The sequence below is a fragment of the Belnapia arida genome, from assembly GCF_016773205.1.
Taxonomy (GTDB): domain Bacteria; phylum Pseudomonadota; class Alphaproteobacteria; order Acetobacterales; family Acetobacteraceae; genus Belnapia; species Belnapia arida.
The window spans coordinates 708,579-932,530 of record NZ_JAETWB010000001.1 but is presented as its reverse complement, the minus strand read 5'-3'; the positions used below and the strand labels follow the sequence as shown (position 1 = coordinate 932,530).

The window sequence follows — 223,952 nt, the reverse complement described above, 5'->3', positions numbered from 1 at the left end:
CCTTATCCTGAAGAATGCCGGGCCGCTGACCCCGGCCGGGATGCCGGAGGCCGGCTACCTGCCGATCCCGAAAAAGCTGGCTCGCGCCGGCGTCAAGGACATGGTGCGGATGAGCGACTGCCGCATGTCGGGGACGGCCTTCGGCACCATCGTCCTGCACATCACGCCCGAGGCGGCCGCTGGTGGGCCGCTGGCGCTGGTCGAGACGGGGGACCGGGTGCGGCTCTCGGTCAGCGAGCGGCGGCTCGATTTGCTGGTCGAGGAAAGCGAGCTGGCGCAGCGCCGCGCGAAGTGGGCGCCACCAGCGGCGCCGAAGCGGGGCTGGGACAAGCTCGTGCATGAGCAGGTCTTGCAAGCAACGGAGGGGGTGGACCTGGCTTTCCTCAGGCCGGAGGGAGTGTAGTCGGGGGTGCCGCCCCCGAACCCCCGCCGGGGGGAAAGCTTCCCCCCGGGCCCCGCCGTAAGTATAGCTGCCGGATAATAATCGACCGGGGCGCAAAGCAATGCCGATCCTGAACCGCATCGCTGATTTTCATGCCGAGATGACGGCGTGGCGGCGGGACTTCCATGCCCATCCCGAAATTGCCTTCGAGGAGGTGCGCACCAGCGGCATCGTTGCCGACAAGCTCCGCGAATTCGGCTGCGACGACGTCGTTACCGGGATTGCGAAGACCGGTGTGGTGGGCGTGATCCATGGCCAGGATGGGCCAGGGCGGGCCATCGGGCTGCGCGCCGACATGGATGCGCTGCCGATCCAGGAGCAGACCGGCCTGCCGCATGCCTCCGCCACGCCCGGCAAGATGCATGCCTGCGGGCATGACGGCCACACCACCATGCTGCTCGGCGCCGCCAAGTATCTTGCCGAGACGCGCAACTTCGCCGGCACCGTCTACCTGATCTTCCAGCCGGCCGAGGAGGCCGGCGGCGGCGGCAATGTCATGGTGAAGGAAGGGCTGTTCGAGCGCTTCCCGATGGAGCGCGTCTTCGGCATGCACAACTGGCCGGGCGCGCCGGAGGGCAGCTTCTGGTGGCGCGAGGGGCCGATCATGGCGGCGACGGCGCAGATCGAGATCGAGATCACCGGCAAGGGCGCCCATGGTGCAATGCCGCACCAGGGCAACGACCCGATCGTGGTCGCGGCGCAGATCGTCACTGCGCTGCAATCCATCGTCGCGCGCAATGTCGAGCCGGCGGAATCGGGCGTCATCACCATCGGCCGCATCCAGGGCGGCGACACCTGGAACGTCATCCCCGAGCAGGTGACGCTCTGCGGCACCGCCCGCTGGTTCAAGCCGGAGGTGGGTGACCTGCTCGAGCGGCGTTTCCTCGACATCTCGACCGGCATCGCCGCCGCCTTCGGGGCGACGGCGAAGGCGGTGTTCGACCGCGGCTACCCGGCAACCGTCAATGAGCCCGTGAGCACGGCGCTGACGGTCGAGGCGGCGCGTGCCATCGCCGGCGAGACCAAGGTGCAGGAGATGCCGAAGCCGACCATGGGCGGCGAGGACTTCTCCTTCATGCTGAACGCCAAGGACGGCAGCTACATCATGCTCGGCGCCGGGCGGGGGCCTGCCGACCCGCAGGTCCACCACCCGCGCTACGACTTCAACGATGCCGTGCTGCCGATCGGCGCCAGCTACTGGGCGCGGCTCGCGGAGGGGGTGCTGGCCAAGGGCTGACCTGCCGTTCCGCCATGGCCGGGCTGAGCCCGGCCATGGCGGTCAAGGAGCGATGAGCGCTTCCCGCAGCCCGTCAGGCCTTCGCCGAGGGCCGAGCCGCCATCATCGCGTGATGCGCGGTGATGGCCCGGAGCGCCGGGTTGATCGGCTGGCCGGCCTGGGCTCCGAAATCGAGGAAGGCGAAGAGCGTGATGTCGGCGAGGCTCAGCCGCTTGCCGCAGACATAGGTCCGGCCGGCGATCAGCCCGTCGAGCCAGGCGAGCCGCTCCTGCGCCGTCGCCTTCAGGTCGTCGGCCGCTTGCGGGATGCAGCGGATACGGTTCTCGAAGAGCTTGAGACCCTCGGCGAAGCGGAAGCCGTTGAGCATCGGCTCGGCGATGTTGAAGTCGATGCGGCGGGTCCACATGCGGGTCTCGGCGCGCTCCAGCGGCGTAATGCCGATGAGCGAGGCGCCGGGGGTGATCTCGTCGAGATATTCGCAGATCGCGGTGATCTCGGCAATTACGCTGCCGTCGTCGAGTTCGAGGCACGGGAGTTGGCCAGCGGGGTTCTTCGCCATGTAGGACGGCTGGCGGTTTTCGCCGCCGCGGAGATCCACGGTAGTCTTCGGGATATCGACGCCACGCTCGGCCATGAACATACGGACGACTCGTGGATTGGGCCCGATCGAATCATAGAGATGCATGGGCTTCTCCTCCCCGGCGACATGTCCCGCGCATCCGGGTGATTGGTTGGCGCTTATATTTCGTTCACGCTGCCGCCCTATGTCGAACGGCACCATGACCATGAAAGCCGGTGATGCGTTCCCAGCTGTCGCAATGATAGCCCCGCCATGAACCGAAGAGGAATGTGCCCGGATGGGCGCACTAGATCGGTCCTGGCAGCAGGACGACGCAGCCACCCTGGTCGCACCGCTCTTCGACCGTCTAGCCTCGCTCTGCGTCGGGCATCTCGCGCCGCTCTCGCTCTGCCTTTTTGTCGCAATGCGGACCGAGAGCGCCTGACCGGTCGCCTTCCTGCTGATCGACCTGACGCTGCTCCTGATGCGCGTCGCCGTGGTGGCGGGCCATCGCCGGCTGCCGGAGCCGTGCCCGGCCGATACGCCGCGCGGCGCGGCGCTACTTCGCCGTGGGCATCGCCTGGGCAATCGCCACCAGAACCTTCTGCGCCCTCGCCTACCTGCTCGTCGCCAATGGCGCGACGCAGGTCCTCTCGGCCACCCTCTCGATGGGCACGGTCGGCGGCATCGCCTCGCGTAATGCGGCGACGCCGTGCTTCGCCATGGCCCAGATCAACCTCAGCATGGTGCCGCAGGTCGCGGTCGGACATCTCGACCGGCGACTGGCACTGGACCAAGGTGACGATGGAAGTGATCTGCTTCATTGCCCTCTGTGCCATCGTCCGCCGGCACCATGCGGATATCCGCCGAACCTTGCAGGCGCAGCGCGAGCGGGCGGACATGGTCCGGCGCAACGAGCATGTCGCCCTGCATGATGCGCTGACCGGCCTGCCCAGCCGGATCATGTTCCAGAACGCTATGGCGCAGGCGGTGGCCGGGCTGCCCGAAGGCGGCTTCACGGTCTTCTACCTAGACCTCGACCGCTTCAGAGGGGTGAACAACAGCCTCGGCCATGGGGTGGGCGACCGGCTGCTGCGTGACGTCGGAGTCGCATCGGTGGCTGCCTGCGCCAGGGCGACCTGATGGCGCGGCTGGGCGGCGACGAGTTCGCGGCCATCCTGCCGGGCCGCTCGACGGCGGAAACGATCGCGCCGCTCGCCGAACGGCTGATGCGGGTGGTCGGGCATGGCTATGCCCTCGACGACACCCGCCTCGACATCGGGGTCAGCCTCGGCATCGCCCTCGCGCCGGAGGATGGGCCGATGCCGATCGGCTGCTGCGCCATGCCGACATGGCACTCTACGAGGCGAAGGAGGCCAGGCGAGGCGCCTTCCGCTTCTTCGACCCGGCGATGGCGGAGTGGTTGCAGGTGCGGCGCAGCCTCATGACCGACCTGCGCCTGGCGCTGAAGCGCAAAGGGGAGCTGGTGCTTCACTTCCAGCCGATGATGCGCATCGATGGCGGGCTGCTCGGCTTCGAGGCGCTGCTGCGCTGGCGGCATCCGCGGCGCGGCCTGGTGCCGCCAGGGGAGCTATCCCGCTGGCGGAAGAGTCAGGGCTGATCGCCGAGATCGACGCCTGGGTGTTGCAGCGGGCCTGTGTCGAGGCGGCGCGCTGACCGGGGCCCTATCATGTAGCGGTCAATCTCTCGCCGTCGCGGCTCGAAGGGCGGTGCCTGATCGGTGCCGTCGCTGCGACATTGGCCGAGACAGGGCTGCCGGCGACGCGGCTGGAGCTCGAAATCACCGAGGCGGTGGTGCTGCGCGACAGCCAGCGCACGCTCGACCTCCTGCACCGCCTGCGGGAGATAGGCGTGCGGGTGGCGCTCGATGATTCCGGCACGGGCTATTCCTCGCTCGGCTACCTGCGCAGCTTCCCGCTCGACAAGCTGAAGATCGACCGCAGCTTCTTCCGTGACCTCGGCGAGTCGGGGACGGCGGCGCCGATCCTCCGCGCCATCGCCAGCATGGCCGAGGCGCTGGAGCTGGTGACCATTGCCGAGGGGGTGGAAACCGATGCGCACCTCGAACTGCTGCGGCAGCTCGGGGTGGCGCAGGTGCAGGGCTACCTTTTCAGCCGGCCCTGTCCCGCCGAGGCGGTATCGGCGCTGATCGCCAGGCTGACCCGGCCGGTGCCGCTTCGCGCCCTGCCGGAGGCGGGCTAGTCTGACCTTCCCCAAAGGGAGGGCCAAGACCATGATCCATGAACTCCGCATCTATCATTGCGTGCCGGGCCGCCTGCCGGCGCTGCTGAAACGGTTCGAGACGATCACGCTGAAGCTCTGGGAGAAGCACGGCATCAGGCAGGCCGGCTTCTGGACGGTGCTGGTCGGCTCCTCCAACCAGGACCTCTACTACCTGCTGGAATGGGAGAGCCTGGCCGAGCGGGAGCAGAAGTGGAACACCTTCGCCACCGATCCGGAATGGCTAACGGCGCGGGCGAAGACGGAGGAGGATGGCCAGATCGTCGCCTCGGTGGAGAACCTGCTGCTGGCACCGACCGCCTTCTCGGCGGTGAAGTAGCATGGCGGGCCCGCCGACCTTCGCCACGCCACCGGGCTTCCTCGGCATCGAGCGGCGGGAGGCGGGCGCCGCCTATGTGGTCGCGGGGGTGCCGATGGATATCGGCACCACCAACCGCGCCGGCACGCGGGACGGGCCGGCGGCGATCCGGCGGGCGAGCCGCATGCTGGTCGATGGGGTGCATCCGACGCATTGGACCGATCCGCGCGCACTCGACATCACAGATATCGGCGAGTTCGCCATCGCCCTCGGCGACATCCCCGGCAGCCTGGCGCTGATCGAGCGGCAGGCGGCGGCGTGTCGGCACCTTGTCGTGCTCGGCGGCGAGCATGGCATCACCCTGCCCCTGCTGCGGGCCTTGTCGAAGCGCATTGGCGGGCCGGTCGGGCTGCTGCATTGCGATGCGCATGTCGATACCTGGGCGGATAATTTCGGCCAGGCCTATGCCCATGGCTCGCCCTTCTACCATGCGATCCGGGAGGGGCTGGTCGATCCGCGTCGGATGATCCAGGTCGGCATCCGCTCGCCGGTCGACCGCGCGACCTGGGATTGGACCATCGGCCAGGGCGTCACCATCGTCACCGGGCACGAGGCGCAGGAGCTGGGGCCGGCGGCGCTGGCCGAGCGGGTGCGCGCGGTGCTCGGCACCGGCCCGGCCTATCTCTCCTTCGATATCGACTGCCTCGACCCGGCCTTCGCGCCGGGCACAGGCACGCCCGAGATCGGCGGCCTAGCCTCCTGGCAGGCGCAGGGGCTGATCAGGCGGCTGCGCGGGGTCGATTTCCGCGGAATGGATGTGGTGGAGGTCTCGCCCGCCTACGACCACGGGGAGATCACGGCGCTGGCGGCGGCGACGCTGGCCTGGGAATATCTCGCCCTGAGGGCTCTCAACCGGCAAGATTCCTGAAAGCTTTCGCCCCTTCGCGTGGCCATGCCGGTGGAACGGGCGAGCCCCTGAAAAAAGGCATAGCAATTCCGGCGCGGAGCCACTATTTCTCCGGTCGCGGTCGCTGCAGAGCGGCCGCTGGCGCTATCGCACGTGCCGCGAGCCCCATCCGCCTGATGGCCGGGGCACAGCAACGACGGGACGCGTCCTTTTCGTCCATGCCAGTCCCGTAAGGGGCTGGGGCCGTGAGGGATCTGCCTATGTTGCTCGAACGAGTCGCTGCGATGCGAAGTCCGCTGCGCATCGCCTGAAGCCGGGCCAAGCCCCCCGTCTCCTCTCGCTTTCCAGGATCGCGCCACATGTCTCTTCTCCGCACCCGTGCGGCGGTCGCCCCGCTGCGCCGCCGCCTCGACGACGCCCTGACCGCCCTCCCCTCCGTCGATGCCCTGGTCGCCGTCGAGCGGCCGGAGGAGCCGATGCACTGCCTGCGCCCGGCCGCCATCGCCGAGGCCTCGGCCGCATTCGTCGCAGGCTTCCCGGGCGAGGTGCTCTACGCAGTGAAGTGCAACCCGGAGCCCGCCGTGCTGCGCGCGGTCTGGGAGGGCGGCGTGCGCCATTTCGACTGCGCCTCGGCCAATGAGGTGGCGCTGGTGCGGACGATGTTCCCCGAGGCCGGCATCCATTTCATGCACCCGATCAAGGCGCGCGGAGCGATCCGCGCCGCCTGGGGCGAGCATGGGGTGCGCGACTTCGTGCTCGACAGCGCGGCGGAGCTGGAGAAGATCCTCGCCGAGACCGGCGCGGGCGCCGAGGACGGGCTCGGCCTCTTCATCCGCCTTGGCCTGCCGAAAGGCACGGCGATGCTCGACCTCTCCGGCAAGTTTGGCGCCGAGCCTGAGGAGGCGGTGGCCCTGCTCCGCGCCGCCCGTCCGCATGCCACGCGGCTCGGCCTCTGCTTCCATGTCGGCTCACAGATGATGGACCCGCTCGCCTGGCGGCAGGCCATGGCGCTGGCGGGCGAGGTCATCCGCGCGGCCGGCGTGCTGGTCGAGGTGGTCGATGTCGGCGGCGGCTTCCCGGTCGCCTATCCGGGGATCGAGCCGCCCCCCCTCGGTGCCTTCTTCGCCGAGATCGAGGCGAGCTTTGAGGCGCTGGACCTGCCGGGCGCGGTGCTTTGGGCCGAGCCGGGCCGCGCCCTGGTCGCCGGCGGCGGCTCGGTCGTGGTGCAGGTGCAGGGGCGGCGCGGCCGCGACCTCTACCTGAACGACGGCGTCTATGGCGCGCTCTCCGATGCCGGCGTGCCGGGCTTCACCTTCCCGGTGCGGCTGATCCGCCCGGAAGGCCCGGCGCCGGCCGCAGCGGCGGAGGATTTCGTCTTCTTCGGCCCGACCTGCGACAGCGCGGACCGGATGAAAGGCCCCTTCCCGCTCCCCGCCGACATCCGCGAGGGCGACTGGATCGAGATCGGCCAGCTCGGCGCCTATGGTGCCTGCCTGCGCACCGCCTTCAACGGCTTCGACCGGGCCCGCCTGGTCGAGGTGCGCGACCGGCCGATGCTCGAGGCTGACGCGGAAGTTTCACTGGCCGCCTGAGGCCCACTGCGCGTTCTCCCCTGACGACCGGGCCCCCTCCCTTGCGGAGGGGACCGGCCCTTTTGTTGCGTGCCTCGAAGGAGCTCCTCCCCCGATGATCCATGCCCGCTTCCCCGGCCGCCTCGTCATGCTCGGCTTCGGCAGCATCGGCCAGGGCGTTCTGCCGCTCATCCTCCGGCACATCGACATCCCGCGCGAGAGCATCACCATCGTCACCGCCGAGGAGCGCGGCCGCGAGGTGGCGGCGGAATATGGCATCCGCTTCGTGGTGGAGGCGGCGACGCGCGAGAACTACCGCGACCTGCTGACCCCGCTGCTACGCCGTGGCGACTTCCTGCTCAACCTCTCGGTCGACGTCTCCTCCGTCGCGCTGATGAAGCTCTGCCAGGAGCTCGACGTGCTCTACCTCGACACCGTCGTCGAGCCCTGGGCGGGCGGCTACACCGACCCGTCGCTGACGCCCTCGCAGCGCTCCAACTACGCGATGCGCGAAGCGGCGATCGCGCTGCGCGAGGCGGCGCAGGATGGGCCGACCTCGGTGACGGCACATGGCGCGAATCCCGGCCTAGTCAGCCATTTCGTCAAGCAGGCGCTGCTCGACATCGCCCGCGACACCGGCGCGCCGATCGCCGCGCCACCGCCGGCCGCCGACCGCGCCGCCTGGGCGCGCATCGCCCACGACCTCGGCGTGAAGGTGATCCACATTGCCGAGCGCGACACGCAGGTCGCCGACCGGCCGAAAAAGCCGGGCGAGTTCGTCAACACCTGGTCGGTCGATGGCTTCGTCGGCGAGGGCTGCCAGCCAGCAGAACTCGGCTGGGGCACGCATGAGAAGGCGCTGCCGGCGGACGGCCACCGCCACGGCTTCGGCTGCGACGCGGCGATCTACCTGATGCGCCCCGGCGCATCGACCCGCGTGCGCACATGGACGCCGCTGGAGGGGCCGTTCCACGGCTTCCTCATTACCCATAACGAGAGCATCTCGCTCGCCGACTACTACACCGTGCGCGACGAGGCGGGCCGCGTGGCCTACCGCCCGACCGCCCATTACGCCTACCACCCCTGCGACGACGCCGTTCTTTCCGTCCACGAGCTGGCCGGCAAGAACTGGGAGATGCAGCCCGAGAAGCGGCTGATGACGGACGAGATCGTCCGCGGCATGGACGAGCTCGGCGTGTTGTTGATGGGCCATGCGAAGGGTGCCTACTGGTACGGCTCGCGCCTCGCCATCGAGGAAGCGCGGAAGCTCGTGCCGCACAACAACGCCACCTCCCTGCAGGTGACGGTCGCCGTGCTGGCCGGCGTCATCTGGGCGATGGAAAATCCGCGCCGCGGCGTGGTCGAGGCGGACGAGATCGACCACCAGCGCGTGCTGGAGATCGCCCGGCCCTACCTCGGCGAGTTGGTCGGCGCCTATTCGGACTGGACGCCCTTGCAGGACCGCGCTCGCCTCTTCCCCGAGGCGTTGGATGCCGAGGATCCTTGGCTGTTCTCGAACATCCGCGTGGTCTGAGAGCCTTCAGCGCGCCGGCAACCTGAGCCGGGCGCGCAACCCGCCGGATGGCGCGGCCTCCAGCGCGAGGCCGCCGCCATGCAGTTCCACCAGGTCGCGCACGATGGCGAGGCCGAGGCCGCTGCCCGGCGCCGCCTCGTCGAGCCTGATGCCGCGCGCCAGCACCTGCTCGCGCTCATCCCCGTGCAACCCTGGCCCGTCATCCCCGACGGCCGCCGTCACCATTCCGGCCTCCCGCCCGATGCGGAGCGTCACCCGGCGGCGGGCCCATTGGCAGGCATTTTCCATAAGGTTGCCAAGCATCTCGGCGAGATCCTGCGGATCGACGGAGACGCGGGCCCGGGCATCCCCTTCGACTTCGATTGCCAGCGCCTCATTGCCGGGCAGGCGGCGGAGGGCACGGGCGATGTCCTCACCGATGGCGAGCGGCAGCGCGCCCGGTCCTGGCGCGCCGGAGAGCGCGGCGGCCCGGGCGCGGCGGAGGTGATGCTGCACCAGCCGCTCCATCGCCTGTGCCTCGCCGCGGAGGGCAGCGAGGTCGGGCGGCGCAGCGTCGAGTGCCGCGCGCTGCACGGCGAGCGGGGTCTTCAGCGCATGGGCGAGGTTGCCGAGATGGGCGCGGGCGCGCTCGACGGTTGCGCGGTTCTGCCGCAGGAGCGCGTCGATCTCCTCCAGCAGCGGCGCGATCTCGCTGGGCGCGGCGAGGCTGGCCAGATCCTCCCGTTCGCCGGCGCGGAGTTCGGCAACGGCCTGCTGCGCCTGGCGCAGCGGCCTGAGGCCGAGCACCACCTGCAGCACGGTCCCCGCCACCAAGCCGAGGCCGAGCAGGCCGAAGCCGAGGCCGATCAGCCAGCGCAGGCGGCGTACCTCGCCATCCACCCCGCCCCGCGCCATGGCGGCCTGGACCAGCAGCGGCGGTCCGCCATCCGGCGGCACCACCGCCCGCTCTCCGAGGCGCAGCGGCTCGTCGCGCGGGCCGGCGACGTTGCGCAGGCGCGGGCTGGGGCCGGAGGCTTCCTCGAAATCCGGCAGATGCGCGTCCCAGAGCGAGCGGGAGGCGGCACGGCCGCCGGTCGGGCCAGTGATCTGCCAGTAGGCGCCGGCAAAGGGCTGCTCGAGATCGGGCTCGGTGACCGGGCGCTCCAGGCGCGGGCGGCCATCCGGGCCGCGGGCGGCGGCGCCGGCCACGCGGTCGAGCAGGCCGAGGACACGGGCATCGAAGCCGCGCAGCACTTGGTCGCTGGCGATGCCGAGGAGAAGCCAGCCGGCCACCAGCAGGCCGAGCGCCACCCAGAGCGCCGAGAGCGCCGCCAGCCGCAGGGTGAGCGAGCGGAACACCGGCGCTCAGCCAGGCGCCAGGCGGTAGCCCTGGCCGCGCAGCGTCTCGATCAGCGCCGGGTCGAGCTTCCGCCGCAGCCGGCCGACCACGACCTCCAACGTGTTGGAGTCGCGGTCGAAATCCTGGGCGTAGAGATGCTCGGTCAGCTCCGCCTTGGAGACGATGCGGCCCGGGCGATGCGCCAGATACGCGAGCAACCGGAATTCCAGCGCGGTCAGCCGCACCGACGTACCGCGCCAGGCGACGCTGCCGGCGGCGGTGTCGAGCCGGAGGTCACCGAGCGCGATCACCGGCTGGGCGAGGCCGTTGGCGCGGCGGACCAGGGCGCGCAGCCGGGCCAGCAGCTCCGCCATGGCGAAGGGCTTGGCAAGATAGTCGTCCGCGCCGGCATCGAGGCCGGCGACCTTCTCCGTCCAGCCGTCGCGGGCGGTGAGGATCAGCACCGGCATGGCGCGGCCGGCAGCCCGCCAGCGGCGCAGCACGGAGAGGCCGTCGAGCCGCGGCAGGCCGAGATCGAGCACCACGGCGTCATAGGCTTCGGTTTCGCCGAGGAAATGCGCCTCCTCGCCGTCCGGCGCAAGGTCGACGGCGAAATGCGCGGCGACCAGCGCTTCGCGGAGCTGGGCGGCAAGGGCGGCGCTGTCCTCGGCAACCAGCACGCGCATCAGCGGCGCTCCTGCACGGGGCCGCGGGTCTGCAGCACCTCGCCGGTCGCGGCGTCGAGCGTCACCCGGTACATGCGGCCCGAAGGTGGCAGTAGCTTGAACTCGTAGACCCAGCGGCCATCGTCACGATCGAGGTCGGTATCGACCACCTGGCCGACGAAGCGCCGTTCCAGCTCGCCGAGGATGCGCGAGAGCGGGCGAATCTCGCCGCGCTCCACCGCGGTGCGGGCGCGGTCCTGGTCATCGTCATCCGCGCGGGCGGCAGGGGACGCCAGTGGCAGGAGCAGAAGTGCAAGCAGGCTTCGGCGCAGCATCGCGCAAGGCTGCGGCGGCGAAGCTGAACCGCGGCTGAACGGGCGGCTCAGGCCCGGTTCAGGCAGCGGGTGCGAAGGTCGCCTCATCGGATGCTGTTCCGGGAGGTTTGCATGATGACCATGATCGATCCGGCGATGCTCGGCCTTGGGCTCTTCCTCTTCGCCTGCGGGATGGTGCCGGGGGTGCTGGCGCTGCGGGCGGAGCTCACCCCGCCAGCGCCACCAGCCGTACCGCCAGCGCATCCTGCGCCTCGGCCAGCGATGCCGCATAGCGAAGGGCGAGCTGGCGCGAGGCTTGTCGCAATCCCAGGCGGAAGGACTCGTTCGCGCGGTATTCCCGCATCAGCATGACGAGCGTCGCCACATCGGAGCAGCGATGGCCGGGATGCACGGCGGGGAGGCCGGCGAAGGCATCCTCCGTGCCGAGCACCGGGTTGCCGAAGGCGAGCGCCTCGACCGTCTTCACCTTTAGGCCGGTGCCGCCGGCCATCGGATTCAGCACACAATCGACGGCGGCGTAGAAGGCGGCGACATCGGCGAGATTCGGCATCAGCCGCGGGCGGGAGGCGAGGCGGAGATCCCCGCGGCGCAGGACGCGGCCGGCCAGCAGCCAGGGCAGATCGGGCGCCCCGGCCAGGGCGGCGTCGAGGGCGCCGAGCGCGGCAAGGTTCCAGGGATTGGCGCTGCCGAGATAGCCGAAAGGCATCACCGGATGCGGCTGTGGCCCCGCGAGGAAGCGGAGGGGCGGCATGTGGCCGAGCACGGCAACCTCCGCCCGGGTGCGGCGGCGCAGTTCCGCGGCTTCCGCATCCTGGATGGCGAGCACGAGGTCGGCCCGGTCCAGGCCGCGGCGTTCCTCGGCGATGGTGGTGAAGAACCATGACGGGTCGAGCCCTTGCGCCCGCGCCACCGCGTCGCGGCCGCCGAAGAGATCATGCGTGTCGAGGATGCGGAAGGCATCGCCGGCACCCTCCAGCGCGGCGGAGAGCCAGACATAGTTCACCAGCACCGCATCGTAGCGCCGGGCACGTTGCAGCGCGGCGAACTGCTCCGGCAGGGCGGGCGGGCACCAGTCGTCGATGCTCCAGGCGCCGGGGAGACTCGGCTCGCCGATGGCGGCGGCGGGGACCTCGTGGAAGCCGTGCCAGAAGCTGGCCATCGCGCTGCGTTGGCCCGGCGTGCTGCCCTCGGTGGCGCAATGAAGGAATTCGCACCGGATGCCTCGCGCCATCAGCGCCGCGCCGAGTCTCTGGATGCGCGCCGCATTGCCTTGGTCGGCAGGGTGCGAGGCGATGGGGGAAAGAATGAGAAGGCGCGGCGCCCTCATGGCCGCGCCTCGAGCGCCATGAGGCGGAGGCCTGGCGGCGCGCCGTCGCGCCAGGCGAGGCCGAGCACGGGAGCGCGGTCGGCTGGCGGGTCGATGCTGGCGACGAGGCCGCCAGGGACCGGCCGGACGGGGATGCGAAGCCCATCGAGGAAAAGCGCGGTGGGACCCGGCTCCGCACCGGCGAAGTTCAGCCGGAGGCGCCAGCGCAGCGGCGGCAGCGCGCCGGGCAACAGCCGCAGTTGGCGCACGCCCTCGAGCGGCAGCCCCGCCGGCCCGCCCGGCGCAGGCAGGTCGTGCGGCAGGGCGGCGGAGGGAAGCAGCAGGTCGGGCACATGGCCGGGGCGAGGGACGAGCAGCAGCAAGCTGGCTTGGCGTGGAGTGAGGCTGCGGCCGCCCTGCTGCCAGCCCGGCCCCGCCAGGGAGGCGGCGGCGGCGCGCAGGCATTCGTAGATCTCGGCCAGGCGGGGCTCGGGCAGCAGCAGGTCGTGGCGTTCCGGCGCATCGTCGCAGCCGGCGAGCAGCAGGATGCGGGCGAGGCCGTCCGCCAGCGGCGCCTGGCCGGTGCCGCCGGCGACCAGGGTGAGGCTGGCACCCGGCATTGGGGAACCGGAAGGCGTCCAGGCGAGGCGGTCGCGAGCCTCCTCCCAGGCCGGGTCGGGCTCGGCTTCGGCCACAGGGTCGAGGCCGAGCAGGGGAAGGCCTTGCTGGCGGAAGCGGGCGAGCAGGGCGCGTTCCGCCGGGTCGAGCGCCATCGCATCGGCGACGCCGGCCCGGGTGCCGGGCAGCCAGGGCAGCAGCGCGCCGAGCGGCAGGCCCAGGTCGCGCGCGGCAAGGCCCGGCAGGGCACGGGCGAACAGGGCGGCAAGCAGCGGGGCGGCGCTCATGCCGGCAGCTGGAGGTCAAGCACCAGCCCCCTCCCCTCCAGCCGTGCGGCGCGGAGCTCGGCGCCAGGCGGCAACAGGGCTTCGGCGAGGCCGCCGGGGGCGAGGCTCAGCGCGGCGAGCTGGCCGGATTCCTCGAGGCCGAGGCACAGGCGGCAGGCGCCCGTCCGGCCGGCCAGGGCGGCGGCGATCAGCGTGCGGTCGGCAGCGAGGCGGAGCAGCGGCGTGGGCTCGGCCCGTGGCGGCGGGCGGTCCTCCGCGGCCTCGATCGCGGCGCGGTAGCGGGCGGCGACGGCCGGCAGCGCCATCTCAGCCTCGGCATGGGCGCGGCCGGCGCCGCCGATGGCGCGGGCCCGCTCCGGCGCGGCAGCGAGGGCGGCCAGCGCCTCGGCCAGGGCCGGGGCGCCGCCGGCGAGCGGCAGGGCGATGACGGCATCGCCGGGCAATTCGGCGAAGGCGCCGGTGCGGGAGACGATGCAGCAAGTGCCGGCCGCCAGCGCGCGGGCGAGCGAGCCGGAGCTCTCGCCGGCCGAGGGGAAGCGGAGGTTCACCAGCACGTCGGCCGCGGCGATATGCGCGTCGAACTCATCGGCCGGCAGGTGGCCGGTGATGCGCGCACGGCCGCCGATGCGCGGGGCGAGCGCGGCCGGGACCTCGCCGGCATGGATCCAGCGTAGGGCGGGCAGCCCTTCCAGCGCCGCCAGCACCCAGTCGAGGCGCTTGGCCAGCGACGCGAAGCCGGCGGTGACGAGAAGGAACTCCTCGGGCCCGATGCCGAGCCGGGCGCGGGCCTCGGCGCGCACTGGCGGGCGGCCGGGCGGAAGCAGGTGCGGGATGACCTCGACATGCGCGGTCGCCGCCTCGCCATGGGTGAGGCGGAGGCGGGCCCTGGCGAAGCGGGAATGGACGATGACGGCCCGGGACCGTGCCAGCACCTCCCCGGCCAGGTCGAAGAGCAGGTGGTTGGCGCGGGTGGAGACGCCCCGCTCGCGCAGGTGCCGGGCATAGGTGGCGGCGAGGCCGGGCGCGGCATGGCGCATGCCGGCGAGGATGGTGACGCGGTCCTCGCCGGTGGATTCATAGAGATGCAGCAGGCCGGGATCGTGCAGCGTGGTGACGCCGGGCCGCGCCCGCAGGGCCTGCAATACGAAGTCGTGGCCAGGATTGTTGCCGATTTGGTAAAGGCGCCGCCTCCCGTCGCCCGGCAGGCGGTGGGCCAGCGCCAGGTCCACCACGGGGATGCCGGCGGGGGCTTCGGCCAGCCAGTCCTCGACGGCGGCGGCGCAATCGTAATGCGCGGCGAGGCCCGGGAGCAGCGCGGCGGCATAATCGGCGATGCCGTTCCGCGCCGGCGGCAGTGGGCTGACCATCAGAAGAGGCGGGCGGTCCATCACCGGCCATTTGCGCGCGAAGCGCCGGTTTCGCCAAGGCTCGCGCGGAGGCCAGCGGCCAACGCCCGGGTCGCCGCGGCGAGGGCCGGCGAGCCGGTCCGCGCGAGGAGGACGATTTGCGAGGGCGGCAAGACCGGCAGGCCGAGCGCCGGGCCAAGCTCCGGCGCCCCGCCGGCGGCGATGCGGCCCATCGGCGCGATGCCGAGCCCGGCCTCGGCCCCGGCCAGCAGCGCGGCGCAGCTGCCGCCGACGAAGCTCTCCCGCCAGGGCAGGCCGGCGCGGTCGAGGGCGCGGATGGCGGCGCCGCGCACGCCGCAGGCCGGGCCGAGGGTCGCCAACGGCACCGGCTCCCCCGAGACAAGACGCAACCCTGCGGCGCCGCGCCAGCCGAGCGGGTCCTGCCCGAGCACCTCGCCATCCGGGCCGGCGGCCTCGCGGCGGATCAGCGCCGCATCGCAGTCGCCGGACTCGAAGCGGGCGCGGACCTCCTGCGACAGGCCGGTGCGGAGGGAGAGGATGGCGCCGGGCGGCAGGGCGGTGCGCAGCCGCCGGAACAGCCCCTCCAGCCCGAGGCCGAGCGCATGGTCGCTGGCGCAGAGGGCGAAGCGGAAGGGCGGCGCCTCCTCCAGCCGTAGGGCAGCCTCATGCGCGGCGAGCAGCGCGCGGGCGCGTTCGAGGAAGACGGTGCCGGCGGCGGTCGGGCGGACGAAGCGCGGGGTGCGCTCCAGCAGGCGATGTCCGAGCCGGGCCTCCAGCGCCTTCAGCCGCTGGCTCACCACGGGCTGCACGGTGCCACCCGCCTCGGCGGCACGGGTGAGGCTGCCGTACTCGGCGGCGAGAACGAAGAGGCGGACGGAATCGAGGTCGAGCATCATAAGATTTTACTATATCAAAAAGTCGCACTCATAGCGTTTTGGTGAGGATGGTCGCACGGCAAATTCGGCTTCGAGATCACCGACCGAAGGAGACCATCCCATGCCCATGATCGGCATTCGCTACGTCACCCCCTCCCCCCGCCCCGGACTGCAGGCCGAGGTGGCGGCGCTGGCCGCGCGCCTCGCCGCCGAACATCTCGGCAAGGACCCCGGCGTCACCGCCGTGCTGGCGGAGCCGGCGCGGTCGGAGGACTGGTTCATCGCCGGGCAGCGGCCGACCGAGGCGGGACTCGGCGCCTTCTGGATCGACATCAAGGTGACGGCGGGGACCAACACCAAGGCGGAAACGACGCGCTTCGTCGCCGCCGCCTTCACCGGCATGGCAGGGCTGCTTGGGCCGTTGCACGAGGAAAGCTATGTCCTCGTCCATGCGGCGGATGGCGATGCCTATGGCTATGGCGGGCGGACCCAGAACGGCCGCTGGGCGGCGGCGAACCCCGGGTGAGCCGCTGGCGCGCCACGCATTGGAATGGTAGCGACGGCGCGCCATGGATGATGCATCGCCCCCGCTGCTGGTGGTCGGCGCCGACCGGGACGGGCTGCGGCTGCGTGCGCTGCGGCCCTTGCGACCGGAGGCGCTGCTCCGTGTTTGGTGCCGCGGGATCGAGGTAGGGCGGCTCGCCCTCGCCGGGGCGGTCGAAGCCGGGGCGGTGCTGACCCTGCCCATCGCCCGCCTGCCTTGCGTGCCGCTGCCTGCGATGCTGCGGATTGCCGCCGCCGTGGAGGGGCCGGAGCTGGCCGAGCCCTGGCCGGTCGCCTCGGCCACGGAGGCAACGGCGCTGCTCGGGCCGCCGCGGCCGGGGATCGAGGATCTCCGGCTCGAATACGGGATGCTGCGGGGGACGGGGATCGAGCGGGCCAACGGGCTGCTCCAGCCGGCGCTGCACGCCGTCATCAATGGCAGCACGGCGCGGGCGGTGCAGGCGGAGCTGCCGGTGCCGCTGGCCGAGGGCGGCTGCGCCTTCCGCTTCGCCCTCGCGCTGGAGCCGGCCGACCTCACCGGCAGCGGCATCGAGGTGACGCTGCATGCGATGGGCAGCCGCGAGGTGCTGGCGCGCTTCGCGCTCGGGCCGAGCCTGCCCGGGGCGGGGCGGTTGGCCGAGATCGAGGCGCGGCTGCTGCGGCTGGAACAGGCCGGGGACGCGCTGCAGTCGACGGGACAGGCCGTGCTCCACCGGCAGCTGCAGATGCAGCAGGAGAGGATCGATGCCTTCATCGATGCGGCGGCGACGCTGCTGCTCGACCGGCTGGCAGGCGACGAGTCGCCGGCCGCCGCGTTGCGCCGGCTGATCGCCGCCGCGGCGCCGGAGCCGGAGGAGGCGGAACCCGTCGCAGCCGCCGAGGGCGCGGAGGCGGTGCTGGCACCGCGCGACCCGGCCTTCGACATCGGCTGGCACGGGGCGGAGGAGGATGAGGGAGGCGCCTTCCGCTGGATGACCCTGCAGGGCCTGCTGCGCAACCCGGCGCCGCTGCGGCCGGTCGCCTGGGTGGTGCTGGAGGTCGGGCATCTCTACGGCGCGCCGGCGCCGGTGGTGGAGGCGGGCTTCGACGGCACGCCCTGCCTCGTCGAGGCGGAGCGGCGGGGACCGCACCATTTCTCGCTGCGCATCGTGCCGCCGGGCGGGGCCATGCCCTGCCGGCTGCTGCGGCTGCAATCGCGCGCCGGCGGCTCGCCGCTGGAGGACGGCGTCAGCGGAGATGAGCGTGTGCTCTCCATCGCCGTCACGGGCGCGGCCTTCCACTATGCGGAGGCACCGGCTGCACCGCGTTGACCGGACGCGGCTTTGGGCCGACCCTGGCCCATCTTGCTGGGGGAGACGGAACGATGCCGCCGGAGGGCGAGACGCGGGAGAGGCTGGCCGAGGCGACGCCAACGGTCGCGGCGCGGCATAACGAGCCGGGTCTTCCGCGCTCCCTGCGGCATATCCTCTCGCTCGATGATTTCGAGCGGGCGGCGCGGCGGCACCTGCCGCGCATGCTGTACGGCTTCGTCTCGGGCGCGGCGGAGACCGACTCCTCGCTGCGCGACAACCGGGCGGCCTTCGGCGAGCTTGGCTTCGTCCCACGCGTGCTGGCGGATGTGACGGGGCGGCAGACCGGGCGGATGCTGTTCGGCCGGCACCACGCGGCCCCCTTCGGCATCGCGCCGATGGGGGCCTCTGCCCTCTCGGCTTACCGGGGCGACCTGCTCTTCGCCCGAGCGGCGGCGGCGGCCAATATCCCCATGATCCTGAGCGCCTCCTCGCTCATTCCGCTGGAGGAGGTCCGGGCCCAGGGGCCGACCGCCTGGTACCAGGCCTACCTGCCGGGCGAGGCCGGGCGGATCGAGGCGCTGGTCGACCGGGTGCTGGCGGCCGGCTACGACACCTTCGTCCTCACCGCCGACGTGCCGGTCTCCGCCAACCGCGAGAACAACGTCCGCAACGGCTATTCCCTGCCGCTGCGGCCCAACCTGCGGCTGGCCTGGGAGGGGATCAGCCATCCGCGCTGGCTGTTCGGCACGGCGCTCAGGACGCTGAAGAACCATGGCATGCCGCATTTCGAGAACATGGATGCGACGCGCGGGCCGCCGGTGCTTTCCTCCAACCTGATCCGGGCGATCGGGAGGCGGGATGGCCTCGCCTGGGAGCACCTGGCGCTGATCCGGGCACGCTGGCCGGGGCATCTCCTGGTGAAGGGCATCCTCTCGCCCGAGGATGCGCGCATCGCCCGCGACTGTGGGGCGGACGGGGTCATCGTCTCCAACCATGGCGGGCGGCAGCTCGACGGCGCCATCGCACCGCTGCGGGTGCTGCCGGAGATCGCACAGGCGGCCGAGGGGATGGCCATCATCTACGACGGCGGCATAAGGCGCGGGACGGATGTGCTGAAGGCGCTGGCGCTCGGCGCCAATTTCACCTTCCTTGGCCGGCCCTTCCTCTATGCGGCGGCGGTGGGGGGCGAGGCCGGGCTGCGGCACGCCATCACCCTGCTCTGGGAGGAGATCCACCGCGACATGGCGATGCTCGGCATCACCGATCTCGGCCAGCTCTCGCCCGACTTCCTGCGGCGGCTGGGATAGTCTCGCGGCTTTCCGGGCTGGGGGCGGCGCTCGCGGCGACGACGGGCGCGCAGTCGCTGGCGACGCTCGCCGTCTTCACCCTGCCGGTGCTGGCGACCCTGGCGGCGCGGGACCTGGGGGCGGAGCCGCACTGGCTCGGCTGGCAGGTGGCCTGCACCTATGCCGCCGCCAGCACGGTCTCGATGTTCTCCGGCGGGCTGCTGCGGCGGCTGGGGCCGGCGCGCTGCACGCAGCTCGCCCTGGCGGCGGGGGCGGCGGCCTGCCTGCTGATCGTCGGCGCGGGGCTGGCAGGGGCGGTGCTCGGCTCCTTCCTGACCGGCATCGGCTATGGGCTGACCAACCCCTCCGCCTCGCAGGTTCTGGCACGGTTGACGCCGCCGGCGCGGCGCAACCGCGTCTTCGCCGTCAAGCAGACCGGCGTGCCGATCGGCGGGGCGCTGGCAGGGGCGATCCTGCCCGGCCTTGCCGGGGCGATCGGCTGGCGCGGGGCGGTGCTGGCGGTCGGCGGGGTGATGGCCGTGGCGGCGATCGGCTGCGGCGCCTTCCGCCGGCATTGGGATGGCGAGCGGGAGCCGGGCGCCCCGCTCGGCGCGGGGGCACTCGGCGGGATCGTCGCCCTCCGGACGCGGCCGGGGCTCGGCCCGCTGGCGGTGATCTCGGCCTGCTTCTCGGGATTCCAGCTCGCCCTTGGCTCCTACATCGTCACCATGCTGGTCGAGGAAGGCGGATGGGCGCCGGTGGCGGCGGGCTTCGTCGCCTCGGCGAGCCAGGCGGTCGGCATCGGGGCGCGCATCGCCTGGGGTGTCGTGGCGGATTGGTGGCGTTCCGGCATGAAGGCGCTGGCGGCGATCGGTGTCTGCACCTGCCTCGGCGGGGCGCTGCTGCCGATGGCGCTGGCCGGGCCGGGAGTGGGGATCGTCATGCTGCTCTGCCTGCTCGGCACCTGCGCGGCCGGGTGGAACGGCTTGCTGCTTGCGGAGGCGGCGCGGCTGGCCGCCCCCGGCAAGGCGGGGGATGCGGCGGGTGGCGTGCTCTCGGTGGCCTTCGCAGGGGTGGTGGTTGGGCCGTCGCTTTTCGGGGCGGCGGTGGCGGTGACGCAATCCTACTCGGCGGCCTTCGGGATGCTCGCCCTCTTCCCCGGCATCGGCGCGCTGATCGCATGGCGGAGTGCGCTGAAGGGGCGCTGAGGCGCCACCGGGTTTTCCGTGCGGGGCGGGGCTGGCGGGCCCCGCCCTCTCCGGCGTCAGGCGATGCCCTGGTACAGGTCGAGAACCGGCGCCGCCAGATCGCGGCCGATCGTCGCGGCGTCGGCGCTGTTCATGTGGGAGCTGTTGGACCCCGCCTCCGGACCGCCTGCCATGGTGATGTTCGAGCCGTAGGCCGCCCAGGACAGCTTCCCGTGGAAAGCGGGATCGGCGGAGAGCTCATCCATGCCCTGGCGGATGGCGGCGAAGCTGCCGCCATAGGGATAGCGGATCGGCACGAAGAGATAGGGCGTGCTCGCCGCGTTCTGGCCGTCGAGGATGGCGTGGATGGCGTTGGCATCCGTCTGCACCTCCTGCTTCCACTGCGCTGTCGTCAGCCCGCTGATCTGCTGGTCGTACTCGTTGTGCATCCAGATGGTGATGGTCTCGTTGTCTTTGATATCCGCCGGCAGCGCAGTGAGATAGTCGTGCATCTTCTTCTGCTGGCCGCCGGTGTCCCAGGTGGTGAAGGCGGTGGCGGAGAACTCCGTCTTGTTGTCGCCGGCGAGGATGTTGATCTTGACGCCCGGCAGCGCCTTCTGCAGCTCGGCCTTCAGGGCGTCGTCGCCGCCGTACTGGTCGAACAGCAAGGCGTTGGACTGGCCGCGGATCAGCACGTTCAGGTCTGTCAGGCCGTCATGGTTCACCGCGGTGCCGGGCGTGGTCGTCACCGGCGGCGGCGCCGTCATCGCGGCTTCGGTGAAGCTGAAGCTTGCGGTCGAATTCGTCGCGCCGCCGGTGATCGCCTTGGCGACGCCCATGAGCTCCGTGCCGTTGTACTTGGCGCCGTCGAGATAGAGGTTGCGGTCGGCGCCTGACCAGCCACCGTACTCGTCGTTGAGGAAGCTGATCTTGACCTGATGCGTCCCCGCCCCCCAGTCGCCGGTGATGTCGAAGGTGTCGCTCGCCTTGTTGGCATGGTTGGCGGTGGTCGTGTAGGTGCCGCCGATCTGCTTGCCGTCCACCGAGACGGTGAACTGCGCGTGGACGTTCTTGTAGGCTTGTTCCGACAGGCGCAGCGTCAGGTGGTCCGGTCCCTCGGTGGTAGCCGGCGGCGGCTCGGTGCCGGTCGGTGGCGGCGTCGTGGCCGGCGGCGGCTCGGTGCTGGTCGGCGGCGGTGTCGTGGCCGGCGGCGGCTCGGTGCTGGTCGGCGGTGGCGTCGTGACCGGCGGCGGCTGGGTGCTGGTCGGCGGCGGCGTCGTGGCCGGCGGCGGCTCGGTGCCAGTCGAGGGCGGCGTGGTCGTCAGCGGCGTCGTGTCGGCGAACTTGAAGACATGGGGATCATAAGCGGACCACATGTCCAGCTTGGCATTGGGGACGGCCACGCCGTTGTAGGTCGCGCTATCGAGATACAGGTTCCGGTCGCCGCCGGCATCCTTCGCATCGTTGAGGAATTTGATGGAGACTGAATGGTCGCCACTATCCCAATTGCCCTTCAACGTCACCAGGTCGGACTTCCAGCCATGCGTGGCGGTCGTCTGGTAGGTCCCTCCGACCTGCACGCCGTCCACGGAAACCGTGAATTGCGCTGCGGCGCCGTACGCGTTCTGGCTGACTTTCAGCACCAGAGTGTCCGGCGTGCCGGTGGGGGGCGGAGTAGTAGTCGGAGGCGGGGTAGTGGTCGGGGGCGGGGTAGTGGTCGGGGGCGGCTGCGTCGTGGTGGGCGGCAGTGCGGTCGTGTCCGTCAGCTTGAACGTGTTCTTGTCATAGGCCGACCACATGTTGAGAACGGCGCCCGGAACGGCCACGCCGTCGTATGTCGCGCCATCCAGGTACAAGTTGCGGTCGCCGCCCGCATCCTTGAAATCGTTCAGATATTTGAGCTGTACCGTGTGCTCGCCTTTGTCCCAGTCCCCCGTCACGGTGACGGTATCGGACTTCCAGCCGTGAGTAGCGGTGGCCTGGTAGGTTGCACCGACCTGCTTGCCATCTACGAAGACTGTGAACTGCGCTGGCACACCGTAAACGGACTGGCTGACCTTCAGCAGTAACGTATCACTCGCCATAATTGTTACGCTCCATACAGAAATACTCCGGCACAGGAATGTTTTTATTTTTATATTCTTCAAGGACTTTTGCATCGCAAGCGGGGGCGGTCAACATGTTTGTGAGGACGAAACTATCGGATCAAGCGGCAATAATCCTTCTGCTGGAACAGTGTTCTCCGGTTTCGTCGTTTGCGTTACTTGAAAGATGAATGGTTTTGCGTGGGCCCCACCTTGCCCAGCCCAACGACCGGGGCTCGCTGGAGCGACGAAGCTTTGCGGGCAGCCGCCGATGTGGTGGCGGAGCACGATCTAGGATCGGGCCCCTGCCTACTTGCCGGGAAGGCGGCCATCGCCGTTTGCGATGGCCGTCGGGTGCCTTCCGTCCGCGCCTGTTCGTGGATGCCGCTCGACCCGATGGTGCCGGGCGGATATTTCCGGCCAGGTGGTGTCACCCGGTCGGAAATCGCTTCAGGCCGAAGCTTCGGCCAGCACGCCGGCGGCGGCGAGTGCGGTGATCTCGCCGGCGGCGAAGCCGGCTTCGGCCAGCACCTCGCCGTTATGCTCGCCGAGGCGCGGCGGCTGGCGGCTGAGGCCGGCACGCTGCCGGGCCTCGCCGAACTCCAGCGGCAGGGCGGGCAGGCCGAACATCGCTCCACCGCCCAGGGCGGAGATCGCCGTTTGCAGCAACCCGCCCCCGGCCAGCAGATGCGGGTCCTCGAACAGGTCGGCCGGCCTGCCAACCGGCGCCCAGGAGATGCCCGCCGCCTCGCAGCGCCGCGCTACCTCCGCTTGGTCAAAACGGCGGAAAACATCGCTCAGGACGGGAACCAGCCAGGACCGTTCCTGAGCCCGCTGCGCATTGGTGGCGAGGCGGGCGTCGGCGGCGAGGTCCGGCAGGCCGAAGGCCTCGGTGAAGCGGGCCCATTGCTGGTCGCTGGTGACGCCGACGAAGAGCTGGCCCCCCTCTCCTGTCTCAAAGGCATCGTAGATGCCCCAGGCGCCGCGGCGGGCAGGCATGGGCGGCGGCGGCTCACCGGTGGCGGCGAGGCCGGCCATGTGGCTGCCCATCAGGAAGACGGCGCTCTCGAACAGGGCGCTGCAGACGCGCTGGCCCTCGCCGCTACGGTCGCGCTCGCGCAGCGCGGCCAATGCCGCGGTGACGCCGAAGACGGCGCCAAGGATGTCGATGATGGAGGCGCCGGCGCGCAGCGGCCGTCCCGGTGGGCCCGTCATGTAGGCGAGGCCGGACTGGAATTGCACCACCTCGTCGAGCGCCGGGCGTTGCTCGTAGGGGCCGGCGAGAAAGCCCTTCAGCGCGAGATAGACGAGGCGTGGGTTAACGGCGCGCAGGTCCTCCCAGCCGCAGCCGAGGCGTTCCATCGTCCCCGGCCCGTAATTCTCCAGCACCAGGTCGGCTTCGGCCGCTAGCCGGTGCGCGGCGTGCCGTCCCTCGGGCCGCTTCAGGTCGAGGGCGATGCTGCGCTTGTTGCGGTTGAAGGTGGCGAAGAAGCCGGCGGCGAAGCCGGGCAGGCGGCGGGTGTGGTCGCCGGCGGGGGCGGGCTCCACCTTCACCACATCCGCGCCGAGATCGGCCAGCACGAGGCCCGCGCACGGCCCCATGATGGTGTGGCTGAACTCCAGGACGCGCAAGCCGGCCAGCGGCGCCACGCTCATGCCGCGACCCGCCGACGGAAGGCGGCGAGGCTGCCGGCACGGATCAGCTCGCTCGGCAGCTGGTGGCCGACGATGCGCTCGGCGAGCCGCCCCACCTCGATCAGCGCGTCGAGGTCGATCCCCGTCGCGATGCCCATCTCCTCGCAGAGCAAGGCCAGCTCCTCGGTGCAGATATTGCCCGCCGCGCCCTTCTGCCCGGCGAAGGGGCAGCCGCCGAGGCCACCCACCGTGCTGTCGAACTTGGTGACGCCGAGGCGGAGCCCGGCATGGGCATTGGCGACGGCCAGCCCCCGCGTGTCGTGCAGGTGCAGGCCGATGCGGAGATCGGGCCAGCGCTCACGCACCGCGCCGATGCCGCGCTCGATGCGGATTGGCGTCGCCCATCCCATGGTATCGGCGAGCGACAGATCGGTGATGGCGACGCCCGCCTCCCCGGCGATGGCGAGGCCGTCGGCCACGGTCTGCACCACCTGGGCCGGCGTGATGTCGCCTTGGTAATTGCAGCCGAAGGCGGCCATGATGCCAAGGCGCGTCACCGGCACGCCGGCCTCGAGATGCGCCGCGGTCTGCTTCCGCATCGCCTCCAGGTTCTCGGCATGGCCACGGTTGAGGTTCTTGCGTGAGAAGGCGTCCGATGCGGAGAGAGAGATGGAGCCGGTGACGGTCAGGCGCTCGCGGAAGGCGAGCGCGCGGCGCAGGCCGCTCTCGTTGAACCAAAGGCCGGTGTAGTGGACGCCGGGCTTCGGGCGGAAGCCGCCGGCGACTGCCTCGGCATCGGCCCAGCCGGGGACGAGGCGCGGGTTGACGAAGGAGCAGACCTGGATGTGGCGGAGGCCGGTCTCCGCCAGCGCCTCGACCAGGGCGATTTTCTCCGTGGACGGGATCGGGCCGGGCTCGATCTGAAAGCCCTCGCGGGGGCCCTCCTCGTGGATGTCCACATGCTGGGGCAGGTCGGCCATGGTCGCGTTCCCTATCGAATTGGGCGGAGACTACTCCTCCGGCGCCATGGTGCCAGCACCCTTGCCGGGGCGGCTGCGGCCCGGCACAACGCCCCGGTATCGGAGGACCAAGATGAGCGCCAGGGATGAGGGCCGCCCGCCGAGCCTCAGCATCGCGGGCAGCCGCGCCACGCTGCGACTCAACCGGCCGGAGGTGATGAACCGGGTGCAGCCGGAGGATATCGCCGAGATCCTGCGCCTGCTGGAGCAGGTGGAAGCCGATCCGGCGGTGCGGGTGCTGGTGATCGCCTCCGAAGGGCGGGCCTTCTCGGCGGGCGCCCATCTCGGCGCCATGGCGGAACAGGCGGAGGGCCGCACCGGCGGCGACCAGGCCCAGGGCTTCGAGAGCTTCGTCGACCGGGTGGAGATGCTGCGCATCCCGACCATCGCCCGGCTGCATGCAGGCGTCTATGGCGGCAGCACCGACCTGGCGCTGGCCTGCGACTTCCGGGTCGGCACGCCGGCCGTCAGGATGTTCATGCCGGCGGCGCGGATCGGGCTGCATTACTACGAGAGCGGGCTGCGCCGTTACGTCTCCCGTCTCGGCTTCAACCATGCCAAGCGGCTCTTCATGCTGGCCGAGGAGCAAAATGCGGAGGAGCTGCTGCGCATCGGCTACCTCACCGACCTCGTCGCGCCCGAGGCCCTGGACGCGCGGATCGACGCCATCGCCGGCCGGCTCGGGGAGTTGGCGCCGCTCGCCGTGCAGGGGGTGAAGCGCTCCATCAACGAGATCGGCCACCAGGCGCTGGACGTCGCGGCGCTCGGGGCGCGGATGTCGGCGGCCAAGGCGAGCGATGACCTCCGCGAGGGGCTGCGGGCCTTTAAGGAGAAGCGGAAGCCGGTCTTCCAGGGACGGTGAACCGCCCTCCGGCAAAGGCGATTGGCGCAGCGGCGGCAGGGGCCACATGCTGCGCGGGACTGAAGCGGGGCTGAAGCGGGATGGACGAATTCGACTGCGTCGTCGCCGGCGCCGGCGTGGTGGGGCTCGCGGTCGCGCGGGCCCTGGCGCTGGCTGGGCGCGAGGTGCTGGTACTAGATGCGGCGGAGGGAATCGGCACCGAAACCTCCTCGCGCAATTCCGAGGTAATCCACGCCGGCATCTACTACCCGGCCGGCAGCCTGATGGCGCGCTGCTGCGTCGAGGGCAAACAGATGCTCTACGCATACTGCGCGGAGCGTGGGCTTCCGCACGCCAATTGCGGGAAGCTGATCGTGGCGACCGATGAGGCGGAAGCGGAGAAGCTCGCCTCCATCCAGGCGCGCGCCGCGGCCAATGGCGTGCCGGATCTGCGCCGGCTGGAGCGCGCCGAGGCGTTGGCGCTGGAGCCGGCGCTCTCCTGCACGGCGGCGCTGCTCTCGCCCTCCACCGGCATCATCGACAGCCACGCCTATATGCTCTCGCTCCAGGGCGACGCGGAGAATGCCGGGGCGATCTTCGTCTTTCATGCCCCGGTCACCGGCGGGCGGCTCACGGAGGACGGCGCCGAGCTCGAGATCGGCGGGGCGGAGCCGATGGCGCTGCGCTGCCGCAGCTTCATCAACGCGGCCGGTCTGCACGCGCCAAAGCTCGCACGCTCGCTGACCGGGATGCCGAGCCAGCTCATCCCGACCGCCTATTATGCCAAGGGCAACTACTTCACCCTGACGGGGAAGAACCCCTTCTCCCGGCTGATCTACCCGGTGCCCGTCCCCGGCGGGCTGGGGACTCACCTCACCATCGACCTCGGCGGCCAGGCGCGGTTCGGGCCGGATGTCGAATGGGTCGAGGAGATCGACTACGAGGTCGATCCGCGACGGGGCGAGAGCTTCTACGCCGCCATCCGCCGCTACTGGCCCGAACTGAAGGACGGGGCGCTGGCGCCGGGCTACTCCGGGATCCGCCCGAAGATCGTCCCGCCGGGGGCGCCCGGGCAGGATTTCACCCTGCAAGGGCCACGCGCGCATGGGGTGCCGGGGCTCCTGAACCTCTTCGGCATCGAGAGCCCGGGACTCACCGCATCCCTCGCTCTTGGGCAACTGGCGGTGGAGATGCTCACGGAGACATGAGCGTGTCGGTTCACATTCGTGTAAACTTCCGCGCATAGGGGCCTGTTCTCTCCACTGTCATCCCGCTGCGATGGATCGTTCGCCATCCTTCCCGCATTGGGCCGCGGCCATGAGGAAGGACCCTATCGTGCACGCCGAGTCTGCCGCCGACCCAGGGATGCTCACCTACCTGACCGATGGGGCAGACCTCGTCCCCGGCCAGGCCGCCCCGCGCGTGGGCGACCCGATCGAGTTGCGGCCGCGCCGCGGCGGTGCGGAGATCGAGGCTTGGTCGGCCGGCGGGCAACGGCTCGGCCGCCTCCCGCCAGCGGAGCGGGCGGCGCTCGATGGGCTGCTGTCCGAGGGCGCCGGTTCGCTGCGCGGACGCATCACCGCCCTGGTGCCGCGTCCGCACCGGGTCGGTCGGGAGCGAATCCATATCCACGTTACCACGGCGGGCTGAGCAGGACCCTCTTCGTTGCGGCCGCGCTCGGTGCAACTCCTGGCGCGGCCGTTTCAATTCGACCGCCGGATGGGTAGGAGCGTGCTGGCATCGCCTGCCAGGATCGTTGCTCCCGTAATCTTGTGCGGTGCCACAATCCGGCCGCAAGCGCGTCGCAATCCCGCACGACCTGCCCCCCATAGTCCGAGCGTCCGGAACGGTCTGACCCGTCAACCGAACCGGGCAAGGATTACCGGCGCCATCCCCCTACCAGGCGCCGGGACCCAGGAGAGCCAGATGTCGTCCATGCTTGGCGTTGAGTCCTATCGCGGTCTGACGCATTCGCATTCCACCATCGGTCCCCTTGCGGTGCGCCTGCCCCAGCAGGTCGCCCCTGGGCCGCAGGCGGTGGCGAAGCGGGCGCTCGATATCGCCGGCGCCGGCGCGCTGCTGCTGCTGAGCGCCCCCGTCTTCCTGCTGCTCGCCCTGCTGGTGCGCGCCGATGGCGGGCCGGCCTTCTATGCCCATGAGCGCATCGGCCGCGGCGGGCGCCGCTTCGGCTGCCTGAAGTTCCGCTCCATGGTAGTGGACAGCGCCGCCCGGCTGGAGGCCTTGCTGGCCAGCGATCCGGCCGCCCGTGCCGAGTGGGAGGCGACGCGCAAGCTCCGCCACGATCCGCGCATCACCTGGATCGGCCGTTTCCTGCGTGCCACCAGCCTCGACGAGCTGCCGCAGCTCATCAACGTGCTGCGCGGCGAGATGAGCCTGGTCGGGCCGCGGCCGGTGGTCGCCGCCGAGCTCGCCGCCCATTATGGCGCGGCGGCGGAGCACTACCTCGCGGTGCGGCCGGGCATCACCGGCCTCTGGCAGGTGAGCGGGCGGTCGGACACCAGCTACACCCAGCGCGTCGCTCTCGACGTACGCTACGCCACCAACCCCTCCCTGCTCGAGGATGTGCGGATCCTACTCCGCACCCCGGCCGCGGTGCTGCTCCGCCGCGGCGCTTACTAAGCGCGACTTGACCTGAGGCCGCCGCGCTGGCACGGCGCGGCCCAAGGCAGCGGGACCCTCTTCATCATGGCCGATCCGGCAGAGTCCCGCACCCGCGGCCGCACCATGGTCGCGGGTGTGGTCTGGAACGGGCTGGGGCGCGGCGTGCCGCTCCTCCTCGCCCTGGTCCTGACCCCCGTCCTCATCCATCAGCTCGGCCTCGACCGCTGGGGGCTGTTCACCCTGGCGCTGGCGATGGTGGGCGTTTTCGGGGTCTTCGATTTCGGCGTCGGCCAGGCGCTGACGCGGGCCATCTCCGAGCGCATCGGCAGCGGGCGCGGCGATGAGGCGGCCGCGCTGATCGAGGCGGCGCTGGGGACGCTGCTCGGAATCAGCCTGGTCGTCGCCTGCGGCCTCTGGTTCTTCGTGCCGGTGCTGGTGGACCGGATGCTGCAAGTGCCGACCGGCCTGCGAGAGCAGGCGATCGGCGCGATGCGGGTGCTGGCCGCCGCCGCGCCGCTGGTGGTGTTGAATGCCGCGTTATGGGGGGTGCTTGCGGCCTATCAGCGGTTCCGCGCGGCCAATCTCGTCACCATCCCGGTCAACCTTTTCTACTATCTCGGGCCGGTGTTGGTGCTGCTGGTCTGGGACAGCTTGGTCGGGGTGATGCTGGCCCTTGTCGCCTGCCGGCTGGCGAATACCCTTTCCTATCTCTGGCTGATCCGGCCGCTGGTGCCGGGGCTCGGGCTGCGCCGGCCGCGCATCGGCCTTGTGGCGCCGCTGCTGAAGCTTGGCGGCTGGATGACCGTCTCCGGGCTGATGACCCAAGCGCTGCTCTATGCCGACCGCTTCCTCATCGGCGCCCTGCTCAGCCTCTCGGCCGTCGCCTTTTACGCGACGCCGCTCGACCTGGTGCTGCGCGCCTGGATCCTGCCCGTCGCCGTCGCGCAGACGCTGCTGCCGGCCTTCGCCTCCTCCTTCGCCACCGCGCCTGCGCCGACGGCCGCGCTGCTGCGGCGGGGCGGGCTGCTGGTGATGCTGCTGGTGTTTCCGGCCTGCCTCGTGATCGTCGGCGGAGCGCGAGAGATCCTCTGGCTCTGGCTCGGCCAGGGCTTCGCCGAGGGCAGCGGGCGGGTGCTGCAATGGCTCGGCTGCGGCATCTTCTTCTCCTGCGTCGCCTTTGCGCCGAATGCGCTGCTGGATGCGATCGGCCGGCCGGATGCCACGGCGAAATTCGCCGCCGTGCAGGCCGTGGTCTTCATCCCGCTGGCGGCACTGCTGATCCACCTGATCGGGATCGAAGGCGCGGCAATCGCCTGGGCGGCGCGGGCGGCGACGGATTGCGCCGGGAAATTCGTGCTTGTGGCGCGGCTCTACCCGCCGGCTGCGGAGGCGGCGCGGCGGCTCGCCCTGCCCATGGCCACGGGCGGGATCGGCCTGCTTCTGCTCCTGCCGATGCAGGGGCTGGCGCCGTTGCTGGCGGCGGCGGGGCTGGCGGTCGTCGTCTTCGCCGTAGCGGCGCTGCGGGTGCTGGACGATGCGGAACGGGGACGGATCGGCGCGCTGATCCGCCAGCCGCGCCTGCTGCTTAAGCCGGGGGCTCCGTGATGATCGCCGTCAACGGTCGCTTCCTGACCCAGCGCGTCACCGGCGTGCAGCGCTTCGCCGCCGAGATCACCCGCGCGCTGGATGCGATGGCAGCGGAGGGGCTGCTGCCCGGCGCGCGGCTGCTGCGGCCGGCGGCCGGGGCGCCCTCCCCCTTCCCTCACCTGCGCGACGAGCCCTTCGGGCGTCTCCGCGGGCAGGGCTGGGAGCAGGTCGAGCTGCCGGCGCGGGCACGGGGCTCGGTGCTGGTCAATCTCGGCAATGCGGCGCCGCTGCTCGCGCGTGGGCGGCAGGCAGTCGTCATCCACGACGCCGGCGCCTTCGACACGCCGGATAGCTATTCCCTCGCCTTCCGCACCTGGTATCGCGCGCTGCACCGGGCGCTGCCGCGGGCCGGCGCCCGGCTGCTGACCGTCTCCGAATTCTCGCGCGGCCGGATCGCCCATCACCTCCGCATCGACGCAGCGCGAATCGGCGTCATCCACGAAGGCGGCGAGCACATCCTGCGCGAGTCGGCCGATGCGGCGGTCCTCGCGCGCCACGACCTGCAACCCGGCCGCTTCGCCCTCGTCGTCGGCACCCGCGCTGCGCATAAGGGCCTCGCCGGGCTGGGCGAGGCGCAGGCGCTGCTTGCCTCCCGCGGCCTTACGCTGGCCGTCGCCGGCGCCGCCGATGCCAATGTATTCCGCAATGCCGGCGACCCGCAGGGCCAGGCCGTGGCCCCGCTGGGCCGCGTCACGGATGCCGAGCTGCGCGCCCTCTACGAATCCGCTCTCTGCCTCATCTTCCCTTCGCGCTACGAAGGCTTCGGCCTGCCACCGCTCGAGGCGATGACCTGCGGCTGCCCGGTGATCGCCGCCCATGCCGCCGCCGTGCCCGAGGTCTGCGGCGAGGCGGCGCTCTGGTTCGACAATGACGGCCCGCGCCGCCTGCCAGACGCCCTCGCCCGCCTGCTCGACGAGCCCGGCCTCCCCGCGCGCCTCCGCACCGAGGGTCTCGCCCGCGCCGCCGGCTTCTCCTGGCGCGCGGCCGCCGAGCGGCTGGTGGCGCTGCTGCCAAAGGAGGCTGCGTGAAGGTCGCCCTCGTCCATGAATGGCTCGACAGCTATGCCGGCTCCGAGCGGGTGCTGGAGCAGTTCATCCAGCTCTGGCCGGAGGCCGATGTCTTCGCCGTCTGCGACTTCCTGCCCGATGCCGAGCGCGGCTTCCTCCGCGGCAAGCCCGTCACGACGAGCTTCATCCAGCGCCTGCCCCTCGCCCGTCGGATGTTCCGCAACTACCTCGGCCTGATGCCGCTCGCCATCGAGCAGCTCGACCTCTCCGGCTACGACCTGATCCTCTCCTCATCGCATGCCGTGGCGAAGGGCGTGCTGACCGGCCCGGGCCAGCTCCATGTCAGCTATATCCACAGCCCGATGCGCTATGCCTGGGATTTGCAGCACCAATACCTCCGCCAGGCCCGGCTGGAGCGCGGGCTGAAGGGCGCCTACACCCGCTGGCTGCTGCACCGGCTTCGCCTCTGGGACCGCAGCTCGGCGGCCGGCGTCGACAGCCTCGTCGCCAACAGCGGCTACATCGCCGAGCGCATCCGCAAGGTCTGGCGGCGCGAGGCTGCGGTGATCCATCCGCCGGTGGATGTGACGCGCTTCGGCCTCGGCAAGGCGCCCCGCGGCGGGCACTACCTGCTGGCCTCCCGCATGGTGCCCTACAAGCGCGTCGAGGTGGTGGTGGAGGCATTCCGCCGCATGCCGGGGCGGCGGCTGGTGGTGACCGGCGACGGCCCCTCCGAGCCGCTGGTGCGCGCCGCCGCCGCCGGCGCCCCGAATGTCGAGCTGCGCGGGCGGGTGCCGCAGGCGGAGCTGATCGCGCTGACCCAGACGGCGCGGGCCTTCGTCTTCGCCGCCGAGGAGGATTTCGGCATCGCCATGGTGGAGGCGCAGGCCTGCGGCACGCCGCTGATCGCCTTTGGCCGGGGCGGCGCCAGGGATATCGTGCGCGAGGGCGAGACGGGTCTGCTCTTTCCCGAGCAAAGCGTCGAGGCGGTGATGGCGGCGGTCGAGCGCTTCGAGGCGCTGCCAACGCCCATCGCGCCCGAAGCCTGCCGCGCCAATGCGCTGCGCTTCTCGGAGGAAGCCTTCCGCACCGCCGTCCGCGCACATGTGGAGGCGCTGCTGCCGTGAGCTTCTCCCTGGTGGTGGCGACGCGGGGGCGGGATGCGGAGCTCGCTGCGCTGTTCGACAGCCTGCTAGACCAAGGGCGCAGCGACGTCGAGGTGATCGTTGTCGACCAGAATGCGGATGAGCGGCTGGCACCCGTCATCGCCGCCTATGAGGCGCGGCTGCCGCTGCTCTGGCGCCGCTCCGCCATCGCCAATGCCTGCCATGCGCGCAACCTCGGCCTCGGCCTGGCGCGGGGGGAGATCGTCGGCTTTCCGGATGACGACTGCCTCTATCCGGCGGGGCTGCTGGACCGGGTGGCGGCGGCCTTCGCGGCCGATCCGTCACTCGGCGTGCGGACCGGGCCGGCGGCCTCGCCGGAGGGCGGGCTCGGCTCCGGCCGGTGGCGGACGGAGGCGGGGGCGATCGACGCGGCGAATGTCTGGACCAGCGTGATCGAGTTCAACCTCTTCCTGCGGCGGGAGGTGGCGCTCGCGATGGGCGGCTTCGACGAGAGGCTGGGGCCGGGCACGCCCTATGGCTCGGCCGAGGGGAACGACCTGGTGCTGCGGGCGATTCGCGCTGGGCATGCCGCGCGCTACGAACCGGGGCAGCTCGTCGTGCATCCCGACAAGCGGCTCACCCCGGTGGCCGTCGAGCGGGCGGCGCTTTACGGGCGCGGCCTCGGCTTCGTGCTGCGGCGGCATGGGGTGCCGGCGGGGGTGTGGCTGCCCTTCCTCATCCGGCCGCTGGGCGGAGCGCTGCTCGGCCTGGCGCGCGGTCGGGTGCTGGCGGCACGGTATTATTGGGCGACGCTGCGCGGTCGACTGGCGGGCTTCACCGCGCCGGGGCCGGACGCGGGGCTGCCGCTCAGGCCCATGGCGGAGGCAGCGCGATGAAGCTTGGCATCGGCATCGCCACGCGGGGCCGGCCGGCGATCCTGGCCGAGGTGCTGCGCGAGCTGGCGCGGCAGACCATGCCGGCGGACCGGATCATCGTCTGCCACGTGACACCGGAGGATGTGGGCGAGCCGGTCGCCGGCGTCGAGTACCTCACCGGCCCGGCGGGGCTGCCGCGGCAGCGCAATGCCATCATGGACCGGGCGGCGGATTGTGACATCCTGCTCTTCCTCGACGACGACTTCCTCGCGGCGCCCGACTATTGTGCAGTGACGGAGGCGGTGTTCGCCGCGCGGCCGGACGTGGTGGTGACGACGGGCACCGTCATTGCCGACGGCGCCAACGGTCCAGGCTTCTCGGTCGCCGAGGGCCGCGGCCTGCTCGCCGCCGATGCGCCGCCCGCGGACCGGATGGCGGCGCGGCCGCATTTCAATGGCTATGGCTGCAACATGGCCTTCCGCATGGCGGTCGTGCGCGCGCAGGGCATCCGCGTCGACGAGGCGCTGCCGGCCTATGCCTGGTACGAGGATCTGGACGTGACCCGGCTGCTTGGCCGGCACGGGGCGATCCTGCGGCTGGAAGGTGCGCGGGGGGTGCATCTCGGCGCCAAGGTTGGGCGTAGCCCCGGCCTCCGGCTCGGCTATTCGCAGATCGCCAATCCCGTCTACCTCGCCCGCAAGGGGACCTATCCCTGGAACCGAGCGCTGCGGAGCATGGCGCGGCACTGGGCGATGAATCTCGCCCGCAGCCCCTTCCCAGAGCCCTGGGCGGATCGCTGGGGCCGCTTCCGCGGCAACATGCTGGCGCTCGCCGACCTGGCCCGCGGCCGCCTGCGCCCCGGCCGGATCGAGGAGCTGTAGGCGATGGAGGATCTGACCTACATCCTGTCGAAGGTCCTGTGGTTCCCGGCCCGGCCCGGCAATGCCGCCGTGCTGCTCATCGCCATCGGCCTCGCCTTGCTCTGGCGCGGCCGGCGTTTGGGCCGCTGGCCGGCGCTCGCGGGCCTCGGCTTCTTCGTCGCGCTGATGGCACTGCCGCTGCACCAATGGGTGCAGGCGCCGCTCGAGGACCGCTTCGCCCGCCCAGCGCAGGAACCGGCGCATATCGACGGCATCGTCGTGCTCGGCGGCGCGGTGGAGCAGAACCTGACGGAGGCGCGCGGCATCCCGGCGCTGAACGGCGCGGCGGAGCGGATGACGGAGCCCGTCGCCCTGCTGCGTCGGCACCCGGAGGCACGGCTGGTCTTCACCGGGGGCCAGGGCTCGCTGGTGCATGGCGGCGTGACGGAGGCGGATGTGGCCGGCGCCCTGTGGCACGACCTCGGCGTACCCGAGGACCGGGTGGTGCTGGAGCGGGAGGCGCGCAACACCTGGGAGAATGCGACGCTCACCCTGAAGCTCCTGCAGCCGAAGCCGGGCGAGACCTGGCTGCTGATCACCTCGGCGAGCCACATGCCGCGGGCGATGGGTGTCTTCCGCCGCGCGGGCTGGACCGGGATCATCCCCTGGCCCGTCAACTACCGCACCGGGGCGACGCTCGCCGCCCAGACCGATGCCTCCTTCCCCGACCGCCTGCGCGAGTTCGAATGGAGCGTCCGCGAATGGGTGGGGCTCGTCGCCTACCACCTTATGGGACGGACGGACGCGGTCTTCCCGGCGCCGTGAGGGCAGCTCGGTCGCGTGATCTAGGCCTCCGGCGCTTCCAACCTCCGGCGGAGAGGCCTCAGCGCTGCCAGGCCTGCACGAGGATCGGAAGGTAGCGCGGCTCGGCGGCGGGACCGGGCAGGCCGGCATCCTCACGCAGATGGGCCTCCTGCGGCTGCGCCGCCTCCTCCAGCCAGCGTTGCCGCATCGTCGCCCAGAGTCCGGGCCGCTCGCCCCCTGCCTGCTGCATCCTGCTCTCCCGTCGGTCCCTCATGACCGGCGCATCCTGGCGGCAGCGGGTCGCGGACCGATCCCGTTTCGTCGCCTTTGTCGCGGGGTTCGTCGCAACGGGTACATTGCGTTGCTTGCTCGGACGGATTCCGATGCGGTAACCCCGGCGCCATGACGTGCCATGCGGAGGGGACGGGTTTCGCACCGTGGGTTGGCCGCAAGCGGGCCGTATCACCCGCCGAGACCCGATGCCCATGCTCCTCGCACCTTCCTTTCATTGGGCCCTCCCCTGGGCCCTCCCACGCCTCGCGCCCGACGCGCCGCCCACGCCGCGCCCGATGACCGACCCGGCATCGAGCGACGCGGCGCTCATGGCGCTGGCTGGCGGCGGCGACCGGGCCGCCTTCAACCTGCTGGTCGGCCGGCATGGCGAGCGGGCGCTGCGCGTCGCGCTGCGCATCCTCGGCGATGCGGCGGAAGCGGAGGAGGTGGCGCAGGAGGCCTTCCTCCGCGCTTGGCAGGCGGCGGCCAGTTTCGACCCGGACCGGGCGCGCTTCACCACTTGGCTGCACCGGATCGTCGTGAACCTGGCGATCGACCGCACGAGGCGCCGGGCCGGCGCGCCCTCGGCCGGGCTGGAGGCGGCGGTGGAACTGGCCGACCCCGGGCCGGGGCCGGAGGCGGATGCCGTCGCCACCGAGGCGCGGGCGGCCCTGGCCGCGGCGCTCGGGGCGCTGCCGCCGCGCCAGCGCGCCGCCATCGCGCTGGCCTATGAGCAGGAGCTGAGCGGGGCCGAGGCGGCGGCCGCGCTGGAGGTTTCGGAGCGCGCGCTGGAGGGGCTGCTGCGGCGGGCCCGGCAGTTCCTGCGCAGCCGATTGGAGGGCTCATGAACATCGCCCGATTCGCCCTGCTGCTCGATCGCCATGGCCCGGCCCTGGCCCGCTGGCCTGAGTCCGAGCGGGCTGCCGCCACCTGCCTGCTGGCCGCTTCCGCCGAGGCGCGCGCGCGGCTGGAGGCGGCGCTCGCCCTCGATGCGCGCCTGCGGCGCGACCTGGCGCGACCCGACCCGGCCTCCGTCGCACGGCTGCAGGACGGCATCGCCCGGCGGATCGTCCGCGCGCCGATGCCCGACCGGCCGGGGCCCCTGCCCCGGTTGCTGGCACTGCTCCGCCCGGCGTTGCCGGCGGGTTGGGGAGCGCTGGCCGCCATGGCCTGCTGCGCTCTCTGGCTGGGCCTCTCGCCGCCGCGCGCCGCGCCGGAGGACCCATTCGGCCCCTTGCAGACCTTGCCCCTCGCGGGAGATGCCTTTTGATGCGCCGACCTTCCGGCAGGACCCTCATCACCGCGCTCTGCGGTGCCTCGCTGGTGCTGAACCTTGTCTTCGCCGGGCTGCTCTGGTGGCGGCCAACGCCGCCGCCCAGGGGCGGGCGCGGCTTCGACCGCATGGTGGCGCGGATCGAGGCCGCCCTGCCGGCGCCGGACCGGCCGCGCTTCCAGGCGGTGCTGGCGGCCGAGCGCGGGCGCTATTCGGCCAGCCTCGCCGCCATGCGCGCCGCCAGCGCCGAGGTGGATGCGGTGATGCGGCGGGACCCCTATGATCCCAGCGCGCTGCGCGATGCGCTCGCCGTCTGGGCGGAGCGGATGGTCGCATTCAACCGCGACTTCGGCGAGACCCTGGCCGAAGCGCTGGCCGCCGTCTCGCCCGAGGGCCGTGCCCAGATCGCCGCCGCGCGCCGGCCGGGCGGCTGAGCATGGCCCTGCCCTTCCTCCGTCGCGCGGCGCCGGCCGCCGCGGCGCTGCTGCTCGGCGGCTGCTCCGCGCTCGGCGACTGGCTGACGGCGCCCGGCACCTCCTCCGGCATTCCCCTCCCCGCCCGGATGGCGGCGGCGGATGCGGCGCAGCCGGTGCAGTGGCCGGACCCGTATTGGTGGCGCGGCTTCGGCTCGCCCGAGTTGGATGCGTTGATGACGGAAGCGATGGCGGCGAACAACGACATCGCGGCCGCCATCGCCCGCATCCGTCAGGCCGATGCGCAGATCCGCATCGCCGGGGCGACCTTGCTGCCGACGGTCGATCTCACGACGCGGGCGAACCGCTCGCAGAGCGGCACCGCCTCATCGGCTTCCATCGCCGGCTTCGGCGGCGGAGGCAGCCGCGTGCGGGTCAGCTCCAACAACCAGCTCAGCCTCGCGGCCAGCTACGAGATCGATTTCTGGGGCAAGAACCGCGGCCAGGTTGAGGCGGCGCAGCAATCCGCCTCGGCCACCCGCTTCGATGCGGGAACGGTGACGATCACCACCCAGGCCTCGGTGGCGAACACCTATTTTGCCATGCTGGCCGCGCAGGAGACGCTGGCGATCCAGCGGCAGAACCTCGACATCGCGCTCCGCGTGGTGCGGGTGATCCGCCAGCGGGTCGCGGTCGGCACGGCGACGGGGCTCGACCTTGCCCAGCAGGAGACGGTGGTGGCGCAGCAGCAGGCGCAGATCCCGCCGCTGGTGCAGTCGCTGGAGCAGAACCGCAATTCGCTCGGCACCCTCGTCGCCCGGCCGCCGGAGACGCTGCGGGTGGAGGGTGGCACCTTCAACCGGCTCGCGGTGCCGGCGGTGACGCCGGGCCTGCCGGCCGAGGTGCTGGCGCGGCGGCCCGACGTGCTGACCGCCGAGGCGACGCTGGCAGCGGCCAATGCCAATATCGTCGTCGCGCGGGCGCAGCTGCTGCCCTCCATCACGCTGACAGGATCGGGCGGCTTCACCAGCCTGGCGCTCGAGAACCTGCTGCGGCCCGGCTCGGTCGTCTTCAGCCTCGCGGCGGGGCTGGCCCAGCCCATCTTCCGTGGCGGGGCGCTGCGTGGGCAGGTGGAGCTGAACGAGGGCCGGGCGCAGGAGCTGCTGGCGACCTATCGCGGCACCATCCTTGCCGCCCTGGTCGATGCCGAGAACGCGCTGGTTGCGCTGCGCCAGACGACGGAGCAGGAAGCCCTGCAGGCCAATGCGGTGCGGATGGCCGAGCGCGCCTATGCGATCGCCGAGGCGCAGCTCCAGGCCGGGACCATCGACCTCATCACCGTGCTGAACACGCAGCAGACGCTGTTCTCGGCCCGCACCACCCTCGCCGATGCCCGCCTCACGCGGTTGCAAGCCGCGGTCGGGCTGTTCCGGGCGCTCGGCGGGGGGTGGAACGGCATTTGAGGTTGCAGTTCGTCACCTGAACCCCCTCATGGGGATGCGCCGCCGCCACCGTATCATCGCTATCCTGGACCGAGGTTTCCGACACATCCCATGCGCCGCTTCGCAATCCTCCTGCTGACCCTCGGGCTGATCGGCGGTGCCGGTGCGGGTGCCTGGTATTACTGGCAGCAGCGGCCGGCGCCCGAGGCGCAGGCCGGGCCGCGGCCCGGCGGCCCAGGCCGGGCCGGCGGCCCGCGGGGCGGCGGGCCCGGCGTCCCAGTGATGGTGGCCGCGGCGCAGCGGCAGGACGTGCCGATCATGCTCGACGCCATCGGCACGGTGCAGGCCTACAACACCATCACCGTCCGGGCACAGGTGGACGGCCAGCTCGTCGAGATCGCCTTCCAGGAAGGTCAGATGGTGAAGCAGGGCGACCTGCTGGCGCGGATCGACCCGCGCAGCTACCAGGCGGCGCTCGATCAGGCCTTGGCCAAGAAGGCACAGGACGAGGCGCTGCTGGCCAACGCCCGGCTCGACCTGCAACGCTACACGACGCTGGCGCGGAACGAGGGCGTCTCCCGCCAGCAGCAGGACACCCAGCGCTCCACCGTCGCACAGTACGAGGCGCAGGTCGCCGCCGACCAAGCGGCGATCGACAGCGCGCGGACGCAGCTCTCCTTCACCACCATCCGCTCGCCGATCAACGGCCGGGTCGGCCTGCGCCTGGTCGATCAGGGCAACCTCGTGCGCTCGGGCGATGCGACGGGCATCGTCACCGTCTCGCAGCTCCAGCCGATCGCCGTGACCTTCACCCTGCCGCAGCAGGAGCTGGGGCGGGTGCTGGAAGCCCTGGAGCGCGGGGCGGTACCGGTGCAGGCATTGCGCTCGGCAAGCGGGGGCACGCCGCAGACCCAGGGCTCGCCGGCATCGCCCGGAGCGCGCGGGCCGATCATGGGCGAGTTGCGGACGCTCGACAGCGCGGTCGATGCCTCGACCGGCACCATCAAGCTGAAGGCGGTCTTCGCCAACGAGGACACACGCCTCTGGCCCGGCGCCTTCGTCAACGTCCGGCTGCGGATCGACACCGTGCCGGATGCGGTGACGGTGCCTCTGGTCGCGGTGCAACGCGGGCCGGACGGCGCCTTCGCCTATGTACTGAAGGGCGACCAGACGGTGGAGCAGCGCAGCCTCCAGCTCGGCGTGCTGACGCCGACCGAGGCGGTGGTGCGACGCGGCGTGGAGGTCGGCGAGAAGGTCGTCACCTCGGGCGCGCTGCGGCTGAGCCCCGGCGTGAATGTGGTCGCCACCGACGATGCCACGCCGGAGAATACGCCCGCGCCAGGCCAGCGGCGCCTCCGCTCCCGGCAGGCGGCCGATGCGAGCCGCTGAGCGGTGAACATCTCCGCCCCCTTCATCGCCCGGCCGATCGCCACCGTGCTGCTGGCGATCGCGGTGCTGCTCTGCGGCGGCTTCGGCTATCTGCGGCTGCCGGTCTCGGCGCTGCCCGAGGTCGACTTCCCGACCATCGAGGTGACGACGAGCCTGCCCGGCGCCTCGCCGGAGACGGTCGCGCTGCTGGTCACCGCATCGCTCGAGCGGCAGCTGGCGCTGATTGCCGGCCTCACCGACATCGTCTCGACCAGCGGGCCGGGGACGAGCCGCATCACCATGCAGTTCACCCTCGGCCGCAACATCGACGATGCGGCGCAGGACGTGCAGGCGGCGATCAACTCCGCCAGGGGAACGCTGCCTGCCAACCTGCCATACCCGCCGACCTATGCGAAGGTGAACCCAGCCGACCCGCCGATCATCACCCTCGCCCTCACCTCGGACACGCTGCCGCTGCAACGGCTCTCCGACGCGGCGGATACGCTGCTCGGCCAGCGGTTGAGCCAGGTGAGCGGCGTCGGCCGCGTGTTGGTGCAGGGCAACATGCGCCCGGCCGTGCGCATCCAGGCCGACCCGGTGCGGCTGGCGGCCTACGGGCTCTCGCTGGAGGATGTGCGGACGGCGGTGGCGGCGGGCAACGTCAACACGCCGAAGGGCAGTGTCGACGGGCCGCGCCAGGCGAGCACGGTCATGGCCAATGACCAGATCGACCGGCCGGAGGCCTTCGCCAACCTCATCATCGCTTGGCGCAACGGCGCACCCGTCCGCCTCAGGGATGTCGGCACCGCGGTCCAGGACCTCGAGAACACGCTGACCGGCGCCTGGTATGACGGGGGCCCCGCCGTGCTGATCGATGTGCAGCGCCAGCCGGGGGCCAATATCGTCCAGACGGTGGCCGACATCCGCGAGCAGCTGCCGATGCTGGAGCGGGCGCTGCCGCAGGGGGCGCGGCTGGCGGTCGTCGCCGACCGGACGGGGACGATCAAGGCCTCGGTGCACGACGTGCAGTTCACCCTGGCGCTGGCCGTGGTGCTGGTCGTCGCGGTGATCTTCGTCTTCCTGCGCAGCCTGCGCGCCACCTTCATCCCGGGTGTCGCCCTGCCGCTCTCCATCATCGGCACCTTCGGGGTGATGGCGCTCTGCGGCTTCTCGCTCGACAACCTTTCGCTGATGGCACTGACCATCGCCACGGGCTTCGTCGTCGACGACGCCATCGTGATGATCGAGAACATCGTCCGCCTGATCGAGGAAGGGATGAAGCCGCTTGAGGCGGCCTATGAGGGGGCGCGGCAGATCGGCTTCACCGTCGTCTCGCTCACCGTCTCGCTGATCGCCGTTTTCATCCCGCTGCTCTTCATGCCGGGGGTGGTCGGCCGCCTGTTCCAGGAATTCGCGCTGACGCTCACCATCGCCGTGCTGGTCTCGATGGTGGTCTCGCTGACCCTGACGCCGATGATGTGCGGCTGGCTGCTGAAGCCGCATGCGGAGGCGCAGCCGGGCCGCCTCTCCCGCGCCACCGAGCGCGTGCTGGACGCCTGCCGCGACGCCTATGGCCGCAGCCTGCACCGGGCGCTGCGGCATGAGGGGCTGATGCTGCTGGTGGCGACGCTGACCGTCGCCGGCACCGTATGGCTCTATGTGGAAATGCCGAAGGGCTTCCTGCCGCAGCAGGATACCGGGCTGCTGGTCGCCAGTGTGGAGGCGCCGGACGATATCTCCTTCAGCCGCATGTCCGCGCTCCAGCAGGAGGTGGCGGCGCTGATCCGGGAGGACCCGGACGTGACGGGCGTCGCCTCCGTGGTCGGCGCCGGCATCGTCAATGCGGCGCAGAATACCGGGCGGATCAGCATCGTGCTGCGGCCGCGGGAGGAGCGCGAGGCCGACGCCAAGGCGATCATCGCCCGACTGCAGCCGCGGCTCGACGCACTGCCGCAGGTGGTGGTGCATCTCCAGGCGGTGCAGGACATCCAGATCGGCTCGAGGCCGGGCAGCACCGCCTTCCAGTACACCTTGATGGATCCGGATGCGGCGGAGCTCGGCCGCTGGGCGCCCGTGCTCGAGCGGAAGCTCGCCAGCCTGCCGCTCCTGCGCGGCATCGCCTCCGACCAGCGCGACGGCGGCGTGCGCGTCACCGTCGATGTGGATCGCGACAAGGCGGGGCGGCTCGGCGTCACCATGCAGGCGGTGGACGACGTGCTTTACGACGCCTTCGGCCAGCGCCAGATCAGCACGATCTATGCGCAGAACAACCAGTACCGCGTGGTGCTGGAGGCAGACCCCGCCATCCGCGACGACCCGGAGAAGATCGGCCTGCTGCGCGTGCCGGCGACGGCCGGGCAGCAGACCACGGTGCAGGGCACGCCCGCAACCACGACCGGCACGGTGCAGGTGCCGCTCTCGGAGCTGGCGCAGATCGGCCGCGCGGCCGGGCCGCTGACGGTGACGAAGCAGGGGCAGTTCCCCGCCGTCACCATCGGCTTCGACCTCGCGCCCGGCGCCTCGCTCGGCGAGGCCATCGCGGCGATCCGCGCGGCGGAGGCCGAGATCGGCATGCCGGATACGATCGTCGGCCGCTTCGCCGGCGATGCGGCGGAGTTCCAGCGGTCGCTGGCCGGCGAGCCCTGGCTGATCCTCGCCGCCATCGTCGTCATCTACATCGTGCTCGGCGTGCTCTACGAGAGCGTGATCCACCCGATCACCATCCTCTCCACCCTGCCCTCGGCCGGCATCGGCGCGCTGCTGGCGCTCAGGCTCTGCGGGCTCGACCTTTCCGTGGTCGGCCTGATCGGCATCGTGCTGCTGATGGGCATCGTCAAGAAGAACGCCATCATGATGATCGACTTCGCCCTCGAGGCGCAGCGCGACCACGGCAAGTCGCCGCGCGAGGCGATCATCGAAGCCTCGATCAAGCGCTTCCGCCCAATCATGATGACGACGTTGGCGGCGCTGCTCGGCGCCCTGCCGCTGGTGCTGGAGAGCGGCACCGGCTCCGAGCTGCGGCTGCCGCTCGGCGTCTCGGTCATCGGCGGGCTGCTGCTGAGCCAGGTCATCACCCTCTACACCACGCCGGTGATCTACCTTGCGATGGAGACGCTGCGGGACCGGGCGGTGCGGCTGGTGCGGCTGCGCCAGGCCGAGCCGCAGCCGGCGGAATAGCCGTGTCCATCTCCGGGCCCTTCATCCGCCGGCCGATCGCCACCGCGCTGCTCGCCATCGGCATCGCGCTGGCGGGCATCGTCTCCTATTTCGCGCTCCCCGTCGCGCCGCTGCCGAGCATCGACCTGCCGACCATCGTCATCGGCGCCGGCCAGCCGGGGGCGGACCCGGCGACCATGGCCTCCTCCGTCGCCGCGCCGCTGGAGCGGCGGCTCGGCGCCATCGCGGGCGTGACGGAGATGACCTCCACCTCCTCGCTCGGTGCAACCTCCATCATCGTGCAGTTCGACCTCTCGCGCAGCGTCGAGGGCGCGGCGCGGGACGTTCAGGCGGCGATCAACGCGGCGGGCAGCGACCTGCCGGCGGGCCTCGCCATCCCGCCCTATTTCCGCAAGGCCAATCCGGGCGATGCGCCGGTGCTCATCATGTCGCTCGCCGCCGATACGGTGACGCCGGGCGCGGTCTATGACGCCGCCGACAGCCTGGTCGGGCCTCGCATCGCGCAGGTGCCGGGCGTCGCCCAGGTCCTGATCGCGGGCGCCGAGCAACCGGCGGTGCGCGTCACCGTCGATCCAGCGGCCGCCAGGGCAGCGGGCGTCGGGATGGAGCAGATCCGCCAGGCGATCGCCAACAACAACGTTACCCAGGCGACGGGGCTGATCGACGGCTCGCAGCAATCTGCCGCCATCGCCGTCAACGACCGGCTGAACACGCCGGAGGAATTCGGCGCCATCACGCTGAAATCGGCCAATGGCGCCCTCGTCCGTATCAGCTCCATCGCACGCGTCGCGCTCGACGTGCGGGACCGGCGGCAGGGCGGCTCGGTCGATGGCCGGCCGGCGGTACTGATGATCATCTTCAAGCAGCCGGACGCCAATGTCATCGAGGTGGTGAACGGCATCCAGCGCATGCTGCCGGAGGTGGAGCGCTGGCTGCCGGGCGGCGTGCATATCACCACCATCCGCGACCGGTCGGAGACGATCCGCGCCAGCGTGCATGACGTGCAGCAGACGCTGCTGATCTCGATCGTCCTCGTCATCGCCGTCGTGGCGCTCTTCCTCGGCCGCACCTCGGCCGTCGCGGCGGCAGGCGCTTCGGTGCCGCTCTCGCTGCTCGGCACACTGGTGGTGATGTGGCTGGTCGGCTACTCGCTCGACAATCTCTCGCTCATGGCGCTCACCATCTCGGTCGGCTTCGTGGTCGACGACGCCATCGTCATGATCGAGAACATGGCACGGCTGATGGAGCGCGGCATGAAGCCGCTGGAGGCCGCGCTGGTGGGCGCGCGGCAGATCGGCTTCACCGTCGTCTCGATCACCGTCTCGCTCATCGCGGTCTTCATCCCGCTGCTCTTCATGGGCGGCATCGTCGGGCGGCTGTTCCGCGAGTTCTCGGCGACGCTCGCCATTGCCGTCGCCATCTCGGGTGTCGTCTCCCTTACCCTCACGCCGATGATGGCGGGGCGGCTGGCGCGGAGCGCGCCGCACCGGCCGGGGCTCGTCATCCGCCTCGTCGATGCGGGGATGGAGTGGATGACGCGCGGCTATCTTTGGTCGCTGCGGCAGGTGCTGCGCTTCCGGCGGATCATGCTGGTCTTCACCCTGGCGCTCATCGGCCTCACCGTCTGGCTCTACGTCATCGTTCCCAAGGGCTTTTTCCCAGACCAGGATACCGGCCTCATCATCGGCACGACCCGGGCGCCGCCGGACACCTCCTTCCAGACCATGCAGGTGTTGCAGGAGCGGGTGGTGCAGGTCCTGATGCGCGACCCGGCCGTCGCCAGCATCGCCTCCCAGGTCGGCGGCGGCGGGGGCAATTCGTCGGGCAACCAGGGGCGCATCTTCCTCAGCCTGAAGCCGCTGGCGGAGCGCGACAACGTCCCCGCGGTCCAGGTGATCGACCGGCTGCGGCGGCCGCTGAACGGCATCCCCGGCATGCAGACCTTCCTCCGCGCCGTGCAGGACATCAGCCTTGGCGGACGGGCGGGGAATGCGCAATTCCAGTTCGTGCTGCTTTCGCCGGACCTGGAGGGGCTGGAATCCTGGTCGGAGGTGCTGGTGCAGAGGCTGCGCGGCGTCGCCGGCATCACCGATGTCTCCTCCGACCAGCAGCGGGCCGGCTTGGTCACGCGGCTGGAGATCGACCGGGATGCTGCGGCGCGGCTCGGCGTCAGCGTCTCCGGCATCGCCTCGGCGCTGAACAGCGGCTTCGCGCAGCGGCAGGTCTCGATCATCTACCGGGCGCGCAACCAGTACCGCGTGGTGCTGGAGCTGGAGCCGGGGCTACAGCAATTCCCCGAACAGGTGGACGATATCTACGTGCCGGGCGCCGGCGGGACGCAGGTGCCGCTCTCAAGCCTCGTCCGGCTGACGCGGGCGACGGCGCCGTTGGCGGTGACGCATCAGGGCCAGTACCCGGCCTCGACCATCACCTTCAACCTCGCCGAGGGCATGTCGCTGGGCCAGGCAGCGGAGGCGGTGCAGCGGGTGGCGCAGGAAGCCGGGCTGCCGGACGGGATGCGGACGGAATTCGCCGGCAGCGCCAAGGCTTTCCAATCCTTCGCCCAAGACCAGCCGCTGCTGATCCTGGCGGCGCTGCTGACCATCTATATCGTGCTGGGCGTGCTCTACGAGCACCTGCTGCACCCCATCACCATCCTCTCCACCCTGCCGACGGCCGGCATCGGCGCGCTGCTGGCGCTGCTGGTGACGGGGACGCCTTTCACCGTCATCGCCCTGATCGGCGTGATCCTGCTGATGGGTATCGTGAAGAAGAACGCCATCATGATGGTCGATTTCGCCCTGGAACATGAGCGGAGCGAGGGAATCGGCGGCTTGGAGGCCATCATGGCGGCCTGCCGGGAGCGCTTCCGTCCGATTCTGATGACGACGCTGGCCGCCGTCTTCGGCGCGGTGCCGCTGGCCATGGCCTCCGGGGCGGGGTCGGAGCTGCGGCACCCGCTCGGCATCACCATCATCGGCGGGCTGCTGCTGTCGCAGGTCCTGACGCTCTACACCACGCCGGTGGTCTACCTGGCGCTCGATGGTGTGGGGCGGCGGAAGCGGCAAACCGTGGCGGCGGCGGCGCCGGCAGAGTAGGAGAGGTATTTCGGTGGTGGGCCCAGGCCCCCGCCGCAACCGCCGGAGATACGCGATGTCACTTCCCGCCCAGCCGCCCCAGCGCCCGAGCCGCGCCGAGGCCGAGGATGCCGTCCGCACCCTGATCCGCTGGGCCTGCGACGACCCGACGCGGGAAGGGTTGCTCGACACCCCCGCCCGGGTGGCGCGCGCCTACGAGGAGCTTTTCGCCGGCTACCAGGTCGACCCGGTGGCGCTGCTGGAGCGCACCTTCGACGAGGTCGAGGGGTATGACGAGATCGTCCTGCTCAAGAACATCCGGCTGGAGAGCTATTGCGAGCACCACATGGTGCCCATCATCGGCCATTGCCACGTCGCCTACCTGCCGGCCCGGCGCGTGGTCGGCATCAGCAAGCTGGCGCGGGTGGTCGAGGCCTATGGCAAGCGCCTGCAGATCCAGGAGAAGCTGACGGCTCAGATCGCCAATACGATCGACCAGGTGCTGCAGCCGCGGGGCGTCGCCGTCATCATCGAGAGCGCGCACCAGTGCATGACGACGCGCGGGGTGCACCAGACTGGCGTGACGATGGTCACCAGCCGGATGCTGGGCGCCTTCCGCGAGAATTTCGACACGCGCCGCGAATTGCTATCCCTGATCCAGTCACCTTCGTAAGGTGTCTCGCTGGCGCCGGGCGGCCGGGTGACCTAGGTTCCTGCACCCTTGGGAAGGAAGCCCGGAATGCCCGATGGCGATGCCCGGTTTCGTCTTCTCGCCGACAATGCGCCGGTCATGGTCTGGCGGGCGGACCCGAGCAAGGCCTGCGATTTCTTCAACAGGCCTTGGCTGGATTTCACTGGCCGGACGCTGGAGCAGGAACTCGGCTTCGGCTGGGCCGAAGGGGTCCATCCCGACGACTTCGACCGCTGCCTTGCGGTCTACACGGAAGCCTTCGATGCGCGGCGCCCCTTCAGCATGCAGTACCGCCTGCGCCGGCATGACGGAGCCTGGCGGTGGCTCCTGGACAACGGCAGGCCCTACGAGAACGGCGGCGGCTTCGCCGGCTATTTCGGGTCCTGCATCGACGTCACCGAGATGAAGCAGGCCCTCGACCAGCGGGACGAGCTGGTGGCGGAGTTGACCCATCGCATCAAGAACACCCTCGCCGTGGTGGTCGCCATGGCGGAGCAGACGCGGCGCACCACACTCAGCCCGGAGGAATTCCACCCGAACTTCCTCGGCCGGCTGCATGCCTTGTCCCGCGCCCACGACGCCCTGTTCCGCCAGGGCTGGATCGGTACCACGCTCGAGCTGGTGGTGCGGGAGGCCCTGGCCCCACACATGGAACCGGGGCGGATCACCATCGCCGGGCCGGCCGTCACGCTGCCGGCCAACAGGGCCGTGGCGCTCGGTATCGCCCTGCACGAGCTGGCGACCAATGCGGTGAAGCATGGCGCCCTCTCCACCCCTGCGGGCCAGGTGAGACTCTGGTGGGGCGAGGCCGAGGCCGACGACCAAGGTCAGGCCTGGCACCTGCTCCACTGGGAGGAAAGTGGCGGGCCGCCGGTACCGGGCCGCCCTGCCCGCCGCGGCATGGGGACGCAGTTGCTGGAAGGCGGCCTCGCCAGGCAGATCCGCGGGGCGGTGACACTCGACTTCGCCCCGGCTGGGCTGCGTTGCATCATGCGTCTTCCGGCTGGTCAGGGCCTCGCATAGCTCACGCCCATCCCGGCCGAGGGATCATTCTGGATGCCATAGGGCGGGATGGGGTAGCGAAGGCCGTTCTTTGCGAGGGCCTTCATGCCGTCGACGGCGGTGCGGAGGTCGGCCGGCCTGAGCGCCATCAGCATCTCCTCGTCCGGCACGCCGCCATAGCGGCGCTCGGCGTAGCAGGGAAGCGATAGGCTCGGCTCACCGGTCTTGAGTGCGCGGCCCCAGCTATCGGCGCAGGCGCTCTCGCCGGCGACGCTCCACTCGAACTTCCGGTAGTTGCGGTACTGCAACCCATTGATGAGGATGATCATCTGCCCTGGCGTCGCATAGACCAGCGCGATGTCGGGCTCGGGGATGCGGCCGGAATCGAGGGGGCTCACGGCCATGGCCTGATAGCGGCCATGCGGGACGACATCGAGCGCCTCCTGACGCGCCTGGGCATCCTCCTGGGTGCCGTGCCAGATGCCGACATATTTCTCGCCGCGGCGCCATTCCTCATCCTGCGGGCCGAGGCCGATGACGGCGCGACACTGCGAGCCGACAAGGTCCTCGCCGGTAATGCCGACCGTCCAGCCGAGGCGGGAGGCCATGCTGACGATCTGGTCGGTGGCGTGGACGGTCTTCGGCCGGCGGATGCGGGGGATGGCCTCCATCTCGGCCACCGTCCCGTACATCTTCATGCCGATGACCGTCGTCTTGAGGCGCAGCAGCGCATTCAGCTCGGCAACGAGGGCTGGCAGGTCCAGCATCGGCGTTTCTCCCATTCTTCCTGGCGATGATATCCCGCCCCGGTCCCGCCCCCAACTCAGACCGGTCTGGGCCGGGTTACGGCCTGGCGAGAGGAGCTTGAGGGGAGCAGCGCTCCCCTCAACCGCTAAATCGCCCGCGACAAACCGGCGAAGAAGCCCCGCCGCATCCCGTATTGCGGCGCCCCAACGCCGATGCCGGTCCCGTCGCGCAGCTGGTAGCCACGGTCGAAGAGATTGATCACGTCGAAACGGAGCGTCCAGGCGCCGCCATCCGGCAGGGTCAGGCGCTGCGAGACGCCGAGATTGACCGTGAGATAGGGCGTCATCACCTCGCTATTGGCGAAGCCCTTCCGCATGCCGCTGCCATAGACGAGAGAGCTGGACAGGGTGCCGCCCTCCCAGGCCTCGTAGGCGGCGCCGGCTGAGCCGGTGAGCAGCTGATCATGATCGGTGCGGACCCATTTGCGGCGAATCTGGGCGAGTTCGGCCGGCGACCAAAAATACTGGTTGGAGACGAGGCCCCTTCCCTCCGAGCGCGAGACGGAGAGGTTGCCGTAGACCCGCCAAGGGCCCTGGCGCCAATCGGCCGTCAGCTCCGTGCCGTAGACCCGGCCGCGCCGGTAGTTGTAGGGCGAGAAGACATAGGCCCGGCCGAACTGCCCGAGATCCTGCATGTCCTCGACCGAGCGGCCATAGGCCTCGATGCCGAGGGTGAGGCTCTCGGTGACGCGGCGACGGATGCCGAGGTTGACGTAGTGCGTCCGCTCCGGCTGCACAGGGTCCGCCTGCTGGGTGGATGGCTGCAAGCTCGTGCCGCGGTAGCGGGCGATGTCGATGGCGCCGACCAGTTCGGCCGGCGGCGGGGTGAAGTAGCGGGCATAGCCGAGGGCGACCGTGGTTGCCTCGTCCGGCGTCCAGACAAGGTTGGCGCGCGGGCTGAATTGCGAGGCTTCGACGATGCCGGATATGGTGTCGAAGCGGCCGCCGGCATTGAGCGTCAACCGGTCGGTGATGCGCCACTCGTCCTGCAGATAGAGGCCGAACAGCGTCTGCCGCACGCGGCCGGCCTCCCGCAGGTTGAAGGGCGCGTCGAGGGCGCTGCCCACTGCGTCGAGCGGCAGCAGCGTGCTGTCCGTCACGTTGCGGGTCGTATCCTGGGACAGGGAAAAGCCGCCACGCAGCGTATGCTCCCGGTGCAGGCGCCAGGCCGCGTCGCCCTGCGTACCGTAGGACAGGCTCTCCCGCGCCACGGTGCTTGCCGAACCGTCGAAAAGCAGGTCGCCGAGCCCGTCCGGCCGGTAGCGGATGGAGGAGCGGCGGATGAAGGTGGAGAGCTGGAGGTCGGCATCGCCCAGGCTGTGCTGCCCGGCAAGGATGGCGAAGCTGTTGCGCTGCACCTGGCGCGCGCGAAGGTCGGTGCTGTCGAAGATGGACTGGCCATAGGCGGTGAAGGCCGGGCGCAGCCCCGGCGTGTTCGGCACCTGATAAGTGGAGTACATGCTGCCGGCGATCAGCGAGATGCGGCTGCGGTCGCCGACCGGCACAGCGGCATGGACCAGGCCGCGGATCTGGTCGGTCTCGTTGTGAAGGGCGGTCCGGCCCGGCGTCGGGTTCTCGAAGCCGCGGTCGCTGCGGAGGCCGGAGAGCGTGCCGAAATACTCGACTGGCCCGGCACTGCCGCCATAGCTGGCGCCCGGCTGGATGGTGCCGAAGCTGCCGCCATAGACGCCGATGCTGCCGCCGGGATCCTCGAGCCCGGAGCGGAGCTGCATGTCGACGACGCCCGCCGTGCGGTAGCCGAACTGCGCCGGCAGCGCGCCGGTGATGAGCGAGACGCTGCGCAGCGCCCGCGCGTCGAAGAGCTGGTTGAAGCCGCTGATCGCCTCCGGCAGTAGCACGCCGCTGACGCGGTATTGCAGGTTGCGGTGGTCGCCGCGGACATGCAGGTCGCCGAAGGCCTCCTGCACCACGCCCGGCGCCTGGAGCAACACGTCGGTGAGGCGGGCATTCTCGCCCCCGGGCAGCTTCTGGATGGTCTCTCGGTCGATCTCGTAGCGGCTGGCGCCAAGGCTCGGGGCGATGGCGTTGCGCGCCACGTCGAGGCTGCGGGACCGCACGACGAGGTCGGGCAGCTCGAAGGCCGGCTCCTCCGCCCGCGCCGCATCGGCGAGGAGGACCGAAACAACCGCGACAACTCGATAGCTGTTCATCTCTGCATCATCCAAGGCTATTGATATGTTCATGTATTTGTTGTTTATTTTCAGTATGTTATACTGATCCGCCGGGGTGGATGGCGCAAGCCGGCGCAATGCGCGATGCTCGCGCCGCAGACCGACGAGGCACCTCATGACCGGCACGCTGTTCCGCAACTTCCGGCTCTTCGATGGCCTCGCCGATGGGCTCGCCGAGGGGATGGAGCTGCTGGTCGAGGGCGACCGGATCAAGGAGGTGGCGGACCGGCCCATCACCAGCAGCACCGCGCGCGTCATCGATGCCGGCGGGCGTACGCTGATGCCCGGGCTGATCGACGCGCATGTCCATGCCTACGGCAGCGAGGCCGATCTCGGCCGGCTGGAGCGGCTGCCGCGCAGCCTGCAGGCTTTGCAGGCGGCGGAGCGGTTGCGGCAATCCCTGCAGCGCGGCTTCACCACCATCCGCGATGCGGGCGGCGCCGATTGGGGCCTCGCCATCGCCTGCGAGACGGGGCTCATCGCCGGGCCGCGGCTGTTCTACCCGGGCCGCGCGCTGTCGCCGACCGGCGGCCATGGCGACATGCGGCCGAACACCATGCTCGACCAGTTCTGCGGCTGCTGCGCGCCCACCATGGCGCTCGGCGTCATCGCCGATGGCGTGGACGAGGTGCGGAAGGCGGTGCGCGGCGAACTGAAGCGCGGGGCGCATGCCATCAAGATCATGGCGAGCGGCGGCGTCGCCTCGCCCTCCGACCCGATCTACGCCCTGCAATACAGCGACGAGGAGATCGCCTGCGCGGTCTGGGAGGCGAAGGCCTGGCGCAGCTACGTGCTCGCCCATGCCTATACGCCGGAGAGCATCCATCGCGCGGTGCGGCTCGGCGTGCGCTCGATCGAGCATGCCAACCTGATCGATGCGGAGACCGCCGGCTTCATGGCGGAGCGAGGCGCCTTCGCCGTGCCGACCCTCGTCACCTATGACGCGCTGGAGGAGGAAGGGCCGGCGCTCGGCCTGCCGAAGGAGAGCATGGCGAAGCTTGCCAGCGTGAAGGATGCCGGGCTCGGCAGCCTCGAGATCCTCGCGCGGGCGGGGGTGCGGATGGCGCTCGGGACCGACCTGCTCGGCGCCATGCACCGGCGGCAATCGGATGAGTTCGTCATCCGCCGCCAGGTCCTGCCGGCGGCGGAGGTGTTGCGCAGCGCGACCAGCGTGGCGGCGGTGCTGCTCAACCAGGAGGGGCAGCTGGGCGTGGTCGCGCCGGGGGCGCTGGCCGACCTGATCCTCGTCGATGGCGACCCCGTCGCCGATATCGGCGTGCTCACCGGCCAGGGCGAGCGCATCCCCCTCGTCATGAAGGGCGGGGTGGCGATGATCGACCGGCTGGGCGCCTAACGCACCAGGCGCAGCGTCCCCGAGGAGGGAATCTCACCCGCCGATTTCTGCAGGTTGAGAAGCTGGGTGGTCAGCGCCAGTACCCGGAGCGTCTGATCCTCCGCCTCGTCCTGCTGTGCCACATACCAGCGCGTGCCGCGGTAATCGGCGGCGAGCCGCGGCCGGGCGGGCGGCTGCTGCCACAGGCGGAAGAGCCGCGGCCTTGCCTGGCCGCCGCCCGGCCGAGGGATGGAGACGCGATAGGCGGTACCCTCCTCTCCCCGCCGCTGCACGGCGCCGAGATAGTGCAGGATCTCGTCCACCGAGCGCAGGTACCAGGCGAGGCCCGAAGGCGCCGCGCGGCCGGCATGGATGGCGTGGTCGGCCACCTCATCGGCACTGCAGGGGTCGCCCTCCTGGGTGATGGGGGAGATCTGCGGCGGCTCGTTGTCGAGGGCAAGCGCGGTGAAAGGCGGTGAGGAGCCAGGGCGGCCGGGTATGCAGATCACCAGCTGGTTCACCGCACGATACAACTGCCACCCATCTCCGGCCCGGCGCAGGGTAATGCCGGGCTCCTTCAGCATGGAAAGCCGGTCCGGCGCCGTCGCCTCCGCCCGGCTGAGCGGCGGGCCGAGCGGGATCAGGCGGGTATAGCCGTTGAAGCGGAGGCGGCCGAAGCGGGTCAGCCGGTCGACGACGGCCTGGAAGGGGTCGCAGGGCGGCCTGGCCTCCATGCCGGCCTCGGCGCAGGCGGCCTCGGCGTCCGGGTCCAGTGCCTGGCGGCGGGCCGGGTCGTTGGCGATGATGCGGCCGCCCGGCCCCTCATCGAATTTGGAGACGAGCAGGTAGAGCAGCACTTGGTCCGGCAGGCCCTGGTCGGAGAGCAGGCGCAGCAGCACCGGGTCGATCGGCCGCAGCAGCCCGCGGGCGAATTCCTGGCGGTCGAGCGGGCCGATGTCGAAGCTCGGATTCGTCGAGGCCAGAAGCGCCGGCTGGGCGAGGCCGGCCGAGTGGCTGAGGTCGTAGCCGAAGCCGGCAGAGAGGGTGAAAGCGCCATGGATGGCGCCGATGGTCGAGAAATGCAGCGGCGCCTGGTCCCGCGCCCGCAGCACGTTGACCACCAGCAGGGTATCCGTCGCGGCCTGCATCGTGCCGTTATAGGCGATGCTGTTCTCGGCGATGCTGCCGCCGAGGGAGCAGGCGACGAGGCCGGGCAGCAGGGCGAGGGCCAGCAGGCGGAGGCGAAGGCTCATCCGCGCAGCATGCCCGAGCCGTCCCTCCTGGCGAGTGAAACCGGGTTCAGCCGAGATGGACCTCGAAGCCCTTGGCGGTCGCAGGGCGGGCCATCATCCGCTCGTACCAGGCGGCGACATGGGGCAGGTCGTCGAAGGGGACCTGATGCCGCTCATGCCGCCAGGCCCAGCCGAGGATGGCGAAGTCGGCGATGCTCGGCTCGCCCTCGGTCGCGACGTAGTCGCGCCCGGCCAGGCGCCGGTCGAGCACGCCATAGAGGCGCTTCGTCTCGTTATGGTAGCGGGTGAAGCCGTATTCCTTGGCTGGCCCGTCCGGCTGCATCAGGAAGTGGTGGACCTGACCGGGCATCGGGCCGAAGCCGCCCATCTGCCACATCAGCCATTCCAGGACCGGCACCCGGGCGCGCAGTTCGCGCGGCATGAATTTCCCCGTCTTTTCGGCGAGATAGAGAAGAATCGCGCCGCTCTCGAAGACGGTGATGGGCTGGCCGCCCGGCCCCTCCGGATCGATGACCGCCGGGATGCGATTGTTCGGGCTGAAGGCGAGGAAGGCCGGGTCGAATTGCTCGCCCTTGGTGATGTTCACGGTCTTCACCGTGTAGGGGAGACCCATCTCCTCCAGCGCGACGCTAATCTTGCGGCCGTTCGGCGTGTTCCAGGTATGCAGCTCGATCATGGAGTCCCCGTCCCGAAAGCGTTGGGCCGAGCCTAGCCGAGGCCGCCGGGGCTGGCGAGCGCGGCGCACTGTGGCGCCGGCGCCACCTGTGGCCACGAACCTGCGCACGGAACATTGTAGTCGCTTCCTATTTTCGGTGCCATGCCGCAACCTGAGCGCGCAGGTCCGGCCAGGGGAAATGGTGGCGGCCCTGCGCTTTGGGGGATGGTCTTCATGCTGGTAATGTCGCTTCCGGCCGCGCGCCGTAAGTCGGTGACGCTCGCCTATCTGATCTGGGCCGTGTTCGGCCTGTTTGGCCTGCACCGTCTCTATCTGGGCCGGAATCTCTCGGCCGCGGGCATGGCCGCCATCACCGTGCTCTCCGTCCCGCTGATCTGGAGCGGCCTCGGCCTGCTCGGCTTCGTCGCCACCAGCACCTGGGCGCTGGCTGATGCGGTGCTCATTCCGGGCATGGCGAAGGAGCTCAACGGGGCGGTGGCCGCGGCGCCCTGAGGGAGTACGGCGCCCTTTCCCCCCAGGGCGCCTCTCAACTTCAGATTGGAGGAAGTCGTGCCCCTCCTCAGGTCAGCTTCTGCTTCAGCACCTCGTTGACCAGGGCGGGGTTACCCTTGCCCTGCATGGCCTTCATCACCTGGCCGACGAAGAAACCGAAGAGCTTATCCTTGCCGCTGCGGTATTCGGCAACCTTGCCGGCATTGGCCGCCATGACCTGCTCGATCGCCGCCTCGATGGCGCCGGTATCGACAACCTGGCGCAGGCCGCGCGCATCGACGATGGCGCCCGGCCGCTCGCCGGTCTCGAACATGATCGCCAGCACATCCTTGGCGATCTTGCCGTTGATCGTCTTGTCGGCGATCAGGTCCAGCAGCTCGCCGAGCGCCGCCGCGCTGACCGGGCTTTCCTCCACGCCGAGGCCTGTGCGGTTGAGGGCGGCGAAGAAGTCGCCGGTGACCCAATTCGCCACGGTCTTGGCGTCGCGGCCCTTGGCCACGGCCTCGAAGAAGGCAGCCGTCTCCCGCTCCAGCGTCAGCACATGGGCGTCATAGGGCGAGAGGCCCATCGCCACGTAGCGCGCGCGCCGCTCATCCGGCAGCTCCGGCAGCGAGGCCTTCAGGCGCTCAACCCAATCGGCCTCCAGCACCAGGGGCGGCAGGTCGGGGTCGGGGAAGTAGCGGTAGTCATGCGCATCCTCCTTGGAGCGCATGCTGCGCGTGACGCCGCGGCCGGTATCGAAGAGCCGCGTCTCCTGCTCGACCGTGCCGCCCTCCTCCCACAGCTCGACCTGGCGCCGCGCCTCGGCCTCGACCGACTGCATGACGAAGCGGATGGAGTTGACGTTCTTCACCTCGCAGCGGGTGCGGAACCCCTCTCCCGCGCGGCGGACGGAGACGTTGACGTCGGCCCGCATCGAGCCCTCGTCCATGTTGCCGTCGCAGGTGCCGAGATAGCGAAGGATCTGGCGGAGCTTCGTCAGATAGGCCCCCGCCTCTTCGGGCGAGCGCATGTCGGGCTCGGAGACGATCTCCATCAGCGCGACGCCGGAGCGGTTCAGGTCGATGAAGGACTTGCTCGGATGCTGGTCGTGCAGCGACTTGCCGGCATCCTGCTCCAGATGCAGGCGGGTGATGCCGATCTCCTTGGTGCTGCCGTCGGCCAGCGTGATCTCGACCGTGCCGGTGCCGACGATCGGATGGGCAAACTGGCTGATCTGGTAGCCTTGGGGGAGATCGGCATAGAAGTAGTTCTTCCGATCGAAGCGCGACCAGAGATGGATCTCCGCCTTCAGCCCGAGCCCGGTGCGCACGGCCTGGGCCACGCATTCCTGGTTGATCACCGGCAGCATGCCGGGAAAGCCGGCATCGACGAAGGAGACCTGGCTGTTCGGCTCGGCACCGAATTCGGTTGCCGCGCCGCTGAACAGCTTGGCCTGCGAGGTCACCTGGGCGTGGACCTCGAGGCCGATGACGACTTCCCAGGGGCCGGTGCGGCCTTCGATCACATAGGTCATGCGCTTGCCGTCCTTGCGCCCCAACCGAAGGTCAGGCGCTGCTGTTCACGGAGGAATGCCTCCCGGTCCTCGACGATGCCCAACCCTAGCCGCCTCGCGCAATCGGCGAAGCCGGAGAGGGATTGCGGATCGAGCGCGCCGGTCTGCAGGTTGTCCTGGTTAACGACGATGGCCGAGATCATGGCGCCCGCCTCGATCAGCATGCGGCCGCAGACGCCTTCCAGATGCGGCCGCATCTGGCTGCGGACGGACATGCTCCACGGCACGTCGCTCGCGTGCGCGATCTGGCCGTAGCTGACGAAGCGGCGTCCCACCGCCGCGGCGCGGATCGCCCCGATGCTGCGGTCCAGGTCGAGCATGCTAGGCGCCTGCCCTCAGCCGCGGCAGGGCGGTGAAGGCCGCCGCCTGCTCGATCGCCGCGCCGACGGCGAAGACCGTCTCCTCGTCGAAGGACTTGCCGATCACCTGCAGGCCGAGCGGCAGCCCCTGCGCATCGAGCCCGGCCGGCACGGCGAGGCCCGGCAGGCCCGCGAGGTTGGCCGTCACGGTGAAGACGTCGTTCAGGTACATCTTCACCGGGTCGTCCTGCTTCTCGTCCATCCCGAACGCCGCCGAGGGTGTCGCCGGGGTGACGATGGCGTCCACATTGCCGAAGGCCTCGTCGAAGTCGCGCTTGATGAGGGCGCGGATCTTCTGCGCCTTCAGGTAATAGGCGTCGTAGTAGCCGGCACTCAGCACGTAGGTGCCGATCAGGATGCGCCGGCGCACCTCGGCGCCGAAGCCCTGGGCCCGCGTCCGCTCGTAGAGATCGCGCAGGTCGCTGCCCGGCTCCGCCGCGCGGAGGCCGAAGCGCACGCCATCGTAGCGGGCGAGGTTCGAGGAGGCCTCGGCCGGAGCGACGATGTAGTAGGTCGGCAGCGCATACTGCGTGTGCGGCAGGCTGATCTCGACCGTCTCCGCCCCCTGCTCGCGCAGCCAGGCGAGGCCCTGTTCCCAGAGCGCCTCGATCTCGGGCGGCGTGCCCTCCAGGCGGTATTCCTTCGGCACGCCGATGCGCAGCCCCCTCACCCCGCGGGCGCAGGCGGCGGCGAAGTCGGGCACCGGGACATCGGCGCTGGTGCTGTCCTTCGGGTCGAAGCCCGCCATGGACTTCAGCAGGATGGCGCAATCCTCGACGGTGCGCGCGACGGGCCCCGCCTGGTCGAGCGAGGAGGCGAAGGCAACGATGCCGAAGCGGCTGCACCGCCCATAGGTCGGCTTGATGCCGGCGATGCCGCAGAAGGCGGCTGGCTGGCGGATGGAGCCGCCGGTATCCGTCGCAGTGGCGCCGAGCGCCAGCCGCGCCGCGACGGCGGCGGCCGAGCCGCCGGAGGAGCCGCCGGGCACCAGCCGCGCGTCCGGATCGTTCGCGCGCGACCAGGGGTTCTCCACTGGACCGGAGGCGCTGGTGGTGTTGGACGACCCCATGGCGAATTCGTCGAGATTCGCCTTGCCGAGGAAGACCGCGCCATCCCGCAGCAGGTTGGCTGAGACGGTGCTCTCATAGGGAGGGGTGAAATTACCGAGGATGCGGCTGCCGGCCGTCGTCAGCGTCCCCGCGGTGCAGAACAGGTCCTTGATGGCGAGCGGCACCCCCTCCAGCGGGCCGGTGAGGCCCTCCTTCCGCCGCGCATCGCTGGCGCGGGCCTGCTCGAGCGCGCGCTCGCCCGTCACGGTAATATAGGCGTTCAGCCGCGGGTTGAGCGCCGCGATGGCGTCCAGATGCGCCTGCGTCAGCTCGACCGAGCTGATGACGCCCTCGTTCAGGGCGTCGATGGCGCCACGCAGGGTGAAGTCGGTCGGATGCATCTTATTCCACCACCTTGGGGACGCCGAAATACTCGCCCTGGCGGTCGGGCGCATTGGCGAGGATCTGGTCCGCGATGCCGCCATCGGTCACCGCATCGGGACGCGGGCGGAGCGCCACGGCGCCGCCGCCGGCCATCGGCTCCACTCCCTCGGTGTTCACAGCCTGCAACTGCTCGATCCAGCCGAGGATGCCGTTCAGTTCCGCCTGGGCCTGGGCCAGCTCGCCCTCCTCCAGCCGGATGCGGGCCAGGGCGGCGATGCGGCGGACCGTCGCGATATCAAGGGACATGGGCCATTCCAGTCTGCACGAGAGAGGGGGCTATAAGGCCCCGCATGGCGCTCATCAACCTGACCGACCTCCGATCGGCCCTTCCCCGGGGGCAACGCCTGCTCGGGCTCGACCCGGGGAGCAAGCTGGTCGGCCTCGCCCTGTCCGATGCCTCGCTGCTGCTGGCCAGCCCCTATGGCAGCCTGAAGCGGGGGAAGCTTGCGGCCAATGCCGCGGAGCTGCGGGCGATCGTTGCGAAGGAGGCGGTGGGCGGGCTGGTGGCCGGCCTGCCGCTCTCCATGGATGGCAGCTTCGGGCCGGCGGCGCAGGCGGCGAAGGATTGGGCGATGGCGATCGCTGCCGCGGTCGCCCTGCCGGTCGCCATGTGGGACGAACGGCTCTCGAGCGCGGCGGTGAACCGGATGATGGTGGCGGCCGACCTCAGCCGGGCCAAGCGCGCGGCGGCGGTGGATGCGGCGGCGGCCGCCTACATGCTCCAGGCGGCCTTGGATGCCAGCCGCCCCGCGGTTAGTGTCCCGCCGACCTGAGAGTGGCGAGTCCTGGATGTCCTTCTCCTTTCCCATCCTCCCCGATGGCCATCTCCTTGCCATCGAGGGGCTGGAACCGCCGCATATCGGCGCCCTGCTCGACCTCGCCGAGAGCTATGCCCTGCTCAACCGGCAGGGCAAGACGCAGCGGGACCTGCTGCGCGGCCGGACCCTGATCAACCTCTTCTTCGAGGACAGCACCCGGACCCGCACGAGCTTCGAGCTGGCCGGCAAGCGGCTGGGGGCGGATGTCATCAACATGTCCGTCTCCAACTCCTCGGTGAACAAAGGCGAGACGCTGATCGACACGGCGACCACGCTGAATGCCATGCATTGCGACCTGCTGGTGGTCCGCCACGCCCAGTCCGGCGCCCCTGCCCTGCTGTCGCAGAAGGTCTCGGCCAGCGTCATCAATGCCGGCGACGGTACGCATGAGCACCCGACCCAGGCGCTGCTCGACGCGCTGACCATCCGCCGCCGCAAGGGGCGCCTGGAGGGGCTGGTCGTCGCCATCTGCGGCGACGTGCTGCACAGCCGGGTCGCCCGGTCGAACATCCACCTGCTGACGGCGATGAACGCCCGCGTCCGCATCGTCGGCCCGCCGACCCTGATCCCGGCCGCGGCAACGCGGCTCGGCGTCGAGGTCTTCCACGACATGAAGGCAGGCCTCGCCGGGGCCGATGTCGTCATGATGCTCCGCCTGCAGAAGGAGCGGATGACGGGCGGCCTCGTCCCCTCCTCCCGCGAGTTTTTCCGCTTCTTCGGCCTCGACCGGGAGAAGCTCGACTGGGCGAAGCCGGATGCCATCGTCATGCATCCCGGCCCGATGAACCGCGGCATCGAGATCGACAGCGCCATTGCCGACGACCCGGAACGGAGCGTGATCGGCGAACAGGTGGAGATGGGCGTCGCCTGCCGGATGGCGGTGCTCGACGTGCTGGCGCGGGACCTTCGCCGCAATGCGTGACGTGCTGATCGCGGGCGCCCGCCTGCTCGACCCTGCCTCCGACCTCGACGCGCCGGGCGACCTCCTCGTCCGGGGCGGGCTGATCCTCGACCACGGCCCCAGCCTCTCCCGCCCCGAGGGCGCCGAGATCGTCGAGGCCCATGGCGCCTGCCTCGCCCCGGGGCTGGTCGATCTCCGCGCCGCCATCGGCGAGCCGGGGGCGGAGCACCGCGAGACCATCGCCTCCGCAGCAGCTGCCGCGGTGGCGGGCGGCATCACCACGCTCTGCGTCCTGCCGGATACCGATCCGGCGCTGGACGACCCGGCGCTCGTCCAGTTCGTCCTCCGCCGCGGCGAAGCGACGGGCAGCATGACCCTCCTCCCCTATGCCGCCGCCACCAAGCATTGCGAGGGCCGCGAGATCGCCGAATATGGGCTGCTGCTGGAGGCCGGTGCCGTCGCCTTCACGGACGGGCGGCGGGCGATCGGCCATGCGCGAACCATGCGCCTCGCCCTCTCCTATGCCCGCGCCTTCGGGCGGATGGTGGTGCAGCACCCGGAGGAGCCGGGCCTAGCCGCAGGCGGCGCCGCGACCGAGGGCGAGCTGGCAACGCGGCTCGGCCTGCCCGGCATCCCGGCGGCGGCCGAGGCGATGATGGTCCAGCGTGACATCGCCCTCGCCCGCCTGACGGGGGGACATGTGCATTTCGCCCATGTCAGCACCGCGGCGGCGCTCGACCTCATCCGCGCCGCGAAGGCCGAGGGGCTGGCCGTCACCTGCGACACCGCCCCGCCCTATTTCGACCTGAACGAGACGGCGATCGGCGACTACCGCACCTATGCCAAGCTCTCCCCGCCGCTGCGGCCGGAGGCGGACCGGCTGGCGGTGGTCGCGGCGCTGCAGGACGGCACCATCGATGCCGTCGCTTCCGACCATCAGCCGCATGATGCCGACGACAAGCGCCTGCCCTTCGCCCAGGCCGAGGCAGGCGGCGCCGGCCTTGCCACGCTGCTCGGCGTCACCCTCGCCCGGGTGCATGGCGGAGACCTGCCGCTGCTCCAGGCGCTCGGCCTGCTGACGGCGCGACCGGCGGGGCTGCTCGGCCTGCCGATCGGGCGGCTGGCCAAGGGCGCGGCGGCCGACCTGGTGCTGTTCGAGCTGGACCGGGGCTGGCAGGTCAAGGCGGGCGCCCTGCCTGGCAAGGCGCAGAACTCGCCCTTCGACGGGCGGGCACTGGAGGGTCGGGTGATCGGCACCTGGAAAGCTGGCCGGAGGGTCTACACCGCATGAGCCTGCTGCTCGCCTTGCTGCTCGGCTACCTGCTGGGCTCCGTACCCTGGGGGCTGTTGCTGACGCGCGCCGCCGGCCTCGGTGACGTCCGCGCCATCGGCTCCGGCAGCATCGGCGCGACCAATGTGCTGCGGACGGGCAACAAGTCGCTCGCCGCCGCGACCTTGGCGCTCGATATCGCCAAGGGAGCGCTCGCCCTTTGGGTGGCGGGCAGCCTCTGGGGTGAGCAGGCAGGGCTGGCGGCCGGCTTCGGCGCCGTGCTGGGCCATGCCTTCCCCGTTTGGCTCGGCTTCAGGGGCGGCAAGGGCGTGGCGACGGGCGGCGGCGTGCTGCTGGCGGCGGCCTGGTGGCTTGGCCTTGGCGTCGCGCTGGTCTGGCTGGCGACGGCCTTCCTCACCCGCATCTCCTCGGCGAGTGCGCTCGTCGCCTGCGTCGCGGCACCGGTGCTGGCGCTGGTTGCCGGGCGGCACGATCTGGCGCTGTTCAGTGCCGGGATCGCCTTGCTGGTCGTCATTCGGCACAGGCCGAATATCGAGCGGTTGCTGGCAGGGACGGAGCCGCGGATCGGTCGTAAGTAAATCGCAACGAAACGCTGGACTTCGGCGGAAGGCCATGGTTCCTCACTCGTGAACCATGGCTGTGCCGATGACCGCCGATACGCTCGACCGCCTTCGCCTTGCCCGCACCGAAGGGCTTGGACCGCAGATCTTCCAACGATTGCTCGCGCGCTTCGGCACGGCCCGTGTGGCGCTCGAGGCCTTGCCCGACTTCAGCAAGGGCAAGCTGGTCCCGCCGGCGGCGGGCCTCGTGGAGCGGGAGATGGCTACCGTCGCCAGGATGGGCGGGCGCTTCTTCTTCCTCGGCCTGCCCGGCTATCCGCCGCTGCTGGAGACGCTCTACGACCCGCCGCCGGCCCTCGCCCTGCTCGGCGACCCAGCGGCGCTCGCCCCGCGCGCGGTGGCCATCGTCGGCGCCCGCAGCGCCTCCACCGCCGGGCGTCGCGTGGCCGATGCGCTCGCCGCGGACCTGGCCCGGGCCGGGCTCGTCATCGTCTCCGGCATGGCGCGCGGGATTGATGCCGCGGCCCATCTCGGCGCGATGCGGGAGGGCCGGACGGTGGCCGTCGTAGCCACCGGGCTCGACCGGCCCTACCCGGCCGAACACGCCGCGCTCCAGGCCCGGATTGCCGCCGAGGGCGGCGCGGTTCTGGCCGAGGCGCCGCTCGGCACCGCGCCCCTCGCCCAGCATTTCCCGCGGCGGAACCGAATCGTCGCGGCGCTTGCCATGGGCGTCGTCGTGGTTGAGGCAGCGCAGCGCTCCGGCAGCCTCATTACCGCGCGGCTCGGGCTGGAATTGGGGCGGGAGCTCTTCGCCGTGCCCGGCAATCCGCTCGACCTGCGCTGTCGCGGCTCGAACGACCTCATCCGCCAGGGCGCCCACCTCACCGAATCGGCCGAGGACGTGCTGCCGAACCTGCCCGAGGCACCGCATGCCGAGCCCCTCTTCACCCCGCGCCCGGAGCCCGCGGCACCGCCCGCCCAGGCTCTTCCGCCCAGTGAGGCTGGACAAGTGTTTGAATTGCTTGGTGCCGCTCCCATAGCGGTTGACGAGGTGGTGCGGCGCTGCCACCTGTCGCCCTCCGCGGTCCAGACGATCCTTCTCGAATTCGAACTGGCCGGGCGGGTAGAGATGTTGCCGGGCAACCGGGTGGCGCTCACCGGCCAGGCCTGACGGAAGGGCGCCGGGACCGGAACTTATGCACCCGGCCGCGAAGGCCAGGGGGACTGGAGTCCATGACGGACGTCGTCGTTGTCGAATCGCCCGCCAAGGCCAAGACGATCAACAAGTATCTCGGGGGGGACTACAAGGTCCTCGCCAGCTTCGGCCATGTGCGCGACCTGCCGCCGAAGGACGGCTCCGTCCGTCCCGACGAGGACTTCGCCATGGACTGGGAGTCGGAGGATCGCGGCGAGCGCCAGGTCAACGAGATCGCCCGCGCCCTGAAGGGCGCCCGCCGCCTCTTCCTCGCCACCGACCCGGACCGCGAGGGAGAGGCGATCTCCTGGCACGTCCAGGACATGCTGGCGCGGAAGGGCGCACTGAAGGGCGTCGAGGTCCGGCGCATCACCTTCAACGAGATCACCAAGCGCGCCATCCAGCACGCCATCGCCCATCCGCGCGACCTCGACGCGCCGCTGATCGATGCCTACCTGGCGCGGCGCGCGCTCGACTACCTGGTGGGCTTCACCCTCTCCCCCGTGCTGTGGCGCAAGCTCCCGGGCAGCCGCTCGGCCGGGCGGGTGCAGTCCGTGGCGCTCCGCCTGATCTGCGAGCGCGAGGCGGAGATCGAGGCCTTCAAGGCCCGCGAGTACTGGACGGTCGAGGGCCGCTTCACCACGCCGCAGGGCGCGCCCTTCACCGCGCGGCTGACGCATCTCGACGGGAAGAAGCTCGACCAGTTCGACCTGCCGGACGAGTCCAGCGCCATGCGCGCCAAGGCGGCCGTCGAGGCGGGCACCTTCTCCGTCGTCTCGGTCGAAAAGCGCCGCGTCCGCCGCAACCCGCCTGCCCCCTTCACCACATCGACCTTGCAGCAGGAGGCCAGCCGCAAGCTCGGCATGGGCGCGCAGCAGACGATGCGCACCGCCCAGCAGCTCTATGAGGGCGTCGACATCCAGGGCGAGACGGTCGGCCTCATCACCTATATGCGGACCGACGGCGTACAGATGGCGCGCGAGGCGATCGCCGCCATCCGCGACCATGTGAAGAGCGATTTCGGGCCCGATTACCTGCCCTCCGCCCCGCGCGAGTATTCCTCCAAGGCGAAGAACGCCCAGGAAGCGCATGAGGCGATCCGCCCGACCGACGTCGCCAACACGCCGGATCGCGTCGCCCGCTTCCTCGACGACCGGCAGCGCAAGCTCTACGAGCTGATCTGGAAGCGCGCCGTCGCCAGCCAGATGCAGTCGGCCGAGCTCGACCAGACCACGGTCGAGATCGCCGATCCGGCGCGGAAGACCGTGCTGCGCGCGACTGGCTCCGTCATCGCCTTCGACGGCTTCCTCAAGCTCTACCGCGAGGACGAGGACGACCGAGCCGCCGATGCCCGCGCCGGCCTCGTCACCGGTGCGCAGGAGGACGAGGAGAGCCGCACCCTGCCGCCGATGCGCGAGCGGGACCCGCTGAAGCGCGGCGATGTCGCGGCGCTGCAGCACTTCACCCAGCCGCCGCCGCGCTTCTCCGAGGCGACGCTGGTGAAGAAGCTGGAGGAGCTCGGCATCGGCCGGCCCTCGACCTATGCCTCCATCCTGCAGACACTGCAGGACCGGGACTATGTGAAGCTCGACAAGCGCCGCTTCTTTCCCGAGGACCGCGGGCGGCTCGTCACCACCTTCCTGGTCCATTTCTTCGAGCGCTATGTCGATACCGGCTTCACCGCCGGGCTCGAGGAGCAGCTCGACGACATCTCCGGCGGCAAGATCGACTGGCGCGCGGTGATGCGCGCCTTCTGGGACGATTTCCGCAAGGCGGTCGATGCCACCAAGGACCTGAAGATCAGCGACGTCATCGACACGCTGGACGAGGAGCTGGGCCCCCACTTCTTCCCCGAGCGTGGCGACGGCACCGACCCACGCGTCTGCCCGGCCTGCTCCGGCGGGCGGCTGGGGCTGCGCCTCGGGCGGACGGGCGCCTTCATTGGCTGCTCGAATTACCCGGAATGCCGCTACACGCGTCCGCTCATCGCCCCCGGCGCCGAGGGCGAGGGCTCGACCGGCCTGACCGAAGGTCCGCGCGAGTTGGGTACGGATCCGGCGACCGGCGAGAAGGTGACGGTCCGCCGTGGCCCCTATGGCGTCTATGTCCAGCTCGGCGAGGGCGGGACGGATGCCAAGGGCAAGCCGACCAAGCCCCGCCGCGCCAGTCTGACGCGCGACATGGACCCGGACACGCTCGACCTGGACCGGGCGCTGAAGCTGCTATCCTTGCCGCGCGTCATCGGGCGGGACCCGGAGAGCGGCGAGGAGATCCAGGCCGGGCTCGGCCGCTTCGGCCCCTATATCAAGGTGGGTTCCATCTTCCAGTCGCTGGAGCCGGGGGATGATGTGCTCTCGCTTGGCATGAACCGCGCGATGGAGCTGCTCGCCAAGGCGCGTGCCAAGGTCCGCTTCGTCGGGCCGCATCCGAAGGACGGCACCCCGGTCGAGATCCGCAAGGGTCGCTTCGGCCCCTATGCCCAGCATGGCAAGATGGTGGCCAACTTGCCGCGCAACCTCGTCATGGAGGATGCGACGCTGGAGGAGACCGTCGCCCTGCTGGCCGAGAAGGGCAAGGAGCTGGTGCCGAAGGGAAAGGGCGCCAAGAGCAAGGCCAAGGCGGCGAAGCCGGCCGCCAAGGCGGAGGCGGCCAAGGCGAACGGTGCCGAGCCGGCGCCGGCCAAGCCCACCCCGCGCAAGGCGGCCGCCAAGCCCGCGGCGCGGAAGCCGGCCGCCGCGGCGGCGGCTAAGAAGCCCGCTGCCAAGGCCAAGCCCGCCGCCCCCAAGGCTCCGGCCCGGAAGCCGGCAGCCAAGGTCTGACGGTGGAGCGCCCCCTCCCCTCCAAGGAGGCGTTGCGTCGCTTCATCGAGGCCGCGCCGGGCAAGGTCGGCAAGGGCGAGATCAGCCGGCATTTCGGCCTGACCTCCGACCAGCGCCCGGCGCTCCGCGCTCTGCTGAAGGATGTGCTGGCGGAGGGCGGCGCCATGCCGGCCGGCCGCCGGGGCCTCGCCGCGCCTGGCAAGTTGCCGGAGATGGCAGTGGTCGAGGTCTTCGGCACCGACCCAGATGGCGACCCGCTGGCCCGGCCGCTCGGCTGGAAGGCGGAACAGGGCGCGGTGCCGCTCATCTACATGCGGCCGGAGCGCGCGGGCCAGCCGGCGCTGGCGCCGGGCGAGCGTGTGCTGGCGCGGCTCAAGCCGGCCGGGCGCGGCCGCTACGACGGCACCACGGTGAAGCGCATCGGCAGCACCCCGGCGCGGCTGCTAGGGATCTTCGACGACGGGCGGATCAAGCCGGTCGACCGCCGCCACCGCGCGGAATGGGAGGTGCCGGCCGGCGAGGCGGGCGGCGCCGAGCCGGGCGAGCTGGTCCTTGCCGAGCCACTGCCGGGCCGGCCGATGGGCCTTCGCCCGGCGCGGATCATCGAGCGGCTGGGGCGAATGGGGGAGCCGCGCTCGGTCTCGCTCCTCTGCATCCATGTCCACGGCATCCCGCACGTCCTGCCGGATGCGGCGCTGGCCGAGGCCACGGCGGCGCGAGCCGTCACGCCGGAGGGGCGGGAGGACCTGCGCGCCATCCCCCTCGTCACCATCGATGGCGAGGATGCCCGGGACTTCGACGATGCCGTCTGGGCCGAATCCGTCGGAGACGGCTGGCGCCTGCTCATCGCAATCGCCGATGTGGCGCATTACGTCCGTCCCGGCAGCGCCCTCAACCGCGAAGCCTGGCTGCGCGGCAACAGCGTCTACTTCCCCGACCGCGTCGTGCCGATGTTGCCGGAGGCGCTCTCCAACGGCTGGTGCAGCCTGAAGCCGGGCGAGGATCGCGGCTGCCTCTTCGCCGAGGTCACCCTCGACGCGGCGGGGACCAAGACCGGCCACCGCTTCGGGCGGGGGATCATGCGGAGCGCCGCGCGCCTCACATACGAGGGCTTCGAGGCAGGCGAGGACCCGGCGGGGGCGCGGGATGCCCTGCTCGGCGCCTATGCCGCGTTGCAAGCGGCCCGCGACCGGCGCGGCACGCTCGATCTCGACCTGCCGGAGCGGCAGGTCCGGCTGGACGGGGCAGGCGGGGTGCTCGCTGTCGAGCCACGCGCGCGCCTCGCCGCGCACCGCCTGGTCGAGGAGTTCATGATCGCCGCCAATGTCGCGGCGGCGGAGGAGCTGGAGCGGCTCGGACAGCCCTGCATGTATCGCGTGCACGACCGGCCTTCGGACGAGAAGCTGGAGGGGCTGCGGACCTTCCTCGCCACCTTCGACATCGCCCTGCCGCCTGGCGACCGGGTGCGGCCGGCGGATTTCGCGCGGGTATTGGAGCGGGTGCGCGGTACCGCCGAGGAGCGGCTGGTCAACGAGACGCTGCTGCGCGGCCAGTCGCAGGCCGCCTATGCGCCGGACAATATCGGCCATTTCGGCCTGGCGCTGCCGCGCTATGCGCATTTCACCAGCCCGATCCGGCGCTATGCCGACCTTCTGGTCCATCGCGCGCTGATCCGCGGCCTTCGCCTCGGGCCGGACGGACTGACCGAGGAGGAGGCGGGCCGCTTCCCCGAAACCGGCGAGCACGTCACCGCCACCGAGCGCCGCGCGGCCGCGGCCGAGCGTGACGCCGTCGAGCGCTATCTTGCGGCTTATATGGCACATCGTATCGGAGACGTGTTTCCCGCACACATTTCTGGGGTGACACGCTTCGGCCTGTTCGTCACCCTGGAGGCGACTGGCGCGGCGGGAATTGTTCCTCTCGCGTCCCTGCCGGACGATCGATGGTTGCAGGATTTGCCGCGGCACGCCCTGGCGGGCCAGAGGACCGGGCTGCGCTTTGCCCTGGGGCAGGCGGTGGAGGTTCGTCTGGCCGAGGCCGTGCCGCGCACCGGCGGCCTCACCTTCCACCTGATGCAGGGCGTGCCTGCAAGGCCCCGCGGCGCGCGGCGGCGCTGATCCTGCTGCTGCTTGCTGCGCTGGCCGGGCGCGGCGCAGCGGCGCAGGAAGCCTTCCCGCGGGAGCCCGTGCAGGCGGTTCTCTCCACCGCTCTCGGCGCGGTGCTGGAGCGGCATCTGGAAGCGGCGCCGCCGGCCGATCTCGGCCTCTGGACCCTTCGTGGCCTCGAAGTGCTCGACCCTCAGCTCAAGGCGGAAATGCGCTCCGGCACGCTGCTGCTGAATGCCGGCGACCGGTTGCTGGCCGCCCGTCCTCTCCCCCCTTCCCTGCCGAATGCGCCGCCGGATGCCACGGCGCCCGGCCTTGCCCTCGGCCTCTCCGCCCTCTTCGAGGCGGCATGGCAGCACTCGTCGCTGCTGCGCCGGGCCGGGCCGGAGCGGATGCTGCGCAGCGGCTTCGAGGAGCTGTTCAACCATCTCGACCCCTATAGCCGCTACCTGACGCCGGAGGAGGCCGAGGCAGCGCGCGGCCGGCGGGTTGGCCAGGTGGGGCTCGGCCTGCGACTGGCGGCCGGGCGGGGGCGGGAGGTGGTGCTGGCGACCATCCTGCCTGGCGGGCCCGCTGCCGCGGCAGGGCTTCGGCCGAATGACCGGGTGATGGCGATCGACGGCACCACCGTCTCGGCCGATGACCTGGTTGGCGCTGCCTTCCTTCTGGAAGGCCCGGCCGGGTCCGAGGTGGTGCTCCGCCTGCAGCGCGGCGGGCGGCGCTTCACCGTCCGGCTGCTGCGCAGCCTGCTGCCGCCGGAAACCGTGCATGCCGAGCGGCGGGACGACATCCTCTGGCTCCGCCTCGACAATTTCTCCAGCGCCACCGACCGCCATGTGCTCGAGGCGCTGGCCGAAGGCTTCCCGCCAGATGGCGCCCGCGCCACCCGGCCGCGCGGAGTGGTGCTCGACCTCCGCGGCAACCGCGGCGGGCTGCTGGGCCAGGCGGTGGCGGTGGCGGGTGCCTTTCTGCCCGGCGGGGTGGTCGCGCAGACGGCGGGGCGGCACCCGGATGCGGCACGGGTCTACCTGGCGACGCTTGGCGACCGCACGGGCGGGGCGCCGGTCGTCGTACTGGTTGATGGCCGCACGGCCTCGGCGGCGGAGATCGTCGCCGCAGCGCTGGCCGATCAAGGCCGTGCCGTGGTCGTCGGCAGCGCGACCACCGGCAAGGGGCTGGTGCAACTCGTCATGCCGCTGCCGAATGGCGGCGAGCTGCTGGTGACCTGGTCACGCGTGCTGGCGCCGCTGGGCTGGCCACTCCAGGGGCTCGGCGTGCTGCCGGCGCTTTGCACCAGCCTCGGCGAGGAGGCGACGGCGGCGGGCCTCGCCCGGCTGCGGCTGGACAGCCCGCCCATGGCTGCCGCCCTGGCACGGGAACGGGCGGCTCGCGCCCCGGTGCCTGCAAGCGAGGTGGCGGCGCTGCGGGAGACCTGCCCGCCGGCCGAGGGCAAGCCGGCCGATACGGCGGTGGCACGGCTGCTGCTGACCGAACCGGCCTCCTATGAAGCGGCACTGGCCCGCTGATAGGCCGCAACATCAAGTTCGATTGCGATTTGATCACGAGAACGCTAGCTGTCATGCCATGCGACAGCGCCGCATCTTCCGCCCCGCCTCTGCCCCTCGACGTTGGAGTGCGCTAGCCATCGGTGGCGGCCTGATCGGAGCAGTGTCCTTGCTGGCGGCCAGCCGGCCACGCGAGTTGATGGGCTCCGCGCCAGTAGAGCAGCATTGGGCGGCCGCGGCGCAGGACGTCATGGTGGTCGATGCGGATACACTCCGCCTCGGTGAGCGGGTGTTGCGGCTGGCAGGCATCGCCGTGCCGGAGCGGGGCACGGCCCGCTGCGGCGCCGAGGATTGCGCCGCCGGCGCAGCGGATGCGTTGGCGCGGCTGGTCCGGGGCCGGGCAGTCGCATGCCTGATGCAGGGGCGGGACCGGCTTGGCCGGGCTTTCGGGCGCTGCGAGGCTGGCGGCGTGGCTCTCGGTCGGGCGCTGGCCGAAGCCGGTTGGGCGCTGGCCGAGCCTGCCGATGCGGGTCTCGAAGCTGCTGCCCGAAGCGCCGGCCGCGGCCTCTTCGCCCCTGGCGCCACGCCGCCCGAGGCCTGGCGCCGCACGCCCTGACCCGGAGCGGCGAAACCCGTGCGTTCGCGGCCCGTTCCAGGCCGCGTTGCCAAGCCGCGACACCAACCGATATCTTGCACCGCACCATCCGACCGCGTCTTCCTGGCACGGCCGCAACATCCGAGGACACAGGCGACATGAGCAGCACGGCATCCGGGGCGGCCAAGCCGACCGTTACCGTCACCTTGGACGGGACCAACCGCAGTACGACCCTGCCGCTGCTGAGCGGCACGCTCGGTCCGGCGGTGGCCGATATCCGCAAGCTCTACGGCGATCTGGGCGTCTTCACCTTCGATCCGGGCTACGGTGCGACGGCCTCCTGCGAGAGCAAGATCACCTACATCGACGGCGATGCCGGGGTGCTGCTCTATCGCGGCTACCCGATCGAGCAGCTGGCCGAGCAGTCCGACTTCACCGAGGTCGCCTACCTGCTACTCGAGGGCGAGCTGCCGAATGCGAGCCAGCTGGCCGAATTCCGCAAGAACGTCACCTACCACACCATGCTGCATGAGCAGCTGCGGCGCTTCTTCGACGGCTTCCGCCGCGATGCGCACCCGATGGCCATCCTTTGCGGCGTGGTGGGCGCGCTGGCGGCCTTCTACCACGACAACCTCGACATCAACGACGCGCGGCAGCGCGAGGTGGCGGCCTTCCGCCTGATCGCCAAGGTGCCGACCATCGCGGCCTGGGCCTACAAATACTCGATCGGCCAGCCCTTCATGTATCCGCGCAACGACCTGAGCTATGCGGAGAATTTCCTCTACATGCTCAACGCCGTGCCGGCGGAACCCTATGTCAGCAACCCGATCCTCTCGCGCGCCATGGACCGCATCTTGGTGTTGCATGCGGATCACGAGCAGAACGCCTCGACCAGCACGGTGCGGCTCGCCGGCTCGACCGGCGCCAACCCCTTCGCCTGCGTCGCCGCCGGCATCGCCGCGCTCTGGGGCCCGGCGCATGGCGGCGCCAACGAGGCGGTGCTGAAAATGCTCGGCGAGATCGGCAAGCCGGAGAACATTCCCGAATTCATCCGCCAAGTGAAGGACAAGAACGCCCACACCAAGCTCATGGGCTTCGGCCACCGGGTCTACAAGAACTTCGACCCGCGGGCGAAGATCATGAAGGACACCTGCCACGAGGTCCTGGCCGAGCTTGGCATCAAGGACGAGCCGCTGCTCGACATGGCGATGGAGATGGAGCGCATCGCCCTTGAGGACGACTACTTCGTCTCCCGCAAGCTCTACCCGAACGTCGATTTTTACTCGGGCATCATCCTGAAGGCGATGGGCATCCCGACCCACATGTTCACCGTGCTCTTCGCCGTGGCGCGCACCGTGGGCTGGGTGAGCCAGTGGAAGGAGCTGATCGAGGATCCGGCACAGCGCATCGGCCGGCCGCGGCAGATCTACAGCGGTGCCCCGACGCGCGATTACGTGGCGGTCAGCCGCCGCGACTGATCCGGCGAGTCCGGAGCGACAACGAGCCGGCCGGGGGCAACCTCGGCCGGTTTTTTCGTCCTTGGAGGCTGGTGTGTCCCAGCGGAGGGCGCAAACCTCGCTTGGCAGGACATTGTGCTTGCTCCATTGAAAGCAAGTATTCACAGGAGTTTACTGGCGTTTCTGTAAGTAATATCGAATGTTGATCCCACCTTGGCAAACATAACGTCAAGAACAAACCAAGCACGACCCCCAATTATTGTTGCTTGTTCGATTCGAATCACTACATTGTGACGCGCTGGTTGCATGAACGGCTTGGGATACATTCGATGAGCGAGACTTTGAGGTCCGCACCACCCCATTCACTGGATCGGCAGGTGAGGTCGCAACTCAAGAAGTGGCCGCAACGCCCGCCGGGCGTCGTCGCCAGCCCCAAGCAACCGGGCACCTGGCTGCGCGGCCGTCCCGGCGATATGGCAGCGACCAACCAACCCTATCTGAAGCTGCCGGGCTCCAACCGCCTGCGCACCCTGCCGGATGGGCTTTGGCTGCACTTCTCGACCGATTCCATAGACCCCTATGTCGACATCCTCTGCATTGAGGCCTGCTCCTCGCTGCAGAACCTGCTCGACAAACGCTCCCGCTTCGCCCCGACCACCTCCTCGCTGATGGCCTATTGCCCGCTCGACTGGCTGCTCGGCCCGGCGCAGCCGAATGACGCGACGCCGCGCTGGCGATTGATCCGCATGCTGAAGGTGGAGCCCGTGCAGCCGCTGATCCTGCCGGTGCGCGACGTGCGCGTCGTCTTCGGCCTGAAGAGCCGGCATTACGAAGGCTTCGCCCGCAACCAGGTGGCGCAGCCGCACGAGTTCTACTGCCCGATGGAGGCCCTGACCGCCGAGGGCGGCCACGAGAACCCCGACATGCGCGCGCTGATCGCCCGGGCCAGCGCGACAGCCAACTTCATGCGCCTGCCCTGATCGGGCATGCTGTGGGGATGAGCAAGATCCTCGGCGTCCTCGGCGGCATGGGCCCGCTGGCCAGCGCGCATTTCATGCTGCGCCTCACCCTCCTCACGCCGGCCGAGCGCGACCAGGAGCACATCCCGGCCGTGCTTTGGTCCGACCCGCGCGTGCCGGACCGCACGGCAGCGCGGCTCGGCGGCGGCGAGGACCCGCTGCCCGCCCTGTTGCGCGGCATCCGCGGGCTGGAGGCAGCGGGCTGCGGCGCCATCGCCATCCCCTGCAACACCGCCCATGGCTGGTACGCGGCGATGCAGGCGGCGACCGCCCTTCCCGTCCTGCATATCGTCGAGGCGACGGCGGATGAGCTGGCGCGGCTAGGCGTGACGGAGGGGCCGATCGGGGTGATGGGGACGGCGGCGACGCTCGCAATGCGGCTCTACCAGCAGGGGCTGGAGCAGCGCGGCTGGCACTGCCTAGTGCCGGAGGCAGCGGAGATGGAGGGGCAGGTCACGCCCGGGATCGCGTTGGTGAAGGCGAATCGGGTGGCGGAGGCCTATGCGCCGCTGGCGGAGGTGGCGCGCAGCCTTGTGGCGCGCGGAGCGCGGGCGGTGGTGCTGGGCTGCACCGAGATTCCGCTCGGCATCGCGGCGGGACCTGCCCTGCCCTTCCCGGTCGCGGACAGCATCGACGCGCTGGCCCGGGCGGCGATTACCTGGGCAAGGGCGGATTAAGGATCAGTCGCATTCGCATCCGTCGGTTGGGCCGGTGTCGCCGCGGACGACATGGTGGTCGATCCATTCGGCGACGAGGCGGCGGGCCTCCTGCACGGAAGCCTCCGGGTGATGCACGCGATAGAGGGTAGTGCAGGCGCGAAAGGCCGAGAGGTCGTCATTGCCCGTCTCGCGCAGCTCCCGATAGGCCGTGACCACGGCACGCTCGCAGCGGCGGCCAATGACGGCAGTCTCGGCGGCCAGATGACCCATTAACCAACTCCTCCGGTCGCAAGCGAGTTGAGAATCACTCGCAACAGAAGAGCATGCTAGCGATGCGTGCCCGATCGTTCAAGGGCTGATCGGGCGGCTCACCGGGTTTGATCGAAGCCTTCGATCCTGCCCGGTTCACATCCGCCAGACGTCGGGCGCCGGCCTGAGGCAAGGCCACCCGATCAGTCGTCAAAGCGAAGACCTGACGCCGGTTCAGGCCTGCGCCACGGCCTCCGCCAGCGCCTTGCCGACATCCACCGTTCCGGCTTGGCCGCCCATGTCGCGCGTCCGCGGGCCGCCCTCGGCCAGCATGCGCTCGATGGTCTGCACGATGGCATCAGCCGCGGCCTTCTCGCCGAGATGCTCCAGCATCATCGCCCCCGACCATATCTGCCCGATGGGGTTGGCGACCCACTTGCCGGCGATATCGGGTGCCGAGCCATGCACCGGCTCGAACATCGAGGGATGCGTCTTCTCCGGGTTGATATTGGCCGAGGCGGCGATGCCGATGGAGCCCGCGACGGCCGGGCCGAGATCGGAGAGGATGTCGCCGAACAGGTTGGAGCCGACCACCACGTCGAACCAGTCCGGATGCTGCACGAAATGCGCGCAGAGGATGTCGATATGGAACTGGTCGGTCGTCACCTCCGGGTAGTTCTTCGCCATCTCGGCGAAGCGCTCGTCCCAGTAGGGCATGGTGAAGGTGATGCCGTTCGACTTGGTGGCGCTCGTCAGCTTCTTGCGCTTCCGCGTCATCGCCAGCTCGAAGGCGTATTTCATGATCCGGTCGCAGCCGATGCGGGTGAGGATGCTCTGCTGCGACACGAACTCGCGGTCCGTCCCCGGGAACATGCGGCCGCCGACCGAGCTGTACTCGCCCTCGGTATTCTCCCGCACCACGTAGAAATCGATATCCTCCGGACCCCGGTTGGCGAGCGGCGACTTCGAACCCGGCAGGAGCTTGCAGGGGCGGAGCGACACATATTGGTCGAAGCCCCGGCGGATCGGGATCAGCAGGCCCCAGAGCGAGACGTGGTCCGGCACTCCCGGCCAGCCGACGGCGCCGAGGAAGACGCTGTCCGACCGGCTCAGCTGCTCAAGCCCGTCCTCCGGCATCATCCGTCCGGTCTGCGCATAGGTCTCGCAGGACCAGTCGTAATGCGTCAGCTCCAGGTCGAAGCCGAAGCGGCGGGCGGCGGCGTCCAGCACCCGGAGCCCCTCGGGCGTCGTCTCCTTGCCAATGCCGTCGCCGGGGATGACGGCGATGCGGTATTTTTTTCGGGTGCTCATGCGGCGATCTCCTCGCCGGCACCATGGCGCAGAGGGCGGCGCGGCTCAACCGGATGGGCTATAGGAGCGCCGCCCCGCTGCAAGGACCACCCGCCGGATGACCAGCCCCGCCGACCTCGCCCCCTATGCCGGACTCGTCCTCCGCGACGCCGCCATCCCCGAACTGCCGAACCACTATCGCGGCAAGGTTCGGGAGAATTACGACCTGCCGGACGGGCGGCGCCTCATCGTCGCCACCGACCGGCTCTCCGCCTTCGACCGCATCATCACCGCCGTGCCGCTGAAGGGCCAGGTGCTGACCCAAATCGCCCGCTACTGGTTCGACCACACGCGGGATATCTGCCCGAACCACGTCATCGCCTATCCGGACCCGAATGTGCTGCTGTGCCAGGGGCTCCGGATCATGCCGGTCGAGGTGGTGGTGCGCGACTACCTGGCGGGCACCACCTCCACCTCCATCCTGTCGATGTACAGGGCGGGGCGGCGGGAAATGTACGGCCACCTCTTCCCTGACGGTCTCAAGGCCAACCAGAAGCTGCCGCAGACCATCCTGACGCCGACCACCAAGGCCTTCGATGCCGGGCATGACGAGGAGCTGACGCCGGAGCGCATCATCGAGGGCGGGCTGCTGACCGAGGCGCAATGGGCCGAGGTCTCGGCGCTCGCCCTCGACCTCTTCGCCCGCGGACGGGAGATGGCGGCGAGGCAGGGCCTCATCCTGGTCGATACCAAATACGAGTTCGGCTTCGATGCCGAGGGCCGCATCATCCTCGCCGACGAGATCCACACGCCGGATTCCAGCCGCTACTGGTTCGCCGGCACCTATCCTGCGCGCTTCGAGGCCGGCGAGGCGCCGCAAAGCTTCGACAAGGACTTCATCCGCCGCTGGGTGACCGCGCGCTGCGACCCGTACAAGGACGCACTGCCGGAAATCCCGGCCGTGATCGTGCTCGAGGCGGCGCGCCTCTATGTCGAGGCCTTCGAGACCATCACCGGCCAGCGCTTCGCGCTGCCGCCGGTGGGGGAGCCGGTGCTGGAGCGGGTGCGGCGGAACCTGGCGGGGTATTTCGGCGCGTCCTGATCCAGGCCGGAAGCGCCAGCAGCGGCGGCGCCACCGCCGCCACCGCGGCCCAGACCGCCGGCCGCAACCCGAAGCTCACATCGAGATTCGCGGCGAGGATGCGGTCCGCCGGCAGGTTGGTCGCCAGCGCGTACCAGGCATATTCCACCCCCGCCGCCGCCAGCCCGGTCGCCGGGGCCAGCAGCAGCAGGGCGATGGGATGCAGCCGCGCCCCCGCCGGCAACAGCCGCCAGAGAATCAGCCAGGCGAGCAGCCCCGCCGCCAGCACCGCCTCCCAAAGCTGCGACTTCGACTGCAGGAAGAAGTGGAACACGCCGAGCGCCGCGATCGGGAAGATGAGGCCGTGCAGCCGCTTCCAGCGCCGCCCGAGCTGCCGCATCCAGCCATCTGTCGAGGTCCAGCCAAGCGCCGCAAGGCCGAGCAGCGCGACGAAGCCGATGGTCAGGTAGAAGCGCAGCGCGATCTCGGAGGCGATGCGGGAGGCGACGAAATTCTGGTCGGCCGCATAGAGCAGCAGATGCAGCATCGCATAGCCGAGCGTCGCCAACCCCAGCATGCGCCGGAGGCTCAGGAGCCGCGGCGAGGCGAGGATGCGCCCGACCGGCGTCACCGCCAGCGTCACCAGCAGCAGGCGGATGGACCAGAGGCCGATCTCGCGCAGCGCCGCCTTGGCCGGCTCCGGCCCCAGCCCCTTGGTGGTATAGGTCACCAGCAACCAGGCAGCCGGCGCCAGGACCAGCGCCAGCGTCACGGCTCGCAGCGAGGAGAAGCGCCCAGCCCGGTCGCGCCAGGGCCAGGGAAAGGAGCGCGCGCCCCGGCTCGGCAAGGCGGGTGGAAAGGCGGTGCGGAGGATGGCCTGCATCATGCCCACTACTTCGTCGCATCCCCCACCGCGGTAACCCCCCATCCGCGTGCGCGGATCACCGCGGCCACCCGGGCGCTCTCGTCCAGCGTCTGGCGGGTGAACCACCCCTCCCCCAGCGCTCGAGCCTGGCCGGCGGCGACCAGGCTCTCCCGCAGCCGCAGATGCCGGGGGCCGAGCCCGCCCGGATCGGCGACGAAGACGGGTGCCGCCGTCGCCAGCGCCTCGGAAAGCATGGACACGCTGTCCCCAGTCACCACCACGGCATCGGCCCAGGCGAGGAAGCCGGCAAAGGGGTTGGCGCCGCCCTCCCCCCAGCGAAAGAGGCGATGCGGACGCCTGGCGAGGGTAGCCGAGAGCGCCTCGCTCGCTGGCGCCCCGGTGCGGCGGCTGGTGGTCGCCATCACGCTGCCGGCCATGCCCGCTACCTGCCGGCCGATGGCCGCCGCCGCCGCCGGACGCATCCCCTCGTCCCGCACCGGCCCGCCGACCAACAGCGCCACCCGCGGCGAGGGCAAGGCTTCCAGCGCCGCCCACTCCTCCCGCGCCGCGGCCAACCGGCCAGGCGACATGCGGTGGCAGGCGCCGAGGATCTCCATCACGTTCGGCGCCGGCTGCGGACGGTCATGCGCGCCGATCACCAGCAGGTCGAAATCCGCCGCGCCGAGGCCTGGGCGCATGCAATGCACCGTGCGCGCCCCATGCCGCCGGAGCCAGCGTGCGACCGGGCCCGAGCGCCGGCCGGCGGAGAGCGCCAGCCCCGGCCATGGCACTGTGACCCTCGACCGGGCCTCCGCCGTCAGCCCGGCGAGGCTCGGCCAGGGGATCGGCCAGCGTGCCAGCCGCCCCCATTGGAGGTCGACCACGCGGAAGGGCAGCCCCAGCCGCTCCGCGATGCCGAGCGCCTGCGCCGCCGTGCCGGCCCGTGGGTCGGCCAGCACCCAGACTCCCGGCTGGGTCATGGACGCCGCCCCGCGCCGCGGTTACGGATGGGCCGAACGCCGCCGGCAGGGGAATGCGCCATGGCCATGCAACATGCTTCCGACTGGGACCGGGATGCCGCGCTGACGACGGCGCGCATCCTGCTCGAGATCAAGGCGGTGAATTTCCGCCCGGAGGAGCCCTACACCTTCACCTCGGGCTGGAAGAGCCCCGTCTATATCGACTGCCGCAAGATCATCTACTTCCCCCGCGCCCGGAACCGCATCTGCGACCTCGCGGTGGAGAAGATCGGTCGCCACATCGGCTATGAATCGATCGACGCCGTTGCCGGCGGCGAGACCGCCGGCATCCCCTTCGCCGCCTGGATCGCCGACCGGATGATGGCGCCCATGGCCTATGTGCGGAAGAAGCCGAAGGGCTTCGGCCGCAACGCCCAGATCGAGGGCGACGTGCCCGAGGGCAAGAACACCCTCCTGGTCGAGGACCTGACCACCGACGGCGCCTCCAAGATCCGCTTCGCCCAGGCGCTGCGGGATGCGGGCGCGGTCTGCGACCATACCTTCGTCGTCTTCTTCTACGGCGTCTTCCCCGGCAGCTTCGAGACGATGAAGGGGATGAACCTCTCGCTCCATCATCTCTGCACCTGGTGGGACGTGCTGGAGGTCTGCCGCGAGCGCCCCTATTTCAGCGAGGGCGCACTGAAGGAAGTGCGGAAATTCCTCGAGGACCCTGTCGGCTGGTCGAAGGCGCATGGCGGCATCGGCTCGGCTGCGGAAGCCCGCGCGAAGGAGGACTGAGGCGGATGCCGATACGTCGCGCCGCGGCAGCCGCGGTTGGGCTGCTGGCGATCGCCGCCCCGGCCGTCGCCCAGCCGCGCGAGACGCTGACCATCGGCATCATCCAATACCCCTCGACCTTCCACCCGAATATCGACGCCATGGCCGCGAAGTCCTACGTGCTAGGCTTCGCCCGGCGGCCGCTGACCGCCCATGGCGCGGACTGGCAACCGCTCTGCATGACCTGCGAAAGCCTGCCGACGCTCGAGAACGGCGGGGCCCGGCGCGAGACGACGCCCGATGGCAGGCCCGGCATCCGCGTCACCTACCGGCTCCGCGCCGATGCGCGCTGGGGCGACGGCCGCCCCGTCTCGGCCGAGGATCTGCGCTTCGCCTGGGAGGCCGGGCGCGAGGGCGCGACCGGCTTCGGCGGCGCGGAGTTCTACCGCTCGGCCTATGAGCTGATCGTCGAGGACGAGCGCACCGTCACCCTGCGCTACGACAAGGTCACCTTCGACTACAATGTCGCCGGCGACTTCCAGCCGCTGCCCGCGCATATCGAGCGCGCCCGCTGGCAGCAGGAGCCGCGGACCTACCGCAACCGCACCGCCTACGATACCGGGACGACCAATCCCGGCCTCTGGTCGGGGCCCTGGCGCATCACGGCGGTGCAACCCGGCGCCGGCGTCACGCTGGAGCGGAACGAGGCCTGGGCCGGCCTCGCCCCCGCCTTCCGCCGCATCCAGATCCGTACCGTCGAGAACACCGCGGCGATGGAGGCGCAATTGCTCGCCGGGCAGATCGACATGGTCGCCGGCGAGCTCGGCCTGCCGGTGGAGCAGGCGGCGGCACTCGAACGGCGCACCGGCGGGCGCTTCCGCGTTGAATACAAGCCGGGGTTGATCTACGAGCATCTCGACCTCCGCCTCGACGTCCCGCCGCTGGACGACCGCCGCATCCGGCAGGCGCTGCTGATGGCGATCGACCGGACGCAGATCGTGGCGCGGCTTTTCGAGGGGCGGCAGGTGGTGGCCGAGACGGGCGTCAACCCGCTCGACCCGATGCACGACCCGAACGCCCCGCGCTGGCCCCATGACCCGGCCCGCGCCGCCGCCCTGCTGGACGCGGCCGGCTGGCGCCCGGGGCCGGATGGCATCCGCCGCAATGCCGCCGGCGAGCGCCTCGCGATCGAACTGATGACCACGGCCGGCAACCGCGCCCGCGAGGCGGTGCAGCAGGTGGTGCAGGGCATGTGGCGGCAGGTGGGGGTCGAGGCGCGCATCCGCAACGAGCCGCCGCGCGTGCTCTTCGGCGAAACGCTGTCGCGCCGCCGCTTCACCGGCGCCGCCCTCTTCGCCTGGATCTCCTCGCCCGAGAACGTGCCGCGCACCACGCTGCATTCCGAGGAGATCCCGACAGAGTCGCGTAACTGGTCGGGGCAGAACTACGGCGGCTACCGCAATCCGGAGATGGATGCGCTGCTGGAGGCGCTGCCGCAGGAGCTGGACCGCGGGAAGCGCCGCGCCCTCTGGTCCCGCTTCCAGGCGATCTTCGCCGAGGATCTGCCGGAGCTGCCGCTATGGTTCCGTGCCGATGCGCATATCTGGCCGCGCTGGCTGGACGGCGTGCAGCCGACCGGCCACCTGAACCCGAGTTCCCTCTGGGCTGAGCACTGGCGTGTGAAGCAACCCTGACCTGCAATATCGCGTTGCGATTTGGTATTGCGAGTCATTCTCAGTAGCGCTACGCCATCCCCGGCCTACGCTGGGAACTCGTCTAGATGTCGTCGCTCCGTGCTCCGCTTCCTCGCCTCCAACCAAGCCTCGGCCTCGCCGGGATGGGCCTGCTCGCCGCGGGCCCCACGGCGATGGCGCAGGATGCCCCGCCCGCCGGAGCCGTCGCGCTGCCCGAGATGAATGTCCAGGGCGCCAACCCGCCCCGCTACCGCGCCGACGACACCCCCGTCGTCCGCATGCCGACCTCTGTGCGCGAGGCGCCGCAGACCATCGATGTCGTCCCACGCGCGCTTATCGAGGAGCGTGGCGCGACCACGTTGCGCGAGGCGCTGCGCAACGTCACCGGCATCAGCCTCGCCGCCGGCGAGGGCGGCTTCTCCGGCGACAACCTCACGCTGCGCGGCTTCAGCGCCCGCAACGACTTCTTCATCGACGGCATCCGCGACAGCGCGCAGTACACCCGGGACCCCTTCTTCCTCGACAGCGTCGAGGTGCTGAAGGGCCCCTCCTCCATCATGTTCGGCCGCGGCTCCACCGGCGGCGCCATCAACCTCTCGACGCGCATGCCGCAGGCGCGGAATTTCGGCGAGCTGACGCTGACCGGCTTCTCGCCCTTCGGCCTGCGCGCCACAACCGATGTCGGCATGTATTCCGGCACGGTCGGCGTGCGGCTGAACGCCATGGCAACGCGGCAGGACATCGCCAGGCGCGACCATGTGCGGAACGAGCGGTGGGGCGTCGCGCCCTCCGTCACCTGGGGCCTTGGGACGAACACCCAGGTCTCGCTGCACTTCCTCCATCAATCGGAGGATAACGTCCCTGATTTCGGCGTGCCGATCGTGCGCGGTCGGCCGGCACCCGTCTCCTACGGCATGTTCTACGGCCTCGCCGGCGTCGACCGCGAGCGGACCGAGACCAATGTGATGACGCTGACGGCGCGGCACCGCTTCGCCGACGGCATCAGCCTGCGCAACACCTTCCGCTACGGCAACTACGACCGCGACATCAACGCGACGGCGCCGCGGCTGATCACCGCCATCACCCCGACGACCAACCTTGCCAATGTGCTGGTCAACCGCCAGCCCCAGGTGCGGCGCGGCACCGACACCGTCCTGCAGAACCAGACCGAGCTGCGCGCCACCGCCAATACCGGCCCGCTGCGGCACCAGATCGTCGCCGGTCTCGAGCTCGGGCGCGAGACCTCGCAGCTCACCCGCTTCACCAGCAACGCCCGGCCGGCAGCGACGCTGTTCAACCCGAATTTCTACCAGGCCTTCGACCAGACCCTCTCGGTCAACACCGATGCGGACACCACGGCCTATACGCTCGGCCTGTTCGCCGCCGACCAGATCCGCATCGGCGAGTATTTCGAGGTGCTGGTCGGCGGCCGCTACGACCGGTTCGACGCCGACTTCAGCAGCCTCGCCGGGGCCACCGGCGTGACGACGAAGCTCAACCGCACCGACGACATGTTCAGCTGGCGCGGCGCCCTGGTCTTCAAGCCGACCAGCACGGTGCGCACCTACTTCTCCGCCGGCACCTCCTTCAACCCGAGCGCCGAGGCGCTGACCCTCGCTGCCAACACCGCGAACCTTGCGCCGGAGAAGAACCGCTCCTTCGAGATCGGCGCGAGCTGGGACATCACGCCCGACCTTTCCGTTCGCGGCGCCGTCTTCCGCATCGAGAAGACCAATGCCCGCACGGCGGACCCGGCCAATGGCACGCTGAACGTGCTGAACGGCGAGCAGCGCTCGGACGGGTTCGAGATCTCGGCGGCCGGCCGCGTCACGCGCAACTGGAACGTCATCGCCGGCTATACCTACATCGACTCGCAGATCACCCGCTCGGGCACGCCGGCCGAGGTGGGCAAGGAGCTGCTGAACACGCCGCGCAACACGGCGACGCTCTGGACCAGCTACGACCTGCCCTACGGCGTGCAGCTCGGCGGCGGCCTCAGCTACATCGACAAGCGCTACGGCAACAACGCCAATACCGTCATCGCCCCGGCCTATGTCCGCTACGACGCCGCCATCGCCTGGAGCGTGACCGAGCAGCTCCAGCTCCGCCTCAATGCGCTGAACCTCACCGACAAGCGCTTCTACGAGGGCGTCTACACGGGGAACATCACGCCCGGCGCCGGGCGCACCGTCATCGTCAGCCTGGCAGCCCGGTATTAGCGATGCTGCTGCACATCGCGGACGTCCTGGATGCGGCAAGGCTCGCGGATACGCGGGCCTTGCTGGCGCGTGCGCCCTGGGTGGACGGCCGCGTCACCGCCGGCCATCAGTCGGCGCAGGTGAAGGATAATCTGCAGATTCCCGAGGGCTGCCCGGAGCATCGCGCCCTTGGGGAGATCGTGCTCGGCGCGCTGGAGCGCAATCCGCTCTTCATCTCCTCGGTGTTGCCGCTGAAGGTCTTCCCGCCGCTGTTCAACCGCTATGACCCGGGCATGACCTTCGGCGCGCATGTCGACAATGCCATCCGCCAGGTCACCGGCACGGCGGCGCGCATCCGCACCGATGTCTCCTGCACCCTGTTCCTCAGCGACCCGGCGAGCTATGAGGGCGGCGAGCTGATCGTCGAGGACACCTATGGCGAGAAGCGGGTGAAGCTGCCGGCCGGCGATGCGGTGATCTATCCGGCGACCAGCCTGCACCGCGTCGCGCCGGTGACGAGCGGCTCGCGGCTGGCGAGCTTCTTCTGGATTCAGAGCATGGTGCGCGACGACGGCCAGCGCAGCCTGCTCTTCGATCTCGACATGGCCATCAACCGCGTCCGCGGCGACCTGCCGCAGGACCACAGGGCGCCGACGGAGCTGACTGCCGTGTACCACAACCTGCTCCGCCGCTGGGCCGACGCGTGACCTTCCGCCGCGCCTTGCTGCTGGGCCATCGCTGGCTCGGGCTCGTCCTCGGGCTGGTGATGCTGCTGCTCGGCGTGACGGGCAGCATCCTGTCGTTCCAGCGCGAGATCGACGCGGCGCTGAACCCGCAGCTCTTCCGCCCCAGCGGGCCGCCCACCCCCGGCCTCAACTATGCCGCCATCCTGAAGGCGGCCGAGGCGGCGACGGGCCGACCGGCCGGCGTCATCCGCCCGCCCGACGCGGTCTGGCCGGTCTGGATCGTCACCCCGCCCCGCCAGCGCGGCACCCCGCCCGGCCCCTCCGCCTATCTCGACCCGGCGACAGGCGAGCTGCTCGGCGAGCGCGCCGGCCGCACCGGCTTCGTCGCCGTGACGCGTGAGCTGCACGACACGCTGCTGCTGCGCGACTTTGGCGGGCGCGAGGCAGTGGGCTGGTTCGGCGTGCTGCTGCTGCTCTTCTCGTTGTCCGGCATCTGGCTGTGGTGGCCGCGGCAAGGCTCGCTCGGTGCCGCCCTCGTCACCATCCGGCGCCGGCCGAGCGTCGTGCTCAACCTCGACCTGCACCGTGTCATCGGCATCTGGATGGCGGTGGTGCTGGCCGTCGTCGCCGTCTCCGGCATCGCCATCATCTTCCCCGCCTGGTTCCGCCCGGCGCTCGGCATCGCCGAGCCTGCGACGCCTGCGCCGGTGCCGCCGCGGCGCGAGCCGATCACCGTCGATGCCGATGCGGCGGTAGCCGCCGCCCTCGCCCATCTCCCCGGCCAGGTACCGACCATCGTGACGCTGCCCAGCCGGCAGCGCCAGGCCTGGCAGGTTTCGCTGCGGCCCGCCGATGCCAGCCCTGAGGTCCGCGCCCGCAGCTTCGTCGCCATCGATCCATGGTCCGGCGCGGTGACGGAGGAGCGCGGCCCCCGCACCCGCAGCCTCGGCGAGGAGGTGCTCGCCATGCAGCGCTGGCTGCATGGCGGCGCGCTGCTGGGCTGGCCGGGGCGCATCCTCGTCTTCCTCTCGGGCATCGCCATGCCCGTCCTCTTCGTCACCGGCCTCGCCGCCTGGCTGTTGCGCCGCCGCAACCGCCGCCGCATCGCCGTCCTGCAAGGGAAACCCGCATGAATCCGGCGCCCGCCCCCGATTTCACCATGCAGAGCCTCATCCTCAATGCCGACCCTGTCGTGCAGGGGGTGATGGCGCTGCTGCTGCTGGCCTCGCTCGCCTGCTGGGCCATCATCATCGAGAAGGCCGTCCTGTTCCGCCGGCTGAAGCGGGAGGCCGCGAGCCTCGCTGCCCTCGCCGCCTCCGGCGCCATCCTCCCGCCCGAGGGAGATGCCGCGAAGGACGGCCTTGCGGGCGCCGTTCTGCGCGCCGGGCTGCCGGAATGGCGCGAGGGGCGCGACCCGCACGAGAGCGCCGGCGAGTTCCGCGACCGGCTGGAGCGCGCCATGCGCGGCGCCGTCACCGCGACGCTGCGCCGCGCCGAGCCGGGCCTGCCGCTGCTGGCGACAATCGGCTCGGTCAGCCCCTTCGTCGGGCTGTTCGGCACGGTCTGGGGCATCATGCACAGCTTCTTCGGCATCGCGGCGAAGCAGGATACCGGCCTCGCCACCGTCGCGCCGGGCATCGCCGAGGCGCTCTTCGCCACGGCGATCGGCCTCGTCGCCGCAATCCCGGCGGTGATCGCCTACAACCGCAACAGCATCCGCCTCTCCCGCATCCGCGCCGAGGCGATGGGCGCGGCGGCGAGCATCGCCGGGCGCCTGGCACGCCGCCCCGCCGTGCTGGAGGGCCGGCGCAAGGCCGGCGAATCCGCATGAGCATGCAGCTCCCCTCCGGCATGGGCGACGAGGACGACGCCCAGCCCGTCTCCGAGATCAACGTCACGCCCCTGGTCGACGTGATGCTGGTGCTGCTCGTCATCTTCATGGTGACGGCGCCGATGATGACGGCCGGCATCGCCCTCGACCTGCCAAAGACGGCCGCCGCCCCGCTCAGCCCGCCGGCGCCGCCGCTGGAGCTGAGCCTGACCAAGGAGGGCGGCCTCTTTCTCGACAAGGACGCGGTGCCGCAGGAGGCGCTGGAGACGCGGCTCGCCGCCATCCATGCCGAGACGCCGGACCGGGCGCTGCATCTCCGCGCCGACCGCGGCCTCGACTATGGCGAGGTGCTGCGGGTGATGGGCCTCGTCCAGCGCGCCGGCATCACCAAGGTGGCGCTGGTTTCCATGCCAGGCGGCGACCCGCCGGCTGCGCCCGCCACCGTGCCTGCGACTGCGCCCGCCGCCGCGCCGGTGCGCTGAGCCCATGCCCCGCGCCCGCCATATCGCCTGGGGCCTCTCCATCGGCCTGCATGCCGCCGGCGCCGCCGTGCTGCTGCACGGCCTGCCCGCGGAGGAGCAGCCGGTGATGCCGGTGATGCTGATCGAGATGCCGACGCCCGCCGCGCCCGAGCCGGAAGCCGAGCCGCCGCCCGAACCGGTGGCCGAGGCGCCGCCGCCGCAGCCCGCCCCACCGCCGGAGCCGCCGCCTCCGCCGCCCGTCGCCATGGCCGAGCCGCCGCCGCCCGAGCCGATGGCGCCCGAACCGCCACCCCAGGCCGAGCCGCCGCCGCCCGAGCCGCCGCCTCCCGCCGAGGTGGCGGAGTTGCCCCTGCCTCCGCCCCCGCCGCCGCCGGAGCCGAAGCCGGTCACCACCCCGCGCCGGCCCACCCCGCCGCGCCCGGCGACGCCCACCGTCGCCGAGGCGCCGCCCGCGCCGGTGCAGCCCGTCGCCGCTCCGCCGGCCCCGGTTGCCGCGCCGGTCGCCGCCGCGCCGCCGCCGAGCTACACGGCGCTGCTGATGCGCGCCCTCGAGCGCCATCGCCGCTACCCGGACGAGGCGCGCTGGCGCCGGGCCCAGGGCGTCGCCCTGTTGCGCTTCCGCATGCGGCGCGACGGCACGGTGGTCGGCTACCGGATCGAGCGCAGCGCCGGCGACCCGTCCCTCGACCAGGCGGTGCAGACCATGATCCAAGATGCCTCCCCCCTCCCTGCCCCGCCGGCAGAGATGGCGGGCGACCCGGTGGAGCTGACCGTGCCGGTGCGCTTCTCGTTGCGGTGAGCTGCCAGCAACTCTCGGTTGGCCATTCCGGCCGCTCACCCGGAAAGGTAGCGAGAATGTCATCGTGCATGCGAAATGCGGCGAGGCAGCCGGTGCGTCGGCGGGACGTTGGACGGGCGATCCGGCCTATGCACGGAAAGGCGCCTCCTGCCATGTCCCACCGCAGCCGCCCCGACCCACGACTGGAGCCGCTGCACGGCACGGTCCGCCCTGCCTTCGACATCGCTCCGGCACTCGATGCGCTCGTCTCGGTCGGCACGGAGCTGGCGCAGAACGCGGCCGATGCGGCGTGGATCGGCCTGGACCGGGCCGAGCAGGAGCTGGGCAAACGCACGGGCGGCCTTGCGCCGCGGGCGGAGGTGCTGCAATCCCTGCTCGCGCTGCGGCAGGCCCGGGCCCAGTTGACGCAAGGCCAGATCGACCGCGCCGCGACCGAGATCGACCGAGCGATCGCCGCCCTAATGCCGGCCTGATCAGCCGCCGACCGGCCCGCTCCCGACCCGGGTAAGCCCTGCCAGCACGCTGCGCGGCGGCACGCCCGCCTCGAATTCGGGCCAGCGCGTGCCGGGCCGGTCGAAGTTGGCCCCCGGCTCGGCACCCGGATGGCGGATGCCGAAGAACAGGGTTTCTCCATCCGGCGTCAGCGCCGCCCCACCGATCGAGGCGCCGCGCGGCGCTCCGTAGGCAGGCAGCGGCACCCCGCGCCCGGGCCCCGCCAGGTCGCAGGCGTAGAGGCCCTCGGCCCGCATGCCGATGCGGCCGAGGCGGTCGGTGCCGATCCAGGCCCGGCCACGCGCATCAACGGTGACGGTATCCGGATTCTCCGGCCAGGCGCTGCCCGGTGGCAGCCCGGCTTCGCCATAACGGCCTTGTGGCCCGCGCGGGTCGCCGGCGGCGAAGAGCAACCGCGCCGCAGCCCCCGCCGCCCCGTCATCCCCTCCATCGGCCGAAAGCTCGATCACATGGCCGGAGGGCCGGGCCGGGCTGCCATGGCAGGCCAGCAGCAGCCGCGGCCCCATCGGATCGAGGCCGAGGCCGGAGGGCGTGTCGAAGGTCGTCCCGCCCGCCCCCTGGGCCGCCTCGGGCAATGGGGCGCCTTCAGGCAGCGGAATCCAGCTCAGCCGGCCGCCCTCCAGCCGGGCGGCAAAGAGGGTGCCGGCATCGAGCGCCCGGTCTGCCGAAGCCGGCCCGGCGGAGACGAAGCGAAGGAGGAAGCCGCCGGCCCGCCGGTCGGTCATGTAGACCACCGCGCGCCCGTCCCGGCTCAGCGCCGCCGCCACGTCGCCATGGGCGAAGCGGCCGAGCGCCCGGCGCTTCACCGGCACGGATTGCGGATCGAAGGGATTCAGCTCGACGACGAAGCCGTAGCCCACGCCATCGGCGATCGCCGGGTCCAGCCCACCGAGCCGGCCCTGCCAGAAGCCCGGATCACCTTCGGCCAGCAGCAGCGTGCCCCAGGGGGTGACGCAGCCGCCGCGGATGCCGAGCACCCCGCGCACCGCCCCACCGCCCGAGACCCGGCAGAGGGTGGAGATGCCGAGCCGCCGGTTCTGGTAGCCGCCATCGACCACCACCCAGCGCCCGGCCTGCCGCTCGACATTGAGCAGCGAGGCGCCCTGCATGGCCGCGGCCGCCGCCGGTTGGTCCTGTCCGCCGGGGAAGGCCATCGCTGGATCGACGTCCGGATGGGCGACGGCGAGGATGGCGCGCGGCACGCCGTCGGCCGCAGGCTGCTGCGGCACGGCGATGCCGAGCACCCGCGCATCCCAGCCGAATTGGGCGGCGACGGCGTCCGGGTCCGGCGTGCGCGGCGTCCAGCGCGGCGCGTCGAAGGTGACGCGGTCGCCCCAGCGCATCAGGACATCGCGGCGATGGCCTGGCGCCACCGTGTCGTCCTGCTTCACCGGCAGGGCAAGCGGGCCGAGGTCGAGGGCAAGCGCCGGGGCAGCCAGCACCGCGGTTCCCGCCGCCAGCAGGGCGCGCCGGCCGATCATCCTGCGGCGACCGGCGGCGGCCGATGCACGGTCACCGGCGGCAGCGCCCCCTCCCAGCGCTCCACCTGGACGAGGCAGGACTGCGCCGAGGGCCCCTGGCCAAGGCGGGAGGTGCCGATATCCGCCGTCAGCACATTCGGGTTGCCATGGACGCAGAGCGCGTCCGGGTCACCGGGGATGAGCGGGTCATACCAGGCGCCGGTCGCCATGGCGGCGACGCCGGGCAGCATCCCCTCCTTGATCCGCACGCCGCCGAGGCAGGCGCCGCGGTCGTTGAAGATGCGGACGATGTCGCCCTCCTGCAGGCCGCGCGCCGCGGCGTCCTCCGGGCTCAGATGAATGGGCTCCCGCCCCTGGATCTTGCCCGCCGCCGCGACGCGGCCGGGGTCGAGCTGGCCATGCAGCCGCGTCGCCGGCTGGAAGGACAGGAGGTGCAGCGGGAAGCGCGCTGCCGCGGGCGCACCGAGCCATTCCCGCGGCTCCCGCCAGACCGGGTGGCCGGGGCAATCGTCGTAGCCGAAGCTGGCGACCGTCTCGCTGAACAGTTCCACCCTGCCGGAGGGCGTGTTGAGCGGCTCACCCTCCGGGTCGGCGCGGAACTCGGCGAACTGCGTATATTCCTCACCCGGCGCAACGGGTGGCGCCTCGACATGCCCTTCGGCCCAGAAGCGATCGAACTCCGGCGCCTCGAAGCCGAGCCGCCCGCAGGCAACCCGCCACTGGCCGTAGAGGTGGCGCAGCCAGGCGCCCTCGTCCCGCTGCTCGGTGAAGCGGTCGCGGTAGCCGAGCGCATCGGCGATGTCGGACAGCATGTCGGTGTCGTTCCGCGCCTGGCCCTGAGGCGGGATCGCCTGGTGCATAGCGCGGACGAAGCGGTCGCGGTTGCTGGAGGCGATGTCGTTGCGCTCCAGCGTCGTCGTCGCCGGCAGCACGATATCCGCCTGCCGCGCGAGGGCCGTCCACCAGGGCTCCTGCACCACGACGGTCTCGGCCCGCGCCCAGGCCCGCTGCAGCCGCGGCAGGTCCTGGTGGTGATGGAAGGGGTTGCCGCCCGCCCACCAGATCATCCGGATGTCGGGCAGGGTGATGCGCTGGCCATTGAACTCCAGCACCTCGCCTGGCCGCTCCAGCAGCTCCGTCACCCGCGCCACGGGGATGGCGAGGCCTGCCGGGTTGCGGATGCCGGGCGAGGAGACCGCCGGCAGCTCCCGCCGCGGCACGCCCATGCCGCCGATGCTGCCATAGCCGAAGGCGACGCCCTGCCCCGGCTTGCCGATGGCACCCAGCATCGCCGCCAGCGCCACCAGCATCCAATAGGGCTGCTCGCCGTAATCCGCCCGCTGCAGCGACCAGGCGGCGGTCAGCATGGTCGGCTGCGCCGCGCAGTCGAGGGCGAGGCGGCGGATCACCTCCACCGGGATGTCGGTGATCGGCGCGGCCCAGTCCGGCGTCTTCGCCTGCCCGTCGCTCTCGCCCAGGATATAGGCGCGCAGCTGCGGCCAGCCCGTGCAATGCGTTGCGAGGAAGCCGCGATCCTCCCGCCCCTCGCTCACCAGCACATGCGCCATCGCCAGCAGCAGCGCGGTGTCCGTCCCCGGCCGGATCGACACCCATTCGGCGCCGAGCTCCGCCTCGGTATCGCCGCGGAAGGGCGAGATGTTGACGAGGCGCACCCCGGCCGCCGCCGCCTGCCGCATCAGCGGCCCGTATTCGTGGCGCCCCTGGCCACCCGAGGCGACCATGCCGTTCTTCGCCGCCAGCCCGCCGAAGCAGAGCATCAGCCGCGCATGCCGCGCGATCGCCATCCAATCCGTGGTGCGGCCCAGCAGCACCTCGTTGGTGCCGAGCACATGCGGCAGCAGCGCCTGCGCCGCCGCATAGGAATAGGCATGCACCGAGGAGGTGAAGCCACCACCGAGTCCGAGGAAGCGCTGCAGCTGCGTCTTCGCATGGTGGTAGCGCCCGGCCGAGGACCAGCCGTAGGAGCCGCCGAAGATCGAGGTCGCGCCATGCTCCGCGCGGATGCGCGCCGTCTCCTCGGCGAGGATGCGCGTCGCCTCGTCCCAGGAGATGGGCACGAAGGGATCGCCGCCCCGCAGATGCCCGCGCCGCCGCCCCTCGATCCAGCCGCGGCGGATATAGGGCCGGTCGATGCGGGAGGGTGCATGCACCACATCCGGCACCGCCTCGATCAGGCTGCCGGGGAACGGATCGGGCCCGAAGGGGCGCACCCCGGTAACGCGGCCGTTCTCGACCACGGCATCGAAATAGCCCCAATGGGAGGCATGCGGCTTGATTTCGGTCATGGTTCGAACTCGCCTTTGGCGGCGGACCTTGCCATCCGCTGCCCGGTTCCGTCCACAGCGCGGCTCAGGCCTTCGCGGCCTGGTGTTCCGCCCGTGCCGCCTCCCAGACCTCCCGCGCCGCATCGGCATTGAGCGCCGCGATGGCGAGCCCGACCAGCAGGTCCGGCCAGGCCGAACGCCAAAGGAAGGCGATAACGAGCCCGGCCCCGATGATCGCGAGATTGGCCAGGGCATCGTTCCGGGCGGAGAGAAAGGCCGCGCGGGTCAGGCTGCCACCCTGACGCCGCACCCGGGCCAGCATCACCGCGCAGCAGCCATTGACCAGCAGGGCCCCCACCCCGATCAAGGTGAGCGGTAGCGGCGCCGGCGGCAGGGGCGCACCGAATTTCTCCCAGGCGGTCCAGAGCGTCGCCAGGGCCGGCACCAGCAGCAGCAGCGCCAGCAGCATGCCGAGCCGTGCCCGTGCGGCCGCACCCCAGCCCAGCCCGAGCAGGATCAGCAGGTTGACCGCCGCATCTTCGAGGAAGTCGATGCTGTCGGCGAAGAGCGCGACCGAGCCGATCGCAAGTGCGACTGCGAACTCCACCCCGAAATAGCCGAGGTTGAGCACCGCGACGCGGCCGACCACCGGGCGCAGTGCCAGATCTTCGCCGGGTCTTGGGTTCTCTGCCATTCCGCGCCTACACTCCCCCACCCGTCAGGAAGGCCGCTGCCATGAATCCGCCCCGCAATTCCAATGCCGCCCGCGACATCGCCTATGCGCTGCATCCCTATACCGATCACAAGGCGCATCTGCAGAACGGCCCGCTGGTGATCAGCCGCGGCAAGGGAGTGCGCGTCTTCGACGAGCAGGGGAAGGAGTATATCGAGAGCGTCGCCGGCCTCTGGTGCGCCAGCCTCGGCTTCGACAACGAGCGCCTGGTGCAGGCCGCCACCGACCAAATGCGCAAGCTCCCCTTCTACCATGCCTTCACTGCCAAGTCGCACGAGCCGCTGATCGACCTCAGCGAGATGCTGATCGAGCGCGCGCCCTCGGCGATGAGCAAGGTGTTCTTCGCTAACTCCGGCTCGGAGGCGAATGACAGCGCGATCAAGATGATCTGGTACATGAACAATGCCATCGGGCGACCGGAGAAGAAGAAGATCATCGCCCGGCTGAAGGGCTATCACGGCATCACCCTGGCCGCCGCCTCGCTGACGGGCCTGCCGGCGAACCACAAGCTCTTCGACCTGCCGATCGCCGGCTTCCACCACGTCTCGACGCCGCACCACTACCACAACGCCCTCCCCGGCGAGTCCGAGGAGGATTTCGCCACCCGCCTCGCCGAGGAACTGGAGCAGAAGATCCTGGCCGAGGGACCGGAGACGGTCGCCGCCTTCTGGGCCGAGCCGATCATGGGCGCCGGCGGCGTCATCCTGCCGCCCGCCGGATACTTCCCGAAGATCCAGGCCGTCCTGAAGAAGTACGACGTGCTCTTCGTCGCCGATGAGGTGATCTGCGGCTTCTGGCGCACCGGCAGCTACTGGGGCAGCCAGACCCTCGACATCCAGCCTGACATCCTGGTCTGCGCCAAGGCGCTCTCGGCCTCTTACCTGCCGATCTCGGCGGTGATGGTGAGCGAGCGCGTCTTCCAGGGCATCGCCGAGGGCTCCTCCTCGGTCGGCACATGGGGCCACGGCTTCACCTATTCCGGCCATCCCGTCCCGGCCGCCGTCGCCATCGAGACGCTGAAGATCTACGACGAGATGGATATCGGCGGCCATGTGAAGAAGGTCGGCGCGCATATGCAGGCGCAGCTCCGCGCCCGCTTCGCCGACCACCCGATGGTGGGCGAGGTGCGCGGCACCGGCCTCATCGCCGCAATCGAGCTGGTGGCCGACAAGGCGGCGAAGAAGAACTTCGACCCGGGCCAGAAGGTCGGGCCGCGCCTCACCAAGCTTGGCGAGGAGAACGGCGTCATCATGCGCGCCATGACCAATGACAGCATCGGCTTCTCCCCGCCCCTCATCATCTCCGAGGAGGAGGTGGACGAGATGCTGAACCGCGTGGCGAAGTCGCTGGACGAGGTCATGGTGCAGGTGCGGCGCGAGAGCATCGCCGCCGTTTGACCTGGCTTGCCTGGTCCCCCTCGCTGCCGGTCGCCGTAGCCCTTGCGGTTGGCCCGGTGGCGGGGGTGCTGCAATCGAAGGCCCTGGCGCCCATCGCGGTGGTGGCGCTTGTGCTCGCCGTGCTGGCGCATCGCCGGCGGCACGGCGCCTGGCCCTGGCCACGCGGTGCTGCGTCCTGGCTCGCCATCGGCCTGTTCGGCTGGGGGGCAGTGACGGCGCTCTGGGCGATCGAGCCGCTGCGGGCGCTCGGCACCTCGCTGCAGGTCGGCGGCTTCGTCGCCCTCGGCGCAGCGGCGGCACGGGCGCTGGCGGCCGATGACGCGGCAGCGCATCGCCGCCTGCTGCTGACGGCGACGGGCGGCCTGGCCGCAGGCATCCTGCTTGCCGGGCTGGATGCGGCGACGGGCAACGCCATCCGTGCCGCGGTACGTGGCCTCAAGGAGATCCCGCCGAGCCTCGCCTTCGGGCTGAAGCCGGCTGCCTCGGCCATGGCGCTCTGGCTGCCGCTGGTGGCGGCTGCGCCCCTGCCTCGCCTGTTGCGCGCCGGGGTGATCGGCGCCGGCGCCGCTGTGCTGGTGCTGCTGCCCGGCGAGGCGGCGAAGCTCGCCGTGCTGGCCGGGCTGCTGGTGGGCGGGCTGGCGCTGCTGCTGCCACGGCTGGCGCGGCCGGGACTCGGCGCGGTGCTGGCGGCGGGGGTCATCGCCATGCCGATGCTGCTCGGGCCGGTCCTCGCGCGCGGCGTGCCGGCGGCCGACATCCCGCCCTCGGCGGCGCACCGGCTGCTGATCTGGGATTTCGTCATCGGCCGCATCGCGGACCGGCCCTGGCTCGGCTGGGGGATGGAGGCCAGCCGGAGCGTGCCTGGCCACCGCGATCATCCGAGCCCCGAGGCCATGGCCCGCTTCGGCCTCGGCGCGACGGAACGCACGGCCTGGCTGTCGCGTGCCGAGCTGCTGCCGCTGCATCCCCATAACGGCGCGCTGCAAATGCGGCTGGAGCTCGGCTGGCCCGGCGTGCTGCTGGCGGCAGCGCTCGCAGTGGCGCTGGCGCTCGCCTGCGCCTCGCCCGTCGCTTTGGCGGTGCTGGGTGCCGGCGCCGTCACCGCCATGCTGAGCTTCGGCGCCTGGCAGGAATGGTGGGTCGGGGCGGAGCTGCTTGCCGTGGCGGCGGCGGCCGGGTTGCGACGCCGGGCCTAGCCTTCCTCCGCCAGCCGGTACCCCACCCCCGGCTCCGTCCGCAGCAGCCCCGAGGCCGGCCCCAGCTTCTGCCGCAGATGCCCGACATAGACGCGAAGATACTGCGCATCCTCCGCATGGGCCGGGCCCCATACGGCGGTGAGGAGCTGGCGCTGCGTCACCACCCGGCCGCCGGCCTTGAGCAGCACGACCAGCAGCTCCCACTCCCGCGGCGTCAGCTTCAGCGCCTCGCCGCCCAGGCGGGCGAGGCGATGGCCGAGATCGACCTCGAGCGCGCCAAGCCGCAGGGTCGCACCCGGGTCCGGCTCGCCCGCCGCCTGAGCGGCGCGGCGCAGGCCGGCGCGGATACGGGCTAGCAGCTCGGCGAGGGCGAAGGGCTTTTCCACATAGTCGTCGGCGCCGGCATCCAGCGCCGCGACCTTCTGGGCCTCCCGGTCGCGGGCGGAGACGATAATGACCGGCGCCGTACTGAAGGCGCGCAGCCGGGCCAGCGCCTCCTTCCCGTCCAGATCGGGCAGGCCAAGATCGAGCAGCACCAAGGCGGGCGCCCGGATCGCGGCAAGGCGAAGCCCCTCGGCGGCGGTCTCGGCACGAAGCGGCGCATAGCCCGCCGCCTCCAGCGCCGGGGCGAGGAAACGGTGGATCTGCGGCTCGTCGTCGATGACGAGGATGCGGGGCCCGGTGCCGCTCATGCCGGGAAGCGCAGCGTCACGCGCGTGCCCCGACCGCCGGCGGCGACCGGGCTCTCGGCGCCGATGCGGCCACCCATCGCCTCGGTCAGGCCACGGGCGATGGCGAGGCCAAGGCCGGTGCCGGCGGCGATGCGGTCGGTGCGGCTGGCACGGTAGAAGGGATCGAAGACCCGCCCCAGCGCCTCCGCCGCGATGCCCGGCCCGTCATCCTCGACGGCGAGCGCCACCTCATGCCCCTCCCGCCGCGCGACCACGGCGACACGGCCCTCGGGGCCGGAAAATTTCAGCGCATTGTCGAGCAGGTTGCCCAGCACCTGGTCGAGCAAGGCCGCGTCGAGCCGCGGCGCCGGCAGCCGCGCCTCGAAGCGGCGCTCGATCGTCCGGCCGGTGGCGCGCTCCTGCCGCCCCGCCGCCGCCTCCAGCGCCTCGGCGAGGGCGACCGGCTCCCTGCGCGGCTCCACCTGGCCGTTCTCCAGCCGCACGATGTCGAGGATGTTGGCGATGGTGCGCGTCAGCCGCACCGTCTCCTCCTCGGCCGCGGCGAGCAGGTCCTCCCGCACCGCCGGCGCCAGCGCCTCGCCAGAGCAGCGCAGGGTGCCGAGCGCGCCACGGATCGACGTCAGCGGCGTGCGCAGGTCGTGGCCGAGGGAGGTGAGCAGGGCGAGCCGCAGCTGCTCCGTCTCGGCCCGGGCGGCATCGCGCGCGGCGGCCTCCATCAGCTCCACCCGCTCGATGGCGACGGCCGCCTGGTCGAGCAGGGCATCGAGCGTCCGGTCCGTCTCCGCGTCCAGCCGCGGCGCCTCGCCCAATTGCAGCCCGACCAGCCCGACCAGCCCGCGCGCCGTGCGCATCGGGCGGAATTGCCAGGCCGTGCCGGCCGGCAGCGTATCCGTCCCGCGCCCGGTCGGGCGGCCATGCGCCATGGCCCACCGCGCGGCGGCCATGGCGGCGTCATCCGGCTCGGCATCGAGCGGGATGGCGGCCCGCAGCACCGGCTCCGGCTCGCTTTGGCCCGGGGCGGGCGGCAGCGGCATCAGCACGCAGGCCGGGCGGCCGGCGATGCGCTCCGCCTCGCGCGCCACCGCATCCAGCAAGTCGCCCTGCGTCCCCGGCGCCCCGAGCCGCCGGCTGAACTCCACCAGGCGCCGGAGGCCGAGCAGCCGTGCCCGCGCCGCCCGCACCGAGCGGCCGAGCCCGCCCGTCGTCCCCGCCAGCAGCAGCGCGACCAGGCTGAAGACGACGACGCCCACCACATCCTGCGCCGCGGCGATGGTCAGCGTGTAGCGCGGCGGCAGGAACAGGTAGTTCCAGGCCAGGAAGGAAAGTGCCGCCACCGCCAGCCCGTGCAGCGCGCCGAAGCCGACCGCCGCGGCGACGATGCCGAAGAGGTAGATCATCCCCATCGCCCCTTCGGGCACGATGCCGTCCGTGGCGAAGGCGGCAAGCGTCGCCGCCGCGACGAGCAGCGGCGCCGCGACCAAGCCCGTCCAACCCGGCAGCCCATGCCGCTCCGGCGCCGCCAGCGCCGGCAAGGCCGGCTCGGGGACCAGATGCAGGGCGAAATCGCCCCCCTGCCGCAGCAGCGCGGCGGAGAGCGTCCGCCCCATCAGTCGCCGCCAGGCTGGGGGCCGTCCGCGGCCGAGCACGATATGGGCCGCGTTCCGCGCCCGCGCATGGGCGAGGATGGCCCGCGGCAGGTCGGTGGCGACCACCGTCTCCACCTCGGCGCCGAGCGCCTCCGCCTCGCGCAGCGCTGCGCCGGCCGCGCCGCCATCCTCCGCCGAGGGCCGCTCGACATGCAGCGCCAGCAGCGGGCCGCGCAGCGCATCGGCGATGCGCCGGGCCTGCCGCACCACGGCGATGGCGCCCGGCTCGCCGCCGATCAGCGCCAGCACCCGCTCCCCGCTGGGCCATGGGCCGGCGATGGCATTGGCGCGCATATAGCCGGTGACGTCGGCCTCCACCCGCTCCGCCGTGCGGCGCAGCGCCATCTCCCGCAGCGCGGCGAGGTTGCCCTCGCGGAAGAAACCGCGGAGCGCTCGCTCCGCTTGATCAGGCCGATAAATCTTGCCCGCGCGCAGCCGCTCCAGCAGCTCGGCGGGCGGGATGTCGATCAGCTCGACGGCATCCGCCTCGGCCAGCACGCGGTCCGGCACCGTTTCGGCGACGCGGATGCCGGTGATGCGGGCAACGGCATCGGAGAGGCTTTCCAGGTGCTGGACGTTCATCGTCGTCCAGACCTCGATCCCGGCCTCCCGCAGCTCCTCCACGTCCTGCCAGCGCTTCGGGTGGCGGCTGCCCGGCGCGTTGCTGTGGGCGAGTTCGTCGAGCAGCAGGATCGCCGGCCGCCGGGCCAGCGCCGCATCGAGGTCGAATTCCTCGAGCATCCGCATGCCGTTCGGCGCGGCATAGGGGATGACGGCCCGTGGCAGCACCGGCAGCCCGCCGAGCTGCGCCTCGGTCTCCGCCCTTCCATGGGTCTCGACGATACCGACTACCGGATCGGCCCCGCCGGCCCGGCGCCGCCTGGCCTCGGCCAGCATCTCATAGGTCTTGCCCACCCCGGGCGCGGCGCCGAGGAAGACCTTCAGCCGCCCCCGCCCCTCTCGCCGGGCCAGGGCCAGCAAGGCATCCGGGTCGGGGCGCGCGGGCTCGTCCATCGAGCCCTACGCAATCCCCGCCGAAAGCAGCTGCTGCACATGCAGCAGGCCGACCGGCCGCCGTCCCTCCTGCACCACCAGCACGTTGATCCGCCGCGCGTTCATCTCGGCGAGCGCCGCGCTGGCGATCTGCTCCGGCACGGTATGCCGCGGCGCCCGCGTCATCACCGCATCCACCCGCTCCGCCATGATGCCGGGATGCATGTGCCGCCGGAGGTCGCCATCGGTGATGATGCCGACGACGTCCCCCGCCGCATCGGTGACGATGGCGCAGCCGAGGCTGTGCCCCGTCATGGCGATGATCGCCTCGCCCATGGCCGCATCCTCGCGCACCAGCGGCAGGTCCGGCGCCCGCTTCATCACCTCGCCGACGGTGAGCAGCTGTGCCCCGAGCTTGCCGCCCGGATGGAAGCGATGAAACTCCGCCGGGGTGAAGCCGCGCCGCTCGAGCAGCGCCATCGCCAACGCATCGCCGATCGCCATCTGGATCAGCGTCGAGGTGGTCGGCGCCAGCCCGTGCGGGCAGGCTTCGGTCACGGCCGGCAGGATCAGCGGGATGTCCGCCGCCCGCCCGAGCGCGCTCTCCACCCGCCCGGTGACGGCGATCAGCCGCACGCCGAAGCGCCGGGAATAATGGATGATGTCGCGCAGCTCCACCGTCCCGCCCGACCAGGAGAGGGCGAGCACCACATCAGCGGCCGTCAGCATGCCGAGATCGCCATGGCTGGCCTCGGCCGGATGCAGGAACAGCGCCGGCGTGCCGGTGGAAGCGAGCGTCGCCGCGATCTTCCGCCCGACATGCCCGCTCTTGCCCATGCCGGTGACGACGACACGTCCCTCGGCGGCGAAGATCGTCTCGACAGCCCGCGCCAGTTCCTCGCCGAGCGGCCCATCAAGAGTGGCGGCGAGCGTCGCCATCCCTTCCTGCTCGATGGCTATGGTGCGGGCGATGGTCTCGCGGATGCGCACCGCATCCGTGCCGTGACGGAGCGCAGCGCTCATCGCGGCGCCAGCATCGCGCGGGCGCGCTCGAGATCATCCGCCGTGTCGACGCCGAGCGGCACCACCGGCACCTCCTGCGCGTCGATCCGCATGCCCGCCTCCAGCGCGCGCAGCTGCTCCAGCTTCTCGCGCCGCTCGAGCGGCGAAGGCGGAAGGGCGACGAAGCGCGTGAGTGCTTCCCGCCGCCAGGCATAAAGGCCGATATGGTGGTAGAGCGGCCCCTCGCCCCAGGGCGCCGTCGCCCGGGTGAAGTAGAGCGCCCGGTGCCGCCCGCCGCCGAGCGGCGTCCCCACCATCTTCACCACCTGGGAGGCGGTCTTCTCTTCCTCCCGGACGATCTCGGCAACGAGGGTGCCGAGCGCCACCTCCGCCGCCGCCATCAGCGCCGCGGCGGCGCGGATCGCCGCCGGGTCGATGGTCGGCAGGTCGCCCTGGACGTTGATGACGAGGTCATGCCGGCCCTCGCCGTCGAGCCGCCCGAGCGCCTCATGGATGCGGTCCGAGCCGGACGGATGGTCGGCCCGCGTCATCACCGCCCGCCCGCCCGCGGCCTCCACCGCCTCGGCGATGGGCGGCGCGTCGGTGGCGACGGCCACCGGGCCGATATCCGCCTCCTGCGCCCGGCGCAGCACATGGACGATCATCGGCAACCCGCGGATATCGGCGAGCGGCTTGTCCGGCAGCCGCGTCGCCGCAAGCCGCGCCGGGATGAGGACGATCGGCCTCATGCCTCGCCCCGCTGCTTGGCCAGCGCGTCGAAGGCCATCAGCGTCTCGATCAGCCGCGGGAAGTCGCGCAGCGGCACCATGTTCGGACCGTCCGAGGGTGCATGATCCGGGTCGGGATGCGTCTCGATGAAAACGCCCGCCACGCCGACCGCGACGGCGGCACGCGCCAGGACGGGGACGAACTCCCGCTGCCCGCCCGAGGAGGTCCCCTGCCCGCCCGGCTGCTGCACGGAATGCGTCGCGTCGAAGATCACCGGGGCACCCATCGCCGCCATGATCGGCAGCGCCCGCATGTCGGAGACCAGCGTGTTGTAGCCGAAGGAGGCGCCGCGTTCCGTCGCCAGCACCCGCGTGTTGCCCGCGCCGGTCACCTTGGCGATGACGTTCTTCATGTCCCAGGGCGCGAGGAACTGCCCCTTCTTCACGTTCACCACCCGCCCGGTCGCGGCGGCCGCCACCAGCAGGTCGGTCTGCCGGCAAAGGAAGGCCGGGATCTGCAACACATCGACCGCCTCGGCGACGGGCGCGCATTGCCCCGGCTCATGCACGTCCGTCAGCACCGGCAGGCGCAGGCTCTCTCGGATCTCGGCGAAGACGGGCAGCGATTGCGCCATCCCCATCCCTCGCGCGCCGCCCCCGCTGGTGCGGTTCGCCTTGTCGAAGCTCGCCTTGAAGATCAGCCCGAAGCCGAGCCCGGCCGCCACCTCGCGCAGCGCGGCCGCAACCTCCAGCCCATGCGCCCGGCTCTCGAGCTGGCAGGGCCCGGCGATGACGGCGAGCGGCAGGTAGTTGCCGATGCGAACCTGGCCGATGCTGACAACCGGATCGGGGGCGGACATGGCGATGTTCTTTCCTTCGGCGCGAGTGGTGCGCAAGCCGCCCGTATCCCCCATTCTACCCGGACGGATCAAGCAGGCTCGATTTTTTGCGGGTCTCGGAGTTTCCCCCGCCCGCTTTCACTGGTTCTTTACCCGGAACGGGCACCATCCCCTCAACCGGCCCGAGGATCGCGGTCGCCAGCCAAGGGAAAAGCCCGATGCCGCTGAATTCCGTGAACACCAATGTCGGCGCCATGGTGGCGCTGCAGTCGCTCAACCGTACCGGCGACGAGTTGGCGGCAACCCAGAAGCGCATCTCGACCGGCTACCGCGTCGCCGACGCCAAGGATGACGGCGCCGCCTATGCGGTGGCGGAGCGCATCCGCGGCGCGGTCGCCGCCACCACCTCGGCCAACGAGCAGCTGGGCGGCGTGAAAGGCCTGCTCGATGTCTCGAACGCCGCGCTGGAGAATGTCTCGAGCGCGCTGACCAAGCTCCAGGCCGTCACCGTGAAGCTGGCGGACGGCACCATCACCGCCGAGCAGCGCAGCCAGTACCAGTCCCAGGCTGGCGAGCTGACCAACAACATCAAGTCCTTCATCAAGGACGCCAGCTACAACGGCCTCAACGTGCTGGACGACCCGGCCAACCTCGCCGTGCAGGTCGTCACCAACGGGACAGGCACGTACTACACCTTCAGCGGCTTCAAGGCGATCACCAACATCTTCAACAGCGTCTCGGGCGCCAGCACCTGGACGCGGGGCGATGCCTCCACGGCGCTGACCAAGACCGGCGCCGTCGGCAAGGCGATCACCGCGACGCTGAGCGAGCTGAACAATTTCGGCAGCTACTCCAACTACATCGACAGCCAGATCAACTACAACAAGTCGATCCTGGACGCACAGCAGAGCGGCCTCGGCGCACTGATCGACACCGACATGGCGAAGGAGAGCGCACGGCTCCAGGCGCTGCAGATCCGCCAGCAGCTCGGTACCCAGGCGCTCGGCATCGCCAACCAGGCGCCGCAGTCGCTCGTCAGCCTGTTCCGCGGCTGACCTAGTTGCGCCGGGCTTCCCAGAAGGCGGAAGGCGGCGTCGCACTGGCGGCACCCTGCCGCGGCGGCGGGCCGGCAAGCGCCGGCTCGGCGATCGGCGGCAGCGGCGCCAGCGCCCGCTGAGGCGGGCCGCCGGGCATACCCGTCACCGGCGGCAGGCTTTCATAAGCCCGCGGCACCGAAGCGCGCGGCGGCGCATCCGGCACGATGGAAAAGGTCGGCGCGGCATTCTGAACCGAGGGCAGCGGCGCGAAGACCGGTCCCCGATCCACCTGCGGGAGTGGCTGCAAGGGCGGCAGGTCCGGCACCGGTGGCAGGCGGGAGCCAGCCGCAGCCTGTAGGGCGGCCAGCGTCGGCGGCTCCGCCGGCAACACGGCCGTCTGCATCATGGCGGGCACCGCCGGCCCGGCCGGCGCCGCGCTGCCGAGCAGGATGGGCGCTGCCCCGCCGCGCGACGGCGTCGCGGCATTGGCGCAGCGGAAGACCAGGTCGTAATCCGCCGGATTGATCTGCCGCCGCAGCATCTGCGCCTGTTCACCGCGGCCGCCGCAATGGGCCGAGGCCTCGCTCAGCGCCTGCTGCGTCGCTCCCCCCAGGTTGCGGCTCGCCACGGTGATGCGGTAGGTGCCGTCCGCCAGGGGCGCCACCCCGGAGGAACGCTGCGCCGAGCATCCGGCCACCAGCCCCATCCCGATCGCCAGCCAGACCGTCCTTCGCATGCACCCCCGTCCTACACGCCCAGCGCGCCTTGTACCCGGCCGCCCTGGATGCGGCAGCAGAAAAACGCAGAACGCGATCGATGGGCATCTGGCCTCTCGCCAGGCGCGATGCGCTCGCCTCGGTGGCCAAGCCAGGGCATGCTGCAGCCGAGCACCGGGAGGATGCCAATGCTACCAAGCCTCACCCGCCGCAGCGTCCTTGCCGCGCCGGCGTTGCTGCTCGCCCACCCGGCCGGCGCGCAGAGCGGTTGGCCCGGCAAGCCAGTCACGCTGATCGTCCCCTGGGCGCCCGGCGGCTCGAACGACGTGGTGGCCCGCCTCCTTGCCCCGCAGCTCGAGGCCCGCTTCGGCCAGCCCTTCATCATCGAGAACCGGCCCGGCGGTGGCGGCAGCGTCGGCATGGGCTTGGTCGCACGGGCGAGGCCGGATGGGCTGACGCTGCTCGTCTCCTCCGCCTCCAACCATGTCTTCCACCCGCTGATAGCCAAGGACCTCGGCTACGACGTGCGGGGCGCGCTGGAGGGCATCGCCATGCTGGTCGACGTGCCGAACGTGCTGGCGGCGACCAAGGCGCTCGGCATCCGAACGGTGCCGGAGCTCATTGCCCGGGTGAAGTCGGAAACGCACGGCATGAGCTTCGGCTCCTCCGGCGTCGGCTCGTCCAACCACCTGGCCGGCGAGCTCTTCCGGCTGCGGACGGGGCTCGACCTGACCCATGTGCCCTATCGCGGCGGCGGCCAGGCGATCAACGACCTCGTTGCCGGCACGGTGCCGATCGTCTTCCTCAACCTGCCGACGGTGGTGGGGCCGGCCGATTCCGGGCAGGCGACGCTGCTCGCGGTCTGCACGGACCGGCGCGTCGGCAGCCGCCCCGACATCCCGACCATGCAGGAGGGCGGAGTGCCGGACTACGCCGTCCGCTCCTGGACGGGCCTTTTCGCCCCGCGCGGCACATCGCGGCCGATGATCGAGACCCTCGCGTTGGCCCTGCAGGAGATTCTCGCCATGCCCGCCATCCGGGCCCGCCTGACCGATATGGCGAGCGAGCCGATCTGGATGGATCCCGCCGAGACCGACCGCTTCGTCGCCGCGGAATACGAGCGCTGGGCGCCCGTCATCCGCGGCGCGAATGTCAGGCTGGAATAGGCGCCATCATCCCGCCCGCGTTGGTCTTCAGGTCGGCCGCCGCCGTGGCGCCGGCCAGCCGGCCGAAGACCGCCCCGTTGATGAGCCCCGAGCCGCCCGGGTAGTTGAAGTAGAAAACGCCGCCCACGAGCTCCCCGGCGGCATAGAGCCCGGCGATCGGCGCCTGGTCCGCATCCAGCACCCGCGCCTGATTGTCGATGCGGAGGCCACCGAAGGTGAAGGTGATGCCGCAGCCCACCTGATAGGCCTCGAAGGGCCCATCCTCGATCGTGTTCGCCCAGTTGGACTTGTTCACCGACAGCCCCTCGGTGCGGCGCCCGTCCTTGACGTTCGGGTTGAAGGGAATGTCGCGGCGGACGGCATCGTTGTAGGCGCGGATCTCCTCGAGGAAAGCCGCAGCGTCGACACCCTCCAGCTTCGCCGCCAGCTCCTCCAGCGTATCCGCGCGCACCTTCGTCACCTGCTTGATGCGGTACTCGTCGCGCAGCACGTGCAGGACCTTCTGGTCGAAGACCTGCCAGGCGAAATTGCCCGGCTGCTCCAGCACCACGCGACCGTATTTGGCGTAGGTGTAGTTGCGGAAATCGGCTCCCTCGTCGAGGAAGCGCCGGCCATTGGCGTTGATGAGCACGCTCCAGGGATAGCTGTGCTTCTGGAAGGCATCGCCCACCGCCAGGTCGCCATATTCCGGCGCGTTGAAATCCCATTGCACCGCATGGCAGCCGGAGTAATTGCCGAAGGGCGAGGCGCCGATCTCGAGCGCCATCTTGATGCCGTCACCCGTGTTGAAACGCGTGCCGCGCACCTTGGCGAGCTCCCAGCCCGGCCCGAGATAGCGCGTGCGCATCTCCGCATCGCCCTGGAAGCCGCCGGCGGCCAGGATCACCGCGGGGCCCTTGATGTCATAGATGCGGCCGGGCGACTTCACCCGGATGCCTTCGACCTTGAAGCCGTCATGCAGGATCTTCTGGGCGCGGCTGGCGTAGCGGACCTCGATGCCGCGCTTCCGCGCCGCCTCCGTCTCCGCGGCGACGAGGCCCGGACCCCCGCCCCAGGCCTCGACCGTCAGCCCGCCCCAGAACTTGAATTTGCCATCCACCTTGAAGGCCTGGCGGCCCCAGATCGGGGCGAATTTGACGCCCTTGCCGCGCAGCCACTTCATCGTCTCGAAGCTGCGGCGCACGAGGATGTCGCACAGCTCGGGATCGGTGCGGTTGCGCGTGACGCGGAACATGTCGTCGAAGAACTGGTCTTCGGTGTAGGTGCCGAAGTCGGTCTGGGCGCATTCGGCATCGGTGAGGTCAGGCATGATCTCCCGCAGATCCTCGACGCCGCGATAGGCGAAGCGGATGGCGCCCGCGGTGAAGCGGGTATTGCCGCCGGCCTCATCCTCCGGTGCCCGCTCCAGCATGACGACGCGCGCGCCCTGCTCCTGGGCGGAGAGCGCGGCACAGAAAGCGGCATTGCCGCCGCCGACCACGATGACGTCAAATTCCTCGGTCATGGCACCCTCCCATCCCTGTACACCGATGTATACACAGATTGGCGCGCCTGTCCAGGCGGGGCCCGGACGCTCCCGGCTACTGCCCCTGGGGCACGTTGTAGAGGATGTTGGCGGAAACCCCCGTCAGATCGTCGGTGTAGGAGGTGTATTGGATGTCGATCGAGCTGAAATTAAGCGAGAAGCTGTCGGTCGGTGGCCCATCCGCGCCGCCACCATGTGCGAAGCTCAGGATGCCGACGTCGGTCAGGGTATAGACCATGTAGGGCAGCAGCATCGCCTGGCCCTGGCGGACGAAGCTGATGGTCACCTTGCGGTCGAACTTGCCGGTGAAGCCCTCGGTCAGCAGGCCGATGGAGCTCTTGTCGCTCAGCTTGGAGCAGGTGACCTCGCTCACCGAGGGCTCGATCCGCGCCCGCGCGCCGGAATGGACCGCGGCCCCGCTGCGCGACATCGACCAGCTCAAGGCGACCAGCTCGATATAGCCGCCTGCGCCGTTGAGGCTGTGCTCGCCCTCCACGCCCTCATACTTCATGAAGATCGTCATGGGGCCTGCCTCGGTGCGCTACTGGATGAAAGAGAGCCCCCGGAGGAGGATGCGGCGGCAGACCACCGCATCCCTGGCCCGGACGGGCGCAGCGCTGGCTTACGAGCCGGTGCCCTTGGCCAGATCCCAGGTGTAGTAGACCGGGGAACCGCTGAGGTCGTCGCCGACCGGGTTGTAGCCGAGCTTCACCTTGTCGAAGTTCAGGCTGAGGGACTCGCTCGGGCGATCGCCGCCGGAGCTCATCGAGAAGCCGGACACGCCGCAGCCCTCGAGATCGACGGTGAAATAGGCAGTCGGCTTCGCGCCGCCGGTGCGGACGAAGCGGATCTCGACCTTCTTGTCGAGCTTGCCGTGCAGCGCTTCCTCGAACAGCTTGATGCTGGTGTTGTCGCTCTGCTTGGTGATCGTGATCTCGCTGACGGACACCACGGAGCCCTCACGCGTGGACGTGCCGCGGGCCGAGGCGATGGCGCGGCCGACGCCGAACTGGAAGCTGCCGACTTCGAAGAAGTCGGAGAAGCCATCGACCTTCGACTCGCCCTTGATGTCGCCGTACTTCACGAGGATCGCCATATTTCTAACCCCTTCTGCCTGCCCGGCCCCCGGTGACGGCCCGCTGCCGCCGCCTAGCCGATATCATACTGGAACATCCCTCCCTCGCCCATCGCGACCTGCACCCGGCCGACCTCTCCGCCTTCCGCCAGTCGCGACAGAATTCGAGATGACAACTCGGGTAGCATCGTACGGTTGAGGATATTCTCAATATTCCGTGCGCCGCTTTCCACCTCTTTGCAGCGGGCGACGATGGCCTCGGGCACGCTGTCGTCGACCTGGAATTCGACGCCGTAGGCCGCCTTCACCCGGCGGCCGATCCGCTTCAGCTGCAGCCCGACGATCAACTTCATGACGTCGTCGGCGAGAGGGTAGTAGGTGACGATGTTGCAGCGGCCGAGGAAGGCCGGCTTAAACACCTTCAACAAGTCCGGCCGCAGCGCCTCGGTCAGCGCCTCCGGCTCCGGCATCAGCTCCGGGTCGGCGCAGAGCTTGGCGATGGTGTCCGTCCCCGCATTCGAGGTCATGATGATGACGGTGTTGCGGAAGTCGATGTCCCGCCCCTCGCCGTCCTTCATGTTGCCCTTGTCGAAGACCTGGTAGAACACGTCCTGCACGCCGGGATGGGCCTTCTCCATCTCGTCCAGCAGCACGACGCTGTAGGGGCGGCGGCGCACCGCCTCGGTCAGCACCCCGCCCTCGCCATAGCCGACATAGCCGGGGGGCGAGCCCATCAGGAGCGAGACCTTATGCTCCTCCTTGAACTCGCTCATGTTGATCGTCGTCAGGTTCTGCTCGCCGCCGTAGAGCAGGTCGGCGACGGCCAGCGCCGTCTCCGTCTTCCCGACGCCGCTGGTGCCAACCATCATGAAGACGCCGATGGGCTTGCGCGGGTCGGTCAGCCCGGCACGGTTGGTCTGAATCGCCTGGGCGATGGCCGCCAGCGCATGCGGCTGGCCGACGACGCGCTCCTCCAGCCGGTCCTTCAGGTTCAGGATGGTCCTGATCTCGTCCGAGACCATCCGCCCGACCGGGATGCCGGTCCAGGTGGCGACGACCTCGGCGACGGCCTGGCCATCGACGACAGGATGCACCAGCGGCTCCTCACCCTGGAGCGCATGCAACGCCTCGGTGGCGCTGGCAAGCTTGGCCTTCGCCTCGGACGCCTCGGCACCGGAGGTCATGGCCGCCTCGATCGCCTCCCGCGATTCGCGGATGCCGGCGACGAGCACCTTCTCCTCCTTGTAGCGCGCCTCGAGCGCGGCGAGCGCGGCACCGACCGTCCCCCGCTCCTCCTCGAGGGCCGTGCGCCGCGCCGCATGGTCCTGCCCCGCAGCCTCCTCGCGCGCGATGGCGCCGAGCTCGGTGGCGATCAGGTCGAGCCGGCGCCGCCGGTCCTCGATCGGCGCCGGCTCCGCCGCCTGGCTCATGGCGACGCGGGCACAGGCGGTATCGAGCAGAGAGACGCCCTTGTCGGGAAGCTGCCGCGCCGGGATGTAGCGGGCGGACAGCACGCAGGCCTGCTCCACCGCCTCGTCGAGGATGCGGACGCCGTGATGCTTCTCCAGCACCGGCACGAGGCCGCGCAGCATGGCCTGGGCCAGCGCCACCGCGGGCTCGCCAACCTGCACCACCTGGAAGCGCCGGGTGAGCGCCGCGTCCTTCTCGAAATACTTCTTGTACTCGGCCCAGGTGGTAGCCGCGAGGCAGCGCAGCTCGCCGCGCGCCAGCGCCGGCTTCAGCAGGTTGGCGGCGTCATTCTGGCCTTGCGCACCGCCGGCGCCGATGAGCGTATGCGCCTCGTCGATGAACATGACGACCGGCACCGGCGAGGACTTCACCGCGTCGATGACGCCCTTCAGCCGGTTCTCGAACTCGCCCTTTACCCCGGCGCCCGCCTGCAGCAGGCCGAGGTCGAGCGACATCAGCTTCACCTTGCGCAGCGCCTCCGGCACGTCGCCGGCGGCAATGCGCAGCGCCAGCCCCTCGGCGACGGCGGTCTTGCCGACGCCGGGCTCGCCGGTGAGGATCGGGTTGTTCTGGCGGCGCCGCGTCAGGATGTCGATGACCTGGCGGATCTCGCCATCGCGGCCGAGGATCGGGTCGATCTTCCCGGCCTTCGCCTGGGCCGTCAGGTCGGTGCAGAACTGCTCCAGCGGCCCGCCGCCGCGCGGCGCCTCGCCCGGTGCACCGCCAGCGGCCGCCGGCGCCTCGCCCGGCAGCGGCGCGCCACCTTCACCGGCCTCCTCGCTGCCCTCGCACAGCACGTCGAGCCCGCCGCGCCGCAGCGCATCGGCCGGCACGGAGAGCAGGCTCGGCGCGCTGTCCTTCACCGTGCGCTGGAGCGTCTCGTCCGACAGCAGCGCAGCCAGCATATGGCCGGAGCGGATGCGCCCGGTCCCGCCCTCCAGCGAAGCCAGCATCCAGGCCTCGCGCAGCCAGGTGACGATATCCGGCGAGAGCGAGGGCGCCCGCGCGTTGCCGGTGCGCAGCTTGTCGAGCGCACGCGTCAGCTCGGCGATCACCCGGCCGCTGTCGATCCCCTGCTTGCGCAGCAGGACATTGACGTCGGTGCCCTGGGTCTCGACAAGCTTGAGCAACAGGTGCTCGATCTCGACATTGTAGTGGGAACGCGACAAGGTCAGCCCGGCAGCCGCTTCAAGCTGCCGTCGGCCGATGGCGCTGAGGCGGCCGACGAGGGATTTCAGGTCGATCGGCACCATGCCCGTGAACCTCCCGCTAACTACTGCGGCCGCTGCTTCGAATGCGCGGGACCGTAAACAGTTTGGGCAAGCGCTGTCCAGCATGATAGCGTATCGGTTGCGGGCCTCGTGGCCTTTATTTCATCAGCAAGAGTCTGTCCTGAATGTCGGGTAGCCTGTTCGATATTGAGACGTTGCTCGCTCCTCTCGACGGGGCTGATGGCGCCGGCATCGATCTGCGCAGCGACTACTCGCCCACCTCGCCCTATCAGAAGCTACGCGACGCGCGGGCCGAGGCCAGGGCCGAGGAGCGTGCGCTCGAAACCTCGGAGGAGGCCGAGCCGGCGGTGCCGCAGGGCTGGCGCGAGGTGAAGCGGCTCGGCCTCGACTGCATCGGCAGCCGCAGCAAGGATTTCGAGGTCGCCACCTGGCTGCTGGAGGCGCTGGTCCGGCTCGACGGCCTGCCCGGGCTGATCGCCGGCTCCGAGCTGCTGACCGGCCTGTTGGAGCGCTACTGGGAGCCCGGCTTCCCGCAGCCCGACGAGGACGGGATGGACGTCCGCGCCGCCCCGCTCAGCGGCCTCTCCGGCGAGGGCGCCGACGGCACGCTGATGCAGCCGCTGCGCCGCATCCCGTTGTTCCGCCGGCCGGATGGGCGCGGCGTCAGCCTCTATTCCTGGAAGATCGCCGAGGACACAGCGGCCATCCCCGATGAGGGCGAGAATCGCCGTCGCCGCCAGGCCCGCTACGAGGCCGGCGTGCCGGAGCTGAAGGCGCTCGAGACCGAGGCGCGCATCGATGCTGCGACGCTGCGCCGAACCGCTCAGCAGGCCACGGCGGCTCAGCGTGCCTGGGCCGTGCTCGGCGCGCAGATGGATGCCCGCTTCGGCGACATCGCGCCGAACACGCGGCGCGTCACCGATGCGCTGGAGCAGATCCTGGCGATGGCGACCCGGCTGGTCGGCCCGGTCGTCGAGGACAGCGCGGAAGACGCGGGTGCAGCAGCGGCAGCGGAGGAGGTGACCGCGGTGGCGGAGCAGGTGCCGGCAATGGGCGGCGCGATGGCAGCGGCGCCCCGCGCGCTGCGGACCCGCGAGGATGCGATCCGTCAGCTGGAGGACCTTGCGGAGTTCTTCCGCAAGACCGAGCCGCATTCGCCGCTGGCTTATACCCTCACCGATGCCGTCCGCCGCGCCCGCCTGCCGCTGCCGGAGCTGCTCGCCGAGGTCCTGCCGGACAGTGGCGCGCGCCAGGCGATGCTCACCATGCTCGGCATCCGTACTGCCATGGGCGAGAACGAGTGACTGGCTGATCAACTGGTCATCAAGGGTTTGATTGACGGCAATTGTCGCCGCTGCGTATCGTGTTGGCCCTATGCCAGAACCGTTACCGGTGCGAATTGGGAGAGGGTAGATGAGCGGTAGCGTTCACCAGAAGCTGGCTCGGGTCCGCAAACCTCGCGTCCACATCACCTACGAAGTCGAGACCGAAGGCGCCGCCGTCGAGCGCGAGCTGCCCTTCGTCGTCGGCGTCATGGGCGATTTCTCCGGGGACCCTTCCGAGCCGCTGAAGCCGCTCGCCGAACGGAAGTTCGTGCAGATCGATCGCGACAATTTCAATGATGTCATGGCCCGCATCCAGCCTGGCCTGAACATCAAGGTCGACAACACCCTGGCCGGCGATGGCAGCCAGATGGCGGTCAACCTGAAATTCCGCTCGATTGAGGATTTCGAGCCGGCGAAGGTGGCCGAGCAGGTGCCGGCCTTGAAGGCGCTGATGGATACCCGCGCCAAGCTGCGCGACCTGATGAGCAAGGTGGATCGCTCCGAGGAGCTTGAAGGGCTGCTCGAGGAGGTTCTGCAGGACAAGGACAAGCTGGCGGCGCTGTCGTCCCAGCTCGGCCTCGACAAGCAGGGGGGCTGATCCATGAGCGGGACACAATCCTCGGCGACCGCCGCCACGACGACCACGGAGGAGGCCGGGCTCGGCTTGCTCGACCAGGTCCTTGGCGCCACCAAGCAGACCGAGCGCGACCGCGCCCAGGACCTCATCAAGGCACTGACCGAGGAGGCGCTGAAGGGCACCGTCACCTACAGCCGCAACCTCACCCAGACCTTCGAGCGGGCGATCGCCGCGCTGGACGCCCAGCTGAGCAGCCAGCTGAATGCGGTGATGCACAACGAGCGCTTCCTGAAGCTCGAGGGCTCCTGGCGCGGGCTGCACTATCTGGTCATGAATTCGGAGACGGGCACCTCGCTGAAGCTCCGGATGCTGCAATGCAGCAAGCGCGAGCTGTCGCGCGACCTGCAGCGCGCGGTCGAGTTCGACCAGAGCCAGATGTTCAAGAAGATCTACGAGAACGAGTTCGGCACGCCGGGCGGCGAGCCCTATGGCGCGCTCGTCGGCGACTACGAGTGGACCAACCACCCGGACGACATCGAGACGTTGCGCCTCGCCTCGAATGTCGCGGCCAGCGCCTTCGCGCCCTTCATCTCGGGCGTCGGTGCCGGCATGTTCGGCTTCTCCGACTGGCGCGAGCTGTCGAAGCCGCGCGACCTTTCCAAGGTCTTCGAGACGGCGGAATACGCCAAGTGGCGCTCCTACCGCGACACCGAGGACAGCCGCTTCGTCACCCTCGTCATGCCGCGGGTCATCGCCCGGCTGCCCTATGGCGCGGGCACCGTCCCGGTCGATGAGTTCGGCTATGAGGAAGCACCCTTCGACGAGGCCGGCCGCGCCAAGGCGATGGACCACAACGACTATTGCTGGATGAATGCGGCCTATGTGATGGCCCAGCGCCTCACCGACAGCTTCGCCCAGACCAGCTTCTGCGTGGCCATCCGCGGCGCCGAGGGCGGCGGCAAGGTGCAGAACCTGCCGACGCACGTCTTCACCTCGGACGATGGCGACATGGACGCCAAGTGCCCGACGGAGATCGGCATCACCGACCGGCGCGAGGCGGAGCTCTCCTCGCTCGGCTTCCTGCCGCTCTGCCACTACCGCAACACCGACTACGCGGTCTTCTTCGGTGCCCAGTCCACCCAGAAGCCCAAGAAGTACGACCGGCCGGAGGCGACCTCCAACGCCGCCATCTCGGCCCGCCTGCCCTACCTGATGGCGACCAGCCGCTTCGCCCATTTCCTCAAGGTGATGGCGCGCGACAAGATCGGCTCCTTCATGGAGTCCTCCGATTGCGAGCAGTGGCTGAACCGCTGGATCCTGAACTACGTCAACGGCAACCCGAGCGCTGGCGCCGAGACCAAGGCGCGCTACCCGCTGCGCGAGGCCAAGGTCGAGGTGAAGGAAATTCCGGGCCGCCCGGGCTCCTACAACGCCGTCGCCTATCTGCAGCCCTGGCTGCAGATGGAGGAGCTGACAACCTCCATGCGGATGGTCGCCCGCATCCCGCAGAAGGCCTGACCCGTCTGGCCCGGCTCAGGCCGGGCCAGCGCCTATGTGTCGGGAGAGGGAGCGCCGCAGCATGGATGGATCGCCGGCCGCGGCGGCGGCCGATGCCGGTACCGGGGCTCCGGCTCCGCCGCCCTTGCGCGCGGCCGCCCTTGCCGGCGCCTTCCTCGGCCGGGCCGGGGCCGCCGCGGCTGATGGCATCGCCAGCTTCCTGGTCGAGGGGCCGGCCAGCGCGCTGAATCTCTGGTTCGGGACGGACAGCCTCTCCGCGATCCTCGATCATGACGGCAGCCGGCGCGGCCGCGCCGAAGCGATGACCCGGCTGGAAGAAGCCGTCGACCGCGACATCGCCACCATCGACCGGATGATCTCGGAACAACTCGACGCCGTACTCCGGCAGGAGCGGCTGCGCCGGCTGGAAGGCTCCTGGCGCGGCCTTCGTTGGCTGGTCGACCGGCTGCCGCCGGGGCGGAGCTGCAAGGCGAAGCTGCTCACCCTCCGCTGGTCGGAGCTCTGCCGCGACTTCGAACGGGCCGTCGAATTCGACCAGAGCCAGCTCTTCCGCAAGGTTTATGAGGAGGAGTTCGGCACGCCGGGCGGCGAGCCTTATGGCCTGCTTTGCGGCGACTGGGAAATGCGCCCCTTCCCCGGTCCCGGCAGCAACACCGACGACATCGCCGGGCTCGATGCGCTGGCCGCCGTCGCCGCCGCCGCCTTCTCGCCCACGGTCGTCGCCGCCCATCCCTCGCTCTTCGGCCTCGACCAGTGGCAGGAGCTCGGCCCCGCCATCGACCCGACCGAGCCGATGCGCGGACCGGAACGCCGCCGGTGGCGCAGCCTGCAGGAGCGGGAGGATACGCGCTTCCTCTCCGTGTTGCTGCCGCGCGTCCTGGCCCGCCCGCCCTGGCCGGATAATGGCAGCCGCGCCGACCGCTTCCGCTACCACACGGATGCCGGCCAGCCCGGCGCCCGTGCCTGGATGAGCCCGGTCTATCCGCTCGCCGCCGTCGCCATGCGCGCCTTCGCCAATTATGGCTGGCCGGCCGATATCCGTGGCGCCACCGTCCATGCCGCCCCCCTGGGCGGCGTCGTCGACGGGCTGCCGGTGGAGCGCCTGCGCTCCGACCCGCCCGGCCCGCCGCCGCGCCCGCCGGTCGAGCTCGCCCTGACGGACGACCAGGAGCGCCTGGTCGTCGAAGCAGGCCTCATGCCGCTGATCGGCCTCGAGGGCCTGCCGGAGGCCGCCTTCGCCGCCGCGCCCAGCCTGCACCGCCCGCCGCGCATGACGGGCGAGGCGGCCAGTGCCAACCAACGCCTCTCCGCCCAGTTCAACGCCGTGCTCTGCGTCAGCCGCTTCGCCCATTGCGTCAAGATGATGGGCCGCGACATGGTCGGCAGCTTCAAGACGCCGCAGGAGATCGAGCGGCGGCTGCAGACCTGGTTGATGCAGTTCACCAGCACCACCAGCGGCGCCGCCGGCGAGAGCGGCGCGCGCCAGCCGCTCCGCGCCTCCAAGGTCGAGGTGCGGGAGAAGCCGGGCCAGCCCGGCGTCTTCGGCTGCACCATCCTGATGCAACCGCATTTCCAGCTGGATGAGGTAGGCGCTGCCTTCCGGCTGGTCACCGACCTTTCCGCGCCGAGGGCCGCAGCATGAGCACGATCGGTGACGCATTCCAGAAGGGCGACCTGCCCGCCGCCATCGCCGCCGCCACCGCCGGGGTGAAGGCCGCCCCGCGCGATGCCGGCGCGCGCTGGCTGCTGACGGAGATGCTGCTTTTCTCCGGCGATGTGGAGCGCGCCGACCGCACGCTCGACAGCGTGGTCGAGGACGAGCCCTCCCCCGCCGTCCTCGAATTCCGCCGCCTGCTGCGCGCCGAGGTCGTTCGCCGCCAAGTCTTCGGCGAGGGCCGCGTGCCGAAATTCCAGGGCGACGAGGCGACGCCGGCGCAGACCGCCGCGATGCGCGCCGTGACCCTGCTCCGCCTCGGCGATGCCGCCGCCGCCGCCGCCGCCGCGGCCGAGGCGGAGGAGCTTCGCCCCCGCGCCCCCGGCGAGGCCGAGGCGCCGGACGGCAAGGTGACGCCCTTCGACGACTTCCGCGATGCCGATGACCTGTTCAGCCCGCATCTCGAGGTGCTGACGGCGGGTGGCGAGTACATGTGGGTGCCCATCGAGCGGCTGCAGAGCCTCGTCTTCGAGGCGCCCCGCCGCCCGCGCGACCTCTTCTGGCGCCGCACCAACCTCACCCTGAAGGACGGCACCGAGGGCCTCGTCTTCGTCCCCGCCATCTATCTCTGGACCGATCCGGCGACGCCCGCCGCGCTCAAGCTCGGCCGCGAGACGGATTGGCCCGATGCCGGCACCGGCCCGGTGCGCGGCCTCGGCCAGCGCCTCTTCCTCGCCGGCGAGGACGCCATGCCGCTTGCCGACGCAGGCACGCTGACCTTCACATGAGCGATGCGACGCGCGGGTGGCGCATCCGGCTGCCGCTGCTGGACCGGCTGCTGGATGCCGATCCGGCAGCGCCGGTCGATCCGCCGGTCACTCAGGCCTATGCGGTGGAGCTGCTGCGCCAGGCGGTGCGGCGGGACATGGAAGCGCTGCTGAACGCCCGCCGCCGCCGTGTCCCGCTTCCCTCCGAGCTCGCCGCCCTCCCCGTCTCGCCCCTCGGCTATGGCGTGCCGGACCCGACCGCCGGCAGCTTCACCGAGGATGAGCGGCGCGATGCCCTGGCGACCGAGGTGGAAGCCGCCATCCGCCGCTTCGAGCCGCGCCTGACCAACATCCGCGTGACGCTGGCCAAGTCGCCGCGTGAACGGGCGGAGCCGCTGGACCGCACCCTCCGCCTCCGCGTGGAGGCGGTGCTGCGCAGCGACCCGGTGCCGGAGCAGATCAGCTTCGAGACGCAGCTCCGCCCCGTCACCCTCGACGTCTCGGTACGCGAGGGCTGAGATGTCGGAGACGCTGCTCCCCTATTTCAACCGCGAGCTGGCCGCCATCCGCCGCGATGCCGGCGAATTCGCGGAGGCCTTCCCCAAGGTCGCCGGCCGCCTCCGCCTCTCCGCCGAGACGGTGGACGACCCCTTCGTCGCCCGGCTGCTGGAGGGCATCGCCTTCCTCGCCGCGCGCGTCCAGCACCGGCTGGATGACGAGCTGCCCGAGATCAGCGACGCGCTGCTCGAGATGCTCTCGCCGCACCTGCTGGCCCCCGTCCCGTCCATGACGACGCTCCGCCTCGCCCCGCCCGCCGATACGCGCGCGCCGGTGAAGGTACCGCGCGGCCTCGCGGTGGAGACGGAGCCGGTGCGCGGCGAGCCCGTCCGTTTCCGAACCTGCCACGACGTGACGCTCTGGCCCCTCGTCATCGACTCCGCGCGCCTCGCCGGCCTGCCGCTCACCGCCCCCGCCAATCCGCGCGCTGCCGGCGCCGTCGCCTGCCTCCGCCTCACGTTGCGCACCGCCTCGCCCGACCTGCCGATGGCGGAGCTCGGCCTCGACCGGCTGCGGCTGCATCTCCGCGGCATCGGCCCCGCCGCCGCCCAGCTCCACGAGCTGCTCTGCACCGCAACCATGTCCATCGCCCTCGCCGACGGCCCGGCCGATGCGCGCCCCACCATCCTCGGCGCCGGCGCCTTGCAGCCCGGCGGCTTCGAGGCGGAGGAGGCGGCGCTGCCCTGGCCGCGCCGCGCCTTCTCCGGCCACCGGCTGCTGACCGAGTTCTTCGCCTTCCCGGAGAAGTTCCTCTATCTCGACCTCGACGGGCTCGATGCCCGCAGCCTCGTCCAGAAGGGCGACCGGCTGGAGGTCTTCCTCTACCTCTCCCGCTCCATGCCGGAGCTGGAGCGTACGCTGACGGCGGAGAATTTCGCCCTCGCCTGCACCCCCGCGGTGAACCTCTTCCCGCAGCGCTGCGAGCCAATCGCCCTCGACGGCACCCAGTCCGAGTGGCTGGTCGTGCCGGATGCGCGCCGCCCGACCGCGCTCGAAGTCTATGCCGTCGAGCAGGTGCGGGAGAGCCGCGCCGACGGCACCCGCCGCTTCATCCTGCCCTTCCATCGGGTCGGCCGCGCCGATGCGGAGGGCGAGGCCGCCGAGGCCCACTACATCGCCAGCCGCCGCCCTGCCCCGCCCGCGCTGGGCGGCACGGAGACGCTCCTCAGCCTGCGCGACGCCGCCTTCGACCCAAGCCGCCCGGCCGATGGCGTCCTGACGGTCGAGGCACTCTGCTGCAACCGCGACCTGCCGAGCATGCTGCCCTTCGGCGGCGGGCAGCCGCAGCTTCGCATCGCCACGGGCGGCTCGCCCGCCGCCTTCGCCGAGGCGCTCTCGCCGCCGACGCCGACGCTCCGCCCCAATCTCCGCGAGCGTGGCGCCTGGAAGCTGATCTCGCATCTGGCGCTGAACCACCTCTCGGTCAGCGGCGGCGAGGCCGGGGCGCTGGCGCTGCGCGAGATGCTTCGCCTGCACGACTTGCGCGACAGCGCCGAGAGCCGCTCGTCCCTCGCCGCGCTGCTCGCCGTCGATGCCCGGCCCGGCGTGGCGCGGTTGCCGGGCGGGCGGCCCGGCGCGTTGGTGCGCGGCCTCGACGTGACGCTGACCTATGATGCGCAGCGCTGGCAGGGGGGCGGCCTTTACCTCATGGCAGCGGTGCTGGAGCGCTTCCTCTCGCTCCAGGTCTCGGTGAATGCCTTCGTCCGCACCGGCGTCGCGCTCCGCGGCCGCACCGGCACCGTCGCGCAATGGCCGGCGCGGAGCGGCACGCGGTCGCTGCTGTGAACGCCCTGCCGCCGCCCATCCGGGCGCTGCCCGCCCCGCCGCGCGCCCGGCTGATCCAGGAGCCGACGCGCTTCAGCCTCGACCAGGCGGCGCATCTGCTGGCCCCCGGCGGCGACGTGCTGGCGCTGCGCTACCGCACCGTGCTCCGCCTCGGCTATCCGGAGGGGGAGATCGGCCCGCCCCGCGCCGAGGTGCGGCAACTCCCTGTCACGACCTTCGGCCTGGTCGGGGCGGGTGGCGTGCTGCCGCGCCACTTCACCGCCCTGGTCGGGACGGAGCAGCGCAAGCGGTCGGAGGCGCTGCATGCCTTCCTCGACATGGGCGCCTCGCGCTTCACCGGCCTCTTCGTCAAGGCGGGCGACAAGTACCGCCCGACGCGGGACCCGGCGCCGGCCGAGCGGGCGCTGGCCGCCGTCATCGGCCTCGCCACGCCGCATCTCGAGGGACGGCTCGGCCTCGACCTGTCGCGGCTGCTCTACCATGCCGGCAACCTCGCCTCCCGCAGCCGCTCCGCCGCGCGGCTCCAGGCGATGCTGGAGGAGGAAACGGGCCTCCCCGTCCGCATCGAGGAATTCGCCGGCGGCTGGATCCGTCTGCCGCCCAGCGAGCAGACGAGGCTCGCGGGTGGCGGTCGCGGCCGAACGATCGGCGGCCAGCACGCGGTGCTCGGCCAGGGTGCCGTCGCGGGGGCCGAGACCTGGGACAGCCAGGCCCGCTTCACCATCCGCATCGGCCCGCTCGACCGCGAGCGCTTCCAGGCCATGCTGCCCGGCACACCGCAGCATGGCCGCGTCCTCGCCCTGGCCCGCCTCTTCGCCGGGCTCGATACCAGCTTCGCCATCAACCCGGTGCTGGCGGCGGAGGCGATTCCATCACTGGCCCTTGGCCAGGGGCGGCTCGGCTGGTCGTCCTGGCTCACCACGCCTCGGCCCCGCCGGCGCGACGGAACGGAGCCGCGCTTCGACGGCAGCCTCGTCACGGCGAAGTGAGATTTGTGAGGTCCCACCTCCGCCTATTCCGCCCGAAACCGGGGCGCGCATGACGACAGACGATGTGCCGCAATGTTGGTTTTGCGCTATCATAACGGCCACGGACGGAGGCGCCTCATGACCTGCACTGCTCGGACCCTGCTGATGCTCGGCGCGGCCGTCCTGCTTGCCCCCGGTCAGGCCGGAGCCCAGCGCAGCCAGGCCGACAACCCGAGCATGCGGGAGCTGATCGAGCAGCTTCAGCCGGGACGCACCCGCGGCATCCGCATCCCCGGCCAGCCGCCGTCGGCCGCGGCGCCGTCAGCCCAGCCTACCACCACGGCGCCACCCGGCACCGCGGCCGCCTCGATCATGCTCCGCTTCGCCACCGGCTCCGCCACGCTGACGCTCGAGGCCGAGCGCAGCCTGGACGAGCTTGGCCGCGCCCTCGCCTCGCCCGACCTGGCACCCTACCGCTTCCGCATCGAGGGCCATACCGACACCGTCGGCGGCCCAGGGCTGAACCAAGCCCTTTCCGAACGCCGCGCCGCCGCGGTGCGCGACTACCTGACCACGCGCCATGGCGTCAGCGCGGCGCGGCTGGAATCGATCGGCCTCGGCGAGAGCCAGCCCCTGGTCGCCACCCCGGACGAGACCGCGCAGGCGCGCAACCGCCGGGTCCAGATCATCAATCTCGGCAGCTAGGCCCACCATGTCCCCCCAACATCCCGACCGAGAAAGCACCCGCATCATGGCCCGGCTTCCCGTGCTGGCCTGCCTTGCAGCCACGCTCGCCCTCACCCTTCCCGGCCTCGCCGGCGCGCAGAGCGACAGCGCCGCGCAGTCGCTGATCGACCGGCTGAAGCCCTCGGGCAGCGCCGGCACCCGCGGCATCCGCCTACCGGGCGAGGCGCCTGCCGCCCCCGCCCCGGTCGCCGCCCCGGCCCCGGTCTGGAGCACGCCGGCCCGGCCCCAGGCCCCGCCGACGGACCAGGCGGCGACCGCCCGGCCACCCGCGCCCCGCGCCGCGCCGCGCGAGACAACGGCTGATGCGCCCTCGGTCTCCATCACCGTGACCTTCCCGAGTGGCTCGGCCACGCTGACTCCGGAGGCCGAGCGCGCGCTCGCCCCGCTTGGCCGTGCCCTCGCCTCGCCCGACCTTGCCCCCTACCGCTTCCGCATCGAGGGCCATACCGACACGGTCGGCGATGCCGCGGTGAACCAGGCCCTGTCCGAGCGCCGCGCCGCCGCGGTGCGCGACTATCTCATGCGCGTCTTTGGCGTGCCCGACAGCCGGATGGTGGCGGTTGGCTTCGGCTCCTCCCAGCTACTGGTGCAGACGCCGCCGCAGGTGAACGAGTCGCGGAACCGCCGCGTCCAGGTCGTCAATATCGGCAGCTGAGCCACCCGTGGTGAGAGCCGAGGACGATACGGTGAGGCTTCCCCGCCCGACGGCGCGGCCCGCCCGCACCGGGCTGGTGCGGGGCGCGGCCGCCCTGGGGGTCATCGGCGCCGCCCTCGCCGCGACCTGGGCCTGGATGGGCACGGCGTCCTCGCCGCCCCATGCCCTGCCGCCCCCCGTCGCCGTCGCGCCTGCCGTGCCGCTGCTGGCCGAGGCGGAGCTGATGGCCCTGTTCCCCGACCGGCCCACCCTGCTGCGGCTGCGCGAGAATCCCCGCGTCTTCGTCCTGCTCTTCCCGAGCCTCGCCGCCCAGGGGGCCGCGATGAACCGCGCCGCCGCGTTGGTGGAGAAGGCCGGCCTGCCGCGCGACCGGCTGCTCGACGGCGTCGAACTCGCCGCCGCCATCGCCCGCAGCGGCGACACGGCGGAGACCTGGTATCTCGGCCATGACTACCGCTCGGCCGACCTCGCCCGCTTCTTGGCCCTCGCCGAGCGCGACCGCGTGGCACTGACCGAGGCGGAGCTTTGGCTACGGGCGCAATTCGTCGAGGCTCTGACCCTGTCGGGGGGAGAGCCCTTTGCCCTCGTCTCCGTCGCCAATCCGGGCGGAGCGCTGGATGCGGCGATGCGGAGCGCCGTGCTGCGGCACGAGATCGGCCATGGGCACTACTTCACCCTGCCCGGCTTCACCGAGCATGTGCAGAGGGTCTGGCGGACCGGCTTCAGCGAGGCGGAGCGCGCCGCCTACCGCGCCTATCTCGGCCGCGAGGGCTATGACACGGGCAATGACGAGCTGATGGCCAACGAGGCCATGGCCTACACGCTCTTCACTCCGGACCCACGCCTGTTCTCGCCGGCCCTCGTCGGCCTTCCGCCTGCCGCCGTCGAGCGGCTGCGCGAACTGCTGCACAGCGGGCTGGCGCTGCCATAGCCTGCGATCGCCCTTGGTGGCGAGACCCAGAGCCTGAATCATGGGACCAGCGGCGGTCAGCGCCGCGCCACCGTCTCCACCAGCACCGCCTGCACCGCGACGCGGCTCTTCTGCTGCTGTGCCGCCTTCAGCCCGGCGGCCAGCGCGCGGAGATAATCCTCCGCCTTCTCCAGCACCGGCCGCCGCTGGGCGAAGACCGGACGGTCCGATGAGAAGACCAGCACAAGATCCGTGCCGAAGGGCTCGTCGACCTCCCAGCCGGTGAAGCTGCCGCTCGGGTCGCCGAGCCGCAGCTGCGCGTTCGGCGCCTCCGCACGCGAGGGCACCAGATGCGCGACCTCGCCCGATTGCATCAGGTAGGTGACATAGAGCTGGCTCGGATAGGGCGGCATGGTGACGGAGAGGCGCAGCAGCTCCCCCTTGGCGAGCGGCGAGTTGCCGATGAGCCCGGCCGCCGGCCCGGCATCCGGCGCCGCCAGATAGGGCCGCACCAGGTCCAGCGCGTCGCAATACGGCCCGCTGAAGCTGCGGAGCTGCATCTGCACCGCTTCCGGCGAAAGGCCACGCACGGCGACCTGCTGGCGCAGCACCGCCTCGTCGCCGCGGCGGAGGATGCCGGTGAGGGTGAGGTTCGTCCCGGTTGAGGACCAGGAGATCAGGCTGCACGGCGTCTCGGCCATCGCCGCCCCGGCCGCGGCGAGGTCGGTGCGAAGCTGCTCGGCCCGCCGCCGGGCCTCGTCGGCCGCCTGTTCGCGCCGCGCGGCCTCCTGCTGCCGGGCCGCCTCGGCGGCCTGCTGCTGGCGGGCGGCCTCCTCGCGCCGGCTGGCCTCGTCCCGCGCCCGGCGCTCCAGCTCCGCCTGGGTATCGGCGGGGGGGGTGGCCGGCGCGGCGTCCGCCGTCGTGGTCGGCGGCGTCACGGGCTGCGGCGGCTGCGCCTGGGTGGCCCTCTGCCGCGCCTCCTGCTCCGCCGCCTGGCGAAGCTGCTCCAGCCGCTGCTGCTCGGCCTGCCTGCCGTCGCCGCCGCTGCCGAAGAGGAAGAAGGCGGCGATGCCCGCGGCGGCCAAGGCCCCCGCCCCGCCGGCGATCAGCCCGACCGGCGCCTTGCGTGCCGGCACTGCGGGCGGCGCCGGGGGCGTCGGTGCAGCAGGCCGCGGCGTGGGTGCGATGGGGCCGACCACCGTCGCCTCGCTGTCGAGCCCCGGCAGTCGGCCCGCATCGGGGAAGCCGCCCGGGGCCACGGCCGGCGCCGTCGCCGCCTCGCGGATCGCCGCAGCGAAGGCGGCGGCATTCGGGTAGCGCTCCTCCGGCCGCTTGGCGAGCGCCGTGGCGATCACCGCGTCGAAGGCCTGCGGCGCCGTCACCGAGAGCTTGGAGGGCGGCGGCGGTTCGGTATGCAGCGCCTTGTGCATCACCGCCGAGAAGCCGCCCTCGAAGGGCTTCTCCCCGGTCAGCAGCTGGTAGAGCATGACGCCGGCCGCCCAGATATCGGCGCGCGCATCCACCGTCTCGCCGCGCAGCTGCTCGGGCGCCATGTAGCTTGGCGTGCCCATGACGGTGCCGATCTGCGTCATCGAGGAATTCTCGAGCCGGGCGATGCCGAAATCGGCCATCTTCACGATCGAACCCTCGGGCCCGCCCCCGCCCAGCATGATGTTGCCCGGCTTGATGTCCCGGTGCACCACGCCGCGCGCATGGGAATAGGCGAGCGCTGCCAGCACCTGCTCCATGATTCGGGCGATCTCGGGGATCGGGAAGCGCTCCTTCCGATCCAGCCGGTCCTTCAGCGAGCCGCCCTCGACAAGCTCCATGACGATCCAGGCCGCCTCGGCATTCTCGCCATAGTCGTAGACGCCGACGATGTTCGGGTGGGCCAAGCGTCCCGCGGCCTGCGCCTCGCGGCGGAAGCGGCCATGCGCCTCTTCGCCCTCCGGGTCGCCCGGCGACGGGCGCTTCACCACCTTGATCGCCACCCGCCGCTCGATGTTGCGGTCGAGCGCGTCGTAGACGATGCCCATGGCGCCGCTGCCCAGGGTGCCGCGCAGCTCGTACTTCCCGGCGATCTCGTTCGGAATCATCCGCCCAGCAACCTCGAGGCTTCCAGTCTGCTGCCCGGCGGGGTAGCGCATGCCGGACGGACCGTCACCTTACAGCCTGGGCGTGGATTCCGCTGCCGCCGATTGCACCGGCGCGGCACGCCGCCCGTCGCCGATCAGCGCGAAGGGCGCCCAAAAGAAGGGATGGCCGAAGGCCTCCGGCAGCCGCCGCCCCGCCTCGTCGAGAAGCAGCAGCTGCGCGCCGCGCAACGCCGCGGCCGAGGAGGCGCCCGCCTGCTGGCGACGGAGCGAGTCGGCGACGGTCAGCGCCGCCGCGGCATCGTCCACCGCCCAGTGCGTCACCATCAGCCCGCGCGCCCCGGCATAGAATAAGGCCCGCGCCAGGCCCGACAGCGCCTCGCCGCCCCCCGCCCCGCCCGGCCCGCCGGTGTTGCAGGCCGAGAGGATGACGAGGTCGGCATCGAGCTTCAGCCCGAGCAGGTCGCTCGCCTTGACGAAGGCCGAATCCGCATCCGCCGCCCCCGCCTTGGCAGAGACGACGATCGAGGGTTCCTGCAGGCAGGAGAGCTCGCCCGGCAGCAGCGCATGGGTCGCCAGGTGGATGATCCGCCGCTGGCCGAGATCGGCCGACCGCAGCGAGGCGGCTGTGAACTCCGCGCCGAGCCGGACGTCCTGCGGCCGCGCCCCGGTCAGCCGCTCCGCCTCCTCCACCTCGACGCGCGTGCCCGGAAGCCGCACCAGCCCGGCGGCCAGCCGCGCATCGGCGGCACAGCGGTCGACGGGAAAGCTGCGGGTGAGCTGCGCCGGCGTCGGCGGCACGAAGTCGCCGAAGCCGGCATAAGGCATCGGCGCCGCCGAGCCGAGCCCCGCCCCGCGCAGCGTCACCAGAGTCTGCGGCGAGGGTACATGCACGATCGCATGGCGGCGGACCAGCCAGGGCGCCGCGCCGAGCGCCGCGGGGTCGGCCGGCCCGGTCAGCAGCATGCCGAACGGGATGCCGAGCAGCGGCCCGTCGGGCACGACGATCAGCGTCTCCGCCCCCTCCAGTGCCCCGGCCAGCGGCGCCAGCAGCCCGGCATGGAGCGCCTGCGCCGGTGCCGGGTCGAAGCGCCCAGGCCGCCCGCCCGCATCCACCGTGCCGGCCCGCAGCGCATTCACCAGCCGCCCGGCCTCCGCCTCGGTGAGGCTGGAGCGCGCCGTCCGCACCTCGCCGCCCCGCACCATCAGCACCCAGCCATGGCTGCGGCCGAGCAGCATGGTGACCAGCGCCTCCTTCGGCCCGAGCGAGGCGGCGACCGCATCGGCATCGACCGAGCTCAGCAGCAGCTGCCGGTAGCCCGGCGCTGCCGCGGCGACGGTGCTTTCCGCCTCGGCGCGCGCCTGCTGCGCTGCTGCGATGCGGGCATCCAGCCCCGCCGCGCCGGTATCGCGCTCGGCGAAGAGCGCGCGCAGCGCCTGGTCGGCATCCTGCAGCTTGCGGACGGCCTCGGCGACGCGTGCATCGCCCGCCGCCGCGCCGATCCGCGCGCTCGCCTGCTGGACGAAGCGCACCGTGTTGCTGCGCTGGGCCAGCTGCGCCGCGGCGAAGGCCTCTTTGCGCAGCGCAGGGGCCTCGGCCGGCCGGGCCGTGGCCTCGGCATCGAGCGTGTCGAGATAGGGCAGGACGAGGTTGATCGGCAGTGCGATCTGCCGGGCGCGGAGGATGGCGGCACCGGCTCGGAAGGCGGTCAGCGCCTCCTCCCGCCGCCCGACCGCCGCACGCCGCGCGCCGTTGAGGAAGAGCGTCACCGCCTCCGGCCGCTCGCCCGGGGCGGCGATGGAGAAACGCTGCGCCGCCGCCTCCAGCTGCCGCGTCGCCGCATCGCCGCGCCCGAGCGAGATGGAGGTGCCCGCCTCCGTCCGCAGCGAGCGCGCCACCAGCAACCCGGTCTCGAGGCCGGTCTGCCGCAGCAGCCGCCGGCTCTGCGCGATCAGCGACGGCGCCTCGGCCTTGTCGTCGCCGCGGGCGACGGCCCGGGCGAGGTTGCGCCGCACCTCGGAGAGGCCAAGCATGGCGGAGACGGCCGCCGGGTCGCTCACCAGCCCGCTGCCCTCGTTGCCCTGCAACAGGCTCGGCGGCACCAGCGCCGCGTAGAGCGCCTCCGCCTCCCGCAGCCGGGCGAGGCCGGCCGCGTCCTGGCCGTCCTGGAACAGCGACAGCGCCTGGTAATGCGCCAGCCGGGCACGCGCCACCGGATCGCCGGCACGCTCGGCGAGCGGCACGGCCCGGGTGAAGAGCGCCGCCGCCTCCTGCCCCCGCCCCTGGTTCGACAGGTTGAGCGCCAGATGCATCAGGGCCGTCACCGTATCCGGGCTGTTGCGGCCGAGCACGCGCTCCTGCAAGGCGAGCGCTGCGCGGTAGGCATCCTCGGCGGAGGCGAAATTCTCCGCCTGGTTCAGCTCCCGCCCCAGATTCATCAGCTCCTCGTAGCGGCCGACGTCATTGGCGCTGAAGGCCTCGGCGGAGAGCCGCCGCACGGCGATCTCGAGCGCGGCGGAACGCGCCTGCCCCGCCGTGCCGGCCGAGACCCGGCCGGTCGCCAGCCCTTCCATCACCGGCGCCGCGGTCGCCACGCCATCGGCCAGCACCGGCCCATCCGGCCCGGCGGCGACCAGCGCGACATGCGGCCAGCCGCCGTTCTTCCGGGTGCAGGCCAGCAGCCGTGCCGGCACGCCGCCCGCCAGCGTCGTCGCCTGCGGCGCGGCGCACGTCACGCGCTGGTCGAGCCAGGTGCGCCACAGCCCGCCCGATGCCAGCGCATCGAGCCGAGCCGCATCGCCCGGGCCGCGCAGCTGCACCACGCGCGCCGCCGGCTGCGTCCAGCCGCCGCAATAGACCTCGCGGCTGCGGATCACCGGCAGGTCGGCCGGCAGCGCCGCGCCGCCCTGGGCAGTGCAGTCCTCGCCGCGCGCGTCCTTGCCGGCAGGGTCGACCGGCCCGCTGCCGGGCATCGCGTTGACATAGGCGCTGTCCGGCGGCCGGGCGCAGCCGAGGAGCGCCAGCATCAGCAGCAGCGGAAGGCGGGGCATGGTGCGGCTCCGGCTCACTGGTCGTCCTCCTCGCCGACATTCGGGATCAGGACATCGGAGAGGTTGATGCGGTTGTTCTCGATGGTGAACCGCGCCTGGTCCGTCGGCCGCGGCGGCAGGATCTGGATGGAGGGCGGCACCACGCAGTTGATCGAGCCGATGACGCAGCTGTTGATGCGGTACTTCTGCAGCGAGGTGGCCTCGATCGGCCGGGTGATGTCGGCGAAGCGTGCCGCTTCCGCCCCGACCGAGCCGCCGAGCGCGCCGAACAGCGTCGCCCCGCCCCCCGCGCCATGCACGGCGAGCCGCCCCGCGGTGACGGTGCCGGAGACGCTGCCGCCATCGACCAGCAGGAAGACGGGGGACTGCCCGGCAATGAGGTTGAGCGCCACCGGCCCCGCCGCCGTCGCCTGGTCCGGCAGGCCGAAGACGCCCGGCCCTTGCGAGCCCGGCGCGCTGCGCACCTGGGTCGGCTGCTGGTTCGCCGGCGTGCCGGCGATATCCGGCCGGACGATGGCGAGCGGGTTGCGGTCCGGCGCGAGCCGCGTGTCGAACAGCACCGCCGGCAGCGGCGTGCCGCGCGGCGTCACCAGCATCGGGCCGCGACTGATGATGCCGCCAGGCGCGGCGAAGAGCAGGGCCGAGCCGATGGCCGCGGTGACCCCATCCGCCGTCATGCTGCCTGCGCCGCTGGTGCTGCCGTAGGCGGCCGGGTTCGGACGCCCGGCCTCGAAATTGCCGGTGTCGGCGCTGAGGGTGAGGTTCGCCAGCGCCATCCCGCCGCCGGTCACCACCCGCACCTGCTGGCCGGCACGGAGCGTGCTCGCGCCGATGGTGCCGGCCCCGCCTGTCGTCAGCACGACGTCGCCCGCGGTCGAGGCGAGGCCGCTCCGCAGCACGGAGAGGCTGCCGCTGCCGGCCGCCGCCGCCAGCCGCCCCGGCGTGGTCAGCATGGTGTCCGTCAGCGAGATGGCGCCTCCGGCGGCAAGGCCAAGGCCGGTCGCTCCACTGGCCGCGGCGTTGCGCAGCACCACCCCGCCATGATCCGAGCGGAGCGAGAGCGCCCCGCCCGTGCTGCGGAGGGCCGGCTGAGTGGCGCTGCCGCCATCGGTGACGAGCAGGTCGCCCGCTCCGCTTAGGGCGGCATCGCCGGCCCCGGTGATGCTGCCCCGCGTCACGGTCACCCCGCCCGCGCCGGAGGCCAGGGAGAGGCTGCCGCCCGCGGTGAGCGTGCTGTCGGTGAGGCTGGCATCGAGCAGGCTGGAGAGCGCGATCCCCACCCCGGACGCGATTTGCGAGGCCGTAGCGGTGAACCTTCCGCCGCTGGCGAGGCTCACCCCACCCGTGGCCGACAGGGCCGCGTTGGTGAGGCCGGCATCGCCCCCGGCCGTCAGGCCGATGCCGCCGCCCGCGGCGAGGCTGGATCCGAAGATGCCCATCGCCCCGCCCGCGGTGAGGCTCATGCTCCCGCCCGCCGTCGCCGCCATCCCGATCGTCTGCAAGGCGCCGCCGGCGGTGAGGCCCAGAGCCCCCGCCGCGACGAGGCTCGTCGAGGAAAGCGCGATGCCGCCACCCGCCGTGCCCGTGAGCCCCCCGCTGGCCGAGAGCGTGCTGGCATCGAGGGCGAGATCCCCCGCATTCGCGGTCAGGGCGAGGCTGCCGCCCTGGGTGGCAAGGGCCACACCGGCCAGGGTGATGTTGCCCGTGCCGGTGGACAGGCTGAGCGGGCCCCCGCCGGCGAGCAGGCCGGGCGACGCCCCGCCATCGGCCGCCACCAGGATGCCGCGGCCCGCCAGGATCGCGATCCCGCCGCCGAAGCCAGGGGCGGTGGAAAGCTTGCCCTGCCGCTGCGTGACGCTGCCATTCGCCGCGGCCAGGGTGAGGTCCCGCCGGGCCTGAAGGATGCTGGCATCCAGCGTGAGGCTGCCGCCCAAGGAGCGGGCTGCGAGCCGGCCACCCACGGCATCGAGCGCCGCGCCGGCGAGGACGACATCGCCCTGCGCCGTGACGCCGACATCGCCCGCGGCGCGCAAGGTGGAGCCGGCGACGCCCAGCGTCCCGCCCGCTCTGGCCGTCAGCGTTCCGCCATTCGCCTGCAAGGCGGCATTGGCGATGGTGACGGCCCCAGCCGCCGTCAGCCCGATCCCTTGGGCAGCCGTGAGCGCCGCGTCCGCGAGGGCTATGCCGCCGCCATCGCTCGCCAGGTCGATGCCGCCGGCAGTCGAGGTCAGGCCCGGCATCTGGCCGCCGCTCGCGCTCACGCCGATGCCGAGTCCGGCCCGCAGCGTCATGCTGGCGCCGGTGATGCTGCCGTTCACCTGGCCGATGCCGCCCCGCAGCGCGGTCAGGCTCACCGCACCGCCCGCCGCGAGGGCGCTGGCCTCGAAACCCAGGCTGCCTTGCCCCGAGCCGATGCCGAGCGCCCCGCCCCGCGCCGCAAGGCCCGATGCCGTCACGCCGATGGCCCCCCGCGCATCGAGGACCATGCCGGCCGCAGCCGTCAGGCCGGAGCCGGCGATGCCGATGCCGCCCGCCGTTGCCGTCAGGCCAAGATCGGTGGCGGAGGCCAGCGTCGCGCCGGTCAGGCCGACATCCCCGGCCGTGGTCACCAGGGTGAGCGCGCCTGCCACCGTCCGCAGCATCGGCGAGGCTCCGCCAGCGGCAGTCACACCGATCCCCTGCCCCGCCTCTACCGCGAGGCTGCCGCCGAGCAGGCTGCCGCTCCGCTGGCTGACGGTGCCCGCGGCGGTGAGCGTTAGTGCGCCGCTCGCCGAGGCATCGCTGGTGTCGAGCGCGATGCTTCGCGTCGTCGCCCTGACGGCGAGCCCACCGCCCTGCGCCGTGAGGGTAGTGCCGATGACGCCGATATCGAGGGAAGCGGCCAGGCTCCCGCCCAGCCCTGCGGCCAGCGTGGAGCCGCCGATGCCCACCGCGCCGCCCGCCTGCAGGTCGAGCGCCCCAGCCGTGGCCGTGATTGCCGATCCGGTGATGCCGATCCCACCCGCCGCAGCCAACCCGAGACCGGTCGCCGCGGTCAGGGTCGCGCCGGTCAGGCCGATGTCCCCGGTCGCGGCCGTCAACGTCAGCGCGCCCGCCAGCGCCCGCAGCAGCGGCGAGGGGCCGTCACCGGCCGTCACGCCGATCCCCTGCCCCGCCCGCACCGCAAGGCTGCCCCCGGCCAGCCTGCCGCGCCGCTGGCCGATCGCGCCGGCGGCGCTCAGCGTCATGGCCCCGCCCGCCGTGACATCGTTGGTGTCGAGCGCGATGCCGCCGCCATTCGCCGCGATGCCGAGCGCCCCGTTCTGCGCGGCAAGGCCGGTGCCGGTCGCCTCGACGCTCCTGGCGGCGACGATGCCGAGGCTTGTGCCCGCGGTGAGGCTGGAGCCGGTGATGCGGATATCCCCGTCGGCCTGCAAGGCGAGGGTGGTCCCGGCCGTCACCGTCGCAGTGGTTGCCGACAGTGCACCGGCGCCCGCATGCCAGGACTGGCTGCCGTTCGCGGTCAGGCCGCTGTTGCCGATGGTGAAGGCCCCGCCAGAGGCCAGGGCGAGGGCGCCACCGGCACCGAGCGTGCTGCCCGTGATGACGAGTGGGCTGTCCTGCCCCGCGGCGGCGAACAGCCCCGCCGTGATGCCGAGCGCCCCGCCCGCGGTGAGGCTCGAGCCGCTGATCGCGATATCCGCGAGCCCCGCCCGGTTGAACGCCCCTGTCGCCAGCGTCATCGCCCTGCCCGATTGCAGCGTGGCGCCGGCCAGCACGATCGCCCCGAGATCGGTCGCCAGGCTGAGCGCCGCGCCCGCGCTGAGGCCGCTGCTCACCATGACCCGCCCATAGGGCGGCGCGCCGAAGGCGGAGGCCTCGCCCCGCTCCGTCGCCAGCGAGAGGTTGCCATCGGCATGGATGCTGCCCGTCACGGTGAGGTTGCCGAAATCCGTGGCCACCAGCCTGAGCGAGCCCGTCGCCGTCACCGGCCCGATGACGGTGTAGCCGAAGCCGCGGATCAGGCTGGCGCCCGTCCCGCCGATCGTCGCCGCGACGAGGGCGTCGAGCCGGTTCCGCTCGCCGAGCGTCACCGTCCCGCCCGCCCGCAGCCGCAAGGTCCCGGCCTGGATCACCGCCCCGCCATCCTGGCCGATGGTGCCGCCGGCGATCAGCGCGAGTGTCCCCGCCGCCACCCCGCCCGGCGCATCGACCCCGCCGACCGCGGCCACGGCATTCGCCAGCCGCAGGTCGCCCGCCTGGGCGATGGCGACATCGGCGCCGCTCACCGCATTCACCAGGAAGCTGTTGCCGGCATTGTCGAGGGCGATGGCGCCCGCCGCCGTCGCCCGCAGCGCCGGCACGATGATCGCGCCGCCGCTGCCCTGGATCGCCCCGGCCGAGAAAAGCTCGAGCGCCTGCACCTGCGCCGTCGCGCCGCGCAGGCTGAAGTCGCCCTGGACGCTGATCAGCCCGGTGCCCGCCGCCGGCTGGGCGGCGAGGCGCCCGATGCGGAGCACCTGCGCCGCCAGCCCGTCTGGGCCCGCGCCACCGCCGAGCCGCGCCAGCTCATCCGTGGCGAGGTGGAGCGTGGTCGCGCCGCCGGGGATGACGGCGCCACCGAGCGCGACCTCGCGCATCGCCGTGTGCGGCGCGATCTCGATGATGCCGCCCGGCGCGCGGACCGGCGCCTGGATGGCGAGGTCGTCCGCCTGCAGCGTGATCGTCCTGCCACCCGCCGGCACCGACCGGCCGACCAGGATGGCGTCCGGCCCCGCCCCCGCATCGCCTGCAACCGCGCTGCCGGCAAGGAGGCTCACCGCCCCGCCGGCGAGACCGTCGCGCAGCCTGAATTGACCGGCCTCGCTCACGATGCCGGCCAGGTGCTCGATCCGGTTCGCGCCATCGCCCGGGTCGAGCAGGATGTCGCCCACCGCCGTCGCCGCCAGGCCCGGCACCACCAGCCGCGTCCCCGCCTGCTGGGCGATGCCGCCCCGGCCGTGAAGCTCGAGCCGCCCGACCTTGGCATTCAGCCCCGTCGCGGGATCGGCGAGGTCGACCCGCCCGGCGATGGTGACCTGGCCGAAATCGCTGCCGCCATTCTGCGTATCGACCCGCCCGAGCCGCAGCCGCGCCGCGGCGCCGGCCGGCAGCAGGTCGAGCTCCGCGCTGTCGAGCGTCACCGCAGCCGTCGCGCTCGCACCGCTCGCCCCGCCGAGCACCAGCGCCACGCTGCCGTCGCGGCGATAGGGCGAAAGGCTGATCGCGCCGCCTGGTGCCGCCAACCCGGCGCCGAGGGCGAAGTCATCGGCGAAGAGGCGGAGTTCGCGCCCCGCGCCGGCGCTGACCGCCTGGCTGGTCCGCAGCAAGGGCGCTGCGCTGGCCAGGGCGAAATCCCCGCCCGCGGTGAAGCCGTCGATGCGCCCGACCTCGTTGCCGGCGGCCCGCGCCGCCAGCGCGTTCGGCAGGGAGATGCCATTCAGCAGGGTGACGCTGCCGCCCGCCGTGCCGCTCAGCACCGGGGTGACGATCCGCCCGCCCGCGCCCTGTGTGATGGCGCCGCCCGCCTCGAGCTGCAGCGCCGTACCGGCCGAGACCAGCCCGCCATCCTGGGCGATGTCGCCGCTGGCCTGGAGCAACACGCCCGCGCCGCCGCTGACCGTGCCGCCGGAGAGGGCGATCCTGCCCGCCTCGGCTTTGACCACGATCGCGCCATCCGCATGCAGCGTCGCGCCGGTCGCGGTGATGTCGCCGGCCAGCGCCGTCACCGTCAGCGTGCTCCCGGCGGTGATGCTGCCGCCCGCCGCGACGAAGCCGGTGACGCCCGACGCCCCGGCCGTGCCGACCGCCGCCGCCACATCCGACCCGTCGATGAGGCCGGCCTGCAGGATGCGGCTCCGCGTGCCGAGCGTCACAGCGCCGCCGCGGATGACGCCGCCCGCGCCGTTGAGAATCTCGGTGGCCGCCGTGAGCGTGATCGCGCCGTTCACGCCGCCGCCGCGGCTGTCGATCGTCCCGGCATTGTCGATGCGCGAGCCGGTCGAGGTGACGAAGACCGGCCGCCCGTTGCCGATGAGGCTGCCGGCGATGCCGACCGTGAGCCCGCCCCGCAGCCGCAGCTCGGCCGTGGCATCCGCCGCCGCATTTGTCCCGGCGCTGATGGCAACGCCGGCCCCGACGCTGATGGTGCCGCCGCTCGCCGTCACCCGGGCGCTGCGCCCGGCGGTCAGGTTGCCAGCCAGCACGCTGCTGCCGCTGCCGGTGAGGACGGCGTCCCGCCCCGCCGCCACGCTGCCCGCGGCGTCGATCCCGGCGGTGCTGCCGGCCGAGAGCAGCGCGTCCCGCCCGGCGGACAGGGCACTCCGCACCTGATAGCCGCCGCCGGCGTCGAGCACGAGGTCACGCCGCGCCGCAATGGTCTCGCCCCCGACCACCACCGAGCCGGTCGAGGCCACCGAGATGTCGCGGCCGCCCGCCAGGGTCAGCGTGTCGAGGCTGCCGGCCACCGTCACGGAGCCGCCGCTGACGAGGATGTCGCCATGCAGCCCGCTGGTATCCCCGGCCTGCACCACCGATTGAGCAAGAACGGAGACGCCCGGGACGCCGCCCTCCAGCCTCACGCCGCCGTTGGCGGCCTGCACCACCACCGGAGCCCCCGGCGCGCCGATGTCGAGGCCGAGGCCGCGCAGCCCCACATTCGCGGTGCCGGCCGCCCCGGCCGCCACCACATCGCCGCGCAAGGTCAGCGTGCGCGCGCTGAGCAGGGCGATGCTGCCGTTGCTGACCCGGATGCCGGCGGGGCCGACCGCATCGATCTGGTTGACCGCCGCGCCGGTGCCGTCCACCCGGTCGAGCGCGAAGCCATCGGCCGCCCGGCCGGTCACCGCAGCCACCGTGACCACGCCGCCGGCTTGCGACACGCGCTGCGCGTGCAGGTCGAGCACCCCGGCGCTGCCTGGCGTCACATCGCCCGCGATGACCATCAGCGTCGCCGTCGTCGCACCGCCCTCGAAGCCGATGCGCAGCGTCCCCGCCGGGCCAGGCTGCAGCCGCCCGATCTCGGCGCTGTCCAGCGCGAAGGCCGCGCCATCACTCGCACCGAGCGTCACCGGCCGGGCTGTCCGTGGCAGCAGGCTCAACGCCGCCAGGCTGCCAGACCGGGCGCCGATCACCGCATTCACTGCGAGATCGTCCGCGCGCAGGGTGATCGTCTTCCCGCTGCCGGCCAGGATGCTCGCCTCGTTGGTAAGCAGGGCCGCATTGGTGAGGGCGATACCGTCCGCAGCGCTCAGCCCGACCGCAGGGTCGGCCGCGCTGCCGGTGATCGTGCCGATGGCATTCGCGCCGGTCAGGCTGATGGCGCCGCCGTTTGCGGTGGCGCTCAGCCTGGCGACGGAGAGCACCGTCGCCGCATCCTGCGCGATCCCGCCAGCCGCGGTCAGCTCCAGCGTCGGTGCCAGGGCGAGATTCGTGCCGAGGCGCAGGTCACCATTGGCGACGAGGATCAGCCGGTCCGCCACCACCTGGCCCAGCGTCGCCGCGCTCAGCGGCAAAGCGCCGGCACCCGCGCCGCCGATATCGATCCCGCCGGTGATCGAGGCGATGCGTACCTGGCCCATGGCACCGGCATCGATGGCTGCGGTCGCATTGAGCGCATTCGTGGTGAGGGAAATCCGGTTCGCCCCATCCGCCCCCGCGAAGCCGAGCCCGTTGGCGATGATGAGCGCCGGCCCCGTCAGCGCGATGGTCGAGCCCTTGCCTGCCATGATTCCGCCGGCGAGGATGTTCATCGCCGTATCCGAGCGGATGGCCACGCCATGGCCGACACCGCCTGCGCTCGCCGTCACCCCGGCGATACGGTTGTCCGCGCCATGGATGGAGATCGCCCCCGCACCCGCCGTCGCCACCAGGCTCGCCGCCGTCACCGCGCCGTCCGCTTGCCGGATGCCGCCATTCATGGCGACGATGCGCAGCGCGGCCCCCAAGCCGCCGACAGCCCCTTCCAGGGTCATGTCGCCATCGCTGGCCACCTGCACGGTCCCGCCGCTGCCGGTCACCCGCGCCTGGTCGATGATGAGCGCCGCACCGGCAGTCCTTACGACGATGTTGCTGACGGACAACGCATCGAGCACGCCGACGCCATTGCCCTGGTCGAGGGTGACAGTGCCCGCGGCGCCAATCCCGTCGCCGCCACGCAGGATCAATACCCCTGCCGTCACGATGCCATCTGCCGTCTGGGTGATGGTGCCATCGGCATGGAGTGCGACCATCCCCCCGGCCTGGCCAACCGCGCCCTGCAGCGCCAGCGCCCCGCCCGTCGTCAGCGTGACACCGCTCCCAACCGCCTGCGCCACGGCCAAGCTGTTGCCGCCGTTGTTGAACAGCAACCCGTTCACCACCCGCGCATCCAGCGTGCCGACCGCATTCGCCTGCACGAGCGCGGCGCTCGCCGCACGGCTCGTCCCGCCCGCCGCGCCGCGCACCGTCAGCGTCGCCGCCGTCACCGTCCCGGCCGCCTGCGTGATCGTCCCGCCAACGCTCAGCGCAACCGCCGTCCCGCTCACCGCACCTTGCAATGCCAAGTTGCCGCCCGTCGCCAGCGCGACCCCGCCGCCAACCGCCTGCGCCACCGCGAGGTCCGTGCTGCCGTTGGTGACGCTCAGCCTACCCGTGGCCCTTGCATCCAGCGTTGCGATCGCATTCGACTGTTCGAGGGCGATGCTCGCCGCTGCCGTTCCGGCCAGTCCGGTGGCGTCCTGCACCGTGAGCGCCGTGGCCGTGACCGCGCCGCCCGTCTGCGTGATCGCGCCGCCGACATTGAGCGTCACCGCAGCACCCGCCTGGCCAACTGCGCCTTGCAGCGTCAGCGCAGCGCCTGTCGTCAGCGTCACGCTGTTGCCCACCGCCTGCGCCACCACGAGGTTGTCGCTGCCATTGCGGAACAGCAGCCCATCCGCCACCCGCGCGTCCAGCGTACCGACCGCATTCGCTTGCCCGAGTGATACGCTCGCCGCGCTGCTCGTCCCGTCCGTCGCACCGCGCACCGTCAGCGTCGTCGCCGTCACCGTCCCGGCCGCCTGGATGATTGCACCGCCGACGTTCAGGGCGGCCGTCGCGCCACTCACCGTGCCTTGCAGCGCCAGGTCGCCGCCCGTCGCCAGCGTCACCGTACCGCCCGTCGCCTCCTGGATGGCCAGGGCGTTGGCGCCATTGTTGAAATTCAGCGCACCGCTGACCTTCGCGTCCAGCGTACCGACATGGTTGTTAGCTCGCAGGACGGCGCTTCCTGCGGCGCCCGACCCATCGGCGCCGCGGATGACGAGCGTGGCGGCCGTGATGATGGCGTCGTCGGCCTGCGCGATATTGCCGCCGGCCCAGAGGTTGAGCGTGTTCCCGGCGAGATTGACCGCCGTGCTGATGGTGATGTCCTGGCTTGCCTGCAACGTCACTGTCGCCGCGGCATTGTCGAGGTCGGAAGCGCGGACCTTGATCGTGCCATCGGGCGCGGTGGTCGCCACGACGCTGTTGACCGGCGCTCCGGGCTCGGCCGGCGCATCGGCATCGGCGACGACCTGGATGCTGGTCGGGTCGAGCAGCAGCGTACCGCGCCGCCCCTTCGGCGCCGCCGCATCCACCTGCGCCGCGATGGTGAGCGCCCTCTGTCCCGACAGCTCGACCAGCCCGCCATTGCCGCCCTGCGCGCCGCCCCGGGCGGAGTAGCTGCCGCGCGCCACGGTCTCGCGGGTGGAGTTGACGGCGATGGTGCCGCCCTGGCCCTGTTGCCGGGCATTGGCACGCAGCCTCGCCCCGGCCTCGACGGTGGTGCGCGCGCTCATCGCCTGGCTGCGCCCGACGCCGCTGGTGCCGACCAGCACCGTGCCGCCGCCCGCGCCGCCCGAGGCGCTGACCCGCGCCGTGGCGCCGACCGTGGTGGAGCCGCTGCCGCGCAGCTCGACCCGCCCACCCCGCTCCCCGGCCCCGCCCCGCGCCGTGACCTGCCCCTCGACCCTGACGCCGCCGCCCTCGGCCCGCAGCGCCACCTGCCCCACCCGCCCGGCCGTGGTATCAGCGCTGATCCGGCCGGTGTTGCGTACCAGATCCTCGACCAGGCCGGAGGCCGCATGGGCGGTGATCAGCACCGCACCACCCTGCGCCTCGATGACGCCGCTGTTGGTGACGAGCGCCGTCGCCCCGCCCTCCGCCGCCCGCACCGCCTGCGTCACGTCGATCGACAGCATCCCGTCGCCCGCGAGGTCGAGGCTGTAGGTCTCCGCCCCGGCCAGCGCCACGCGTCCGAGCCGCGCGCGGATCGTCCCCGTATTGCCGACCCGCGGCCCGACCAGTGCGGCGAGGCCCCGGTCGGCAACGGTGATGCTGCCATGGTTCTCGACCTTGGCGCCCGACCGCGGAGCGCCGTCGAAGACCATGCGCCCGGCCATGAAATTCTCGTTGGTGACATTGGCGGCGCTGGCGATCAGGCTGCCGACATTCACCTGCGCGCCCCGCGCGAAGACCATGCCCGATTGGTTGACGATGGCGACGCCGCCATTGGCCGTCATCCGCCCGGCGATCACCGAAGGGTCGGGGCCGGTGACGCGGTTCAGCGTCCAGGAGGTGGCGCCCGGCTGCTGGAAGTTGACGCTGGCATTGGCGCCGATGTTGAAGCTTTGCCAGTTGACCGCCGCCCGGTCGCTGCCCTGGCGCACCTGCATGGCCGTGCCGGATTGCGAGATCGCCGCCTGCCCCGCCACGACCTGCCCGCCTGTTGGCAAGGCATTGGGCGCGACGCCTTGCGCCGGCGCAGCCGTCGCCGCCGGCAGCAGCGCCGTCGTCCCGAGCAGCCAGGCCCGCAGCATCACGGGGCAGGTCCATGCAGCAGCGGCCATCGGCCCATTCTCCCAAAACCCGGCCACCGGCCGGGGCAGCAATGGCTCAGAACTTCGCCAGCGTGCGGAACAGCACCACCGTCTCATGCAGCGCATCCGCCGCCGCGCCGTCCGGGCGCCTGACGACGCGGTAGGCGCCTTCGAGGTCGAACTGCACCCTGTCGTTGATCACCGTGCGCACGCCGCCGCCCCAGGAGGAGAGCCGCCGGTTCGCATCGTTCGGACGGTTCTCGGCGGTGCGGCCGACGTCGCGGAAGGCGTAGAACTGCGCCGCGACCCGCCCCGGCCCGAACTCGCTGTTCGGCAGGTCGAAGGCGAGGTCGTACTGCGCCTCGAGCGCCAGCCCCCAGGCCCGGTCGCCTGTCACCTGCCCGGCGTAGTAGCCGCGCCCCAGCCGGTTGCCGCCGAGATAGAATTTCTCCGCCTGCGGCAGGATGTCGCCGCTCCACTGCCCGGCGAAGAGCGCCTGGATGTTGAACATCTGCCCTTCGCCTGGCGACCAGAGCGGCTGGGTGCGCTGCACCTCGCCGCTGATCTTGGTGAAGCCGAAATCCTCCGCCCCGCTCCGCCCCGACAGCGGCGAGCCGTTCCGCGTCGCCCCGAGCGCGGTGATGCCTTGGCTCACGCGGACGCTGCCGAGATTGGCCGCCGCCGGCAGGAAGCGGATCCAGCGGTCCAGCAGTTGCCCGTCGAGCCCGCCGCGCCAACTGCGGATGGCATCACGGCTCGCCCGGTTGCGGCCGCTGGTGCCGGTCTCGACCACGCCGTCGAAGATGTCGAAGCTGGTGATGGCGTAGAGGTTGGCCGGCCGGCTGCGGATCAGAGGGTAGTTGGCCGAGATGCCGCCCACCTGCGTCTTGCCGTAGTAGCCGATGGCGCGGAGGCTCCCCGAGGGCCGCGTCTGCCCGGTGCCGGCATAGAGCCTGACCCGCAGCCCCGAGCCGCCGACGAAGGCCTCGACGGAGCCTTGGGCGAACCACTGCGTGCTGTCCTGCGCGCCGAAAAGCGAGAACTCCGTCCGCTCGCCATACTCGGTGAAGGAGTTCAGCCCGCCGACCAACAGCCCCTGCCAGGGCCCGACCAGCCTGTAGCCGCGGTTGTCGACGTTGAGGTAGCCGCTGTACCACTTGCGCTCGACCTGGGCGATGAGCTGCAAGGCTCCCGCCTCGGTCGGCAGCGGCCTGAGCGTGCCGCGCACGGTGACGCCGGGGATGTCCTGCGCCAGCAGCAGCGCCCGCTCGATCGCCGCGGCCGTCACCGGCCGCTGCCCGAGGAGGCGGTTGAGGAAGCGCAGCACCTGCGTCCCCGCTGGGCCGATATCGCCCTCCAGCTTGACCTCGGCGACGAAGCCCTCGGTCACGGCGAATTCCAGGTCGGCGACCGTGCCGCGACGGCTGAGGCCGGCATTGATGGTGGCGAAGGGATAGCCCGCATCCCGGTAGGCGCGGAGGATCGCCAGCCGCGCCTCCTCCACCCGCGCCAGCGGGACGATGGCATTGGCAAGTCCGGCGATGGCCGGCGCCAGCTCGGCTGGGGTCAGCGCCTCCGCGCCCCTGATGGTCACGGCGCCGATCGGCACCTCGGCCGCGGCGCCGGGCCCGGTTTGCGCCTGAACCGGCGGGCCCTCGATGTTCGGCGCCAGCCGCACCGGCGGCGCCGGCGCATTCAGCTCCACCGGGTTCCGCAGCGCGGGCTCCAGGGGGATGCGCGGCGAGGCTGCTTCCTGGGCGAGCGCATCCCCGGCCACGAGGAGAACGGCCGTCGCCCCAATGGCTACCCGCAACGCACCCATCGACAGCGCATCCCCATCGCCGATCGCGGGCAGTTTAACAGTCTCTTGGAAAATTGATAAGACAGAGGCGCAACTACGGGTGAAATATTCAACCGAAAGCTAGCTTCTTCGAGAGATGTAACGATTTTTCGACAGCCTTGCGCCGCGCGTCTGCAAGCCGGGGCGGTCGATGATTCCCCTGGCTGCCCAGGCTCCGGCCCGTGCATCCTGCCGCCCCTTCCAACGAGGACCGTTCCACTCCATGGCCGGATGGCTCGATGACCGCGACCTGCCGATCGAGACCGGCTTCGAGGGCGACCCTGCGCCAGGGCTCGAGGGCCTGCCGCGCATGGACCTCACCCCGGTCGAGGACCAGCTTCCAAGCCTCGTTGACCAGGCCGTGCGCGGTCCCGTGGTGCTGACCCGCAACGGCGCGGAGGCCTTCGTCCTGCTGCCGCTCGACATCTACCGCCGGCTCTGGGCCGCCGCCCCCCGTCCGCCGGTGATCGAGGCCGAACCGGCGCCCGGCAAGCGCCGCCGCCGCTGATCCGCGCTTGACGCAGCGGCCGGCGAGGCGCCAACAGCCCGACCATGGCACCGCCCCTTCTGCTGCTCCAGGACATCCACTACGCGATGGGCACGACGCCCCTGCTCGCCGGCGCGACCCTCTCGGTCGAGCCGGGCGAGCGGCTGGCCCTCGTCGGCCGCAACGGCTCCGGCAAGTCGACGCTGCTGCGCATCGCCACCGGCGCGCTGGAGCCGGAGCGCGGCACCCGCTTCTTGCAGCCCGGCGCCACCCTCCGCAGCCTGCCGCAGGAGCCGGATTTCGGCGACGCGCCGAGCGCGCTGGCCTATGTCGAAACCGGCCTCGGGCCGAATGACGACCCCTACCGCGCCCGCTGGCTGCTGAACGAGCTTGGCCTCACCGGCGAGGAAGTCCCCGCCCGCCTCTCCGGCGGCGAGGCCCGCCGCTGCGCCCTCGCCCGGGCGCTGGCCCCCTCGCCCGACATCCTGCTGCTCGACGAGCCGACCAACCATCTCGACCTGCCCGTCATCGCCTGGCTGGAGAAGGAGCTGGGCAGCTTCCGAGGCGCCCTGGTGCTGATCAGCCACGACCGCCGCTTCCTGACCGCCCTTTCCCGCGCCATGGTCTGGCTTGACCGCGGCACGACGCGCCGGCTGGAGCAGGGCTTCGGCGCCTTCGAGGCCTGGCGTGACCAGGTGCTGGAGGAGGAGGAGGCCGCCCGCCACAAGCTCGACCGCCAGATCGTGCGCGAGGAGCACTGGATGCGCTACGGCGTCACCGCCCGGCGCAAGCGCAACATGCGCCGCGTCGGCGAGCTGGCCGACCTCCGCCAGCGTCGCCGCGAGGCGCTGCGCGCGACCGGCACCGTCCGCATGGCCGCCAGCGAGGCCGATGGCTCCGGCACCCTCGTCATCCAGCTCGATCAGGTCAGCAAGGCCTATGACGAGGCCACACCCGTGGTGCGCGACCTCTCGACCCGCGTGCTGCGCCGCGACCGCATCGGCATCATCGGCCCGAACGGCGCCGGCAAGACCACGCTGCTCAACCTGATGACCGGCACCCTCGCCCCAAACTCCGGCACCGTCCGCCTCGGCACCGGCATCGAGATGGTGACGCTCGACCAGCGCCGCGACAGCCTCGACCCCGCCATCAGCCTCGCCGAGGCGCTGACCGGCGACAAGTCGGACATCGTCCATGTCGGCGGCACGGCCCGCCACGTCGTCGGCTACATGAAGGACTTCCTCTTCGTCCCCGATCAGGCCCGCACGGCGGTGGGCGTGCTCTCGGGCGGGGAGCGGGGGCGGCTGATGCTGGCCCGCGCCTTCGCCCGCCCCTCCAACCTCCTTGTGCTCGACGAGCCGACCAACGACCTCGACCTCGAGACGCTCGACCTGCTGGAGGAGCTGCTGGCCGATTACGGCGGCACGGTCCTCGTCGTCAGCCATGACCGCGACTTCCTCGACCGCGTCTGCACCAGCGTGATCGTGGCCGAAGGCGAAGGCCGCTGGCAGGAATATGCCGGCGGCTATTCCGACATGCTCGCCCAGCGCGGCCGCGGCGTGGAAGCCAAGGCCGCCGCCCCCGCCGCGAAGCCCCCGCCTCGCCTCGCAAGCCCCGCCGGTCCACCCCCCGCATCGCGCCGCAAGCTGAGCTTCCGGCAGCAGCACGCGCTCGAGACGCTGCCTGCGCGGATGGACGTGCTGCAGGGCGAGATCGCCACCCTCCGCACCGCGCTCGCCGCCCCCGACCTCTACAGCCGAGACCGCGCCCGCTTCGACCGCTTCAACGCCGCCCTCGTGGCCAAGGAGGCCGACCTCGCTGCCGCCGAGGAGGAGTGGCTGGAATTAGAACTCCTGCGCGAGGAGATCGAGGCTGGCTGAACCGCGCCTACGCCTCCGCCGTTGCAAGCGGGAACGGAGCAGGAGGCAGGCGGCGTGGCGTTGTTGACGAGGGAGGACTGGCACCGCCACTCCTGGTTCGCCTGGGCCTGCCTGCTCGCCCTGGCCGCCACCGCCGCCTGGTTCTGGTGGATCGACCGCCGCTCCGCCGCCATCGGCACCTTGGCGGCGCTCGGCGGCTGCCTCGGCGTCATCCTGCCGCCGCGCGAGCGCATGGCGGTGCTGCCCGCCCCGGTGCGCGCCCTGCCCCGCAGCCTCGATGCGGCGCCGGTGCTGGCGACGCTCCTCGTCAGCCCCGGCTTCGGCCTCAACTGGTTCTACGGGGCCAACCCCTATGACGAGGTGGTGCACCTGCTGAATGGCGTCCTGGCCGGCGCGGTCTTCGTCGCCCTCCGCGAGTGGCGGGGCCCGCGCGAGGGCGCCTGGCGGCTGGTCGGCGAGACGGTGCTCTTCGGACTCGTCCTCGGCTCGGCCTGGGAAGTCTTCGAGGCCCTGACACGCCTCAGCGGAGACTGGACCGATACCTGGACCGATGTGGTGCTGACCACCGCCGGCGCCGGCCTTGCCGCCGCCATCTCCCGCATCGGCCTCCCCAGCCGCCGTTCGAGCCCGGCCGAATAGCCACCGGATGCTCGTCGCCACCTACAACGTCCATCGCGGCCGCGACGCCGCCGGCCTCCGCGACAGCCGCACGCGTATCCAGGCCGTCATCGCCGAGATCGCCCCGGACCTGATCGCCCTGCAGGAGGCGCAGAACTACCTCCGCCGCGGCGCGCCGATGCTGGATCTCGGCCTGCTCGCCCGGACCCTCGACCTGCACCCGCTGCCCATCGCCGAGCGCCCCGGCCATCCCGGCTGGCGCAGCAACGTCGTCCTCGCCCGCCCGCACGTCCGGCTGCGCGGCGCGCCCGTCGCCCTTCGCCTGGGCGGCCTCGAGCCGCGTGGCGCGGTCATGGCTGAGCTGGAGGCCGGCTGGGGCCCCTTCCGCTTGGTCGCCACCCATCTGAGCCTCGGCGCCGAGCGCCGCCGCCTCCAGGCCCGCGCCCTGCTGGAGGCGATCGCCGCCGGGCCGGAGATGCCGACGCTGCTGATGGGCGACCTCAACGAATGGCACCCCGGCCATTCCGTCCTCGGCGTCCTCGCCCCGCTCTTCGGCACGCCGCCGCGGGCGCCGACCTTCCCCGCCTTCCACCCGGTCGGCTCGCTCGACCGCATCATGGCCCACCCGCCCGGCCTGGTCGCGGCGGTTGAGGTGCATGACACGCCCCTCGCCCGCCGCGCCTCGGATCACCTGCCGCTGAAGGCGGTGCTCAACCGAGTTGCCACCGCCCCCGCTCCACCGTCGAGAAGAAGCTCGCCAGTGCCGCATTGAAGGCCGCCGGCTCCTCGAGGTTGATGGCATGGCCGGTGCGCGGGCACATCCAGAGCCCGGCATTCGGCAGCACCTGCTTGAGGAAGATGTTGGTCTCGATGCAAGGCCAGTCCTCGTCGCCGACGACGAGCAGCGTCGGCACCTCCATCCGGCGCAGCTCCGCCTCCCAGTCGAAGATCGAGTCCCGCTCGCCTTGGTAGTGCTTCATGGTGAGCCCGGTCCCGCGCCCGGAATGCTCCGCCAACCGTGCCATGTAGGCCGCCCAGCCGCGCGGATCCTTCTTCTTCAGCTGAATGCGGGTCGGCGCGTGTCCCGTCTCCTCCGCCATCCCGCCGCGCCAGCCCTGAGCGATCAGCCTGTCGCCACGCGCCGCGCATTGCGCCCGGAACTCCGCCTGCTCCGCTCGCGGCGAGCCGGAACCCGCCCCCGCCGGCACCAGCGACAGGGCCATCTCCGGATGGCGGATGCCGAAGAGCAGCGTGGCGAACCCACCCATCGACAGCCCGACGATATGGGCCTTGCCGATGCCGAGATGGCGCAGCACGGCCACCGCATCGGCAACGGCGTGGTCTTGCCCGTAGAGCTTCGGGTCCTCGGGCACGTCGGAAGGGGGATAGCCCCGTGCGGAATAGGCGATGCAGCGGTATTCGCGGGAGAAGAACCGCATCTGTTCCTCCCATTCCCGATGATCCGCACCGAATTCATGGATGAAGAGTATGGGCAGGCCGCTACCGGCCTCCTCGTACCACAAGCGCGCGCCATCGGCTTCCGCATAGGGCATTGGACGTCTCCTCGTTTCCTGGGGCGATCCTGCACCCGCCTCCCACCCCCTCGACAAGCCCTCGCATGGGGAACAGGGTCGCCGGACCCCGCCTGGACCTGGCCGCACGCCCGCCGCTGAAGGACCCCGCCGATGAGCGATGCCGTCATCCGCCACCTCGAAAGCCAGTACGAGGCCATCCTGGAGCGGCTGAAGGCGCTGCTCCGCCTCCCCTCCGTCAGCACCGACCCGGCCTGTTCCGAGGGCATGGCGGCGGCACGCGACTTCCTCATGGACCGCCTCCGCGCCCTTGGCCTTCAGGACGTGCAACTGCTCGACGGGGGCGGCCAGCCTGCCATCTACGCCGCCTGGCAGGGGGCGCCCGGCCGCCCGACCATCCTGCTCTACGGCCATTACGACGTGCAGCCGGCGGACCCGCTGGAGCTCTGGCATTCGCCGCCCTTCGAGCCGACGATCCGCGACGGCCGCCTGTATGCCCGCGGCGCCTCTGACGTGAAGGGGTCCACCCTCGTCGCCGTCGAGACCGTCGGCGCCTTCCTCGCGGTCGAGGGCGGCTGCCCGGTGAACGTGAAGGTCTTCCTCGAAGGCGAGGAGGAGGTCGGCAGCCCCTCCCTCCCCGCCATCATCGAGACCTACCGCGACCTGCTGGCGGCGGACGCCATGCTCTCCGCCGATGGCGGCCGCGCGAGCACCACCTCCCCTAGCGTCAGCGTCGGCTGCCGCGGCATCGCCGCCCTGCAATTCAGCCTCCGCACTGCAGCGAAGGATGCCCATTCCGGGCGCGTCGGCGGCGCCGTCCGCAATGCGCTGCACGAGATGGCGAAGCTCATCGCCTCGCTGCATGACGAGCAGGGCCGCATCCTGGTCGAGGGTTTCCTCGATGGCGCCATGGAGGTGACGCAGGACATCCGCGCCGAAAGCGCCGCCCTGCCCTTCGACGAGGCGGATTGGTACGCCGCGCTCGGCGCCGCCCCCTATGGCGACCCGGACTACACGCTGCGCGAGCGCATCACCGTCCGCCCGACCATCGAGGTGAACGGGATGTGGGGCGGCTACACCGGCGCCGGCGGCAAGACCGTCCTGCCCTGCGAGGCGCATGCGAAGCTGACCATGCGCCTCGTCCCCGGCCAGGACCCCGCCGCCGCCCAGGCCGCGCTCCGCCGCCATCTGGAGGCGCACTGCCCACCCGGCGTGGCGCCTGACTTCCAGTACCAGCCGGGCGGCACCCGCGCCTTCACCCTCGGCCCGCACCACCCGCTGCTGCTCGCGGCCGAGCGCGTCACCGAATGGGTGCACGGCCAGCGCCCCGTCCGCACCCGCGCCGGCGGCACCGTGCCCATCACCACCCTGTTCCAGGAGAGCCTCGGCATCGACAGCCTGATGTTCGGCCTCGCCATGCCGGACGAGGATGCACACGCCCCGAACGAGTTCTTCCGCCTGTCCTCCCTGGCGGAAGGGCTGCGCTCCTGGCCGATGCTGCTGAGCGAGCTCGGCACCCTCGCGCCCGGGGATTTCCCGAAGCGCTGACGGCGGAACTTCGGCCCGCGGCGCCGGTTGGCCCTGCTCAACCGAGGGAGCAACCAGCCATGGCCGACGACACGCCCAAACCCGCCACGGCGACCGAGCAGCCGGCCCCGCCCAAGGGCACCGAGGAAAAGAAGGTCGATACCGGCGCCCAGGAAGCGGCCGCGAAGGAGCGCGAGAAGAGCGGCGGCTACCAGTAGCCCCTGCTCAGCCGCGCCCCGACCGCTGCGAGGCCGCCCGTTGCGCCGGCCTCGCCGGCGGCCGGGCCCGGGCCGGCCGTTCCATCCGCACCGGCCGTGACAGCGGCCGCTGCGCCGCCGGCGGTGGCATCACGGGTGCAACCACCGCCACCGGCGTCACTGCTGCCGGGGACGGCGCCATGGGCATGGAAGGCAACGCGGCCGCCACCGGGGCCGGCCCCGACTGCACCGGCGTCACGACTCCGGCCGTGGCGGCACTTCGCGCCACCGGCTCCGGCCGATGCCCCGAGCCGAGCCACAGCCCTGCCAGCACCGCCACCGCCGCGACCCCGGCGCCGCCTGCCATAAGCCAGGGCTTCCGCGCGCGCGGCGCTGGAGGCTGCACGGGCATGGCAAGGTCTTCCGGCTCCGCGGCCGGTGGCTGCACCGCCGCGACCCGCCGCAGCGGCACGACATTGCCACCGTGGGACGCCTGCGTCGGCATCCGCGGCGCGGCGCCGCGATTCGCCGCACCGACCCAGTTGTCCGCCCAAGCCCGGTCGACCGGGACAATCAGCCGCGCGACCGTCGAGATCCATGCGCTCCCCCCGGAGACGCTGAGCGGCGGCACCTGATCGAAGGCGCGGGCGATGCCGGCCATGTCGGGAACCTCGTCGCTCCCGAGGCAGCCATGCAGCACCGGCAGGTAGCCGCCGAAGATGGCACCGAACCGCGCCTCCTCCAGCCTCGCCCGGAGCACCTGCTCGGCACCCTCGGTCTTTTCGCCGAAATCGAGCAGCGCGACGCCGAGGCCCGGATGCAGCAGCACCAGGTCCACCCGGACCGGCCGGCCCGGATCGCCGCCGATGTCACAATGGCGCCCGCAGATCCAGCCTTCCGGCAAGCGCTCCACGCTGCCGCCGAAGGCGTGCGAATAGCGCTCAGGGACTCTCTGGCCCCTGATGGACAGTTCCGCCGACATCCGAACTTCCCCCAACATCCCCTTGGGATTGATCGCGCTTTTCGCGCCGCATGGGCAAACAGAATGGCGGTGGATCACTCAAAAAAGCGCGAGGAGGAAGTAACCGAGCATTCGCCGCAGAAGTTTTTCAACTCGAAGTTGAACGAGTCCACCTTGGGAGCGTCCTGCTTCGACATGCATGGGAAGTCCCGCCTTGGCGTGGCGTCCCCAACGGGATTCGAACCCGTGTTACCAACGTGAAAGGCTGGTGTCCTAGGCCTCTAGACGATGGGGACTGGCCTGTGCCGGACCCTGTCGGGACCGTGGGCGGCTCAACTACACCGCCCGGCCGGCAACGTCCAGCCTTGCCCTTGCTCACGGCCTCTGTACCGGCGCCCGGGCGCCGACGCGGCTCGAATCCCGCGAGTACCAGCCCCTTCCTGGCGCAAACCCCGCGCCCAAACCCCCGCCAGCACCCTGGGCGCGTCATCTCTCAGCGGTTCTAACGTCCAAGTTGGACTCCCGATCGCGCTTGCGGGAGTACGGACGCGTTCGCGCGAGCAAGGGTTCCGCCGCCGCTGGCACACGGCTAGGCAGGCTGCCATGCATCGTCGGTCCCTGCTTCTCGGCGCCCTCGCGCCCGCCGCCCTCTCGACGCCTGCCCTCGCCACCCAGCGCACGGCACCCGCCCTGCGACGGTTGACCCTGCGCCACGCCACCACCGGCGCCCGATTCAACGGCGCCTATCATGACGGCCGTACCGTCGATCCAAGGGCGCTCGCCGACATCTCCGCCGTCCTCGCCGACAGCCGGAGCGGCACCGTTCACGCCTTCGACCCGACCGCCATCGACATCCTCTGGGAGGCCGGGCAGCGTGCCCGCTGGCGCGGCGAGTTCCTCGTCGTTTCGGGCTTCCGCACGCCGGAGACGAATGCGCTGGTCTGCGGCGCCGGCAATAGCCAGCACCTCACCGCGCGTGCCCTCGATGTCTGCCTGCCGGCGGCGCAACTCCCCGGCTTCGCCAACGCCGCGCTGGAGATGCGGCGTGGCGGGGTCGGCGTGTACAACAGCCGGAGCTTCGTCCACCTCGACAGCGGCCCGGTCCGGCGGTGGGGCGATGTCCCCGGCGGCGCCTCCGGCAGCAGCGCCCCGCGTCCAGCCCCCGAGGATCCCATCGCCCGAATCGCCGAAGCCTGGGCCGCGGCTCGCCGGAACTAAGGCGTCACGCGGCCCCCGTTAGCGGTAGTACGGCCGGGGCGGCGGGGCGTAGCGCGGCCGCGGCGGCGGGTAAGCCCGGTAATGGCGGCGCGGCGGCGGCGCATAACGCCGGTGACGGTAATAGCGCGGCGGCGGCGCATAGTGGCGGCGATACTGCACCGGCATCACCAGCGAGCCCTGGGCCGCCGATAACCCCGGCCCCGCCGGCGCCGCCAAGGCAGCCCCCGACAGCATCCCCATGCCCAGCATCGCGGCGAGCAGCAAACGGCGCATGCCCATCTCCTTCCGGTTGTCGTCCGGGCAACGCTCCACCCCGGCGAAGGCTGCTTCACGGCATTCCCGCCGCAATCCCGTGGCAAGCCGTGACGGAGCGTGACAGGCCTTCACGATTCCGCAGATGAGGAGTGCGTCAGCCCGCCTGAACCGGTGCCGCATCCACCACGTGCAAGCAGGCGCTCACCGTGTCGTTCCAACGCTCGGCCCTGATCTGGCCGCAAAGATGCAGCGACCCTGCCTGCCGCGCCAGCAGCGCCTCGGCCAGCGGCCCCTCCTTGGCGCGGAAGCAGATGGCCTTCAGCCGCCCGCCCGCCTCACCCTCGATGAAGGCGCGGATGGTGTTCCCCTCCTTCCCCACCCGATCCGCGCGCACCACCCGCGCCCGCGGCAGGACGAAGACCGGCTCCTCATTCCCCGCCCCGAAGGGCGCCAGCCGCTCCACTTGGCAGGCGAGGTCGGTCGTCGCCGCCGGCACGGCGACGCTCCCCTCGACGACGAGGTCGGCCGCCCCCGGCAGCCCCTTCGCCATCGCCAGCCGCTCGCCGAGGAAGGCATGAAAAGCCTCCCGCCGCTCCGCGAGAAAGCTGAACCCGGCCGCCATCGCATGGCCGCCGCCAGTTTCCAGCAGCCCCGCCTGCCGTGCCGCGATCACCACCGCGCCGAGATCGACCCCGGGCACCGACCGCCCCGAGCCCTTGGCCACCCCGCCGGCCAGCCCGGCGACGCAGGCCGGCCTGTTGAACTTCTCCTTCACCCGCCCCGCCACGATCCCGACGACGCCCGGATGCCAGCCATCGCCGCAGACCAGCAGCACGGGGTGCCCAGCCGCATGCTGCGCCTCGGCCGCGGCGAAGGCGGCGCCGAGGACCTCGGCCTCCACCTCCTGCCGCCGCCGGTTGACGGAATCCAGCCGCTCCGCCATCGCCCGCGCCTCGACCGGGTCGTCGCAAAGCAGCAGCCGCATCCCGAGATCGGGCTCGTCCACCCGTCCAGCGGCATTGATCCGCGGCCCCAGCACGAAGCCGAGCGAATGCGCCGTCGGCAAGTCCCGCACCAGCCCGACATCGAGCAGCGCGGCGACGCCCGCACGCCCGCGCCGCGCCATCACCTTTAGCCCCTGGGCGACCAGGGCTCGATTGACGCCGGTGAGCGGCATCACGTCGCAGACCGTCGCCAGCGCCACCAGGTCGAGCAATTCAATCGCCGAAGGCTCCTGCGCCTGCGCGAAATGCCCCATCCGCCGCAGCGTCCGGTGCAGCGCCACGACGGCCAGGAAGGCGACGGCCGCCGCGCACAGGTTCCGCAACCCCGAAGTGCAATCGAGCCGGTTGGGATTGACCGCCGCCGTGACGCGCGGCACCGCGCCCTCCGACTTGTGGTGGTCGAGCACCACCACATCCGCCCGCCCCTCGGCCGCCGCCAGCGCCTCATGCGCCGCGATGCCGCAATCGACGCAGACGATCAGCGTCGCCCCCCGCTCGCAGAGCGTCCGGATCGCCGCCGGATTGGGCCCGTAGCCCTCCTTCAGCCGGTCCGGCACGTAATGGCTGACCGTGCAGCCGAGCCGCCGCAGCGCCCTGACCATCAGCGCGCCGGAACATGCCCCATCGACGTCGTAATCGCCGAAGACGGCCACCGTCTCGCCGCTGCGCACAGCCTGGGCCAGGCGCTCCGCCGCCGCATCCATGTCGATCAGCCGCGAGGGGTCGGGCAGCATCGACCGCAGCGTCGGCTCGAGGAAGTCGCCGACGCCCTCCAGCGGCACGCCCCGCGCCGCCAGCAGCCGCCCGACCAGCTCCGGCAGCCCGGAGCGCTGGGCGATGGCGAGGCCAAGCCGCTCCTCCGCCTCGCGCCACACCCAGCGCCGCCCGGTCAGGCTGCGGCCGATGCCCAGAACAGGCTCCATCATCATCTCAGCCGAAGAAGGGCAGCGGCTTCCGCTCGTAATTGTGGTGCCCCTCCACATACCGCACCGTGCCCGACTTGCTGCGCATCACCATGGAATGGGTGATGGCGCCATGCGCCGTCCGCCGCACGCCGCGCAGCATCGGGCCGGTGGTGACGCCGGTCGCGGCGAACATCACCTCGCCCTGCGCCATCTCCTCGACGCTGTACTTCCGCTGCGGGTCGGTGACGCCCATGCCCCGCGCCCGCTCCACCTGCTCGTCATTCTCGAAAAGCAGCCGCCCCTGCAACTGCCCGCCGATGCAGCGCAGCGCCGCCGCCGCCAGAACACCCTCCGGCGCGCCGCCCGAGCCGATATAGATGTCGATGCCCGTCTCCGGCTGGCTGACCGCGATGACGCCCGACACGTCGCCGTCGCCGAGCAGGGTGATGCGTGCGCCGACTGCCCGGCAGGCCTTGATCATCGCCTTGTGCCGGTCGCGGTCCAGCGTGCAGACCATGAGGTCGCCCACCTCGCATTTCTTGGCGCGGGCCAGCGCGCGAAGGTTCTCCTCGACCGTGGCATCGAGATCGACCAGCCCCTCTGGGAAGCCCGGCCCGATGGCGATCTTGTCCATGTAGATGTCGGGCGCATGGAGGAAGCCGCCCTTCTCGGCCAGCGCCAGCGTGGCGATGGCGTTCGGCCCGCCCTTGGCGGTGATCGAGGTGCCCTCCAGCGGATCGACGGCGATATCCACCTCCGGCCCGCCGAGCCCGATCTTCTCGCCGATGTAGAGCATTGGCGCCTCGTCCATCTCGCCCTCGCCGATCACCACGGTGCCGGTGATGGCGACGGTGTCGAAGGCCCGCCGCATCGCATCCACCGCCGCACCATCGGCGGAGTTCTTGTCCCCGCGCCCGATCCATTGGGAGGCGGCGATGGCGCCCGCTTCCGTCACCCGCACCAGCTCCAGCGCCAGGTTGCGGTCGACGACCTTGCCGAGTGTGGCCGCAGACATGATCTTCTCCCTCAGAACTTGATCGCCGAAGGCTGGAACAGCCGGAGGCGCGAATCACGCGATAAAACAAGAAGCCCGACCATGGTCATGGTCCGGCGGTCACAGTGCCTCGATGCGGATGAGCGCCGGCTTCTCCAGCACCGCATCCAGCGCGGCGATGCGGTCGAGGGCGGCGCGCATCGCCGCCTCCTCGCAATCATGCGTGGTGAGCACGACGGGCACCGCCTCGCCGGGCGCCCGCCCGCGCTGCAGCATCGATTCCAGGCTGATCGCCCCGTCGCGCAGGATGCCGGTCACATCCGCGATGACGCCGGGCCGGTCGAGCACCATCAGCCGCAGGTAATAGGCCCCGCGATGCCGCTCCATCGGCACCGCCGGCGCCACGTCGAGCGCCCCGCCCCAGACCGGCGTGTGCCGCCCGCGCGCGATGTCGATGAGGTCGGCGACCACGGCGCTCGCCGTCGGCCCCGCCCCCGCCCCCCGTCCCTCGAGCATGACCCGTCCGACGAAATCTCCCTCGGCGACGACGGCATTGAACACGCCGTCGACCCGCGCGATGGGTGCGGCCACCGGCACCATGCAGGGATGCACCCGCGCCGAGATCCCCGCCTCGTCGCGCCCCGCGATGCCGAGCAGCTTGATCCGGTAGCCGAGCTCCCCGGCGAAGGCGATATCCATCGCCGTGATCTCGCGGATGCCCTCGACATGCACCGCGTCGAAATCGACCGGCCGCCCGAAGGCGAGCGCCGCGAGGATCGCCAGCTTGTGCGCCGCATCCACTCCGTCGATGTCGAAGGAGGGGTCCGCCTCCGCATAGCCGAGCGCCTGCGCCTCGGCCAGCACATCCCCGAATTCCCGGCCCTGCTCGCGCATGGTGGTGAGGATGTAGTTGCAGGTGCCGTTGAGGATGCCGGCGACGCGCATCAGCCTGTTGGCCGCCAGCCCCTCGCGCAGCCCCTTGATCGCCGGGATGCCGCCGGCGACCGCTGCCTCGAAGGCCAGCGGCACGCCCCGCCCTTCCGCCATCTCGGCAATCGCCGCGCCATGCACCGCGAGCAGCGCCTTGTTGGCGGTGACGACCGGCTTGCCCGCTGCGATGGCCGCCTCCACCAGGGCGCGGGCCGGCCCGCCGCTTCCGCCGATCAACTCGACAACGACGTCGACGCCCGGATCGGCCGCCAGCGCCACCGGGTCGTCATGCCAGCGCAGGCCGTCGAGCGTCACACCCCGGTCCCGCCCCCGCGTCCGCGCCGAGACCGCGCCGACCGTGACCGGCCGCCCCGCCCGCGCCGCGACGATGTCGCCATTCTGCGCGAGCAGCTTCAGAACGCCGGCCCCGACAGTGCCGAGCCCCGCAACGCCGATGGAAAGCGGCTTGCTCATGCCGAGACCTGCTCCTTCTCCGCCGCCACCGGCCCGAGATTGTCACCCTGGAGGAAGCTGCGGATGCCCCGCAGCGCCTGGCGGATGCGCTGGTTGTTCTCGACCAGGGCGATGCGCACATGCCCGTCGCCATGCTCGCCGAAGCCGAGGCCCGGCGCGACCGCAACCTTGGCTCGCGCCAGCAGCAGCTTGCTGAACTCGACGCTACCGAGGTGGCGGAATTTCTCCGGGATCGGCGCCCAAAGGAACATCGAGCCCTCCGGCGAGGGCGTCTCCCACCCCGCCTGGCGCAGCCCCTTCACCAGCAGGTCACGCCGCTCGCGGTAGAGCCGCCGCATCTCGGCGACGGTATCCTGCGGCCCGTTCAGCGCCGCCGTCGCCGCGATCTGGATCGGCGCGAAGGCCCCGTAATCCAAGTAGGACTTCACCCGCGTCAGCGCCTCGATCAGCCGCTCGTTGCCGGCGGCGAAGCCCATGCGCCAGCCGGGCATGTTGTAGGTCTTGGAGAGCGAGGTGAACTCCACCGTCACCTCCTTCGCCCCCGGCACCTCGAGCACGGAAGGCGGCGTCTCGCCGAAATAGAGCTCGGCATAGGCGAGGTCGGAGAGGATGAAGAGCTCGTGCCGCCGGCACAGCGCCACGAGGTCGCGGTAGAACTCGATGCTCGCCAGATGCGCCGTCGGATTGGACGGGAAGTTGACGATCACGGCAGTCGGCTTCGGCACCGAGTGCCGCACCGCGCGGTCGATCGCCGCCAGCATCTCGTCATCCGGCGTGCAGGGCAGGCTGCGGACGGAAGCGCCGGCGATGATGAAGCCGAATTGGTGGATCGGATAGGAGGGGTTCGGCACCAGGATCGTATCGCCCGGCGAGGAGATGGCCTGCGCCAGGTTGGCCAGCCCCTCCTTGCTGCCGAGCGTCGCCACCACCTCCCGCTCCGGGTCGAGGATGACGCCGAAGCGGCGCTTGTAGTAGCCCGCCAGGGCCTTCCGCAGCCCGGGGATGCCCTTCGACATGGAATAGCGATGCGTTCGCGGGTCCTGCACCGCCTCGACCAGCTTGGCGACTATATGCGGCGGCGTCGGGCTGTCCGGATTGCCCATGCCGAGGTCCACGATGTCCTCCGCGGCTGCTCGGGCCCGGGCCTTGGCGGCATTCACTTCCGCGAAGACATAGGGCGGCAGGCGGCGGATTCGGTGGAATTCCTCGGTCATCGACTTGGGTCCGATCGGGGTTGGCCGGGCCTTGCAGCCGCCCGGTCTGCCCCTATAGCCGTTTGCGCCGGCGCCCGCGAGGCTCCCGGCGAGGATCAAAGCCGCGGCGGCGGAGGTGGCGCGCCAAGCAGGTCGGGCGGCGGCGGCGCCGGGGCCAGGTCCGGCATGGCGGGCGGCGCCGCCGGCTCGTCCAGCACCGCGGGCGCGGCCCGGCCACGGCGCGGCGCCCCCTCGCTCCAGGGCACGGAGGGCGCCCCGGCCAGCGAGGCCCTCGGCGGCGGCGCGGCCGGAATCGCCGGATCGCCTTGCGAGGCAGCGCGGAACCGCGCCGGCTCGCCCCGCGGCGCCAACACGTCGCGCGACCGCTCCCGGTCGACGGCCAGCGCGGCGGAGACGGCATCCCGCACCTCGGGCGGCGGCCGCTCCGGCCGCGGCGGCACGCTGGCGAGGTTCGGGCGCGGCCTGTCCATCCCCGGCGGCGGCGGCCGCCCGGCATCCGCCTCGCCCGAGATCCTGCGATAGATCTCGACCGGGTTGACGTCCTTCGGCACGGAGCATCCGCCGAGCATCAGGACCAGCAGCACCCCCGCCCGCACGCTCCGCATCATCCGGCCTCCATCCAGCGGAAGCACTAGCCCGGAACCGGTTGACAGGGAAGCAACCCTGCGCCAGCAGCGGGGTTGGATGGCATAGCCCCAAGGGCTAGGATGCGCCATGGCCGACGAAAAAATCACCGAAACCAACCAGTTCCGGATGCCGGACCCGGCGCTGGTCACCCGTACCATGTCCGAGGTCGCCGAGCGCGGCCAGCGGATCGTCGCCGACTTCCTCAAGCGCCAGCAGGATGGCGGCGGCCCCGTGCCGGACCCGCTGAACATCGGCGGCGCCTTCCTCGAGATGACCACGCGGCTGATGGCCAACCCGGCCAGCCTCGTCCAGGCCCAGCTCGGCTTCTGGCAGGACTACCTGACCCTCTGGCAGAACACCGCCCGCCGCATGCTGGGCGAGGCCGCCGCCCCCGTCATCGCCGAGGACCCGAAGGACCGCCGCTTCAAGGACGAGGCCTGGCGCGAGAACGAGGTCTTCGACTTCATCAAGCAGAGCTACCTCCTCAGCGCCCGCTACTTCCAGACGGTCGTCGGCAGCGTCGAGGGGCTCGACCAGAAAGCCGCGCAGAAGGTCGACTTCTACACGCGGCAATTCGTCGATGCGATGAGCCCGTCGAATTTCCTCCTCACCAACCCGGAGGTACTGCGCAAGACCGCCGAGACCGGCGGCGAGAACCTGTTGAAGGGCCTTTCCCACCTGCTGGCCGACCTCGAACGCGGCAAGGGCAAACTCCGCATCCGCATGACGGATGACAGCAAGTTCCGCGTCGGCGAGAACATCGCCGTCACGCCCGGCAAGGTCGTCTACCAGAACGACCTGATGCAGCTCATCCAGTACGCCCCGACGACCGAGACGGTGCTGCGGCGCCCCCTCGTCATCTTCCCGCCCTGGATCAACAAATTCTACATCCTCGACCTGCGGCCGAAGAACTCCTTCGTCAAATGGGCGACGGACCAGGGCCACACCGTCTTCGTCGTCTCCTGGGTGAACCCGGACGAGCAGCTCGCCGAGAAGGGCTTCGACGACTACATGCGCGATGGTGTCTACGCCGCGCTCGACGCCATCGAGCAGGCCACCGGCGAGCGCCAGGTCAACGCCATCGGCTACTGCCTCGGCGGCACGTTGCTGGCGACGACGCTCGCCCACATGGCGGCCAAGCGCGACACGCGGGTCAAGACCGCCACCTATTTCGTCACCATGACCGACTTCGAGGAAGCCGGCGAACTCTCCGTCTTCATCGACGAGGAACAGCTCCGCGGCCTCGAGGAGAAGATGCAGCAGCGCGGTTATCTCGAAGGCCGCGAGATGGCGACGACCTTCAACATGCTCCGCGCCAACGACCTCATCTGGTCCTTCGTCGTCAACAACTACCTGCTCGGTCAGGAGCCCTTCCCCTTCGACCTGCTCTACTGGAACGACGATTCCACCCGCATGCCGGCGAAGATGCACAGCTTCTACCTCCGCCGCATGTACCAGGCGAACGACCTGGCGAAGCCCGGCGGCATCGAGCTGCTGGGCGTCAAGATCGACCTCCGCAAGATCAGGACGCCGAGCTACATGATCTCGACGCGCGAGGACCACATCGCGCCGTGGAAATCCACCTACCGCGCGACCCAGCTCTACACCGGCCCGATCCGCTTCGTCCTCGCTGCCTCGGGCCATATCGCCGGCATCGTCAACCCGCCCGGCAGCGGCAAGTACAGCCACTGGGTGAATGAAAGCCTGCCGCCCGACCCGGAGCAATGGTTCGAGACCGCGACCGAGCTCGCCGGCTCCTGGTGGCCGGACTGGCACCGCTGGATCACCGCGCAGGACAAGGGCGCCAAGGAGCAGGTGCCCGCGCGCATCCCCGGCAACGGCGCCCTGCCGGCACTCGAGGATGCGCCCGGCAGCTACGTCAAGGTGCTCGGCGCCGACTGACCAAAGAGGGCGAGGCGCCGCGCCGCAACCGGCGACAACCCGCCCTCCGCCACCTGCTCCACCGGCGGCAGCTCGGCCGCGAAGTGGCAGGCGCTGTGATGCCCTGGCGCCACCTCCACCGCCGGCGGCTCCACCTCCCGGCAGACCGCCTGCGCCAGCGGGCAACGCGTATGGAAGCGGCAGCCCGGCGGCGGGTTGAGTGGGCTCGGCACATCGCCGCCCAGCGGCGTCACCATCCCCCTCCGCCGCGGGTCGGGGCGGGGGATGGCCGCCAGCAACGCCCGCGTATAGGGATGCCGCGGGTCGGCGAAGAGCCGTCGCGTCTCCGCCACCTCCACGATGCGGCCGAGATACATGACGGCCACCCGGTCCGCCATGTGCTTCACCACCGCCAGGTCATGCGCGATGAAGAGATAGGCGAGGCCGAACCGCGCCTGCAGATCCTTCAGCAGGTTCACCACCTGCGCCTGAATCGACACGTCGAGTGCCGAGACCGGCTCGTCGCAGATGATCAGCTCCGGCTGCACCGCCAGCGCTCGCGCGATGCCGATGCGCTGCCGCTGCCCGCCGCTGAACTCATGCGGAAACCGCCCTGCCTGCCATTCGGCGAGGCCGACCAGCCCAAGCAGTTCCCGCACGCGCGCCGCCCGCGCCGCCTTGTCGCCGACGCCATGGACGATCAGCGGCTCCTCGATCGCATCCCCCACCGAGAGCCGCGGATTGAGGCTGGCGAAAGGGTCCTGGAAGATGATCTGCGCCCGCCGCCGCATCCGCCGCAGCGCCCCGCCCGACAGCCCGTTGATGTCGACTCCGTCGATCCGCGCCCGCCCGGCGCTCGGCTCGATCAGCCGCAGCGCCAGCCGCGCGGTCGTGGACTTGCCGCACCCGCTCTCCCCCACCAACGCCAGGGTCTCGCCGCGCCGCAGGCTGAAGGACACGCCGTCCACCGCCCGCACCACGCCGCCCTTGACCGGCCAGTGCCGCGCGATGCCCTCCAGTTCCAGCAGCGGCACCGTCATGCCGCCAGCTCCACCGGCGCGCGGATGCAGGCGACCCCATGCCCCGCACCGATGCCGCGCAACGCCGGCACCTCCTCCCGGCAGGCCGCCACGGCAAAGGGGCAGCGCGGCGCGAAGCGGCAGCCCGGCGGCAGGGCGAAGGGCGGCGGCACGCTGCCCTCGATGGCAAGCAGCCTTGCCCTGTCCTCATCCAGCCGTGGCACGGAGCCGAGCAGCCCGATCGTGTAGGGGTGCTGCGGATCCTCGAACACCGCCGCCACCGGCGCCCGCTCCACCACGCGCCCGGCATACATCACCGCCACCTCATCGGCCATCTCCGCCACCACGCCGAGATCATGGGTGATGAGGATGATGGACATCCCCGTCTCCGCCTGCAGCGCCCGCAGCAGGTCGAGGATCTGCGCCTGCACCGTCACGTCGAGCGCCGTCGTCGGCTCGTCGGCGATCAGCACCCGCGGGTTGCAGGCCAGCGCCATGGCGATCATCACCCGCTGCCGCATCCCGCCCGAGAGCTGGTGCGGATATTCCTCGAAGCGTCGCTCCGGCGACGGAATCCGCACGCGCCTGAGCGCCTCGATGGCCCGCCCCCGCAGGTCCCGCGCCCCCGGCTCATGCGCCCGCATCGCCTCCACGATCTGCGCGCCGATGCTGTGCACCGGGTTGAGCGAGGTCATCGGCTCCTGGAAGATCATCGCCACCTGCCCGCCCCGCACCCGCCGCATCTCCCCGGGCGGGAGCGTCAACAGATCGCGCCCCTCCAGCACCACCCGCCCCTCGGCGACGCGCCCCGGCCGCGGCACAAGTCCCATCACCGAGAGGGACAGCACCGACTTGCCGCAACCGCTCTCGCCGACGATGCCGAGCGTCCGTCCGCGCGGCACCTCCAGATCGACGCCATCGACGGCCGCGAAAGTGCCGAAGCGCGTCCGCAGCCCCTCGATGCGCAGCAGCGGCTCTCCGCTCACGTCCAGAGGAAGCTCGGCGGCGAGATCTTCTCCACCGGCCTGTGCGCCCAGTCGCGCTCCGGCACCTCCGCCTCGCAGCGCTTCTGCGCCTCGTGCAGCTCGGCGGCGGCGGCCGGATAGTCCATCGTCAGCACCTCGCCGTCGCGCACCACCTGCCGCCCGTCGACATAGACCGCGCGCAGCGCCCGGTCGCCCGCCGCATAGATCAGGCTCCGCACCGGGTCACGCGCCGGCCGCATCTGCGGATGGGTGACGTCCACCAGCACGAAATCCGCCCGGCACCCCGCCGCCAGGCGCCCGATATCCTCGCGCCCCAGCGCCTTCGCCCCGCCGACGGTCGCCGCCTCGAACAGCTCGGTCGTCGAGATGCTCCGCGGGTCCGTCGCCTGCGTCCGCGCCAGATAGGCCGCGAGCCGCATCTCATCGAGCATGTTGTGCGGATAGGTATCTGTCCCGAGCCCCATGTTGACGCCCGAGCGCTTGTACCGCCCGAGATGCTTCAGCGTGATCCCCCGCCGCGCGAACACCGTCGGGCAATGCGCGACGGTCGTCCCCGTCTCGGCGAGAATCTCGAGGTCCCGCCGCGTATGCCAGGGCGTCGACGGATGATCGTCGAGGAAGATTCCATGCCCGATGATCGCCCGCTCATCCAGCAATCCCTGCTCATGTAGCCAGCCGATCGGCGTGAAGCCATGCCGCCGCGTGATCTCATGGAACTCCGAGACCGACTGCGCCGCATGGATCTGCCAGGAGATGCCGCGCCGCCTCGCCTCGTCATGGCTGTCGCGCAGCAGCTCCGGCGTGCAGGTGTCGATCTGCGCCGGCACCGCCATGCCGAAGAGCCGCCCGCTCTCGTGCTGCTCGGCGCGCTCGACCAAGGTGAAGGCCTCCGCCATCGCCTTCTCGCCGGCGGCGGCGTCCCACTCGTACTCCACCACATGCCCGTTCTTGGTGAACCACCGCGCCGAGCGGAACATCGGCGCGATGCAGACCCGCATGCCGCTCTCCGCCAGCAGGTCGAGCCAGCCTGGATGCGCCATCGACAGATCGGCAACCGTGGTGACGCCCGAGAGCAGCAGCTCCGACAGCGCCACCTTCACGCAGCTATGCACCGCTCCCGGATCGGGCCGGAAGATCGGCAGGTACTCGTAGAGCGAGGAATTGTAGAGCCCCGGCGTCCCCACCTCGTCGGTGAAGCCCTTGTTCATCGGCTCGGAGGATGGGTGCGAGTGGATGTTGACGAGCCCCGGCATCACCATCATGCCGGAGCCGCTGATGGTCTCATGCACCGGCCCAGCATAGTCGCGGCCGACGAAGAGCAGCTTGCCGTCCTCATAGGCGACGTCACCATTCGGCATGTAGACATGCTGCTTGCGGGCCTCGTCCCAGGCCAGGACGATATCCGCATTGCGGATGAGCGTGACGGACATGGTTTCTCTCCCCTACCTGGTCAGCCGGATATCGAGGCCCTTGTAGAGCGCGACCCCATAGATGCCATGCGCCCTGATGCCCTCCGCCCGCATCGAGGATGCGACCCAGAGCTGCTCCCGCGCCACCGGGAGCCATACGTTCGCAGCCGCGACCAGCCGCTGCGCCTCGGCGATCGCCGCCATGCGCGCCGCCGGGTCGAGCGCCACCTTGGCCTGCTCCAGCGCCCGGTCGGTCGCCGGGTCGGACCAGTTCATCCGGTTCGGCGTGGGCCGGTTGCGGCTGTCGAAATAGAGCGAGAAGCCGTCCGTCGCCGTCACATAGGGGTAGGACATCATGAAGGCGTCGAATTCCTGCGTCGCCAGCCTGCCCCAGCCCACCGTCGCATCCCAAAGCTGGATCTTCATCTCGATGCCGACGCGCCGCAGGTCGGCCTGCATCGCCTCCAGCACCTGCCGGCCCTGCTGGGTGTTGATGACATAGGTAAGGAAGCTCGCGCGCTGCCCGTCCTTCACCCGCACATTGTCCGGCCCCATCCGCCAGCCGGCCTCGTCCAGCGTCCGCTTCGCCGCCTCCGGGTCGTAGCGCGGCACCAGCGCCGCGGCCTCGGCGTCATAGCCCGCCGTGTTCGGGTTGAGGTAGCTGTCCGCCGGCACCGCCGAGCCGAACCACACCGCCTGGACGATCGCCGCGCGGTTGACCGCCTGGTTGATCGCCCGCCGCACCGCCGGGTCGTTCATCACCGGCTTGTCCACCTTGAAGCCGACGAAGTAGTCCCAGAAATAGTTCTCCTGCGTCGACATCCTGACCATGGTGGTCATCTGCCGAAGCTGGTTGATGGCGATGGGCGGGATGTACTGCGTCGCATCCGCCTGCCCCGTCTGCAGGGCGGCGAGCCGCGTCTGGCTCTCCGGCACCACGCGCCAGATCACCCGCTCCACCTGCGGCGAGGGGTTGCGGTAGATCGGCGGCCCCCAGCGGTAGTTCGGATGGCGCGTCAGCACCAGCTCCTGCCGCGGCGTCCAGCTCGTCCAGCAATAGGGCCCCGTGCCGTTGAAGCCCTGCACGCCGAAATTCGCGCCGAGCTTCTCCACCGTCGCCTGGTCGACGATGGAGGCGAAGAACAGGCTCAACTGATAGAGCAGCTCGCCATAGGGCTCGTTCAGCTCGTACTCGACGGTGTGGTCGTCGACCGCCCGCACCTCCTTCACCGGCCCCGCCCGCCAGCGCACCGGGCTCCGCGTCGCCGGGTCGAGCCAGCGGTTGATGGTGTAGACCACGTCCCGCGCGGTGAAGGGCTTGCCGTCGCAGAAGGTCACGTCGCGCCGGAGGTGGAAGGTGTAGGTCCTGCCATCCGGCGAGACCTCCCACCGCTCGGCGAGCCCCGGCTTCACCGTCTTCATGTCCCAGTCGAGCGAGACCAGCGTGTCGCTCATCATGTAGAGGCTCTCGCCCGCGGCGCGCGCCGTCGAGCGCGGCGGATCGTAGTTGTCTGCATCGATCTCGCGCAGCACGACCAGCGTGTTGCGCGGCGCCGGCTGGGCGAGCGCGGTGCCGGCCGAGACGGCCAGCAGCGCGGCGGCAAGAAGCTGCTTCATGGACCTCTCCTCAAAAGCGAAGCCGCGGGTCGAGCGCATCGCGCAGCGTATCCCCGAGCAGGTTGAAGGCGAGCACGATGGCGAAGATGCCGATGCAGGGGATCACCGCGACATGCGGCGCGAAGAACAGGAAGTTGCGTCCCTCGCTCGCCATCGCGCCCAGCTCCGCCATCGGCGGCTGCGCCCCGAGCCCGAGGAAGGACAGCGCCGAGCCGAGCAGGATCACCTGCCCGAAGCGCAGCGTTGTGAAGACGAAGATCGCCGAGAGGCAATTGGGCGCCAGGTGCCGCCAGATCAGCCGCGCATCCGTCATGCCGATGGCCCGCGCCGCCTCGATATAGTCGAGCCGCATGGTCACCAGCGCGCTGCCGCGGGCGATCCGCGCCATCAGCGGCACGGTGGCGATGGCGAGCGCGAGGATCACGCTGGAAATCCCCGGCCCGAAGATCGCCGCGATGGCGAGGCCGACGAGAATGGCCGGGAAGGACAGCATCATGTCCATCAGCCGCATGATCGGACCATCCAGCCAGCGCTGGTAGAAGGCGGCGAGGAAGCCGAGCAGCACGCCGACGACACCACCTGCCGCCGTGGCGACGAAGCCCATCAGCAGCGAGGCCCGCAGCCCGAACAGCATCCGCGTCACGAGGTCCCGCCCCTGCGCATCCGCACCCAGAGGCAGGCCGGGCGTCCCCGGCGGCTTCATCGAGAGCGAGAGGTCGTTGTCGAAGGGATCGGTCGGCGCGATCCAGGGCGCGAGCAGCGCCGCCAGCACCATCAGCACGACGAAGCCGAGCGCCACCGCCGCCGCCGGGTCGCGCAGCAGCCGCATCAGCAGCCCCGCCCGCTTCGGCGGTGCGATGGCGTTCATGCCGCCCTCATGCGCGGATCGAGCGCCGCATAGAGCAGATCGACGAAAAGATTGATCAGGATGAACCCTGCCGAGAGCACGATGATCGTCCCCTGCGCCATCGGCAGGTCGGAGGAGAGGATCGCTCCCACCGCCAGCCGCCCGACGCCGGGCCAGGAGAACACCGTCTCCGTCACCACCGCGCCGCCGAGCAGGAAGCCGATCTGTAAGCCGATCAGCGTGACGACGGGGATCAGCGCGTTCCGCAACGCATGCGCGGTGACGACTCGCCCCTCCGTCAGCCCCTTCGCCCGCGCCGTCCTTACATGGTCGGCGGAGAGCACGTCGAGCACCGCCGTCCGCGTCATCCGCGCGACGGGGCCGATGAAGACGCCGCCCAGGGTCAGCGCCGGCAGGATGATCGCCTGCAACCCCTCGACGCTCCAGAGCGGCCCGCCCCGACCGGTGAAGGGCAGCAGCTGCCACTGGAAGCCGACGAACCAGATCAGCAGCAGCCCGAGGAAGAAGACCGGCACCGACCCGCCGGCCACGCTGAAGGCCAGCACCGCCTTGTCGAGAACCCCGCCCCGCCAATAGGCCGCGACGGTGCCGAGCAGGATGCCGATGGGGATCGCCCAGATGAGGCTCGCCACCATCAGCTCCAGCGTCGGCCCGATCGTCGCCCCCAGCTCCTGCGTCACGGGGACGTTGTTGATGATGGAGACGCCGAGATCCCCCTGCGCCAGCCGCCACAGATAGAGGCCGAACTGCACATAGAGCGGCTTGTCGAGCCCAAGGTCGCGCCGGATCGCCTCCACCACCTCGGGGCTCGCCGTCGGCCCCGCCCGCACCGTCGCCGCATCGGTCGGCACCACCTGCATCAGCAGGAAGCCGATCAGCAGCACCCCGAGCAGCACCGGCACCACCAACGCCACCCGCCGCAATGCATGGCGCAACATCAGGCCATCTCGCCATGCCGGTCGAAGATCGCGGCACCCTCGCGCAGCGTCAGATCCGCCCGCACATCGAGTACCGCCTCCGCCTCCATGGCGAAGACATCGCCCGAAAGCACCGCGATGTCCGCCTGCATCCCCGGCTCCAGCGCACCGCGCCGCTCTTCGGCGAATTGCGTGTAGGCCCCGCACCATGTCTGGCAATGCACCGCCTGTTCCGCGGTCAGCGCCTCCTCGGCACCCAGCACCGTCCCCTTGTTCGTCTTCCGCGTCAGCATGGTGAAGAGGTTGACGAAGGGATCGACCGTCGAGACCGGACAATCCGACGACGCCGCCGGATGATGCCCCTCCTCCAGCCAGGTCTTCATCGGGTAGGCGTATTCGCTCCGCTCCCGCCCGAGATTGGCGATGTAGGTATCGCCGAACTCATACATGAAGACCGGCTGCGGCACGGGCAGGATGCCCCGCGCCAGCATCCGCCGCCGCTGGTCGCGCGTGACGAAGCCGCAATGCTCGATCCGGTGCCTGCGCCCGGCGAAGGAATGCGCTGCGCTATCCGCCGCCTCCATCCCCCGCAGCACCTGCTCGATCGCCGCATCGCCGATCGCATGGATGTCGAGCTGCCACCCCTGCTCATGGTAGCGCCGCAGCAGCGCATGAATGGTCTCGTCCGGGAAGGTGAAGACCCCCCGCGTATCCGCCGGCACATACCGGTCGAAGAAGGCCGCCGTCAGCCCCCCCGCGCTGCCGTCGGCGAAGACCTTCACCGCCCCCCAGCGCAGCGAATCATCCCCCGCCATCGGCCTGAGCCCCGCCTCCCAGGCCGCCTCCGCGATGCCCTCCGGATTCCCCGCCAGCACCTGCCACATCCTGAGCGGCAGCCGCCCGTCCCGCTTCGCCGCCTCATAGGCCGCGACCTCGGCCATCCCCGCCGTCATGCCGACATTCATGTCCGTCGCCGAGGCGAAGCCCATCGCGGCGAGGTTGCGGCACGCCGCCTCGATGGCATCCACCATCCGCGCCTCATCCGGCTTCGGGATCGAGGCGGAGACGAGCCGCATCGCCCGCTCCTGCACCAGCCCCGTCAGCCCGCCGCCGCGCCGCTCGATGACGCCCCCCTCCGGGTCCGGCGTGTTGTGCCCGACCCCCGCCACCCGCAGCGCCGCGCCGTTGGCGACGGCCATGTGCCCGCAGGTCCTGACGATCCACACCGGGTTGTCCGGCGCCGCCGCATCCAGCTCCGCCGCCGTCGGATGCCGCCCGACATCGAGCGCGCTGTGGTCATAGCCCCGCCCCAGCACCCAGGCCCCCTTCGGCGCCTGCTGCGCTGCCACCCGGATGCGCCCCAGCACCTCGTCGAGGCTCTTCACCTCCTCCGCCCGCAGGTTCACCTGTGCCAGCCCCAGCCCATAGGGCAGCAGATGCATATGCGCCTCGTTGAAGGCGGGGATCGCCACGCGCCCACCGAGCGCGATCCGCCGCGTCCCCGGCCCCACCGCTGCATCCACCTCGGCCCGCGTGCCAACCGCCACGACGCGCCCGTCCTTCACCGCCACCGCCTCGGCGAAGCCCCCCGCAAGACCGCGAAAGACGCGCCCCTCCAGCAGCAGATCGGCCGTCATCCAAACCCCTCCATCCGTCGCCGCGGATGCTCGCCACCCTCGCCCGTCGCGTCAACCGCCCTTGCCGATGCGTCATCGCGCCGCGAGACTGCCGCTGCCCATCACCGCAGCAGGACGACCCGATGCCCGCTCCCTCCCGCATCACCCGGCTCCTCGCCGGCGCCGCCCTCTCCGCCCTGCTTGCGCTCCCCGCCGCGGCGCAGACCCTCCGCGTCGTGCTGGTGAACGACCTCGCCAGCCTCGACCCGGTGCAATCCACCGCCGCCTTCGTCCGCAACCACGGCTTCATGGTCTACGACCAGCTCTTCGCCCTCGACAGCAAGGGCGAGCCGCAGCCGCAGATGGTCGACAGCGTCGACCGCTCGCCCGACGGCATGCGCTGGCGCTTCACCCTGCGCGAGGGCCTCGCCTTCCATGACGGCAGCCCCGTCCGCGCCGCCGACGCCGTCGCCTCCATCAGGCGCTGGGCCCAGCGCGACGTCGTCGGCCGCGCGCTCGCCGCCGCCACCGGCTCGCTCGAGGTCGTCGATGAGAGAACCTTCACCCTCGCCCTCGCCCGCCCCTTCGCCCTGGTGACCGAAGCGCTGGCCCGCCCCACCGCCAGCGCCCTCTTCGTCATGCCCGAGCGCCTGGCGCAGACCCCCGCCACCACGGCGATCACCGACGCCACCGGCTCCGGCCCCTTCATCTTCGAGCCGCGCGAGTGGCAGTCCGGCAACCGCGCCGTCTACCGCCGCAACCCTGCCTACCGCCCCCGCCCCGAACCGGCCGACGGCCTCGCCGGCGGCAAGGTGGTGAAGGTCGAGCGCCTCGAATGGCTCTCCATGCCCGATGCCGCGACGGCCGCCGCCGCGCTGCAATCCGGCGAGATCGACTTCCTCGAAGTCCCCTCCCCCGACATCATCCCGACCTTGGAGCGCAACCGCGCCATCCGCCTCTTCCCGCTGAACCCCATCGGCTCCGTCGTCTGGCTGCGCATCAACCACACCCAGCCGCCCTTCAACGACCCCCGCGCCCGCCGCGCCCTGCTCCACCTGGTGAACCAGCAGGAAAACCAGCAGGCGATCGGCGTCCGCCCCAGCGAGCAGATCCCCTACTGCCCCGCCTATTTCCTCTGCGGCACGCCATTGGAAAGCTCGGCCGGCGCCGAAGGCCTGCGCGAGGCCGATCCGGACCGCGCCCGCGCCCTGCTTCGCGAAGCCGGCTACGACGGCCGCAAGGTCGTCTTCCTCAACGCCACCGACAGCCCCGCCAACAACGCGGTGACGCTGACCATGACGGAAGCCTTCCGCCGCGCCGGCCTGAACATGGACGCCCCCTCGATGGACTGGGCGACGCTCACCCAGCGCCGCAACCGGCGCGAGCCGCAGGACCAGGGCGGCTGGAACCTCTTCGTCACCATCGCCAACGTCCTCGACGCGCAGAACCCCCTCACCAACCTCTACCTCGCCAGCCCCTGCGACGGCGGCCTCGCCGGCTGGCCCTGCGACGAGGAGCTGGAGCGCCTCCGCCGTGCCTGGTGGGAAGAACCGGATGCCGCGAAGCGCCACGCCCTGCTGGAGCAGGTCCATGCCCGCGCCTGGCAGGTCCTGCCCTACATCAATGCCGGCCAGTACCGCACGCTGAGCGCCCGCCGCGCCAATATCGACGGCATCCGCCCCACCACCATCCCGGTCTTCTGGGGCGTCGAGAAGAAGTAGACCGAGGTCCGGGCACCGATGCCGCCTTCGCGCGTTCCAGCCCGGAACGAGAGAGGAGAATACCGACCATGAGCGAGAACCGGATGGAAGGCAGCGGCGCCGCCGCGGTGGGCGCCCACAGCAAGGATGCGATGCAGTCCGGCGCCATGCCCGGCGGCCGCCCGCAGGGCGTCGATCCCTCGGCGGTTGGCCAGAAGCCGGGCGGCGCCGACGACACCATGCAGAAGGCCCGCGAGATGGCCGGCGAGGCCAAGGACTTCGCCGACGATGCGGCCGGCCGCGCCCGTGGCCTGGCCGAGGAAGCTCGCGAGCGCGTCGGCGAGTACGGCGCCCAGGCTGGCCAGATGGCCCGCCAGGCGGGCGACAGCCTCTCCGAGGCCGGCAGCCAGGCCTATCGCCAGAGCCAGCAGGCGGCCGACTACCTCAACGACCGGGTGCGGGAGGAGCCGTTGCTCGCCCTGCTCGGCGCCGGCGCCGTCGGCTTTGTCCTCGGCCTGCTGATCGCCCGGCGCTAGGACGGATGCGCCGGCAAGGCTGCCTTGCCGGCGCGTCCCCCTCCCGCTGGACCGGCGGCGGTTGATGGTCAGTCGCGGTAATCCGGCTGCTCCCGGTCGAGCTTCCGCCGCAGCGCCTGCCAGGGCAGCCAGCCCTTGGTCGGCCCGGTGCTGAACTGCGCCCGCGTGCGCGCGACCGTCTCGGCCGAAGGCAGGGCCAATGGCACGCCGGATGCCTGCGCCGCCAGCTGGATGCGGCAGCTCTGCTCCAGGTACCACATCCAGTAGAAGGCCTCGCGCACCGTCCGCCCTACCGTCATCAGCCCGTGATGGCGGAGGATCATGCAGGGCTTGTCGCCGAGGTCCCGCACCAGCCTCTCCCGCTCGGACAGGTTGTCGTCGGCGGCGACGCCCTCGTAGTCGTGGAAGGCGACCCGCCCGTCGAACTCCATGCTGATCTGGTTCAACGGCAGCAGCGCCCCTTGCTGCGCCGCGACCGCCATGCCCGCCAGCGTGTGCGTGTGCATCACGCATTGCGCATCCCCGCGCCCGAGATGCACGGCGGAATGGATGACGAAGCCCGCCGGATTCACCGGCCAGTCCGTCCTCTGCGCCGGCTGCCCCTCCGCATCGACGACGACGAGGGAGGAGGCGGTGATCTCCTCGAAGAGCAGGCCGTAGGGATTGACCAGGAACCGATGCCCCGGCCCGGGGATGCGCACCGAGAGATGGGTGAAGACCAGGTCGGTCATGCCGAAGAGCGCGATCAGCCGGTAGGCCGCGGCCAGCTCCTCGCGCAGTTCCCGCTCGTCGGGGATGTGGTTGGGGTCCGGTCGGACCGGCGGCTGCGGCAGGGCCATGCTCAATACCCCTTCTCATGGTCGTACAGGTTGGGCAGCCCCTCGCCCCGCTCGAGTCCGGCGATGGCCGCGGCAACCGCCGCCGCCCGCTCCGCCCGGCTCGGCAGGCTGGCGACATGCGCGGTGACGATCGCCCGCGGGTGGACCCAGAGCGGATGCTCCTCCGGCAGCGGCTCCGGCTCGAACACGTCGATCACCGCGCCGGAGAGCTGCCCATCCTCCAGCGCGGCGAGGATGTCCTCCAGCCGCTGCTGCATCCCCCGCCCGACGCCGATATAGCCGGCGCCGCGCGGCAACCGCGCGAGCGTCGCCGCATCGATGATCCCCGCTGTCTCCGCCGTCGCCGGCAGCAGGCAGACGAGGATGTCCGTGCGGGCGAGGAAGGCCCCAAGCTCCGCCGGCCCGGCATGGCTCTCGACGCCCGGCACCAACTTCCGCCCGCGCGACCAGCCGATCACCGGGAAGCCGATCCCCCGCAGCATCGCCGCCGCCCGCACGCCCATGTTGCCGAGGCCCATGATGCCGACGGTCCGCTGGCTTGCCCGGTAGGGCGGCTCGACGAAATCCCAGCGCCGTTCCGCCTGGGCGATGGCCATCCGCCGCCCCTCCCGCAGCAGCGAGAGCGCGGCCCAGCAGACATATGCCCCCATCCGCTCCGTCGCCTCGGGAATGCTCATCCGCACCAGCGGCACCTGCCGCGGATAGAGGGGGTCGGCGACGATGCCGTCCACCCCGGCCCCGGAGCCGAAGACCGCGCGCAGATGGGGCAGGGCAGCGAGCCGCCCCGGCTCCGGGTCCCAGACCAGGGCGTAGCGGACCTCCTCGGGCCGCAGCCCCGGCTCATCCCACCAGCGGACCTCCAGCCCCGGCGCGCAGGCGGCGAAGCTGTCCCGCCACTCCGCCATGGCGGCCTCGCCCCCGGACTTCACCACCAGCACCGCCATCAGCACCTCGCCCCCGATCCCAAGCGCGGCCGAGCATACTCCAGGCCGGCCCCCTGCACCCATCCGGCGACGCTTGCAGCAGCACAACCGGGCCCGAAGCCCCATCATCCTTGCCCTCGGCGACGAGCCGAGGCGCCGCGCTGCATCAACCCGCTTCCCGGGCCCGTACCGCATCGCCGTCATCGACATCGGCCATGCCACCCGGCGCAGGACGGTGCCGCCAGCGAGTCCTGCCCGCTCGGCGGCTTGCCCTTTCCGACCTGCCCCCTCAATTCCGGCAACCTGACCGGGCGATGCCCTTCATCGGCGGCAGGTACCGCCTGCACGACCGCAAGGCGGCACGCCCCCTTTCAGCCAAGGACCATTCGCATGAGCGACGAAGCGCCCCTCCACGACCGCCTGCTCCGCGCCAATCTGGAGCGCGTCTTCAATGAGCGCGATGCCGCCCGCCGCGCCGACACCATGGCCGAGCTATATGTCGCCGAGCCGGTGATGTACGAGCCCGACAAGGTGGTCGAAGGCCGGGAGGCCATCGCCGCCGTCGCCGGCGCCCTGCTCGAGGGCTTCGGCCCCGGCTTCCGCTTCACCCCGGAGAAGGGCCCCGCGCTCGGCCATCACGGCATGGCCGTCCTCCGCTGGCATGCCGGCCCCGAGGGAAGCCCGGCCGCGATCAGCGGCGCCGACCTCGCCGAGATCGCCGATGGCCGCATCGCCCGGCTCTGGGTGCTGCTCGATCCGCAATGGGGCTGAGGCTTGCCATCCCGGCCGCTGCGCGCTATAGGATTATCCGCCCAAGGCTGATCCACGTCCCGCGCCTCGGCCCCGCCTCAATCCTTTAAATCCTCAATTTGCGGCGGAAATCCGAGGCTTTTCAGAGGCCTGTGACCCCGCCCGCCTCAAGTTTTGAGGCACCGCGGCCCCGGCCGCACCGGAACCCTTGTCGTGTCCTACACCGTCCACGAGCTCTTCCTGACCGCCCAGGGCGAGGGCGCCAATCTCGGCCGCACTGCCGTCTTCATCCGCTTCGCCGGCTGCAACCTCTGGTCCGGCCGCGAGGAGGACCGGGCCGACGCCGTCTGCCGCTTCTGCGACACCGAATTCCGGGGCGGCGAGAAATACGGCCTGGAGGCCCTGGTGGCCGCCGCCGCCGCTCTCTGGCCCACCGGGGCGTCCGACCGCTTCTGCGTCCTGACCGGCGGCGAACCGTTGCTGCAGGTCGATGCGCCCCTTCTGGACGCGCTGCACGCCGCCGGCTTCACCGTCGCCATCGAGACCAATGGCACCCAACCGCTGCCCGGCCCGGTCGATTGGGTGTGCGTCAGCCCCAAGGCGGGCGCTCCGCTGGCCCTGGCACGGGCGGACGAGTTGAAGCTGGTCTACCCACAAGCCGGCATCGACCCTACCGAGTTCCGCGCCTTCCCGGCGCGGCATCGCTGGCTCTCCCCCATGGACGGGCCCGCGCTCGACGGGAACACCGCGGCGGCGGCGGCCTACTGCCTCCGCCACCCCGAGTGGCGCCTCAACATCCAGGCGCACAAAGCCTGGGGCATCCGCTGACCGAAGCGGGCGGCCTTAGCGCGGACCGCCATCCCGGACGCCGGGAGGGGCGCCGGCGTCGTCGACACCTCGATAAGTCGACCGGGCGATGAGGGCTGGGAGTACGGGTCTGGCAGCGCCTCGGTGACGGGTGAACCCGCGACCACTCAGCCGCCAGGTCGAGGCCGGCGCCAACCCTAGCCCCAGTCGTAACGTGCCATGATCGCCAGCGCCTCGGCCCGGAGCAGGCCGCCGCGGATCTCGGGCATCCGCCAGCCGGGGCGGCCAGTGGCCCAGGCCGCGGCACCGGTCAGGTCTGCATCGAAGAGGCGCTTCGCCCCGGGGACTTCCGTGCCCCGCGCCGCGAAGACCACGCGGCGGAGGCCGAGTTGGGTGATGGCGCAGCTGCACATCAGGCAGGGCTCGCAACTCGTGTAGAGCGTGCAGTCGGCAAGGCGCTGCCGGTCGCCGAGCCGCCCCCAGGCATCGCGCAGCGCCACCACCTCGCCATGCGCCGTCGCGTCCCGGTCGGCGGCGACGGTGTTGTGGCCCTCGCCCACCACCTGGCCGGCGGCATCGGCCACCACCGCGCCGAAGGGCGCCTGGCCCGCCGCGAGTGCGGCCTCCGCCATCGCCAGCGCCCGGCGCATGAAGTCCTCGTCCTGCATCGGCCTGCCTCCTTCTCCCCCTCGCCAACGCCCTGGGCCCGCTGGCGTCCCGGCGCCCGGGGAGGGATGCTCGCGGCAAGGAGGAAACCCGCCATGCCAAGCCGCCGCGCCCTGCTCGCCGCCCTCGCCCTGCCCGCCCCGGCCCTCGCTCAGCCGCGGCCGCTGCGGATCATCGTGCCCTTCGCCCCTGGCGGCTCCGGCGACATCACCGCGCGGCTGGTGGGGCGGCATATCGAGGCGACGACCGGCCAGCCCGTCGTGGTCGACAACCGTCCGGGCGCCAACGGCGTCATCGGCACCATGGCGGTGAAGGCGGCGGCGCCGGACGGGCTGACGCTGCTGCTCGCCACCAGCAGCACGCATTCCGCCAATCCGAGCCTGGTTCGGGACCTGCCCTATGACCCGGAGCGGGACTTCATCGGCATCGGCTTCTTCGCCTCGAACGGCGCCTATCTGATGGTCCGGCCCGAGGCGCCCTGGCGCGACGTGCCCTCTCTCGTCGCCGAGGCGAAGGCGCGGCCGGGGCAGATGTTCTTCGGCCATTTCAACGCTTCATCCCGCCTGCCGGGGGAGATGCTGAACCTCATGGCCGGCACCCAGGTCCAGGGCGTGCCCTACCGCACCATCGGCGCCGCCTTCGGCGACCTGATCGCGGGTCGCCTCGACCTCATCTTCGTCGACACCACCGCGGGCGACGCCTACCTCGCCCAGGGCCAGACGCGGGCCCTGGCGCTGACCGCGCCGCGCCGCTGGGCGCGCTGGCCCGACCTGCCGGTGATGGCGGAGACCTGGCCGGACTACCACCTCACCGGCTTCCTCGGCCTCGCCGTGCCGGCCGGGACGCCGCGGCAGGCGGCGGAACGGCTCAACGCCTTGGCCAACGAAGCCGGGCAGACCGAGCCGGCGCGCAGCCGGATGCAGGAATTCGGCCTCGACCCGAAGGTGCTCGATCTCGAGCAGATCGCCAACCTGCTGCGGACGGAGCGTGAAAAATGGGCCCGCTTCGTCCGCCTCGCCGGGATCGAGCCCGAATAGGGCTGGCTACCCGAACCGGTTCGACTTCGGGAAGCCGTTCGGCGGCAGCTTCCCCGCCCCCGCCCGGTTGCCGCGCCAGGGCGTGACATCCGGCTCCACCCGCACCCGGTCGCCGAGCCGCCAGCTCAGCCCCTCCTTGCGGATGAAGACCTTGGCGTCCGACAGCCCGCCATCCTTGTAGGATTGCAGCTGCACGCCGCGCCCGCGCGCCATCTCCGGCACCTGGTCGATGGGGAAGAGCAGCAGCTTCCGGTTCTCACCAATGACGGCGACCATGTCGCCCTCGGCGGGGACGCAGGCTGCGGCCTCGCGGCCTGCCTCCAGCACCAGCACCTGCTTGCCCGTCCGCTTCTCGGCCAGCAGCTCGGCGCCGGGGACGACGAAGCCGCGTCCGTCCTGGCTCGCCACCAGGTACCGTGCCCCCTCGACGGGCACGAAGAGCTCCAGCACCGCATCCTCGTTGGTCAGCTCGACCATCAGCCGCACCGGCTGCCCGTCGCCCCGCCCGCGCGGAATGGCGTCCGCCTTGAGGGTATAGGCCCGCCCATTGGTGGCGAAGAGGATGATCCGGTCCGTACTCTGCGCATGCACCATGCGGAAAAGCTCATCGCCCTCCTTGAAGCGCAGCTCCGCCTCCGGCGGCAGGTGCCCCTTCTGCGCCCGGATCCAGCCCTTCTCGGAGAGGATGACGGTGATCGGCTCGCGCTCGACGAAGGCGTTCTCGTCCACCGCGATGGCCGGCAGCGCCCCGCCGGAGACCGTCCGCCGCGCGCCGAGCGCACCCTCGCCGAAGGTCTTCCGCACCGCCTCGATCTCGGCGGCGATGGCGTTCCACCGCTTCGCCTCGGAGCCCATCAGCCCCTGCAGGGCCTTCTGCTCCTTGCTGAGCTTGGTGTGCTCGCGCCGGATCTCCATCTCCTCCAGCTTGCGGAGCGCCCGCAGCCGCATGTCGAGGATGGCGTTGGCCTGCATCTCGGTCAGCGAGAAGGTCGCCATCAGCGCCTCCTTCGGCTTGTCCTCCTCGCGGACGATGCGGATGACCTCGTCGAGGTTGAGATAGACGATGAGGTAGCCGTCGAGGATCTCGAGCCGCCGGGCGATCGCCGCCAGCCGGTGCTCCGTCCGCCGGACCAGCACCACGTGCCGGTGGTCGAGCCAGGCCCGCAGCACCTCGCGCAGGCTCATCACCCGCGGCGTGCGGTCCGCATCCAGCACGTTGAGGTTCAGCGGGATGCGGTTCTCCAACTGGGTCGCGCGGAACAGCGTCTCCATCAGCATCGCCGCATCGACGTTGCGCGTCTTCGGCTCGATGACGATGCGGACCTTGTCGGTGCTCTCGTCGCGGATGTCGCCGAGCAGCGGCAGCTTCTTCTCCTCGAGCAGCTGCGCGATCTGCTCGATCAGCTTCGCCTTGGCGACCTGGTAGGGGATCTCCTCGATGACGATCTGGTAGGCGCCGAGCTTGCCCTCCTCCTTCCGCCAGCGCGCCCGCACCCGGAAGCCGCCGCGCCCGGTCTCATAGGCCTCGCGCAGCGCCTCGGCGCTCTCGACCAGCGTGCCGCCGGTCGGGAAGTCCGGCCCCTGGACATGGCGCAGCAGCTCGTCCGTCCCGGCCTGCGGGTTGCGGATCAGCTCCAGCGCCGCGCCGCACAGCTCGCAGGCATTGTGCGGCGGGATGCTGGTCGCCATGCCGACCGCGATGCCGGTCGCGCCATTGGCCAGAAGGTTGGGGAGGGCCGCCGGGAGCACCACCGGCTCCTGCTCCTCGCCGTCGTAGGTCTGGCGGAAATCGACGGCATTCTCATCGATGCCCTGCAGCAAGGCCTCGGCGACGGTGGTCAGCCGCGCCTCGGTGTAGCGCATGGCCGCGGCATTATCGCCGTCGATATTGCCGAAATTGCCCTGCCCATCCACCAGCGGGTAGCGCGCCGCGAAATCCTGCGCCTGGCGCACCAGCGCCTCGTAGATCGAGGCATCGCCATGCGGATGGTACTTGCCCATCACGTCGCCGACGATGCGGGCGCACTTCTTGAAGCCCGCCGCGGGGTCGAGCTTCAGCTGGTGCATCGCCCAGAGCAGCCGCCGGTGGACCGGCTTCAGCCCGTCCCGCACATCCGGCAGGGAGCGGGACATGATGGTCGAGAGCGCATAGGCCAGGTAGCGCTCGGAAAGCGCATCGGCGAGGCCGGTATCGCGCGTGCCGCCACCGTCCGGGGCGCCGGGGAGGGTCTTGATGTCGTCTGGCATCGTCCGCCGTTTTCGTGCTTTGTTCTCACTGGCAGTCTAGCCGAGCCGGCCAGGGATTGCCACCCTCGGCCTCAGCCCCGCCGGGTGGCGCAGGCGAGTGCCGTGCCGCAGGCCTTGGCGGCGCGGCGGACGGCCGCCAGCACCTCCAGCACATTCGGCCCGTCGCTATGGATGCATACGCTCTCCACCGCCATCGGCAGCACAGCACCGCCCCGCGCGGCCAGCGTGCCGCGCGTGAGAATCTCGGTGATGCGCGCCTCGATCAGCGCCGGCTCCACTGCCCGCTTGCGCCGCTCGACCAGCAGCATCCCGTCCTCGGCATAGTCGAGGTCCGGATAGGCCTCGGTGACGACGCGGAAGCCCCGCGCCACCGCCCGCTCGGCGAAGACCTCGCCCGCCAGCCAGTACACCGCCGCCCCCGGCGCCGCGCCGGCGATGGCATCAAGCGCCGCTTCCGCCATCGCCGGATCGCGCAGCACATGGAACATGGCGCCATGCGGCTTCACATGGTTCAGCGGCATGTCGTGGAGGCGGAGGAAGGCCTGCAAGGCGCCGATCTGGTAGGCGAAGCAGGCATGCAGCTCGGCGGCGCTCAGCGCCATGACGCGGCGGCCGAAGCCGGCGAGGTCCGGCAGGCCGGGATGCGCCCCGACCGCGACGCCTGCCGCCCGCGCCGCCGCCACCGTCTCCATCATGATGAGCGGGTCGCCGGCATGGAAGCCGCAGGCCAGGTTGGCGGTGGTGACGAGCGGCAGCAGCGCCGCGTCGTCGGCCATCCGCCAGTTGCCGAAGCCTTCGCCCATGTCGCAATTGACGTCGAGACGCGTCGCGGCCACGCGGACCTCCTCGCGGTTGGGCCGGAAGTTGACCACCCGCCGCCGCCTCAGGCAATGGCGGCAGCCACCCGGTCCGTCAGCATGCCCCGCGCCGCCGGCACCCCGCCCGGCCGGTGCCCAAAGGCGTCGCGCGCCAAGAAATGCCCGGTCAGGCGCAGCCCGGCCAGGCATTCGGCAAGGCTCACCGGCCCCGACTGCCCGAGCAGGAAGCGCGGCAGCGGCAGCAGCCGCACGGCCCAGGGCTCCGCCGCGCCGGCGCTGACCGCCCGCCCGCTCCGCGGCGAGACGAAGGCGAGGTCCTCGATGCTCCCCGTCAACGCGCAGCGCGCCAGGTCGAGGCCGTAGCCCAGCTCGGTCAGCAGTTCCGCCTCCCAGCGAACATAGTCGGGCAGCGCCGCCGCCGCGCCCTCGCCCAGCCGGGCGACCAGCGCCACCAGCCCATGGAAGCAGCGCGGATGCGGCTCCCGCTCCGGCAGGCTCCCCTCGGCGACGGCGCAGGCCGCCGAGAGCAGGGCGAGGCCGAGCGGGTCCTCGAGGGCGAGCGCCGCCGCCGGATGCACCAGCTCGCCCGAGAGCGCCCCAAGCTGGTCGGGCAGCCGCGCCACCCAGCGCGCCTCGATCAGGTTGCCGGGCATCCAGAGCGAGGATTGCGCCCGCGAGGCGCCGCCCTTGGCAAGGCCCGCATGGCGGCCCAGCGCCTCCGTCAGAAGTGTTACCACGGCGCCCGATTCGCCATGCGGCCGGGCGCCGAGGACGATGGCCGGGCCTTGCCACTCGGTGCTCATGGGCAGAGAGATGGTGCCGCTCCGTTGCAGTTTCGAGGGAGACCGCGCCTGCTCACCTGCCATCCCGCCCCTTCGGGCGATGCCGCCTGGCTCGACCTCCTCGACGGCACGGAGGCGGAGAAGGCGGAGGTCGCCGCGGCCACCGGCTTCCGCGTCCCGGGCCTCGGCGCATTGCAGGAGATCGAAAGCTCCAGCCGCATGGCGGCGGAGGGCGAAGTGCTCTACCTCAGCCTCCCGGCCATTGCACGGACCGGCGACGACCGGCCGGTGCTCACGCCGCTCGGCATCGTCCTCTCGCCGCATCACCTGTTGACCGTGCGCTTCGCCACGGTCGGCGCGGTGGAAGCGCTCGCCGCCCGGCCAGGGAAGGCCGGCGACAGCTTCGCCACCTTCGTCTCCCTGCTCGAGGTGATGGTGGACCGCATCGCCGATTCGCTGGAACGGCTCCGGGCCGAGCTCGACACGCTCTCCCATGCCGCCTTCGAAGCGGAGCTGCCGGTGCACAACCGCCCGGCCGCAATGGACCGACGCCTCCGCCGCGCGCTGCGGGCCATCGGCCGCACCGGCGACCATGTCTCTGTGCTGCGGGACACGCTGCTCGGCGTCGAACGCATCCTGCCCTTCGCCGCCGAACAGGCGAAGCACTGGATGCCGCCCGAATTCGACGACCGGGTGCGCACCCTCCGCCAGGACGTCGCCTCGCTGAACGACTACGATGCGAGGCTCTCGGACAAGGTGCAGTTCCTGCTCGATGCCACGCTGGGCTTCATCAGCATCGAGCAGAACAACACGATCAAGATCCTGACCGTGGTCTCCGTCGTCGGCATCCCGCCGACGCTGGTCGCCAGCATCTACGGGATGAACTTCAAGTACATGCCGGAGCTGGACTGGCTCTGGGGCTATCCCTGGGGGCTGCTGCTGATCCTGCTCAGCGCCATCGCCCCGCTCATCGTCTTCCGATTGAAAGGCTGGCTGTAGGAGCCGTGACCGCAACCCGCGCTCGCGACGGAGCGTTCCGGAGCCGGTTGGGGAATGGCCCCTGGCCGGATCCCCCGAAAGCTCCTCACGATATGCCTCAGCCAACCGCGCCGGGCCCACGCCTGGCCGCCCTGACCGTAACCCTTGCTGCAAGCCTGGCCCTCGGGGCCTGCGGCGCGACCAAGACCGCGACCGGCACGGGCACGGTGGCAGGCGCCTCGGCCGGCGGCGGCGGGCCGAGCGCGGGCGGGCAGGCCACGGCGGCGCGGACCGATCCCGACATGGCCCGGGTGATCAAGTCGCTCGCCGATCTCGGCAGCCAGCCGGTCGAGTTGCTCTCGACCGAAAAGGCCCGCAGCCAGCCGAGCTTCGCCGACGCCTATCGCCGAGTGCTGCAGGAACAGGGCGCGACCATGCCCGGCGCTGCGATCCGCACCACGAACCTCACCGTGCCCGGCCCCGGCGGCGCCATTCCGGCGCGGCTCTACACGCCGCCCGGCGCCCCGCGCTCCGGCGCACCGCTGATCGTCTATTGGCATGGCGGCGGCTGGGTGATCGCCGACCTCGACACCTATGATGCGACGCCGCGCGCTCTGGCCGCGCGCACCGGCGCCGCCGTGCTCTCGCTGCACTACCGCCAGGGGCCGGAGAACCGCTTCCCCGCCGCCTATGACGACGCCCTCGCCGGCTATCGCTGGGCAGTGTCGCAGGCCCGGCGGCTCGGCGCCGACCCGGCGCGAATCGCCGTGGCGGGCGAGAGCGCCGGCGGCTCCCTCGCCCTCGCCACCGCCGTCGCGGCCCGCGATGCGGGGCTGCCGCAGCCCGTCCACATGGCACTCGTCTATCCGGTGGCAACAACCGACACGAACACGCCCTCGAAGCAGGAGAACGCTTCGGCCGTGCCGCTCTCGAGCGCCGGCGTGCAGTGGTTCGTGACCCGCTTCACCAACGGCTCCAGCGACCTCGCCGACCCACGGCTCGACCCGGTGCGGCGCGGCGCGCTGCAGGGCCTGCCGTCGGCGACCATCGTCAATGCCGAGGTAGACCCGCTGCGGTCCGAGGGCGAGGCCCTGGCGGGCAAGCTGCGCAAGGCCGGGGTCCCGGTCGAGCAGCGCACCTACCCCGGCGTCACGCACGAGTTCTTCGGCATGGCGCCGGTCGTCGCCGATGCCGTCGCGGCGCAGACCCTCATGGCCGACCGGCTGCGCGAGGCGCTCGGCCGACCAGCGCGTGTCGCCTCGCGCTGAACCGGCACGGCGGCGTTCAGCCGAGGCTGCCGGCGAGCAGCGCCGCCACCTGCCGCGCGAACCCTGCCGGGTCGCGCGGCACGTCGCCATCCTGCAGCCGGGCGAGGTCGAGCAGCGTGCCGGCCTCGGCCTTGAGGTCGCCCTCCATCCCGGCGAGCTTGCGGATCAGCCCATGGCGCGGGTTGACCTCCAGCACCGGCAGCCCGGCGCCGAAGGCGCGCCCGGCCCGGCGCAGCAGCCGCTGCATCTGCAGATCGGGCCCGCCCTCGGACGCCGCCAGCACCACGGCGCTGTCCACCAGCCGGTCGGTGGCGCGGACCTCGGAGACCTCGCCCTCCAGCGCCGCCTTCAGCAGCGGCAGCAGCTTCGCTACATCGGCCGGCTCGCCTGCCGCCTCAGCGCCCGCGATCTTGGAGAGGTCGATGCTGCCCTGGGTGATGCTGCGGATCGGCCGTTCCTCGAAGCGGTCCAGCCGCTCCGGCCAGAAGGCATCCACTTGGTCGGAGAGCAGCAGCACCTCGACGCCGCGGGCGCGGAAGCCCTCGAGCTGGCTCGACTTCGACAGCGCATCCGGGTCGTCGCCGACCAGGATGTAGATCGCCTCCTGCCCTTCCTTCATCCGCGCGACGTAGTCGGGCAGCGAGGTCCAACCCTCGACGGCCGAGGAGCGGAAGCGCAGCAGGGGGGCGAGATCCTTCCGGTGCTCGTTGTCCTCCCAGACGCCCTCCTTCAGCACCGGTCCGAAATTCTCCCAAAAGCCTGTATAGCTCTCGGCATCCTTGGCCTTCGCCTTCAGCTCCGACAGCACGCGACCGGTGACGGCCTTGCGGATGCGAGCGAGTGCGGGCGTCGATTGCAGCATCTCGCGCGAGACGTTGAGCGGCAGGTCCTCGGTGTCGACCACGCCCTGGACGAAGCGCAGCCAGGGCGGCAGCAGCGCCGCCTCCTCGGTGATGAACATCCGCCGGACATGCAGGCGCACACGGCTGTCCCGCTCGCCCTCCACCGGGTTGAAGGGCTTCATCCCGGGGACGAAGAGGAGGGCGGCGAACTCGGTCGTGCCCTCGGCCCGCCAGTGCAGCGTCGCCCAGGGCTTGTCGAAGGCGTGCGCCACATGCCGGTAGAACTCGGCGTACTGCTCCTCGGTGACCTCCGCCTTCGGCTTCCGCCACAGCGCGGTGCCCTCGTTGGCGGCCTCGTCCTTCCCGTCGCGGGCGATGGTGATCGGGACGGTGATGTGGTCCGCCCATTTGCGGATGATGGTCTGGAGGCGGATCGGCTCCAGGAACTCCTCGGCATCCGCCTTGATGTGCAGCGTGATGGTCGTGCCCGGCTCCTCGCGGCTGGCGGGCGCGAGGGTGAAGTCACCCTGACCGGCGGAGGCCCAGGCCCAGCCCTCCTCGGCGCCGGCGCGGCGCGAGACCACCTCCACCCGCTCGGCCACCATGAAGGCCGAGTAGAAGCCGACACCGAACTGCCCGATCAGGCTCGGCCTCTCGCCCGGCTTGGCATCCGCCAGCGACTGGGTGAAGGCGCGGGTGCCGGAACGGGCGATGGTGCCGAGGTTACGCGCCAGCTCCTCCTTGGTCATGCCGATGCCCTGGTCGGCGATGACCAGCGTGCGAGCGGCCTTGTCCGGCGTGATGCGGATCGCCGCACCCTCGGGCAGGGCCGGCACCGCCTGGGTCAGCGCCTCGAAGCGCCGCCGGTCCATGGCGTCGGCGGCATTGGCCACCAGCTCGCGCAGGAAGATCTCGCGGTCCGAGTAGAGCGCATGGACCACCAGATCCAGCAGACGCCCCACCTCGGCGCCGAATTCATGCCGCTCGACCGTTTCGCTCACGCCCCGTCCTCCAAGAAGGAATGCCTATCGGCGGGGCGATATGCAAAGGCCGGAGCGAGGAATCAAGCCCTCATGCGGCGGCGGCCAGCTCCTGGTGCAGTCCTGCCAGGATGCTGAAGGACCGCTTGCGTGCCTCAGGGTCGTGCATCGCCGCCGTCACCATCAGCTCGTCCGCCCCGGTCTCGATGACGAAGTCCCGCAGGCCGCGCCGCACCGTCTCCGGCCCGCCGACGATGGAGCAGGCAAGCGAGTGCTCCAGCATCGCCCGCCCGTGCGAGTCGAGCCTGCTCTCCATGTCCTCGACCGGCCGCGGCAGCTTGCCGGGCCGCCCGCGGCGGAGGTTGAGGAAGCTTTGCTGCAGCGAGGTGAAGAGGAAGCGCGCCTCGGCATCCGTCGGCGCGGCAAAGATGTTCACCCCGAGCATCACATGGGGCTTGGCCAGCCGCGCCGAGGGCTTGAACCGCTCGCGGTAGATCGCCATCGCCTGCCGCATCTGGTCGGGCGCGAAATGCGAGGCGAAGGCGTAGGGCAGGCCGAGCGCCGCGGCGAGCTGGGCGCCGTAGGTCGAGGAGCCGAGGATCCAGACCGGGATGTCGAGCCCCTCCCCCGGCACCGCCCGCAGCGCCTGGCCGGGCTGGGCCGGCTCAAAATAGGCCATCAGCTCCATCACGTCGCGGGGGAAGTCGTCCACCTCGCCGGCGAGGTTGCGGCGGATCGCCATCGCCGCCCGCTGGTCGGAGCCCGGCGCCCGGCCCAGGCCGAGATCGACCCGGCCGGGATGCAGGGCGGCCAGCGTGCCGAATTGCTCGGCCACCATCAGCGGCGCGTGGTTCGGCAGCATGATCCCGCCGGCGCCGATGCGGATTGTGCTGGTCGCCGCCGCGACATGCGCCAGGGCAACGGCTGTCGCCGCGCTGGCGATGCCCGGCATGTTGTGGTGCTCCGCCATCCAGAAGCGCCCATAGCCGAGTCTCTCGGCATGGCGGGCGAGATCGGCCGAGTTGCGCAGCGCCTGGCCGGCATCGCTGCCCTCGGGGATGGGGGAGAGGTCGAGGATGGAGAGCGGGATCATACCTGCCATATGGGGCGCGGCGGGGGCGCCTGGAACCCCATCCACGCCCACCGGAGCGGACATGTGGCGATCCGGCGGCCAAGTTCCCGTACCGCAGGCCCGCGACCCGGACCGATCCCCTCCATGAGGTGCCGGTACCGTGATGGTGGTCCTGACGCCATCATAACCATCTCAGGTCCCGAGAAGGTCTCAGCCCTGCTGCTGAGGATGGCCCGGCCACCCTTTCCGCCGGAGTAATGCTGCCGCCGCATGCGGGGGACGAACAGGTCCCGACATGGGCGAGCAGGCTTCGTCCCGATCCTGGAGGCCTTCAATGCCCATTCGCGCACAACGGTCAGCGGCCATCTTCGCCAGTCCGGCCAGCCTGGCAGAAGAGGCGCCTTGGCGGTCCGCCTGGATCCACCCGCCGGAGCTTTGGCAGCTTGTGCCGAAGGCCCGATCGATGCCGGCCGACCAGCCGACCAACCTGGCCATCGCTCCGATGCCAAGATCCGCGGACATAGTCGCCCATGGGCTGGGCGCCGCTGCTGATGCGGGTCATTCCGCTTTTCTTGATGCCGATTTCGATGGCGAAGCCGGGCACGTCCTGTCATGCGGAACATCTGACGGCGGGCAGCACCGCGAGGACTGGCGCCCATGACCGACGTCGCCACGAGCGCTGCCGACCAGGATGTCCGGTGGGACGGCCGGCGCGTGCTGTTCGACGTGCAGCACGACATGGAGGTCGTGCCATGCGCCGTGTCGCCTTTCGTCATACGCGAGCTCGTCCCCGGGCCATGCTTCAAGACACAGGACGTGCTGAAGCGCTTCATGGCGGCGCGCATCCAAATTGAGGCCGCCGTGCATAGCAAGCTCCAGCGGCGGGTCGCGCCATGTCCGACGCCGCTCACGGTCTGGTCGAGTGACCTCGAGGATCATGCAGCAGCCATGCGTTCGGCGGCCAAGCCTGGTCCATGAGGCGTTTTCAGGGGACATTGCCTTCAGATGACGATGATGCTCAGCCTGCTTGCCCTGATCTTGGTGCTTGGGACAACCTCGATGGCCGCAGCCATGGGACAGACCCGGCAGCCTTCGCCGGTCCGGGCCGGCAAGCGCCAAGGCCGGTGACACCGCGGGCGCCATCCAGCCGTGCTGCTGCCGATGTGCCTGGAACCCATCCATGCTGGGGCTGATCCGGTGCAGGCTTCGCGTCCTGCGGCATCGGAGCCGATGGAGTGAACCGGCCGCAGCCGCCAGCCGCATGGACCGCGCTGCCTGAGAGGAATTCGTCGGCGCCAGCCAAGCCGGGATCCCGGCATCCGCCCCGGCGCCATCGCTTCTCCTGGTGAGCTTCGCAACGACGAGCGAAGTCGCCTTCCGCCTCGACCACCGCATCCGGGCTCGCCGAGCCGGCAAACAAAGGATTCCGCAAATGCCAGTACGGGCCTATCGGGCATCGGCCGCTTATGCCGGTGCGCATATCTCCGCCAACATGTGGCTTTGGGTCATCGTCTTCGCGGCCATCACGGCGGTGATGTGGGCCCTGAACTGGATGGACCCGCGTTCCGGCATCTGGTCGCACCTGTTGGTGCTCTCCGCCATGGTGTGCAGCACGCTGGTGATGATCCAGAGCCAGGTGGGTTATGTGTCGCCCTATGCGCCGAAGGATGACGAGGTCGACGTCGTCACCCCACCGGTCCCGCGCGCCTGATCCTTCGGAGGCAGGGAATGGCCGGGTTGCCCGAACAGGATCATGCCTGCCAGATGGGCCGGGCCGGGGGCGACCGGAACCCGGTCCGCCCTCGCCAGAGCAGCCAGGCCGCGATTGCCATGGTCAGCGCGTTCCAGGCCAGGCCGTTGATCACCGCCATCTTGTAGGAAGCCGTTGCGTCGAAGATCGCCCCAGACATCCACCCCCCGAGCGCCATGCCAACCAGGGTGGATGACAGCACCAACCCGACGCGCAGCCCCGCCTCCTGCGCCGGGAAGCTCTCGCGGACGATGATGGCGTAGCTCGGCACGATCCCGCCTTGGAACAGGCCGAACACCGCCGAGATCGCATAGAGCGAGGAAAGCCCATCGAAGGGCAGGAAGAGCGAGAGGGCAATGGCCTGGAGGGCCGCCCCCAGCAGCAGCGTCGCCCGGCTGCCGATCCGGTCGAGGATCCAGCCGGAGGCCAGCCGGCTCACCACCCCGCAGGCCAGCATCACCGAGAGCATCTCCGCCCCCCGCGCCGCGCCATAGCCGAGATCGACGCAGTAGGCGACGATATGCACCTGCGGCATCGCCATCGCCACGCAGCAGGAGATGCCGGCGAACATCAGCAGCGCCTGCAGGGCATTGGGCGGCAGGCCGAAGGTGCCGCGGTTGCCGGCCAGGACCAGTGCCGGGGCCGCCTGGGCCGGCGGCCTCCGCCGCAGCACCAGCGAGAGCGGCAGCATGGTGACGAGGCAGAAGACGCCGATGCCGATATGCGTCTGCCGCCACCCCACCGTCTCGATGAGGTGCGACAGAACCGGCGGCCATAGAGCTCCGGCGAAGTAATTGCCGCTGGCGCAGAGCGAGACCGCCAGCCCCCGCCGCCGCGCGAACCAGAGCGAGGTGTCCGCCACCAGCGGGCTGAAGGTGGCGCAGGACCCCAGCAGCCCGACGAGCACCCCGTAGGTGACGGCGAACCCGCCCATGCTGCCGGCGAAGGCGCTGCCGACATAGCCCGCGGCCAGGGCCAGGGTGCCGAAGATCACCGGCACCATCACCCCGAACCGGTCTGCCGCCCGCCCCATCAGCACACCGCCAATGGCGAAGCCGAGCGTCGTCAGCGTATAGGGCAGCGAGGCCCCGGCCCGGAGCGTGCCGAATTCCGCCTGCACCGTCGGCAACACGACGACGATGGACCAGAGCCCGACCCCTCCCAGCGTGCTGAGCGCCACCGAGGCGGCGAGGCGCAGCCAGGCATAGCGGGAATCCACGCCATCGCATGCGGGAGCCATGCGGTTTCCTCCTGACATTTTTCACAGCATGCCAGGGGCGCGGATCAGGCGCCATGCTTGACCCTGGCGCGGGCAGGCTTAGCCTCGGCCCATTCGGGAGAGACGAACCATGACAGCGGAGATCGACCGGGCGATGGGCTTCGCGCCGGATTACGACAGCCCGATCCCCTATATGCAGCGCACCCGCGAGTATTACCGGGCGATCGGCTACGACCCCTATCGCTGGGCGCATTACCGCGAGGTGCCATTCTCCCCGCTCCGCAAGCCGCTGGCCGAGAGCCGCGTCACCCTCGTCACCACCGCCGCTCCCTTCGATCCCGCGAAGGGCGACCAGGGGCCGGGCGCGCCCTACAATTCCTCGGCCAAATTCTACGAGGTCTATTCCGGCCGGACGGATGAGGACCACGACCTCCGCGTCTCCCACATCGCCTACGACCGGAAGCACAGCCCGGCGACCGACATGCGCGCCTGGTTCCCGCTCCAGGCCATGCGGGATGCCGTCGCCTCGGGCCGGATCGGCGCCCTGACCGAACATTTCCAGGGAGCCCCGACCAACCGCAGCCACCGGCATACGGTCGAGATCGACTGCCCGGAGATCCTCTCCCGCTGCCTGCAGGATGGCGCCGAGGTCGCGGTGCTGGTCCCCAATTGCCCGGTCTGCCACCAGACCGTCAGCCTCACCGCCCGCCACTTGGAGCAGCACGGCATCCCGACCGTGGTGCTGGGCTGCGCCAAGGACATCGTCGAGCATTGCGGCGTGCCGCGCTTCCTGTTCAGCGACTTCCCCCTCGGCAATGCCGCCGGCCGCCCGCATGACATGGAGAGCCAGGCGGCGACGCTGGAACTCGCCCTCCGGCTGCTCGAGACGGCGATCGGCCCCCGCACCACCCTGCAATCGCCCCAGCGCTGGGACGAGACCGGCGAGTGGAAGCTCGACTACCTCAACCTCGAGCAGATCGGCGCGGAGGAGCTGGCGCGGCGGAAGGAGGAGTTCCTCCGCCAGAAGGCCATCGCCAAGGATCTGCGCGAGAAGGCGGCATGACCGCCCGCCCGTTCGAGGGCATCCGCATCCTCGACTTCACCCAGGTCCTCGCCGGCCCCTTCGCCAGCTACCAACTAGCGCTCCTCGGCGCCGATGTGGTCAAGGTCGAGCGCCGCGAGGGCGAGGACATGCGCCGCACGCCCCTCTCCCGCGAATGGGCGGAGCGCGGTATGGCCTCCGCCTGGCAGGCGGTGAACGGCAACAAGCGCAGCCTCACCCTCGACCTGCAGAAGCCCGAGGCGCGGGAGATCATCCTTCGCCTCGCCGCCGAGGCGGATGTGGTGATGGAGAATTTCCGCCCCGGCGTGATGGACCGGCTCGGCCTCGGCTACGAGGCGCTGTCGAAGCTCAACCCGCGGCTGATCTTCTGCAGCGTCTCCGCCTTCGGCCAGACCGGGCCGGACCGGCTGGAGGCGGGCTATGACGGCCGCATCCAGGCCATGTCCGGCATCATGGCGATGACCGGCCATCCGGGCGGCGACCCGCTGCGCGCCGGCTTCGCCGTCTGCGACCAGCTCTCCGGCATGACGGCCGCATTCGGCGTCGCCTCGGCGCTGCTCCAGCGGACGCATACCGGGCAGGGCCAGCGGGTCGATGTCTCCATGCTGGAATCGACCCTTGCCTTCCTCGGCGGCCAGGTGGCGGACTGGACGGTGGCTGGCCACAAGCAGCAGCAATGGGGCAACCAGGCAGTGAGCCGGAAGGCGACGGCCAACCTCTTCCGCGCCCGCGACGGGCACCTCCTCCTCGCCGTCAACACCGACCGGCAGTACGAGGCGCTGCTGCGCGCCATCGGCCGCAAGGATGCGCTGGACGAGCCGCGCCTGGCAGACTGGTTCCTCCGCCTGGAGAACGCCGCCCTGCTGCGCAAGGTGATCGAGGGGGCGCTCGCCGCCGCCGATGCCGCCGAGTGGGAGGAACGGCTGAACGCCGCCGGAGCCCCTTGCGCCCGCATCTGGCGGGTCGACGAGGTGATCGAGCACCGGCAGATCCGGTCGCGGGACGCCCTGCAGGAGGTGGAAACGCCGTGGGGCAGGCTGCGCTTCGCCACCACCGGCTTTCGCCTGGCGCATGGCGCGGCGCGGCTGGACCGCCCGGCCCCGGCCCTCGGCGCCGATACCGAGGCGGTGCTGGCGGCGGCGGGCTACGACGCGGCGCGGATTGCCGCCTTCCGCGAGGCGGGGGTCATCTAGCGGTCGTTGCGACGGGGGTTGCTCTCCGGGGCAGAGGCGGTTGGCTGCGGTTGCGAGGCCGCCCCAGAAGTCGGAGCCGCGGACGGGCAGCCAGGAAGGGGCCCGAATGACGCCGCATGGCCGATTGCTGGTCGCGCAGAGGCGGGCGAGGCGTGTCCGGACCGCCCTCAGTCGGGCCGCTTCGCCTTGCGGCGCCTTGGGGCCTGTTTCCGATCGGCGGCGGAAGGCGCAATGCGTGTGTCGCTGCGGTTCGGCCGGCGCCGTGCCGCCGTGATGTCCGGCGCCGCCGGTGCCCGCCGGTCACTGGGGATGTCGGCCCCCAGGGCTTCAGCCTTCCTGGATGCGTGCTGGTCCAGGAAGGCGCGGCAGATGGCACCGGAGGTCGTGTAGCCACGCGGCGGCTTCAGCCCCTTCTGCCGCGCCAGGCTGTCGGCGAAGCGCTTCATGGCCGGGGTCGGCGGCCGGTCTGCCCCGCGGTCCGGGGCTGCCCTGCCCAGCGCGGCCGCATCGACTGAGGCAGTACCCTCCTGCAGCCGGCCGATGATGCGGCTGGCCTGGGCGCAGACGGCATCGATGGCGCCTATCATTTCCTGCTGTCCAACCAGCACCTCGTCTAGCAGCCGCTCCATCTGCGCTGTCACCCCGGGATCGACCAGGGCAGGATCGGCCCGCTCCAGCACCGCATGGAGCGAGAGGCCACGCTCGGTGGGAACGATGTTCTTCCCCTCCGTGGCGAGGAAATCCTGCGTCTTGAGGCCGCGGATGATCTCGGCACGGGTCGCCGGCGTGCCGATGCCCTTGGCCTCCTTCAGGCGGTCCCGCAGCGCCTCGTCCTCGACGAAGCGCCAGGCGTTCTGCATGGCCTCGATCAGCGTGCCCTCGTTGTAGCGCGGCGGCGGCCGGGTTTCCTTGTCCTCGACCTTGGCATCACGCAGCAGCGCCGTCTCGCCATGCCGGAGCGGGGGCAGCATCTGCGCCTCCTCGCCCCGTTCCTCGGCCGGCTGCCAATCGGGAAAGGCCGCCCGCCAGCCAAGCTCGATGGGCTGGCGGCCAGCAGCGCGGAAGGCGTGGCGCCCGACATCCAGCGTGACGGTCGTCTGCCGGTAGCGGAAGTCGGGCATCATCGCCGCCAGGTAGGCACGGGCGATGACGTCGAACAACCGGCGCTCATCGGTGCTCAGGCGTGGCCAGACCTCGCGCAGCGTATCGACCGTGTTGACGTTGGGAATGACTGCATGGTGGCTGGCTCCGGCCAGGCCGCGGTCGTGGAAGGGACCGCTCGCGCCACGGCGGATGACCGGCGGCTGCGGCACCGGGATGGCTCCGAAGGCTCGCCCGACCTGGAGCCCGGCCACGATCCGCGGCACGTCCGCGATCAGGCTTTCCGGCAGGTAGCGGGTCTCGGCCCGTGGGTAGGTGATGACCTTCTTGCCCTGCCCGTCGTAGAGCTCCTGCGCCACCTCCAGCGTCCGCGCCGCCGACCAGCCGAAGCGCGAGCCGCAGAGCTTCTGCAGCGAGGGCAGGTCATGCAGGCGGGGTGGGCCCTGGCGCTTGTCCTCGACCTTCACCGCGAGCGGGCCGGTGAAGCCCTCGGCGGCAGCGGCAATCGCCTCGGCCTCCTCGCGCTTCAGGATGCGTTCCTTCGGTGCGTGGCGCATCTGCAGCGGGCCGGCTTCGGCCTGGGCCGTGGCAATCACCTCGAAATAGGCCTGCGGCACGAAGTTGCGGATCTCGAGCTCCCGCCGGCAGACGATGGCGAGGGTCGGCGTCTTGACCCGGCCGACGCCGATGACGGCCCGGGCACCGCCCGCCAGGGTCACGGTCGCGGTACGGGTGAGCGAGAGGTTGTAGATCTGGTCGGCCTGCCGCCGGGCGACGGCGGCCGCGTAGAGCCGGGCGTAATCGGCATTGGGCCTGGCCCTGGCGAAAGCCGCGCGGATGGTCTCCGGATCCTGGGCGGTGAAGATCACTCGCATGACGGTGCCGCGATAGCCGTAATGCTCGAGGATCTCCTGGCCGATGAGCTGGCCCTCGCGGTCGCAGTCCGTGGCCAGCCAAACCTGCTTGGCCTGGCGCAGGGCGTCGCGGATCGCCTTGAGCTTCGCAGCCTTGTTGCCGCCGGTGGCCGGCTTGGTGCCGTAGAGGCCGCTGGGCCGGAGCAGGATCGGCCGCCAACGCTTCCATTCCGGCACCACCTCCTCGGGCTCGAGAAGGTCGAAAAGGTGCCCCTCGGCGGGGAGGATCATCCCGTAGCGGCCACCGACCGCAGCGCGGACATCCTTGGCCTGGCTGGTCTTCTCGGTGATGACGATCTGGTCGGCCATGCTCACCCTTTCGGGTGTTCTTTATCCGTTCCGGACCCCGTGCGCCACCAACTTCATCGCCGCGGCCGTATCGGAAAGCCCCCTAGTCACCTCCGTAGATCATGGAACGCCTCTGCGGCCGGTCGAGGGCGAAGCGGGCGATGGCCGCGGCGATCTTGCGGCCGCCCTGGACGGAGGGCTCGATGGCGTTGGCGAAGTCCGCTGCCTCGTTGCAGACGAGCCGCAGGTCGACTAGCGCCAGGCCGCGCCGGAAGGCCTCACGCATGATGGCATCATTAAAGAGGCTGAGCCCGGCGACCGCCATCTGCTGCCGCTGCGGGTCGGCGAATCGCGGGTCGTAGACGGTGCAGACCGCGGTGGGGAGCCGGCGAGCCAGCACCGCATCGAGCATCGCACGGTAATCTTGCCGGAAGCGGTCCACCACGGCGGCCAGCCTGACCAGCCCCTCGCCCACACTTCGGGCCTCCTGGCCGAGGAGGGCTTCCTGCCGCAGGGCGTCGTTGCCCCCCGCGCTGACGACGAGATGGCTGGCTCCCTGCGGCACCCGCTCGAGCTGCCGGATGACATCGCCCGCCACCGCGCCGCCCACCGCAGCCAGGCTGCCTTGCCAGCCAGCGGGCAGCCGGTTCCGGAGGTGCGCGACCACATCCGGCCCACCTGCCACGTAGCCCTTGTTGTCGAAGATCGAGTCGCCGAGCAGTACGACATGTCCCGTGCCGCCGCCCTGGCCAGCCGCCTCGCCGGTGGCGAGCATCGTCAGGCCGGCGCCGACCGCCGACCGGCGGCCGGTCAGCAGGGCCTTCATGGTCAGGCCTCGCTGCCGGGCATCGTGCCCGTGGCGTCCATCGCCAGCAACCCGGCGGCCAGCCTGGCGAAGCAACGCGCCGCACGCAGGCGCACCGCCGCCTGGCCATCCACCCCTTCCGGCAGCGTACATCCGGCCAGGGTGATGGCCGTGCCGAGCAGCCGCGCTTCCAGCGCTGCGGTGACGTCCTCGGCCACAGCCTCACGCCCGAAGCGCCGATCGATCTCCTCCCCGGCCCGGTCGATCTCCGCCTCCACCTGCTCGTCCCGCGCGGCGATGCCTAGGATCTCGCCGGGAGGGTCCGGCTCCTCCCCGCTGCGGACCGCCATGAGGCCCATGGCGGCGATCAGGGTCTGGATTGGTCCGCCATCCCCGCCACGCGAGGCGAAAGCGCCGAAGGCAACGGCAAGGGCCGCCTCGCCCAGCACCTCGCGCATCTCATCGTCCATGGCGGTGATCGCCGAGGATGATTCGCCGGTGCCTTCCTCCGGCACGGCATCCCCGCCCGGCATGCTGGGGACTCCGCCTTCGGCGAAGGCGCGGGAGAGGGTTGCGAGCGCATCGAACAGTCGCTGTTCAGAATCAGTCCGCATAAATCTTCGCAGTTGTGTTGGGGGTCGGTAGAGAACCTGCGGCGCCGGCTTCGGTTGCCGCCCGAAGAACGGGGCCCGCCATGCTTTGGCGTTTTACGCGCGCCGCCCCGCAGGCAGGCGCCTGGCGCGTCACCGAGAAGCAGTACGGAGCAGTACGGCCTCCTGATAAACATTGGGCCTGCAGCACGCGTCCGGGCCGCGGGCACAGGACCAGCCGAGCGTAAAGCCTGGCATCCCGCCGGATGGATGCGGCAGACTGTCTCAGGCGCCGCCCGCCGGCAGCCCAGGCGATGTTGGAGGATTTGGCGCCATGGCGAAGGACCGCAGCCACCATACCAGCATCGGCAACCATCGTCTGGCCCCGGAGACGCTGATGCTGGGCTACGGCTACGACCCCAGCCTGTCGGAGGGCGCGGTCAAGCCGCCCGTCTTCTTGACCTCCACCTTCGTCTTCCGCTCGGCCGAGGAGGGGCGTGACTACTTCGACGTCGTGGCTGGCCGGAAGGAGGCGCCCGAAGGCGGGGCCGGGCTGGTCTATTCCCGCTTCAACCATCCTAACAGCGAGATCGTCGAGGACCGCCTGGCGATCTACGAGGACGGCGAGGCGGCGCTCGTCTTCGGGTCGGGCATGGCGGCCATCGCCACGACGATCCTGACCTATGCCAGGCCGGGGGATGCCGTCCTGCACAGCCAGCCCCTCTATGGCGGGACGGAAACATTGCTGGCCCGCACCTTGACCGAATTCGGCATCGCCGCGGAAGGCTTCTCCGACGGGTTGAACGCGGAGGCCATCAGCGAGGCCGCCCGGCGTGCCGAGGCACGCGGGCGCGTCACCGTCATCCTGGTGGAGACCCCGTCCAATCCGCTGAACAGCCTGGTCGACCTCGCCCTGGTCAATGCCGAGGCAGACCGCATCGCCGCGAACCAGGGCCACCGGCCGCTCGTGGTCTGCGACAACACCATGCTTGGCCCGGTGTTCCAGCAGCCGCTCCGGCACGGCGTGGACATCGTGGTCTACTCGCTGACCAAATATGTCGGCGGGCACAGCGACCTCATCGCCGGCGCGGCCATCGGCAGCAGGGCCCGGCTACGCCCGGTCCGCCTCCTGCGCGGCGCGATCGGCACCCAGCTCGACCCGCACTCATGCTGGATGCTGGGACGATCACTGGAGACGCTCTCGCTGCGGATGCGGGCATCCGCCGCCAATGCGGACGCGATCGCCGCCTTCCTCGCCGACCATCCCAAGGTTGCGGCCGTGCACGCGCTCGGCGGGCCGGACAGGGACGGCCCGGCGCGGCGCGTCTATGACCGCCAGTGCAGCGGCCCGGGCTCGACCTTCAGCATCGAGATCAAGGGGGGCGAAGCCGAGGCGTTCCGGGTGCTGAATGCGCTGCGCGTCTTCAAGCTGGCGGTGAGCCTGGGCGGAACCGAATCCCTGGCCAGCCACCCTGCCTCGACCACCCATTCAGGGGTTCCGGCCGAGCTCCGGGCCCGCATAGGCGTTACCGAAGGCCTCATCCGCCTCAGCGTCGGCATCGAGCGCGTGGATGACCTGATCGCCGACCTGGCCCAGGCCCTGGCGCAGCTGGACAGCGACGTGCGGAAGGATTGACCGCATCGGATGGCGTCACCCGGCTGGATGGCAGCCGGCAGATGCGCCGGCTGGCGGCCCACCCGACGAAGCCGCGGGCAGATCGATCAGCTTTTCGTCCACGCGGGGCAGGCGACTCGGCTGCGGCCTGGCGCCTCCGACCGCCGCGGCGTTGGTGCTGATCGGGCAAGCCGCCATCTCGATTTCCTCCAGAAGACGAGATCGCGCGACATGATTGCCTCTCGAGCAAGACCGGGCAAGGTGCTGCTCGCCCAGCCGGGCATGCGGAGGTGCGCACCTACGCCGTGATGGAGGAGGGACATCAGAAGGACCGCCCCTTGTGGCAGTCCGAGCGCCTCATCCGAGGCCGGGCCGGCAGCCCAGCCACCAAGCAGGATCCGATTACAGCGCGGCAGCGCCCGGTGTCGCTTCCAGCCCCGCCAACAGCATCCCGCAGAACTGCTCGGCGATAGCGCTGGCGGGCAGCGGCCCCTTCGGGTCATACCACTTGGGCATCCAGTTCAGCGCGCCGAGCACCAGCCGCCCCGCCATACCGATATCCGCGATGCGGAATGCGCCGCTTCGAATCCCTTCCTCCAGGATGCCGCGCAGCAGCGCCTCGTGCCGGTCGCGCCATTCGATCCGCTGGCGCCGCTGCCGCGCCTGCGGGTCGGTCCAGAACACGGTCGAGGAGACGATGAAGGCCCAGCGGTATTCCTCGAAGAAGCGCGCGCTCTCCATCATGAAGGCGCGCAGCTTCTCGGCCGGGTCAGCCTCGGGCCGGATCGCTCCCAGCACGCGCTGGTGCAGCGACCGGGTTATGCCCATCACCAGCGGCCGCAGGATCGCGTCCTTGTCCGGGAAGTGGTGGTAGAGCGTCGCCTTCGAGATTCCGCATTCCTGCGCGATGTCCCGCACTGAAACGCCGTCGAAGCCGCGCGTGGCGAAGAGCCGGCAGGCCTCGGTCAGGATCTGCAGCATCCGCTCCGTCGGCGGCCCGGCACTACCCCCCAGTTCCAGGATATCGACGAGGTTCTTCATGCGTCTCCCGGTGGCGTGTCCAGCGTCAGGATGACCGCATCCAGCGCGAATCCACCCTTCTCCTGCACCAGGAAGGGGTTCACGTCGATACTGGCGATCTCCGGCCGCGCCGCGGCCAGGTCTGCGACGGCGACGAGCGCCGCCTCCAGCACCGCGCGGTCCAACGCCGGGCCGCCACGCCAGCCCGCCAGCAGCCGCGAACCGCGCACCCGGTCCACCAGCCGGGCCGCCCGCGCCGGGGAGAGCGGTGCCGAGGCAAAGGCGACATCGGCGAAGAGCTCCACCGCGACGCCGCCCAGGCCGAACATCACCATCGGCCCGAATACCGCGTCCCGCAGCGTGCCGATGATCGTCTCCACCCCGCCGCGCAGCATCGGCGCGATCAGCACGCCATCGATCCGCGCCTCGGGCCGTGCAGCGCGGGCGCGCCGCAGCAGCTCGGCGAAGGCGCCCTCCACCGCCACGGCATTGGCGAGGCCGAGCATGACCCCGCCGATCTCGGTCTTGTGGGGGATGTCCCCGGAGAGGATCTTCGCCACCACCGGGAAGCCGATCGCCTCGGCCGCGCGCACCGCCGCCTCGGCCGTGGCGCAGGCCCGCTCCGGCGGCACCGGGATCCCGGCGGCGGCCAGGACCGCCTTCGCCGCCGCCTCGTGCCCGCCCAGCGCCGGCAATGCCGGGAGGGCTGGCACCGGCGGCAGCGCTTCGGCCTCTCCACGCAACCGCCGCAACCGCTCGGCGCCGGCCGTGGCGCGCACCGCCCGGGTCGGGTCCTCGAAGACGGGAATGCCTTCCGCCTCCAGCCGCAGCCGCACCTCCTCCACATGCGTCATCACCGCGACCACCAGCCGGTTGGGGAAGTTGCGGCGCAGCGCGACCAGGGAGCGTTCCAGCGGCGGGAAGCGCGGCACGTTGCGGCCGATATGCGCGAGGTAGAACAGGACAGAGCCCAGCTCCGCCCCGCGCATCATCGCCTGGCTGATGCCCTCGAAGACATGCATCCGGCCGCCGAGCTGCGCGGTGGTGTCGATCGGGTTGCGTCCGCCGGCGACGGGCTGGATGGCGCGGATCTCCGCCAGCACCTCGGGCGACATGGCGGGCACAGCCAGCCCCGCCTCGATGCAGGCATCGGCCATCAGCACGCCGATGCCGCCCGAGACGCTGAGGATGCCGACCCCTGGGCCCGGCGGCAGCGGCGCGAGGGAGCAGACATAGGCGATGTCGAGCATCTCCTCGATCGAGGAGACGCGCAGCGCGCCGCATTCGCGGAACACCGCATCGACGATCCGGTCCTCGCCGGCAAGCGAGCCGGTATGCGTCGCCGCCGCAGCCGCGCCGACCTCGGTGCTGCCGACCTTCATGACGATCACCGGCTTGCCCGCAGCCGCGGCCTTGAGCAGCGCGCGGCGCAGCCCGTCGCCGTCGCCGCATCCCTCGAGCGAGGCGCAGATCACCCGCGTACCGGGATCCTCGGCCAGGTAGTCGATCGCCGCCGCCACATCGATATCGGCCTCGTTGCCCGTGGCGATGGCGCGGCTGATGCCGATGCCGCGGAAGCCCGCGACGGCGTAGATATGGGAGCCATAGGCGCCGCTCTGCGTGGCGACGCCCACTGTGCCAGGCCCCGGCCGCGCGGTGGCGAGCAGGCTGGAGAAGGTGCCGAAGAACCCGTCCGGCGGGCTGATGCTGCCGAGGCAATTCGGCCCGGTGAAGCGGATGCCGTGCCGCCGCGCCGTCCCGGCCAGCCGCGCCTGCATGGCGATGCCCTCGCCACCCTCCTCGGCGAAGCCGGAGGAGAGAATCTGCACGTGGCGGATACCCTTCGCGGCGCAGTCCTCCAAAGCCCGCTCCACCATCGGCGCGGGCAGCAGGATCAGTGCGCTGTCGGGCACCTCGGGCAACTCGGCGACGCTGGCCCAGGCTGGCAGGCCCTGCACCTGCGGCGCGCTGCGGTTGATCGGGTAGATGCGTCCCGCATAGCCCAGCTCCTTCAGGTGCAGCAGCGTCCGGCCGCCGAGCTTGTCGGGGTCGCCCGAGGCGCCGATGACGGCGATCGAGCGCGGCCGGAACATCCGCTCCAGCGGGTGCGTGCCGGCGTCGTTCATGCCGCCCGCCGCCCGGCCTCGAGCAGCCGTTGCGCATGGAAGGTGCGGTCGCCGAATTCGAATTCGGCCATCATGATCCGCCGTGCCAGGCGGATGGCCGGCAGGGCTTCGGTCATGCCCATGCCGCCATGGCACTGGATGGCGGATTGCGCGATGAAGCGGCCGGCCTCGCCCAGCCGCAGCTTGGCGAAGGCGATCTCCCGCCAGGGCATCCCATCCCCCGCGCCAGCCGCGCGCAGCGCCTGGAGGACGAGGCCGCGCAGGTTCTCGTACTCCACATACATCTCCGCCACCCGGTGCCGCAGCGCCTGATGCGAGGCGAGCGCCACGCCGAACTGCATCCGGTTCAGCAGGTAGTCAATCGTCTGCTCCAGCAGCGCCCCGGCGGCCGAGACCGCCTCGACGCAGGTCAGCAGCGCGCCGAGGTCGCGCGCCTCCGCCGCCCGCCGTGCCACCGCCTCGCCGCGGCCGAGGATCCAGCCCGGCTCCACTGCGACGCCGGTGAAGCGCCAGTCGGCCGAGGGTCGGCCATCGATGCGGAGATAGTGCCGCGCGCTGATCCCCGGCGCATCGGCCGGCAGCAGCAGCAGGGCCGGCTCGGCGCCAGCCAGCACGAGCAGCAGATGCGTCGGGTCGGGCGGCGTCTCGATGCCGACCACGGCGCCGGTCAGGCTGCCATCCGGCGCCAGTCGCGGTACATCCGTTGTGTCATCCACCGCCGCCTCGGCCGGGATGAAGACGATGCGGTGCTGTCCCTCCGCCAGCCCGGGCAGCAGCGCGGGCTGGTCGGCCAGCAGATAGGGGATGACGCCGCAGGCCGAGGCGATGGGCAGCGGCAACCCCCCTCGCCCGGCGCCGCCGGCCAGCGCCGCGAGGTCCGAGAGCGTGCCGCCAGCGCCGCCCGCTTCCTCCGGCATGGCGACGGCGAGCCAGCCGAGGCTGGCCAGGCTGTCCCAGTGCCGCCGCAGGCAAGCGTGTTGCCCGGCGGGGTCGTCGATCAGGGCGAGTTGCCGGTCGACCTCCTCGCCGATGCGGGAGGCCTGGTCGAAGGCATCGCCCGCGACGATGGGAGTGGCGGTGAAGGGCATGGCGTCAGGACCCGAAAAGCTGCTTGGCGATGACGTTCTTCTGCACTTCGCTGCTGCCGCCGTAGATCGTGCGGACGCGGCTGTACATGTAGTTCTGCACCCACTCGATCCCCGGCGCCTCGGCATTCGGACCGGCGGCGTCGGTCGGGCGGAAGCGCGGCGCCAGCCTCTCCCCCACCGCATCCAGCGCCACTTCCGCCACATGCTGGAAGGTCACGCTGGTGCCGAGCTTGAGCACCGAGGGGAGGAGGCCAAGCGGCCTTCCTTCCATCACCGCCGCGATCGCCTCCTGCCCCAGCGCCTGGGCGCCGCGCAGCTCGGCCTCGGCCAGCAGCAGCCGCTCCTCCAGCATCGCCCGTTTCAGGCGGTGCCGCTCGCCGCCTAGCTCGCGGGCCAGCAGCTCCCGCGTCCGCTGCAGGTTGCGCAGCGCCGGCGCGACATTGGCGCCGCCCAGCCGCTCCCGCTCCAGCAGGAACTTGCCATAGGTCCAGCCGCCGCCTTCCTCGCCGACGCGGTTGGCCACCGGCACGCGGACCTGGTCGAGGAAGACCTCGTTCACATGATGCCAGCCATCGATGGTGCGGATCGGCCGGATGGTGATGCCGGGCGCGTTCAGCGGGATCAGCAGCAGGCTGATGCCCTGCTGCTTCTTCGCCTCCTTCGAGGTGCGGACCAGGGTGTACATCCAGTCCGCCTCATGCGCGTGGGATGTCCAGGTCTTCTGCCCCTCCACCACATACTCGTCGCCCTCCCGCCGCGCCGCGGTCCGCAGCGAGGCGAGGTCGGAGCCTGCGCCCGGCTCCGAATAGCCCTGGCACCACCAGTCCTCCCCGCTCAGTATGCCCGGCAGGAAGCGCCCCTTCTGTTCCTCTGATCCGTACTCGATGATGACCGGGCCGATATGCCGCAGGCCATGGTGGTACTGCGGCGGGCAGTCGCATTCCGCCATCACCTCGTCGAAGATGTGGCGCTGCTTCAGGTCCCAGCCCGTGCCACCATACTGCTTCGGCCAGCCAGGCGCGCCCCAGCCATGCTCGAACAGGATCCGCTGCCAGGGGTACCAGACCTTGCGCGACAGCTTGCGGTAGGTGGCGACCACCGCGCGGATCTCGGGCGGGCAGCGCGTCTCGGCGAAGGCGCGGACCTCCGTGCGGAAGGCCTCGTAGTCGATGGCGGCGGACATGCTCAGCGGCCCTTGAATTCGGGCTTGCGCTTCTCGAGCTGGGCGTTGCGCGCCTCCTTCGCATCCTCGGTCTTCGACAGCTCGTAGGTGAAATTCTGCTCGAAGCGGTAGGCGTCCTTGGGCGACATCAGCTCGACGAAATTGCAGCTGTTCTTGGCGTACTTGATGCCGAGCGGGCTCTTCTCCGCAATGCGGGCGGCCATCCGCATCGCCGCGGGCAGCAGCTCGTCCGACGCCCAGACGGAATCGATGACGCCGAGCCGGTAGAGCTCCGCCGCCGGCAGCCGGTCGCCGGTGAACATCAGCCGCCGGGTGAAGGACTTGCCGAGGAGCTGGTTCAGCATCGCCGCACCGCCGGCCAGGCCCACATCGATCTCCGGCATGCCGAAGACGGCTGCCTCGCTCGCCATCATGATGTCGCAGGCCGCCATCAGCCCGAAGCCGGCACCGAGCGCCGCGCCGTTCACCGCGGCGATCACCGGCTTGGCGCATTCCTTGATGGCGTTGCCGGTCTCACGCGTCGCCCGGTTGTGCTGCCAGTATTGGCCCGCCATCGAGGCATCCGGCCGCTGGCGCAGATCGGCGCCGGCGGAGAAGATCTTGCCCTGGCCGGTCAGCACCAGCACGCGGACATCGTCGCGGTCGGTCGCAGCGTCGAAGATCTCGATCAGGCGGTCGCGCAGCTCCGCATTCACTGCATTGACCGGCGGGCGGTTCAGCGTGACGACGGCCACGTAATCCGCCACTTCGAACTTCACGACATCGGTGGACATTCCGCTTGTTCCTTCTCGATTGCCTGGGTCAGCCGGCCTGGATGCCGGCACGGCGGATGACCTCACCCCATTTGGCGGATTCGCTCCGCAGCAGCGCCCCCAGCTCCTCCGGAGTGCTGCCCTGCGGCGGGCTCGACCCGGCGGCGCGCATCCGCTCGTCGAGGCCGGGATCGGAGAGGACGCGGACCAGCGCCTCGTTCAGCCGCGCGATGATCGGCGGCGAGGTGCCAGACCGGACGCAGACATAGTTGACGACCGTGACCTCGAACCGGGGGATCGTCTCGGCGATGGTGGGCAGGTCCGGCAGTTCCGGCATGCGCGTCGCGCTGGTGACGGCGATGGCGCGCAGGTTGCCGGCCTGCAGCAGCGGCAGCATCGGCCCGTAGGAATCGATCGACATCGTCACCCGCCCCGCTGCCGTCTCCTGCAAGGCCGGGCCGGTGCCACGGAATGGTACATGCGACATGCGGATCCCGGCCTCGATGCAAAGCAGTTCGCCCGCCAAGTGGCTGCCGGCGCCGACGCCGGAGCTGGCATAGGTCAGCTGGCCCGGACGCGTGCGCGCGAGCGCGATCACCTCCGCCACGTTGCGGGCCGGCACGTCGCGATGCAGCGCCATCACATAGGCACCCTTGGTCAGCACGCTGACCGGGGCGAAGTCGCGCGCAGCGTCATAGGGCAGCGAGGCCATCAGATGCGGGTTGGTGATCAGCGGGCCCGGCGTGCCGTAGAGCAGCGTGTAGCCATCCGCCGGCGCCTGGGCGACAGCAGCCGTGCCGATGGTGCCGCCCGCCCCGCCCCGGTTCTCGATGACGATCGGCTGGCCCAGTGCGGCGCCCAGCGGCTCGGCCACGAAGCGCGCGGTGATGTCGGCGCCGCCGCCCGGCGCGAAGGGCACGATCATGCGGATCGGACGGCTGGGCCAGGCTTGCGCCCCGGCACTCGTGGCGGCGCCGAGGCCGAGCAGCCCGCCGAGCGCGGCCCGGCGCGACATCCCCGCCGCGGCAGGTCCATGGGGAAGCCGGCCTGTCGTCATTCCTGGCCCTCCTTACCGTCTGCCTCGACTGACCGACCGATCGGTCGGGCCATGACCGGACCCTAGCCTTCCCGGGCATCTCCCGCAAGCGCGGCGCCACCAGGGGCTTGCCCCGCCGCAGCGTACGCCGTAGCGTCCGCAGCAACGAAACCCGACCGGTCGGTCGGTAGGAGGAGGACGCACCATGTCGCGCTGCCCGCGCCGGCTGCTGCTCGGCCTAGCCATGCTGCCCTGCCTGGCCGCACCGGCCATGGCCCAGAGCCTGACCATGGGCCTCGGCTCGCCGGTTTCCTCCCTCGACCCGCACTACCACCTGCTCCGCTCGAACGGCGAAGTCGGGGCGATGCTGTTCGACACACTGCTGACGACGGATGCGAAGGCGCGGCTCCATGCCGGCCTCGCCGAAAGCTGGCGGCCGATCGGGACCGACGCCTGGGAACTTACCCTGCGGGAGGGCGTGCGCTTCCATGACGGGACGCCGCTGCTGGCCGAGGACATCGCCTTCACCTTCGAGCGCATCCCGCAAGTGCGCGGCCCCGGCGCCTCCTACACCACTCATATCCGGCCGGTCAGCCGGGTCGAGATCCTTGATGAGCGTCGGCTGCGCCTGCATACCGACAGGCCGGCGCCGCTGCTGCCGACCTACCTCTCGCAGGTGCTGATCCTCAGCCGCCGCCTGCATGCCGACGCGACGACGGCGGATTTCAACAGCGGCCGGCTCGCCATCGGCACAGGCCCCTTCCGCCTCGCCTCCTATGCGGCTGGCGACCGCATCGCCCTGGCCCGCAACGATGCCTATTGGGGCGAACGCCCGCACTGGGCAAGCGTCACCTACCGGATGATCACCAATGATGCGGCGCGCACCGCCGCCTTGCTCGCCGGCGACGTGGATTTCATCGACCAGGTCCCGACCAGCGATCTCGACCGACTTCGCGCCGATCGCCGCTTCCGCCTCGCCGAGACGACCAGCCTCAGGGTGATGTATGTCACCCTCGACGGCACGCGGCCGCCACCGGTGCCGTTGTTGACGGCGGCCAATGGCGGGCCGCTGGAGGCCAATCCACTGGCCGATCCACGCGTGCGGCGGGCGCTGGCCATGGCGATCGACCGGCGCATGCTGGTGGAACGGGTGATGCAGGGCGCGGCGCAGGCCACCACGCAATTCATGCCTCCTGGTACCTACAGCGCATTGCCGGACCAGCCCGTGCCGCCTGCCGACCCCGAAGGTGCGCGCCGCCTCCTGGCGGAGGCAGGCTATCCGCAGGGCTTCGGGCTCACTCTGATCGGCTCGAACGACCGCTACATGAACGACGCCCGGGTGGTGCAGGCGCTCGGCCAGATGTGGACCCGCATCGGCATCCGCACCACGGTCGAGGCGCAGCCCTATGCCAGCTTCATCAATCGCGCGACGCGGCGCGAAGCGCCGGCGGCGCTGCTCACCTGGGGCAACTCCACCGGCGAGGCTTCGGTACTGCTGAACTCGGTCCTCCGCACCCCGAACCGTGAGGCGGGCCACGGCGCGGCCAACCGGCTGCTGTACTCCAACCCTGCCATGGACGCGCTGGTGGCGGCGGCCGAGGTGGAGATGGATGAGGCACGACGCGAGGACCTGCTGCGCCGCGCCAGCCTGGCCGCACTGGACGATGCGATGCTGGTGCCGCTTTACCTGCAGAATGCACTCTGGGCGATGCGGTCCGAACTCATCTACGAAGCGCGAATGGATGAGCGCAACGACCCCGCCGCGGTGCGGCCCGCACCACGCTAGCGTGGTCATGAAGGGCTCAATGGCCTCCGGGCCCATCTTCACGCGCCGAAGGCTTCGCAGATCGTACTGAACCCGAAGGCTTAGCGCATGAGGCGCCACAGCCGAGCCACTCGCCCGGCTCCTGGCATCAACCTCTCGAGCTATGTCACTCCACTTCGATCTTTCCGGCGCGGGCAAGCACATCGTAGGTCCGCTGTTCGGATTGCATGAAAACCAGGGCTTCCGCCGGCGTCGTATGTCGCGGCGAGGCGCCGAGTTCGCGCAACCGCCCGACCACCGCTGGCTCGCTCAGGGTCTCGTTGATTGCCTGGTTGAGTCGCTGGATGACCTCCGGCGGCGTTGCTTTCGGCGCCATGAAGGCATACCAAGCGACGTACTCGCGGCGGTCGAGGCCAAGCTCCAGCATGGTCGGCACGGCCGGAAGCCGGTCGGAGCGCTCGCGTGAGGTAACCGCCAGGGCCCGGAAGCGGCCGCTGGCGATATGGCCGTAGCCGGCACCCAGGCTGTCCAGCATGATCGGGACCTGGCCCGCGATCACATCCATCTGCGCCTGCGGCGTGCCTCGATAGGGCACTGCCGGCAGGTCCAGCCCGTGTCGCCGCTTGAAATCCTCGATGGCCAGATGGTTGATGCTGCCGGAGCTTGGTAGCGCATAGCGCCAGGTACCGGGCTCCGCCCTCGTCCGCTCCACCAGCATCTGCATTGTCTGAAAGGGCGCGGCAGGGTTGACCACCCAGACCAGCGGCGAGGTGACGGCGACCGCGATCGGGGCCAGGTCTTTCACCGGGTCGAGCGGCATGTTGCGGTAGATGCTCGTGTTGATGGTGATGGCGCCGATATGGCCGAACAGGATCGTGTATCCGTCGGGCGCGCTGCGCTGCACCTCCTGCATGCCGATCGTGCCATTCGCTCCGGGCCGGTTGTCGATCACCACCGGCTGCCCGAGCAGTTCGGCGAGGCGTGGCGCCATGAGCCGGGCATAGGTGTCGTAGCCGCCGGTGGCGCTCGGTACGATGCAGCGGATGGCACGATCGGGCCAGGAACGGGCCTCCGCCATGGCAGGCAGAGCGGCAAGCAGACCGAACATACTGCGACGCATGAGCCACATGGAATGTCCTCCTTGTTCCGGTGATGGGAGCAGGAGGTTCCATGACCGCCCGTCAACGCCTCACAGCGACCTCCGCGAGGCTGGGCCGGTCATGACGGGCTGCTCCCCCCGTGGCGGTGCAGCCCTTCCCGGCGACAGCCCGGGCGTGAGGCCGTCCGCGCCTTATCTGCGGCTTCAGTCGCGGGTGAAAGTGACCGGGTGGCCGTACTCGAAGCGCGGCACCCCGCGCATCGCCTCGCGTTCCGTGCCGCCCGGGTCCTGCGCCAGGCGGGCGTCGCTGCCCAGCAGCATGGTCGGGCGGCGGCCGGCCTCATAGGGGGGCCAGTTCGGCACGTCCGGCGCCTGCGGGCGGCCGGTGCGGGCGAAATTGGCCCAAAGCGCCATCATCCGGCTGCGCACCGCCAGCAGCTCGGGACCGGCGCCGGTGAACTCCGCCGCGCTTTCCAGATTGCCGAACACGAAGGGCAGCTCCGCGGTATGCGGCGTGCGCAGCAGCCCGCCCATGGCCGGGCTGCGCCAGGTGAACAGGTAGAGCCAGGCCGGTGCGCCGCCCGCCCCGGCCTGCAACTCGGCCGCCTGGATCATGCCCATGCGGTAGTTCTGGTCGGAGCAGATCGCCACCAGCAGGTCGCTCGGCGAGGCAGTAGGCAGCGCCGCCCGGTAGCCGGCCAGGACATGCTCGGTGGCCTCCGCGTCGAGCCGGAGGAAGCGCCGCACCCGGGCACGCAGCTGCTCGGCGCTGATAGAGAAATTCGCCCGGTCCGGCGCCAGATAGAAGGTCACCTCGGTCTCGGCCGAGCCGACCAGCAGGGGCACGTCCCGCGCAGCCTCTGGCGCCTCCGTGTCGAAGGGATGCCGGTGGAACACCACGCCGTCGAGCACCGGCCGGAAGTTGTTGGCGCCGCCATTGGCTGCCACCACCTTGGCCATCGCCGCCAGCAGGCGGTCGGCGGGAATGTCGCGCAGCCGCGCGGCATCGGCCGGGCGCAGCTCGAACTCAGCCAACAGGCCATGGGCGGCGCGGGCGGCATCCTCCGGCGTGGCGAGGCGCAAGGCGCCGGACCCGCTCTGCATGATGGCGCGGTGGAACAGCCCCCGCGCCGCCGGTGCCGCCATCATGGCGCTCACCTTCGCCGCGCCGCCGGACTGGCCGAAGATGGTGACGCAACCGGGGTCGCCGCCGAAAGCCTCGGCATTGTCGCGGACCCAGCGCAGCGCCGCCACCATGTCGAGCACGCCGTTGTTGCCGGCGCCGGGCGGCAGGCCCTCGGCCTGGAGAAAGCCGAACAGGTTCAGCCGATGGTTGACCGCCACCACGACCACATCCTGTTCGCGGGCCAGGGCGCTGCCGTCCAGCACGGGCGCGGTGCCGGCCCCGCTGCTCCAGGCGCCGCCATGCAGCCAGACCAGGATCGGCCTGCGCCGGCCGTCGCGCAGGCCGGGCGTATAGATGGCGAGGGTCAGGCAGTCCTCGCTCTGCTCCGCCACCGGGTCGGTATAGGCGAAGACCGGCAGGCCGGCGCCGCGGAGTTGCGGTGCCGAGGCGCCATGCGTGCCTGCCCGGCGTTCTCCGGCCCAGGGCGCCAGCGCGCCAGGCGGGCCGAAGCGGCCGGCGCCGGTCGGGCTCGCGGCATAGGGGACGCCCTTGAAGGCCAGCACGCCCTGGCCGGCCGTGCCGCGCAGCCTGCCGTGAGTGGTCTCGGCCAGCGGCTCGGAGGCGGCCCGGCCGGGCAGCGGCAGCGTGGCCAATGCGGCACCGGCTGTCAGCACACGGCGGCGGGGCGACAGGGGCTTGGGCTCGGGCATGGACGGTTCCCTCGGCATTTTGGCGGGCATGGTGCCGGCTCGCGAGACCATTGGCCCATCCCGGCCGGGCCGGATCAAGCCCGGCACGCCGGCCCGGCAGCCGGAACAGGCATCGCCGGCCCGGATAAGGAGGGATGCGGCGGCTGTGCGGGCCGGCCGCACTACCGCCCGCCCAGCGCTCCGGCCTCGCGCAGCGCCCGGATCTCCGCCGGTGCGTAGCCATGCTCGGCCAGGATCGCCTCGGCATCCTCGCCGAGGCCTGGCGGCGGGGGCGCCGGCGCCTTCGCCTCGCCCTCGACGTGGAGCGGGCTGTCCACTGTCCAGCGCCCAGCCGCCGTCGGGCGAATGGCGCCCGTGGCACGCGGCTGGTCTGCCGCCGCCGCTTCCGCGGTGGTCGTCACGGCATCGAAGGTCAGGCTGGCGGCATCCAGCAGCGGCCGCCATTCCGCCAGGCTGCGGGACGCGAAAGCGGTATCCAGCTCGGCGGCCAGCGCCGGCGCATTCGCCCGGCGCGTTGCCTGGTCAGCGAAGCGTGGGTCGCAACCCCAGCCAGGCCGGCCGAGCACCTCCAGCAGCGCCGGCCATTGCCGCGCCTCGTTGAGCAAGGCCAGCAGGAACCAGCGCCCGCAGCCTGCCTGGTAGAGGTTGACCATGGCATTCGGCGCCCGCTCGCGCGGCGGCCGGGGGATGAACTCCGCGCCGTCCAGCGCCGCCTGCACCATGAAGCCGTTCGACCAGAGCCCGGCGCCGAGCAGCGAGGCATGCACAAGGCCCCCCTGCCCCGTCCGCTCCCGCCGGTAGAGCGCCGTGACGATGGCGCCGTAAAGGGCGAGGCCCGCCGGGTGGTCCCCCATGCCGGCCACCGAGCGGGCGGGCGGGGCACCGGCATCCGGCCTGACGAGATCCATCAGGCCACTGCGGGCCCAGTAGGCGGTGGCGTCGAAGCCGGTCTTGTCCGCCTCCGGCCCGGTCTCGCCATAGGCGGTGAGCGCCGCGTAGATCAGCCTTGGGTTCAGCGCCATCAGGGCGTCCGGCTCGATGCCAAGGCCGGCGCGCAGCCGCGGCACCGTGTTGGTCACGAGGATGTCGGTGGCGCGGATCATGCGGTGCAGCACGCCTTGGGCGTCGGCACGCTTGAGATCCAGCACGAGCCCCCGCTTGCCGCGGTTGTCGAGCATCCAGGGATAGTCCGTCCCGCTCCGTGGTTGGCCGGGGGCGGCGGCCAACCCGCGATACGCGTCGCCGCCGGGCGGTTCCAGCTTGATGACGCTGGCGCCGAAGTCGCCCAGGATCGTGGCCGCCGAGGGCCCGGCCACATAGGTCGCCGCATCGATCACCTTCAGGCCCGCGAAGATCCCGGCCATTCGTGACTCTCCCCTGTCATCGCCCGCATGCTGCGGCGAGGTGGTGCGGCAACCGCATGGGAGGCGGCGCGGCCTCGGCCCCGGGCAGGGCGCTAGCCCTGCATGAAGCCGTTGAGCTGCGGCGTGGGCAGCGCCCGCTCGACATAACCGAAGGTGCCCGCCTCCCTCACCTCCCGCGCGGCATCGATCAAGCCGGTCATGGCCATGCGGTAGAGCGAGGTCGCAACGCTGACCCGCTTCACCCCGGCCGCCGCCAGCTCCGCGACCGCGAACGACTTCCCCTTGATCCCGGCCATGAAGTTGAACGGTTTCGACAGGGCGGTGCAGACCATGCGCACGGCCTCCAGGTCGGGCAGCCCGGGGGCGAACAGCACGTCGGCGCCGGCCTCCTCATAGGCGCGCAGCCGGGCGATCGTGCCGGCAAGGTCGGGCTCTCCCCGCAGGAAGCCCTCCGCCCGCGCCGTCAGCAAAAAGGGAAATCCGAGGCTCCTGGCCGCCTCCGCGGCAGCTCTGATCCGCGCCACCGCCTGGTCCAGCCCGTAGAGCGGCATGTCGGCGCGCCCGGTGGCATCCTCGATCGAAGCGCCAACCAGGCCGGTTCCGGCCGCCAGCAGAATGGTCTCGGCCACATCCGCGGGCGCATCGGCGAAGCCGCGCTCGAGGTCAGCCGATACCGGCAGGTCCGTTGCCTTGACGATCATGCGCGCATGGGCCAGCGCCTCATCCCGGGTCACGGCCCCGTCGCGCTTGCCGAGCGTGCCGGCACATGCGCCCGAGGAGGTCGCCAGCGCCTCGAAGCCAAGCGCGGCAAGCACCCGGGCGGAACCGGCATCCCAGGGATTGGCGACGACGAAAGCCCCGGCGCGCCGGTGCAATGCCTGGAAGCGTTCCGCCTTCTCGCCCTGGCTGGCAGGCATGGCTTATCCTCCCGTTCCGGCGGAAGCCTATCACGATGCGGATTGACCGATAGATGCGCCCGTCCTCAGCCTTGGCGGGAAAGCAGCAAGGGGGGGTCCATGGAGTTTCTCGGCCAACCGGGGCCCGGCGAGGCCCGTCCCTTCAGCCGGGCGGTCAAGGCCGGCGGGCTGGTCTGGGTCTCGGGCCATTCGGCGCCGCACGACCCGGCGCGTGGCGTCCACCGGGGCGCCACCGCGGCCGAGGAAGTGCGCAACGCGCTTGCCTTCATCGCCGGCCTGCTTGCCGAGGCCGGCAGCGGCCTCGACCGGGTCGTGCAGGTCACCATGCTGATCAGCGACCGCGCCGACTACGCCGCCTGCAACGCCGAGTATGTGCGGCACTTCCCGGCCGGGCTGCCGGCCCGCCATACCGCGCTGTTCGGGGTTCCGACCGAGGCACGGGTGGGGTTCGCCTGCGTTGCCCTGGTGGAGAGCGCGCCGGCCAGCAACGCAGGGGCATGAGCACGGCCGCTCGGCTCGGCGGACGCTGGCAACGAGCCTTTCCCCGTCAGCAGGCGCCGCCTCACCGTGGCCGGCGGCCGCGCCGCTCGAGATGCCGCCGCAACAGGGCCATGTTGCGGAGGTTGGCACGGAAGAAGACATCGCCGACCGACCCTGCGACCGGCACGGCGCTGATCACCGCATCCAGCCCGACATTGGCCACCATGCGCAGGAGCAAGCCGGCGGGCAGGCCCAGCCGGCGCGCTTCCCAGATCAGGTAGGCCGACACCGCCGTGGAGGCGACCGGCCCGACCGCCGGCAGCAAACTCAGAAGGGCATCCGCCCCGAAGCGGATCCCGGTGCCCGGAATGCGCCAATTGCTGTCGAGCAGGCGCGCGATCATCTCGAGGCGCGCAGGCATGTCCTGCTCGCGGCCGCCCTCGATGTCCCCGACACCCGCGACCGGGTAGCTGCTCATCCTGTCCTCCTCTGGGCCACCCAGGCAACGCCTTGCGCAGCGGATGGTGCCGCCTGCGGAAGCCGAAGGCTGCGCCGGCCCATCATCGAGGGAGCGTGGCCAGAAACGGCTCCGCCCGCCGCCGCGCCTCCTCCTCGATCAGCGGCCAGGGCCAGGCCGGATGAGCCGCCAGGACGCGCTCCATGAACAGCGCCACGAGATCCCGCTCGCCTGGCATCATGCGCAGTGCCCTGGGCTCGAATGGTGCGGGACGGGCTGGCAGCGAATCGTCGGGCATGGCGAGAGCCTAGAACGAATCAGGAACACGGCAACACTGCCGAATGCGGGACGGCCCCGTTTTTCCCCGCTATCCACAGCAGCGGTTCAGGCAGCCCATGGCGATGAGCGCTGCCTGGCCGCATCGGGTGGGCGGCTGGCGGCCAGCCGCCCTTCCCGGTCCCGTCAAATCCGAAAGGCTTGCCTGGCCAGCAGCCGCCACTCGCTGCCTTGCCGCTGCCAGACCTGCAGCACTCCGATATGGACCGGCGTCACCTTGCCCTGGCTCTCGGTTTCGCCATCGAGGACATGCCGTACGATGGCCTCGTTGCCGGACAGCGCGATCGTCTGGGCGCTGAGCTTGATGGTACGAAAGGCCGCGGTCTTCGCCAGCAGGGTGGCGATGAACTCCTCCTTGTTCTCGACCCGGCCGGCCGAATGGCCGTAGCTCAGGGCATCGGCACAGAGCGGCTCGAGCTTGGCGCGATCCGGCTCGAGCATGGCCCGGGTCAGCGCCTCGACAGCCCGCGCGACGGCCTGCTCGTCGGCAGCTTGCGCTGCGGCGGGCAGCGTCGCCATGAGCGGCGCGGCGATGACCGATGCAATGCCACCGAGGGTGGCGTGGCGTCGTCCGAAATGCATTCTTTCCTCCCCTGCCAAGTAGCTTGGCTCCTGGGAGGTTACGAGCCCTCCGGAAGGGCGTCCACTGGACCACAAGCAGGCCGCGCAATTGGGCGCAGGTTCATGAAGGCCCTGGCCGACCTACCGCCAAATGAGACGCTTCACGCCACCCCGGCCCGCCCCTCGTCCTGAGGTCACCACCCCGATGGGGAATGGGCACCGCACATCACCGTCGCTGCATCTGCTGCACGACGCCCGGTTGCCCAGCCTCCCTGGTTGCGATCACGAGGTAGCGGCGCGCTGTTCCGGCATCGCCCTGCACGACCTGGCGGATGGGCCCTACTGCATCGACGATGGCTGCTCCCGCAGGGTTGGCTGTGAAGGCGGCCAGCGGCTGCAACGCGCCGCTGCCGTCCGGCATCCCGGACAGGGCCAGCATGTAGGGCCTGCCCGGCTGCAACCCGGTGACGGAGGCCTGCAACACCTGCGTCAGCCCCTGGTCGAACAGGGACACGCTGGTCAGCGCATCCTCCGTCCCGGGCGTGCCAAGGCTCAGCTGGGTGGTGTTGGCCGCCAGGCCCAACGGCTGCAATCCCTGCCGGCCGTCGCCCTGCGGCACGGCGTTGCTGACATAGACCAGCGCCTGTGGAGCCTGCCCGATCGGAACCTCCGCCACCACGGTGTTGGTGGCGGTCTCGATGACCGCGAGGGCATCGGCATTCTCCAGCCCGACATAGACGCGGGTGCCGTCACCGGACGGCCACACCCCATGCGGCAGCTTGCCCACCGGGATGGTCGCCACCTCGGAGAAGTCGTCGGTCCGCAGCACCCGTACCAGGTTCGACCCCCCTACCGTGACATAGGCGAAGGTGCCCCCGGGCGTGGCGGCGAAGTTGACGTGGTTGGTGATCGGACCTGTCTCGAAGCTCCTGATGACGCCGAACGGCGGCCGGGCGTCGAACACCATGGTGCGGCCCACATCCTTCAGCGTCAGCCAGACCTGCCTGCCGTCCGGGGTTGCCGCGATGTTGGGGCAGAAGGGGCTGTCCTGCCTCACCCGGCCAACGATCTCGTGGTGGGCGGTGGAGATCACCACCGTCTCCGGATTGAAGGAGGAGCACACATAGCCGTACTCCCCATCCGGCGAGAAAATCGTCATGCCCGGCCCGGCCGGCACGGCGATGCGCCGCTTCTCGGCGAAGGTGGCGGCGTCGATCACCGACACGTAGTCATCGCCTCGCACCGTGACCCAGACTTCCCGGCCATCGGGCGTGAAGAAGGCCTCATGCGGGGACCGGCCGAGATAGGTCGTGTGCTTCACGGCGTTGGTGGCGGTGTCGACAAAGGTAACGGAGTTGCTGCCGATGGAGACCACCGCCAGCGTGCGGTGATCCGGAGAGAAGCCCATGCCGTGCACCAGCACCTGCCCGCGGTAGAGCGGGCTGAGATTGCCGGGCTGCGGGTCGCCCAGCCGGATGACGCCGAGCAGGGTGTTGGTCCCCGGATCGGTCACCGACACCGTGTTGGAGAACTGTTCCGCCGCGTAGACGCGGTCGCGCGAGGACACCGGCACGTCGCCCGATGCCGCGGAGTCCGGGGCCTGGCCAGCCCAGGCCGCGGCCATGAGGAGGCCGCCACCGAGGCAGGTGGAGGCCAGCAGGAGGTTTTTCATGGTCGGGCTTCCTTAGCGGGCCGAGGACGCGGTGGATGCCGGGCCGGAGGCGGGGACCGGTGCCAGGGGCGCGCCGATGGCCAGCCGCATGGCCGAGATCTCCGCCTGCTGGGTGATGACGATTTCCTGTGCCAGACGGCGAAGTCGCTCATTGCCGCCATGCCGCAGCAGAGCGGTGGCCATGTCGATGGCGCCCTGGTGGTGCGCCGTCATCATCGCCACGAAGTCGCGGTCGATGTCGCCGCTGGGCCGGACGGCCATGGCCTGCATCATCTGCGCCATGGCGACGTCGTTCTCGGCCATGAAGCTTCGCTCCACGGTTTGCTCCGCGGCCGTCTCGGCCATCCGATGGTGCTCGTGGTCCCCGTGAGACCGGGCGCCCCCGGCGCTGCCCAGCAGCAGGAGCAGCCCGGCCAGGCAGGCACGCCGCGCGCGCAGGTGAGAAGAGGTGACGTCCAAGATGTCCTCCGAAGCTCGATGTGCGCGGCAGGTTTTCCGGCGCTGCATCGTGGAGCCGAGTTCGAGCAAGCCTCCGAACCGGCCTCAACTCCGGGCGAAAGCCAGCAGGTCCTCGTTCAACCGATCCTGATGCGTGGAGGCGAGGCCGTGCGGCGCGCCCTCGTAGATCTTCAGCGTCGCGCCGCGCACCACGGTCGCGGTCAGCGCCCCCGCATGGGCCACCGGCACGATCTGGTCGTCGTCGCCATGGATCACCAGCGTGGGCACGTCGATCTTCTCGAGGTCGGCGGTGTAGTCCACCTCGGAGAACTCGCGGATGCAGGCGTAGTGGCCGATGATCGAGCCCATCATGCCCTGGTTCCAGAATGTCTGGCGCAGCCCCTCGTTCACCGCGACGCCGTCGCGGTTCATGCCGAAGAAGGGCAGCGCGAGGTCGAGGTAGAAATTCGAGCGATTGTCGGAGACGCCCTTGCGGATGCCGTCGAATACCGAGATGTCGAGCCCGCCCGGCCATTGCGGGGTGGACACCATGATCGGCGGCACCGCGCTGAGCAGCACGACCCTGGCGACGCGGCCGGTGCCGTGCCGGCCGATGTAGCGGGCCACCTCGCCGCCACCGGTGGAGTGCCCGACCATCATCGCGCCGCGCAGGTCCAGCGCCTCCATCACGGCCGAGAGGTCGTCGGCGTAGGTATCCATGGTGTTGCCGTGGCCCGTCTGGTCGGAACGGCCATGGCCGCGCCGGTCATGCGCCACGACGCGGAAGCCGTTCTGGAGCATGAACAGCATCTGTCCGTCCCAGGCATCCGAGCACAGCGGCCAGCCATGCGAGAAGACAACCGGTCGGGCATCCTTCGGCCCCCAGTCCTTGCAGAAGATGCGTGCGCCATCGGCCGCGGTGACAAAAGTCATGGGGGGCTTCCTTGCTGGAGGCGTCGCAGGCAGGCGCCACCGACACCCGCCCGGGACGCTGAATGTTCCTGTCAGTTCAGGCAGGAACAGGATCGAAGAAGAGGTAGATCGCCGCGATCCGGCCGTCGCGGGCGAGGATGACGTCGGTTCCCGCATGGGCCGGAGCCTCGCCCGGCCGACCGGCGACCCACTGGATGCGTCCGGCCGCGCCGTGCATCTCCTCGGGCGGACGAAGGGGCGAGTATCGGAGGCCGGGCTGGGCGGCCCGGATCACCCCCGCGATCCTGTCGATCGCGTCGCGCCCGCGATGCATCCCCTCGGGCTCGTAGAACACCGCATCCTCGGCGAAGAGCTCATCGATGACGGTCCGGCGGCGCCCGGGATCGTCCTCCCCGAAGACCTCGTGGAGGTTGCGCGTCAGGAGCGTCGCTATGCTGTTGGGCATCGAGGCTTTCCCCAGCCGCCGCGTTCAGGCACCCTCGACATGAGGGCTCGTCGCCTGCGCCACCTCGGTCAGGTAACCCTTCACCAACTCACGGGCCCTGCCGGCGACGGGTGACTTCCAGTCCCGGAACAACTCGGTGCCGAAGGCAAGGGCGGTGGTGGGCACGGCCCCCGCCTGCACCAGGCGCTGGATCGCCGTCGCGTGAGCGACCTGCGACAGGCCGCCGACGGCATCCACCGGGAAGGCCACGTCGTAGCCATCCCGCAGCATTTCCACGACCGGAAAGGCGAGGCAGATCTCCGTGAACAGCGCGCCGACGAGCAGCCGCTTGCGCCCGGTTGCGCGCACGGCATCGCGGAAGGCCGCATCCTCCCAGGCATTCATGGAGGAGCGGTCGATCTCCGGTGCCCCGGGCAGTTCCTCAAGGATGGAGGACCGGGTCGGTCCGTTCACGCCCAACTCCACACCCACCGTGGACAGCACGATCGGCATGCCGAAGGCCTTGGCCGTCCTGATCAGAAAGCGGATATTCAGGTCGACGAGACCCGCCGATGTCTCAGAGCGGATCTGGTCGAACATCTCCTGCTGGTAGTCGATCACCACCATGGCCGTTTCCTCGTACCTGAACACGCCTTGTCCTGTCATCCTGCCACTCCATGCGTCTGTTCGAGGCAAGCCGCGTCGCGGTTCCGCCATGCGCTCCATGGGGTCATCCAATCCGGGCGGACGGTAGCCGCGTCATCCGGGGAACTGTGTCGCAGGACGGGGAACGCCATCGAGCCGGCGGGCAGCCCCGGGGCGATCACGCAGCGGCATCGGCCATGGCCGAAAGCCGGGCACCGCCGAATGCCGTCACCATCGCGTCGATCAGCGCCTGCACCTTGCGGGACGGATAGGTCCCCGGTGGCCTGACCACGTAGAGGCCAGCCTGCGGGACGGGGTGTCGCGTCATGACGGGAACCAGCGCGCCCGACGACACGAAGGGATCAGTAATGAAGTCCGGCAGGTTGGCCAGGCCAAGCCCGGCACAGGCCGCTGCCACCAGCGCCGACGCGCTGTCCGCCTTGAACCGGCCCCGTGGATGAATCGTGACAACCCGCCCCCCATCGAGCAGCCGCCACGTCTCGGAGCCCTGCATGAGCGCTTCGTGGCGTGCGAGCTCCTCCAGTCTCCGCGGAGCGCCGTGCCGCTCGATATAGTCCGCGCTGGCGACCAGCTTGCCGTGGATCGGCGCGATCTGGCGGGTCACGAGGCTGGAGTCCTGCAAGTAGCCGACACGAATCGCAGCGTCGAAGCCCTCGCCGACGAGGTCGACGAAGGTGTCGCTGTGGGTGGCGTGGACATGCAGCAGCGGATGCCGCCTCGCCAGTTCGATCAGGACCGGCGCAACCTGCGTCGAGCCGAAGGTCATGGGCAAGGCAAGGCGGAGCCGGCCCCGTATCGCGCCGTTCGGGCGAAGCAGATCCTGCGCGAGATCCATCTCCGCGCAGGCCCGCGCGGCATGCTCGCGGAGGATGGCGCCGGCCTCGGTGACCGACGAGCCGCGCGTGGTGCGCGCGAGCAGCAAGGTGCCCAGCTGTTGCTCGAGCCTGAGCAACCTGCGGCTCACGATGGACTTCGCGATACCCAGGCGTGCGGCGGCAGACGACACGCCACCGGCATCGGCCATCTCCACGAAGGTCCGCAGATCGTCCAGGGCGAACACGGGCTTTCCTTTCGCTCTCGCAGGCAGCCTTGGCCAGGTCAGGGCCGGCCTGCGAATGGAGGCACCAATGGCACCGGCGGCTCGTCTCAGCCGAACCGGACGAGATTGAGGGCCGGCAGCGGGCCGCCCGGGAATTGGACGAGCCGGGCACCCAGGGCGAGCGGCCCGAGATCGATCCCGAAGAAGCCGAGCCGTTCGATCAGGGCGCCGACCTGCGCCTTCGCATCGGCGTCGTCGCCCGACAGGAACAGCACGCGCCGTCCGCCCTCGGCCGCGGGATCGCCGGCGAGGAGTTGCGGCTGCAGGTGGTTGAACGCTTTCACCAGCCGCGCGCCGGGCACGAGCTCCGCGACGATCTCGGAGGAAGCGCGGCCGCCCAGATCGGCGGGCCGGAACAGCGGCGCCTCGATCGGGTTGTTGGCGTCGACGACGATGCGCCCGCCGAAGTTGGGCAGTCCGGCGAGCGCCTCCGGCAGCTTCGACCAGTTCACCGCCACGAAGACGATGTCCCTGGAGGCCGCGTCCTCGCGGCTGCCGGCCGTGATGGTCGGGCCGATGCCCGTGACGACGTCCTTCAGGCTTTCGGGCCCGCGGCTGTTCGACAGGGTCGCGGCGATGCCGTGGCGGGCGAGCGCCGTGGCGATGGCGCGCCCGATATTGCCGGCGCCGATGATGCCGATGCTGGGCATGGTGATGCGTTCTCCGCTTTGATGGATGGAATGGTCAGGCGGACTGGCCGCCGTCGACGTTCAGCGTCGCGCCGGTGACGTATCCGGCGTCCGGGCCGGCCAGGAACGCGACCGCTGCGGCGACCTCCTCGGGCCGGCCGTAGCGGCCGAGCGCGGCGAGGCCCTTCAGCGTCGCCGCGAACGGGCCGTCCGACGGGTTCATCTCGGTGTCGATGGCGCCCGGCTGGACCAGGTTGACCGTAATTCCGCGTGGCCCAAGGTCACGCGACCAGCCACGGGTATAGGCCGCGACCGCCGCCTTCGTGGCCACGTAGTCGGCGACGCCTGGAAAGGGCACGTGCACCGCTCCGGTCGTGCCGATGGAGACGATGCGGCCACCATCCGACATGAGCGGCACCGCGGCGCGCACCGCGGCGGCCACGCCCCCGACGTTGACCGAAAGCTGGTGGTCGAAGGCGGCGAGGTCGGCCTCCGCGTCACCGACCATGCCGGTGACGAAGACGCCGGCGGAATTGACGAGGATGTCGAGCCGGCCGAGGGCGGCATGGGCATCGCGGACCAGCGCCGCCACCTCGGCGGGAATCGCCTGGTCGGCCCGGATGGCGACCGCGCGCCGGCCGAGCGCCTCGACCTCGGCGACGACCTGCTCGGCCCGCTCGCGCGAGGCGGCATAGCTGAAGGCGACGTCAGCGCCATCCCGGGCCAGGCGGCGCACGATCGCCGCGCCGATGCCGCGCGATCCGCCGGTTATGAGCGCTGCCTTGCCGGCGAGGGGGAGAAGGGTCTGCGTCATGGCCGGTGATCCGTCCTGCTTCGATGGCTGGAAGATCGCGCCTTCGTTCACCGAGGATTAGCCGAGAACGGCTTGCCAGACTTTCAAGGCTTCATTGAAAATCAGCATGTGGAAACCTTGGCCAACCTCGAATCCTTCATCCGCAGCGCGGAGCACGGCAGCTTTTCCGAGGCTGGGCGACGGATGTCGCTGACCCCGGCCGCAGTCAGCCGCAACGTCGCCATGCTGGAGCGGAACCTGGGCGTGCGGTTATTCCACCGCTCGACACGGCGGCTGACCCTGACCGAGGCGGGGGAGGCTTTCCGCGTGGGGATCGCCGAAAAGCTGGACGGCATCCAGGCCGCGATCGCCGAGGTAGCCACCGGCGGTGGGGAGCCGGCGGGTACCCTGAAAGTCAGCTTGCCGCCGTCCCTGGGCCTGACCTACATCCTGCCCTTGCTGCCCGGCCTCCTCGCACGTCATCCAGGCATCCGGCCCGAATGGCACTTCGAGAGCCGGCCGGTCGATCTCGTGGCCGAGGGCTACGACGCCGCCATCGGCGGCGGGTTCGAGCTGTCCCCGGGCGTGGTCGCGCGCGCGCTGGCGCCGGCCCATATCATCGCCGTCGCCTCGCCCGGCTACATGGCCGGGCGGGTACGGCCTGCCGACCCGGCCGGATTGCGGTCGCTGGAAGGGGTGGTGATGCGCGCACCGCGGACGGGGCGGATCCGGCGATGGACCATGCGCGACGCGGCAGGACAGGAGATGCCCGTGCTCCTGCCGGAAAGCGTCGTGGTCAACGATCCCGTTGCGATGCGCGAAGCCGCGCTGCTCGGCCTCGGCGCTGCGATGCTGGCCGTGCCCGATGCGCTGCCTGCGCTGGAGAGCGGCCAGCTCATACGCCTCGTTCCGCGCTGGTATGCCGATGCGGGGGCGATCTCGCTTTACTATGCGTCGCGGACCTTGGTGCCTCGCAAGACGCGCGTCTTTGTCGATTGGGTGACCGATGCGTTCGGAAAGCAGAAGCTGGCGGAGCGCTTCGCCGGGAGCTTGATGTAGTAGCCCCCGGCATCGAGATGGGCGTCCGGTTTATGACGCCGCCCGTGACCGACGCCCGCTTGGCGGCTGGCACCATGATGCCCAGTGATGCGGTTGCCCGAAGCGGCAACAGCCTTCGGCCATGTCGGCTCTCCGCCCGCCCACGGCAGGTGGACCGGCGCTCCGCGTCGAGCGCCACCTCCCTACTCCATCTCCCCACTGCGGCGCGGCCATGCAAGGCTGGGCGCAACGACCGCGAGGAAACCATGCCAAGCACCAGGATCGCGCGCCGCAGCCTGCTCGCCGCCGCCCTCGCCATGCCCGATCTGGCCAAACCCGCCCTGGCGCAAGGCAGGCCGGTGACGCTCGTCGTCCCCTTCCCGCCCGGCGGCTCGACCGACCTCATGGGCCGCCTGCTCGCCGAGCGCATGGCTCCCCTGCTTGGCCAGCCCCTCCAGGTCGAGAACCGCCCCGGCGCCGCGACCGTGGTCGGCGCCGAATACGTCGCACGTGCCGCGCCCGATGGCGCCACCCTCCTCGTCAATTCCGGCACCACGCTGACGCTCAACCCGCTGCTGATGCGCAGCCTCCCCTACAGGCCGGAGGATTTCGCCCCCGTCTCCCTGCTCAGCATCCTGCCCTTCGCCTTCGTGCTGCAGAACCATCTGCCGAAGACCATCCCGGAATTCGTGGCGTTGGCGAAGGCGCAGCCAGGCCGGCTGAATTACGGCACCAACGGCCCTTCCTCCTTCAACAACATCGCCGCCGTGCTGGTCGCCGAGCAGCTTGGCATCCGCATGCAGGACGTGACCTACCGCGGCGACGCGCAGCAGTTGAACGACTTCCTCGCCGGCACGCTCGACGTGCTGGTGGTCGGCGGCGCCTCGGCCATCGGGACGCACCGCAACGGCCAGGGCCGCATCATCGGCTGGACCGGCGACAGGCGCATGCCCGGCTTCCCCGAGGTCCCGACCTTCGCCGAGACGCAGCCGGAGGCGGTGGCGCAAACCTATTTCGGCCTGGTAGCCCCCGCCCGCACCCCGGCCGCCGCAATCGCCCGCTTCGCCGCCGCCGCCGGCGAGGCATTGAAGGAACCGGGCTTCCGCGACCGCCTGCTCGCCGAGGGCCAGTTCGCCATCGGCAGCGGGCCGGAGGACTGCGCCGCCTTCATGCAGAAGGAGGCCGCGCGCTGGGCTCCCCTCCTCCGCCGCATGAACCTCCAGATCGACTGACGGGGGCGCCCGCCATGCCGCCCAGCCGCCGCTCCCTTCTGGCCCTCTCCCTCGCCACCCCGGCCGCCGCGCAGGAGGGGCCGGTCGGCATCATCGTCCCCTTCACACCCGGCACCGGGCCGGACCTGCTTGCCCGCCTCGTCGCTCCGGTGCTGCAAGCCGCCCTCGGCCAGCCGGTGGTGGTCGACAGCCGCCCGGGCGCCAGCGGCAATATCGGCACGCAGGCCGCCGCCCGCGCCGCGCCGGACGGGCGGACGCTGCTGCTCCAGGCCAATACTTTCGTGATGAACCCAAGCCTCTTCCGCCAGGTCCCCTACGACCCGGTCGCCAGCTTCGCCCCCATCATTCGGCTCAGCCTCGGCGAACTGGTCCTCGCCGTGAATCCGGACGTCGCCGCCCGCAGCGCCGCCGAGTTCGCAGGTCTCGCCCGCCGCGGGGGACTCGACTACGCCAGCCCCGGCATCGGCACGCCGCAGCACCTGGCGATGGCGCTCTTCGCCGTCGAGGCCGGCGCGACGCTCGACCACATCCCCTATCGCGGCAGCGCCCCTGCCATCCAGGACCTGCTCGGCCGACGCGTCGCCGCCATGGTGCTGCCCGTCCACACCGCCCTGCCGCTCGCCGCCGATGGCCGCATCCGCCTGCTCGCGGTCGGCAGCCCGCAGCGCAGCCCCGCCGCCCCCGCCGTGCCGACCATGGCCGAGAGCGGCCTGCCCGGCGCCGAGGTCGATCTCTGGTATGGGCTGCTCGGCCCCGCCGGCCTGCCCGCCACGCTCATCGCCCGACTGAACGCGGTGCTGGGCGACTGGCTGCGCCAGCCCGCGACGCAGGGGGCGCTCGCTGCCCAGGGCATGACGCCTGCCGGTGGCACGCCGGAGGAGTTCGCCGCCGTCATCGCCCGCGACCTCGCCCGCTGGGCCGAGGTCATCCGCCGCGCCAACATCTCGGCCGAATAGAGCGCGATCGAATGATCCGCGGTCCGGCGATCACTGAGTCCGGCTTGGGTATTTGTCCTAGCCCTCGCGGCGCCGCAACACGAGCCGCCGCGGCGCCGCCCCGGTGCAGGCCGCCGCGAAGCGCTCCAGCACGCGCGCCGGCCAGAGCCCCACCCGCCGCACGGCAAGATCCATGCAGAGGTAGAGAACCTCGTTCTCGGCGGCGAGCCAGCCCTCCTCGGCATGGAGCATCCGGTGCACCGCGATCAGCCGCTTGCCGTCATAGGCCAGCACCTCACTCGTGCAGGACAGCGGCATGCCCTCCCGCACCTCGCGCACGTAATTCACCCAGGCCTCAGCGGCGAAGGTGCCGAACCCCTCCGCATGCAGCGGCTTGCCGAGGCCGAGGCTCGGCCAGAGCTGGTCCGTCGCTATGTCGAACACCGCCAGATAGTAAGCCATGTTCATGTGGCCGTAGTGGTCGACCCAGTCCGGCCGCACCACCGCCAGCACCTGCCTCTCCGCCATGCCGCCTCCCATGCTCCGCGCCATTCGGGCCGAGCCGCCGCGGCTTGTCCAGCCTCCCGGGAGATTGCATGGGATATCATCCAGTGGTTGTGCTAACATGGATGCAACCAACCAGGACCACCGATCATGCCCGCCGCCCCGCTGCCGCCGGACGAAACCGGCCGCCTCGCCGCGCTGCGCTCCTATGCCGTGCTGGACACGGCGTGCGAGGCCGCCTTCGACGACATCGTCCGCCTCGCTGCCCGGCTCACCCGCCGGCCTATTGCCCTGGTCTCGCTGATCGATGCCGAGCGCATCTGGGCCAAGGCCCGGCACGGCGCGGAGCTCACCGAGGCGCCGCGCAACCTCGCCTTCTGTGCTCATGCCATCCTCGACCCTGGCCAGCCCCTGGTGATCGAGGATGCGCGGGTCGATCCGCGCTTCGCCGATAACCCGCTGGTTCACGCCGATCCCGGCCTCCGCTCCTATACCGGCATCCCGCTGGTGAATGCGGAGGGCTTCGCCCTCGGCACCCTCTGCGTACTCGACCACGCGCCGCGCTCGACCAGCGAGGAGGAGCTGGAGATCCTTTCCGGCCTCGCCCGCTCGGTATCGACGGCGCTGGAGCTGCGCCGGGCGATGCGGCGCATGCACGACCTGGCCGTCACCGATGGGCTGACCGGCCTGCCCAACCGCTCGGCGCTGATGACGGCGCTGGATGCAACGCTCGCCGTGCGCTGCCCCTTCACCCTTCTCTTCATCGACCTCGATGGCTTCAAGGGCGTGAACGACCGGCTGGGCCATGCCGCCGGCGATGCCGTGCTGCGCGCCGTCGCCGATGTGCTGCGCGCGGCCACGTGCGAGACGGACAGCCTGGCCCGCCTCGGCGGCGACGAGTTCTGCGTCCTGCTCGGCGAGACCGCCGGCGCCGCGCAACGGGCCGAGCGCATCCGCCTGGCGCTGGCCGAGGGCATGGCGCGCGGCGGCTGGCCAGTCACCGCGTCGATCGGCTCGGTCGGCTTCGACTCCATGCCCGCCTCGGCCGAGGCCGCCCTCTCCGCGGCGGATGCGATGATGTACGCCGCCAAGGCCGGCGGGAAGGACCAGGTCCGCAGCGCGCTTTACGAACAGGCCGGATAGGCGAGCCAGCCCAGCACCGTTCCGTCCGGCGCCGCGATCCGTCGCGCGTCGGCGCAGCGCCGTTCGAGGAAATAGGCGGCCGCCGCGGGCGCCGGCGCCGGCGCATCGGCCAGCGTCAGCCGCATCGCGACGCGCCCCTGCTCGCCGACCAGGCAGCGCTCCGTCACCCGCCCGCGCCGCACCCTGACCGCGAGCCGCCCGTTTGCGGCCGGCCCCACGTCGTCGACATAGGCGCCGAGATCCCCGTCGAGGCAGGCCCGGAGCGCCGGCGCCAGCAGGCCGAGCCGCTCCTCCCAGCCCGGCTCCGCCGCTGCCGGACCGGCCAGCAGCAGCGCCAGGCCGAGCGCAGGTCCGGGCCGGATCCTCAGTGGATCTCGTCCGCCCGCGAGAGCGCCTCTTTCAGCTTGTGGATGTCGAAGTCGTCCCGCTTCGCCATCTCGAGGATCACCGCCTCGCGCCGGGCGACGAGGTCGATCGCCTCCGGCAGCTGCCGTACGCATTCCGCCGGGATGACGACGGCGCCGTGCCGGTCGGCGTGCACCACGTCGTCATGCATGCAGGGCATGCCGTGGACGAGCACGTCACGGCCGAAATCGACCATGTGGACATGCGCATGGCTCGGATTGACCATCCCGCCGATGATCTGGAAGCCCGGCGCCAGCATGTCGAGGTCGCGGAAGGAGCCGCTGGTGACGCAGCCCTGGCAACCGAGGCCCTTGTGGATGGCGCTGTTCACCTCGCCCCAGAAGGCGCCGATGCCGGGCGTCTCGTCGAGGTCCTCGATGACGACGATGGTCGGCAGGTCGGCATCGGCGACGTAGTCGTACCAGCCGATGCGCGCATCGCGGTCCTGCTCCCGGGTGCGGCCGGAGGGGGCGGCGGCGCGGATCTGCCCGGTGCGCGCCAGGCCGCAGAGCGGCGGCAGGGAGGGATCGGCGGCGGTGAAGGGCTTCAGCGTGAAGCCGCGCCCCCGCCGGGCCGGGGCCACCAGCTCGAGCGCGTTGCAGATGGACGGCGTGTCCCAGCGCCGCAGCAGATCGAGATCGGCGCGGGTGAAGGGGCGTTCGGTCATGGCGTCAGTCCTCCCGGAAGGTCCCAGCTTCATGGAGGCCAGGCTGCCGGTCAAATGCCCGGCCGCCGCCTCATCGGCCGGGTTGCAGCCGTCACCATAATGCTCACGTCGTCGCGAAAGTCGCGCCGGCCGGGGTGGATCGCGGTATTCCACCGGTAGTAGGGGCCCTGTATGATAGCGGAACGGGGCGTAGGGGGGGGCATGTCGGATTCGCCGGAGATCAGCCAGTCGGGCAGGCTCCTCGGGATCACCTCGCCGCTCGGCCCCGATGTGCTGGTCCTGCGCCATCTCAGCGTCACCGAGGCGATCGGCCGTCCCTTCGTCATCGAGGCGGAGGTGCTGTCGGCGAAGAGCGACCTCACCCCGAAGGACCTGCTCGGCAAGTCGATCACCTGCACCATCGCCCTCGGCACCCAGCCGGAGCGCCACTTCAACGGCATGGTCCGCGCCTTCGCCAAGGTGGCCGGCCACGAGCGCGGCCTCACCGCCTACCGGCTGGAAGCCGTGCCGCTGCTCTGGAACATGACCCGCACGGCGGATTGCCGCATCTTCCAGGATCAGTCGGTGCAGGACATCCTCACCGCCATCCTCGGCGAGGCGAGCGTCGCCCCGGTGCGCTTCGGCACCCTGCCCTCCACCCCGCGCCCCTACTGCGTGCAGTTCCACGAGACCGATTTCGACTTTGCCAGCCGGCTGATGGACGAGGTCGGCGCCGGCTACTTCTTCCAGCACGGCGGGAACGACCACACGCTGACGGTGACCGGCGCCAATGCCGACTTCCCGCAGGTGCCCGGCGAGACGCTCGTGGTGCGCGCCGCCTCCAACGAGGCCGACGCCGTCACCGACTGGCGCGTCTCCGGCGCGCTGCAGCCCGGCAAGCATGTCGGCTACGACTTCGACATGCTGAAGCCCTCATCCCTGTTGCAGGCCACGGCGCAGACCAGGCTCCCCACGCCCGATGCCGCCACCTGGGAGGTCTATCGCTGGGGCGCCGGCCAGGCGGTCCAGCCCGGTGGCGACCCCTCGACCATCGGCATGGAGCAGAACGAGGCCCAGGCCGATTCCGCCGAGGGCCGCACCCAGGTCGCCGCCCTCTTCGCCGGCGGCAAGATCAAGGTGCAGGAGGGGCTCGACGGCTCGGTGACCCCGTGGCTGGTCACCGCCCTCCGGCACGAGGCGATGGACGAGACGCAGCTGGTCGGCGACGGCCAGTCGCACTACGGCAACAGCTTCGTCGCCATCCCCGCCGACCGCGCCTGGCGCAACGCCGCGCCGCGCCGCCGCCCGCCCATGCCCGCCCTGCAGAGCGCCATCGTCACCGGCCCCTCGGGCGAGGAGATCCACTGCGACCAGCACGGCCGGGTGAAGGTCCAGTTCCTCTGGGACCGGTACGGCAAGAAGGACCAGAACACCTCCTGCTACGTCCGCGTCTCGCAGCCCTGGGCCGGCAAGTGGGGCGGCACCTGGTTCCTGCCGCGGATCGGCGACGAGGTGCTGGTCGGCTTCCTCGACGGGGACCCGGACAAGCCCGTGGTGCTCGGCAGCATCCACAACCAGGAAGCGCCGCCGCCCTACGCCATGCCCTCGCTCAACACCCAGAGCGGCATCACCACCCGCTCCTCGAAGGGCGGCGGCAAGGACAACGCCAACCTGCTGCGCTTCGAGGACAAGAAGGGCTCGGAGGAGGTCTATATCCAAGCCGAGTTCGACATGAACGTGCTGGTGAAGCACGACCTCGACACCACCGTGCGCGACGGCAACGAGACGCGCCTGGTCAAGACCGGCAAGCGCACGACGACCGTCGAGGGCGACGAGACGCTGACGGTCAACACCGGCAACCGCGAGACCACCATCAAGACCGGCAACGACACCTACACGCTCAGCACCGGCAACCTCTCGCAGACCCTGAAGATGGGCAACCACGACCTCAAGCTCTCCATGGGCAACATGAGCACCGTGCTCGACATGGGGAACTACAGCGTGAAGACCTCGCTCGGCGCGGTGACCATCGAGGCGATGCAGGGCATCACGCTGAAGGTCGGCACCTCCGAGCTGAAGCTCGATCAGATGGGCATCACCATCAGCGGCATGATGGTGAAGCTGGACGGCAAGCTGCAGCTCGACGCGCAGGGCATGATGACCACGGTCAAGGGCACGGCCATGCTGCAGGCCTCCGGCGCCATCGTGATGATCGGGTGAGCGGCATGAGCACGGCACGCCCCGCCTCCAAGCTCCTGGTGGCCCTCTCCCCCCTGCTCCCCCGGCTCGAGCTCGATGCCGAGGGCAGCGCGCTGCTGGCCGGCCTCGCCGATGCCGAGGCGGCGCTCGCCCGGCTCGAAGGCGCCGGCCGCATGACCGAGGCGCTCCGCCTCCTCGCCCATGCCCTGCCGAAGCGCGAGGCCGTCTGGTGGGCCTGCATGTGCGCCCGCGCCGTGCCCGACCCGGCGGCACGGGCGGAGGATGCGCAGGCGCTCGACGCCGCCGAGGCCTGGGTGCGCCGCCCCGACGAGGCCGCCCGCCGCGCCGCCATGGCCGCCGCCGAGCGCGCCGCCTTCCGCAGCACGGAAGCCTGGGCCGCGGTCGGCGCCTTCTGGTCCGGCGGCAGCATGTCGCCCGAGGGCCAGCCGGTGGTCCCGCCCGCCGAGCACCTCACCGGCGTCGCCATCGCCGGTGCCGTGGTGCTCGCCACCGTGCGAACCGCGCCCGAGCGCGCCCCGGTGCGCTACCCCCGCTTCATCGCCAGCGCCCGCGACATCGGCACCGGTGGCGCCGGCCGCCTGCCGCCCGAAGGAGAGGGCTGATGCCCCCCGCCTCCCGCATCACCGACATGCATGTCTGCCCCATGCTCACCGGCCCGGTCCCCCATGTCGGCGGCCCGATCCTGCCGCCGGGCGGGGTGACGGTGCTGATCGGCGGGCTGCCCGCCGCCCGCGTCGGCGACATGTGCGTCTGCGTCGGCCCGCCCGACGTCATCGCGCTCGGCTCCTTCAAGGTGTTCATCAAGGGCCAACCCGCCGCGTATATGGGCAGCATGACGGCGCATGGCGGCAGTGTCGTCCTGGGCTGTCCCACCGTCATAGTGAGCTGAGATGCAGCTGACCCTCAACGTGCTGCGCTGCCCGGAGGCCGCGGTGCCCGAGAGCCGCAGCTCCTCCGGCGGCGACCTCAGCATCGGCCGCGGCCTCGAATGCGAATGGCAGCTGCAGGACCCGGAGCGCGTGCTCTCCAAGCGCCACTGCGTGCTCGAGTACCGCGGCGGCTTCTGGCAGGTGCGCGACCTCTCGACCAACGGCACCTTCCTCAACCACGCCGGCACGCCGATCGGCCGCGACCTGGTCGCCCCCCTTTCCGACGGCGATCGCCTCCGTCTCGGCAGCTACGAGATCGAGGTGCGGATCAGCGCCGCCGCACAGCAGGGCTTCGGCGGCACCCCCGGCTGGGGCGCCTCTCCCTTGCCGGGGATCGGCCGCGCCGCCCCCGACCCCTACGCCGATCCCTTTGCCCCGGCGCCATCGATGGAGCCCTCCCCCGGCTTCGCCACCCCGGCGCTGCCGAGCGGCGGCGTCGCCCTGCCGGCGGATTTCGACCCCTTCCTGGGCGAGGCGCCGATGCCGGACCACCGGCCCGCGGCCTCCGACGCCTTCACCCCGCCCCGCGCGGTGGTGCCCGCCGCGACGGCGCTGCCGGATGACTGGGACCTCGACTTCGACCTTACGCCCAAGGCCCCGCCGCCGGCCGCGCCGCCCGCCGCTGCCATCCCCGCCTGGGACCCGCCCACCGACGCGCCGCCTGCGCCCGAGCCGGCCGATCCCTTCGCCGAGGAAGGGGTGCCGAGCATCGCCATCCCCGCCCCGGCCAACCTCGCCACTCCGGTGCCCACCCCCGCGCCTGCCCCGGCCGTTCCCGCCGCCGCACCTCCGCCCGCAGCCGCCTCGCTCGCCCCCGGCGCCGCCCTCGCGTTGCTGCTGCAAGGCGCCGGCCTGCCGCCGACCGCGCTGGCCGGCGTCGACCCCGCCGCCGCCCTCACCGCCGCCGGCGCCAGCCTCCGTGCCGCCGTCGCCGGGCTCCGCGCCCTGCTCATCGCCCGGGCCGACGTGAAGCGCGAATTCCGCATCGAGCAGACCATGCTCCGCGCCGCCGGCAACAATCCGCTGAAATTCGCCGCCACTGACGATGCGGCGCTGGCCGCCCTGCTCGGCCCCCGGCCGCAGGTGAAGGCCGTCGAGGAGACGGTCGCCGACCTCAACGCGCACCAGGTCGCCTCGCTCGCCGCGACCCAGGCCGCCGCCCGCGCCCTGCTGGAGAAGCTGGCGCCCGCGGGCATCGAAGCGGCCGACAAGGGCGGCGGCTTCCTCGGCGCCCGCGAGAAGCGGCTGTGGGACGCCTACAGGGCGCTGCACGGCCAGGTCATCGACCAGTTCGAGGATGATTTCGACAGCGCCTTCGGCAAGGCCTTCGCGCGGGCCTATGAGGAAGCGTCGCGCAGGGATGGCGGGCGGTAGCCGGCACCGCCGGGGGGAGTTCGGGGCATGAGCTGGTACGACAAGGTGGTCTGGCAGGAGGGGATGTTCCTCCGCGCCCAGCACTTCCAGCAGCAGGACCGCTACTTGGAGCACCTGCTCCAGGCGCGCACCGCGCCGCTGCGCCCGCACCCCTGGGGCGTGACGGAGCTCTCGCTCGACCGCGACCTGCTGGGCGCCGGCAAATTCGCCCTCGCCAATGCCGCCGGCGTGCTGGAGGACGGCACGCCCTTCGCGATTCCCGGCCAGGCCGACCAGCCCGTCCCGCTCGACCTGCCGGAGGGCACCCGCAACGCCGTCGTCTACCTCGCCGCGCCCCTCCGCCAGCCCGGAAGTCCCGAGGTCGCCTTCACCGAGGGGCCGGAGAACGGCGGCGCCCGCTACGCGCTGCGCAGCTTCGAGGCCTTCGACACCCATTCCGACAGCACCCTCCCCGCCGAACTGCAGGTCGGCCGCCCGCGGCTGCGCTTCATGCTGGATACGGAGGAGCGCGCCGGCTTCACCGGCATCGGCATCGCTCGCATCGTCGAAGTCCAGGCCGACCGCCGCGTCATCGTCGACGAGCGCTACATCCCGACCTGCCTCCGCATCTCCGCCGCCACGCCGCTCGCCAACCTGGTCGCCGAGCTGGTCGGCATGATCGGCCAGCGCGCCGAAGCCCTGGCCGGCCGTCTCTCGCAGCCCGGCTCGCGCGGCGTCTCCGATGTCAGCCAGTTCCTTCTCCTGCAAGCGCTGAACCGCTGGCAGCCGCTGCTCGCCCACTGGGCCGATGCCGGCAACATCCACCCCGAGGCGCTCTACAGCGGCCTCGTCCAGCTTGCCGGCGAGCTCGCCACCTTCACCGACCCGAACCGCCGCGCCGCCTCCTATCCCGGCTACCGCCACGAGGACCTGCAGCGCAGCTTCGCTCCGGTGATCGCCGACCTGCGCCGCGCCCTCTCGGCCGATATCGACCAGAACGCCGTCTCCATCCCGCTGCGCGACGCGCGCCACGGCGTCCGCATCGGCCCGATCACCGACCGCAACTGGCTGCGCGCCGGCTCCTTCGTCCTCTCGGTCCAGGCCGAGATGCCGTCCGAGCACCTCCGCCGCCTCTTCCCCAACCAGGTGAAGATCGGTGCCGTCGAGCATATTCGTGAGCTGGTGAACGTGGCGCTGCCCGGCATCGCCGTGCGCCCCCTCCCCGTCGCGCCGCGGCAGATCCCCTTCCATGCGGGCGCCACCTACTTCGAGCTGGATCGCGGCAGCCCGCACTGGCAGCAGATGCAGACCTCGGGTGGCTTCGCCATTCACGTCGCCGGTGAATTCCCCAATCTTCGCATGGAGCTCTGGGCGATCCTCGCATGAGCGACAATCCCTTCTCCGAGCCCGACGACAGCGACCGTACGGTGGTGCGCGGCCCCACCCGCGCCACCACGCCGATGCCGGCCGCCGCCGCCACGCCGCCGGCCTTCGGCGCTCCGTCCCCCGCCGCACCCGATTTCGGCCCGACATCCCGCATGGCGGGCGAGGCGGAGACCTTGCCGAAGGTCGGCCTCGGCCCGCTCTCCGCCGCCGCCGCGCCGCTGCTCGACCTGCTCTCGCGCCTCGTCGCCAGCGTCCATGTCCCGAACCCGGAGGAGCTGCGCCAGCGCGCCATCCGCGCCATGCGCGATTTCGAGGCCGAGGCCCGCGCCGCCGGGATCAGCCCGGACGAAATCCGCGCGGCCCATTACGGCCTCTGCGCCGCCATCGACGACGTCGCCATGGCGACGCCCTGGGGCCAGCAAAGCGGCTGGGGCGCCCATTCCCTCGTCTCCACCTTCCATCAGGAAGTGAAGGCCGGCGACCGCTTCTTCGACATGCTGGCGGGGATGCAGAAGGACCCCGGCCGCTACCGCCAGGCGCTCGAGGTCTCCTATCTCTGCCTCGCCCTCGGTCTCCAGGGCCGCTACCGCCTCTCCCCCCGCGGCACCGCGGAACTCGACCGCATCCGCGAGGGTCTCTACCAGCTCCTCGTCCAGCTCCGCGGCCCCCATGAGCGGGAGCTCTCGCCCCACTGGCGCGGCGTTGACGCCCCGCACCGCCGCACCAGCCGCAGCGTGCCGAGCTGGGTCGCCGCGGTGATGACCATCGCCGTGCTCGGCATCGCCTATGCTGGCCTCGCCAGCAGCCTCGGCAGCAGGTCGGAAGACCTCTTCGCCCGCCTCGCGGCGCTGCCACCCGGTGCCCTGCCGACCATCCAGCGCTCGGCGCCACCCGTGCCGCCCGCCCCGCCGCCGCCCGCACCCGTGCCGGCGAGGCCTGACCTGCCCGCGCGCCTCCGCCAGTTCCTCGCCCCCGAGATCCAGCAGGGCCTCGTCACCGTGCTCGCCGACCCCAACCGCGTCGTCGTCCGCATCCGCAACCGCGGCATGTTCGCCTCCGGCAGCGCCGCGCTCGACCCGCGCTTCCTGCCGCTGATGAACCGCATCGGCGAGGCGCTGCGCGATGAGCCGGGCTCGGTGCAGATCCTTGGCCACAGCGACAACCAGCCGATCAGGACGGCCCGCTTCCCCTCCAACTACCACCTCTCCGCCGCCCGCGCGCAGTCGGCCCTCGACGTTATCGCCGCGGCGACCGGCGGCGACCGCGCCCGCTTCGCCTCCGAGGGCCGCGGCGAGAGCGAACCCGTCGCCACCAACACGACGCCCGACGGCCGCGAGGAGAACCGCCGCATCGAGGTCGTGGTGAATTACGGGGGCGCCCGCTGATGGAAGCCCTCCTCTCCGTCCTCGGCTCCGTCCCGGCACTGGCCGGCCTCGTCGCCGCTCTCGCCATGGCCGCGC

198 protein-coding genes, 1 tRNA gene and 1 pseudogene (2 of these 200 cut by a window edge) are annotated in these 223,952 nt (G+C 71.3%); 107 read left to right on the top strand and 93 right to left on the bottom strand.

Going from position 1 to position 223,952, the window contains the following annotated elements; all coding sequences use genetic code 11:
* On the top strand, window positions 1–403 hold the 3' portion of the coding sequence (locus JMJ56_RS04555; RefSeq protein ID WP_202830392.1) for a dihydroxy-acid dehydratase. Its footprint begins 1,310 nt before the window's first position; only the last 403 of its 1,713 coding nucleotides appear in the window; its start codon lies beyond the left edge, outside the window; its stop codon occupies window positions 401–403.
* A 100-nt stretch (window positions 404–503) separates the two neighbouring features.
* Window positions 504–1,679, top strand: a complete 1,176-nt coding sequence (locus JMJ56_RS04550) for a M20 aminoacylase family protein (protein ID WP_202830391.1) — start codon at window positions 504–506, stop codon at window positions 1,677–1,679.
* A 73-nt stretch (window positions 1,680–1,752) separates the two neighbouring features.
* Here the strand turns inward: JMJ56_RS04550 and JMJ56_RS04545 are convergent, their stop codons facing one another.
* Complete coding sequence (locus JMJ56_RS04545; RefSeq protein ID WP_202830390.1) at window positions 1,753–2,364, bottom strand: glutathione S-transferase family protein; 612 nt, start codon at window positions 2,362–2,364, stop codon at window positions 1,753–1,755.
* 172 nt (window positions 2,365–2,536) lie between these two features.
* Between JMJ56_RS04545 and JMJ56_RS04540 the strand changes: the two genes are divergently transcribed.
* The 9 genes and pseudogenes from JMJ56_RS04540 (at window position 2,537) to JMJ56_RS04500 (ending at window position 8,810) form a co-directional block, all read left to right on the top strand.
* Window positions 2,537–2,683 (top strand): hypothetical protein, encoded by a 147-nt coding sequence (locus tag JMJ56_RS04540; protein ID WP_202830389.1) that lies wholly within the window; start codon window positions 2,537–2,539, stop codon window positions 2,681–2,683.
* Between the two features lie 359 nt (window positions 2,684–3,042).
* Window positions 3,043–3,381 (top strand): diguanylate cyclase domain-containing protein, encoded by a 339-nt coding sequence (locus JMJ56_RS04535; RefSeq protein ID WP_202830388.1) that lies wholly within the window; start codon window positions 3,043–3,045, stop codon window positions 3,379–3,381.
* Window positions 3,381–3,686 carry a diguanylate cyclase domain-containing protein gene (locus JMJ56_RS35455; protein ID WP_202830387.1) on the top strand — a complete coding sequence of 102 codons (306 nt, stop codon included), beginning with the start codon at window positions 3,381–3,383 and terminating at the stop codon, window positions 3,684–3,686. The genes JMJ56_RS04535 and JMJ56_RS35455 overlap by 1 nt, the downstream gene beginning before the upstream one ends.
* Complete coding sequence (locus JMJ56_RS34775) at window positions 3,590–3,859, top strand: EAL domain-containing protein (protein ID WP_268884930.1); 270 nt, start codon at window positions 3,590–3,592, stop codon at window positions 3,857–3,859. Before JMJ56_RS35455 ends, JMJ56_RS34775 begins: the two co-directional genes overlap by 97 nt.
* A 74-nt stretch (window positions 3,860–3,933) precedes the next feature.
* Window positions 3,934–4,461: pseudogene (locus tag JMJ56_RS04520) on the top strand (EAL domain-containing protein); the annotation flags it as partial.
* Window positions 4,462–4,492: 31 nt separating this feature from the next.
* Window positions 4,493–4,819: an NIPSNAP family protein gene (locus tag JMJ56_RS04515; RefSeq protein ID WP_043363629.1), complete on the top strand. Its 327-nt coding sequence runs from the start codon at window positions 4,493–4,495 to the stop codon at window positions 4,817–4,819.
* Window position 4,820: 1 nt separating this feature from the next.
* The gene (gene speB, locus JMJ56_RS04510) at window positions 4,821–5,726 is read left to right on the top strand and encodes an agmatinase (RefSeq protein WP_202830385.1); all 906 of its coding nucleotides are present in this window, start codon (window positions 4,821–4,823) and stop codon (window positions 5,724–5,726) included.
* Window positions 5,727–6,064: 338 nt separating this feature from the next.
* Window positions 6,065–7,297: a type III PLP-dependent enzyme gene (locus tag JMJ56_RS04505; RefSeq protein WP_202830384.1), complete on the top strand. Its 1,233-nt coding sequence runs from the start codon at window positions 6,065–6,067 to the stop codon at window positions 7,295–7,297.
* Between the two features lie 94 nt (window positions 7,298–7,391).
* The gene (locus tag JMJ56_RS04500) at window positions 7,392–8,810 is read left to right on the top strand and encodes a homospermidine synthase (protein ID WP_202830383.1); all 1,419 of its coding nucleotides are present in this window, start codon (window positions 7,392–7,394) and stop codon (window positions 8,808–8,810) included.
* Window positions 8,811–8,816: 6 nt separating this feature from the next.
* Here JMJ56_RS04500 and JMJ56_RS35205 read toward each other — a convergent pair whose 3' ends face one another.
* The 7 genes from JMJ56_RS35205 to JMJ56_RS04465 form a co-directional block, all read right to left on the bottom strand.
* A complete protein-coding gene (locus JMJ56_RS35205) occupies window positions 8,817–10,148 on the bottom strand; it encodes a sensor histidine kinase (RefSeq protein ID WP_202830382.1) in 1,332 nt (443 codons plus the stop codon).
* Between the two features lie 6 nt (window positions 10,149–10,154).
* Window positions 10,155–10,814: a response regulator transcription factor gene (locus tag JMJ56_RS04490; RefSeq protein WP_202830381.1), complete on the bottom strand. Its 660-nt coding sequence runs from the start codon at window positions 10,812–10,814 to the stop codon at window positions 10,155–10,157.
* Complete coding sequence (locus JMJ56_RS04485; RefSeq protein ID WP_202830380.1) at window positions 10,814–11,128, bottom strand: PepSY domain-containing protein; 315 nt, start codon at window positions 11,126–11,128, stop codon at window positions 10,814–10,816. The genes JMJ56_RS04490 and JMJ56_RS04485 overlap by 1 nt, the downstream gene beginning before the upstream one ends.
* Window positions 11,129–11,333: 205 nt before the next feature.
* Entirely contained in the window at window positions 11,334–12,455 is a 1,122-nt protein-coding gene (locus tag JMJ56_RS04480; protein WP_202830379.1) for a glycosyltransferase, read from the bottom strand.
* On the bottom strand, window positions 12,452–13,339 hold the full coding sequence (locus JMJ56_RS04475) for a ferredoxin reductase domain-containing protein (protein ID WP_202830378.1): 888 nt from the start codon (window positions 13,337–13,339) through the stop codon (window positions 12,452–12,454). Before JMJ56_RS04475 ends, JMJ56_RS04480 begins: the two co-directional genes overlap by 4 nt.
* Window positions 13,336–14,727 (bottom strand): glycosyltransferase, encoded by a 1,392-nt coding sequence (locus JMJ56_RS04470; RefSeq protein ID WP_202830377.1) that lies wholly within the window; start codon window positions 14,725–14,727, stop codon window positions 13,336–13,338. The genes JMJ56_RS04475 and JMJ56_RS04470 overlap by 4 nt, the downstream gene beginning before the upstream one ends.
* Window positions 14,727–15,599 (bottom strand): LysR family transcriptional regulator, encoded by an 873-nt coding sequence (locus JMJ56_RS04465; protein ID WP_236037407.1) that lies wholly within the window; start codon window positions 15,597–15,599, stop codon window positions 14,727–14,729. Before JMJ56_RS04465 ends, JMJ56_RS04470 begins: the two co-directional genes overlap by 1 nt.
* 103 nt (window positions 15,600–15,702) lie before the next feature.
* Between JMJ56_RS04465 and JMJ56_RS04460 the strand changes: the two genes are divergently transcribed.
* The 4 genes from JMJ56_RS04460 to JMJ56_RS04445 are packed head-to-tail and all read left to right on the top strand — an operon-like array spanning window position 15,703 to window position 19,910.
* Window positions 15,703–16,107 (top strand): 4-oxalocrotonate tautomerase, encoded by a 405-nt coding sequence (locus JMJ56_RS04460; protein ID WP_202830375.1) that lies wholly within the window; start codon window positions 15,703–15,705, stop codon window positions 16,105–16,107.
* A gap of 43 nt (window positions 16,108–16,150) precedes the next feature.
* On the top strand, window positions 16,151–17,434 hold the full coding sequence (locus JMJ56_RS04455) for a hypothetical protein (protein ID WP_202830374.1): 1,284 nt from the start codon (window positions 16,151–16,153) through the stop codon (window positions 17,432–17,434).
* Between the two features lie 53 nt (window positions 17,435–17,487).
* Window positions 17,488–18,723, top strand: a complete 1,236-nt coding sequence (locus JMJ56_RS04450; RefSeq protein ID WP_202830373.1) for an alpha-hydroxy acid oxidase — start codon at window positions 17,488–17,490, stop codon at window positions 18,721–18,723.
* The gene (locus JMJ56_RS04445) at window positions 18,636–19,910 is read left to right on the top strand and encodes an MFS transporter (protein WP_328702293.1); all 1,275 of its coding nucleotides are present in this window, start codon (window positions 18,636–18,638) and stop codon (window positions 19,908–19,910) included. The genes JMJ56_RS04450 and JMJ56_RS04445 overlap by 88 nt, the downstream gene beginning before the upstream one ends.
* A 56-nt stretch (window positions 19,911–19,966) precedes the next feature.
* On the opposite strand, the gene JMJ56_RS04440 is transcribed toward JMJ56_RS04445, so the two are convergent.
* The 3 genes from JMJ56_RS04440 to JMJ56_RS04430 all read right to left on the bottom strand — a co-directional run bounded on the left by JMJ56_RS04440 (window position 19,967) and on the right by JMJ56_RS04430 (window position 24,588).
* Complete coding sequence (locus tag JMJ56_RS04440) at window positions 19,967–21,973, bottom strand: carbohydrate-binding domain-containing protein (protein ID WP_202830371.1); 2,007 nt, start codon at window positions 21,971–21,973, stop codon at window positions 19,967–19,969.
* A 450-nt stretch (window positions 21,974–22,423) separates the two neighbouring features.
* Window positions 22,424–23,629 (bottom strand): CaiB/BaiF CoA transferase family protein, encoded by a 1,206-nt coding sequence (locus JMJ56_RS04435; protein ID WP_202830370.1) that lies wholly within the window; start codon window positions 23,627–23,629, stop codon window positions 22,424–22,426.
* The gene (locus JMJ56_RS04430) at window positions 23,626–24,588 is read right to left on the bottom strand and encodes a hydroxymethylglutaryl-CoA lyase (RefSeq protein ID WP_202830369.1); all 963 of its coding nucleotides are present in this window, start codon (window positions 24,586–24,588) and stop codon (window positions 23,626–23,628) included. Before JMJ56_RS04430 ends, JMJ56_RS04435 begins: the two co-directional genes overlap by 4 nt.
* A 112-nt stretch (window positions 24,589–24,700) precedes the next feature.
* On the opposite strand from JMJ56_RS04430, the gene JMJ56_RS04425 reads away from it, so the two are divergent.
* From JMJ56_RS04425 to JMJ56_RS04380, 10 genes are all read left to right on the top strand, one after another.
* Entirely contained in the window at window positions 24,701–25,489 is a 789-nt protein-coding gene (locus JMJ56_RS04425; protein WP_202830368.1) for an enoyl-CoA hydratase/isomerase family protein, read from the top strand.
* Between the two features lie 80 nt (window positions 25,490–25,569).
* Window positions 25,570–26,676, top strand: a complete 1,107-nt coding sequence (locus JMJ56_RS04420) for an NAD(P)/FAD-dependent oxidoreductase (RefSeq protein WP_202830367.1) — start codon at window positions 25,570–25,572, stop codon at window positions 26,674–26,676.
* Between the two features lie 127 nt (window positions 26,677–26,803).
* Complete coding sequence (locus JMJ56_RS04415) at window positions 26,804–27,118, top strand: hypothetical protein (RefSeq protein WP_202830366.1); 315 nt, start codon at window positions 26,804–26,806, stop codon at window positions 27,116–27,118.
* 276 nt (window positions 27,119–27,394) lie between these two features.
* Window positions 27,395–28,108, top strand: a complete 714-nt coding sequence (locus tag JMJ56_RS04410; protein WP_202830365.1) for a sugar transferase — start codon at window positions 27,395–27,397, stop codon at window positions 28,106–28,108.
* 66 nt (window positions 28,109–28,174) lie between these two features.
* Window positions 28,175–29,695: a flippase gene (locus JMJ56_RS04405; RefSeq protein WP_202830364.1), complete on the top strand. Its 1,521-nt coding sequence runs from the start codon at window positions 28,175–28,177 to the stop codon at window positions 29,693–29,695.
* A complete protein-coding gene (locus tag JMJ56_RS04400; RefSeq protein ID WP_202830363.1) occupies window positions 29,695–30,765 on the top strand; it encodes a glycosyltransferase family 4 protein in 1,071 nt (356 codons plus the stop codon). The genes JMJ56_RS04405 and JMJ56_RS04400 overlap by 1 nt, the downstream gene beginning before the upstream one ends.
* Window positions 30,762–31,871, top strand: coding sequence for a glycosyltransferase (locus JMJ56_RS04395; protein WP_202830362.1), 1,110 nt, complete (start codon window positions 30,762–30,764; stop codon window positions 31,869–31,871). Before JMJ56_RS04400 ends, JMJ56_RS04395 begins: the two co-directional genes overlap by 4 nt.
* Window positions 31,868–32,746 carry a glycosyltransferase family 2 protein gene (locus tag JMJ56_RS04390; protein WP_202830361.1) on the top strand — a complete coding sequence of 293 codons (879 nt, stop codon included), beginning with the start codon at window positions 31,868–31,870 and terminating at the stop codon, window positions 32,744–32,746. The genes JMJ56_RS04395 and JMJ56_RS04390 overlap by 4 nt, the downstream gene beginning before the upstream one ends.
* Complete coding sequence (locus JMJ56_RS04385; protein ID WP_202830360.1) at window positions 32,743–33,606, top strand: glycosyltransferase family 2 protein; 864 nt, start codon at window positions 32,743–32,745, stop codon at window positions 33,604–33,606. The genes JMJ56_RS04390 and JMJ56_RS04385 overlap by 4 nt, the downstream gene beginning before the upstream one ends.
* 3 nt (window positions 33,607–33,609) lie before the next feature.
* Window positions 33,610–34,410, top strand: coding sequence for a YdcF family protein (locus JMJ56_RS04380; protein ID WP_202830359.1), 801 nt, complete (start codon window positions 33,610–33,612; stop codon window positions 34,408–34,410).
* 58 nt (window positions 34,411–34,468) lie between these two features.
* Here JMJ56_RS04380 and JMJ56_RS04375 read toward each other — a convergent pair whose 3' ends face one another.
* Window positions 34,469–34,663, bottom strand: a complete 195-nt coding sequence (locus tag JMJ56_RS04375; protein ID WP_202830358.1) for a hypothetical protein — start codon at window positions 34,661–34,663, stop codon at window positions 34,469–34,471.
* 205 nt (window positions 34,664–34,868) lie between these two features.
* On the opposite strand from JMJ56_RS04375, the gene JMJ56_RS04370 reads away from it, so the two are divergent.
* The 9 genes from JMJ56_RS04370 (at window position 34,869) to JMJ56_RS04330 (ending at window position 47,126) form a co-directional block, all read left to right on the top strand.
* Window positions 34,869–35,510: an RNA polymerase sigma factor gene (locus JMJ56_RS04370; RefSeq protein WP_236037406.1), complete on the top strand. Its 642-nt coding sequence runs from the start codon at window positions 34,869–34,871 to the stop codon at window positions 35,508–35,510.
* Entirely contained in the window at window positions 35,507–35,932 is a 426-nt protein-coding gene (locus JMJ56_RS04365; RefSeq protein ID WP_202830357.1) for a hypothetical protein, read from the top strand. Before JMJ56_RS04370 ends, JMJ56_RS04365 begins: the two co-directional genes overlap by 4 nt.
* On the top strand, window positions 35,932–36,369 hold the full coding sequence (locus JMJ56_RS04360) for a periplasmic heavy metal sensor (protein ID WP_202830356.1): 438 nt from the start codon (window positions 35,932–35,934) through the stop codon (window positions 36,367–36,369). Before JMJ56_RS04365 ends, JMJ56_RS04360 begins: the two co-directional genes overlap by 1 nt.
* 2 nt (window positions 36,370–36,371) lie before the next feature.
* On the top strand, window positions 36,372–37,811 hold the full coding sequence (locus JMJ56_RS04355) for an efflux transporter outer membrane subunit (RefSeq protein ID WP_202830355.1): 1,440 nt from the start codon (window positions 36,372–36,374) through the stop codon (window positions 37,809–37,811).
* Between the two features lie 90 nt (window positions 37,812–37,901).
* The gene (locus JMJ56_RS04350) at window positions 37,902–39,179 is read left to right on the top strand and encodes an efflux RND transporter periplasmic adaptor subunit (RefSeq protein WP_202830354.1); all 1,278 of its coding nucleotides are present in this window, start codon (window positions 37,902–37,904) and stop codon (window positions 39,177–39,179) included.
* Window positions 39,180–39,182: 3 nt separating this feature from the next.
* Window positions 39,183–42,335, top strand: coding sequence for an efflux RND transporter permease subunit (locus JMJ56_RS04345; RefSeq protein WP_202830353.1), 3,153 nt, complete (start codon window positions 39,183–39,185; stop codon window positions 42,333–42,335).
* Window positions 42,336–42,337: 2 nt separating this feature from the next.
* Entirely contained in the window at window positions 42,338–45,433 is a 3,096-nt protein-coding gene (locus tag JMJ56_RS04340) for an efflux RND transporter permease subunit (protein WP_202830352.1), read from the top strand.
* Window positions 45,434–45,488: 55 nt separating this feature from the next.
* Entirely contained in the window at window positions 45,489–46,085 is a 597-nt protein-coding gene (gene folE, locus JMJ56_RS04335) for a GTP cyclohydrolase I FolE (RefSeq protein ID WP_202830351.1), read from the top strand.
* 66 nt (window positions 46,086–46,151) lie between these two features.
* Entirely contained in the window at window positions 46,152–47,126 is a 975-nt protein-coding gene (locus JMJ56_RS04330; protein WP_202830350.1) for a sensor histidine kinase, read from the top strand.
* On the opposite strand, the gene JMJ56_RS04325 is transcribed toward JMJ56_RS04330, so the two are convergent.
* Both JMJ56_RS04325 and JMJ56_RS04320 read right to left on the bottom strand, forming a co-directional pair.
* Complete coding sequence (locus JMJ56_RS04325) at window positions 47,111–47,872, bottom strand: DUF169 domain-containing protein (protein WP_202830349.1); 762 nt, start codon at window positions 47,870–47,872, stop codon at window positions 47,111–47,113. The two genes, JMJ56_RS04330 and JMJ56_RS04325, sit on opposite strands and share 16 nt — an antisense overlap.
* Before the next feature lie 125 nt (window positions 47,873–47,997).
* The gene (locus JMJ56_RS04320) at window positions 47,998–50,082 is read right to left on the bottom strand and encodes a TonB-dependent receptor (RefSeq protein WP_202830348.1); all 2,085 of its coding nucleotides are present in this window, start codon (window positions 50,080–50,082) and stop codon (window positions 47,998–48,000) included.
* A gap of 136 nt (window positions 50,083–50,218) precedes the next feature.
* Between JMJ56_RS04320 and JMJ56_RS04315 the strand changes: the two genes are divergently transcribed.
* Complete coding sequence (locus tag JMJ56_RS04315) at window positions 50,219–51,457, top strand: metal-dependent hydrolase family protein (protein WP_202830347.1); 1,239 nt, start codon at window positions 50,219–50,221, stop codon at window positions 51,455–51,457.
* On the opposite strand, the gene JMJ56_RS04310 is transcribed toward JMJ56_RS04315, so the two are convergent.
* A complete protein-coding gene (locus JMJ56_RS04310; protein WP_202830346.1) occupies window positions 51,454–52,689 on the bottom strand; it encodes a hypothetical protein in 1,236 nt (411 codons plus the stop codon). The genes JMJ56_RS04315 and JMJ56_RS04310 overlap by 4 nt on opposite strands.
* 46 nt (window positions 52,690–52,735) lie before the next feature.
* Window positions 52,736–53,365 carry a glutathione S-transferase family protein gene (locus tag JMJ56_RS04305; protein ID WP_202830345.1) on the bottom strand — a complete coding sequence of 210 codons (630 nt, stop codon included), beginning with the start codon at window positions 53,363–53,365 and terminating at the stop codon, window positions 52,736–52,738.
* A 213-nt stretch (window positions 53,366–53,578) separates the two neighbouring features.
* On the opposite strand from JMJ56_RS04305, the gene JMJ56_RS04300 reads away from it, so the two are divergent.
* Window positions 53,579–53,857 carry an NINE protein gene (locus JMJ56_RS04300; RefSeq protein WP_202830344.1) on the top strand — a complete coding sequence of 93 codons (279 nt, stop codon included), beginning with the start codon at window positions 53,579–53,581 and terminating at the stop codon, window positions 53,855–53,857.
* A 67-nt stretch (window positions 53,858–53,924) separates the two neighbouring features.
* Here the strand turns inward: JMJ56_RS04300 and gatB are convergent, their stop codons facing one another.
* Genes gatB through gatC form a run of 4 tightly spaced genes read right to left on the bottom strand, consistent with a single transcriptional unit; the run spans window position 53,925 to window position 57,510 of the window.
* Window positions 53,925–55,373, bottom strand: coding sequence for an Asp-tRNA(Asn)/Glu-tRNA(Gln) amidotransferase subunit GatB (gene gatB, locus JMJ56_RS04295; RefSeq protein WP_202830343.1), 1,449 nt, complete (start codon window positions 55,371–55,373; stop codon window positions 53,925–53,927).
* The gene (locus tag JMJ56_RS04290; RefSeq protein WP_202830342.1) at window positions 55,370–55,732 is read right to left on the bottom strand and encodes a hypothetical protein; all 363 of its coding nucleotides are present in this window, start codon (window positions 55,730–55,732) and stop codon (window positions 55,370–55,372) included. Before JMJ56_RS04290 ends, gatB begins: the two co-directional genes overlap by 4 nt.
* Window position 55,733: 1 nt before the next feature.
* Window positions 55,734–57,221, bottom strand: a complete 1,488-nt coding sequence (gatA, locus tag JMJ56_RS04285; protein ID WP_202830341.1) for an Asp-tRNA(Asn)/Glu-tRNA(Gln) amidotransferase subunit GatA — start codon at window positions 57,219–57,221, stop codon at window positions 55,734–55,736.
* Between the two features lies 1 nt (window position 57,222).
* Complete coding sequence (gene gatC, locus JMJ56_RS04280; RefSeq protein ID WP_202830340.1) at window positions 57,223–57,510, bottom strand: Asp-tRNA(Asn)/Glu-tRNA(Gln) amidotransferase subunit GatC; 288 nt, start codon at window positions 57,508–57,510, stop codon at window positions 57,223–57,225.
* Between the two features lie 44 nt (window positions 57,511–57,554).
* On the opposite strand from gatC, the gene ruvX reads away from it, so the two are divergent.
* The 12 genes from ruvX to cuyB all read left to right on the top strand — a co-directional run bounded on the left by ruvX (window position 57,555) and on the right by cuyB (window position 72,206).
* Window positions 57,555–58,037: a Holliday junction resolvase RuvX gene (gene ruvX, locus JMJ56_RS04275; protein WP_202830339.1), complete on the top strand. Its 483-nt coding sequence runs from the start codon at window positions 57,555–57,557 to the stop codon at window positions 58,035–58,037.
* 16 nt (window positions 58,038–58,053) lie between these two features.
* Window positions 58,054–59,004 (top strand): aspartate carbamoyltransferase catalytic subunit, encoded by a 951-nt coding sequence (locus tag JMJ56_RS04270; RefSeq protein WP_202830338.1) that lies wholly within the window; start codon window positions 58,054–58,056, stop codon window positions 59,002–59,004.
* Window positions 58,997–60,274, top strand: coding sequence for a dihydroorotase (locus tag JMJ56_RS04265; protein WP_202830337.1), 1,278 nt, complete (start codon window positions 58,997–58,999; stop codon window positions 60,272–60,274). Before JMJ56_RS04270 ends, JMJ56_RS04265 begins: the two co-directional genes overlap by 8 nt.
* Window positions 60,271–60,852: a glycerol-3-phosphate 1-O-acyltransferase PlsY gene (gene plsY, locus JMJ56_RS04260; RefSeq protein ID WP_202830336.1), complete on the top strand. Its 582-nt coding sequence runs from the start codon at window positions 60,271–60,273 to the stop codon at window positions 60,850–60,852. Before JMJ56_RS04265 ends, plsY begins: the two co-directional genes overlap by 4 nt.
* A 67-nt stretch (window positions 60,853–60,919) precedes the next feature.
* Window positions 60,920–62,005 carry a DNA-processing protein DprA gene (gene dprA / locus JMJ56_RS04255; protein WP_236037405.1) on the top strand — a complete coding sequence of 362 codons (1,086 nt, stop codon included), beginning with the start codon at window positions 60,920–60,922 and terminating at the stop codon, window positions 62,003–62,005.
* A gap of 62 nt (window positions 62,006–62,067) precedes the next feature.
* A complete protein-coding gene (topA, locus tag JMJ56_RS04250) occupies window positions 62,068–64,848 on the top strand; it encodes a type I DNA topoisomerase (RefSeq protein ID WP_202830334.1) in 2,781 nt (926 codons plus the stop codon).
* A gap of 2 nt (window positions 64,849–64,850) precedes the next feature.
* On the top strand, window positions 64,851–66,965 hold the full coding sequence (locus JMJ56_RS04245; RefSeq protein WP_328702264.1) for a ribonuclease R family protein: 2,115 nt from the start codon (window positions 64,851–64,853) through the stop codon (window positions 66,963–66,965).
* A 68-nt stretch (window positions 66,966–67,033) separates the two neighbouring features.
* Window positions 67,034–68,479 (top strand): S41 family peptidase, encoded by a 1,446-nt coding sequence (locus JMJ56_RS04240; protein ID WP_202830333.1) that lies wholly within the window; start codon window positions 67,034–67,036, stop codon window positions 68,477–68,479.
* Window positions 68,480–68,627: 148 nt separating this feature from the next.
* Window positions 68,628–69,074: a thermonuclease family protein gene (locus JMJ56_RS04235; RefSeq protein WP_202830332.1), complete on the top strand. Its 447-nt coding sequence runs from the start codon at window positions 68,628–68,630 to the stop codon at window positions 69,072–69,074.
* Between the two features lie 137 nt (window positions 69,075–69,211).
* A complete protein-coding gene (gene gltA, locus JMJ56_RS04230; protein WP_202830331.1) occupies window positions 69,212–70,531 on the top strand; it encodes a citrate synthase in 1,320 nt (439 codons plus the stop codon).
* Window positions 70,532–70,887: 356 nt separating this feature from the next.
* Window positions 70,888–71,490 (top strand): hypothetical protein, encoded by a 603-nt coding sequence (locus JMJ56_RS04225; RefSeq protein ID WP_328702263.1) that lies wholly within the window; start codon window positions 70,888–70,890, stop codon window positions 71,488–71,490.
* Window positions 71,491–71,507: 17 nt separating this feature from the next.
* Window positions 71,508–72,206, top strand: coding sequence for a cysteate racemase (cuyB, locus tag JMJ56_RS04220; protein WP_202830329.1), 699 nt, complete (start codon window positions 71,508–71,510; stop codon window positions 72,204–72,206).
* A 3-nt stretch (window positions 72,207–72,209) separates the two neighbouring features.
* Here the strand turns inward: cuyB and JMJ56_RS04215 are convergent, their stop codons facing one another.
* Window positions 72,210–72,458 carry a hypothetical protein gene (locus tag JMJ56_RS04215; RefSeq protein ID WP_369796789.1) on the bottom strand — a complete coding sequence of 83 codons (249 nt, stop codon included), beginning with the start codon at window positions 72,456–72,458 and terminating at the stop codon, window positions 72,210–72,212.
* Between the two features lie 213 nt (window positions 72,459–72,671).
* Window positions 72,672–73,748 (bottom strand): tartrate dehydrogenase, encoded by a 1,077-nt coding sequence (locus tag JMJ56_RS04210; RefSeq protein ID WP_202830328.1) that lies wholly within the window; start codon window positions 73,746–73,748, stop codon window positions 72,672–72,674.
* A 97-nt stretch (window positions 73,749–73,845) separates the two neighbouring features.
* Here JMJ56_RS04210 and JMJ56_RS04205 point away from each other — a divergent pair, with 97 nt between their 5' ends.
* Complete coding sequence (locus JMJ56_RS04205) at window positions 73,846–74,829, top strand: phosphoribosylaminoimidazolesuccinocarboxamide synthase (RefSeq protein WP_202830327.1); 984 nt, start codon at window positions 73,846–73,848, stop codon at window positions 74,827–74,829.
* On the opposite strand, the gene JMJ56_RS04200 is transcribed toward JMJ56_RS04205, so the two are convergent.
* Both JMJ56_RS04200 and JMJ56_RS04195 read right to left on the bottom strand, forming a co-directional pair.
* Window positions 74,738–75,694 (bottom strand): protein-methionine-sulfoxide reductase heme-binding subunit MsrQ, encoded by a 957-nt coding sequence (locus tag JMJ56_RS04200; RefSeq protein ID WP_236037404.1) that lies wholly within the window; start codon window positions 75,692–75,694, stop codon window positions 74,738–74,740. The two genes, JMJ56_RS04205 and JMJ56_RS04200, sit on opposite strands and share 92 nt — an antisense overlap.
* Before the next feature lie 5 nt (window positions 75,695–75,699).
* Window positions 75,700–76,653 carry a mitochondrial fission ELM1 family protein gene (locus JMJ56_RS04195; RefSeq protein WP_202830326.1) on the bottom strand — a complete coding sequence of 318 codons (954 nt, stop codon included), beginning with the start codon at window positions 76,651–76,653 and terminating at the stop codon, window positions 75,700–75,702.
* A 60-nt stretch (window positions 76,654–76,713) separates the two neighbouring features.
* Between JMJ56_RS04195 and JMJ56_RS04190 the strand changes: the two genes are divergently transcribed.
* From JMJ56_RS04190 to JMJ56_RS04150, 9 genes are all read left to right on the top strand, one after another.
* Window positions 76,714–77,430, top strand: coding sequence for an orotate phosphoribosyltransferase (locus JMJ56_RS04190; RefSeq protein WP_043335013.1), 717 nt, complete (start codon window positions 76,714–76,716; stop codon window positions 77,428–77,430).
* A 5-nt stretch (window positions 77,431–77,435) separates the two neighbouring features.
* Window positions 77,436–79,103, top strand: a complete 1,668-nt coding sequence (locus JMJ56_RS04185; protein WP_202830325.1) for a peptide ABC transporter substrate-binding protein — start codon at window positions 77,436–77,438, stop codon at window positions 79,101–79,103.
* Window positions 79,104–79,189: 86 nt separating this feature from the next.
* Complete coding sequence (locus JMJ56_RS04180; protein WP_202830324.1) at window positions 79,190–81,322, top strand: TonB-dependent receptor; 2,133 nt, start codon at window positions 79,190–79,192, stop codon at window positions 81,320–81,322.
* Between the two features lie 2 nt (window positions 81,323–81,324).
* Window positions 81,325–82,008, top strand: a complete 684-nt coding sequence (locus JMJ56_RS04175) for a Fe2+-dependent dioxygenase (RefSeq protein WP_202830323.1) — start codon at window positions 81,325–81,327, stop codon at window positions 82,006–82,008.
* Window positions 82,005–83,120, top strand: a complete 1,116-nt coding sequence (locus JMJ56_RS04170; protein WP_202830322.1) for a PepSY-associated TM helix domain-containing protein — start codon at window positions 82,005–82,007, stop codon at window positions 83,118–83,120. Before JMJ56_RS04175 ends, JMJ56_RS04170 begins: the two co-directional genes overlap by 4 nt.
* Complete coding sequence (locus tag JMJ56_RS04165) at window positions 83,117–83,818, top strand: MotA/TolQ/ExbB proton channel family protein (RefSeq protein WP_202830321.1); 702 nt, start codon at window positions 83,117–83,119, stop codon at window positions 83,816–83,818. The genes JMJ56_RS04170 and JMJ56_RS04165 overlap by 4 nt, the downstream gene beginning before the upstream one ends.
* Window positions 83,815–84,300: an ExbD/TolR family protein gene (locus JMJ56_RS04160; RefSeq protein WP_202830320.1), complete on the top strand. Its 486-nt coding sequence runs from the start codon at window positions 83,815–83,817 to the stop codon at window positions 84,298–84,300. Before JMJ56_RS04165 ends, JMJ56_RS04160 begins: the two co-directional genes overlap by 4 nt.
* A gap of 4 nt (window positions 84,301–84,304) precedes the next feature.
* Window positions 84,305–85,099 (top strand): energy transducer TonB family protein, encoded by a 795-nt coding sequence (locus JMJ56_RS04155; protein ID WP_202830319.1) that lies wholly within the window; start codon window positions 84,305–84,307, stop codon window positions 85,097–85,099.
* Between the two features lie 152 nt (window positions 85,100–85,251).
* Window positions 85,252–85,572, top strand: coding sequence for a hypothetical protein (locus tag JMJ56_RS04150; protein ID WP_202830318.1), 321 nt, complete (start codon window positions 85,252–85,254; stop codon window positions 85,570–85,572).
* Here the strand turns inward: JMJ56_RS04150 and JMJ56_RS04145 are convergent, their stop codons facing one another.
* From JMJ56_RS04145 to JMJ56_RS04135, 3 genes are all read right to left on the bottom strand, one after another.
* The gene (locus JMJ56_RS04145) at window positions 85,573–87,093 is read right to left on the bottom strand and encodes a PhoX family protein (RefSeq protein ID WP_202830317.1); all 1,521 of its coding nucleotides are present in this window, start codon (window positions 87,091–87,093) and stop codon (window positions 85,573–85,575) included.
* Window positions 87,090–89,399 carry a molybdopterin-dependent oxidoreductase gene (locus tag JMJ56_RS04140; RefSeq protein WP_202830316.1) on the bottom strand — a complete coding sequence of 770 codons (2,310 nt, stop codon included), beginning with the start codon at window positions 89,397–89,399 and terminating at the stop codon, window positions 87,090–87,092. The genes JMJ56_RS04145 and JMJ56_RS04140 overlap by 4 nt, the downstream gene beginning before the upstream one ends.
* Window positions 89,400–89,463: 64 nt before the next feature.
* A complete protein-coding gene (locus JMJ56_RS04135; RefSeq protein WP_202830315.1) occupies window positions 89,464–90,072 on the bottom strand; it encodes a cation transporter in 609 nt (202 codons plus the stop codon).
* Between the two features lie 41 nt (window positions 90,073–90,113).
* On the opposite strand from JMJ56_RS04135, the gene JMJ56_RS04130 reads away from it, so the two are divergent.
* Window positions 90,114–91,508, top strand: a complete 1,395-nt coding sequence (locus tag JMJ56_RS04130; RefSeq protein ID WP_202830314.1) for an aspartate aminotransferase family protein — start codon at window positions 90,114–90,116, stop codon at window positions 91,506–91,508.
* Window positions 91,505–92,704 (top strand): O-antigen ligase family protein, encoded by a 1,200-nt coding sequence (locus JMJ56_RS04125; RefSeq protein ID WP_202830313.1) that lies wholly within the window; start codon window positions 91,505–91,507, stop codon window positions 92,702–92,704. The genes JMJ56_RS04130 and JMJ56_RS04125 overlap by 4 nt, the downstream gene beginning before the upstream one ends.
* Here the strand turns inward: JMJ56_RS04125 and JMJ56_RS04120 are convergent.
* From JMJ56_RS04120 to kdsA, 5 genes are read right to left on the bottom strand one after another with little or no spacing between them, the layout of a single operon-like run.
* Window positions 92,701–93,396 (bottom strand): response regulator, encoded by a 696-nt coding sequence (locus JMJ56_RS04120; RefSeq protein WP_202830312.1) that lies wholly within the window; start codon window positions 93,394–93,396, stop codon window positions 92,701–92,703. The two genes, JMJ56_RS04125 and JMJ56_RS04120, sit on opposite strands and share 4 nt — an antisense overlap.
* Window positions 93,393–96,056: a sensor histidine kinase gene (locus JMJ56_RS04115; protein ID WP_202830311.1), complete on the bottom strand. Its 2,664-nt coding sequence runs from the start codon at window positions 96,054–96,056 to the stop codon at window positions 93,393–93,395. The genes JMJ56_RS04120 and JMJ56_RS04115 overlap by 4 nt, the downstream gene beginning before the upstream one ends.
* A 6-nt stretch (window positions 96,057–96,062) precedes the next feature.
* Window positions 96,063–97,058 carry a KpsF/GutQ family sugar-phosphate isomerase gene (locus JMJ56_RS04110; protein WP_202830310.1) on the bottom strand — a complete coding sequence of 332 codons (996 nt, stop codon included), beginning with the start codon at window positions 97,056–97,058 and terminating at the stop codon, window positions 96,063–96,065.
* Entirely contained in the window at window positions 97,055–97,786 is a 732-nt protein-coding gene (locus JMJ56_RS04105; RefSeq protein ID WP_202830309.1) for a 3-deoxy-manno-octulosonate cytidylyltransferase, read from the bottom strand. The genes JMJ56_RS04110 and JMJ56_RS04105 overlap by 4 nt, the downstream gene beginning before the upstream one ends.
* The gene (kdsA, locus tag JMJ56_RS04100) at window positions 97,783–98,625 is read right to left on the bottom strand and encodes a 3-deoxy-8-phosphooctulonate synthase (RefSeq protein WP_202830308.1); all 843 of its coding nucleotides are present in this window, start codon (window positions 98,623–98,625) and stop codon (window positions 97,783–97,785) included. Before kdsA ends, JMJ56_RS04105 begins: the two co-directional genes overlap by 4 nt.
* Before the next feature lie 197 nt (window positions 98,626–98,822).
* Here kdsA and JMJ56_RS04095 point away from each other — a divergent pair, with 197 nt between their 5' ends.
* The gene (locus JMJ56_RS04095) at window positions 98,823–99,659 is read left to right on the top strand and encodes a flagellin (protein ID WP_202830307.1); all 837 of its coding nucleotides are present in this window, start codon (window positions 98,823–98,825) and stop codon (window positions 99,657–99,659) included.
* A 1-nt stretch (window position 99,660) separates the two neighbouring features.
* Here the strand turns inward: JMJ56_RS04095 and JMJ56_RS04090 are convergent, their stop codons facing one another.
* Window positions 99,661–100,377 (bottom strand): hypothetical protein, encoded by a 717-nt coding sequence (locus JMJ56_RS04090; protein WP_202830306.1) that lies wholly within the window; start codon window positions 100,375–100,377, stop codon window positions 99,661–99,663.
* Between the two features lie 168 nt (window positions 100,378–100,545).
* On the opposite strand from JMJ56_RS04090, the gene JMJ56_RS04085 reads away from it, so the two are divergent.
* Complete coding sequence (locus tag JMJ56_RS04085) at window positions 100,546–101,523, top strand: Bug family tripartite tricarboxylate transporter substrate binding protein (RefSeq protein WP_202830305.1); 978 nt, start codon at window positions 100,546–100,548, stop codon at window positions 101,521–101,523.
* Here JMJ56_RS04085 and tcuA read toward each other — a convergent pair.
* The 4 genes from tcuA to tssH form a co-directional block, all read right to left on the bottom strand.
* Window positions 101,510–103,027 (bottom strand): FAD-dependent tricarballylate dehydrogenase TcuA, encoded by a 1,518-nt coding sequence (gene tcuA / locus JMJ56_RS04080; RefSeq protein WP_202830304.1) that lies wholly within the window; start codon window positions 103,025–103,027, stop codon window positions 101,510–101,512. The genes JMJ56_RS04085 and tcuA overlap by 14 nt on opposite strands.
* A gap of 76 nt (window positions 103,028–103,103) precedes the next feature.
* A complete protein-coding gene (locus JMJ56_RS04075) occupies window positions 103,104–103,571 on the bottom strand; it encodes an Hcp family type VI secretion system effector (RefSeq protein ID WP_202830303.1) in 468 nt (155 codons plus the stop codon).
* Between the two features lie 99 nt (window positions 103,572–103,670).
* Window positions 103,671–104,144 (bottom strand): Hcp family type VI secretion system effector, encoded by a 474-nt coding sequence (locus tag JMJ56_RS04070; RefSeq protein ID WP_202830302.1) that lies wholly within the window; start codon window positions 104,142–104,144, stop codon window positions 103,671–103,673.
* A gap of 53 nt (window positions 104,145–104,197) precedes the next feature.
* On the bottom strand, window positions 104,198–106,846 hold the full coding sequence (gene tssH, locus JMJ56_RS04065; protein WP_202830301.1) for a type VI secretion system ATPase TssH: 2,649 nt from the start codon (window positions 106,844–106,846) through the stop codon (window positions 104,198–104,200).
* A gap of 143 nt (window positions 106,847–106,989) precedes the next feature.
* Here tssH and tssA point away from each other — a divergent pair, with 143 nt between their 5' ends.
* From tssA to JMJ56_RS04010, 11 genes are all read left to right on the top strand, one after another.
* Window positions 106,990–108,129 (top strand): type VI secretion system protein TssA, encoded by a 1,140-nt coding sequence (gene tssA / locus JMJ56_RS04060; RefSeq protein WP_202830300.1) that lies wholly within the window; start codon window positions 106,990–106,992, stop codon window positions 108,127–108,129.
* A gap of 109 nt (window positions 108,130–108,238) precedes the next feature.
* Complete coding sequence (gene tssB / locus JMJ56_RS04055) at window positions 108,239–108,748, top strand: type VI secretion system contractile sheath small subunit (RefSeq protein ID WP_202830299.1); 510 nt, start codon at window positions 108,239–108,241, stop codon at window positions 108,746–108,748.
* Between the two features lie 3 nt (window positions 108,749–108,751).
* Complete coding sequence (tssC, locus tag JMJ56_RS04050) at window positions 108,752–110,245, top strand: type VI secretion system contractile sheath large subunit (RefSeq protein ID WP_202830298.1); 1,494 nt, start codon at window positions 108,752–108,754, stop codon at window positions 110,243–110,245.
* 61 nt (window positions 110,246–110,306) lie between these two features.
* Window positions 110,307–111,887 carry a type VI secretion system contractile sheath large subunit gene (tssC, locus tag JMJ56_RS04045; RefSeq protein ID WP_202830297.1) on the top strand — a complete coding sequence of 527 codons (1,581 nt, stop codon included), beginning with the start codon at window positions 110,307–110,309 and terminating at the stop codon, window positions 111,885–111,887.
* A complete protein-coding gene (locus JMJ56_RS04040) occupies window positions 111,884–112,687 on the top strand; it encodes a type VI secretion system accessory protein TagJ (protein WP_202830296.1) in 804 nt (267 codons plus the stop codon). Before tssC (JMJ56_RS04045) ends, JMJ56_RS04040 begins: the two co-directional genes overlap by 4 nt.
* Complete coding sequence (tssE, locus tag JMJ56_RS04035; RefSeq protein WP_202830295.1) at window positions 112,684–113,184, top strand: type VI secretion system baseplate subunit TssE; 501 nt, start codon at window positions 112,684–112,686, stop codon at window positions 113,182–113,184. Before JMJ56_RS04040 ends, tssE begins: the two co-directional genes overlap by 4 nt.
* Before the next feature lies 1 nt (window position 113,185).
* Window positions 113,186–115,009 carry a type VI secretion system baseplate subunit TssF gene (tssF, locus tag JMJ56_RS04030; RefSeq protein ID WP_202830294.1) on the top strand — a complete coding sequence of 608 codons (1,824 nt, stop codon included), beginning with the start codon at window positions 113,186–113,188 and terminating at the stop codon, window positions 115,007–115,009.
* Window positions 115,006–115,998 (top strand): type VI secretion system baseplate subunit TssG, encoded by a 993-nt coding sequence (tssG, locus tag JMJ56_RS04025; RefSeq protein ID WP_202830293.1) that lies wholly within the window; start codon window positions 115,006–115,008, stop codon window positions 115,996–115,998. The genes tssF and tssG overlap by 4 nt, the downstream gene beginning before the upstream one ends.
* A gap of 117 nt (window positions 115,999–116,115) precedes the next feature.
* A complete protein-coding gene (locus JMJ56_RS04020) occupies window positions 116,116–116,682 on the top strand; it encodes an OmpA family protein (RefSeq protein WP_202830292.1) in 567 nt (188 codons plus the stop codon).
* Window positions 116,683–116,728: 46 nt separating this feature from the next.
* Complete coding sequence (locus tag JMJ56_RS04015) at window positions 116,729–117,379, top strand: OmpA family protein (protein ID WP_202830291.1); 651 nt, start codon at window positions 116,729–116,731, stop codon at window positions 117,377–117,379.
* A 31-nt stretch (window positions 117,380–117,410) separates the two neighbouring features.
* Window positions 117,411–118,310: a hypothetical protein gene (locus tag JMJ56_RS04010; RefSeq protein ID WP_202830290.1), complete on the top strand. Its 900-nt coding sequence runs from the start codon at window positions 117,411–117,413 to the stop codon at window positions 118,308–118,310.
* A gap of 56 nt (window positions 118,311–118,366) precedes the next feature.
* Here JMJ56_RS04010 and JMJ56_RS04005 read toward each other — a convergent pair whose 3' ends face one another.
* The 4 genes from JMJ56_RS04005 to JMJ56_RS03990 are packed head-to-tail and all read right to left on the bottom strand — an operon-like array spanning window position 118,367 to window position 136,090.
* Complete coding sequence (locus tag JMJ56_RS04005; protein ID WP_202830289.1) at window positions 118,367–120,436, bottom strand: serine/threonine-protein kinase; 2,070 nt, start codon at window positions 120,434–120,436, stop codon at window positions 118,367–118,369.
* 18 nt (window positions 120,437–120,454) lie between these two features.
* Entirely contained in the window at window positions 120,455–123,433 is a 2,979-nt protein-coding gene (locus JMJ56_RS04000) for a CHAT domain-containing tetratricopeptide repeat protein (RefSeq protein WP_202830288.1), read from the bottom strand.
* Window positions 123,434–123,447: 14 nt separating this feature from the next.
* A complete protein-coding gene (locus JMJ56_RS03995) occupies window positions 123,448–134,298 on the bottom strand; it encodes a two-partner secretion domain-containing protein (protein ID WP_202830287.1) in 10,851 nt (3,616 codons plus the stop codon).
* Window positions 134,299–134,344: 46 nt separating this feature from the next.
* Window positions 134,345–136,090, bottom strand: coding sequence for a ShlB/FhaC/HecB family hemolysin secretion/activation protein (locus tag JMJ56_RS03990; RefSeq protein WP_202830286.1), 1,746 nt, complete (start codon window positions 136,088–136,090; stop codon window positions 134,345–134,347).
* A gap of 241 nt (window positions 136,091–136,331) precedes the next feature.
* Between JMJ56_RS03990 and JMJ56_RS03985 the strand changes: the two genes are divergently transcribed.
* The 4 genes from JMJ56_RS03985 to JMJ56_RS03970 are packed head-to-tail and all read left to right on the top strand — an operon-like array spanning window position 136,332 to window position 139,865.
* Window positions 136,332–136,616, top strand: a complete 285-nt coding sequence (locus JMJ56_RS03985; RefSeq protein WP_202830285.1) for a type II toxin-antitoxin system prevent-host-death family antitoxin — start codon at window positions 136,332–136,334, stop codon at window positions 136,614–136,616.
* A 44-nt stretch (window positions 136,617–136,660) separates the two neighbouring features.
* Window positions 136,661–138,475, top strand: coding sequence for an ABC-F family ATP-binding cassette domain-containing protein (locus JMJ56_RS03980; RefSeq protein WP_202830284.1), 1,815 nt, complete (start codon window positions 136,661–136,663; stop codon window positions 138,473–138,475).
* Window positions 138,476–138,529: 54 nt separating this feature from the next.
* Entirely contained in the window at window positions 138,530–139,114 is a 585-nt protein-coding gene (locus tag JMJ56_RS03975; RefSeq protein WP_202830283.1) for a hypothetical protein, read from the top strand.
* A 7-nt stretch (window positions 139,115–139,121) separates the two neighbouring features.
* Entirely contained in the window at window positions 139,122–139,865 is a 744-nt protein-coding gene (locus JMJ56_RS03970) for an endonuclease/exonuclease/phosphatase family protein (RefSeq protein ID WP_202830282.1), read from the top strand.
* On the opposite strand, the gene JMJ56_RS03965 is transcribed toward JMJ56_RS03970, so the two are convergent.
* Complete coding sequence (locus JMJ56_RS03965) at window positions 139,804–140,646, bottom strand: alpha/beta fold hydrolase (protein ID WP_202830281.1); 843 nt, start codon at window positions 140,644–140,646, stop codon at window positions 139,804–139,806. The two genes, JMJ56_RS03970 and JMJ56_RS03965, sit on opposite strands and share 62 nt — an antisense overlap.
* Window positions 140,647–140,778: 132 nt before the next feature.
* On the opposite strand from JMJ56_RS03965, the gene JMJ56_RS03960 reads away from it, so the two are divergent.
* Complete coding sequence (locus JMJ56_RS03960) at window positions 140,779–142,173, top strand: dipeptidase (RefSeq protein ID WP_202830280.1); 1,395 nt, start codon at window positions 140,779–140,781, stop codon at window positions 142,171–142,173.
* A 59-nt stretch (window positions 142,174–142,232) separates the two neighbouring features.
* Window positions 142,233–142,370, top strand: a complete 138-nt coding sequence (locus JMJ56_RS03955) for a hypothetical protein (RefSeq protein ID WP_202830279.1) — start codon at window positions 142,233–142,235, stop codon at window positions 142,368–142,370.
* Window positions 142,371–142,377: 7 nt separating this feature from the next.
* Here the strand turns inward: JMJ56_RS03955 and JMJ56_RS34765 are convergent, their stop codons facing one another.
* Both JMJ56_RS34765 and JMJ56_RS03945 read right to left on the bottom strand, forming a co-directional pair.
* Window positions 142,378–143,331, bottom strand: coding sequence for a hypothetical protein (locus JMJ56_RS34765; protein WP_202830278.1), 954 nt, complete (start codon window positions 143,329–143,331; stop codon window positions 142,378–142,380).
* Between the two features lie 199 nt (window positions 143,332–143,530).
* Window positions 143,531–143,606 (bottom strand) — tRNA-Glu (locus JMJ56_RS03945).
* A gap of 307 nt (window positions 143,607–143,913) precedes the next feature.
* Here JMJ56_RS03945 and JMJ56_RS03940 point away from each other — a divergent pair.
* Window positions 143,914–144,528, top strand: coding sequence for a YcbK family protein (locus JMJ56_RS03940; RefSeq protein ID WP_202830277.1), 615 nt, complete (start codon window positions 143,914–143,916; stop codon window positions 144,526–144,528).
* A gap of 18 nt (window positions 144,529–144,546) precedes the next feature.
* Here JMJ56_RS03940 and JMJ56_RS03935 read toward each other — a convergent pair whose 3' ends face one another.
* The 6 genes from JMJ56_RS03935 to JMJ56_RS03910 form a co-directional block, all read right to left on the bottom strand.
* Window positions 144,547–144,801: a hypothetical protein gene (locus JMJ56_RS03935; protein ID WP_202830276.1), complete on the bottom strand. Its 255-nt coding sequence runs from the start codon at window positions 144,799–144,801 to the stop codon at window positions 144,547–144,549.
* A 136-nt stretch (window positions 144,802–144,937) separates the two neighbouring features.
* Window positions 144,938–146,710 carry a single-stranded-DNA-specific exonuclease RecJ gene (gene recJ, locus JMJ56_RS03930; RefSeq protein ID WP_407927878.1) on the bottom strand — a complete coding sequence of 591 codons (1,773 nt, stop codon included), beginning with the start codon at window positions 146,708–146,710 and terminating at the stop codon, window positions 144,938–144,940.
* Window positions 146,711–146,717: 7 nt separating this feature from the next.
* Window positions 146,718–147,707 carry a class II fructose-bisphosphatase gene (glpX, locus tag JMJ56_RS03925; RefSeq protein WP_202830274.1) on the bottom strand — a complete coding sequence of 330 codons (990 nt, stop codon included), beginning with the start codon at window positions 147,705–147,707 and terminating at the stop codon, window positions 146,718–146,720.
* 99 nt (window positions 147,708–147,806) lie between these two features.
* Window positions 147,807–149,090: a homoserine dehydrogenase gene (locus JMJ56_RS03920; RefSeq protein ID WP_202830273.1), complete on the bottom strand. Its 1,284-nt coding sequence runs from the start codon at window positions 149,088–149,090 to the stop codon at window positions 147,807–147,809.
* Complete coding sequence (locus JMJ56_RS03915) at window positions 149,087–150,304, bottom strand: LL-diaminopimelate aminotransferase (protein ID WP_202830272.1); 1,218 nt, start codon at window positions 150,302–150,304, stop codon at window positions 149,087–149,089. The genes JMJ56_RS03920 and JMJ56_RS03915 overlap by 4 nt, the downstream gene beginning before the upstream one ends.
* 95 nt (window positions 150,305–150,399) lie before the next feature.
* Window positions 150,400–150,912, bottom strand: a complete 513-nt coding sequence (locus JMJ56_RS03910; protein WP_202830271.1) for a hypothetical protein — start codon at window positions 150,910–150,912, stop codon at window positions 150,400–150,402.
* Between the two features lie 106 nt (window positions 150,913–151,018).
* Here JMJ56_RS03910 and JMJ56_RS03905 point away from each other — a divergent pair, with 106 nt between their 5' ends.
* Window positions 151,019–152,833, top strand: coding sequence for a PHA/PHB synthase family protein (locus JMJ56_RS03905; RefSeq protein WP_202830270.1), 1,815 nt, complete (start codon window positions 151,019–151,021; stop codon window positions 152,831–152,833).
* On the opposite strand, the gene JMJ56_RS03900 is transcribed toward JMJ56_RS03905, so the two are convergent.
* From JMJ56_RS03900 to JMJ56_RS03870, 7 genes are read right to left on the bottom strand one after another with little or no spacing between them, the layout of a single operon-like run.
* Window positions 152,806–153,852 carry an ABC transporter ATP-binding protein gene (locus JMJ56_RS03900; protein ID WP_202830269.1) on the bottom strand — a complete coding sequence of 349 codons (1,047 nt, stop codon included), beginning with the start codon at window positions 153,850–153,852 and terminating at the stop codon, window positions 152,806–152,808. The two genes, JMJ56_RS03905 and JMJ56_RS03900, sit on opposite strands and share 28 nt — an antisense overlap.
* Complete coding sequence (locus JMJ56_RS03895) at window positions 153,849–154,817, bottom strand: ABC transporter ATP-binding protein (protein ID WP_202830268.1); 969 nt, start codon at window positions 154,815–154,817, stop codon at window positions 153,849–153,851. The genes JMJ56_RS03900 and JMJ56_RS03895 overlap by 4 nt, the downstream gene beginning before the upstream one ends.
* A complete protein-coding gene (locus JMJ56_RS03890) occupies window positions 154,814–156,247 on the bottom strand; it encodes an amidohydrolase family protein (protein WP_202830267.1) in 1,434 nt (477 codons plus the stop codon). Before JMJ56_RS03890 ends, JMJ56_RS03895 begins: the two co-directional genes overlap by 4 nt.
* A 12-nt stretch (window positions 156,248–156,259) precedes the next feature.
* Window positions 156,260–157,843: an ABC transporter substrate-binding protein gene (locus JMJ56_RS03885; RefSeq protein ID WP_202830266.1), complete on the bottom strand. Its 1,584-nt coding sequence runs from the start codon at window positions 157,841–157,843 to the stop codon at window positions 156,260–156,262.
* 10 nt (window positions 157,844–157,853) lie between these two features.
* Window positions 157,854–158,711 carry an ABC transporter permease gene (locus tag JMJ56_RS03880; protein WP_202830265.1) on the bottom strand — a complete coding sequence of 286 codons (858 nt, stop codon included), beginning with the start codon at window positions 158,709–158,711 and terminating at the stop codon, window positions 157,854–157,856.
* Entirely contained in the window at window positions 158,708–159,649 is a 942-nt protein-coding gene (locus JMJ56_RS03875; RefSeq protein WP_202830264.1) for an ABC transporter permease, read from the bottom strand. Before JMJ56_RS03875 ends, JMJ56_RS03880 begins: the two co-directional genes overlap by 4 nt.
* On the bottom strand, window positions 159,649–161,265 hold the full coding sequence (locus JMJ56_RS03870) for an amidohydrolase (RefSeq protein WP_202830263.1): 1,617 nt from the start codon (window positions 161,263–161,265) through the stop codon (window positions 159,649–159,651). Before JMJ56_RS03870 ends, JMJ56_RS03875 begins: the two co-directional genes overlap by 1 nt.
* Window positions 161,266–161,387: 122 nt before the next feature.
* On the opposite strand from JMJ56_RS03870, the gene JMJ56_RS03865 reads away from it, so the two are divergent.
* Together JMJ56_RS03865 and JMJ56_RS03860 are read left to right on the top strand one after the other, a co-directional pair.
* On the top strand, window positions 161,388–162,965 hold the full coding sequence (locus JMJ56_RS03865; protein WP_202830262.1) for an ABC transporter substrate-binding protein: 1,578 nt from the start codon (window positions 161,388–161,390) through the stop codon (window positions 162,963–162,965).
* Between the two features lie 68 nt (window positions 162,966–163,033).
* A complete protein-coding gene (locus tag JMJ56_RS03860; protein WP_202830261.1) occupies window positions 163,034–163,480 on the top strand; it encodes a DUF883 family protein in 447 nt (148 codons plus the stop codon).
* A 68-nt stretch (window positions 163,481–163,548) separates the two neighbouring features.
* Here JMJ56_RS03860 and JMJ56_RS03855 read toward each other — a convergent pair whose 3' ends face one another.
* Together JMJ56_RS03855 and JMJ56_RS03850 are read right to left on the bottom strand one after the other, a co-directional pair.
* A complete protein-coding gene (locus JMJ56_RS03855) occupies window positions 163,549–164,319 on the bottom strand; it encodes a class II aldolase/adducin family protein (RefSeq protein ID WP_202830260.1) in 771 nt (256 codons plus the stop codon).
* Between the two features lie 2 nt (window positions 164,320–164,321).
* A complete protein-coding gene (locus tag JMJ56_RS03850; protein WP_202830870.1) occupies window positions 164,322–165,263 on the bottom strand; it encodes a 2-hydroxyacid dehydrogenase in 942 nt (313 codons plus the stop codon).
* Between the two features lie 369 nt (window positions 165,264–165,632).
* Between JMJ56_RS03850 and JMJ56_RS03845 the strand changes: the two genes are divergently transcribed.
* Window positions 165,633–166,013 carry a nuclear transport factor 2 family protein gene (locus JMJ56_RS03845; RefSeq protein WP_202830259.1) on the top strand — a complete coding sequence of 127 codons (381 nt, stop codon included), beginning with the start codon at window positions 165,633–165,635 and terminating at the stop codon, window positions 166,011–166,013.
* A gap of 192 nt (window positions 166,014–166,205) precedes the next feature.
* Window positions 166,206–166,820 carry a 7-carboxy-7-deazaguanine synthase gene (queE, locus tag JMJ56_RS03840; protein ID WP_202830258.1) on the top strand — a complete coding sequence of 205 codons (615 nt, stop codon included), beginning with the start codon at window positions 166,206–166,208 and terminating at the stop codon, window positions 166,818–166,820.
* 176 nt (window positions 166,821–166,996) lie between these two features.
* Here queE and JMJ56_RS03835 read toward each other — a convergent pair whose 3' ends face one another.
* Entirely contained in the window at window positions 166,997–167,467 is a 471-nt protein-coding gene (locus JMJ56_RS03835; protein WP_202830257.1) for a nucleoside deaminase, read from the bottom strand.
* A 93-nt stretch (window positions 167,468–167,560) separates the two neighbouring features.
* On the opposite strand from JMJ56_RS03835, the gene JMJ56_RS03830 reads away from it, so the two are divergent.
* Window positions 167,561–168,502: a Bug family tripartite tricarboxylate transporter substrate binding protein gene (locus JMJ56_RS03830; RefSeq protein ID WP_202830256.1), complete on the top strand. Its 942-nt coding sequence runs from the start codon at window positions 167,561–167,563 to the stop codon at window positions 168,500–168,502.
* Window positions 168,503–168,508: 6 nt separating this feature from the next.
* Here the strand turns inward: JMJ56_RS03830 and parC are convergent, their stop codons facing one another.
* The 3 genes from parC to recO form a co-directional block, all read right to left on the bottom strand.
* On the bottom strand, window positions 168,509–170,749 hold the full coding sequence (gene parC / locus JMJ56_RS03825; RefSeq protein ID WP_202830255.1) for a DNA topoisomerase IV subunit A: 2,241 nt from the start codon (window positions 170,747–170,749) through the stop codon (window positions 168,509–168,511).
* A 71-nt stretch (window positions 170,750–170,820) separates the two neighbouring features.
* On the bottom strand, window positions 170,821–171,585 hold the full coding sequence (locus JMJ56_RS03820) for a 5-oxoprolinase subunit PxpA (RefSeq protein ID WP_202830254.1): 765 nt from the start codon (window positions 171,583–171,585) through the stop codon (window positions 170,821–170,823).
* 47 nt (window positions 171,586–171,632) lie between these two features.
* Window positions 171,633–172,370, bottom strand: coding sequence for a DNA repair protein RecO (gene recO / locus JMJ56_RS03815; RefSeq protein WP_202830253.1), 738 nt, complete (start codon window positions 172,368–172,370; stop codon window positions 171,633–171,635).
* 24 nt (window positions 172,371–172,394) lie between these two features.
* Here recO and JMJ56_RS03810 point away from each other — a divergent pair, with 24 nt between their 5' ends.
* Both JMJ56_RS03810 and JMJ56_RS03805 read left to right on the top strand, forming a co-directional pair.
* A complete protein-coding gene (locus JMJ56_RS03810; RefSeq protein ID WP_202830252.1) occupies window positions 172,395–173,348 on the top strand; it encodes a CorA family divalent cation transporter in 954 nt (317 codons plus the stop codon).
* A gap of 92 nt (window positions 173,349–173,440) precedes the next feature.
* Window positions 173,441–174,595, top strand: coding sequence for an alpha/beta hydrolase (locus tag JMJ56_RS03805; RefSeq protein ID WP_202830251.1), 1,155 nt, complete (start codon window positions 173,441–173,443; stop codon window positions 174,593–174,595).
* 16 nt (window positions 174,596–174,611) lie between these two features.
* On the opposite strand, the gene htpG is transcribed toward JMJ56_RS03805, so the two are convergent.
* Window positions 174,612–176,438, bottom strand: coding sequence for a molecular chaperone HtpG (gene htpG, locus JMJ56_RS03800; RefSeq protein ID WP_202830250.1), 1,827 nt, complete (start codon window positions 176,436–176,438; stop codon window positions 174,612–174,614).
* Window positions 176,439–176,508: 70 nt separating this feature from the next.
* Window positions 176,509–177,510 (bottom strand): LLM class flavin-dependent oxidoreductase, encoded by a 1,002-nt coding sequence (locus tag JMJ56_RS03795; protein WP_202830869.1) that lies wholly within the window; start codon window positions 177,508–177,510, stop codon window positions 176,509–176,511.
* A 313-nt stretch (window positions 177,511–177,823) separates the two neighbouring features.
* Between JMJ56_RS03795 and JMJ56_RS03790 the strand changes: the two genes are divergently transcribed.
* The 3 genes from JMJ56_RS03790 (at window position 177,824) to JMJ56_RS03780 (ending at window position 179,200) form a co-directional block, all read left to right on the top strand.
* Window positions 177,824–178,150 carry a hypothetical protein gene (locus JMJ56_RS03790; RefSeq protein ID WP_202830249.1) on the top strand — a complete coding sequence of 109 codons (327 nt, stop codon included), beginning with the start codon at window positions 177,824–177,826 and terminating at the stop codon, window positions 178,148–178,150.
* On the top strand, window positions 178,147–178,467 hold the full coding sequence (locus JMJ56_RS03785) for a DUF1488 family protein (protein WP_202830248.1): 321 nt from the start codon (window positions 178,147–178,149) through the stop codon (window positions 178,465–178,467). The genes JMJ56_RS03790 and JMJ56_RS03785 overlap by 4 nt, the downstream gene beginning before the upstream one ends.
* Before the next feature lie 454 nt (window positions 178,468–178,921).
* The gene (locus JMJ56_RS03780; RefSeq protein WP_202830247.1) at window positions 178,922–179,200 is read left to right on the top strand and encodes a hypothetical protein; all 279 of its coding nucleotides are present in this window, start codon (window positions 178,922–178,924) and stop codon (window positions 179,198–179,200) included.
* A gap of 40 nt (window positions 179,201–179,240) precedes the next feature.
* Here JMJ56_RS03780 and JMJ56_RS03775 read toward each other — a convergent pair whose 3' ends face one another.
* Window positions 179,241–180,479 (bottom strand): MFS transporter, encoded by a 1,239-nt coding sequence (locus JMJ56_RS03775; protein WP_202830246.1) that lies wholly within the window; start codon window positions 180,477–180,479, stop codon window positions 179,241–179,243.
* A gap of 109 nt (window positions 180,480–180,588) precedes the next feature.
* On the opposite strand from JMJ56_RS03775, the gene JMJ56_RS03770 reads away from it, so the two are divergent.
* Both JMJ56_RS03770 and JMJ56_RS03765 read left to right on the top strand, forming a co-directional pair.
* Window positions 180,589–181,521 (top strand): hypothetical protein, encoded by a 933-nt coding sequence (locus tag JMJ56_RS03770; protein ID WP_202830245.1) that lies wholly within the window; start codon window positions 180,589–180,591, stop codon window positions 181,519–181,521.
* Complete coding sequence (locus tag JMJ56_RS03765; protein ID WP_202830244.1) at window positions 181,518–182,714, top strand: CaiB/BaiF CoA transferase family protein; 1,197 nt, start codon at window positions 181,518–181,520, stop codon at window positions 182,712–182,714. The genes JMJ56_RS03770 and JMJ56_RS03765 overlap by 4 nt, the downstream gene beginning before the upstream one ends.
* Before the next feature lie 167 nt (window positions 182,715–182,881).
* Here the strand turns inward: JMJ56_RS03765 and JMJ56_RS03760 are convergent, their stop codons facing one another.
* The 3 genes from JMJ56_RS03760 to JMJ56_RS03750 form a co-directional block, all read right to left on the bottom strand.
* Complete coding sequence (locus JMJ56_RS03760) at window positions 182,882–185,038, bottom strand: type IA DNA topoisomerase (protein ID WP_202830243.1); 2,157 nt, start codon at window positions 185,036–185,038, stop codon at window positions 182,882–182,884.
* An 82-nt stretch (window positions 185,039–185,120) separates the two neighbouring features.
* Window positions 185,121–185,843 (bottom strand): SGNH/GDSL hydrolase family protein, encoded by a 723-nt coding sequence (locus tag JMJ56_RS03755; protein WP_202830242.1) that lies wholly within the window; start codon window positions 185,841–185,843, stop codon window positions 185,121–185,123.
* Between the two features lie 2 nt (window positions 185,844–185,845).
* Entirely contained in the window at window positions 185,846–186,436 is a 591-nt protein-coding gene (locus JMJ56_RS03750) for a hypothetical protein (RefSeq protein WP_202830241.1), read from the bottom strand.
* 310 nt (window positions 186,437–186,746) lie between these two features.
* Between JMJ56_RS03750 and JMJ56_RS03745 the strand changes: the two genes are divergently transcribed.
* Entirely contained in the window at window positions 186,747–188,048 is a 1,302-nt protein-coding gene (locus JMJ56_RS03745; RefSeq protein WP_202830240.1) for a cystathionine gamma-synthase family protein, read from the top strand.
* Window positions 188,049–188,429: 381 nt separating this feature from the next.
* Here JMJ56_RS03745 and JMJ56_RS03740 read toward each other — a convergent pair whose 3' ends face one another.
* From JMJ56_RS03740 to JMJ56_RS03715, 6 genes are read right to left on the bottom strand one after another with little or no spacing between them, the layout of a single operon-like run.
* On the bottom strand, window positions 188,430–189,068 hold the full coding sequence (locus tag JMJ56_RS03740; protein ID WP_202830239.1) for a TetR/AcrR family transcriptional regulator: 639 nt from the start codon (window positions 189,066–189,068) through the stop codon (window positions 188,430–188,432).
* Complete coding sequence (locus JMJ56_RS03735; RefSeq protein WP_202830238.1) at window positions 189,065–191,173, bottom strand: acetate--CoA ligase family protein; 2,109 nt, start codon at window positions 191,171–191,173, stop codon at window positions 189,065–189,067. Before JMJ56_RS03735 ends, JMJ56_RS03740 begins: the two co-directional genes overlap by 4 nt.
* On the bottom strand, window positions 191,170–192,261 hold the full coding sequence (locus tag JMJ56_RS03730; protein ID WP_202830237.1) for an acyl-CoA dehydrogenase family protein: 1,092 nt from the start codon (window positions 192,259–192,261) through the stop codon (window positions 191,170–191,172). The genes JMJ56_RS03735 and JMJ56_RS03730 overlap by 4 nt, the downstream gene beginning before the upstream one ends.
* A gap of 4 nt (window positions 192,262–192,265) precedes the next feature.
* A complete protein-coding gene (locus JMJ56_RS03725) occupies window positions 192,266–193,444 on the bottom strand; it encodes an acyl-CoA dehydrogenase family protein (protein ID WP_202830236.1) in 1,179 nt (392 codons plus the stop codon).
* A gap of 2 nt (window positions 193,445–193,446) precedes the next feature.
* A complete protein-coding gene (locus tag JMJ56_RS03720) occupies window positions 193,447–194,217 on the bottom strand; it encodes an enoyl-CoA hydratase/isomerase family protein (protein ID WP_202830235.1) in 771 nt (256 codons plus the stop codon).
* Between the two features lie 28 nt (window positions 194,218–194,245).
* A complete protein-coding gene (locus JMJ56_RS03715; RefSeq protein WP_202830234.1) occupies window positions 194,246–195,253 on the bottom strand; it encodes a Bug family tripartite tricarboxylate transporter substrate binding protein in 1,008 nt (335 codons plus the stop codon).
* A gap of 184 nt (window positions 195,254–195,437) precedes the next feature.
* On the opposite strand from JMJ56_RS03715, the gene JMJ56_RS03710 reads away from it, so the two are divergent.
* On the top strand, window positions 195,438–197,018 hold the full coding sequence (locus JMJ56_RS03710; RefSeq protein ID WP_202830233.1) for an ABC transporter substrate-binding protein: 1,581 nt from the start codon (window positions 195,438–195,440) through the stop codon (window positions 197,016–197,018).
* Window positions 197,019–197,163: 145 nt separating this feature from the next.
* Here the strand turns inward: JMJ56_RS03710 and JMJ56_RS03705 are convergent, their stop codons facing one another.
* The 4 genes from JMJ56_RS03705 to JMJ56_RS03690 form a co-directional block, all read right to left on the bottom strand.
* Window positions 197,164–198,126 carry a Bug family tripartite tricarboxylate transporter substrate binding protein gene (locus tag JMJ56_RS03705; RefSeq protein ID WP_202830232.1) on the bottom strand — a complete coding sequence of 321 codons (963 nt, stop codon included), beginning with the start codon at window positions 198,124–198,126 and terminating at the stop codon, window positions 197,164–197,166.
* A gap of 174 nt (window positions 198,127–198,300) precedes the next feature.
* Window positions 198,301–199,932, bottom strand: a complete 1,632-nt coding sequence (locus JMJ56_RS03700) for a carboxylesterase/lipase family protein (protein WP_202830231.1) — start codon at window positions 199,930–199,932, stop codon at window positions 198,301–198,303.
* A 161-nt stretch (window positions 199,933–200,093) separates the two neighbouring features.
* Window positions 200,094–201,296 carry a CaiB/BaiF CoA transferase family protein gene (locus JMJ56_RS03695; RefSeq protein ID WP_202830230.1) on the bottom strand — a complete coding sequence of 401 codons (1,203 nt, stop codon included), beginning with the start codon at window positions 201,294–201,296 and terminating at the stop codon, window positions 200,094–200,096.
* A 92-nt stretch (window positions 201,297–201,388) separates the two neighbouring features.
* Entirely contained in the window at window positions 201,389–202,213 is an 825-nt protein-coding gene (locus JMJ56_RS03690; RefSeq protein ID WP_202830229.1) for an isocitrate lyase/PEP mutase family protein, read from the bottom strand.
* Window positions 202,214–202,312: 99 nt separating this feature from the next.
* Here JMJ56_RS03690 and JMJ56_RS03685 point away from each other — a divergent pair, with 99 nt between their 5' ends.
* Window positions 202,313–202,714: a RidA family protein gene (locus JMJ56_RS03685; RefSeq protein ID WP_202830228.1), complete on the top strand. Its 402-nt coding sequence runs from the start codon at window positions 202,313–202,315 to the stop codon at window positions 202,712–202,714.
* Window positions 202,715–202,775: 61 nt separating this feature from the next.
* Here JMJ56_RS03685 and JMJ56_RS03680 read toward each other — a convergent pair whose 3' ends face one another.
* The 11 genes from JMJ56_RS03680 to JMJ56_RS03630 form a co-directional block, all read right to left on the bottom strand.
* A complete protein-coding gene (locus tag JMJ56_RS03680; protein WP_202830227.1) occupies window positions 202,776–203,171 on the bottom strand; it encodes a DUF4112 domain-containing protein in 396 nt (131 codons plus the stop codon).
* An 82-nt stretch (window positions 203,172–203,253) separates the two neighbouring features.
* Window positions 203,254–203,448, bottom strand: coding sequence for a hypothetical protein (locus JMJ56_RS03675; protein ID WP_202830226.1), 195 nt, complete (start codon window positions 203,446–203,448; stop codon window positions 203,254–203,256).
* Window positions 203,449–203,612: 164 nt separating this feature from the next.
* A complete protein-coding gene (locus tag JMJ56_RS03670) occupies window positions 203,613–204,068 on the bottom strand; it encodes a nuclear transport factor 2 family protein (RefSeq protein ID WP_202830225.1) in 456 nt (151 codons plus the stop codon).
* 205 nt (window positions 204,069–204,273) lie between these two features.
* On the bottom strand, window positions 204,274–205,719 hold the full coding sequence (locus tag JMJ56_RS03665) for a YncE family protein (protein WP_202830224.1): 1,446 nt from the start codon (window positions 205,717–205,719) through the stop codon (window positions 204,274–204,276).
* Window positions 205,720–205,731: 12 nt separating this feature from the next.
* Complete coding sequence (locus tag JMJ56_RS03660; protein WP_236037402.1) at window positions 205,732–206,178, bottom strand: DUF305 domain-containing protein; 447 nt, start codon at window positions 206,176–206,178, stop codon at window positions 205,732–205,734.
* Between the two features lie 84 nt (window positions 206,179–206,262).
* A complete protein-coding gene (locus tag JMJ56_RS03655) occupies window positions 206,263–207,090 on the bottom strand; it encodes an alpha/beta fold hydrolase (protein WP_202830223.1) in 828 nt (275 codons plus the stop codon).
* Between the two features lie 76 nt (window positions 207,091–207,166).
* On the bottom strand, window positions 207,167–207,535 hold the full coding sequence (locus JMJ56_RS03650; protein ID WP_202830222.1) for a nuclear transport factor 2 family protein: 369 nt from the start codon (window positions 207,533–207,535) through the stop codon (window positions 207,167–207,169).
* A gap of 24 nt (window positions 207,536–207,559) precedes the next feature.
* On the bottom strand, window positions 207,560–208,240 hold the full coding sequence (locus JMJ56_RS03645; RefSeq protein WP_202830221.1) for an isochorismatase family protein: 681 nt from the start codon (window positions 208,238–208,240) through the stop codon (window positions 207,560–207,562).
* A gap of 97 nt (window positions 208,241–208,337) precedes the next feature.
* Window positions 208,338–209,240, bottom strand: a complete 903-nt coding sequence (locus JMJ56_RS03640) for a LysR family transcriptional regulator (RefSeq protein ID WP_328702259.1) — start codon at window positions 209,238–209,240, stop codon at window positions 208,338–208,340.
* An 86-nt stretch (window positions 209,241–209,326) separates the two neighbouring features.
* Window positions 209,327–209,929, bottom strand: a complete 603-nt coding sequence (locus tag JMJ56_RS03635; protein WP_202830220.1) for an NADPH-dependent F420 reductase — start codon at window positions 209,927–209,929, stop codon at window positions 209,327–209,329.
* A gap of 34 nt (window positions 209,930–209,963) precedes the next feature.
* Window positions 209,964–210,722 (bottom strand): SDR family oxidoreductase, encoded by a 759-nt coding sequence (locus JMJ56_RS03630; protein ID WP_202830219.1) that lies wholly within the window; start codon window positions 210,720–210,722, stop codon window positions 209,964–209,966.
* A 117-nt stretch (window positions 210,723–210,839) separates the two neighbouring features.
* On the opposite strand from JMJ56_RS03630, the gene JMJ56_RS03625 reads away from it, so the two are divergent.
* From JMJ56_RS03625 to JMJ56_RS03615, 3 genes are all read left to right on the top strand, one after another.
* On the top strand, window positions 210,840–211,760 hold the full coding sequence (locus JMJ56_RS03625) for a LysR family transcriptional regulator (RefSeq protein ID WP_202830218.1): 921 nt from the start codon (window positions 210,840–210,842) through the stop codon (window positions 211,758–211,760).
* 245 nt (window positions 211,761–212,005) lie between these two features.
* On the top strand, window positions 212,006–212,971 hold the full coding sequence (locus tag JMJ56_RS03620) for a Bug family tripartite tricarboxylate transporter substrate binding protein (RefSeq protein WP_202830217.1): 966 nt from the start codon (window positions 212,006–212,008) through the stop codon (window positions 212,969–212,971).
* Window positions 212,972–212,985: 14 nt separating this feature from the next.
* Window positions 212,986–213,927, top strand: a complete 942-nt coding sequence (locus JMJ56_RS03615; protein WP_202830216.1) for a Bug family tripartite tricarboxylate transporter substrate binding protein — start codon at window positions 212,986–212,988, stop codon at window positions 213,925–213,927.
* Window positions 213,928–213,984: 57 nt separating this feature from the next.
* Here JMJ56_RS03615 and JMJ56_RS03610 read toward each other — a convergent pair whose 3' ends face one another.
* On the bottom strand, window positions 213,985–214,434 hold the full coding sequence (locus JMJ56_RS03610) for an acyl-CoA thioesterase (protein WP_202830215.1): 450 nt from the start codon (window positions 214,432–214,434) through the stop codon (window positions 213,985–213,987).
* A 126-nt stretch (window positions 214,435–214,560) separates the two neighbouring features.
* Between JMJ56_RS03610 and JMJ56_RS03605 the strand changes: the two genes are divergently transcribed.
* Complete coding sequence (locus tag JMJ56_RS03605; protein ID WP_202830214.1) at window positions 214,561–215,553, top strand: GGDEF domain-containing protein; 993 nt, start codon at window positions 214,561–214,563, stop codon at window positions 215,551–215,553.
* Here JMJ56_RS03605 and JMJ56_RS03600 read toward each other — a convergent pair.
* Together JMJ56_RS03600 and JMJ56_RS03595 are read right to left on the bottom strand one after the other, a co-directional pair.
* Window positions 215,535–215,771, bottom strand: a complete 237-nt coding sequence (locus JMJ56_RS03600; RefSeq protein WP_202830213.1) for a hypothetical protein — start codon at window positions 215,769–215,771, stop codon at window positions 215,535–215,537. The two genes, JMJ56_RS03605 and JMJ56_RS03600, sit on opposite strands and share 19 nt — an antisense overlap.
* A 146-nt stretch (window positions 215,772–215,917) precedes the next feature.
* Window positions 215,918–216,625 carry an RraA family protein gene (locus JMJ56_RS03595; RefSeq protein WP_202830212.1) on the bottom strand — a complete coding sequence of 236 codons (708 nt, stop codon included), beginning with the start codon at window positions 216,623–216,625 and terminating at the stop codon, window positions 215,918–215,920.
* A 201-nt stretch (window positions 216,626–216,826) separates the two neighbouring features.
* On the opposite strand from JMJ56_RS03595, the gene JMJ56_RS03590 reads away from it, so the two are divergent.
* The 7 genes in view from JMJ56_RS03590 to tssM are tightly spaced (at most 27 nt apart) and all read left to right on the top strand, a layout consistent with a single transcriptional unit that may run on beyond the window.
* Complete coding sequence (locus JMJ56_RS03590; protein WP_202830211.1) at window positions 216,827–218,824, top strand: type VI secretion system Vgr family protein; 1,998 nt, start codon at window positions 216,827–216,829, stop codon at window positions 218,822–218,824.
* A 5-nt stretch (window positions 218,825–218,829) separates the two neighbouring features.
* Window positions 218,830–219,426, top strand: a complete 597-nt coding sequence (locus JMJ56_RS03585; protein WP_202830210.1) for a DUF6931 family protein — start codon at window positions 218,830–218,832, stop codon at window positions 219,424–219,426.
* Window positions 219,426–219,713 (top strand): PAAR domain-containing protein, encoded by a 288-nt coding sequence (locus JMJ56_RS03580; RefSeq protein ID WP_202830209.1) that lies wholly within the window; start codon window positions 219,426–219,428, stop codon window positions 219,711–219,713. The genes JMJ56_RS03585 and JMJ56_RS03580 overlap by 1 nt, the downstream gene beginning before the upstream one ends.
* A 1-nt stretch (window position 219,714) precedes the next feature.
* The gene (gene tagH, locus JMJ56_RS03575) at window positions 219,715–221,127 is read left to right on the top strand and encodes a type VI secretion system-associated FHA domain protein TagH (protein WP_202830208.1); all 1,413 of its coding nucleotides are present in this window, start codon (window positions 219,715–219,717) and stop codon (window positions 221,125–221,127) included.
* 27 nt (window positions 221,128–221,154) lie between these two features.
* On the top strand, window positions 221,155–222,492 hold the full coding sequence (gene tssK, locus JMJ56_RS03570; protein WP_202830207.1) for a type VI secretion system baseplate subunit TssK: 1,338 nt from the start codon (window positions 221,155–221,157) through the stop codon (window positions 222,490–222,492).
* The gene (tssL, locus tag JMJ56_RS03565; RefSeq protein WP_202830206.1) at window positions 222,489–223,877 is read left to right on the top strand and encodes a type VI secretion system protein TssL, long form; all 1,389 of its coding nucleotides are present in this window, start codon (window positions 222,489–222,491) and stop codon (window positions 223,875–223,877) included. Before tssK ends, tssL begins: the two co-directional genes overlap by 4 nt.
* A protein-coding gene (tssM, locus tag JMJ56_RS03560) for a type VI secretion system membrane subunit TssM (RefSeq protein ID WP_202830205.1) crosses the window boundary here: on the top strand, window positions 223,877–223,952 show its start. 3,392 nt of this gene lie beyond the right edge of the window; the window shows 76 of its 3,468 coding nt (coding positions 1–76); its start codon is at window positions 223,877–223,879; the stop codon falls past the right edge of the window. The genes tssL and tssM overlap by 1 nt, the downstream gene beginning before the upstream one ends.

Excerpts from the sequence above, each read along its gene's own strand:
- JMJ56_RS03920 (WP_202830273.1), bottom strand. The coding sequence starts at position 149,090 with ATGAGCAAGCCGCTTTCCATCGGCGTTGCGGGGCTCGGCACTGTCGGG.
- JMJ56_RS04075 (WP_202830303.1), bottom strand. The coding sequence starts at position 103,571 with ATGACGATCTTCATGAAGTATGAGGGCGTGGAGGGCGAGCACAGCCTC.
- JMJ56_RS04205 (WP_202830327.1), top strand. The coding sequence starts at position 73,846 with ATGACCAGCCCCGCCGACCTCGCCCCCTATGCCGGACTCGTCCTCCGC.
- JMJ56_RS03770 (WP_202830245.1), top strand. The coding sequence starts at position 180,589 with ATGACAGCGGAGATCGACCGGGCGATGGGCTTCGCGCCGGATTACGAC.
- JMJ56_RS04430 (WP_202830369.1), bottom strand. The coding sequence starts at position 24,588 with ATGGCCGACCTGCCCCAGCATGTGGACATCCACGAGGAGGGCCCCCGC.
- JMJ56_RS03700 (WP_202830231.1), bottom strand. The coding sequence starts at position 199,932 with ATGCCCGAGCCCAAGCCCCTGTCGCCCCGCCGCCGTGTGCTGACAGCC.
- JMJ56_RS04200 (WP_236037404.1), bottom strand. The coding sequence starts at position 75,694 with ATGATGCAGGCCATCCTCCGCACCGCCTTTCCACCCGCCTTGCCGAGC.
- JMJ56_RS03630 (WP_202830219.1), bottom strand. The coding sequence starts at position 210,722 with ATGACGCAGACCCTTCTCCCCCTCGCCGGCAAGGCAGCGCTCATAACC.
- JMJ56_RS03675 (WP_202830226.1), bottom strand. The coding sequence starts at position 203,448 with ATGCCCGACGATTCGCTGCCAGCCCGTCCCGCACCATTCGAGCCCAGG.
- JMJ56_RS04215 (WP_369796789.1), bottom strand. The coding sequence starts at position 72,458 with ATGGGTCATCTGGCCGCCGAGACTGCCGTCATTGGCCGCCGCTGCGAG.
- JMJ56_RS04265 (WP_202830337.1), top strand. The coding sequence starts at position 58,997 with ATGCGTGACGTGCTGATCGCGGGCGCCCGCCTGCTCGACCCTGCCTCC.
- JMJ56_RS03835 (WP_202830257.1), bottom strand. The coding sequence starts at position 167,467 with ATGCAGGACGAGGACTTCATGCGCCGGGCGCTGGCGATGGCGGAGGCC.
- JMJ56_RS03650 (WP_202830222.1), bottom strand. The coding sequence starts at position 207,535 with ATGCCCAACAGCATAGCGACGCTCCTGACGCGCAACCTCCACGAGGTC.
- JMJ56_RS04140 (WP_202830316.1), bottom strand. The coding sequence starts at position 89,399 with ATGACCGAAATCAAGCCGCATGCCTCCCATTGGGGCTATTTCGATGCC.
- JMJ56_RS04105 (WP_202830309.1), bottom strand. The coding sequence starts at position 97,786 with ATGAGGCCGATCGTCCTCATCCCGGCGCGGCTTGCGGCGACGCGGCTG.
- JMJ56_RS03580 (WP_202830209.1), top strand. The coding sequence starts at position 219,426 with ATGCCCCCCGCCTCCCGCATCACCGACATGCATGTCTGCCCCATGCTC.
- JMJ56_RS04090 (WP_202830306.1), bottom strand. The coding sequence starts at position 100,377 with ATGCGAAGGACGGTCTGGCTGGCGATCGGGATGGGGCTGGTGGCCGGA.
- JMJ56_RS03780 (WP_202830247.1), top strand. The coding sequence starts at position 178,922 with ATGCCAGTACGGGCCTATCGGGCATCGGCCGCTTATGCCGGTGCGCAT.
- JMJ56_RS03905 (WP_202830270.1), top strand. The coding sequence starts at position 151,019 with ATGGCCGACGAAAAAATCACCGAAACCAACCAGTTCCGGATGCCGGAC.
- JMJ56_RS03645 (WP_202830221.1), bottom strand. The coding sequence starts at position 208,240 with ATGGAGCGCATGGCGGAACCGCGACGCGGCTTGCCTCGAACAGACGCA.
- recJ (WP_407927878.1), bottom strand. The coding sequence starts at position 146,710 with ATGGAGCCTGTTCTGGGCATCGGCCGCAGCCTGACCGGGCGGCGCTGG.
- JMJ56_RS04300 (WP_202830344.1), top strand. The coding sequence starts at position 53,579 with ATGCTGGTAATGTCGCTTCCGGCCGCGCGCCGTAAGTCGGTGACGCTC.
- dprA (WP_236037405.1), top strand. The coding sequence starts at position 60,920 with ATGACCGCCGATACGCTCGACCGCCTTCGCCTTGCCCGCACCGAAGGG.
- JMJ56_RS04310 (WP_202830346.1), bottom strand. The coding sequence starts at position 52,689 with ATGAGCCTTCGCCTCCGCCTGCTGGCCCTCGCCCTGCTGCCCGGCCTC.
- JMJ56_RS03785 (WP_202830248.1), top strand. The coding sequence starts at position 178,147 with ATGACCGACGTCGCCACGAGCGCTGCCGACCAGGATGTCCGGTGGGAC.
- gatC (WP_202830340.1), bottom strand. The coding sequence starts at position 57,510 with ATGTCCCTTGATATCGCGACGGTCCGCCGCATCGCCGCCCTGGCCCGC.
- JMJ56_RS03670 (WP_202830225.1), bottom strand. The coding sequence starts at position 204,068 with ATGCATTTCGGACGACGCCACGCCACCCTCGGTGGCATTGCATCGGTC.
- JMJ56_RS04020 (WP_202830292.1), top strand. The coding sequence starts at position 116,116 with ATGACCTGCACTGCTCGGACCCTGCTGATGCTCGGCGCGGCCGTCCTG.
- JMJ56_RS04165 (WP_202830321.1), top strand. The coding sequence starts at position 83,117 with ATGAATCCGGCGCCCGCCCCCGATTTCACCATGCAGAGCCTCATCCTC.
- JMJ56_RS03865 (WP_202830262.1), top strand. The coding sequence starts at position 161,388 with ATGCCCGCTCCCTCCCGCATCACCCGGCTCCTCGCCGGCGCCGCCCTC.
- JMJ56_RS04490 (WP_202830381.1), bottom strand. The coding sequence starts at position 10,814 with ATGCGCGTGCTGGTTGCCGAGGACAGCGCCGCCCTTGCCGCCCAGCTC.
- JMJ56_RS03710 (WP_202830233.1), top strand. The coding sequence starts at position 195,438 with ATGTCGCGCTGCCCGCGCCGGCTGCTGCTCGGCCTAGCCATGCTGCCC.
- JMJ56_RS04210 (WP_202830328.1), bottom strand. The coding sequence starts at position 73,748 with ATGAGCACCCGAAAAAAATACCGCATCGCCGTCATCCCCGGCGACGGC.
- JMJ56_RS04160 (WP_202830320.1), top strand. The coding sequence starts at position 83,815 with ATGAGCATGCAGCTCCCCTCCGGCATGGGCGACGAGGACGACGCCCAG.
- JMJ56_RS03960 (WP_202830280.1), top strand. The coding sequence starts at position 140,779 with ATGAGCGATGCCGTCATCCGCCACCTCGAAAGCCAGTACGAGGCCATC.
- JMJ56_RS04440 (WP_202830371.1), bottom strand. The coding sequence starts at position 21,973 with ATGGCGAGTGATACGTTACTGCTGAAGGTCAGCCAGTCCGTTTACGGT.
- tssA (WP_202830300.1), top strand. The coding sequence starts at position 106,990 with ATGTCGGGTAGCCTGTTCGATATTGAGACGTTGCTCGCTCCTCTCGAC.
- JMJ56_RS04370 (WP_236037406.1), top strand. The coding sequence starts at position 34,869 with ATGCCCATGCTCCTCGCACCTTCCTTTCATTGGGCCCTCCCCTGGGCC.
- JMJ56_RS04130 (WP_202830314.1), top strand. The coding sequence starts at position 90,114 with ATGAATCCGCCCCGCAATTCCAATGCCGCCCGCGACATCGCCTATGCG.
- JMJ56_RS04550 (WP_202830391.1), top strand. The coding sequence starts at position 504 with ATGCCGATCCTGAACCGCATCGCTGATTTTCATGCCGAGATGACGGCG.
- tssC (WP_202830298.1), top strand. The coding sequence starts at position 108,752 with ATGAGCGGGACACAATCCTCGGCGACCGCCGCCACGACGACCACGGAG.
- JMJ56_RS04455 (WP_202830374.1), top strand. The coding sequence starts at position 16,151 with ATGGATGATGCATCGCCCCCGCTGCTGGTGGTCGGCGCCGACCGGGAC.
- JMJ56_RS04190 (WP_043335013.1), top strand. The coding sequence starts at position 76,714 with ATGGCCATGCAACATGCTTCCGACTGGGACCGGGATGCCGCGCTGACG.
- JMJ56_RS03705 (WP_202830232.1), bottom strand. The coding sequence starts at position 198,126 with ATGTGGCTCATGCGTCGCAGTATGTTCGGTCTGCTTGCCGCTCTGCCT.
- JMJ56_RS04365 (WP_202830357.1), top strand. The coding sequence starts at position 35,507 with ATGAACATCGCCCGATTCGCCCTGCTGCTCGATCGCCATGGCCCGGCC.
- JMJ56_RS04135 (WP_202830315.1), bottom strand. The coding sequence starts at position 90,072 with ATGGCAGAGAACCCAAGACCCGGCGAAGATCTGGCACTGCGCCCGGTG.
- glpX (WP_202830274.1), bottom strand. The coding sequence starts at position 147,707 with ATGTCTGCGGCCACACTCGGCAAGGTCGTCGACCGCAACCTGGCGCTG.
- JMJ56_RS04420 (WP_202830367.1), top strand. The coding sequence starts at position 25,570 with ATGGACGAATTCGACTGCGTCGTCGCCGGCGCCGGCGTGGTGGGGCTC.
- JMJ56_RS03620 (WP_202830217.1), top strand. The coding sequence starts at position 212,006 with ATGCCAAGCACCAGGATCGCGCGCCGCAGCCTGCTCGCCGCCGCCCTC.
- JMJ56_RS34765 (WP_202830278.1), bottom strand. The coding sequence starts at position 143,331 with ATGTCGGCGGAACTGTCCATCAGGGGCCAGAGAGTCCCTGAGCGCTAT.
- JMJ56_RS03585 (WP_202830210.1), top strand. The coding sequence starts at position 218,830 with ATGAGCACGGCACGCCCCGCCTCCAAGCTCCTGGTGGCCCTCTCCCCC.
- JMJ56_RS03730 (WP_202830237.1), bottom strand. The coding sequence starts at position 192,261 with ATGCCCTTCACCGCCACTCCCATCGTCGCGGGCGATGCCTTCGACCAG.
- JMJ56_RS03635 (WP_202830220.1), bottom strand. The coding sequence starts at position 209,929 with ATGCCCAGCATCGGCATCATCGGCGCCGGCAATATCGGGCGCGCCATC.
- JMJ56_RS04540 (WP_202830389.1), top strand. The coding sequence starts at position 2,537 with ATGGGCGCACTAGATCGGTCCTGGCAGCAGGACGACGCAGCCACCCTG.
- JMJ56_RS04465 (WP_236037407.1), bottom strand. The coding sequence starts at position 15,599 with ATGCTCGACCTCGATTCCGTCCGCCTCTTCGTTCTCGCCGCCGAGTAC.
- JMJ56_RS04320 (WP_202830348.1), bottom strand. The coding sequence starts at position 50,082 with ATGAACAGCTATCGAGTTGTCGCGGTTGTTTCGGTCCTCCTCGCCGAT.
- JMJ56_RS03690 (WP_202830229.1), bottom strand. The coding sequence starts at position 202,213 with ATGCCTGCCAGCCAGGGCGAGAAGGCGGAACGCTTCCAGGCATTGCAC.
- JMJ56_RS04425 (WP_202830368.1), top strand. The coding sequence starts at position 24,701 with ATGAGCGCCAGGGATGAGGGCCGCCCGCCGAGCCTCAGCATCGCGGGC.
- JMJ56_RS03880 (WP_202830265.1), bottom strand. The coding sequence starts at position 158,711 with ATGAACGCCATCGCACCGCCGAAGCGGGCGGGGCTGCTGATGCGGCTG.
- topA (WP_202830334.1), top strand. The coding sequence starts at position 62,068 with ATGACGGACGTCGTCGTTGTCGAATCGCCCGCCAAGGCCAAGACGATC.
- JMJ56_RS03695 (WP_202830230.1), bottom strand. The coding sequence starts at position 201,296 with ATGGCCGGGATCTTCGCGGGCCTGAAGGTGATCGATGCGGCGACCTAT.
- JMJ56_RS03750 (WP_202830241.1), bottom strand. The coding sequence starts at position 186,436 with ATGCGGACTGATTCTGAACAGCGACTGTTCGATGCGCTCGCAACCCTC.
- JMJ56_RS04505 (WP_202830384.1), top strand. The coding sequence starts at position 6,065 with ATGTCTCTTCTCCGCACCCGTGCGGCGGTCGCCCCGCTGCGCCGCCGC.
- JMJ56_RS03850 (WP_202830870.1), bottom strand. The coding sequence starts at position 165,263 with ATGGCGGTGCTGGTGGTGAAGTCCGGGGGCGAGGCCGCCATGGCGGAG.
- JMJ56_RS04360 (WP_202830356.1), top strand. The coding sequence starts at position 35,932 with ATGCGCCGACCTTCCGGCAGGACCCTCATCACCGCGCTCTGCGGTGCC.
- cuyB (WP_202830329.1), top strand. The coding sequence starts at position 71,508 with ATGAGCAAGATCCTCGGCGTCCTCGGCGGCATGGGCCCGCTGGCCAGC.
- JMJ56_RS04515 (WP_043363629.1), top strand. The coding sequence starts at position 4,493 with ATGATCCATGAACTCCGCATCTATCATTGCGTGCCGGGCCGCCTGCCG.
- JMJ56_RS03890 (WP_202830267.1), bottom strand. The coding sequence starts at position 156,247 with ATGTCCGTCACGCTCATCCGCAATGCGGATATCGTCCTGGCCTGGGAC.
- JMJ56_RS04435 (WP_202830370.1), bottom strand. The coding sequence starts at position 23,629 with ATGAGCGTGGCGCCGCTGGCCGGCTTGCGCGTCCTGGAGTTCAGCCAC.
- JMJ56_RS04385 (WP_202830360.1), top strand. The coding sequence starts at position 32,743 with ATGAAGCTTGGCATCGGCATCGCCACGCGGGGCCGGCCGGCGATCCTG.
- JMJ56_RS04180 (WP_202830324.1), top strand. The coding sequence starts at position 79,190 with ATGTCGTCGCTCCGTGCTCCGCTTCCTCGCCTCCAACCAAGCCTCGGC.
- tssE (WP_202830295.1), top strand. The coding sequence starts at position 112,684 with ATGAGCGATGCGACGCGCGGGTGGCGCATCCGGCTGCCGCTGCTGGAC.
- tssL (WP_202830206.1), top strand. The coding sequence starts at position 222,489 with ATGAGCGACAATCCCTTCTCCGAGCCCGACGACAGCGACCGTACGGTG.
- JMJ56_RS04410 (WP_202830365.1), top strand. The coding sequence starts at position 27,395 with ATGTCGTCCATGCTTGGCGTTGAGTCCTATCGCGGTCTGACGCATTCG.
- JMJ56_RS04325 (WP_202830349.1), bottom strand. The coding sequence starts at position 47,872 with ATGCTGGACCTGCCAGCCCTCGTTGCCGAGCTGAATGCGCTGCTGCGC.
- tssH (WP_202830301.1), bottom strand. The coding sequence starts at position 106,846 with ATGGTGCCGATCGACCTGAAATCCCTCGTCGGCCGCCTCAGCGCCATC.
- JMJ56_RS03805 (WP_202830251.1), top strand. The coding sequence starts at position 173,441 with ATGCCTCAGCCAACCGCGCCGGGCCCACGCCTGGCCGCCCTGACCGTA.
- JMJ56_RS04115 (WP_202830311.1), bottom strand. The coding sequence starts at position 96,056 with ATGGACGAGCCCGCGCGCCCCGACCCGGATGCCTTGCTGGCCCTGGCC.
- JMJ56_RS03870 (WP_202830263.1), bottom strand. The coding sequence starts at position 161,265 with ATGACGGCCGATCTGCTGCTGGAGGGGCGCGTCTTTCGCGGTCTTGCG.
- JMJ56_RS03610 (WP_202830215.1), bottom strand. The coding sequence starts at position 214,434 with ATGGCGGAGAGGCAGGTGCTGGCGGTGGTGCGGCCGGACTGGGTCGAC.
- JMJ56_RS03955 (WP_202830279.1), top strand. The coding sequence starts at position 142,233 with ATGGCCGACGACACGCCCAAACCCGCCACGGCGACCGAGCAGCCGGCC.
- JMJ56_RS03605 (WP_202830214.1), top strand. The coding sequence starts at position 214,561 with ATGCCCGCCGCCCCGCTGCCGCCGGACGAAACCGGCCGCCTCGCCGCG.
- JMJ56_RS04380 (WP_202830359.1), top strand. The coding sequence starts at position 33,610 with ATGGAGGATCTGACCTACATCCTGTCGAAGGTCCTGTGGTTCCCGGCC.
- JMJ56_RS03790 (WP_202830249.1), top strand. The coding sequence starts at position 177,824 with ATGCCCATTCGCGCACAACGGTCAGCGGCCATCTTCGCCAGTCCGGCC.
- JMJ56_RS04120 (WP_202830312.1), bottom strand. The coding sequence starts at position 93,396 with ATGAGCGGCACCGGGCCCCGCATCCTCGTCATCGACGACGAGCCGCAG.
- JMJ56_RS03715 (WP_202830234.1), bottom strand. The coding sequence starts at position 195,253 with ATGACGACAGGCCGGCTTCCCCATGGACCTGCCGCGGCGGGGATGTCG.
- JMJ56_RS04535 (WP_202830388.1), top strand. The coding sequence starts at position 3,043 with ATGGAAGTGATCTGCTTCATTGCCCTCTGTGCCATCGTCCGCCGGCAC.
- JMJ56_RS04000 (WP_202830288.1), bottom strand. The coding sequence starts at position 123,433 with ATGCCCCGCCTTCCGCTGCTGCTGATGCTGGCGCTCCTCGGCTGCGCC.
- JMJ56_RS04480 (WP_202830379.1), bottom strand. The coding sequence starts at position 12,455 with ATGAGGGCGCCGCGCCTTCTCATTCTTTCCCCCATCGCCTCGCACCCT.
- JMJ56_RS04305 (WP_202830345.1), bottom strand. The coding sequence starts at position 53,365 with ATGATCGAGCTGCATACCTGGAACACGCCGAACGGCCGCAAGATTAGC.
- JMJ56_RS04070 (WP_202830302.1), bottom strand. The coding sequence starts at position 104,144 with ATGGCGATCCTCGTGAAGTACGGCGACATCAAGGGCGAGTCGAAGGTC.
- JMJ56_RS03735 (WP_202830238.1), bottom strand. The coding sequence starts at position 191,173 with ATGAACGACGCCGGCACGCACCCGCTGGAGCGGATGTTCCGGCCGCGC.
- kdsA (WP_202830308.1), bottom strand. The coding sequence starts at position 98,625 with ATGTCCGCCCCCGATCCGGTTGTCAGCATCGGCCAGGTTCGCATCGGC.
- JMJ56_RS04095 (WP_202830307.1), top strand. The coding sequence starts at position 98,823 with ATGCCGCTGAATTCCGTGAACACCAATGTCGGCGCCATGGTGGCGCTG.
- JMJ56_RS03685 (WP_202830228.1), top strand. The coding sequence starts at position 202,313 with ATGGAGTTTCTCGGCCAACCGGGGCCCGGCGAGGCCCGTCCCTTCAGC.
- JMJ56_RS04375 (WP_202830358.1), bottom strand. The coding sequence starts at position 34,663 with ATGAGGGACCGACGGGAGAGCAGGATGCAGCAGGCAGGGGGCGAGCGG.
- JMJ56_RS03845 (WP_202830259.1), top strand. The coding sequence starts at position 165,633 with ATGAGCGACGAAGCGCCCCTCCACGACCGCCTGCTCCGCGCCAATCTG.
- JMJ56_RS04330 (WP_202830350.1), top strand. The coding sequence starts at position 46,152 with ATGCCCGATGGCGATGCCCGGTTTCGTCTTCTCGCCGACAATGCGCCG.
- JMJ56_RS03885 (WP_202830266.1), bottom strand. The coding sequence starts at position 157,843 with ATGAAGCAGCTTCTTGCCGCCGCGCTGCTGGCCGTCTCGGCCGGCACC.
- JMJ56_RS03665 (WP_202830224.1), bottom strand. The coding sequence starts at position 205,719 with ATGAAAAACCTCCTGCTGGCCTCCACCTGCCTCGGTGGCGGCCTCCTC.
- JMJ56_RS04005 (WP_202830289.1), bottom strand. The coding sequence starts at position 120,436 with ATGCGCTACCCCGCCGGGCAGCAGACTGGAAGCCTCGAGGTTGCTGGG.
- JMJ56_RS03765 (WP_202830244.1), top strand. The coding sequence starts at position 181,518 with ATGACCGCCCGCCCGTTCGAGGGCATCCGCATCCTCGACTTCACCCAG.
- JMJ56_RS03725 (WP_202830236.1), bottom strand. The coding sequence starts at position 193,444 with ATGTCCGCCGCCATCGACTACGAGGCCTTCCGCACGGAGGTCCGCGCC.
- JMJ56_RS03900 (WP_202830269.1), bottom strand. The coding sequence starts at position 153,852 with ATGACGGTGCCGCTGCTGGAACTGGAGGGCATCGCGCGGCACTGGCCG.
- JMJ56_RS03655 (WP_202830223.1), bottom strand. The coding sequence starts at position 207,090 with ATGACTTTTGTCACCGCGGCCGATGGCGCACGCATCTTCTGCAAGGAC.
- JMJ56_RS04270 (WP_202830338.1), top strand. The coding sequence starts at position 58,054 with ATGTCCTTCTCCTTTCCCATCCTCCCCGATGGCCATCTCCTTGCCATC.
- JMJ56_RS04315 (WP_202830347.1), top strand. The coding sequence starts at position 50,219 with ATGACCGGCACGCTGTTCCGCAACTTCCGGCTCTTCGATGGCCTCGCC.
- JMJ56_RS04485 (WP_202830380.1), bottom strand. The coding sequence starts at position 11,128 with ATGCTGCGCCGAAGCCTGCTTGCACTTCTGCTCCTGCCACTGGCGTCC.
- JMJ56_RS04475 (WP_202830378.1), bottom strand. The coding sequence starts at position 13,339 with ATGAGCGCCGCCCCGCTGCTTGCCGCCCTGTTCGCCCGTGCCCTGCCG.
- JMJ56_RS04500 (WP_202830383.1), top strand. The coding sequence starts at position 7,392 with ATGATCCATGCCCGCTTCCCCGGCCGCCTCGTCATGCTCGGCTTCGGC.
- JMJ56_RS04545 (WP_202830390.1), bottom strand. The coding sequence starts at position 2,364 with ATGCATCTCTATGATTCGATCGGGCCCAATCCACGAGTCGTCCGTATG.
- JMJ56_RS04040 (WP_202830296.1), top strand. The coding sequence starts at position 111,884 with ATGAGCACGATCGGTGACGCATTCCAGAAGGGCGACCTGCCCGCCGCC.
- gatB (WP_202830343.1), bottom strand. The coding sequence starts at position 55,373 with ATGACCTATGTGATCGAAGGCCGCACCGGCCCCTGGGAAGTCGTCATC.
- JMJ56_RS34775 (WP_268884930.1), top strand. The coding sequence starts at position 3,590 with ATGGCACTCTACGAGGCGAAGGAGGCCAGGCGAGGCGCCTTCCGCTTC.
- JMJ56_RS04110 (WP_202830310.1), bottom strand. The coding sequence starts at position 97,058 with ATGAGCGCTGCGCTCCGTCACGGCACGGATGCGGTGCGCATCCGCGAG.
- JMJ56_RS03940 (WP_202830277.1), top strand. The coding sequence starts at position 143,914 with ATGCATCGTCGGTCCCTGCTTCTCGGCGCCCTCGCGCCCGCCGCCCTC.
- JMJ56_RS03965 (WP_202830281.1), bottom strand. The coding sequence starts at position 140,646 with ATGCCCTATGCGGAAGCCGATGGCGCGCGCTTGTGGTACGAGGAGGCC.
- JMJ56_RS04185 (WP_202830325.1), top strand. The coding sequence starts at position 77,436 with ATGCCGATACGTCGCGCCGCGGCAGCCGCGGTTGGGCTGCTGGCGATC.
- JMJ56_RS04155 (WP_202830319.1), top strand. The coding sequence starts at position 84,305 with ATGCCCCGCGCCCGCCATATCGCCTGGGGCCTCTCCATCGGCCTGCAT.
- JMJ56_RS35455 (WP_202830387.1), top strand. The coding sequence starts at position 3,381 with ATGGCGCGGCTGGGCGGCGACGAGTTCGCGGCCATCCTGCCGGGCCGC.
- JMJ56_RS03860 (WP_202830261.1), top strand. The coding sequence starts at position 163,034 with ATGAGCGAGAACCGGATGGAAGGCAGCGGCGCCGCCGCGGTGGGCGCC.
- JMJ56_RS03720 (WP_202830235.1), bottom strand. The coding sequence starts at position 194,217 with ATGTCCACCGATGTCGTGAAGTTCGAAGTGGCGGATTACGTGGCCGTC.
- JMJ56_RS04405 (WP_202830364.1), top strand. The coding sequence starts at position 28,175 with ATGGCCGATCCGGCAGAGTCCCGCACCCGCGGCCGCACCATGGTCGCG.
- tssB (WP_202830299.1), top strand. The coding sequence starts at position 108,239 with ATGAGCGGTAGCGTTCACCAGAAGCTGGCTCGGGTCCGCAAACCTCGC.
- JMJ56_RS04355 (WP_202830355.1), top strand. The coding sequence starts at position 36,372 with ATGGCCCTGCCCTTCCTCCGTCGCGCGGCGCCGGCCGCCGCGGCGCTG.
- JMJ56_RS03985 (WP_202830285.1), top strand. The coding sequence starts at position 136,332 with ATGGCCGGATGGCTCGATGACCGCGACCTGCCGATCGAGACCGGCTTC.
- gltA (WP_202830331.1), top strand. The coding sequence starts at position 69,212 with ATGAGCAGCACGGCATCCGGGGCGGCCAAGCCGACCGTTACCGTCACC.
- JMJ56_RS04350 (WP_202830354.1), top strand. The coding sequence starts at position 37,902 with ATGCGCCGCTTCGCAATCCTCCTGCTGACCCTCGGGCTGATCGGCGGT.
- JMJ56_RS04085 (WP_202830305.1), top strand. The coding sequence starts at position 100,546 with ATGCTACCAAGCCTCACCCGCCGCAGCGTCCTTGCCGCGCCGGCGTTG.
- JMJ56_RS03595 (WP_202830212.1), bottom strand. The coding sequence starts at position 216,625 with ATGACCGAACGCCCCTTCACCCGCGCCGATCTCGATCTGCTGCGGCGC.
- JMJ56_RS04175 (WP_202830323.1), top strand. The coding sequence starts at position 81,325 with ATGCTGCTGCACATCGCGGACGTCCTGGATGCGGCAAGGCTCGCGGAT.
- JMJ56_RS03775 (WP_202830246.1), bottom strand. The coding sequence starts at position 180,479 with ATGGCTCCCGCATGCGATGGCGTGGATTCCCGCTATGCCTGGCTGCGC.
- tcuA (WP_202830304.1), bottom strand. The coding sequence starts at position 103,027 with ATGACCGAGGAATTTGACGTCATCGTGGTCGGCGGCGGCAATGCCGCT.
- JMJ56_RS03875 (WP_202830264.1), bottom strand. The coding sequence starts at position 159,649 with ATGTTGCGCCATGCATTGCGGCGGGTGGCGTTGGTGGTGCCGGTGCTG.
- JMJ56_RS04145 (WP_202830317.1), bottom strand. The coding sequence starts at position 87,093 with ATGATCGGCCGGCGCGCCCTGCTGGCGGCGGGAACCGCGGTGCTGGCT.
- JMJ56_RS04470 (WP_202830377.1), bottom strand. The coding sequence starts at position 14,727 with ATGGACCGCCCGCCTCTTCTGATGGTCAGCCCACTGCCGCCGGCGCGG.
- tssK (WP_202830207.1), top strand. The coding sequence starts at position 221,155 with ATGAGCTGGTACGACAAGGTGGTCTGGCAGGAGGGGATGTTCCTCCGC.
- JMJ56_RS03745 (WP_202830240.1), top strand. The coding sequence starts at position 186,747 with ATGGCGAAGGACCGCAGCCACCATACCAGCATCGGCAACCATCGTCTG.
- JMJ56_RS03755 (WP_202830242.1), bottom strand. The coding sequence starts at position 185,843 with ATGAAGGCCCTGCTGACCGGCCGCCGGTCGGCGGTCGGCGCCGGCCTG.
- JMJ56_RS03590 (WP_202830211.1), top strand. The coding sequence starts at position 216,827 with ATGTCGGATTCGCCGGAGATCAGCCAGTCGGGCAGGCTCCTCGGGATC.
- gatA (WP_202830341.1), bottom strand. The coding sequence starts at position 57,221 with ATGCATCCGACCGACTTCACCCTGCGTGGCGCCATCGACGCCCTGAAC.
- JMJ56_RS04150 (WP_202830318.1), top strand. The coding sequence starts at position 85,252 with ATGTCCCACCGCAGCCGCCCCGACCCACGACTGGAGCCGCTGCACGGC.
- JMJ56_RS04290 (WP_202830342.1), bottom strand. The coding sequence starts at position 55,732 with ATGCTCGACCTGGACCGCAGCATCGGGGCGATCCGCGCCGCGGCGGTG.
- JMJ56_RS03680 (WP_202830227.1), bottom strand. The coding sequence starts at position 203,171 with ATGAGCAGCTACCCGGTCGCGGGTGTCGGGGACATCGAGGGCGGCCGC.
- JMJ56_RS03615 (WP_202830216.1), top strand. The coding sequence starts at position 212,986 with ATGCCGCCCAGCCGCCGCTCCCTTCTGGCCCTCTCCCTCGCCACCCCG.
- ruvX (WP_202830339.1), top strand. The coding sequence starts at position 57,555 with ATGGCGCTCATCAACCTGACCGACCTCCGATCGGCCCTTCCCCGGGGG.
- recO (WP_202830253.1), bottom strand. The coding sequence starts at position 172,370 with ATGAGCACCGAGTGGCAAGGCCCGGCCATCGTCCTCGGCGCCCGGCCG.
- parC (WP_202830255.1), bottom strand. The coding sequence starts at position 170,749 with ATGCCAGACGACATCAAGACCCTCCCCGGCGCCCCGGACGGTGGCGGC.
- JMJ56_RS03935 (WP_202830276.1), bottom strand. The coding sequence starts at position 144,801 with ATGCGCCGTTTGCTGCTCGCCGCGATGCTGGGCATGGGGATGCTGTCG.
- JMJ56_RS04460 (WP_202830375.1), top strand. The coding sequence starts at position 15,703 with ATGCCCATGATCGGCATTCGCTACGTCACCCCCTCCCCCCGCCCCGGA.
- tagH (WP_202830208.1), top strand. The coding sequence starts at position 219,715 with ATGCAGCTGACCCTCAACGTGCTGCGCTGCCCGGAGGCCGCGGTGCCC.
- JMJ56_RS03995 (WP_202830287.1), bottom strand. The coding sequence starts at position 134,298 with ATGGCCGCTGCTGCATGGACCTGCCCCGTGATGCTGCGGGCCTGGCTG.
- JMJ56_RS04195 (WP_202830326.1), bottom strand. The coding sequence starts at position 76,653 with ATGACCCAGCCGGGAGTCTGGGTGCTGGCCGACCCACGGGCCGGCACG.
- JMJ56_RS04400 (WP_202830363.1), top strand. The coding sequence starts at position 29,695 with ATGATCGCCGTCAACGGTCGCTTCCTGACCCAGCGCGTCACCGGCGTG.
- JMJ56_RS03910 (WP_202830271.1), bottom strand. The coding sequence starts at position 150,912 with ATGATGCGGAGCGTGCGGGCGGGGGTGCTGCTGGTCCTGATGCTCGGC.
- speB (WP_202830385.1), top strand. The coding sequence starts at position 4,821 with ATGGCGGGCCCGCCGACCTTCGCCACGCCACCGGGCTTCCTCGGCATC.
- JMJ56_RS03855 (WP_202830260.1), bottom strand. The coding sequence starts at position 164,319 with ATGGCCCTGCCGCAGCCGCCGGTCCGACCGGACCCCAACCACATCCCC.
- tssF (WP_202830294.1), top strand. The coding sequence starts at position 113,186 with ATGTCGGAGACGCTGCTCCCCTATTTCAACCGCGAGCTGGCCGCCATC.
- JMJ56_RS03915 (WP_202830272.1), bottom strand. The coding sequence starts at position 150,304 with ATGACCGAGGAATTCCACCGAATCCGCCGCCTGCCGCCCTATGTCTTC.
- JMJ56_RS03980 (WP_202830284.1), top strand. The coding sequence starts at position 136,661 with ATGGCACCGCCCCTTCTGCTGCTCCAGGACATCCACTACGCGATGGGC.
- JMJ56_RS03830 (WP_202830256.1), top strand. The coding sequence starts at position 167,561 with ATGCCAAGCCGCCGCGCCCTGCTCGCCGCCCTCGCCCTGCCCGCCCCG.
- JMJ56_RS03795 (WP_202830869.1), bottom strand. The coding sequence starts at position 177,510 with ATGATCCCGCTCTCCATCCTCGACCTCTCCCCCATCCCCGAGGGCAGC.
- JMJ56_RS03740 (WP_202830239.1), bottom strand. The coding sequence starts at position 189,068 with ATGAAGAACCTCGTCGATATCCTGGAACTGGGGGGTAGTGCCGGGCCG.
- folE (WP_202830351.1), top strand. The coding sequence starts at position 45,489 with ATGTCACTTCCCGCCCAGCCGCCCCAGCGCCCGAGCCGCGCCGAGGCC.
- JMJ56_RS04450 (WP_202830373.1), top strand. The coding sequence starts at position 17,488 with ATGCCGCCGGAGGGCGAGACGCGGGAGAGGCTGGCCGAGGCGACGCCA.
- tssC (WP_202830297.1), top strand. The coding sequence starts at position 110,307 with ATGGATGGATCGCCGGCCGCGGCGGCGGCCGATGCCGGTACCGGGGCT.
- JMJ56_RS04015 (WP_202830291.1), top strand. The coding sequence starts at position 116,729 with ATGGCCCGGCTTCCCGTGCTGGCCTGCCTTGCAGCCACGCTCGCCCTC.
- JMJ56_RS03970 (WP_202830282.1), top strand. The coding sequence starts at position 139,122 with ATGCTCGTCGCCACCTACAACGTCCATCGCGGCCGCGACGCCGCCGGC.
- JMJ56_RS03990 (WP_202830286.1), bottom strand. The coding sequence starts at position 136,090 with ATGGGTGCGTTGCGGGTAGCCATTGGGGCGACGGCCGTTCTCCTCGTG.
- plsY (WP_202830336.1), top strand. The coding sequence starts at position 60,271 with ATGAGCCTGCTGCTCGCCTTGCTGCTCGGCTACCTGCTGGGCTCCGTA.
- JMJ56_RS03760 (WP_202830243.1), bottom strand. The coding sequence starts at position 185,038 with ATGGCCGACCAGATCGTCATCACCGAGAAGACCAGCCAGGCCAAGGAT.